At 40.7% G+C, this 230,686-nt stretch carries 191 protein-coding genes and 3 tRNA genes (1 of these 194 cut by a window edge); 64 read left to right on the forward strand and 130 right to left on the reverse strand.

Annotated elements, in window-relative coordinates:
- The 5 genes from BUA60_RS14145 to BUA60_RS14165 all read right to left on the reverse strand — a co-directional run.
- A partial coding sequence (locus BUA60_RS14145; RefSeq protein ID WP_178347003.1) for a Calx-beta domain-containing protein occupies positions 1 to 392 on the reverse strand: 392 nt, incomplete at its 3' end.
- Positions 393 to 553: 161 nt separating this feature from the next.
- Positions 554 to 1,438 carry an ACP S-malonyltransferase gene (fabD, locus tag BUA60_RS14150; RefSeq protein WP_072862767.1) on the reverse strand — a complete coding sequence of 295 codons (885 nt, stop codon included), beginning with the start codon at positions 1,436 to 1,438 and terminating at the stop codon, positions 554 to 556.
- Between the two features lie 165 nt (positions 1,439 to 1,603).
- Complete coding sequence (locus tag BUA60_RS14155) at positions 1,604 to 2,113, reverse strand: gamma carbonic anhydrase family protein (RefSeq protein ID WP_072862769.1); 510 nt, start codon at positions 2,111 to 2,113, stop codon at positions 1,604 to 1,606.
- 100 nt (positions 2,114 to 2,213) lie between these two features.
- Complete coding sequence (locus tag BUA60_RS14160; protein WP_072862771.1) at positions 2,214 to 2,945, reverse strand: LytR/AlgR family response regulator transcription factor; 732 nt, start codon at positions 2,943 to 2,945, stop codon at positions 2,214 to 2,216.
- A 70-nt stretch (positions 2,946 to 3,015) separates the two neighbouring features.
- A complete protein-coding gene (locus BUA60_RS14165) occupies positions 3,016 to 5,217 on the reverse strand; it encodes a tetratricopeptide repeat-containing sensor histidine kinase (RefSeq protein WP_072862773.1) in 2,202 nt (733 codons plus the stop codon).
- A gap of 319 nt (positions 5,218 to 5,536) precedes the next feature.
- Between BUA60_RS14165 and BUA60_RS14170 the strand changes: the two genes are divergently transcribed.
- Positions 5,537 to 6,712: a vWA domain-containing protein gene (locus tag BUA60_RS14170; protein WP_072862775.1), complete on the forward strand. Its 1,176-nt coding sequence runs from the start codon at positions 5,537 to 5,539 to the stop codon at positions 6,710 to 6,712.
- A gap of 175 nt (positions 6,713 to 6,887) precedes the next feature.
- On the opposite strand, the gene BUA60_RS14175 is transcribed toward BUA60_RS14170, so the two are convergent.
- Positions 6,888 to 7,883 carry a PorP/SprF family type IX secretion system membrane protein gene (locus BUA60_RS14175; protein ID WP_072862777.1) on the reverse strand — a complete coding sequence of 332 codons (996 nt, stop codon included), beginning with the start codon at positions 7,881 to 7,883 and terminating at the stop codon, positions 6,888 to 6,890.
- Positions 7,884 to 8,002: 119 nt separating this feature from the next.
- Here BUA60_RS14175 and BUA60_RS14180 point away from each other — a divergent pair, with 119 nt between their 5' ends.
- From BUA60_RS14180 to BUA60_RS14190, 3 genes are all read left to right on the forward strand, one after another.
- Positions 8,003 to 8,905 (forward strand): NifU family protein, encoded by a 903-nt coding sequence (locus BUA60_RS14180; protein ID WP_072862779.1) that lies wholly within the window; start codon positions 8,003 to 8,005, stop codon positions 8,903 to 8,905.
- 69 nt (positions 8,906 to 8,974) lie between these two features.
- A complete protein-coding gene (locus BUA60_RS14185; RefSeq protein WP_072862781.1) occupies positions 8,975 to 9,175 on the forward strand; it encodes a dodecin family protein in 201 nt (66 codons plus the stop codon).
- A 180-nt stretch (positions 9,176 to 9,355) separates the two neighbouring features.
- Positions 9,356 to 10,192 (forward strand): mechanosensitive ion channel family protein, encoded by an 837-nt coding sequence (locus tag BUA60_RS14190; protein ID WP_072862783.1) that lies wholly within the window; start codon positions 9,356 to 9,358, stop codon positions 10,190 to 10,192.
- Here the strand turns inward: BUA60_RS14190 and tsaB are convergent.
- The 26 genes from tsaB to ruvB form a co-directional block, all read right to left on the reverse strand.
- The gene (tsaB, locus tag BUA60_RS14195) at positions 10,189 to 10,860 is read right to left on the reverse strand and encodes a tRNA (adenosine(37)-N6)-threonylcarbamoyltransferase complex dimerization subunit type 1 TsaB (protein WP_072862785.1); all 672 of its coding nucleotides are present in this window, start codon (positions 10,858 to 10,860) and stop codon (positions 10,189 to 10,191) included. The genes BUA60_RS14190 and tsaB overlap by 4 nt on opposite strands.
- Before the next feature lie 19 nt (positions 10,861 to 10,879).
- On the reverse strand, positions 10,880 to 12,220 hold the full coding sequence (locus tag BUA60_RS14200) for a TolC family protein (RefSeq protein ID WP_072862787.1): 1,341 nt from the start codon (positions 12,218 to 12,220) through the stop codon (positions 10,880 to 10,882).
- 42 nt (positions 12,221 to 12,262) lie between these two features.
- Positions 12,263 to 13,411 (reverse strand): efflux RND transporter periplasmic adaptor subunit, encoded by a 1,149-nt coding sequence (locus BUA60_RS14205; RefSeq protein ID WP_072862789.1) that lies wholly within the window; start codon positions 13,409 to 13,411, stop codon positions 12,263 to 12,265.
- A gap of 31 nt (positions 13,412 to 13,442) precedes the next feature.
- Positions 13,443 to 14,705, reverse strand: coding sequence for an ABC transporter permease (locus BUA60_RS14210; RefSeq protein ID WP_072862791.1), 1,263 nt, complete (start codon positions 14,703 to 14,705; stop codon positions 13,443 to 13,445).
- Between the two features lies 1 nt (position 14,706).
- A complete protein-coding gene (locus BUA60_RS14215) occupies positions 14,707 to 15,936 on the reverse strand; it encodes an ABC transporter permease (protein WP_072862793.1) in 1,230 nt (409 codons plus the stop codon).
- On the reverse strand, positions 15,929 to 16,630 hold the full coding sequence (locus BUA60_RS14220) for an ABC transporter ATP-binding protein (RefSeq protein WP_031442418.1): 702 nt from the start codon (positions 16,628 to 16,630) through the stop codon (positions 15,929 to 15,931). The genes BUA60_RS14215 and BUA60_RS14220 overlap by 8 nt, the downstream gene beginning before the upstream one ends.
- Positions 16,631 to 16,730: 100 nt before the next feature.
- Entirely contained in the window at positions 16,731 to 17,843 is a 1,113-nt protein-coding gene (locus BUA60_RS14225) for an efflux RND transporter periplasmic adaptor subunit (RefSeq protein WP_072862795.1), read from the reverse strand.
- A gap of 85 nt (positions 17,844 to 17,928) precedes the next feature.
- Positions 17,929 to 19,188, reverse strand: coding sequence for an ABC transporter permease (locus BUA60_RS14230; RefSeq protein WP_072862797.1), 1,260 nt, complete (start codon positions 19,186 to 19,188; stop codon positions 17,929 to 17,931).
- Positions 19,189 to 19,216: 28 nt separating this feature from the next.
- Entirely contained in the window at positions 19,217 to 20,464 is a 1,248-nt protein-coding gene (locus BUA60_RS14235; protein WP_072862799.1) for an ABC transporter permease, read from the reverse strand.
- Positions 20,465 to 20,552: 88 nt separating this feature from the next.
- Complete coding sequence (locus BUA60_RS14240; protein WP_245802556.1) at positions 20,553 to 20,789, reverse strand: hypothetical protein; 237 nt, start codon at positions 20,787 to 20,789, stop codon at positions 20,553 to 20,555.
- Positions 20,790 to 20,799: 10 nt separating this feature from the next.
- Positions 20,800 to 21,333 carry a DUF420 domain-containing protein gene (locus tag BUA60_RS14245; RefSeq protein WP_072862802.1) on the reverse strand — a complete coding sequence of 178 codons (534 nt, stop codon included), beginning with the start codon at positions 21,331 to 21,333 and terminating at the stop codon, positions 20,800 to 20,802.
- Positions 21,333 to 22,061, reverse strand: coding sequence for an SCO family protein (locus tag BUA60_RS14250; RefSeq protein ID WP_072862804.1), 729 nt, complete (start codon positions 22,059 to 22,061; stop codon positions 21,333 to 21,335). Before BUA60_RS14250 ends, BUA60_RS14245 begins: the two co-directional genes overlap by 1 nt.
- A complete protein-coding gene (locus BUA60_RS14255; protein ID WP_072862806.1) occupies positions 22,061 to 22,693 on the reverse strand; it encodes a hypothetical protein in 633 nt (210 codons plus the stop codon). The genes BUA60_RS14250 and BUA60_RS14255 overlap by 1 nt, the downstream gene beginning before the upstream one ends.
- A 136-nt stretch (positions 22,694 to 22,829) precedes the next feature.
- Positions 22,830 to 23,213: a cytochrome C oxidase subunit IV family protein gene (locus tag BUA60_RS14260; protein WP_072862808.1), complete on the reverse strand. Its 384-nt coding sequence runs from the start codon at positions 23,211 to 23,213 to the stop codon at positions 22,830 to 22,832.
- A gap of 56 nt (positions 23,214 to 23,269) precedes the next feature.
- A complete protein-coding gene (locus BUA60_RS14265) occupies positions 23,270 to 24,244 on the reverse strand; it encodes a cytochrome c oxidase subunit 3 (protein ID WP_072862810.1) in 975 nt (324 codons plus the stop codon).
- Between the two features lie 147 nt (positions 24,245 to 24,391).
- Positions 24,392 to 24,973, reverse strand: a complete 582-nt coding sequence (locus tag BUA60_RS14270; RefSeq protein ID WP_072862812.1) for a cytochrome c oxidase subunit 3 — start codon at positions 24,971 to 24,973, stop codon at positions 24,392 to 24,394.
- 5 nt (positions 24,974 to 24,978) lie between these two features.
- The gene (cyoE, locus tag BUA60_RS14275) at positions 24,979 to 25,878 is read right to left on the reverse strand and encodes a heme o synthase (protein WP_072862814.1); all 900 of its coding nucleotides are present in this window, start codon (positions 25,876 to 25,878) and stop codon (positions 24,979 to 24,981) included.
- A gap of 216 nt (positions 25,879 to 26,094) precedes the next feature.
- On the reverse strand, positions 26,095 to 26,805 hold the full coding sequence (locus tag BUA60_RS14280; protein WP_072862816.1) for an energy transducer TonB: 711 nt from the start codon (positions 26,803 to 26,805) through the stop codon (positions 26,095 to 26,097).
- 242 nt (positions 26,806 to 27,047) lie between these two features.
- Positions 27,048 to 27,404 (reverse strand): VanZ family protein, encoded by a 357-nt coding sequence (locus BUA60_RS14285; protein WP_178347004.1) that lies wholly within the window; start codon positions 27,402 to 27,404, stop codon positions 27,048 to 27,050.
- A 37-nt stretch (positions 27,405 to 27,441) separates the two neighbouring features.
- Positions 27,442 to 27,822, reverse strand: a complete 381-nt coding sequence (gcvH, locus tag BUA60_RS14290; protein WP_072862818.1) for a glycine cleavage system protein GcvH — start codon at positions 27,820 to 27,822, stop codon at positions 27,442 to 27,444.
- Between the two features lie 122 nt (positions 27,823 to 27,944).
- Positions 27,945 to 35,126, reverse strand: a complete 7,182-nt coding sequence (sov, locus tag BUA60_RS14295; protein ID WP_072862820.1) for a T9SS outer membrane translocon Sov/SprA — start codon at positions 35,124 to 35,126, stop codon at positions 27,945 to 27,947.
- A 5-nt stretch (positions 35,127 to 35,131) separates the two neighbouring features.
- Positions 35,132 to 35,713, reverse strand: a complete 582-nt coding sequence (gene ruvA / locus BUA60_RS14300; protein WP_072862822.1) for a Holliday junction branch migration protein RuvA — start codon at positions 35,711 to 35,713, stop codon at positions 35,132 to 35,134.
- 57 nt (positions 35,714 to 35,770) lie between these two features.
- Positions 35,771 to 38,065: an NADP-dependent malic enzyme gene (locus BUA60_RS14305; RefSeq protein ID WP_072862824.1), complete on the reverse strand. Its 2,295-nt coding sequence runs from the start codon at positions 38,063 to 38,065 to the stop codon at positions 35,771 to 35,773.
- A 208-nt stretch (positions 38,066 to 38,273) separates the two neighbouring features.
- The gene (gene queG, locus BUA60_RS14310; protein WP_072862826.1) at positions 38,274 to 39,194 is read right to left on the reverse strand and encodes a tRNA epoxyqueuosine(34) reductase QueG; all 921 of its coding nucleotides are present in this window, start codon (positions 39,192 to 39,194) and stop codon (positions 38,274 to 38,276) included.
- Positions 39,195 to 39,199: 5 nt separating this feature from the next.
- Entirely contained in the window at positions 39,200 to 40,522 is a 1,323-nt protein-coding gene (locus BUA60_RS14315; RefSeq protein WP_245802557.1) for a cytochrome P450, read from the reverse strand.
- 58 nt (positions 40,523 to 40,580) lie between these two features.
- A complete protein-coding gene (ruvB, locus tag BUA60_RS14320; protein WP_072862830.1) occupies positions 40,581 to 41,603 on the reverse strand; it encodes a Holliday junction branch migration DNA helicase RuvB in 1,023 nt (340 codons plus the stop codon).
- Between the two features lie 260 nt (positions 41,604 to 41,863).
- Here ruvB and BUA60_RS14325 point away from each other — a divergent pair, with 260 nt between their 5' ends.
- The gene (locus tag BUA60_RS14325) at positions 41,864 to 44,128 is read left to right on the forward strand and encodes an acyl-CoA dehydrogenase family protein (RefSeq protein ID WP_084532610.1); all 2,265 of its coding nucleotides are present in this window, start codon (positions 41,864 to 41,866) and stop codon (positions 44,126 to 44,128) included.
- On the opposite strand, the gene BUA60_RS14330 is transcribed toward BUA60_RS14325, so the two are convergent.
- The 9 genes from BUA60_RS14330 to BUA60_RS14370 all read right to left on the reverse strand — a co-directional run bounded on the left by BUA60_RS14330 (position 44,125) and on the right by BUA60_RS14370 (position 56,802).
- Positions 44,125 to 44,949 carry a GIN domain-containing protein gene (locus tag BUA60_RS14330; protein ID WP_178347005.1) on the reverse strand — a complete coding sequence of 275 codons (825 nt, stop codon included), beginning with the start codon at positions 44,947 to 44,949 and terminating at the stop codon, positions 44,125 to 44,127. The genes BUA60_RS14325 and BUA60_RS14330 overlap by 4 nt on opposite strands.
- Positions 44,950 to 45,148: 199 nt before the next feature.
- Positions 45,149 to 46,969 (reverse strand): cytochrome c oxidase subunit I, encoded by a 1,821-nt coding sequence (locus BUA60_RS14335; protein WP_072862834.1) that lies wholly within the window; start codon positions 46,967 to 46,969, stop codon positions 45,149 to 45,151.
- Between the two features lie 46 nt (positions 46,970 to 47,015).
- Positions 47,016 to 48,074: a cytochrome c oxidase subunit II gene (locus BUA60_RS14340; protein ID WP_072862835.1), complete on the reverse strand. Its 1,059-nt coding sequence runs from the start codon at positions 48,072 to 48,074 to the stop codon at positions 47,016 to 47,018.
- 34 nt (positions 48,075 to 48,108) lie between these two features.
- A complete protein-coding gene (locus BUA60_RS14345; RefSeq protein WP_072862837.1) occupies positions 48,109 to 49,422 on the reverse strand; it encodes a quinol:cytochrome C oxidoreductase in 1,314 nt (437 codons plus the stop codon).
- Between the two features lie 18 nt (positions 49,423 to 49,440).
- The gene (locus BUA60_RS14350) at positions 49,441 to 50,001 is read right to left on the reverse strand and encodes a c-type cytochrome (RefSeq protein WP_072862839.1); all 561 of its coding nucleotides are present in this window, start codon (positions 49,999 to 50,001) and stop codon (positions 49,441 to 49,443) included.
- Positions 50,002 to 50,012: 11 nt separating this feature from the next.
- Positions 50,013 to 50,534, reverse strand: a complete 522-nt coding sequence (locus BUA60_RS14355) for a DUF3341 domain-containing protein (protein WP_031442390.1) — start codon at positions 50,532 to 50,534, stop codon at positions 50,013 to 50,015.
- A gap of 2 nt (positions 50,535 to 50,536) precedes the next feature.
- The gene (nrfD, locus tag BUA60_RS14360) at positions 50,537 to 52,285 is read right to left on the reverse strand and encodes an NrfD/PsrC family molybdoenzyme membrane anchor subunit (RefSeq protein ID WP_072862841.1); all 1,749 of its coding nucleotides are present in this window, start codon (positions 52,283 to 52,285) and stop codon (positions 50,537 to 50,539) included.
- 33 nt (positions 52,286 to 52,318) lie between these two features.
- Entirely contained in the window at positions 52,319 to 55,438 is a 3,120-nt protein-coding gene (locus BUA60_RS14365) for a TAT-variant-translocated molybdopterin oxidoreductase (RefSeq protein ID WP_072862843.1), read from the reverse strand.
- A gap of 35 nt (positions 55,439 to 55,473) precedes the next feature.
- Complete coding sequence (locus BUA60_RS14370) at positions 55,474 to 56,802, reverse strand: c-type cytochrome (RefSeq protein ID WP_072862845.1); 1,329 nt, start codon at positions 56,800 to 56,802, stop codon at positions 55,474 to 55,476.
- Between the two features lie 228 nt (positions 56,803 to 57,030).
- Here BUA60_RS14370 and BUA60_RS14375 point away from each other — a divergent pair, with 228 nt between their 5' ends.
- Entirely contained in the window at positions 57,031 to 57,402 is a 372-nt protein-coding gene (locus BUA60_RS14375) for an SPOR domain-containing protein (RefSeq protein WP_072862846.1), read from the forward strand.
- Between the two features lie 46 nt (positions 57,403 to 57,448).
- On the opposite strand, the gene infB is transcribed toward BUA60_RS14375, so the two are convergent.
- The 4 genes from infB to BUA60_RS14395 form a co-directional block, all read right to left on the reverse strand.
- Positions 57,449 to 60,259 (reverse strand): translation initiation factor IF-2, encoded by a 2,811-nt coding sequence (gene infB / locus BUA60_RS14380; protein WP_072862848.1) that lies wholly within the window; start codon positions 60,257 to 60,259, stop codon positions 57,449 to 57,451.
- A gap of 43 nt (positions 60,260 to 60,302) precedes the next feature.
- Positions 60,303 to 61,535 (reverse strand): transcription termination factor NusA, encoded by a 1,233-nt coding sequence (gene nusA / locus BUA60_RS14385; protein WP_072862850.1) that lies wholly within the window; start codon positions 61,533 to 61,535, stop codon positions 60,303 to 60,305.
- 13 nt (positions 61,536 to 61,548) lie between these two features.
- Positions 61,549 to 62,010: a ribosome assembly cofactor RimP gene (rimP, locus tag BUA60_RS14390; protein ID WP_072862852.1), complete on the reverse strand. Its 462-nt coding sequence runs from the start codon at positions 62,008 to 62,010 to the stop codon at positions 61,549 to 61,551.
- Positions 62,011 to 62,331: 321 nt separating this feature from the next.
- Positions 62,332 to 62,403: transfer RNA gene (locus tag BUA60_RS14395), tRNA-Gln, on the reverse strand.
- A gap of 282 nt (positions 62,404 to 62,685) precedes the next feature.
- Here BUA60_RS14395 and BUA60_RS14400 point away from each other — a divergent pair.
- Positions 62,686 to 66,018 (forward strand): glycosyltransferase family 117 protein, encoded by a 3,333-nt coding sequence (locus BUA60_RS14400; protein ID WP_072862854.1) that lies wholly within the window; start codon positions 62,686 to 62,688, stop codon positions 66,016 to 66,018.
- A 54-nt stretch (positions 66,019 to 66,072) separates the two neighbouring features.
- Here the strand turns inward: BUA60_RS14400 and BUA60_RS14405 are convergent, their stop codons facing one another.
- The 3 genes from BUA60_RS14405 to BUA60_RS14415 all read right to left on the reverse strand — a co-directional run bounded on the left by BUA60_RS14405 (position 66,073) and on the right by BUA60_RS14415 (position 68,469).
- Entirely contained in the window at positions 66,073 to 66,369 is a 297-nt protein-coding gene (locus BUA60_RS14405; protein WP_072862855.1) for a thioredoxin family protein, read from the reverse strand.
- Positions 66,370 to 66,460: 91 nt separating this feature from the next.
- A complete protein-coding gene (locus BUA60_RS14410) occupies positions 66,461 to 67,690 on the reverse strand; it encodes a metallophosphoesterase (RefSeq protein ID WP_072862857.1) in 1,230 nt (409 codons plus the stop codon).
- A gap of 50 nt (positions 67,691 to 67,740) precedes the next feature.
- Complete coding sequence (locus tag BUA60_RS14415) at positions 67,741 to 68,469, reverse strand: copper homeostasis protein CutC (RefSeq protein WP_072862858.1); 729 nt, start codon at positions 68,467 to 68,469, stop codon at positions 67,741 to 67,743.
- A gap of 42 nt (positions 68,470 to 68,511) precedes the next feature.
- Between BUA60_RS14415 and BUA60_RS14420 the strand changes: the two genes are divergently transcribed.
- Both BUA60_RS14420 and polA read left to right on the forward strand, forming a co-directional pair.
- The gene (locus tag BUA60_RS14420) at positions 68,512 to 69,507 is read left to right on the forward strand and encodes an isoaspartyl peptidase/L-asparaginase family protein (protein WP_072862860.1); all 996 of its coding nucleotides are present in this window, start codon (positions 68,512 to 68,514) and stop codon (positions 69,505 to 69,507) included.
- Between the two features lie 44 nt (positions 69,508 to 69,551).
- Positions 69,552 to 72,398, forward strand: a complete 2,847-nt coding sequence (gene polA, locus BUA60_RS14425; RefSeq protein ID WP_072862861.1) for a DNA polymerase I — start codon at positions 69,552 to 69,554, stop codon at positions 72,396 to 72,398.
- Positions 72,399 to 72,483: 85 nt separating this feature from the next.
- On the opposite strand, the gene BUA60_RS14430 is transcribed toward polA, so the two are convergent.
- Positions 72,484 to 72,984 (reverse strand): hypothetical protein, encoded by a 501-nt coding sequence (locus BUA60_RS14430; protein ID WP_072862862.1) that lies wholly within the window; start codon positions 72,982 to 72,984, stop codon positions 72,484 to 72,486.
- Positions 72,985 to 73,398: 414 nt separating this feature from the next.
- Here BUA60_RS14430 and rplM point away from each other — a divergent pair, with 414 nt between their 5' ends.
- From rplM to tsf, 4 genes are all read left to right on the forward strand, one after another.
- Complete coding sequence (rplM, locus tag BUA60_RS14435) at positions 73,399 to 73,854, forward strand: 50S ribosomal protein L13 (RefSeq protein ID WP_031442375.1); 456 nt, start codon at positions 73,399 to 73,401, stop codon at positions 73,852 to 73,854.
- Complete coding sequence (gene rpsI, locus BUA60_RS14440) at positions 73,854 to 74,240, forward strand: 30S ribosomal protein S9 (protein WP_031442374.1); 387 nt, start codon at positions 73,854 to 73,856, stop codon at positions 74,238 to 74,240. Before rplM ends, rpsI begins: the two co-directional genes overlap by 1 nt.
- Before the next feature lie 274 nt (positions 74,241 to 74,514).
- Positions 74,515 to 75,561 (forward strand): 30S ribosomal protein S2, encoded by a 1,047-nt coding sequence (gene rpsB / locus BUA60_RS14445; RefSeq protein ID WP_072862864.1) that lies wholly within the window; start codon positions 74,515 to 74,517, stop codon positions 75,559 to 75,561.
- A gap of 95 nt (positions 75,562 to 75,656) precedes the next feature.
- Complete coding sequence (gene tsf / locus BUA60_RS14450; protein ID WP_072862865.1) at positions 75,657 to 76,481, forward strand: translation elongation factor Ts; 825 nt, start codon at positions 75,657 to 75,659, stop codon at positions 76,479 to 76,481.
- 210 nt (positions 76,482 to 76,691) lie between these two features.
- On the opposite strand, the gene BUA60_RS14455 is transcribed toward tsf, so the two are convergent.
- A complete protein-coding gene (locus BUA60_RS14455; protein ID WP_072862867.1) occupies positions 76,692 to 78,584 on the reverse strand; it encodes a M61 family metallopeptidase in 1,893 nt (630 codons plus the stop codon).
- Positions 78,585 to 78,826: 242 nt separating this feature from the next.
- Between BUA60_RS14455 and pyrH the strand changes: the two genes are divergently transcribed.
- The 6 genes from pyrH (at position 78,827) to BUA60_RS14485 (ending at position 86,471) form a co-directional block, all read left to right on the forward strand.
- Entirely contained in the window at positions 78,827 to 79,534 is a 708-nt protein-coding gene (gene pyrH / locus BUA60_RS14460) for a UMP kinase (RefSeq protein ID WP_031442370.1), read from the forward strand.
- Positions 79,535 to 79,575: 41 nt separating this feature from the next.
- Positions 79,576 to 80,130: a ribosome recycling factor gene (frr, locus tag BUA60_RS14465; RefSeq protein ID WP_072862870.1), complete on the forward strand. Its 555-nt coding sequence runs from the start codon at positions 79,576 to 79,578 to the stop codon at positions 80,128 to 80,130.
- Positions 80,131 to 80,429: 299 nt separating this feature from the next.
- Positions 80,430 to 82,832: an efflux RND transporter permease subunit gene (locus BUA60_RS14470; RefSeq protein WP_072862872.1), complete on the forward strand. Its 2,403-nt coding sequence runs from the start codon at positions 80,430 to 80,432 to the stop codon at positions 82,830 to 82,832.
- Positions 82,833 to 82,934: 102 nt separating this feature from the next.
- A complete protein-coding gene (asnS, locus tag BUA60_RS14475; RefSeq protein WP_072862874.1) occupies positions 82,935 to 84,368 on the forward strand; it encodes an asparagine--tRNA ligase in 1,434 nt (477 codons plus the stop codon).
- A gap of 40 nt (positions 84,369 to 84,408) precedes the next feature.
- On the forward strand, positions 84,409 to 85,866 hold the full coding sequence (gene rpoN / locus BUA60_RS14480) for an RNA polymerase factor sigma-54 (RefSeq protein ID WP_072862876.1): 1,458 nt from the start codon (positions 84,409 to 84,411) through the stop codon (positions 85,864 to 85,866).
- Positions 85,866 to 86,471 (forward strand): hypothetical protein, encoded by a 606-nt coding sequence (locus tag BUA60_RS14485; protein WP_072862879.1) that lies wholly within the window; start codon positions 85,866 to 85,868, stop codon positions 86,469 to 86,471. The genes rpoN and BUA60_RS14485 overlap by 1 nt, the downstream gene beginning before the upstream one ends.
- On the opposite strand, the gene BUA60_RS14490 is transcribed toward BUA60_RS14485, so the two are convergent.
- The 8 genes from BUA60_RS14490 to BUA60_RS14525 form a co-directional block, all read right to left on the reverse strand.
- Positions 86,466 to 87,158 (reverse strand): porin family protein, encoded by a 693-nt coding sequence (locus tag BUA60_RS14490; protein ID WP_072862881.1) that lies wholly within the window; start codon positions 87,156 to 87,158, stop codon positions 86,466 to 86,468. The two genes, BUA60_RS14485 and BUA60_RS14490, sit on opposite strands and share 6 nt — an antisense overlap.
- Positions 87,159 to 87,245: 87 nt before the next feature.
- The gene (locus BUA60_RS14495) at positions 87,246 to 87,728 is read right to left on the reverse strand and encodes an ExbD/TolR family protein (RefSeq protein ID WP_072862884.1); all 483 of its coding nucleotides are present in this window, start codon (positions 87,726 to 87,728) and stop codon (positions 87,246 to 87,248) included.
- A 25-nt stretch (positions 87,729 to 87,753) separates the two neighbouring features.
- Positions 87,754 to 88,374, reverse strand: coding sequence for an ExbD/TolR family protein (locus BUA60_RS14500; RefSeq protein WP_072862886.1), 621 nt, complete (start codon positions 88,372 to 88,374; stop codon positions 87,754 to 87,756).
- A gap of 14 nt (positions 88,375 to 88,388) precedes the next feature.
- Positions 88,389 to 88,832: a hypothetical protein gene (locus BUA60_RS14505; RefSeq protein WP_072862887.1), complete on the reverse strand. Its 444-nt coding sequence runs from the start codon at positions 88,830 to 88,832 to the stop codon at positions 88,389 to 88,391.
- Positions 88,833 to 88,858: 26 nt separating this feature from the next.
- The gene (locus BUA60_RS14510; protein ID WP_031442360.1) at positions 88,859 to 89,608 is read right to left on the reverse strand and encodes a MotA/TolQ/ExbB proton channel family protein; all 750 of its coding nucleotides are present in this window, start codon (positions 89,606 to 89,608) and stop codon (positions 88,859 to 88,861) included.
- A gap of 79 nt (positions 89,609 to 89,687) precedes the next feature.
- Positions 89,688 to 89,775, reverse strand: a tRNA-Ser gene (locus BUA60_RS14515).
- A 66-nt stretch (positions 89,776 to 89,841) separates the two neighbouring features.
- Positions 89,842 to 90,888, reverse strand: a complete 1,047-nt coding sequence (locus BUA60_RS14520) for an asparaginase (RefSeq protein ID WP_262483037.1) — start codon at positions 90,886 to 90,888, stop codon at positions 89,842 to 89,844.
- Positions 90,889 to 90,980: 92 nt separating this feature from the next.
- The gene (locus BUA60_RS14525) at positions 90,981 to 91,748 is read right to left on the reverse strand and encodes a TatD family hydrolase (RefSeq protein WP_072862889.1); all 768 of its coding nucleotides are present in this window, start codon (positions 91,746 to 91,748) and stop codon (positions 90,981 to 90,983) included.
- A 39-nt stretch (positions 91,749 to 91,787) separates the two neighbouring features.
- Between BUA60_RS14525 and BUA60_RS14530 the strand changes: the two genes are divergently transcribed.
- Positions 91,788 to 92,228 carry a retropepsin-like aspartic protease family protein gene (locus BUA60_RS14530; RefSeq protein WP_072862891.1) on the forward strand — a complete coding sequence of 147 codons (441 nt, stop codon included), beginning with the start codon at positions 91,788 to 91,790 and terminating at the stop codon, positions 92,226 to 92,228.
- A 76-nt stretch (positions 92,229 to 92,304) separates the two neighbouring features.
- Here BUA60_RS14530 and odhB read toward each other — a convergent pair whose 3' ends face one another.
- Entirely contained in the window at positions 92,305 to 93,528 is a 1,224-nt protein-coding gene (odhB, locus tag BUA60_RS14535) for a 2-oxoglutarate dehydrogenase complex dihydrolipoyllysine-residue succinyltransferase (protein WP_072862893.1), read from the reverse strand.
- A 114-nt stretch (positions 93,529 to 93,642) separates the two neighbouring features.
- Positions 93,643 to 96,453, reverse strand: coding sequence for a 2-oxoglutarate dehydrogenase E1 component (locus BUA60_RS14540; protein WP_072862895.1), 2,811 nt, complete (start codon positions 96,451 to 96,453; stop codon positions 93,643 to 93,645).
- Positions 96,454 to 96,557: 104 nt separating this feature from the next.
- On the opposite strand from BUA60_RS14540, the gene BUA60_RS14545 reads away from it, so the two are divergent.
- Positions 96,558 to 97,088: an alpha-ketoglutarate decarboxylase gene (locus BUA60_RS14545; RefSeq protein WP_072862897.1), complete on the forward strand. Its 531-nt coding sequence runs from the start codon at positions 96,558 to 96,560 to the stop codon at positions 97,086 to 97,088.
- Position 97,089: 1 nt separating this feature from the next.
- Here the strand turns inward: BUA60_RS14545 and BUA60_RS14550 are convergent, their stop codons facing one another.
- The 4 genes from BUA60_RS14550 to BUA60_RS14565 all read right to left on the reverse strand — a co-directional run bounded on the left by BUA60_RS14550 (position 97,090) and on the right by BUA60_RS14565 (position 100,445).
- The gene (locus tag BUA60_RS14550) at positions 97,090 to 97,446 is read right to left on the reverse strand and encodes a hypothetical protein (RefSeq protein WP_072862899.1); all 357 of its coding nucleotides are present in this window, start codon (positions 97,444 to 97,446) and stop codon (positions 97,090 to 97,092) included.
- A 169-nt stretch (positions 97,447 to 97,615) separates the two neighbouring features.
- A complete protein-coding gene (locus BUA60_RS14555) occupies positions 97,616 to 98,044 on the reverse strand; it encodes a hypothetical protein (RefSeq protein ID WP_072862900.1) in 429 nt (142 codons plus the stop codon).
- Positions 98,045 to 98,199: 155 nt separating this feature from the next.
- Positions 98,200 to 99,216, reverse strand: a complete 1,017-nt coding sequence (gene galE, locus BUA60_RS14560) for a UDP-glucose 4-epimerase GalE (RefSeq protein WP_072862902.1) — start codon at positions 99,214 to 99,216, stop codon at positions 98,200 to 98,202.
- 74 nt (positions 99,217 to 99,290) lie between these two features.
- On the reverse strand, positions 99,291 to 100,445 hold the full coding sequence (locus BUA60_RS14565; RefSeq protein ID WP_072862904.1) for a DegT/DnrJ/EryC1/StrS family aminotransferase: 1,155 nt from the start codon (positions 100,443 to 100,445) through the stop codon (positions 99,291 to 99,293).
- A gap of 115 nt (positions 100,446 to 100,560) precedes the next feature.
- Here BUA60_RS14565 and BUA60_RS14570 point away from each other — a divergent pair, with 115 nt between their 5' ends.
- The 4 genes from BUA60_RS14570 to BUA60_RS23375 all read left to right on the forward strand — a co-directional run bounded on the left by BUA60_RS14570 (position 100,561) and on the right by BUA60_RS23375 (position 103,726).
- Positions 100,561 to 101,796: a 3-deoxy-D-manno-octulosonic acid transferase gene (locus BUA60_RS14570; RefSeq protein WP_072863229.1), complete on the forward strand. Its 1,236-nt coding sequence runs from the start codon at positions 100,561 to 100,563 to the stop codon at positions 101,794 to 101,796.
- A gap of 17 nt (positions 101,797 to 101,813) precedes the next feature.
- The gene (locus BUA60_RS14575; RefSeq protein ID WP_072862906.1) at positions 101,814 to 102,071 is read left to right on the forward strand and encodes a hypothetical protein; all 258 of its coding nucleotides are present in this window, start codon (positions 101,814 to 101,816) and stop codon (positions 102,069 to 102,071) included.
- Positions 102,072 to 102,131: 60 nt separating this feature from the next.
- Positions 102,132 to 103,448, forward strand: a complete 1,317-nt coding sequence (locus tag BUA60_RS14580) for a sugar porter family MFS transporter (protein WP_072862908.1) — start codon at positions 102,132 to 102,134, stop codon at positions 103,446 to 103,448.
- Positions 103,449 to 103,600: 152 nt separating this feature from the next.
- Positions 103,601 to 103,726: a hypothetical protein gene (locus BUA60_RS23375; protein WP_258364872.1), complete on the forward strand. Its 126-nt coding sequence runs from the start codon at positions 103,601 to 103,603 to the stop codon at positions 103,724 to 103,726.
- 128 nt (positions 103,727 to 103,854) lie between these two features.
- Here the strand turns inward: BUA60_RS23375 and BUA60_RS14585 are convergent, their stop codons facing one another.
- The 7 genes from BUA60_RS14585 to BUA60_RS14615 all read right to left on the reverse strand — a co-directional run bounded on the left by BUA60_RS14585 (position 103,855) and on the right by BUA60_RS14615 (position 114,308).
- Complete coding sequence (locus tag BUA60_RS14585) at positions 103,855 to 105,306, reverse strand: DUF1501 domain-containing protein (RefSeq protein WP_072862910.1); 1,452 nt, start codon at positions 105,304 to 105,306, stop codon at positions 103,855 to 103,857.
- A gap of 6 nt (positions 105,307 to 105,312) precedes the next feature.
- Positions 105,313 to 108,156, reverse strand: coding sequence for a DUF1549 domain-containing protein (locus tag BUA60_RS14590; RefSeq protein ID WP_072862912.1), 2,844 nt, complete (start codon positions 108,154 to 108,156; stop codon positions 105,313 to 105,315).
- A gap of 255 nt (positions 108,157 to 108,411) precedes the next feature.
- The gene (locus BUA60_RS14595; protein WP_072862913.1) at positions 108,412 to 108,696 is read right to left on the reverse strand and encodes a hypothetical protein; all 285 of its coding nucleotides are present in this window, start codon (positions 108,694 to 108,696) and stop codon (positions 108,412 to 108,414) included.
- A 542-nt stretch (positions 108,697 to 109,238) separates the two neighbouring features.
- Positions 109,239 to 110,213 (reverse strand): NAD(P)-dependent alcohol dehydrogenase, encoded by a 975-nt coding sequence (locus BUA60_RS14600; RefSeq protein ID WP_072862915.1) that lies wholly within the window; start codon positions 110,211 to 110,213, stop codon positions 109,239 to 109,241.
- Positions 110,214 to 110,357: 144 nt separating this feature from the next.
- A complete protein-coding gene (locus BUA60_RS14605; protein WP_072862917.1) occupies positions 110,358 to 110,801 on the reverse strand; it encodes a GNAT family N-acetyltransferase in 444 nt (147 codons plus the stop codon).
- 133 nt (positions 110,802 to 110,934) lie between these two features.
- A complete protein-coding gene (locus BUA60_RS14610) occupies positions 110,935 to 111,843 on the reverse strand; it encodes a leucine-rich repeat domain-containing protein (protein WP_072862919.1) in 909 nt (302 codons plus the stop codon).
- A gap of 131 nt (positions 111,844 to 111,974) precedes the next feature.
- Positions 111,975 to 114,308: a helix-turn-helix domain-containing protein gene (locus BUA60_RS14615; protein ID WP_072862921.1), complete on the reverse strand. Its 2,334-nt coding sequence runs from the start codon at positions 114,306 to 114,308 to the stop codon at positions 111,975 to 111,977.
- Positions 114,309 to 114,447: 139 nt separating this feature from the next.
- On the opposite strand from BUA60_RS14615, the gene BUA60_RS14620 reads away from it, so the two are divergent.
- Positions 114,448 to 115,545, forward strand: a complete 1,098-nt coding sequence (locus BUA60_RS14620; protein ID WP_072862923.1) for an adenylate/guanylate cyclase domain-containing protein — start codon at positions 114,448 to 114,450, stop codon at positions 115,543 to 115,545.
- Between the two features lie 52 nt (positions 115,546 to 115,597).
- On the opposite strand, the gene BUA60_RS14625 is transcribed toward BUA60_RS14620, so the two are convergent.
- Positions 115,598 to 116,344 carry a hypothetical protein gene (locus tag BUA60_RS14625; RefSeq protein WP_072862925.1) on the reverse strand — a complete coding sequence of 249 codons (747 nt, stop codon included), beginning with the start codon at positions 116,342 to 116,344 and terminating at the stop codon, positions 115,598 to 115,600.
- 230 nt (positions 116,345 to 116,574) lie between these two features.
- On the opposite strand from BUA60_RS14625, the gene BUA60_RS14630 reads away from it, so the two are divergent.
- The 6 genes from BUA60_RS14630 (at position 116,575) to BUA60_RS14655 (ending at position 123,369) form a co-directional block, all read left to right on the forward strand.
- Positions 116,575 to 118,368, forward strand: a complete 1,794-nt coding sequence (locus BUA60_RS14630; RefSeq protein ID WP_084532611.1) for a helix-turn-helix domain-containing protein — start codon at positions 116,575 to 116,577, stop codon at positions 118,366 to 118,368.
- A gap of 164 nt (positions 118,369 to 118,532) precedes the next feature.
- Positions 118,533 to 119,252 (forward strand): porin family protein, encoded by a 720-nt coding sequence (locus BUA60_RS14635; protein ID WP_072862927.1) that lies wholly within the window; start codon positions 118,533 to 118,535, stop codon positions 119,250 to 119,252.
- Between the two features lie 57 nt (positions 119,253 to 119,309).
- Positions 119,310 to 120,014 (forward strand): DUF4386 domain-containing protein, encoded by a 705-nt coding sequence (locus BUA60_RS14640; RefSeq protein WP_072862929.1) that lies wholly within the window; start codon positions 119,310 to 119,312, stop codon positions 120,012 to 120,014.
- An 84-nt stretch (positions 120,015 to 120,098) separates the two neighbouring features.
- The gene (locus BUA60_RS14645) at positions 120,099 to 121,358 is read left to right on the forward strand and encodes a serine hydrolase domain-containing protein (RefSeq protein WP_072862931.1); all 1,260 of its coding nucleotides are present in this window, start codon (positions 120,099 to 120,101) and stop codon (positions 121,356 to 121,358) included.
- A gap of 144 nt (positions 121,359 to 121,502) precedes the next feature.
- Positions 121,503 to 122,387, forward strand: coding sequence for an SDR family oxidoreductase (locus BUA60_RS14650; protein WP_072862932.1), 885 nt, complete (start codon positions 121,503 to 121,505; stop codon positions 122,385 to 122,387).
- Positions 122,388 to 122,748: 361 nt separating this feature from the next.
- Complete coding sequence (locus tag BUA60_RS14655) at positions 122,749 to 123,369, forward strand: CatB-related O-acetyltransferase (RefSeq protein ID WP_072862934.1); 621 nt, start codon at positions 122,749 to 122,751, stop codon at positions 123,367 to 123,369.
- A gap of 108 nt (positions 123,370 to 123,477) precedes the next feature.
- On the opposite strand, the gene BUA60_RS14660 is transcribed toward BUA60_RS14655, so the two are convergent.
- Genes BUA60_RS14660 through BUA60_RS14675 form a run of 4 tightly spaced genes read right to left on the reverse strand, consistent with a single transcriptional unit; the run spans position 123,478 to position 128,583 of the window.
- Complete coding sequence (locus tag BUA60_RS14660; protein ID WP_143153200.1) at positions 123,478 to 124,884, reverse strand: TolC family protein; 1,407 nt, start codon at positions 124,882 to 124,884, stop codon at positions 123,478 to 123,480.
- Positions 124,881 to 126,230, reverse strand: a complete 1,350-nt coding sequence (locus tag BUA60_RS14665; protein WP_072862937.1) for an HlyD family secretion protein — start codon at positions 126,228 to 126,230, stop codon at positions 124,881 to 124,883. Before BUA60_RS14665 ends, BUA60_RS14660 begins: the two co-directional genes overlap by 4 nt.
- Before the next feature lie 6 nt (positions 126,231 to 126,236).
- Positions 126,237 to 127,904, reverse strand: a complete 1,668-nt coding sequence (locus BUA60_RS14670; protein WP_072862939.1) for a peptidase domain-containing ABC transporter — start codon at positions 127,902 to 127,904, stop codon at positions 126,237 to 126,239.
- A 1-nt stretch (position 127,905) separates the two neighbouring features.
- On the reverse strand, positions 127,906 to 128,583 hold the full coding sequence (locus BUA60_RS14675; protein WP_072862941.1) for a TetR/AcrR family transcriptional regulator: 678 nt from the start codon (positions 128,581 to 128,583) through the stop codon (positions 127,906 to 127,908).
- A gap of 452 nt (positions 128,584 to 129,035) precedes the next feature.
- Here BUA60_RS14675 and BUA60_RS14680 point away from each other — a divergent pair, with 452 nt between their 5' ends.
- Complete coding sequence (locus BUA60_RS14680; RefSeq protein WP_072862943.1) at positions 129,036 to 129,629, forward strand: DUF6134 family protein; 594 nt, start codon at positions 129,036 to 129,038, stop codon at positions 129,627 to 129,629.
- A gap of 85 nt (positions 129,630 to 129,714) precedes the next feature.
- Here BUA60_RS14680 and BUA60_RS14685 read toward each other — a convergent pair.
- Positions 129,715 to 129,796 (reverse strand) — tRNA-Leu (locus BUA60_RS14685).
- A gap of 189 nt (positions 129,797 to 129,985) precedes the next feature.
- Here BUA60_RS14685 and BUA60_RS14690 point away from each other — a divergent pair.
- The 4 genes from BUA60_RS14690 to BUA60_RS14700 all read left to right on the forward strand — a co-directional run bounded on the left by BUA60_RS14690 (position 129,986) and on the right by BUA60_RS14700 (position 135,498).
- A complete protein-coding gene (locus BUA60_RS14690) occupies positions 129,986 to 131,374 on the forward strand; it encodes a dipeptidase (protein WP_072862945.1) in 1,389 nt (462 codons plus the stop codon).
- A gap of 957 nt (positions 131,375 to 132,331) precedes the next feature.
- A complete protein-coding gene (locus tag BUA60_RS23055) occupies positions 132,332 to 132,496 on the forward strand; it encodes a hypothetical protein (RefSeq protein WP_178347006.1) in 165 nt (54 codons plus the stop codon).
- Positions 132,497 to 132,928: 432 nt separating this feature from the next.
- Entirely contained in the window at positions 132,929 to 133,294 is a 366-nt protein-coding gene (locus BUA60_RS14695) for a BlaI/MecI/CopY family transcriptional regulator (RefSeq protein ID WP_072862947.1), read from the forward strand.
- A gap of 2 nt (positions 133,295 to 133,296) precedes the next feature.
- Positions 133,297 to 135,498, forward strand: coding sequence for a M56 family metallopeptidase (locus BUA60_RS14700; protein WP_072862949.1), 2,202 nt, complete (start codon positions 133,297 to 133,299; stop codon positions 135,496 to 135,498).
- Between the two features lie 911 nt (positions 135,499 to 136,409).
- Here the strand turns inward: BUA60_RS14700 and BUA60_RS14705 are convergent.
- Positions 136,410 to 136,829 (reverse strand): CBS domain-containing protein, encoded by a 420-nt coding sequence (locus BUA60_RS14705; protein WP_072862951.1) that lies wholly within the window; start codon positions 136,827 to 136,829, stop codon positions 136,410 to 136,412.
- A 387-nt stretch (positions 136,830 to 137,216) separates the two neighbouring features.
- On the opposite strand from BUA60_RS14705, the gene BUA60_RS14710 reads away from it, so the two are divergent.
- Positions 137,217 to 137,483 (forward strand): hypothetical protein, encoded by a 267-nt coding sequence (locus BUA60_RS14710; RefSeq protein ID WP_072862953.1) that lies wholly within the window; start codon positions 137,217 to 137,219, stop codon positions 137,481 to 137,483.
- 597 nt (positions 137,484 to 138,080) lie between these two features.
- Here the strand turns inward: BUA60_RS14710 and BUA60_RS14715 are convergent.
- Positions 138,081 to 139,055, reverse strand: coding sequence for a hypothetical protein (locus BUA60_RS14715; protein ID WP_072862955.1), 975 nt, complete (start codon positions 139,053 to 139,055; stop codon positions 138,081 to 138,083).
- 251 nt (positions 139,056 to 139,306) lie between these two features.
- Between BUA60_RS14715 and BUA60_RS14720 the strand changes: the two genes are divergently transcribed.
- The 3 genes from BUA60_RS14720 (at position 139,307) to BUA60_RS14730 (ending at position 143,133) form a co-directional block, all read left to right on the forward strand.
- Positions 139,307 to 141,280, forward strand: a complete 1,974-nt coding sequence (locus tag BUA60_RS14720; RefSeq protein ID WP_072862957.1) for a tetratricopeptide repeat-containing sensor histidine kinase — start codon at positions 139,307 to 139,309, stop codon at positions 141,278 to 141,280.
- Positions 141,281 to 141,898 (forward strand): response regulator, encoded by a 618-nt coding sequence (locus BUA60_RS14725; protein WP_072862959.1) that lies wholly within the window; start codon positions 141,281 to 141,283, stop codon positions 141,896 to 141,898.
- Between the two features lie 134 nt (positions 141,899 to 142,032).
- Complete coding sequence (locus tag BUA60_RS14730) at positions 142,033 to 143,133, forward strand: DUF4407 domain-containing protein (RefSeq protein WP_072862961.1); 1,101 nt, start codon at positions 142,033 to 142,035, stop codon at positions 143,131 to 143,133.
- A 189-nt stretch (positions 143,134 to 143,322) separates the two neighbouring features.
- Here BUA60_RS14730 and BUA60_RS14735 read toward each other — a convergent pair whose 3' ends face one another.
- From BUA60_RS14735 to BUA60_RS14805, 15 genes are all read right to left on the reverse strand, one after another.
- On the reverse strand, positions 143,323 to 144,324 hold the full coding sequence (locus BUA60_RS14735; protein ID WP_072862963.1) for a metal-dependent hydrolase: 1,002 nt from the start codon (positions 144,322 to 144,324) through the stop codon (positions 143,323 to 143,325).
- Between the two features lie 86 nt (positions 144,325 to 144,410).
- On the reverse strand, positions 144,411 to 146,183 hold the full coding sequence (locus BUA60_RS14740) for a MutS-related protein (RefSeq protein WP_072862965.1): 1,773 nt from the start codon (positions 146,181 to 146,183) through the stop codon (positions 144,411 to 144,413).
- 34 nt (positions 146,184 to 146,217) lie between these two features.
- Positions 146,218 to 146,577: an MmcQ/YjbR family DNA-binding protein gene (locus BUA60_RS14745; RefSeq protein WP_072862967.1), complete on the reverse strand. Its 360-nt coding sequence runs from the start codon at positions 146,575 to 146,577 to the stop codon at positions 146,218 to 146,220.
- A gap of 18 nt (positions 146,578 to 146,595) precedes the next feature.
- Complete coding sequence (locus BUA60_RS14750) at positions 146,596 to 147,123, reverse strand: GNAT family N-acetyltransferase (protein ID WP_072862968.1); 528 nt, start codon at positions 147,121 to 147,123, stop codon at positions 146,596 to 146,598.
- 9 nt (positions 147,124 to 147,132) lie between these two features.
- Positions 147,133 to 147,528 carry a Dabb family protein gene (locus BUA60_RS14755; RefSeq protein ID WP_072863235.1) on the reverse strand — a complete coding sequence of 132 codons (396 nt, stop codon included), beginning with the start codon at positions 147,526 to 147,528 and terminating at the stop codon, positions 147,133 to 147,135.
- A 112-nt stretch (positions 147,529 to 147,640) separates the two neighbouring features.
- Entirely contained in the window at positions 147,641 to 148,264 is a 624-nt protein-coding gene (locus BUA60_RS14760; RefSeq protein WP_072862970.1) for a DUF4230 domain-containing protein, read from the reverse strand.
- Positions 148,257 to 148,616 (reverse strand): DUF4260 domain-containing protein, encoded by a 360-nt coding sequence (locus tag BUA60_RS14765; RefSeq protein ID WP_072862972.1) that lies wholly within the window; start codon positions 148,614 to 148,616, stop codon positions 148,257 to 148,259. Before BUA60_RS14765 ends, BUA60_RS14760 begins: the two co-directional genes overlap by 8 nt.
- A gap of 11 nt (positions 148,617 to 148,627) precedes the next feature.
- Complete coding sequence (locus BUA60_RS14770; protein WP_072862974.1) at positions 148,628 to 149,377, reverse strand: cyclase family protein; 750 nt, start codon at positions 149,375 to 149,377, stop codon at positions 148,628 to 148,630.
- 24 nt (positions 149,378 to 149,401) lie between these two features.
- Positions 149,402 to 150,535 (reverse strand): radical SAM family heme chaperone HemW, encoded by a 1,134-nt coding sequence (gene hemW, locus BUA60_RS14775; RefSeq protein ID WP_072862976.1) that lies wholly within the window; start codon positions 150,533 to 150,535, stop codon positions 149,402 to 149,404.
- 48 nt (positions 150,536 to 150,583) lie between these two features.
- On the reverse strand, positions 150,584 to 150,949 hold the full coding sequence (locus tag BUA60_RS14780; RefSeq protein WP_072862978.1) for a four helix bundle protein: 366 nt from the start codon (positions 150,947 to 150,949) through the stop codon (positions 150,584 to 150,586).
- Positions 150,950 to 150,975: 26 nt separating this feature from the next.
- Positions 150,976 to 151,533: a crossover junction endodeoxyribonuclease RuvC gene (gene ruvC / locus BUA60_RS14785; RefSeq protein ID WP_072862979.1), complete on the reverse strand. Its 558-nt coding sequence runs from the start codon at positions 151,531 to 151,533 to the stop codon at positions 150,976 to 150,978.
- A gap of 32 nt (positions 151,534 to 151,565) precedes the next feature.
- Positions 151,566 to 152,042: a hypothetical protein gene (locus tag BUA60_RS14790; RefSeq protein ID WP_072862981.1), complete on the reverse strand. Its 477-nt coding sequence runs from the start codon at positions 152,040 to 152,042 to the stop codon at positions 151,566 to 151,568.
- Between the two features lie 42 nt (positions 152,043 to 152,084).
- Positions 152,085 to 153,215 (reverse strand): tetratricopeptide repeat protein, encoded by a 1,131-nt coding sequence (locus tag BUA60_RS14795; RefSeq protein ID WP_072862983.1) that lies wholly within the window; start codon positions 153,213 to 153,215, stop codon positions 152,085 to 152,087.
- A gap of 13 nt (positions 153,216 to 153,228) precedes the next feature.
- Positions 153,229 to 154,872, reverse strand: a complete 1,644-nt coding sequence (locus BUA60_RS14800) for a M56 family metallopeptidase (RefSeq protein WP_072862984.1) — start codon at positions 154,870 to 154,872, stop codon at positions 153,229 to 153,231.
- Positions 154,869 to 155,231, reverse strand: a complete 363-nt coding sequence (locus BUA60_RS14805; protein ID WP_031442279.1) for a BlaI/MecI/CopY family transcriptional regulator — start codon at positions 155,229 to 155,231, stop codon at positions 154,869 to 154,871. The genes BUA60_RS14800 and BUA60_RS14805 overlap by 4 nt, the downstream gene beginning before the upstream one ends.
- Before the next feature lie 1,291 nt (positions 155,232 to 156,522).
- On the opposite strand from BUA60_RS14805, the gene BUA60_RS14810 reads away from it, so the two are divergent.
- Positions 156,523 to 157,038 carry a DUF456 domain-containing protein gene (locus BUA60_RS14810; protein WP_072862986.1) on the forward strand — a complete coding sequence of 172 codons (516 nt, stop codon included), beginning with the start codon at positions 156,523 to 156,525 and terminating at the stop codon, positions 157,036 to 157,038.
- 9 nt (positions 157,039 to 157,047) lie between these two features.
- Here BUA60_RS14810 and BUA60_RS14815 read toward each other — a convergent pair whose 3' ends face one another.
- Both BUA60_RS14815 and BUA60_RS14820 read right to left on the reverse strand, forming a co-directional pair.
- Positions 157,048 to 157,599 (reverse strand): nitroreductase family protein, encoded by a 552-nt coding sequence (locus tag BUA60_RS14815; protein ID WP_072862988.1) that lies wholly within the window; start codon positions 157,597 to 157,599, stop codon positions 157,048 to 157,050.
- A gap of 42 nt (positions 157,600 to 157,641) precedes the next feature.
- A complete protein-coding gene (locus BUA60_RS14820) occupies positions 157,642 to 158,535 on the reverse strand; it encodes a LysR family transcriptional regulator (RefSeq protein WP_072862990.1) in 894 nt (297 codons plus the stop codon).
- 78 nt (positions 158,536 to 158,613) lie between these two features.
- Between BUA60_RS14820 and hutH the strand changes: the two genes are divergently transcribed.
- The 7 genes from hutH (at position 158,614) to hutG (ending at position 169,345) form a co-directional block, all read left to right on the forward strand.
- Complete coding sequence (gene hutH / locus BUA60_RS14825; protein ID WP_072862992.1) at positions 158,614 to 160,194, forward strand: histidine ammonia-lyase; 1,581 nt, start codon at positions 158,614 to 158,616, stop codon at positions 160,192 to 160,194.
- Between the two features lie 52 nt (positions 160,195 to 160,246).
- Complete coding sequence (gene hutI, locus BUA60_RS14830) at positions 160,247 to 161,494, forward strand: imidazolonepropionase (RefSeq protein WP_072862994.1); 1,248 nt, start codon at positions 160,247 to 160,249, stop codon at positions 161,492 to 161,494.
- Between the two features lie 18 nt (positions 161,495 to 161,512).
- Complete coding sequence (locus BUA60_RS14835) at positions 161,513 to 163,525, forward strand: urocanate hydratase (protein ID WP_072862996.1); 2,013 nt, start codon at positions 161,513 to 161,515, stop codon at positions 163,523 to 163,525.
- Between the two features lie 237 nt (positions 163,526 to 163,762).
- Complete coding sequence (locus BUA60_RS14840; protein ID WP_072862998.1) at positions 163,763 to 164,617, forward strand: class I SAM-dependent methyltransferase; 855 nt, start codon at positions 163,763 to 163,765, stop codon at positions 164,615 to 164,617.
- A gap of 155 nt (positions 164,618 to 164,772) precedes the next feature.
- Positions 164,773 to 167,178: a tetratricopeptide repeat protein gene (locus BUA60_RS14845; protein WP_072863000.1), complete on the forward strand. Its 2,406-nt coding sequence runs from the start codon at positions 164,773 to 164,775 to the stop codon at positions 167,176 to 167,178.
- 50 nt (positions 167,179 to 167,228) lie between these two features.
- Positions 167,229 to 168,191, forward strand: coding sequence for a glycosyltransferase family 2 protein (locus tag BUA60_RS14850; RefSeq protein ID WP_072863002.1), 963 nt, complete (start codon positions 167,229 to 167,231; stop codon positions 168,189 to 168,191).
- A 182-nt stretch (positions 168,192 to 168,373) separates the two neighbouring features.
- Positions 168,374 to 169,345: a formimidoylglutamase gene (gene hutG / locus BUA60_RS14855; protein ID WP_072863004.1), complete on the forward strand. Its 972-nt coding sequence runs from the start codon at positions 168,374 to 168,376 to the stop codon at positions 169,343 to 169,345.
- A 48-nt stretch (positions 169,346 to 169,393) separates the two neighbouring features.
- Here the strand turns inward: hutG and BUA60_RS14860 are convergent, their stop codons facing one another.
- Entirely contained in the window at positions 169,394 to 170,551 is a 1,158-nt protein-coding gene (locus BUA60_RS14860; RefSeq protein WP_072863006.1) for a homogentisate 1,2-dioxygenase, read from the reverse strand.
- Positions 170,552 to 170,951: 400 nt separating this feature from the next.
- Positions 170,952 to 171,647: an NUDIX hydrolase gene (locus tag BUA60_RS14865; RefSeq protein ID WP_394333326.1), complete on the reverse strand. Its 696-nt coding sequence runs from the start codon at positions 171,645 to 171,647 to the stop codon at positions 170,952 to 170,954.
- 224 nt (positions 171,648 to 171,871) lie between these two features.
- Between BUA60_RS14865 and BUA60_RS14870 the strand changes: the two genes are divergently transcribed.
- Entirely contained in the window at positions 171,872 to 172,099 is a 228-nt protein-coding gene (locus tag BUA60_RS14870) for a hypothetical protein (RefSeq protein ID WP_072863010.1), read from the forward strand.
- Here the strand turns inward: BUA60_RS14870 and BUA60_RS14875 are convergent.
- Positions 172,092 to 172,994, reverse strand: a complete 903-nt coding sequence (locus BUA60_RS14875) for a universal stress protein (protein WP_072863012.1) — start codon at positions 172,992 to 172,994, stop codon at positions 172,092 to 172,094. The two genes, BUA60_RS14870 and BUA60_RS14875, sit on opposite strands and share 8 nt — an antisense overlap.
- A gap of 256 nt (positions 172,995 to 173,250) precedes the next feature.
- A complete protein-coding gene (locus tag BUA60_RS14880; RefSeq protein ID WP_245802558.1) occupies positions 173,251 to 173,886 on the reverse strand; it encodes a Crp/Fnr family transcriptional regulator in 636 nt (211 codons plus the stop codon).
- Positions 173,887 to 174,059: 173 nt separating this feature from the next.
- Here BUA60_RS14880 and BUA60_RS14885 point away from each other — a divergent pair, with 173 nt between their 5' ends.
- A complete protein-coding gene (locus BUA60_RS14885; protein ID WP_072863016.1) occupies positions 174,060 to 176,438 on the forward strand; it encodes a heavy metal translocating P-type ATPase in 2,379 nt (792 codons plus the stop codon).
- Between the two features lie 115 nt (positions 176,439 to 176,553).
- Here BUA60_RS14885 and BUA60_RS14890 read toward each other — a convergent pair whose 3' ends face one another.
- A complete protein-coding gene (locus tag BUA60_RS14890) occupies positions 176,554 to 179,202 on the reverse strand; it encodes a DUF7133 domain-containing protein (protein WP_072863018.1) in 2,649 nt (882 codons plus the stop codon).
- Positions 179,203 to 179,576: 374 nt separating this feature from the next.
- Here BUA60_RS14890 and ccoS point away from each other — a divergent pair, with 374 nt between their 5' ends.
- From ccoS to BUA60_RS14930, 8 genes are all read left to right on the forward strand, one after another.
- Entirely contained in the window at positions 179,577 to 179,783 is a 207-nt protein-coding gene (gene ccoS / locus BUA60_RS14895) for a cbb3-type cytochrome oxidase assembly protein CcoS (RefSeq protein ID WP_072863020.1), read from the forward strand.
- 2 nt (positions 179,784 to 179,785) lie between these two features.
- Positions 179,786 to 181,987: a cytochrome-c oxidase, cbb3-type subunit I gene (gene ccoN / locus BUA60_RS14900; RefSeq protein WP_072863021.1), complete on the forward strand. Its 2,202-nt coding sequence runs from the start codon at positions 179,786 to 179,788 to the stop codon at positions 181,985 to 181,987.
- Between the two features lie 3 nt (positions 181,988 to 181,990).
- Complete coding sequence (locus tag BUA60_RS14905; protein ID WP_072863023.1) at positions 181,991 to 182,188, forward strand: cytochrome C oxidase subunit IV; 198 nt, start codon at positions 181,991 to 181,993, stop codon at positions 182,186 to 182,188.
- Entirely contained in the window at positions 182,185 to 183,063 is an 879-nt protein-coding gene (locus tag BUA60_RS14910) for a cbb3-type cytochrome c oxidase N-terminal domain-containing protein (protein WP_072863025.1), read from the forward strand. Before BUA60_RS14905 ends, BUA60_RS14910 begins: the two co-directional genes overlap by 4 nt.
- A 66-nt stretch (positions 183,064 to 183,129) precedes the next feature.
- Positions 183,130 to 184,548: a cytochrome c oxidase accessory protein CcoG gene (gene ccoG / locus BUA60_RS14915; protein ID WP_072863027.1), complete on the forward strand. Its 1,419-nt coding sequence runs from the start codon at positions 183,130 to 183,132 to the stop codon at positions 184,546 to 184,548.
- A gap of 77 nt (positions 184,549 to 184,625) precedes the next feature.
- Positions 184,626 to 185,084: a FixH family protein gene (locus BUA60_RS14920; RefSeq protein WP_072863029.1), complete on the forward strand. Its 459-nt coding sequence runs from the start codon at positions 184,626 to 184,628 to the stop codon at positions 185,082 to 185,084.
- 35 nt (positions 185,085 to 185,119) lie between these two features.
- Positions 185,120 to 185,821: a sulfite exporter TauE/SafE family protein gene (locus BUA60_RS14925; protein WP_072863031.1), complete on the forward strand. Its 702-nt coding sequence runs from the start codon at positions 185,120 to 185,122 to the stop codon at positions 185,819 to 185,821.
- A gap of 141 nt (positions 185,822 to 185,962) precedes the next feature.
- Complete coding sequence (locus BUA60_RS14930; RefSeq protein ID WP_072863236.1) at positions 185,963 to 186,832, forward strand: PIG-L deacetylase family protein; 870 nt, start codon at positions 185,963 to 185,965, stop codon at positions 186,830 to 186,832.
- 28 nt (positions 186,833 to 186,860) lie between these two features.
- On the opposite strand, the gene BUA60_RS14935 is transcribed toward BUA60_RS14930, so the two are convergent.
- The 3 genes from BUA60_RS14935 to hemN all read right to left on the reverse strand — a co-directional run bounded on the left by BUA60_RS14935 (position 186,861) and on the right by hemN (position 190,316).
- Positions 186,861 to 187,967: an amidohydrolase family protein gene (locus BUA60_RS14935; protein WP_218587928.1), complete on the reverse strand. Its 1,107-nt coding sequence runs from the start codon at positions 187,965 to 187,967 to the stop codon at positions 186,861 to 186,863.
- Positions 187,968 to 188,078: 111 nt separating this feature from the next.
- Positions 188,079 to 188,900: a universal stress protein gene (locus BUA60_RS14940; RefSeq protein ID WP_072863033.1), complete on the reverse strand. Its 822-nt coding sequence runs from the start codon at positions 188,898 to 188,900 to the stop codon at positions 188,079 to 188,081.
- 54 nt (positions 188,901 to 188,954) lie between these two features.
- Positions 188,955 to 190,316 (reverse strand): oxygen-independent coproporphyrinogen III oxidase, encoded by a 1,362-nt coding sequence (hemN, locus tag BUA60_RS14945; protein ID WP_072863034.1) that lies wholly within the window; start codon positions 190,314 to 190,316, stop codon positions 188,955 to 188,957.
- A 264-nt stretch (positions 190,317 to 190,580) separates the two neighbouring features.
- Here hemN and BUA60_RS14950 point away from each other — a divergent pair, with 264 nt between their 5' ends.
- Together BUA60_RS14950 and BUA60_RS14955 are read left to right on the forward strand one after the other, a co-directional pair.
- A complete protein-coding gene (locus BUA60_RS14950; protein ID WP_072863036.1) occupies positions 190,581 to 191,471 on the forward strand; it encodes a nucleotidyltransferase family protein in 891 nt (296 codons plus the stop codon).
- A gap of 12 nt (positions 191,472 to 191,483) precedes the next feature.
- A complete protein-coding gene (locus tag BUA60_RS14955; protein WP_072863038.1) occupies positions 191,484 to 192,557 on the forward strand; it encodes a phosphotransferase enzyme family protein in 1,074 nt (357 codons plus the stop codon).
- Between the two features lie 24 nt (positions 192,558 to 192,581).
- Here BUA60_RS14955 and BUA60_RS14960 read toward each other — a convergent pair whose 3' ends face one another.
- The 4 genes from BUA60_RS14960 to BUA60_RS14975 all read right to left on the reverse strand — a co-directional run bounded on the left by BUA60_RS14960 (position 192,582) and on the right by BUA60_RS14975 (position 197,417).
- Positions 192,582 to 193,598: a LacI family DNA-binding transcriptional regulator gene (locus BUA60_RS14960; RefSeq protein ID WP_072863040.1), complete on the reverse strand. Its 1,017-nt coding sequence runs from the start codon at positions 193,596 to 193,598 to the stop codon at positions 192,582 to 192,584.
- A gap of 124 nt (positions 193,599 to 193,722) precedes the next feature.
- Positions 193,723 to 195,048, reverse strand: coding sequence for a xylose isomerase (gene xylA / locus BUA60_RS14965; RefSeq protein ID WP_072863042.1), 1,326 nt, complete (start codon positions 195,046 to 195,048; stop codon positions 193,723 to 193,725).
- Positions 195,049 to 195,058: 10 nt separating this feature from the next.
- Positions 195,059 to 196,537, reverse strand: coding sequence for a xylulokinase (locus BUA60_RS14970; RefSeq protein ID WP_072863043.1), 1,479 nt, complete (start codon positions 196,535 to 196,537; stop codon positions 195,059 to 195,061).
- A gap of 295 nt (positions 196,538 to 196,832) precedes the next feature.
- Entirely contained in the window at positions 196,833 to 197,417 is a 585-nt protein-coding gene (locus tag BUA60_RS14975; protein ID WP_072863044.1) for a precorrin-2 dehydrogenase/sirohydrochlorin ferrochelatase family protein, read from the reverse strand.
- A 321-nt stretch (positions 197,418 to 197,738) separates the two neighbouring features.
- On the opposite strand from BUA60_RS14975, the gene BUA60_RS14980 reads away from it, so the two are divergent.
- The gene (locus tag BUA60_RS14980) at positions 197,739 to 200,024 is read left to right on the forward strand and encodes a GH92 family glycosyl hydrolase (RefSeq protein WP_143153202.1); all 2,286 of its coding nucleotides are present in this window, start codon (positions 197,739 to 197,741) and stop codon (positions 200,022 to 200,024) included.
- 130 nt (positions 200,025 to 200,154) lie between these two features.
- On the opposite strand, the gene BUA60_RS14985 is transcribed toward BUA60_RS14980, so the two are convergent.
- The 22 genes from BUA60_RS14985 to BUA60_RS15090 form a co-directional block, all read right to left on the reverse strand.
- Complete coding sequence (locus BUA60_RS14985; RefSeq protein ID WP_072863046.1) at positions 200,155 to 201,357, reverse strand: glutamate-5-semialdehyde dehydrogenase; 1,203 nt, start codon at positions 201,355 to 201,357, stop codon at positions 200,155 to 200,157.
- 24 nt (positions 201,358 to 201,381) lie between these two features.
- The gene (proB, locus tag BUA60_RS14990) at positions 201,382 to 202,152 is read right to left on the reverse strand and encodes a glutamate 5-kinase (protein ID WP_072863048.1); all 771 of its coding nucleotides are present in this window, start codon (positions 202,150 to 202,152) and stop codon (positions 201,382 to 201,384) included.
- A 3-nt stretch (positions 202,153 to 202,155) separates the two neighbouring features.
- Positions 202,156 to 202,962 carry a pyrroline-5-carboxylate reductase gene (gene proC / locus BUA60_RS14995; protein ID WP_072863049.1) on the reverse strand — a complete coding sequence of 269 codons (807 nt, stop codon included), beginning with the start codon at positions 202,960 to 202,962 and terminating at the stop codon, positions 202,156 to 202,158.
- A gap of 402 nt (positions 202,963 to 203,364) precedes the next feature.
- Complete coding sequence (locus tag BUA60_RS15000; protein ID WP_072863051.1) at positions 203,365 to 203,922, reverse strand: helix-turn-helix domain-containing protein; 558 nt, start codon at positions 203,920 to 203,922, stop codon at positions 203,365 to 203,367.
- 136 nt (positions 203,923 to 204,058) lie between these two features.
- A complete protein-coding gene (locus tag BUA60_RS15005; RefSeq protein ID WP_178347007.1) occupies positions 204,059 to 205,036 on the reverse strand; it encodes an alkaline phosphatase family protein in 978 nt (325 codons plus the stop codon).
- Positions 205,037 to 205,117: 81 nt separating this feature from the next.
- The gene (locus tag BUA60_RS15010) at positions 205,118 to 206,680 is read right to left on the reverse strand and encodes an endonuclease/exonuclease/phosphatase family protein (RefSeq protein WP_072863243.1); all 1,563 of its coding nucleotides are present in this window, start codon (positions 206,678 to 206,680) and stop codon (positions 205,118 to 205,120) included.
- Positions 206,681 to 206,846: 166 nt separating this feature from the next.
- Positions 206,847 to 207,851 (reverse strand): metallophosphoesterase family protein, encoded by a 1,005-nt coding sequence (locus BUA60_RS15015; protein ID WP_072863055.1) that lies wholly within the window; start codon positions 207,849 to 207,851, stop codon positions 206,847 to 206,849.
- Between the two features lie 19 nt (positions 207,852 to 207,870).
- Positions 207,871 to 209,094: an NAD(P)/FAD-dependent oxidoreductase gene (locus BUA60_RS15020; protein WP_072863057.1), complete on the reverse strand. Its 1,224-nt coding sequence runs from the start codon at positions 209,092 to 209,094 to the stop codon at positions 207,871 to 207,873.
- A 55-nt stretch (positions 209,095 to 209,149) separates the two neighbouring features.
- Complete coding sequence (locus BUA60_RS15025) at positions 209,150 to 210,412, reverse strand: MFS transporter (protein WP_072863059.1); 1,263 nt, start codon at positions 210,410 to 210,412, stop codon at positions 209,150 to 209,152.
- 199 nt (positions 210,413 to 210,611) lie between these two features.
- Entirely contained in the window at positions 210,612 to 211,724 is a 1,113-nt protein-coding gene (locus BUA60_RS15030; protein ID WP_072863061.1) for a 2-aminoethylphosphonate aminotransferase, read from the reverse strand.
- A gap of 63 nt (positions 211,725 to 211,787) precedes the next feature.
- Positions 211,788 to 213,215 carry an aldehyde dehydrogenase family protein gene (locus BUA60_RS15035; RefSeq protein ID WP_072863063.1) on the reverse strand — a complete coding sequence of 476 codons (1,428 nt, stop codon included), beginning with the start codon at positions 213,213 to 213,215 and terminating at the stop codon, positions 211,788 to 211,790.
- An 18-nt stretch (positions 213,216 to 213,233) separates the two neighbouring features.
- The gene (phnA, locus tag BUA60_RS15040) at positions 213,234 to 214,451 is read right to left on the reverse strand and encodes a phosphonoacetate hydrolase (protein ID WP_072863065.1); all 1,218 of its coding nucleotides are present in this window, start codon (positions 214,449 to 214,451) and stop codon (positions 213,234 to 213,236) included.
- 320 nt (positions 214,452 to 214,771) lie between these two features.
- Positions 214,772 to 216,082 carry a TRAP transporter large permease gene (locus BUA60_RS15045; RefSeq protein WP_178347008.1) on the reverse strand — a complete coding sequence of 437 codons (1,311 nt, stop codon included), beginning with the start codon at positions 216,080 to 216,082 and terminating at the stop codon, positions 214,772 to 214,774.
- Complete coding sequence (locus BUA60_RS15050; protein ID WP_072863067.1) at positions 216,072 to 216,560, reverse strand: TRAP transporter small permease; 489 nt, start codon at positions 216,558 to 216,560, stop codon at positions 216,072 to 216,074. The genes BUA60_RS15045 and BUA60_RS15050 overlap by 11 nt, the downstream gene beginning before the upstream one ends.
- Complete coding sequence (locus BUA60_RS15055) at positions 216,560 to 217,534, reverse strand: TRAP transporter substrate-binding protein (RefSeq protein ID WP_072863246.1); 975 nt, start codon at positions 217,532 to 217,534, stop codon at positions 216,560 to 216,562. The genes BUA60_RS15050 and BUA60_RS15055 overlap by 1 nt, the downstream gene beginning before the upstream one ends.
- Before the next feature lie 184 nt (positions 217,535 to 217,718).
- Positions 217,719 to 218,921, reverse strand: coding sequence for a mannonate dehydratase (gene uxuA / locus BUA60_RS15060; protein ID WP_072863069.1), 1,203 nt, complete (start codon positions 218,919 to 218,921; stop codon positions 217,719 to 217,721).
- A 3-nt stretch (positions 218,922 to 218,924) separates the two neighbouring features.
- Positions 218,925 to 219,743, reverse strand: coding sequence for an SDR family oxidoreductase (locus BUA60_RS15065; protein WP_072863071.1), 819 nt, complete (start codon positions 219,741 to 219,743; stop codon positions 218,925 to 218,927).
- 155 nt (positions 219,744 to 219,898) lie between these two features.
- A complete protein-coding gene (locus tag BUA60_RS15070; RefSeq protein ID WP_072863073.1) occupies positions 219,899 to 221,275 on the reverse strand; it encodes a putative oxidoreductase C-terminal domain-containing protein in 1,377 nt (458 codons plus the stop codon).
- A gap of 101 nt (positions 221,276 to 221,376) precedes the next feature.
- Entirely contained in the window at positions 221,377 to 222,753 is a 1,377-nt protein-coding gene (locus BUA60_RS15075) for a Gfo/Idh/MocA family protein (protein WP_072863075.1), read from the reverse strand.
- Positions 222,754 to 222,823: 70 nt separating this feature from the next.
- Entirely contained in the window at positions 222,824 to 224,050 is a 1,227-nt protein-coding gene (locus tag BUA60_RS15080; RefSeq protein ID WP_072863077.1) for a DUF6807 domain-containing protein, read from the reverse strand.
- Between the two features lie 53 nt (positions 224,051 to 224,103).
- Positions 224,104 to 225,954 (reverse strand): RagB/SusD family nutrient uptake outer membrane protein, encoded by a 1,851-nt coding sequence (locus BUA60_RS15085; protein ID WP_072863079.1) that lies wholly within the window; start codon positions 225,952 to 225,954, stop codon positions 224,104 to 224,106.
- Positions 225,955 to 225,970: 16 nt separating this feature from the next.
- A complete protein-coding gene (locus BUA60_RS15090) occupies positions 225,971 to 229,099 on the reverse strand; it encodes a SusC/RagA family TonB-linked outer membrane protein (protein ID WP_072863080.1) in 3,129 nt (1,042 codons plus the stop codon).
- A gap of 276 nt (positions 229,100 to 229,375) precedes the next feature.
- Between BUA60_RS15090 and BUA60_RS15095 the strand changes: the two genes are divergently transcribed.
- Together BUA60_RS15095 and BUA60_RS15100 are read left to right on the forward strand one after the other, a co-directional pair.
- A complete protein-coding gene (locus BUA60_RS15095; RefSeq protein WP_072863082.1) occupies positions 229,376 to 230,392 on the forward strand; it encodes a LacI family DNA-binding transcriptional regulator in 1,017 nt (338 codons plus the stop codon).
- A gap of 9 nt (positions 230,393 to 230,401) precedes the next feature.
- Positions 230,402 to 230,686 carry the beginning of a ThuA domain-containing protein gene (locus tag BUA60_RS15100; RefSeq protein ID WP_072863084.1) on the forward strand. 633 nt of this gene lie beyond the right edge of the window, so 285 of the gene's 918 nt are visible here — the first part of the coding sequence; it begins with the start codon at positions 230,402 to 230,404; its stop codon lies beyond the right edge, outside the window.

Genomic DNA, 230,686 nt, shown 5'->3' on the forward strand with positions numbered 1-230,686 from the left:
GTCGCATTGGTAGGGGACGACAGCGTGACCACCACCGTCTCGTTGGGCTCGTCGAGCAGATCGTCAACGATACCGGTTATGTTGATGTTCCCGGTCACCGATCCCGCCAGGATCGTTAGCGTGCCGTCGGACAGGGTATAATCCGTACCTCCTCCAGTAGCAGTACCGGTTACGGTGTAGTCCACACTTACATCCGAACCACTCGCCGCCGAAAGCGATACCGCAAGGGCAGCACTCGACACCGATTCAAGCCCGTTGGACGCAGTCGCATTGAAGGCTACTGTCTGCCCATACCCATTAAACCCAAAAAACAAAAGGGTAATGACAAATACCAAAAACTTCAGTTTATAGGAGACCAAAAAATTGGAAAGTATATTAGATAGGGTATTCATTTTCATAGCCGGTTATATCATTCTAAGATTCAAATAGGGAATGGCCTAGCCGTATCCCCAAAATAGGGAATCAATATTAAGAAAAAATACCCCATAAGCCTAAGATTAAGGGTTAAATATAAAATTATCAGATAAACGGCAAAAAACTAATGTAAAGCCATTTAAGAAAGCTCCGCAGACATGGTTTCGGCAGTAGGATGAATTTTTTTAACCAATCCCTGAAGTACCTTCCCCGGACCTACTTCCGTGAACAAGGTTGCTCCATCAGCTACCATTTGTTGTACACTTTGGGTCCACTTTACAGGAGCCGTTAATTGGGCTATTAAATTTGCTTTTATGACCTCTGGATCCTTAACCGCAGTAGTGGGTACATTTTGGTAAATGGCACAGCTTGGTGTATTAAAAACAGTGTTTTCTATGGCAGCAGCCAATTCTTCCCTTGCCGGCTCCATTAAAGGCGAGTGAAACGCTCCACCTACCGGTAAGACTAACGCTCTACGGGCACCGGCCTCCTTCAACTTTTCACAGGCGGTATTTATGGCCTCCACTTCCCCGGAGATAACCAATTGTCCAGGGCAGTTGTAATTGGCAGGGACTACAATACCGGGAACCTCTGCACATATTTTTTCCACAACGGCATCATCCAATCCCAGAACCGCCGCCATGGTGCTTGGCTGTATTTCACAAGCCTTTTGCATGGCCAAAGCCCTTTTAAACACCAATTTCAATCCATCTTCAAAATCCAAGGCTCCATTGGCTACCAATGCAGAAAATTCTCCCAAGGAATGCCCGGCCACCATATCTGGTTTAAAGCTATCACCCATAACCTTGCTCATAATTACCGAATGTAAAAAAATAGCAGGCTGGGTTACCTTGGTTTCCTTTAAGTCCTCAGCAGTACCCTCGAACATAAGGTCGGTAATGGAAAATCCTAAAATTTCATTGGCGGTCTCAAACATTTTTTGGGCCATGGGGTACTTTTCATAAAGATCCAATCCCATTCCTACAAATTGCGCTCCTTGTCCTGGAAAAATATATGCTTTCATCTGTTTATTTTTATTCTATTTATTATCTGTGCAAAAATAAGATTAATTAATCAGGTGTTTACCTCCGATTCCAGGATTTAGTGCTCATTTGAATTCGCCCACAATCCATTCAGTTTTTCGAACCTCGACAATAACACGATCAACGCTCCTATAATTTTTTGGAAATTATTCCTTGAACCAACTGGAATATTTTACATAAGCATTGGCGATACGCTCTACTTCCCCAACACTCAACTCGGTACTGATTTCCTTGATTTTTTTTGCCGGCATTCCAGCAAAAACGGTACCTGAAGGCACTCGGGTTCCCTTGGTAACCACGGCTCCTGCTGCAATAATACTATTGCTTTCCACAACACAATCGTCCATGACGATACTCCCCATTCCGATTAAAACATTATCATGAATGGTGCAGCCATGAACAATGGCATTGTGACCTATGGAAACATTGTTGCCAATATTGGTGGGAGACTTTAAATAAGTACAATGTATAACGGCTCCATCCTGCACATTTACCTTATCCCCCATTTTTATATAGTGTACATCGCCTCTTAATACTGCATTGAACCAGATACTGCATTGGTTTCCCATAACTACATCCCCAACAATCGTGGCATTCTCCGCAATATAACAATCCTCCCCTATCTGTGGCGATTTTCCATTTATGGTTTTAATCATTTCGATTTATATTTAAATTATTTGGCCAGATCTATACTGCAACCTTTCTTTTTAACTTGTTGTAGCTTCTTGGAAAACTGCCCAATTGGACAAAACTACGCTATTCAAAAAAAGACAACAAATCCTTCTTTTTGGAAGCGGAAACCATTATCTCCTTACCGTTGGAAATTACCACGCTGCCTCCCTTGCCCTTTTTATACCTAACAATCTCATTTACATTTACCAGATACGATTTATGGACCCTGGCAAAAGTATAACCGGACAAGGCTTCCTCAAAATATTTAAGTGTTTTACTGACCAGAATTTTTTGTTTCTCCAAATGCAATTCCGTGTAATTGTCATCTGCCCTGCAATATAAAATATCCCCTACATTCAATACCTGAAAGCCATCTTGTTGCGGCAGGGTAATCTTTCCATCCACCTTATTAAATTTTGGGGTAAGAACCCTATCTTCTATCACCCTTTCCTTCTCCCTAATTTCCGAGACATAATCTACTGCCTTGATAAGTTCATCTATGCTAATGGGCTTCATTAAATAATAGGCAGCATGGGCATTTAGTGCATCTACGGCGTACTGATTATAGGCAGTGACAAAAACGGTCTCAAAATTACGATCGGGGAGCTGGTCCAACAAGTCAAATGCATTGCCAAAAGGCATTTCCACATCTAAGAACACCACATCCAAATCCTTACTATTGATCAGGGCAAGCCCTTCCTTAATGGTTGCCGCTTCGCCAACCAAATTAACCGTGGGACAATATTTGGCCAAATAATTACGTAGAATTTCCCTGCTATTGGCCTCGTCTTCTACAATTAGGGCGTTTAATTTCATTTTCAAATTTTGTGTTTCTTGCTTCTCCTTAGTCCACTTTGACTCACTAATCTCAACATTTATATTTTTATTAGTCCCTCTTAATGGTAAACAGCACCTTGGTGCCCGTACCATTTGTTTCCAGGTCGGAAATATAAACATCTACCTTATCCTTATACATATCGTTCAATATCTCTATTCTTTTTTTGATATTGCCCATGCCCTTGGATTTTTGTTTTTTCTGATTCTGGGTCTTTAAGGCTGCCGATTTCTTTCTGCCTATACCATTATCGATTATGGAAATCTCCAAGGCGCGCTTGTCTTTTTGCCTGAGCTCAATCTTTAGAAAACCCTTGTCTTCCCTGTAGCGCAAACCGTGCCAGATGGCATTTTCAATATAAGGTTGCAACAGCATGGGCGGTATTTGAAAAGCATCAATTTCAATACCTTCATCTACTATGATTTCATAGTCGAATTTATCCGAAAAGCGGGAATGCTCCAACTTGGTATACAGTTCCAACAATTCCAACTCCTTGGAAAGCGGAATAAAATCCTCGTCGGAATTTTCCAAAACGGCCCTCATCAAGGTGGAAAAATCGCTCAAATACCTATTTGCACTTCTTTCGTCGCTTTTGGCAATAAAATTATTTACCGAATTCAAGGCATTGAATATAAAATGTGGATTCATTTGAGACCTCAGGGATTTCAAGGCCAACAAATTATTGGCCAACTTTTGCTGCTTATTGCTCCTGTAAAAAAAGTAGACTACCAACCCCATCAACATCATTCCAAAAATCAGGGAATAAATGATCCAATTTTGTCGTTTTATACTTTCTGCCACCAATTGCTGCTCGGTAAGCGCCAGACTGTATTTACTCTGGGTAAGCTCCCGCTCCTTTTCAAGTCCGGATATTCTACTTTGTTTGGAAGCAAGCTCCCTATTAAATTGGGCAGCTCTGGCAATCTCCTGTTCTTTTCTAACATATAGGGTATCTACAACGGCTACATACTCTTGATAGGTCTCCAGGGCTTTGGTATAATCGCCCTTGTACTTATAAACTTCGGATAATTTACGGGTGGCGTCTTTACGGACCAACAAATCATCGTCAACATCGGCATCCTTTATACTCTCCTCCAAATAGGGTATGGCTTCATCATATTTATCCTGGGCTATATAAGCATTCGCAATTTTATAATTTATTCTTTGGGCCGATATGGAATCGTTTTCTATGGATAATCCACCCGCAACCTCATTTTTAGGAATCTTTTTTAAATCCTCCAAACTCTTTTTGCGCAATTGTATTTCCTGCCCATATTGACTTTTTTGATTGTAAAAATCGGCCACTTTCTCTTTCTCCTGGACTGCCCGTTGTGGCGCTTGTCCTGAGGAAAGCTCCAATGAATTATTAAAATAGGCATTGGCTTCCTGAAGTCGGTTTCCCTTGGCGTAGGCAGTGGCTATTTTTGAATTTAGGTCGATGGTTTTCGGGGCAATCTGATTCTTATCGGCTATTTTGAGCCCCTCGCCATAGAAAGCCACAGCATTATCCACGTCTCCCAATCCAACATAGGCATCTCCTAGGGTCTCGTAAAGCTCCACCCTTTGAAATGGAACCATATTGGTCATTTTGACAAATGGCGACAGCAACTTCTCCGCTTCCCCGTACTCTTTGTTCAGGACATAGGTTTTGCCAAGTAGCAAGGATGTTCTTAGTGTCTTATTGGCATTAAATGCATCCTTGTAGCTGGAGATGGCCAAATCGTATTGCTTGTGATATTGATATACCTCCCCTAGGGTGGAATATGCTACTGCCAATTGTTCCTTATTGTTGCCAATCCCCAACTGGGAAAGCGATTGGGTTATAAAATCGATACTTTTCCGTATATCTTTCTTTTTATAGAAATTGGCCGAATCTATATAACTATGATACAAGGAGGTAGATCTTTCCCCCTTGCTACTTCTACTTGACCCTATATTATCCTGGTTGGTAGTCCCTACTACCATCTCCAAATAATCATTACTTGTAACCCTATGCCGAACGGTTTCCATTTTGGGACTCTCAAAGACTAGTTCCTGCCCCATGCCAACCTTGATCTTAAATTCCCCTTTAGCATTTGTTAGTGTATACTCTCCATTATTGGCAGACACAGCCACTCCGGACAGGCCTTGTTTACTTTCCTTTTCCTTGACCACCCCCTGTAATTCAAAATTAGACCCGGTCTGCGATATTTGGGAATACCCTTTTACCGAACCCAGCACCAATAATACACATATGTAAAAAAATTTGGCCATGCCCCTTGAATATATATGTTAAACTTAATTGATTTAAACCACACTAAAAAACACCTAATTCCTTTAAATAGCCCCGTTTTTAAACATTAAAGAAGCTTAACGCATCCAAAACACCCGTTGCCTCATTCAAAATGGCCGTTTACTCATTACTCATTTTTTAAGAAATATGTTGCCCCTACTTTTAACCCATGACATCAACGATTTATATCCAAACATATAAACTTTGATAGCTAACAATTAATTAAACATAGTGGTTAGCCAGAATTATACAACCACTAAAAGCGAAAAGAAATCAATGTTCAACTAAAATAAAGTAACTATGAAAAATGTAAAGCAAATATTAGTTTTAGGGGCAATTGCCCTAGGAATGGGCCAAAGTTTTGGTAACGACCTTAACGGGCATACTTTAAAAGACCCTAATATCACCAAAGTAACCGCGGAAAACTCCAAGCCGGCCAATAATATGGTTAAGATTGCACTTTTGCTGGATACCAGTAATAGTATGGACGGACTAATAAATCAGGCGAAAGCACAATTATGGGATATTGTGAACAAATTCACACATGCCAAGTGTGGCACGGATGGTAGGCCCCAGCTGCAAATTGCCCTTTACCAATATGGAAACGATAATTTATCCTCCAGGGAGGGTTATATTCAGCAGGTTTTGGGCTTCAGCAGTGATCTGGATGAAATTTCGGAAAAACTATTCTCCCTGTCCACCAATGGAGGGGAAGAATATTGTGGACAAGTAATACAAACTTCCTTGAGTCAATTGGACTGGGGAAAAAATCCGGATAATCTAAAAATGATCTTTATTGCCGGCAATGAACCCTTTACCCAAGGAAAATTAAATTATAAGGATGCAGTGGCCAACGCCAAGGAAAAAGACGTTATAGTAAATACCATTTTTTGTGGTGCCTACGAGCAAGGCATCAATACGGGATGGAAAAATGGGGCCCAACTAACTGGAGGAGAATATATGGCCATAGACCACAACCGTGAAGTGGTACATATAGCCACCCCTTACGATGATGTAATCATAAGGTTAAACTCCAAATTGAACAAAACCTATATTTCCTACGGAGCTTTGGGCGCAGCAAAAATTCAACAGCAAAGTGCCCAGGACAGCAATGCCATGGAAATGGAAGAGGCCGTTGCGGTGAAACGGGCGGTAAGCAAGTCGTCCCGACTTTACACCAACTCCTCATGGGACTTAGTAGATGCCTCCAAAGCTGAAGATTTTAACATAGACAACATTAAAAGGGAGGAATTGCCCATGGAATTAAAAGGGAAATCCAAAACTGAAATTGCATCATATATTGAAGGCAAGAAAAAGGAACGCAGCGATATCCAAAAAGAAATACAAGACCTCAACAGCAAAAGGGAAGCCTATATAGCCTCTCAGAAAAAGGATAATGAAAAGGGTGAGTTGGAGAATGCCATGCTAACCGCCATTCAAAAACAGGCGGCCAAAAAGAATTATAGCTGGGAGTAAGCCACTTAGGCGAAAAAGTCCTGTACAGACCTTACCTAAAGCCGTAAAAATTGTAAGACGTAAAGCAAATGTTCAATGGATATAGCAAATCTATTGAACATTTAATTTTTGTACATTCAAGTACTAATTATCAATAAAAAGAAAATTATATCCACTGCGAAACGCAGCTTAGGAACTAGTAATTAACTGCTGGACACTTACAATCGTATCTTTTCTCGGACTGTCCAAAATCGTACCCTAGGGTTATTTGATGAAATCCACCGTTGTCAAATCTAACATCCCCCATTTGGTAGGAATAGTTATAGGAGACCAGAAAATTCTTGTAGTTAACCCCTACAATAGGAGTAAAAAGCTGTAAACGCTGTTCTCCGAAATCGCTGGCAGTTTGGTATTGGGCGCCATCAAAACTTCGTCTATACGAAATACCACCCCAAACCGTTCCAAAATCCACGCTTTTATAGACTTTGGCGTTGATATCGATAGCTTTTTCCTGAGTAAACTCCGTAAACTGAAATAGTACGGAAGGTTCTACCTGCCATTCGCTCTTTCCGAACACATAACCGGATGATATGAGATATTTCCGCAAGTTATTGGACTCTATGGCCGAATACAGATCCCTACCCCGTCCCATTAAATTGTGAACGGCCGCATGGGCATAGAATTCCATGAAATTATAGGACATGCCCAAATCCATATTAAAATAGCCAACACTATTCCTTGAACCTGTAACTATCGGGTCCGGAATTACTGAAACAAACTCGGATTCGTCCAAATTACTTTGCTGAATGCCCGCACTAAGTCCAAAGGAGAGTTGATTTAGGCTTCTAAAATCCCCGCCCAATCTTAAATGATGTGCATAGGTAAGTTTAAATCCCGTTTGGGAATGATAACCGTTGGCGTCATTAAAAACGGTTGCACCAAAGCCACTACTACTTTCACCAACCCTAAAATGTGCGTTTAAGGTCTGCATATTGGGGGCCTCATCCACACTAAACCATTGTTTTCTAATTGTTGCCCTAATTTTCCCGCCTTCACCTATACCGGCCATAGATGGGTATACCAAATAGTAGTTATCCGCTAAATAATCGAAATAGACAGGAACGCCTTCTTGAGCAATGGACTGATAGCCAATCGCAAAAAACGAAAGTAAAATCAATAAATGTTGTTTCATTTAAGATGAGGGGTGCGTTAATAACATCGTCCAAATATAAAATATAACGGTTGAAATACTACATTATTATATATGCCATAACTTAGAAAAACCTTCGTACTTTTGTGAAAAATATTTAAATGGAGGAGTTTATAATTACCGTGGTGCCCACGAAGAATCCGGCGATACTGAAATTTGAAACTAATCATTTCATAACAAAGAACAATAATTACGAATTCAAAAACATAGACGAAGCTAAAATTTCGCCTTTGGCCCAGCAGTTATTTTATCTGCCGTTTATAAAAACGGTGTATATCTCGGGTAACTTTATTGGATTGGAACGTTATGACATTGTGGAATGGGACGATGTTAAGGATAGTGTGGCGCAACAGTTGGTAGATTATCTTAACGCTGGCGAGCCTGTTGTTAAGGAGGATGAAAATCAAAAGAAGGTGGCGGTAACGGTTTATGCCGAAGTGACACCCAATCCGTCCGTGATGAAATTTGTGACCAATAAAAGAATTGTACCAACAACTTTTGAGTTCAAGAACATAGATGAGGCCAAAGATTCAGAATTGGCCAAACAATTATTTATGCTGCCTTTCGTAAAAGAAGTGTTTTTTGATGTAAACTATGTTTCCATAAACAAGTACGATGTAGCGGAATGGGACGATATTACTTTGGAACTTCGTGAGAAAATCAGGGATTTTATTGCTGATGGCAAGGAAGTGGTTTCGGCCAAGAGTCTTCAAAAACAAAAAACAACGGCCCCGGAAGCCCAATTGGAGGATGCCAATTTAGACGATATATCCAAGCAGATCATTGATATTTTGGAAGAGTATGTAAAACCAGCCGTAGCTAGTGATGGTGGCAATATTCTTTTTAAATCCTACGAAGGGGACACAAAAACGGTCAACGTTATTTTGCAGGGGGCCTGTAGTGGCTGCCCCTCATCCACCTATACCTTAAAAAATGGAATTGAAACGATGCTCAAAAATATGATGGGCGATATGGTAAATGAAGTGGTAGCCTTAAACGGTTGATTTTCAATAACAATAGCACCCTTTCTAGCTTTTATTTGTTAACTTTAAGAGAATCTAAAACTATATATTATGGCTATCTTAAAAGTTATCGAAGTACTGGCAAATTCCAACAAAGGGTGGGAGGATGCTGCTAAAAACGCTGTGGAACAAGCTTCCAAAACCGTTAAGAATATTCGTTCCGTGTATATCAAAGAACAAAGCGCAACGGTTAAGGACGGAAAACTAATCGATTATCGCGTAAATGTTAAGATCACTTTTGAAGTGAATTAATATTATTCGCATTTCAATCAATAAGCGCCGATAAAAGGCGCTTTTTTTGTAGTATATTTTTCTAACCCCATCAAAACTGTAGACTCCAACAGTATTTGTCAGCAAGATTAACAATTGTTTAGTGTTTGGAATTTGACAAGGAAATGGATTTTTTATTGTTTTGCAAAAAATTAAAATTACATGAATATATTGAACGACTACGAGGACAACATTACTAAAGCCCAGGAATGGGCATGGGAAATTTTGCCCGGATTGGTCACCTCCCTGGTTACAGCCGCACTTATTTTTGTAGTAGGCCTTTGGATTATAAGGTTAATCAACAGAATGGTCAAGAAATTTTTTAGGAAGGCCGAATACGACCCTTCCTTAGAATCGTTCATGATGAGTTTTATCAGTATCGGCCTTAAAATAATGCTATTTGTACTGGTAATCACCCAACTAGGGGTGCAATCCTCCTCTTTGGTAGCCATTATTGGTGCCGCCGGTCTGGCCATTGGCTTGGCCCTACAGGGTTCCTTGGCCAATTTTGCAGGTGGAGTACTTATCTTGGTATTTAAACCATTTAAGGTAGGTGATTTTATCTCGGCCCAAGGTGTAGATGGCACGGTTAAGGAAATTACCATTTTTACAACAAAAATAAGCACCTTTGGAAATCAGATCGCTATTGTTCCCAATGGCCAATTATCCAACAATAACATTATTAACTACAATGCCCAAAATACCCGTAGGGATAAAATAGCCGTAGGTATAGGATACAATTCCAATATTAAGCAGGCAAAGGATATATTGTTACAGATATGTGCCGAGAATGAGAACATTCTTAAGGATCCGGCCCCAGAAGTATACGTGGCCGAATTGGGAGATAGCTCCGTAAATCTTTCCTTGCGCTTTTGGGCCAAAAACGAAGTTTTCTGGGCGGCCCACTTCCATGTTATGGAAGAGCTAAAGAATAGGTTTGACGCCGCAGGAATAGAAATTCCATTCCCACAAAGGGTTATCCATCAACCCCAAGCCTAAGATTTTTTGGTGGGCAACATAAAGTCCTTTAAGTAATATGGTTCAAAGTAAGCGACATTCTCAAAATCGTTTGCTTTGAACTTTTTGTAGGACAATTCTCCCATCTCCTTAGCTGTAGGCAATGCCGTAAGGAAACTAAAATTTGGATGATCCAGCAGTTCCTGGCATTTTTCAGCGCCATCCCCAATTAGCAAAACGCTGCCTTTTTGTGCATACTCCTGGAAGCTATCCTTGTTTATAATTTCTGCCTTGGTCTCCCTAAAACGATTCCCCTGCGCGTCAAAAATTGCCGAGTATACTTCCATTCTCCTAGCGTCCAAAACCGGAATTATAAAATCGTAGTTTTTTTCATGTCCCTGCATTGCCAAACTTTCCAATGTGGAAACAGATATCAGCGGGAGATCTAAGGAAAAACAAAGTCCCTTGGCTGCCGAAACCCCTATACGCAGACCGGTATAGGACCCTGGGCCCTTACTCACGGCCACAGCGGATATGTCCTTAAAAGTTAAGGAAGCCCCTTTCAAAGCTTCCTCTATAAAAATGTGCAACTGTTCCGAATGCGAATAGTTTGGACTATTATCTTCCCTTAAGGAAATTATTTCCCCATTCCTTGCAATACTCACGGAACAATTCGTGGTTGCGGTCTCTAAATTTAATATCATAGTCATAATAGACCGCAAATATAGCTTAATCCAATGTTATAGGTAAACCAAAGTAAAATTCCAGAACCTTTAATCTAAATATATAGTCATATTTTGTTCTTATTAATTCGGCCTCCGCGTTATCTACCCTGGATTGTGACTGACTAAAATCGAAGGCATTCATTAGGCCAACATCGAATCTTTCTTTGGAATAATTATAGGCCAACCGGCGTGCATCCAAGGTTTTTTGGGCAGCTTCATAGGCTTTGGAAAAACTCTTAACATCTACATAGGCCTGATTGATATTGGATTCCAAATCCAATTTATCCTGTTCCAACTGCAAACGTGACCTGTCTACCCCAATTTTGGCCCTTTTAATATTATTATTAACGCTAAACCCATTAAACACCGGAATATTCAACTGCAGGCCGTAGGCAATACCATCTGTTAAATACAACTGGTCTGTAAAAGCGATCCTATCAAAGGTTAAAGGATCCCTAAACTCACTTGAATAACGTGTACCATAATTAAAGAAAGCCCCTAAAGTTGGGTAAACCGCCCCTTTGGCAATTTGCAAGTCCTTTTGTGCCAACTCCACGTTGGACATGGAGAATTTAATATCATTCCTAAAAGTAAGGGCCTTGTCGAAAATAGTTTTGGGAGAATTGTCCAATATGTTGGAGGGAGGAATATCGAATTCCTCATCGGCAATATCAAAATTTTCGTAGTCCCTGATTTGAAGGAGTTGTGCCAAGCTTATCCTGGAGATCAACACTTGATTCTCTCCATTTACAATTTGCTGCTCCTGATTGGCCGCAGTAGCCTCTATTTCCAATAAATCGCCACTAGGAACTACCCCAGCTTCCACCAATTCCTTGGTCCTTACCAGATCCTGTTCCGTTACGGCATATTGTGCCCTAAAAACCTTAAGCGACTCCTTATTGGACAAAACCTGTAGATAGGCATTGGCCACCGCAAGCATAATATCGTCCTTTAAGTCATCCAATCTATACTGATTTGCCAAGGCGTTCAATTTTGCCCTGTTCAACCTATGGATATTCCTGAGTCCGTCAAATAAATTTACCGAGGAACTGAAGCCCCCTGATGCCGTTGTTACGGTACCCGTAACCTGTTGGTTCCTGGATTGATCCAGAACGAGCCCCGAATTACCTGAGAGACTGGCATTTGCATTAAAATTGGGCAACATATCACCTATGGCATCGGACTTATCTATTTTGGCATTTTCAAGATCGAGTTCAAACTGCTCTATGGTCAAGTTGTTCTCCACGGCATAATAGACACATTCTTCCAAGGTCCATTTTTTTTCTTGGGCAGAAAGCAGGCCACAACAGAAAATAAACAACCCTATAATTATTCTAATTCTCATGTTTTGATTGTTTTTTGATTGATTTTTTGATTGATATTCCCCTTAATTTTCTTCCCCTTCTTCACCATCCTCTTCGGTACCTTTCTTGATAGGTTCAGTTTTATTCCAAACCTTCACCCTATCATCTTCGGTAATGCCCGAAACTATTTCCACATTTACCCCATCCGAAATTCCTATCTCTACATTCTTTCTTTCAAACTTTTGCTCTTCCAGAGTACCTACGGCAACTTCAACAAAAGGTTTATCCGTTATTTTGTCAAATTGCAAAAGTGCCTCTGGTATCACCATTACGCTATCTTTCTTTTCCAGCACCAGGGAGGCATTGGCACTATATCCCGCACGGATCAAAAAGTCGTCCTCCACGGTTACATCGCCCTCTATCTTAAACTGTACGGCTCCGGATTCCTCCACACCCTTAGGGGCAATAAACCTAAGCTTGGCATCAAACTTTTTGTCGTTAATGGCACCCAAACTAATCTCTAGGGGCATTCCCAACTCCAATTTTCCTACCTCGCCCTCATCCACTTTCCCTTCAAAAATCATGATGCTCAAATCGGCTATTGTGGCTATAGTGGTACCATCATTAAAATTGTTACTCTGAATTACCTGATCTCCTTCCTTAACGGGAATCTCAAGGACGGTCCCGGAAACAGTGGCCCGAATATTAGTATTGGCAGTGGCACTGCCACCAGCCGACCCATCACGGATAATCTGGTAATCCGACCTTGCATTGTCTAGCTCCAATTTTGCCTGATCATATCGCAACTGTTGTGTATTAAAATCCTGGGAAGAGATAACTCCCTTATCAAATATGGCTTTGTTCCGGTCATATTCAACCTTGGTATTGTTCAATGCTATTTCTGCATTTTTTACCCGACCCCTTGCCTGGTTCAAGGATTGTTCATTGGGAACCACCTTGATTTTTGCAATTAGATCGCCGGCATTTACCTTGACCCCCTCTTGCAAAAAGATTTCATCTATAATTCCCGAAATCTGAGGTTTTATCTCAACCTCATCTTCCGGCACTACCTTTCCCGTTGCCACAGATTTCTTCTGAATATTGGCTATAAATGGATTTTTTGTCTCGTAGGTAATGGCCGATTTGCTATTGGACTTTATAAAAAAGGCAGCCGCCCAAAGAGCTCCCAGAACCAAAATCCCTATTAGCACATATTTTACAATCTTGTTCATTTTACTTAATATTTGTTAGTATTGGTTTGTTTTATTCTTCTCTTAATGCATCTATAGGTTTTATACTTACGGCACGTTGGGCGGGTATCAACCCTATCAAAGTACCTAGGACCACCATTATTGCCAAGGCGCCCAAAACATAGGGAATGGGCACAGTTGGATTGGAATAGGGGAAATCAATGTCCTTGGTCAACTTATTGATCAGACTCAGTACCCCGGCCCCAAGAATTATTCCCATAATTCCGGCAAGCATGGTTAGAAACACCGATTCTAGGATAATAAGCGACCTCACTTCCTTGGGCGTGGCGCCCAAGGCCCGCCTTACTCCCAATTCTTTGGTTCTTTCCTTGACCGAGATCAACAAAATATTCCCGATACCTATAACCCCCGCTAAAATAGTGGCAATTCCGACCACCAAGGACATAAAGGTCAGACCCTTGGCAAAGCCAACAATTCTATTGAATATTTCCCCTAGGTTAAACGAACCAATGGCACGCTCATCCCTGGGGTTTACGTTGTGAATACTCTTAAGCACCGCCTTTACGTTTTCCTCCACCTTTATTACATCGGCATCATCATAGGCTGCGATAGCGAACCATCCCACATTTTCACCTGTATTGTATAATTTTTTGAAGGTCGTAAAGGGTATATAAATATCTGAATCACTTTCAAATCCACCTCCCGGCGTATACTTGTGCACTCCAACCACCTGGAAAAACACATTGTCTATTCTAACATATCCCCCAATAGGATTCTCATCACTTTCAAACAACTCCTTTTGGGTGCGCTCCCCAATGACACAGACTTTTCTGGCACCCTCTATGTCCTCATCATTTATAAATCTGCCTCCGTCATAAATTTTCTTAGTAGCGATTTTTGTAGAAATGGGGTAATCGCCATAAACCGCATAATTCCCGGACTTACCGCTTCTGATAGTCTGGGCCGGGCTACCCCCAAAAATACCCTTTACATTTCTTGGAGCAATATATTGAATCTCGGGGATCCTATTTTTCAACAAGACCCCATCACTTAACTTAAGCTGTAACTGTCTTCCTGTTTTAAACCCTTTATAGGGCATGCTGGTGCTCTGTGCCCAAGTGAACATACTGTTCATGGCCACATTTTGAAACTGTTTTTCAAACCCATTGTCCAAGCCTTTGGCGGCCCCAGACAATACGATATAAATCAAAATGCCCCATAATACTCCAATGACGGTAATAATGGTCCTGGTCCTATTCTTACCAATAGAACCAAAAATCTCCTGCCATGTATTGCTGTCAAATAAAAATCGCATATTATTCGTCTCTTAAGGCTTCTATTGGTTTTATATCCGCTGCCCTCTTGGCCGGAATATACCCTGCAATGGCACCAAACAGTATCAATACCAAAGTTGCACTAATCGCCATTGTAATATCTATATAGGGATTGGTTATGAAGTAGTCCTTCAATTTTTCACCCAATGAATTCAAAATAAAAACACCCAAAAGCATCCCAAAGAATCCTGAAATGGTAGTAATAAAAACCGATTCCAATAGGATAGAACCTATGACCGACTTGGGCGTGGCGCCGAGGGCTTTCCTAATCCCAAGTTCCTTGGTGCGTTCCTTGACCACAAAAACCATAATATTGCTGATCCCTATTATGCCCGCTATTATGGTTCCAAAGGCCACAAAGGCCACTATAATCTGCAGGACCCTTGCAAATTGCTGGTTTTGCTTCAATTGGTCCGCCACGTTCCTAATAAAGACTCCGTTCTGGTCATCCGGACTTATATATTTCTTTTCCTTAAAAAAACGATTCAGGCTCAAATCAAGAGCCATGGCCCCGGCGTAACCTATCTCTGGTTTAAAGGCCACAATTATCTGGTCTACTTTATCATTATTTTTCTCAATGAGCTGTCTCGTTGTATAGGGCATATAGATTAAACGTTCCTCATTATCCCCTCCGTCATCCTGAAAAACTCCGATGACCATAAAGGCACTCCCTGCCACATCTATGTATTCGCCTAGGGAATTTTTATTACCAAATAGATCATTTTCTACCAGCCTACCGATGACAACATATTTGGTTTTATTCTTAATATCTTCTTCATTTATATAACGCCCTTTCATCATAATGGTCTTTTCGGCATATTGATGTGCCGGTCCGACTGCCCTAGTAGTATAGTTATTGGATTCATTCTTGTATTTGACCAAACCCCCTCTGGAAATTCTTGGGGTGCTATATTCAACGAACATGGAAAAATTTTTGTTGATGTCCGCCAAATCACTATTATCAAACTCAATACTCCTGTTGGATTTATAGCCTTTATATGGTATTGTGGTCCTCCCTGGGAATACATAAAGTACATTGGTGGCATCATCCCCAAAAAACTCATTGAAGGTGTTCACCAGGCCATTTCCCATTCCAAATAGAACAACGAAAATGAGAATGCCCAAGGCCACGGTAAACCCGGAGAGAAAGGTCCTGAGTTTATTCTTGTGAATAGTTTCAAATATTTCCTTCCAATTATCCCTACTAAACATATTGGGAGGCCCTAACCTGGGTTATTTTTTTATCTTCAACAATAACCCCATCCTTTAAATGTACAATTCTCTTGCACATGTCCGCAATATCAGGCTCATGCGTAACTATCAGTATAGTGTTGCCGGCATCGTTTATTTTTTGAATAAGGTCCATGACCTCGTATGAAGTTGTACTGTCCAAGGCACCCGTAGGCTCATCTGCCAACAATACTTTGGGTTCGGCCGCCATGGCCCGTGCAATGGCTACCCTTTGCTTTTGTCCACCGGACAATTCACTTGGCAAATGGTCCGCCCATTCCCGTAAACCCACTTGTTCCAAGTACTTCAAGGCCTTTTCCTGTCTTTCCTTTCTGCCCACTTTTTGGTAATAAAGGGGAAGTGCCACATTTTCCATGGCGCTTTTGTAATTGATCAAATTAAAGGACTGGAAAACAAAACCCAAAAACTTGTTCCTGTATTGTGCGGCTTTGGTCTCATTTAGGTCTTTAATAGGCACCCCGTCCAAGGTGTAGGATCCTTCATCCAATACGTCCAACATACCAAGTATATTAAGCAGGGTGGACTTACCAGAACCAGAAGACCCCATTATGGCCACAAGCTCCCCTTCCTCAACAGAAAAATTAATACCTTTTAACACATGTAGGGAATTGCTTCCCATTTTATAGGATTTATGAAGATCTTTAATTTCTATCATGATTTAATGGATTAGGTGAGCATGTATGAAAATACGAATATAAGACCTACTATCACTAGAGTCGTTACAATAGTCCGTGTTAAAGCTTTGTTAAAAAAGCCTAGGCCCCAACCGTTGCAGGTTTTATTTCGTTCCATACTTTTATTTCATCGTCTGGTTTTATTCCCTGTAGAATTTGGATATAGATTCCATCACTTACCCCCAATTGAATTTCCCTACGTTCAAATTTTTGACTCCCTGTAGCAATTTCCACAAAGGGTTTTTTGGTATCCGGATCAAATTGGATCAAGGCTTCCTTCACCGCCAGAACACTATCTGCCTTGGCCAATATAATTGAAGCATTGGCACTCAGGCCTGCCCTTATAAAAACCGAATCCCGCTTCTTCAAGGTACCTTTTATCTCGAACTGTATGGCTCCGTTTTCCACTTTCCCCTTGGGTGCTATATAATCCAGGACAGCATCGAACACCTTGTTCTCTATGGCCCCCACGGTAATTTCCAAAGGTAGATCCTCCTTAATTTTACCTACTTCCGATTCGTCTACCTTGCCTTCAAAAATCATCTTATCTACATCAGCAATGGCTGCAATGGTAGTACCTTCATTAAAATTATTGGATTCTATAACCTGATTACCAACTTCCACCGGCACTTCCAGCACCATTCCGCTCACCGTTGCACGTATCAGGGTATTTGCCTCGTTCCCATAACCTTTGGTTGTTCCGGTCTTAACGATATCGAAGCGTTTGTTGGCCGCAACATAGGATTGCTTGGCCTGGTCATAGGCAACTTCCGCCTTTTCCAGATCCACTCTGGAAATTACCCCTTTATCGAACAAGGTTTTTTGCCTTTCCAAGTTACGCTTTTGGTCATCCAGGGAAATCTTGGCCTCTTCTATGGTATTCTTGGCCTCGTTTAATGAAGATAGATTGGGTACCACCTTTATCTTGGCGATAAGATCACCCGATTTAACATAATCTCCCCCTTCAACAAAAACCTCCTCTATAACGCCTGAAATATTTGGTTTGATCAACACCTCTTCCAAAGGCAGTATACTGCCCGTAGCCACAGTTTTCTTTATTATGGTCTGTGTGGAAGGCTTTTCCGTTGCATATACCACCGGATCTTCGGCATTCTTTTTATATAGGTAATACAAGGCGCCGGCACAACTAAAAACGATAAATATTAAAATTATAACGGTAATCGACTTTTTCATGTTTTTGATTTTTTTTGATTGATTGATTCCTACTTATGTTGTTTTTCTTAGTTTAAAATTTTACAGCTTAGTCACAATGATACGGCTACTCCATTCTCAGCGCCTCTATTGGTTTAATTTTTATAGCACTCTGTGCAGGTATGAACCCCGCCAATAGCCCCGATACCATCAAAATAATCAAGGCCAGCAGTACCACCCCCAAACCCACACTGGGATTAATGAACATTTCAATTGGCCCATTACTCGCTAGAAAATAATTAATAAGATAAATGACAAAGGCCCCAAAACTAATTCCGGCCATCCCGGATATGATGGTCAAAAAAATAGATTCCATAATAATTTGAAGCTTAATAGACCATGGGTTTTCACCCAAAGCACGTCTAATCCCAATTTCCTTGGTCCGTTCCTTGACCACTATCAACATAATATTGCTCACCCCAATAACACCAGACAACAATACCAGAACACCAACAAAATAGGCTATCCAACGCATGGCCTTAAACAGTCCCAACACTCTGTTGAACTCCTCAAATAGATCAAAATGCCCAACAGCACGAAGATCTTGGGGATGAATTTTTTGATTTTCCCGCACTACCGTAAATATTTGCTCCTTTAGTTGGGTAATTGAAGAGTCATCATTGGCGGTAATGGCCATCCAACCCACTTTATCGGCCTGGTTGAAAGCCTGGGAAAAGGAAGTAAAGGGTATAAAAATTTCCTTTTGGATCTCCTCGGCATTTCCATCATTGGAATTCTTCCTATAGGTTCCAACAACCATAAAATTCACTCCTTGGATCTTAATATAGGTACCTATAGCCTCTTCCCCCACATCATATAAACTGGCACGCACCCCCTCACCAATTACCGCTACCTTTCTTTTTCCATCAATATCCAATTGATTTATAAATCTGCCGGAAGTGATGCTCATGGGATCTTGATTAATAATATCCGGATAATCCCCATAGACATTAAATGCCCCCGTTTTTATTCCCCGCACCACATTATTGGTTCCATTAAATCCTCCCAATTGATTTCTTGGGGACACAAACCTTAGATCCGGCACTTTTTGCCTTATAGCATCTACGTCCCCCAATTTAAAAGTAAAACGCCTCCCCTTTGGCAAGCCTTTATACGCCATTGAGGTTCCTTGGGTCCACATGAACATAGTATTGGTTGCAATATCACCAAAATTGGACCGTATGCCGTTCTCCAATCCCTTCCCTGCTGCTAGCAGAACAATCAATATCAATATTCCCCAAAAAACCCCAAATGCGGTTAAAATGGTCCTGAACCAGTTACCGGTCAGTACTTCCAGAATTTCTTTCCATCGGTCCTTATTGAACATATCTATTGGTTATATATAAACAATGGTCCTATTCATCCCTCAAAGCTTCAATTGGCCTAATAGTAGCAGCCCGCCAAGCAGGAAAAAAGCCCGCCAAGGCCCCTGCTATTATCAACAAACAAACTGTACTAAGTGCCACCTTGAAATTAATGGAAGGATTAAGGACATAATCTATCTGAAGGTTTGGACCCACAAATTCCAACAACCCCATGCTAAATATTAGTCCGGCCAATCCGGCAACACTGGTAACAAAGATTGCCTCATGCAATATCATGCCCACAATGGCCCTTGGCCGTGCGCCCAAAGCCTTCCTTACCCCAATCTCCCGGGTTCTTTCCTTTACTATAATCATCATAATGTTGCTAACGCCTACCACACCTGCCACAATAGTGCATATACCAACGAACCAGAAGAAAAATTTAATCCCTCCGGTTAAATTTTGAAATCGCTTTACCGCTTCCAGCGTATTAAAAGTATTGACGGCACTGGGGTCAGTTGGCGCCACCATATGGGCCTCCTTGAGATAGGTTTTGATATCTTCGGTCAATTTCACGGACTTTGCAACCGTTTCATCCAAACTTGCGGAGGGCTTTAAGGTATAGAACAGCATATTTAGATTATCGCTTCCATTAAAAACACGCTGAGCAGTACTTATAGGGATAAACAACCTATCCTCTTCCCTATCGCCTCCCTTATCCCCATAAACCCCAATGATCTGAAAATTAATCCCTGAAAGCTTCAAAAACGCACCAATGGGATTTTCTTCCCCTTTAAGCAGTTCCCGTTTAATTTTATTACTGATCACCACCACCTTGGCAACGTTTTCCTCATCCCCGTAATTTAAATACCGCCCCTCGGAAATAAATTGATTTTCAATATTCTGAAACAAAGGGGATACTCCCTGTACGGAATAGGAGCCGGATTCCGTATTATAATCTACGGTTACATTTCTTACCCTAAAGAATGGGGATCTATTTTCGAGGTCTTCACCAAATTTAGAATTGATGGCTTGGTAATTATTATTTCTTAGTTGTATGGGCCTACCTGGGTTTAGGCCCATATATTCCTGTGTGGTAACCTGTGTCCATACCCCTATCCTATTGCTGGCATCCGCTTCAAATTCTTTGGCAATACCATTTTGCATGCCCTGACCAAATGCCAATAAAACCACCAAAATAAATATACCAGAAGCAACGGAAACGCCGGTAAGAATGGTACGGAGTTTATTTTTCCGTATAGCATCGAAAATTTCCTGCCATCTCTCAATATCAAACATAGGTCCAATAGTGTTTATTGAATAAGACCTTTGTGAAATGAAATTGTTACAGGTGTAACTCTAAATAAATGTTAAAATTGAACCAATTTTAAGATTTCATCTTCCTGTAGATAAAGAAAAATAAACCGGCCACCAACAGATAGGGAACGGCCATAAGATATACAATGCCATTGTTGATGCCTTTTGCAGCAGCTTCACTCCCTTCACTTTCCAACACAGCCCTACACATGGCGCATTGGGCTTCGGCCAATTCCGGAACCAATAAAAACACCAAAGTTAAAAGCAATACGGTATATCGTACTTTTATGGTATTTCTTGAATACAATATTGACCTTTTAGTGCACATAATAGGGAGATATCATTAAATAGACTACAACCCCGGTAATGGCCACATACAACCATAGGGGAAAGGTAATTTTTGCAAGTTTCCTGTGCGCATCATAATTCTTAAGGTATGCCTTTGCATAGGTGCGCAATACCAATGGTATAATTGCAATGGAAAGAATGATATGGGTTATCAAAATAAAGAAGTAGAGATACCTAACAATTCCCTCTCCGCCAAAGGAGGTAGAATCCGAGGTCATGTGATAGGCCACATACATCACTAGAAATGCCAGGGAAAGAACAATGCAACCAGTCATTAATTTCCGGTGCAGTTCCAACTTCCCATTCTTAACGGCAAGAACGGCAAGAATCAATAAAACGGCTGTTAAACCATTTATGGAAGCATATATAGGCGGTAAAAAACCAAGAGGCTCCACATTGGGTAATTTAACTCCAAAGAGCAATGCCACTACAAGCGGTATAACAATGGATACCAGGTTAATAATTTTATTGAATTTCTTTTCTTTTAAAGCAACTGCATCCATTATTCTCCCAATAATTTTTTAATGTCTTCTTTTAGGATTGATATTTGTTCCTCTTCCCCATGATCATTTTCACCTTCCTGTTCACTAATGGTCCCCCTGTAATACACAATTGGATTTCCAAACTTGTCCACTCGGGAACGTATAAAACCGTTTTTATCTACCAATGCAAATAGACCCGAATGTTCAAACCCGCCTTCTGCCTCTGGAACTTCAGCGGCAAAAATACTAAATCCGGTATTGGCCAAGGTATAAATATCGTTTATATTCCCCGTCAACAAATGCCAGTCCATGTTTGTTATGCCGTAATCCTGAGCGTATTCCTTCAATACCCCAGGCGTATCATATTCTGGGTTTATGGTAAACGAAGCCACTCCAAAATTTTCAAAATTTTTGAATTCATTTTGAATCTGAACCAAATTTTTGTTCATGATGGGGCAAATTGTGGGGCAGGTAGTAAAAAAGAATTCCACCAGATACACCTTGCCCTTATAATCGTCATTGGTAATCAATAGACTGTCTTGATCTACAAAAGCAAAGGGCGGTACCTTACGTCTCTCACCGTTCATTTCAACATATGCCAGCTTATCATTGGCATCCTTTAGGTTTAACCTATCATTTTGTGTAATGGAACCCCCTTTCACCCGATCAACAATTTTTGGGACAAAAATGATTCCAAAAACTAGGATTACCAGTGAAACCCAAACATATGTATAATTATTCTTTTGCATTATTTTGGCCTATCTGCATTGTTCTTTTTAAGGGCCATTCGATATTCGGCCAGTATTATTTTTATATCATCCTCCATCTTATTGTTTAAATCGGCCACGGAGGAAGTGTCAAAACCATATTTGACACCCTCATCCTCATCATCGTCCCTACCCCTAAGTACCCTATTCTTATCCACTATGAACACATAGGGAGTACTCAAGTTCCCATCTAGGCTAAGGTTTGTCTTTAAACTCCTAAAAATTCGATTAATATCATCCTCATCCCCGTAAACGAAATTCCATTTACCAATATCTGCCAACTGCTCCAGCTCCTTTTTCAATTCTTCAACATCCTGCTCCGTACCTTTCGGCATTACCATAACAAATTGAAAATCGTTAAACTCGTTAAAGCGCTTGTATATCTTCTGGTTTAAATTAAAGGCGTTACCTTTTTTGTTATCCACGTCCTTCCCCAGAAATCCCAATACGGTAATTTTACCTTCCAAGGATACATCGTTGGTGGCAAAATCAATTTCAGAGACATTCTCCGTTAAAGTTGCCAATCTGCCAAAGTTCGTGATACCCGAGGCAAAAAATAGATATATCACTATTGGCAGTATAAATAAGGTGACGAGTACTAATGTTTTCTTCATCTAATAGCTATTAGTTTCCAACATTACAGTTTTAACGAAAAAAACATTCCTTCGCTGTAAAATCGGTGTAAACCGAATAAGTACAAAAATAAAAAAGACGGTTGTTATACCGTCTTTTTAAGCTGTTAATTATTCGTTAGAAATTCCACTTAACGAAGCCATCGCTATACACGTGGTATATATAATCCGCTTCAAAGAGAAGAATAAAAATAAGATAGGCAACAAGGAATATAGGGGTCCATACAATAGCTCTTCTTAAAGAACTCTTTTCATCCCTAAGGTGCATGAAATCCCACGCAATATAATAAGCCTTAACCAAGGTTAGTATGATAAATATCCAGTTCAAGACTTTCATCCCAAGGAAGTAGGAATGAGTCAAGGCCGCAGGTTTTAAAATCCCCAATGCCACTTCAACTATGGTGACCAAAGTAAGGAATATAAGTACTCCCCATATTTTTTGGGTATTGGACTTAAATTTCAACAGACCTCTAAATATTTCGAGTTTATGTTCGTGTGCCATTTCTAATGCTATTTTTTAAAGTATTCTTTTAATTGTATATGTTATTTTTCCTGTAGTTATACCAAGTAGAAGAAGGTAAATACAAATACCCATACCAAATCCACAAAGTGCCAGTATAGCCCTACTTTTTCCACCATTTCATAATGTCCCCTGCGCTCATAAGTACCAAGAATAACATTAAAAAAGATAATGCAGTTGATTACCACACCGGAAAACACGTGAAAACCGTGAAAACCTGTGATAAAGAAAAAGAAATCGGCAAACAACCTACTACCGTACTCATTCCGTACCAAATTGGCCCCTTCCACTACAAGTGTTGCATCATTCAATTTCTTCAAAGTTTCATCCCGAGTCAAAACTGTCTTATGGCCATCCTCGTTGATGGTCTCTGTACGAATTAAAACATTGGGATTTGATTTCACCCCTTCAACCACCTCATTCAAGGAGTAGCTAGGCAACGCATCGCCTTTGTAGTACCAAATTCCGTTCTTCCTTTCATGATCGACCCTTTCTTCCTCCAAAGTCGCTGCAAAATCCCTTAATGCCAGGCGATCACCTGAATCGGCACTAACAAATTGCAAAACCCTACCGCCTTTAGTTTCCAAAGCTCCAAAATCGCCTTTTATAAAAGTGGCCCATTCCCAAGCCTGTGAACCTACGAAGATAGCACCACCAATAATGGTAAGAAACATAAACCAGATGACTTTTGTCTTTTGTAATTTATGTCCGGCATCAACGGCCAACACCATAGTTACCGAAGACATGATCAAGACGAAAGTCATGAAAGCTACGTAATACATTGGGTAATTCCCATGAAAAAAAGGAACGTGGGTAAACACCTCATCGGCAATTGGCCAAGTTTCTATGAACTTAAATCTTGAAAAACCGTAAGCGGCAAGAAAGCCAGAAAACGTTAAAGCATCGGAGACAATAAAGAACCACATCATCAACTTTCCGTAACTTGCACCTAGAGGTTGATTTCCTCCACCCCAAACGTTTTCTTCTGTACCCGTAGTAACCGTAGAATCCATATAAAAATTATAGCGTTAATAAAATTTTCACAAATTTACATTTTTTTCGGCTAAACAAAATTTTTGCCTTTTAAAAATGGCAAAAAAAACCCATTCTAAATAAGCTCACCTAGAATACCTTCTAATTACCAAAGAATTAACCCTTTTTTAGTTCACGAAATACATGAAAAGAATTAAATATACCCAAAGAATATCCAAAAAATGCCAAAACGTAGCTCCCAATTCCAAACCGAGCATTTCCTTGGAGGAATACTTATTTCGCAAGTGGTTTGCAATAACCACCAAAAGCGAAATAATCCCGGCAACCACATGAACAATATGCACGGCAGCTATTAAGAAAACATAGGACATTTTAATATTGCTCGTAGGCCCGGTAAAATAGTAACCGTTGGCTACCATCTGTGAGAATCCGTTGAATTGCAATATTATAAAGGTTATCCCTAGACCCAGGGTCAACAACAACCAGTTGGTACATTGTTTTACCTTATCTTGCTTAATGGCTTTCTTCGCCATAATATAAGTTAAACTACTTATAATTATAACTATGGTACTGCCCAAAAACGATGATGGCAAGGCCAGATCCTTGATCCAATCCTCACGGGAACTGCTTACTATATAGGCGCTGGTCCAACCCGCAAATCCCATTAGCAAGCTCACTATCCCGAACCAGAGCATCATCTTCTTAGCCCTTGCGTTTTTTTCCTTTCCCGTACCCTGCGTTAAGTCCATCCTTATTAAATAAATTTATCCATTACATATACCACTTGCATCAGTGTTATATAACTTACACTGGCCAGCATTAATTTTCTAGCGGATGCATTGTCCCTATTTTCATATAATCGAAAAGCAAAGAACAACATTACCGTACCCATTAAAAAAACTATAATAGCCGCCACAATTGATAATTGCAGCCTTCCCGTAAAACCAAATACCGGAATTATAGATATAATCATCATCCAAATGGTATACATAATTATCTGTAAAGCGGTGCCCTTATCCTTTTTACCAGTCGGAAGCATTTTAAAACCACCCTTCTTATAATCTTCATCCAACATCCAACCTAGAGCCCAAAAATGTGGAAACTGCCAAAAGAACTGAATCATAAACAAAGTCCCCGGCTCTATACCAAAATTATCGGTAGCGGCCACCCATCCCAACATAAAGGGAATAGCTCCTGGAAATGCACCTACAAACACGGCTAACGGCGTTTTAGTCTTTAAAGGCGTATAAACACTTGTGTACAAGAAAATGGAGATGGCACCAAACATGGCCGTCTTTGGATTGAGAAAATACAAGGCTACGATTCCCAAAATGGTCATTAGAACAGCAATGGCCATAGCCGTGTTCACAGACATCCTACCTGCCGGTATAGGCCTATTCTTGGTACGACTCATCAAGGCATCCAGGTCTTTTTCTATAATTTGATTATAGGCATTGGAAGCCCCTACCATACAATAGCCCCCAAAGGCTAAAAGCAGCACCGAGGAAAAACTTATTTCAACGGCACCCAGAAAATACCCTGCTATGGAAGAGAAGACCACACTTACAGCAAGCCTTGCTTTGGTAATTTCTTTAAAGTCAGCAAAATATAACGCTAAAGAGGCATTCTTCACTGAACCGACCGCCGTTTTCATTTACATTTTTTAAATGGACCGCAAAGATACACCGCATAAGATATTTTTGCAACCAAATAAACATGTTTATATAAATTAACTAAAAAGGAGTAGCAGAACCCTAAACAAATCTACGACCCCCCCCAACCTCCATAGACCATGGAGCGCTTACATTATTATGAAACAAAAAAAATCCCGAGCGTTGGCTCGGGATTTTAAATATATTTTAAATTACAACTACTGCAGTTTGAAAGTAATTGGAATACTAAACGGTACACGAACTGGTCTACCCCTTTGTTTTCCTGGAGTCATTTTTGGCAATTTACTGATAATCCTTGCAGCTTCTTCCTCCAAGTTCTTATCCGGACCTCTCATTCTTACGTTTCCGATACTACCGTCTTTTTGGATAACAAACATTACGTTAACCCTACCTTGAACTCCCATTTCCTGGGCAATTTCTGGATAGCGAAAGTTTTTTCCAATATGCTTCTGCATCATGGAGTTGAAACAATCCCTCATTTTGTTTTTTGGTTCATTTTCACAACCAGGAAAAATAGGAACATCCTCAATAACAGCAAAAGGTACATCCACATCCTCCTCAACTTCTTCCACCTCAACATCGGCTACTTCTATTACTTCCTCCTCTTGACTGGTTTCTGTAGACTCTATTACAGTCTCTTCCACTTCCTCCTCATCTTCAACAACCTCAATGATCTCAGGTGCTGCTGGTGGTGGTGGTGGTGGTGGTGTTTTGATTTGCTCGGTCATTGGAACTTCTTCGTCCAAAGTATCCTCCACATTCATGGTGTAATCAAAATTATTATCGTCGTCATAGGTCTTCCACTCAAAAGCTATATACGTCAATGCCATAACCAAAACAAGACCAATAACGAAATAAAGCCCGCTATTCCTTGTTAAATCTGCTTTCGGATTCTTTTTAAGTTGCATAATTCTTAATTTTTAATGTTCGCTAATTTATATATTTATTTTATCTGTTTAAAACTTTTTGTTAAAAAAAATACAAATAAATTCAAACAGGTCATTGGGCTCCAAAGTATCCTATTATATGTAACCAAAGGCCCTGAACGCAACTAAGTGGAAGTATCTCAATTTCCAAATATCCATTCCATTAAGAACCAGCAGGTTGCGCCTTTCTACTTAGAACACACCCCAAATTACTCAAAAAAATACTATTTCATCCACTTTAAAGAAGTTTTTCCCGAGAAAATGTATTTTACCGAAAAACTTCCGAACAATGCCCCCAAACTATTTGCCAAAACATCCAGCAAATCGGGCTCTCTATTTTTTGTGGCCACACCTTGAAGCACCTCAATAATTATACCATAAACAACTGCGTATAAAACTATTTTCACAATCGCTTTCTTCAAGGGAGTATTTCTTCGGTCCATTTCCCTAAAGGCAAAACAACCTAAAGCCGTAAATACAAAATAAAAAGAAAAATGTACCAACTTGTCAAAATGTGGAATTTCAATGGACGGCACACTATCTTCCTCAAAAGAAAATAAGCTGAGCGTTGTTATGAACACCACCCAGCTTATAAACAAGATTGTAAAAAAATATTTTTTAAGCACCTACAAGTTCTTTGTACTCCGCATCGCTAAGTAAGCCTTCTACTTCGGAAGAATCGCTAATTTTCACTTTAATGATCCAACCATCACCATAAGGATCAGTATTTACCTTTTCCGGCTCATCTTCAAGTGATTCATTAAAAGCTATAATTTCCCCGCTTAAGGGAAGAAAAAGATCGGAAACCGTCTTTACGGCCTCAACCGTTCCAAAAACCTCATCCTTGTCCAAGGTTTCGTCCAAGGTCTCCACTTCCACATAAACGATATCACCAAGTTCCCCTTGGGCAAAATCAGTAATCCCGACTATAGCGGTATCGCCTTCTATTCTGACCCATTCATGGTCTTTTGTGTACTTTAAATCTGAAGGTATATTCATTATCTAAATTTGTTAAGGCAACAAATGTAAAAGAATATCTTTTGTTAATCAAAAAACTCATTTAAACTTTTTGGTCCACTTGGAAATTAAATTCATTAACCAACAACCCCTACTTGTTTAAACTAGTTTCCAAAATTATACCTCAAGGTAAATCCAGTATTTATAGAAGTTTGGGGAAAAGCAGTGGATACTGCAAATTTGGAAAAGGAATGATCGTAAAAAAACAATGCGTTCAAACTCTTGCTCAAAGCATAATCGGCCACAAATTTTATGGACATTAAATTTTGTCCGGAAGTAATTTGATTGTTATCTATGTCCAAGTTTCTTATTATGGTGATATTATCCCTAAGGGTAACGTCCGCCTTTAGATTCAAATCCCCTTTTAAACGCTGTTGCTCACCACCTATATTGGTTACAAACTTTACATCCTTAAAACGATACCCAAGTCCAACGGTATATTCCTTGCCATTGATCTCTGTCATTAAACTATTATCAAAACTTAAGGACAATGCCCTGTCCGTTCTGATCTCGGCAAGTATACTGAGGGAGTTCTGCATTTCAAAATCCACTCTCATCAATGGGTTAAACTGATCCGTAAGCACCACGTTGTTCATAATATTGACCGGTAAAAAATCCTGGTTTTCAGAGTTTATAGGCTCCATACCCTCATTGAGCAACTGAGTACGCGTTAAATTGGTTTGAAACGAATTTATACTGTATGCCGCCCTATAGCCGTGACTAAGGGAAAAACGTTTAAATTTCTTCTTAAACCAAGGATTACGCATTAATCCGGTATATTTAATGTTCCAATTGGGAATGGGAATACTTCTAAAAGCATCCAAACTCACCTTATTGGGGTCCTTACCTGTATAAGCGGCAAAAAAAGCAGGCAGCAGAACATCTTGACTAGTCTTACCATATCTTTCTGGAAAACCGTCATCATCCACCTCACCGGTGTCATGGTTTCTTTCGGTAACAATCCTATTGGCTATTGTAATCCTATTGTCCTTAAAGGTTTGAAAACTGTCCGAACTAAATTCATCACTCTTATTAAAAACAGTACCGATCATTAAAGTGGAAATACTAAAATTACCGTAGTTGTTCCCTAGAAGGTTCACATATTCAAATGTGTCATTACCCAAATCCTCTACATTAAAAGTCTCTTGGTAACTTTCGGACATTTGTCTATCGGCCACAAGGTCTATTGTTAAATCCCTAGTAGGTTGCGCCGTTGCCGTTATATTTAACTGTTTATTGGTATTCTGAATATATTGTTGGTTAAATTCCGGGAAGGTGGTCAGCCATCCGTTTCTGGCCGCCTCATACCTAACATCGGCCTGACTACCAAAAACAAATCCTATGGTCGGCTTTGCTGTACCAATAAAACCTACAGACCTGGTATAACCTGGCAATACCTTACCACTGTTCTGACTATAGGTTACGTTGACGCGTTTTACCATGGTAAGTACATCTATAAATGCATTGTAGCCAGACCCACCAGCTTTTTTATCATTTTTGGCATCTTCATTGGATGCCGGGTTGCCCGCCTTATCCAAACGAGTTGGTTTTGCAACTGCGCCTTTGGTATCCTTCCTACCTAAACCAAGGAAATCATAGAACTTTTGCATGGTCAAGGAGGCCGTTAAATTATGTGTACTGGCATTCTGTACCGTGTTAATATCCTCTCCGGCCACTTCGTTCAATGCATCCCCTCCCCTTTGCCAGTCAAAATTACTGGTATAGGTGTATTGGGCATTAATAAAATCGAAAGCAGGAATTTTGTTCAAAGGCAATTCATAATTCAATTGCATTTCCTGGGAATGCCTATTGGGCTCCCCAAGATCGAAAAATCCGTCCCACAATCCCAAAGCCTGATCTATTTCCGAATCCGGATTACCCTCTTCCGAAAAATAATTCCTTACAATATTGTTGTTGGAAGCGGTAAGGTTTAATCGCAAGGATTTTGTTAGACTATAGTTGATGGCATATTGCCAATTGAAAAGATAATTCCTTTGCTGTAGAAAAGGTAGTTCCAACTTCTCCACCCCAGGTTCAAAAACATCCCTAAACTTTTGTTGATTAAATGATCTGTTAATATTGGATTGCAACGAAACACTGGCAGGCAGAACATTTAGATTTAATTCTTTTAGCCACTTCCAATATTTCCCGGTAAACAGGGAATCCTTCTTGGCAAATGGTTCTACGGGTAGAGGTTTAAAATTATGGTTATAAACAAAACCTGTTACCACATTCTGATCCCTTAGCTCATCGATCTCAAAATCCCTATGGTTTACTTCGTTATAGGAATAATTAAAAGTGAAGTTCTCAATGTCATAAAAATTGGCCTCCGCCTCTTCGCCCCTATCCTTTCTTACCCCAATAAAATTTATACTGGTCCTTTTGGTATAATCTTCAGCCTGCTGTCTTATTGCCTCGGCATCCTCTGGTGTTTCTGCAGCTGCAATGCGATCTTCCAATTTTAGATCGTCATAGACTGGATCAAATTCTGGGGTAATCAACTGTTCCGAAATACCATAATTAAAAGGTAATTGCAGACCCCACTTTTTTGGGAACAATTGACCAATATTCACATTGGTGACCACATCATAGGAAATGGCATCTTCACGTGCCCGTTCATTGGGCATCTGATCTATAGCCCCGAACCCAGAAGTACTTTTGCTACCAGTGGCGGATACATTGGCGAAATCTGCCATATTCATATCCATGGCAGCAATAGCGGCCCATCCCCCGTTATTATCCAATCCCGATAGGCGCAATTCATTAAACCACACCTCTCCCCTAGCCGGAAGGTCGTCATCGTTCTTAACACCCACCATCATACTCCGGATAGCTCCCAAAGACGGATTTCCACGGATACCAATACGCACTTTACCTAGTGTTCGTGGATCAAATTCATTTACCTGGACAACCTCACCATTGTCTATTTCATAATAATTGATGGTGCTAAGGGTCTGGGCAGCTATTCCGGCAGATTTTACTTTGGACAGATCATCCAAAGAAAGGTCCAGTTCATTTACATCCGGCCATATCTCGCTTTCCGAACTTGCTCCGTGAGGCGTTAGCTGTAAAGGCAATTCTATTTGATAATAATTCTGGGTAAAATCCGAACCTATCCTAATAAACCCAACCAAGGGTGTTTCGTCATTGGCATAATCCGAATCTACAATCTCTTCGGCATGCATAAACATCTTTAAGCTTTTATATTGCCTTACATCAATATCCAAATTTTTAAAGACCCCTCTGGAATCCTGAGGTTCCAAGTTCTCCACTACAAATGACAAGGATTGTTCATTCTGCCTTATAATAGTATTATTGTTGTTCAGCCTTTCACGTTGTACACCAGGAGGCAAAACATAAGGTATTGGGGTTCGTGCAGCATTTTCCTCTATGTTTACAGCATTAACATCCACCAAGGTACCATCATCGGTAGGATCCCCATCTACATCCGGTTGCAAAGATTTGGCATATGTACGCCAATCCCCGCGCACTAGGTCCAAGGTAGCAAAACGCAATACCACATTACTTGAAAACCCTGTTAGGTACATCCGCATAAAACTTATAGACCTAAAATCGCTTATACCGCCTACGGCATCCGTAAAATCGGATAAAGGTATCTTGTACTGTATCCATCGTTCGTTCAAGGTATTACCGTTGGGCAAAGACCTGGTAACCCCTTCCTTAATATCCGTTACATACTTGTCATTAACAGTAGTCCCTGGTTTAATATTAATACGGTATTCGTAATAACTATTTACCGTATTCATGGTTCCGTCCCTGTCTATATCCTCTACATCGGGCAAAGTTGTGGATCCCCTGTCCGAATTGGTCAATTGTACCGGAGAGTTCCCATCGGGGTTATTGTAGTTAAGATATCTTTCCAAAATACTACCTTCTCTGTTCAAAAAGTACTCGTAATTATCCAATGCAGGATCTTCCGCCGGACCATTATAGGTAATTCCGCCCTCAAAGGTATAAGTAGCCTCCTCTGCATCGGTTAGACCATCAAAACCAATATCCTGTAAACCTCTGTTATTCTCATCTGCGTCAAAGGCATATATCAAAGATTGGGTTGCCGGAACCTTTCCCCAATTCGTTTTATAGGTAAGATCATTGGATACGGGATCTACTGGCAAACCATTTTCATATTGCTTCCTTCCATCAGGCAAAATATCCTCGGAAATATTACCTAGGTTGATCACTAGATCCCCAGCACTTGTTGCTATACCATCCACATAGGGATCCAGTACCCAAAACTGAACGTACTCCACGTTGGACTGCTCAAAATTGGTACTGCTCAAGGATCTCATTATCCCTGCCCATTTATCCTGCGGCTGTTCCGTAGTAAAATTTGGATTTGCATTGTAGGGACCTTTCATATCAGGGTAATAAGCTATGTCCAAAGTATTTTGGGCCAAAGTCTGCCCTTGGGCAACATCCTGATTAAAAACATCCTGTATATAAATTCTTCTGGTTTCGTTTGTGGAAATATCATCATCACTCAACGCGGTAGGCCGCTGATTGGAATAAAAAATGGGATCTACGGTATACCAAGCCATTTTTGCCCTGCCAAATCCAGACTCCAAACTATTAGTCGTGGTCGTAAATTCCACGGGCGGACTCGCCATGGACCAGCCAAGAAACGAACGGATATCGATAAGCGATTGTGCTCCTTCAAAATCGTCCAAATAGGTGGTGGTTTCTCCTTCAAAATCCGCATTCTTGGGAGAACTTGGACTTAAAAAGGCAACTTCCCCACGAACAGACAAGTTGGAAGGAACATCCGTATCTATATTTGGCAATTTATTGACCAATCTGGTCAAAAATGGCACCTCAGTGGAAAAATTACTGTTGAGGCCGAATATTGTATTGTTTACTGGCTCTATTCCATAATTGGATTTCTGCGTCAAGGGTTTTTCATTCAAATTGAGCAAAGTACCTCCAAGCACAAAATTTTTGTTGAATTGATGCTCCACATTTACACCGGTAAAACGTCTGGTCTGCTGTCCAAAAACCGCATTGTTCTCCACAGAAATATTGATGGGCGTATTGGAAGCCTCCAAACTTGGGTCCAAAATCTGCACCGTTCCCGACTGATAATTTACAGTGTAATCTATGCCTTCCTGCAACTGCCTACCTCCGGCCGTAACCCTTACGGATCCCTGCGGAACATTGAATGCCCCAATAGGTATCCCATTGGTCCCCTGAGATTTATAAGTACCTTTTAGAATAAACCTATTCTTATCCGCGTCCTGTTGGGCGGCCGCCGTTGGAAGCGAGTACATATTCCTAAAGACGTACTTCTGTTGATTGGCGTTATAACCTTGATCATTGTCCACGTCATAGGTACCACCACCCAGAAGGTTAAATAAATATTCCCCAAAAGGTTCAACTTTTGTAAATATGATGCTCCCCGTTTGAGAGTTTATTGTAATGCCTTCCACATAATCGAAAAATCCATCCCCTCCGCTTTGTAGATCATTATAGGCATTTAGCCTATCCAAATTAAAAACATCCAACAATATCCTATCTTCCAACGGTTTGGGGGTAGATGGCCATCCGGAACCGACACCTGATTCTACCGGGGTAATATAATTTCTCGGAGTGGTTTCCGCATATAATATGTTCAACTTAAAATCCTCCTGACTCAATTGGTAAGCGCCAGTAGCGTATATATTCTTCATCATTAGATCCCATATAGGATCTACAACATTGGTAATATTACTTTTTAACAATTTAAGGATCAGGGTATTGTTGTTTACAGGTATTTCTGCTCCTGCCGATACCGTTGTAGCATCCACACCTCCATTGGCAAACTCTCCCACCTGATAGACTTCCCCATTATAAGTATATTGAAAGGCGACCCCCAAAACTTCATCATTGCTCAACCTTTGGTTTAGGGATATGTATCCCAATTGGGAATTAAAGGTAAAGTCCCTACCCTGCTCCAGTTTTCTGGCATTCTCCAAAATAGCATAATCAAACCCCTGATTAACGGTATACCCGGGCACATTAAAACCCGATTGAACAGTAGCTATATCGCGAATACTACTTGTAAGGGCTCCTCCAGACCCAATTTGGAGAGGATCAAAATCATTGGCACCGTTCCTCGGCAAATTACCGGCAGCGGAACTATTAAAGAATCCAGCCGGATCTCCATTGATCTGCCCTATCCTTGTCTTTTCTGGTTGTACCTCCCCCAAATCCTGGATCGCAACAACGTTTCTAATATTCACAGTTTGCTGGCTCCTATTGGTAATCCATACTTCCAACCTTGTAATCTGGACCTGGCTCCTTATATATGGATAGTTAACAAGTGCAGCATCATAATTATCCCTAAAATAATGTGCCAAGAAAAAGTGTTTATCGGCATCATAATCCTGGGCCCTAAGCTCGAAGTCGTTCACCGTACCTCCCCCTTGTGCCACTACAGTATTGCTCTGGGATCTTTGTTCCGAAAACACGGCAGTAACCCTGGTCTTCCCAAATTGCAGTTCGGTCTTTACCCCAAAAAGGCTCTGTGCCCCTGTTATTAAGGAGCTATTAAGAGGCATACTAACATTACCTACTTCGATCTTCTGAAGTATATCGTCCTCAGATGGCGTGTAGTCCAACTTGACCAAATTCTGAAAATCAAAGGTAGCTTCAGTATCATAATTGGCAGTTACCTGTAGTCGCTCCCCAATTTTTCCCAACATACTTAAGCTTATCCGTTGGTCAAAATCAAAGGAAAGATTGGTTCGGTTACGCGGGGACAGGGATGGATTGTCGTTTTTTTGCCAGATTACCCCAAGATCCATCGCCACCGATCCTTGCGGAATCACTTCAATGGTATTACCTCCAAAGACACTTTCAAAAAAGCTGTTATTTACATAGAAATTGGGAAGTAAATTTTTACGGGCCGCATCACTACCCTCCTTTTTACCGGAAAAAGCATCGATTTTCTCCTTAAAATAGGACTTCATACCCTCGCGGCGCACAAGCTCCAAATATTGGTCCGGGGTAAGGATAACGGGATAATTGATATCAAAATCCCCAACACTTACCGTGTAGATATATCTGTCCAGATTGGGGTCATAAGTATATTTTGAAACTATGCTGTCCGGGTTTTCCATTTTCAGTTTCCCCAGAGCAACACCAGTTTTTAGCGAATCCACTTCCTGCTCAATGGCATCTTCCCCTTCTACCTCCTGAGCTAGGGAAGTACCCATGGTGCCCAAGAAAATAAATAGCAGGATAGTAAGCTTAAATGATGATTTAAGATAAAATTTTGCCCCTTTTTTCAAACTTGTTATAAATTTTTAAGCGCAAATTTTATAATGTCCTCTACGCTTAGTCCAGGGTCTTGGGCAACTACTTTATCCACAACCTTTTCAGCTTGCTTGCGGACAAAACCAAGAACCTCTAATGCAGATAACGCTTCATCTTTATTTGTATTGTTTGATGGGACGGAAAGTTCATCAATATCGTAGACTTTTAAAACCTTGTCCTTTAGGTCCAGAATTACCCTCTGGGCCGTTTTGGCACCGATACCCTTTATTCCTTGGATAGTGGGCACATCTCCCGTTGCAATGGCATCCCTTATTTGTGCCGGGGACAGGGAGGACAACATGGTTCTGGCCGTACTGGATCCTATTCCGGATACGGATAAAAGCAATCTAAATATTTCCCTTTCGGACTTCTCGAAGAAGCCGAACAAAGTATGTGAATCTTCCTTTACCTGTAAATGGGTGTACAGTTGAATGCTTTCCGAATCCCCAATTTTTGAAAACGTGTGTAACGAAATATTTACAAAATATCCCACTCCGGCACATTCAATTACAATATGGGTGGGATTTTTTTCTACAAGTTTTCCTTTTAAATGGGTAATCATTGGCTATTGCTGGTTTCATGTTTCAAGGTATCTTGAAACTAGAATTATTTAAACTATTTATTTTTGTGTTCTTGCCAATTTTCGCTTCTCCCTTTCCTGGGCGTCAATAACGGCCACAGCGGTCATATTGACCATCTCGTCTACACTGGCCCCTAATTGAAGAATGTGTACGGAACGTCTTAAACCTACCATAATAGGACCAATGGAATCCGCTTGGTTGAGTTCCTTGAGGAGCTTATAGGTAATGTTGGCCGACTCCAAGTTTGGAAAAATAAGGGTATTTACCTTTTTACCGGACAATTTGGAAAAGGGGAATTTACCCTGGTGCAATTCTTTGTTCAACGCAAAGTCGATTTGCAATTCCCCATCCACTACCAGTTCAGGATTGGAGGCATGCAATATTTTTACGGCCTCCTTTACTTTGGTAGCACGTGGATGTGTAGAAGATCCAAAATTGGCATAGGACAATAGGGCCATGACCGGGTTAAAGCCAAATGTTACCGCTACATTGGCGGTCATCTTTGCAATTTCCGCGATTTCCTCGGCACTGGGATCAATATTGATGGAAGTATCGGCCAAAAACAATGGCCCCCTTTCGGTAATCATAATATTTACGGTAGACACTTTCTTAACATTGGCGGCCCTGCCTATTACCTCGAATACCGGTTTCACCACGGTTGGGTACGCCCTGGAATATCCGGAAATCATGCCATCCGCGTCTCCTTCCAATACCATCATGGCCGCAAAATAGTTGCGCTCCCGCATCTTTGCACGGGCACCGAACAGACTTACCCCACTGCGCTGCCTATTTTCAAAATATTTGGAGGCATAATGATTTCTTTTATCATTGGCTTCGTCGGCATGGGAATCTATGACGAGAATATCGGCATCGAATTCCAGTTCCTTCATCAATTCCGCAATAATTGCTTTATTCCCCAATAATATTGGCGTTGCCAACCCTTCTTCATAGGCAATTTGAGCTGCTTTTAGGACGTCCAAATGATCTGCCTCCGCGTAAACTATTTTTTTAGGGTTCATTCTGGCACGATCGTGCAGCAAACGAACTATTTTATTATCGTTCCCGGAGCGTTGCAATAGTTCCTCCCTATACTTATCCCAATCATCAATAGGCATTTTGGCCACGCCACTTTCCATGGCCGCCTTTGCCACTGCGGGTGGAATCTCAGAAATCAATCTGGGATCAAAGGGTTTTGGAATTATATAATCTCGCCCAAAGGTCAACCTTGTTTGTCCGTAGGCGATATTCACCTGTTCCGGAACTGGCTCCTTGGTAAGCTCAGCCAAAGCCTTAACCGCAGCCATTTTCATAGCCTCGTTTATCTTGGTAGCCCTAACATCCAATGCGCCCCTAAAAATAAAAGGGAATCCCAAGACGTTGTTCACTTGATTAGGATGGTCGGACCTACCCGTGGCCATGATGATATCCTTTCTAGTTTTTATGGCCAGGTTATAATCTATTTCCGGATCTGGATTGGCCATAGCAAATACTATAGGATCTTTGGCCATGGACAAGAGCATTTCCGCAGAAACGATATCTTTCACCGAAAGACCAATAAAAACATCGGCGTCTTTCATAGCCTCTTCCAAGGTATCGATCTTTCTGTCGGTAGCAAACTCCAATTTCTCTGAAGACAGGTTCTCCCTATCCCTGCGGATAACCCCTTTGCTATCCAACATTACTATATTTTTGTCCTTTGCTCCAAAGGCCTTGTACAGTCGGGTACAGGAAACAGCAGCCGCACCTGCCCCGCTTACTACTATACGGACATCACCAATTTTTTTATTGGTAAGCACTAAAGCGTTTAAAAGGGCCGCGGCCGATATAATAGCCGTTCCGTGTTGATCGTCGTGCATTACCGGAATATCCAGCTCTTCTTTTAAACGTCTTTCAATTTCGAAAGCTTCAGGAGCCTTTATGTCCTCCAAATTTATACCTCCAAATGTTGGGGCAATTATCTTAACGGTTTCTATGAACTTTTCCACATCGGTGGTGTCCAGCTCAATATCTATTCCGTCTATATCAGCGAAAATCTTAAATAAGAGGCACTTACCTTCCATCACCGGTTTTGAAGCTTCGGGACCTATATCTCCCAATCCCAGCACCGCAGTTCCATTGGATATTACGGCCACTATATTTCCTTTGGCCGTGTACTTATAAACATTATCCTTGTTCTTGGCAATTTCAAGACAGGGCTCGGCCACACCGGGCGAATAAGCAAGCCCCAGATCCCTTTGGGTTGCATAGGGCTTAGTTGGAACTATTTTTATCTTCCCAGGTTGTGGTTTGGCGTGATACACCAGTGCTTCCCTTCTTGTCTTTTGCTTGCTCATATAGTGTGGTATTAAAAAAACAAAGTTAACAGTATTCTTTAAATTATTGGGATTTAAAAAAGGATTCTATTATAGTTTTGAAAGGGGGTAGTGTATTTCAATTTACAAAACTCCCAACCACACCCAGGCCAAAAGGCCAGGAAGGCATTACTAGGGAATGGATAGTTTTGGAAAACGATAAGATCCGACAAAATATAAAACTTAATCCCTACTTCAAAAACTCAATATTCCGTTTTAAACCGGAGAATTTGGTGCGCTTCACGGCTGATTTCTGGAACACCTTCTTAAAAACATCCTCCGTAATTTCTTCCCAATCCTTTTTAGTCATAGAAAGTAATTCGGGATGGGGATGGAACAAAGGTTCGCGATGCGATTGGGAGAAGCGGTTCCAGGGGCATACATCCTGGCAAACATCACAACCAAACATCCAATCATCCATTTTTCCTTTAAATTCCGAAGGAATCTCATTTTTCAATTCAATGGTGAGGTAAGAAATACACTTGCTACCATCCACCACGTAAGGCTCTATAATGGCTTGTGTGGGACAGGAGTCGATACAGGCCGTGCAGGTACCGCAGTGATCCGTCACCCTATGGTCATACTCCAATTCCAGGTCCACTATCAATTCCGCTATAAAATAAAAAGACCCCACTTGCTGCGTCAGCAGATTACTGTGTTTTCCTATCCAACCCAATCCGCTCTTTGCTGCCCAGGCTTTATCCAGGACAGGTGCCGAATCTACAAAAGCCCTCCCGTTTACTTCTCCAATCTCTTCCGAGATAAAATTTTGAAGTTCTTTAAGCTTTGATTTAATTACATGGTGGTAATCCTGTCCGTAGGCATATTTGGAGACCTTAAAGGTGTTTTCTTCTTGGACCTCCCCCGGAAAGTAATTCAGAAGAAGGGAAATGACCGATTTTGAACCTTCTACCAGTTTAGTAGGATCTAAACGCTTATCGAAATGGTTTTCCATATACCCCATTTCCCCATGCATATTTTTGTTAAGCCACTTTTCCAGCCTAGGAGCTTCCTCCTCCAAAAATTGGGCTTTGGAAATACCACAGGACAAAAACCCGAGGCGTTTGGCTTCGGCCTTGATAAGCTGGGTATGTTTATGAATGTTCTTCAAAAAAATTATCTTTCGGTAAACAGTAAAGGTACGCTCTTTGGCTTAAGTGAAATCAAAGGATTGATCCCTATGTTTTCCAAAGTACTGGATATATTATATTTCTTCACAATTTCCGCTATGGCAATAATCATTTCATACATGGCAAAATTATTGCCCACACACATTCTGGGACCGGCCCCGAATGGATAATAATAATCCCCGTAATCCTTTTTCTCCCCTTCCTTAAATCTACCGGGGTCGAATTCCAGTGGCCTATTCCAAAAACGGCCATAGCGATGTAATTCGTATATAGACATGAGCACCATGGTGCCCTTTGGCAACGAAATATCCTCAAAGGTATCATCTTCAATGGCCACCCTATCTATTATATAAGCCGGCGGGTATAGTCTTAGCGCCTCTTCCAGACATTGCTTAACCAATTGAAGCTGCATTACTCCTTGCATCAAATCAACAGTGCTAGCCCCCAGATTTACCCTGGACACTTCCTTATAAACCTGATCTTGAATTATTGGATTTTTGGCCAACAGAAACAAGGTAAAGCTAAGAGCGTTGGCGGTGGTCTCATGACCGGCTGTAAAAAGGATCAACACTTCATCCAACAATTGCCCATCCGGCATAGGTGAACCGTCCTCATATTGCGCCTTTAGGAGCATATCCAACAAATCATCTTTTTCCAATCCAGATCTTCTCCGTTCTTCAATAATATCCAAAAGTAGCATCTTGCCTTCCTTGGCCATTTTCAAGTGCTTATCAATTTTACCACTGAGTCTATACCACCATTTTAGATAAGGCTGTCGCATTTCCTTGATCAACATGCGCTGATTGGCCTCGGTAATGTGTTGGAGTCGCGACATCCTTTCGCGAATGTCGGAACTACTAAAAAGGGATTTGGCAACAACCTGAAATGCGAGATCGCCCATGAGCGGAAAAATGTCCTTTTCCTGGCCAGGTTCCAATCGATCCAGTTCCAGAAGTATGGCCTCCCTCATGACCCCCATTAAATTTTGGAGTTTTTTCTTGTGAAATGCAGGCTGCACCATTCTTCTTTGTGTGCGCCAATGCTCACCACTGGAAGTTAAAATTCCATGACCAACGTATCTGGCCAAATCTACTGTTTGCAAAGTGGACTTTTCGTATTTCCTATGTTGTTTTTGAAGAATATGCTTTATTAGTCCCGGGCTTCTGGTAAAAAGGACTATTTCCTTGGAACTTAATTGCACTTTAAAACAATCCCCATATGCCTCAAAATTTTCATGATGAAAGGGCAAAGGATTCTTTAAAATTCTCCTAGCATTTTTTAAGACTCGAAATCTCGATACTAACTTCAAATTGATTATTTATAAGAGGTTGGGTTTTTTGCAACAGTAATCCTTGGTGATAACAGCATCAAAAAAGACCTCCTTGGATATTGCCCTTTATCCTTCCCAAGTGCCTATAAGCAAGTTCGGTAACCTCCCTACCTCTTGGAGTCCTCATGATAAATCCTTGTTGAATCAAGAAAGGTTCATAAACTTCCTCTATGGTTTCTGCACTTTCAGAGACCGCGGTAGCCAAAGTTGTAATCCCCACAGGACCTCCTTTAAACTTGTCTATAATGGTCGTCAATATCTTGTTGTCCATTTCATCCAAACCATGGGCATCAACATTTAAAGCCTTCAGTCCAAACTGTGAGATTTCAATATCGATCTTTCCATTCCCTTTTATTTGGGCAAAGTCCCTTACCCTTCTTAACAAGGCATTGCATATTCTGGGGGTACCCCTACTTCTACCGGCTATTTCAATGGCGGCCTGTTGTGTAATCGGAGTCTTTAAAATCTCAGCGCTACGTTCCACTATGGTAGATAGCAGTTCCGTGGAATAATATTGTAATCTGCTCTGAATGCCAAAACGCGCCCTCATAGGAGCAGTTAACAAACCAGAACGGGTTGTGGCCCCAATCAAAGTAAAGGGGTTTAAATTAATCTGCACCGATCGGGCATTGGGACCCGATTCTATCATTATGTCTATCTTATAATCCTCCATGGCAGAATATAAATATTCCTCCACTACCGGACTCAATCGGTGTATCTCATCAATGAACAAAACATCCCTTTCGTCCAGGTTGGTGAGTAGGCCGGCCAAATCCCCTGGTTTGTCCAGCACAGGACCCGAAGTCATTTTGATACCAACCCCCAATTCATTGGCCAGGATGTGGGCCAAAGTAGTCTTACCAAGACCTGGAGGACCATGGAACAAGGTGTGGTCTAGGGCTTCACCCCTTAAATTAGCTGCCTGAACAAATATTTTTAGGTTTTCCAATACTTGTTCCTGCCCGGTAAAATCGTCAAAGGAAATGGGGCGCAACGCCCTTTCTATATCGAATTCCTCGTTAGAAAAATTACTGGCTGTAGGATCTAGGTTCTCATTCATACTCCAACAAAGATAATGGAAATTGGAATAGTTTTTCCATCAAACCATTTTAAGGACATGGACATTCCTTCCTTTTAATTGTGATTCACTTTTTTTTGTTCAATAGAACAAGAATCCTAAATAAATTTACCTGTACCAAGACTTGAAGTATTGAACGGGAAACCCCCATAGTAAAGGGAGCCAAATTGGACTTGGCCAATATACACGCCCACAGCCATTGAAATACTGGTTTTACTAAAAAAATAATGTAAATTCATATTATGATAAAGACAACATTTCCACCCAGTATTCTGCAGTATATACCGTTCTTTTTTGTTATGTGGTCCGATGATCTTTTGACCATTTCAGAGATTGCCGTTGTAAAAAAGATAATCGACGAGGACCAAAACCTTTCCGAAAAAGACAGAAAAACATTAAACGCTTGGCTCAACACCGCACAGCCACCTTTGGATACGGAAATAAAATCTTGGCAAAGGGCCATTTCCAATTCTGGCATCAAATTGGTGGAAGGAGACAACCACCCCTTAACTTCTTTTAGCAAGAAATTAATATCACAAAATGGTTCGGAGCATATATTCAATGAGAATCTATCGGCCATTGAAATAAACCTAGGGATACAGCCCAATCATTACCATCATTTGTTCGAGGTGGAGGTGGTACAAGAAAAAACGTCCCATTTCTACGACCCTGCTGAAATAGACCAAATCCTAAAAGGTACTTACCACAGGGAAATAGATAAATTTAGGGGCATCCTAAGTAAATCCATTTTTTCTTGGGAAATAATAAAGAACAAGGAGGAGTTTAGAGAGAAGGTACTTACCCAAGTGCAGTATTTGGCCGAGGCAGGATATGGTGCCATGGCCTACCCGGATGCCTACGGAGGAACTGGAAATATGTCTTTATACGCCACCATTTTTGAAAACCTGATGTACGTAGACGGCAGCCTCACTGTAAAGTTTGGGGTTCAATTTGGGCTTTTTGGGGGTAGTATTCAGAAGTTGGGAACAAAAAAGCACCATGACCGTTATTTGACCGCTGTTGGGAAAGCCGAATTACTTGGATGTTTTGCCATGACCGAAACTGGGCATGGATCCAACGTAAGGGGCATAAAGACAACCGCTACCTACAACAAGGAACAGGACAATATTACCATCCATACCCCAGGAAAGAACGACAACAAGGAATATATAGGAAACGCACTGCACGGTACAATGGCCTCAGTATTTGCCCAACTCATCGTTGATGGAAAAAATCATGGGGTACATGCTATTTTAGTGCCTTTAAGGGACAGTGAAAATCGGCTTATGCCAGGCGTGCGCATTGAGGACAATGGCTACAAATTAGGGCTCAACGGTGTAGACAATGGCAAAATATGGTTCGACCAAGTTAAGGTACCACGGGAAAACCTATTGAATAAATATGGGGACATAAAACCTGATGGTACGTATTATTCCGACATAAAAAATCCAAATAAACGCTTTTTCACCATGCTCGGCACCCTGGTCGGTGGACGAATTTGCGTGGCCAAAGGGGCATTAAGCGGAGCAAAGATGGCCCTAGCCATTGCCGTGAAATACGCACTACAAAGAAGGCAATTCAATGATAACCTGAAAATCCAAGAGGATTTGATCATGGATTACCCTTCGCACCAACTAAGGCTTACCCCCGCCATTGCCAAATCTTATGTATACCAGGTAACATTGGATTCTATGATGAGCATCTATAGTGATGACAGCATAACGGACAAACGAAAAATAGAGACCCAGGTAGCTGGCTTGAAGGCAATAATAACATGGTTCGCCAACGAAACCATACAGGAATGTCGTGAAGCTTGTGGAGGAAAGGGTTACCTTTTAGAAAATAGAATTGCCGACCTAAAGGCCGATGTGGATATATTTACCACCTTTGAAGGCGACAACACCGTGCTATTGCAATTGGCCGCCAAAGGAATTATGTCCGACTTCAACACTGAATTCAACAGCGCAGGATTTTCGGCTGTATTTAAACTGTTAGGCACCCAAATAAGCGATAAGTTGGTCACCATAAATCCTATATATGCCAATAAGGTAGATAAGGAGCATTTATACAACCCTAAGTTCCATCAACATGCCTTCGACTACAGAACAAGAAGGTTAACCTATTCGGCGGCTATGCGCATTAGGAACTATATCAAGAAAGGGATCCCTACCTATCAGGCCTTCTTAAAAGTACAAACCCATTTAATAGCCTTGGGAAAAGCCTACAGTTGTGAACTGGCCTACAATACCTATTTAGAATTTACAGCAACAATTGAAGACAAGAAAAACCAGCAACTCTTTGAAAAACTTGGATGCCTCTTTGCCTTGTCCGAAATTAGGGAAGATGCCTCATGGTATTTGGAACAGGGTTATTTGGGAGGTACCAAATCCAAAGCCATACGACAGCGTGTGGAGCGTTTAAGCACCGAGTTTAGACCACATATTGAAGTTCTGGTAGATGGTTTTGGCATTCCGGATCATTGTTTAACTGCGCCAATTAGTCGTTAATTCTTGCGCCGATAAAGCTCTGAAGTATCCAGGAATTCCAATAGATTAATTTTGCTGTCACCAAATACATAGGTTTTGGACGACCCTTTGGAATTAAGGTCCACAGTGGACGTTGACAAGACTTCTGCAGAAGAGCTGCCTTCCAAATTTGCCTGGACCGAATTGGCTTCCAATCTTTTTGCCTTAAGGTCGGAATTATCCAGTAAATGAAATTGAAATATATCGGTAAAACCTTCCAAATCGGCCTTGGCATTTCGTTGCATATCCAAAACCGTACTTTCCATAACCCCAAACAATCTTAAATCCGATTTCTCGGCCAGGCGAATATTTAAGGTATCACTGTCTACCTTAAAATTGCCTCTACTATTATCGTTCATTGTAATTTCCATGGCATCGGCATCCACATCTATTTCCACTCTCGCCGAACCCCTAGTATTCACCTCTAGGAACTCGGTAGAAAACCTATTCTTAATCACAATATTTCCCTCATTGGCATTGATTAGGAACAATTCATTAAAATTGACGGTAATGTTGAGCTTCTTCTTGGAAGTTACCCTATAATAGGAACTAACGATAAGCGTTTCATTCTCCACCTTAAATTTTAGAATATCGATTAAATTATCGTCCGCTTCTATAATATATTCCCCGCTGGTGGCAGCCTGAAGGTTGATATCAAGATCATCATCTAATTGAATGGCATTAAAAGGTGCCAGGGACTCCCTCACCTCTATCACATTTCTATTGCCCTTAATTTTGGGTTTGCGTTGGGAATAGACCATACAACCAACCAATAAGGTTATAAATAAAAGTATGTGTCTCACTTCTAATGATTTATAATACATAATAGGTCTTTATCTAAAAAATCTGCGATATCCCTTGAAATTGGATCTTCACAAATTTGCAATTATTTCATATGGTGCACAACCCTTAAAGGTTCCTTAAATTACACATATGTAAATGGAAGGTACAAAAAAAGTCCATCTTAGGGATGGACTTTTAAAATTTGTTGTTTTTCTATCTTTAATGCTGTAGCTCCTCCTCGCCCTCGTAAAGCGGCATAGTTTGAGGTACATAATCCTGTCCTGGAATTATATATTCCCCATTATCATCGGTTTTGCTATAATCATATGGCCACCTGTGTACTTCAGGAATTGCTCCAGGCCAGTTACCGTGGATATGTTCTACTGGTGTAGTCCACTCCAAGCTGGTAGATTTCCATGGATTCTGAACGGCCTTATTTCCGTAGAAGATACTTCTAATAAAATTGAAGGCAAATATTAATTGAGCTCCGGCAGCAATAAGGGCAAACACCGTCATTAAAACCTGGATATCGGTTAAGTCATCAAACATTGGAAAAGCTGTATTCTCGTAATACCTACGAGGTACACCGGCCATACCAACAAAATGCATCGGGAAGAAAACTCCATAAGAACAGACGGCCGTGATCCAAAAATGCACGTAACCCAAGTTCTTATTCATCATTTTACCGAACATTTTAGGGAACCAATGATAAACACCTGCAAACAGTCCGTATAATGCCGATATACCCATTACCAAGTGGAAGTGGGCCACAACAAAGTACGTATCGTGCACATTAATGTCCAAGGTACTATCACCAAGAATAATTCCAGTTAATCCACCGGAAATAAAGGTGGAAACCATTCCTATAGAAAATAGCATTCCAGGGTTTAACTGAAGGTTACCTTTCCACAAGGTAGTTATCCAGTTAAAGGCCTTTACCGCAGATGGAATTGCAATCAATAATGTTGTAAATGTAAACACGGAACCTAAGAAAGGATTCATTCCGGAAATAAACATATGGTGACCCCATACAATTGTGGACAAGAATGCAATTGCCAAAATGGAGGCGATCATTGCCCTATATCCAAAAATAGGTTTACGGGAGTTTACCGCCATAATTTCCGATACCATACCCATTGCAGGCAAGATAACGATATACACCTCTGGGTGTCCTAAAAACCAGAATAAATGCTCATACAATACCGGAGAACCACCTTGATAATGTAATACCTCCCCTTGGATAAAAATATCCGACAAGAAGAAGGAAGTCCCAAAGCTTCTATCCATTATCAAAAGCAGGGCAGCTGATAATAACACTGGGAAAGAAATCACACCTATAATAGCGGTTACGAAAAATGCCCATATAGTAAGAGGAAGTCTGGTCATAGACATTCCCTTGGTCCTAAGATTAATTACGGTAACAATATAGTTCAATGACCCCAATAAGGAAGATGCTATAAATATTGCCATAGCTACCAACCAAAGTGTCATACCCATACCGGAACCAGGTTGCGCCATTGGGAGTGCACTAAGTGGTGGGTATACCGTCCATCCAGCTGCAGCAGGTCCAGCTTCAACAAAAAGCGAAATAACCATAATTACACTGGATACAAAGAACAACCAGTACGAAACCATGTTCAAGAACCCTGAAGCCATATCCCTAGCCCCAATTTGAAGTGGAATCAACAAGTTACTGAAGGTACCACTTAAACCTGCCGTTAAAACAAAGAATACCATGATAGTACCGTGAATGGTTACCAATGCCAAATAAACATCTGCATCCATTACCCCTCCAGGTGCCCATTTGCCCAAGATGGCTTCAAAAATAGGGAAAGCTTCCCCTGGCCATGCCAACTGCATTCTAAACAACAGTGACATCATAATACCTATGAATCCCATTATTAGTCCAGTAATTAAATACTGCTTGGAAATCATTTTATGATCTTGACTAAAAATATACTTCGTCACAAAGGTTTCTTTGTGATGATGTCCGTGGTCATCTGAATGGTCTTCTACGTGTGCGTGAGCTGTTACAGACATAGTTCTATTTTTAAATTTTTTATAAAGTTATTATTTAAGACTAAAATTATTGTGCGGAAGCCATTGACTTTCCAAAAGTCTGCTGACTTGCTATCCAAGCATTATATTCCTCCTCAGTTTCAACAATAATTTTCATTTGCATATTGTAATGGGATTTCCCACATATCTTGTTACATAATAGAATGTAATCAAATTCCCAAGGATCTGTATTATCCATTCCTTTAGCAGCCTTTTCAGCCCTGATTCCATTTACACGTTTTACCTTATCCACAACATCAGGATTTTGTCTCATTTCCGCAGTGGTAATGGTAGGGGTAAAGGAGAATTGCGTGATCATTCCAGGTACACAGTTCATCTGAGCCCTAAAATGAGGCATATAAGCAGAATGCAACACATCTTGCGAACGCATTTTAAAATTAACCTTGCGCCCTACTGGCAAATGCAATTCCTTAACAATAATATCATCGGCCGCATTTGGATCTGCGTTGTCCAACCCAAGAATATTGGCATTGTCAATATCTATCATTCTAACGTTAGCATCACCCAAAACATTATCATTACCCGCATATCTTGCCGTCCAGTTAAACTGTTGGGCATATAGCTCGATAGTCAAAGGATCGTCCTCATCATTGATATCCATAATATTGGTCCACGCATATAAACCCCACAAAATTAAGCCTGCCAATACTATTACAGGAATAATGGTCCATATGAACTCCAAACGGTCGTTATCGGCATAGAACAAAGCCTTTCTTTCCCTATCTCCCCTATACTTGTATGCGAAGTAGTGCAATAGAAACTGGGTCAAAGTTTGTACTATAAAAATAATAACAAAAGACAACGCCATCAAAGAATCGTAACCACCACCATGCTCGGAAGCAGCTTCGGGCAAAAGCACTTTAGAATATTTCCAGAAGCTGAAGATGGTAATTCCATAAAGGAAAATCAAAAAAGCGAACATCAAATACCCATTGTATTTATTATCCGTTTCACTGGCTACTTGGGAATTGCTAGCTCTAATTTGTGACAATTCGAATATCTTGGTCATTTGCCAGATTGCAATTGCCACTAATACTAAAACAACTATGGTCAATAATGGAGTCATCGTATGATTTGAAATTATACTTATATACTAAATACTAATAATGAAAATGCTTACTCTCTTCTATAAACGGATTGCGCTTTGGCTGCAACGGAGCCTTGGTCAATGCCCTGAATACAAAAAAGATAAACAATCCTGCAAAGAACAAAATAGACCCAATCTCAGGGATACCGATGAACCACTGATCCCCAACGGTAGCTGGCATTATGGCGTTAAAAATATCCAAATAGTGTCCGGCCAAAATTACTATCCCGGTCATGATAACAAACCAGTTAACCCTTTTAAAATCGCTGTTCATAAGCAGAAGTACCGGGAACAAAAAGTTCATAGCCACCATTCCGAAAAATGGTAAGTTGAAATCCGCTATCCTAGTAACATAATAGGTTACCTCTTCAGGAATATTGGAATACCAAATCAACATAAATTGAGAGAACCATAAATACGTCCAGAAAATACTGATACCGAACATAAATTTAGCTAAATCGTGAATATGGCTATCGTTAACATCTGGCAAATACCCCCTAGATTTAAGATAAATTGTTACCATTGCAATTACGGTAATACCGGATACAAACATACTTGCAAAGATATACCATCCGAACAAGGTGCTAAACCAATGAGGGTCCACGCTCATGATCCAATCCCAAGACATCATGGACTCAGATATTAAGTAGAAAACCAAAAATGCCGCAGAAATCCTAAAGTTCAGTTTAAAATTAGAGTCAACGCTGGATTCATCCTGGGCCAAGGACAACTTACGGGAATACTCCCTATAAAGGATCCAACCTCCCAAGAAGACTGCCGCTCTTATCAAAAAGAATGTTCCATTAAGGAAACCTGCTTTCCCCTGCAATAATTTGTCATGCGCAACCACTTCTGGATCCATCCACACGAACAAATGATTCATATGGGCTACGGACAAGGCCAATATTACAAATACAATGATACCACCTGGCACCAAATAAGCTGTAATGCCTTCCATTACCCTAAAAAGCAATGGTGACCAACCAGCTTGTGCTGCACGCTGAATAGCGTAAAAAGCCAATACTCCCAAAGCTATCATGAAAAAGAAAAAAGCTGCTACATATAATGCTGCCCATGGTTTGTTCTGTAATTGGTGCAATAAATGTTCATCATGAGACGCATCATGTGCCTCACCATGTCCCATCTCATCACCATGACCTTCCGTAACCGCATGGGCATCCCCATGACCGTCTCCGTGTCCGGCAACAATTGCCTTTGCCTCTTCTACAGTGCTTGGTGCAGCCATAAAACCGATACCAATTCCCAAAACGCCCACAGCCATTAAAATGAAGGAAGCAATTTTTAATCTATTTGAAAAAGTGTACATATTGCTAATATCTAGGTCTTATTTTGTTAAATCTTGTTTCAATTTCATTACGTATTCAGCAACCTTCCAACGCTCTTCAGTATCCAATTGCCCTGCATAGGATCCCATAGAATTCAATCCGTAGTAGATGGCGTGATATGAAGTTCCAACTGTTATGTTCCTGGCTACATCAGCATAGCTGGGAACACCCAATATCTTTTCCCTTTTTACCAAATTACCTTGTCCGTCTCCTTTGTCACCGTGACAAATTGCGCAATAAATAGTATATAGTTCCTTACCTACTGCAAGATTGGCCTCCTGGCTTAAAGAATCCAACGGACTTGGATTAAGTCTTGCCAATTCCTTTCCTTCCATGGTATTTTCAATTCCGTAAGGTATCCATCCCCTTGCTATGGTATTTTCGGCCGGAAGTCCAGCTTCCATCCCATCTGGAAGAAAATCCACTTTCTGGTAGGTCTCATAACCTACGGACTCATACATATTGGGCATGTATTGATAGTTTCTGCTATTTGTGTTTGCACAAGAAGCAACTAATAATACCAAACCAAACAAGACTCCTATTTTGCTAAAACTGTTCATAATATCTATGACTACTTTTCTGTAATATTAATTTCGACTGCTCCCGTATCCATCAACAAATCCTTCAATTCCTGCTCGTTGTCATGAATTTCGATTTCCATTAAAAAATGATCATCCGTTGTTCTTACATCAGGATTTTCAGCTTCTTTAAATGGCCATAACCTACTTCTAAGGTAAAAAGTAATTACCATTAAATGCGCCGCGAAAAATACCGTTAATTCGAACATGATAGGCACAAAAGCAGGCATATTCTCCAAATAGCTAAAACTAGGCTTACCACCAATATCCTGCGGCCAATCCTGGATCATAATGTAATTCATCATTACAATTGCCACTGTAAGACCAACACAACCATACATAAAGGACGTTATTGCAATCCTAGTTGGAGCAAGTCCCATTGCCTTGTCCAAACCATGCACAGGAAAAGGACAATAAACTTCTTCAATATGATGCTTTGCCGCTTTTACCTTTTTAACAGCATGCATTAGCACATCGTCATCATTATAAAAAGCATGTATAACTTTCGACGCCATAATTATTTCTTATTATTTAAAATCTTTGCTTGTCCTGCCCAATCGTCTCTTTGCGCCCTACCAGGGAACGATTCCGTAATGGAATCCAACAAATCATACTCTTTATCTGTCATACGCCCAACTTGTGCGAATGTGTATATTCCAATTTGATTCAAGGTGGCTTCCATTTGAGGACCAATTCCCTTAATCTTCTTAAGGTCATCCGCTGTCTCCTTGGTAGGATCAAATGTACCTATAGTACCCAAAAGTTCAGAAACACCTACTTTATCACCAGCCTTTGGAACAACTTCCCCCATCAACACATCATCAGTGATAGGTTCTTTTTCCTTTACAACTGTTTTACTTTTGGATATCTCATACAAAGGCTTTCCTGCGTCCCTCAATTTCTTATACTTCTCCCCTGAGGATTTCAATATAGACTTCACCTCTGCCTGTGCAATAACCGGGAATGTCCTGGCGTACAACAAGAATAGTACAAAAAAGAATCCTATGGTTCCGATGAATATTCCTATATCCACAAATGTTGGGGAGAACATGGTCCATGAAGACGGAAGGTAATCCCTGTGCAATGAAGTTACGATAATAACAAAACGCTCAAACCACATTCCTATGTTTACCACAATAGAGATAAAGAAAGAGAACATAATACTGGTCCTTAGTTTTTTGAACCACATAAATTGCGGAGAGAACACGTTACAGGTCATCATTGCCCAATAAGCCCACCAGTAAGGACCGGTAGCCCTGTTCAAGAATGCATACTGCTCGTACTCAACACCGGAGTACCAAGCCATAAACAACTCGGTGATATAAGCACAACCTACAATGGAACCGGTCAACATAATTACTATGTTCATCAATTCTATATGCTGTACGGTAATATAAGCCTCTAAATGACATACTTTTCTCATGATGATCAACAAGGTGTTCACCATGGCAAAACCAGAGAAAATGGCCCCAGCAACGAAGTACGGAGGAAAGATAGTGGTATGCCATCCAGGTATTACCGATGTGGCAAAGTCAAAAGATACAATGGTATGTACTGAAAGTACCAAAGGTGTGGCCAAACCTGCCAATACCAAGGAAACTTCCTCAAAACGCTGCCAATCCTTGGCGCGACCTGTCCATCCAAAACTTATTAAGCTGTATATCTTCTTTTGGAACGGCCTCACCGCCCTATCACGTATCATCGCAAAATCAGGTAACAATCCTGTCCACCAGAATACCAAGGATACCGAAAGGTAGGTTGAGATAGCAAATACGTCCCAAAGCAATGGTGAATTAAAGTTCACCCATAGCGATCCAAATTGGTTGGGGATAGGCAATACCCAATATGCCAACCAAGGACGACCCATGTGGATAATAGGGAACAATCCTGCCTGAACAACCGAGAAAATGGTCATCGCCTCCGCAGAACGGTTAATAGCCATTCTCCATTTCTGCCTAAACAGCAATAGTACCGCAGAGATCAAGGTTCCAGCGTGACCAATACCTACCCACCAAACGAAGTTGGTAATATCCCAGGCCCAGCCTACTGTTTTATTTAATCCCCAAGTACCGATACCTGTAGATACCGTGTAAATTATACAGCCAACACCCCATAGGAATGCCGCTAATGCAATGGAAAATACAATCCACCAATGCTTATTGGCCTTCCCTTCAACCGGAGCTGCAATGTCCACGGTTACATCGTGGTATCCTTTATCTCCAAGAACTAAGGGTTTTCGTATAGGTGCTTCGTAATGCGACGCCATAATTTAATATATAGTTACGTTCCTTTAATTTGATTAAGCTTCGTTAGTATTCCTCACTTTCACGTGATAAAAGACATTTGGTTTGGTCCCAATATGCTCCAACAAGTGATACATGCGGTTACTTTCCTTTAATTTTACAATTTCACTCTCGGCATCATTTACATCCCCAAACTTCATAGCACCATTACTACATGCTGCAGAACAGGCGGTTTGAAACTCACCATCCTTAACAACACGGCCATCCCGTTTGGCATCCAAAATTGTCTTCTGAGTCTTCTGGATACACATAGAACATTTTTCCATAACACCCCTAGACCTAACGGTAACATCTGGATTAATCACCATTTTACCAAGATCATTGTTCATGTGGTAATCAAACTCATCGTTTTCATTATACAAGAACCAGTTGAATCGTCTTACTTTATATGGACAGTTGTTGGCACAGTATCTAGTTCCAACACATCTGTTATAAGCCATATGGTTTTGACCTTGACGTCCGTGTGAAGTTGCCGCAACAGGACAAACCGTTTCACATGGCGCATGGTTACAATGCTGACACATTACAGGTTGGAATGCCACCTGAGGATTGGTTGATGGATCTTCCATTTCACCAAATCCACCCAAGGACCCCTTGTCCCCGAACAGGCCATCAAATTCTTCTTTCTTGGTATCATCCTGCGCAAATGTCTCTTCCGAAGAGTAATACCTATCGATACGCAACCAGTGCATATCCCTAGATTTTCTAACTTCGGCCTTTCCTACTACAGGTACATTATTTTCTGCATGACATGCTATAACACAAGCCCCACAACCGGTACAGGCATTCAAGTCTATGGACAGGTTAAAATGATGTCCTATAGATCTGTCAAAACTATCCCACAAGTCTACCGTAGTAGCAGGAACTTCCTGATGATCCAATGACACTACAGGAACAACATTCCATTCCTTGGCGTCTTTTGTATTAAATATCTCTAAGGTAGTTTCCTTTATAATATCTCCCCTACCCATTAAAGTCTTATGTAACTGAACACAGGCAAACTCGTGCATGCCCGCAGACTTCTCAATACTTACCGACTGAACGTTGGAGAAATCCTTATACAAAGCATAGGCATTCACACCTGTCTGCATTTCACTTTTCATTCCTACGGTTTTCCCGTATCCAAAAGAAAGTCCCAAAGAACCAGGAGCCTGACCAGGCTGAATTATCACAGGAACACCATCAACAGCAACACCATCCACCGTAAGTTTTACGTAACTACCGTTTAAACCACCATCTGCCACATTTTCATTGACCAAGCCCAATTTCTCCGCGTCAGCTTTGGAAACGGTTACATAGTTATCCCAAGAAACTCTGGTAATAGGATCAGGGAATTCTTGCAACCAAGGGTTACTTGCCTGCTGTCCGTCACCCATCCCAACTTTGGAATATAAGGTAAGTTCCATACCATCTGCAGAAGCACCGGATAAACTTCTTAAAGCTGAAGCCAAAGGAACCTCTGCTACCGCTTCTACCTCTTCCGTTGCAACTGGAGCAACAGCCGCAGCAACAACCTCATCCGCTACCGGAGCAGCAGCAAAAACACCATCGTGCAATGCCTGACTCCAGTCACTACCCGCCAATATTCCAGCGCTCCAAGTTTCTTTTATATAATCGTAATAAGTTTTATCACTATCCAACCATTTCAACATAGCAGTCTGCACCTGCCTAGTATCGAACAACTCCTTTATGGTAGGTTGCATAAGGCTATAATGCCCTTTCTTCAATTGGGCATCGCCCCAAGATTCCAAATAATGGTTTGAAGCTCCAACGTACTGCACCAATTCCGTTGTCTCATTTCTATTGGTGGAGAAGGCAACCGTTAAATCAACATTCTTGATTCCTTCCGCAAAATCGGCCGCATTTGGCAATGAGTATGCCGGGTTGACCCCATCCATAATCAAAGCTCCCACTTTGCCAGCCTTTATATCAGACAACAAGGCATTAACCGCCTTAACATTACCCTGTCTTACATATTTGGGGGCTGCAGCATCAAACGCCTTACTTCCCAACATTTCATTAATGGCCAAAACAACCGCTTGGGCATTAACATCTTCCAATCCGGTAACAACAACCGCATTTGATTTATTCTTAAGCACCTGGGCGGCTACTGCATCCAAGGCAGCTTTCGCACTTTCCGGAAGATTACCTCCACCGGCAGTACCATTAAGTTTTCCGTAGAAATAGGCCAAGGCCACTTTCTGCTCGGATGGGGTCAAAGGAACCCTTTTATCAGCATTGGCACCGGTCAAGGACATATTGGCCTCGAACTGCACATGCTTGGACATTTTTCCATTTTTAGGAACCCTGCCCTTTGAATATCCGTTATCATACCCTCCACCTTGCCAGTCCCCTAGGAAATCGGCACCGAAGGAAACAATGATCTCGGCATTCTCAAAATTGTAATCTGCCAACGCCCTTTCACCATATTTGGCTTCAAAGGCAGAAAGCGCAGCATCCTCGGAGATGGCATCATAAGTAACATGATCCACATTTCCGTATACCTCCTTGAATTCGGCAATCAATCTAGAAGTAGATGGACTAGCGTATGTTTGCGATAATATCGCGATTTTTTTAGTCGAATTTTTTAAGGATCCCAGTTTAGACTTTACCGCCGCATCCAAATCGCTCCATGCAATAGGCTCCCCGTTAAAGGTAGGCCCCTGCAAACGCGTACTATCATACAATGACAGAACGGATGCCTGAACACGTGCATTGGCACTACCGCCAATTTTCGCATCGGTATTATTTTCAATCTTAATAGGCCTACCCTCGCGGGTTTTTACCAAAATACTGGCAAAATCAAAACCATTCGCAATGGTAGTGGCATAAAAATTGGCCACCCCGGGAATAATATTGTCTGGTTTCACCACATAAGGAATAGATTTGGTCACCGGACCCTCACATGCTGCCAATGAAGCCGCAGCCGTACTAAATCCGACGTACTTAAGAAAATCCCTTCTGTTGGTCGAAGATGCCGCCAATGTTTCTTTATCACCCAAGAAATCATCTACAGGAATCTCTTGAACAAATTCATTTTGTCTTAGCGTCTCAACAATGGAATCGTTGGGGTTTAATTCCGCCTCGCTTTTCCAGTATTTTTTGTTTGATGACATATTATATATCTGAAATTATCTTCTAGTTAGTTTGATTAATAGTGACACTTACCACATTCCAATCCACCCATCTGAGCGGCCGTAAGTTTATCTACCCCATATTTTTGGGAAAGCTCAGCATGAATCTTTTCGTAATACTCATTACCCTCCACCTTAACATTTGTTTCCCGGTGACAGTTTATACACCACCCCATGGTCAACGGAGAATACTGATACATAATTTCCATCTCCTCTACCGGACCATGACAAGTCTGACACTCTATTCCCGCAACCGAAACGTGCTGGGAGTGATTGAAGTAAGCAAAGTCGGGAAGATTATGGATTCTCACCCATTCTACCGGCTTGGATTCTCCAGTATATTTTTGATTTTCCTCATCCCATCCTACTGCCTTGTACAATTTCTTGATCTCACCAGTATAGAACTCATTGGTATACCCATTTGCCAAATCTTCCTGACTTGGACCTTCTGGATTGCCTTTGTATTCGTAAATGGACTTATGACAGTTCATACATACATTTAAAGATGGTATGCCGGAAGTTTTGGAAACCCTGGCCGAAGAGTGGCAATATTTACATTCTATGGCATTATCGCCAGCGTGAATTTTATGGGAATAGTGAATAGGTTGAATCGGGGCATATCCCTGATCTACACCCACCTGCATCATCCAACTATACGCAAAATAAGCGGCGCTCAACAAAAGAAAAATAGAAAACACAAGAACCAAAAACTGATTTTGGGCAAAAGCCTTCCAAATCGGCAACCTTTTTTCTGCCAATTCCTTTTCCAAAACCACTCCGTTGGCTTCAGCAATACGTCTTAAGGTTTTGTTCACCAAAACCAACATCATCACCAACAAGGCAAAGACCAAGGCCAGCGCACCTAATATTATTTCATTGGAGATACCAGAGGAATCCCCACCCCCTTGCGCACCTTCGGCAACCGCAACGGGAGCTGCAGCCACTACAGGAGGAGCATCGGTGTAAGCCAGGATATCATCAATATCTTGATTGGACAATAAGGGGAAAGGTGTCATTGCCGCCTGATTGTACTCATTGTAAATTTTCAAGGCATCGGCATCCCCGGCTTTAATCATTGCAGGACTGTTCTTTATCCACTGATAAAGCCACTCCTTGTCATACTTTTCGGTGACCCCAGCCAAGGCCGGACCGGTCATCTTCTTGTTCAAAGCGTGACACGCGGCACAATTTTGATTAAACAGCTGTTTACCCTTAGCAGCATCACCTTCACCCGATGAGGCCACAGCAGATTCTTGAGCAAGAAGGGAATTTGAAAGCAGTAATACTACTACCAGACTGACACCTAAAACTTTAGAAATTAGATTGCGGTATGGAACCTTTTTCATATTAAAAATATTTCTATCGAAAGTTTGGCATGATATTTATACATTACAATAACAAATAGATTGACCATGCTCAAATTGATGGCAAAAATACGCATTAGACTTTATTTGGGAAATGTTAAGGTATTGATAATTTATAATTTATACCAATTCTAAATAAAAATAAAATCTTTTGATTGATTCTGAATAATTTACATTTGTAGTGTCTAAATTTCATAACAAAAATACCCTATGAAAACCATTTCTTTTACCCTTATTTTAGCCTGTTCCGTATTTTATTGTCATGGACAACAGGGCAACATCAACATTCAGCAAGATGAAAAAATTACAAACCTACTGGGAATCTACAAATCTGTAAACGAAAATAGCAGCCATTACAGAATTCAGGTTGGATTTGGCTCCTTTCAGGAAGCCGAAACCTTGAAGGCCAACGTAGATAAGGATTTCCCCGATTGGCCAACTAAAATAGATTTTGAATCCCCCAGCTATAGGGTTAGGATAGGACGCTTTAAGACCCAATTGGAAGGGGAGCGAAAACTTATAGAGGTACGGCAAAAATATCCCAGTGCCATGCTCTTAAAACCAGAAAAAGCGACCAATTAGGTCGCTTTTTCTTTTATATTTTACTCCTTATATAAGGAATATCCGGCTATTTCAATTTCTTCTTAACAGCCACTTCCTGGAATGCTTCCACGATATCCAACTCCTGAATATCATTATAATTTTTGACCTGCAATCCACAGTCATAACCTTTGGAAACCTCTTTAACATCATCCTTAAACCTCTTCAACGAAGAAAGTTCTCCAGTGTAGATAACTACACCATCCCTGATCAATCTAATGCTTGAGTTTCTAAAGATCTTACCACTGGTCACCATACAACCTGCAATGGTACCCACTTTGGATATTTTAAAGGTTTCACGTATTTCCGCTGTTCCTGTAATCTCTTCTTTCATCTCAGGAGACAACATACCTTCCATGGCATCTTTAAGATCATTGATGGCGTCATAAATAATAGAGTACATTCTAATATCTATTTCTTCTTTTTCCGCCACCTGTCTGGCATTGCCCATTGGTCTCACATTAAATCCAATGATAACCGCATCCGAAGCAGAGGCCAACAATACGTCAGATTCCGTAATAGGACCTACCGCCTTATGGATAATATTGACCTGTATTTCATCTGTAGACAATTTCTGGAACGAATCCGTCAAGGCTTCTACAGAACCATCCACATCCCCTTTAAGGATTATGTTCAATTCTTTAAAGTCACCCAAGGCTATACGTCTTCCAATCTCATCCAAAGTAATATGTCTCTGTGTCCTCACCGATTGCTCACGCAATAATTGAGATCGCTTGGTAGCAATTTGCCTGGCTTCACGTTCATCTTCCAGAACGTTGAACTTATCCCCTGCCTGTGGAGCCCCATCCAATCCCAATATGGATATTGGTCTTGACGGCCCAACTTCCTTAATACTATTGCCACGCTCGTCGTGCATAGCCTTTACCTTACCACTGCAAGTTCCAGCCAAGACGTAATCACCTATTTTCAAAGTACCCGCCTGAACAAGTATAGTTGATACATATCCTCTACCCTTATCCAAAAAGGCTTCCACTACGGTACCTGAAGCCAACTTATTAGGATTGGCCTTCAGTTCTAGAAGTTCAGCTTCCAAAAGTACTTTTTCCAACAATTCCTTAACTCCAAGCCCTGTTTTGGCCGAAATATCATGGGACTGTATCTTACCACCCCAATCTTCCACCAATAGGTTCATTTGTGCCAGACCATCCTTAATCTTTTCAGGATTGGCAGTAGGCTTATCTATTTTGTTGATCGCAAATATTATAGGAACTCCGGCCGCTTGCGCATGGCTTATGGCTTCCTTGGTCTGTGGCATAATATCATCATCCGCCGCAACCACAATAATTGCTATATCCGTAACCTGGGCCCCACGTGCACGCATTGCTGTAAATGCCTCGTGACCAGGAGTATCCAAGAAGGATATCATTTGACCATTTTCCAAGGTTACCCCATAAGCACCAATGTGCTGGGTTATTCCTCCACTCTCCCCGGCAATAACATTCTCCTTTCTTATGTAATCCAATAAGGAAGTCTTACCGTGATCCACATGCCCCATTACAGTAACAATAGGAGCTCTTGGTTTCAAATCTTCCGGAGCATCCTCCTCCTCAACAATACTCTCTTCCAAGTCCGCGGTTACAAATTCTACCTCATAACCAAATTCATCGGCTACAATGGACAAAGTCTCTGCATCCAGACGCTGGTTCATGGTTACCATGATTCCAAGGGACATACATGCAGATATAATCTTAGTCGTAGGCACATCCATCATCGTAGCCACCTCACTGGCGGTCACGAATTCGGTTACCTTCAATATTTTACTTTCCAGTTCTTGCTGCTCAAGATCTTTCTCTGTCTGTTGACGGTGCTGATCCCGCTTATCCCGTCTATACTTGGCACCTTTTCCTTTTTTGGACTTCCCTTGAAGTTTCTCCAAGGTCTCCCTTACCTGTTTTTGTACATCTTCCTCAGTAGGCTCTACCTTGGCATTGGATACAAAACGCTGACCAGGAGCCCGCCTTACAACAGGACCTCTTCCTTTTGCCGCTGGCGGCCTACTAGTAGAGTCTGTTCCTGGTTTGGAAACTATACGCTTCCTTCTTTTTTTCCTATCGGACGTATCCCCAGTCTTTGGAGCTTCTTTTTTCTTTTTGGGCTTTTCAAATTTTGTGAGGTCTATTTTGTCCCCCATAATTTTTGGCCCGCTTAGTTTTTGATATTTGGTGGCGATAACCTCATTTTCCGCAGATGCATCCTGTTCAGCAGGAGCCTCATCCTTCTTCTCTTCCTTCACCGCCTTAACCTCTTCAGGCTTTGCAGCTTCCTGTTTTGGAGCTACTTCTTCCTTCTTGGCCTCAGTAGTTTCCTCTTTTTTCGGAACTTCCACTTTAGGCTCTTCCTTGGCTACTACTTCTGGAGATTTTTCCTTTACTGGTTCCGGAGCTTTTTCAGGTGCTTTTTCAGGAACCACCTCTTCCGATTTAGCGGGTTCGGCAGGAGCTGGTTTTTTGCCTGCATCCAAATCTATCTTTCCTACAGTTTTTGGACCTGCAAGTTCCACTCGACCTTTGATAATATTATCTTTCTCAGCCCTCTTTTCCCTTGCCAGCTTCTTCTCTTCCTGCTCTTGCTCTAGCTGTAATCGTATAGCTTCCTTTTCCTTCCTCTTTTCTTCACCCACCTCTTTGGACGCAACTTTCTTGCTCATGTCCGTTTGGAACTCGTCCAATAGAACTTGATATACCTCATTGGATATTTTAGTGGTAGGCCGTGCATCTATATCGTGCCCTTTGGACCCGAGATAGTCTACCGCACGGTCCAATGAAATATTAAGTTCTCTTAGGACTTTATTAAGCCTTATCGTTGCATTATCCGCCATAAAAAAAAATTCCTATTCTTGTAATTTACTGCTAATATATAGTTTAATCTTCTAATTCTTCCTTAAGAATTCGCACAACTTCCAAAATTGTTTCCTCTTCCAAATCGGTTCTTTTTACCAAATCATCCACATCTTGTTCCAAAACGCTTCTGGCAGTATCCATACCAATTTTCTTAAATTCCTCAATGACCCATGCTTCAATTTCATCGGAGAACTCAGTAAGCTCTACATCCTCTTCCACACCTTCACGGAACACATCAATCTCATAACCAGTTAATTGCCCGGCCAATCTAATATTATGCCCCCCTCTACCAATAGCTTTGGAAACTTCCTCTGGCCTTAGATACACCTGAGCGGTCATTTTTTCGTCGTTCAATTTCACCGAAGAGACCCTGGCAGGGCTTAAAGCCCTAGTAACCAATAACTGTGGATTACTGGTCCAGTTTATAACGTCTATATTTTCATTGCCCAATTCACGGACAATTCCATGGATCCTAGATCCTTTCATTCCAACACAGGCACCTACCGGATCTATACGATCATCATAGGAATCCACAGCTACCTTGGCCTTTTCCCCAGGTATCCTCACTGCCTTCTTAATGGTTATCAAACCATCGAAAACTTCAGGAATTTCCTGAAAGAACAGTTGCTCCAAAAATAAGGGGGAGCTTCTACTCATTATTATGGTAGGCTTGTTGCCCTTAAGCTCAACGCTCTCTATTATTCCACGTACATTATCTCCCTTCCTAAAGAAATCGGACGGAATCTGCTTATCCTTCGGTAAAATAATCTCATTTCCCTCATCATCCAAAAGAATAATGGCCTTGTGCCTAATATGGTGTACCTCTGCGGTATAAATTTCACCTTCAAGATCCTTAAATTGTTTGTAGATGGTAGTATTATCGTGCTCGTGAATCTTAGAAATAAGATTTTGCCTTAAGGCCAAAATAGCCCTTCTACCAAGATCTATCAATTTCACTTCCTCGGACACATCTTCACCCACTTCAAAATCCGGCTCAATCTTTCTGGCTGCAGAAAGGGATATCTCTTCGTTTGGATCTTCCACTTCCCCGTCTTCAACCACAACCCTGTTTCTCCAAATCTCCAAATCCCCTTTGTCCGGGTTTATAATGATATCGAAATTGTCATCGGAACCAAACTTCTTCTTTAACGCATTCCTAAAAACATCCTCCAAAATCGCCATTAGCGTTACCCTATCTATGAATTTATCATCTTTAAATTCCGAAAAAGATTCGATTAGCGCAATATTTTCCATTTTTGAACTACAATTAAAATTTTAATACAACTTTAGCTTCCTTAATATCAGAAATTGCAATTTGCTGCTTTTTCTGAACCGTAATTTTCCCTTTTCCAATGGGTTTGGGTTCCCTATCTTTCCACTCCAGGGTAATACTATCCCCTGATGCCTCTGTTAACTTGCCTTCGAATTCCCCATCCTGGGTCTTTACTTCAAGCTTTCTACCTATATTCTTTGTGTACTGCCTAGGCAACTTAATTGGAGAAGCCGCTCCCGCAGAAGCCACTTCCAAGGAAAAATCTTCTTCCTCCCGGTCCAAATTGTGTTCTATAGCCCTACTCACATTCATACAATCCTGCAAGGTAACACCATGGTCACCATCCAAGGTTATCTTTATTTTATTATCCGCGGATATCGAAAAATCCAATAAAAAAAGTGATTGATCCTCCTTTAACGCTTCCTCTAAAAGTGTAGTAACTTTATCCTTCAACATATACTTCGGTTTTATTAAACATATGCCCTTAAATCTGAAATTTATCTGCTTCAGAATATAACATAAAGCTGTTTTCTTACCGTGCCGTTTAATTAAAGTATAGTAATAAAAGAGGGGACAAAATGTCCCCTCATGAATACTTTATATTCTTTCAGCACCGCAAATATACATAATTTTTAGATTCCACAATAATCTAAGTTATTTATTATGTAAAAGGCAATTTAGGAAGCAGATCAAAAACTTGCCCCGACCTTTGGACAATTTCGTCTAAAATAAAAATCCCAATACCTTCGCATTGGGATTTTACTTCTAAACTTTCAGTTGGCCTACTAGGACTCGAACCTAGAACGACTGGACCAAAACCAGCTGTGTTACCAATTACACCATAGGCCACTACCTCGTTTGAGCGTGCAAATTTAAAACAAAGTTTTATATGCACAAATATTTTTATGCCATAATCCAAAAAAATAGAAAAATATTCTTCCAGATCCAATAACGTAGGGGCTACAACAGCACAAAAACTATTCGCCCAAAAGGCACACTACTTTATATTACCCGCATTGGCCCGACAATTGAAGCCCTATGACCTTAATATCATGTTAAAGGTTTATGAAATATATATCCCATTATCTATTTAAATTAGTAAATTCGCCCCTCGGACAAACGACAAACCGCATGTTTTCAAAAAATTTCAAAAAATGGGATACCATCACAGGATGGTTTGTTTTTTTTATAGCCCTTATAACTTACGGAATAACCGTTGAACCTACCAGCAGTTTTTGGGATGCTGGTGAATATATCTCAACAGCGGCCAAATTACAGGTAGGCCATCCACCAGGAGCTCCTTTACTACAAATGATCGGTGCATTTATGGCCATGTTCGCCCTGGAACCCACCCAGGTGGCAAAGATGGTAAACCTAGTTTCCGGAGTTTCCAGTGCCTTTACTATTCTTTTTATGTTCTGGACCATCACCAACCTTACCAGAAAGCTAATAGCCAAGGAAGAAGTTATAACCAACAGTAAGGCTTTGGCCATTTTGGGAAGTGGCATCGTAGGTTCCTTAACCTTTACCTTTTCTGATAGTTTTTGGTTCAATGCAACAGAAACCGAAGTCTACGCAATGGCCAGCCTAATAATGTCCCTTCTGCTTTGGCTAGGATTGAAATGGGTAGATGACCTGGAGAACCCACGAGGCGATAAATGGATAGTACTTATTTCCTTTGTAGTCGGACTTACCTTTGGAATCCAGTTCATGGGGTTCCTGGCGATACCCACAGTAGGTTTGTTGTACTACTTTAAAACCTACAAAACCACTACGATAAAGAATTTTCTATTGGCCAATATTATCGTTGTTGCCATATTGATGCTCGTCTATAAATTTTCACTGACCTATGTACTAAAGGTTTTTGGCTGGAGCGAGGTATTCTTCATCAATACTATTGGCCTTCCCTTTAACTCGGGAACCATTATCATGGGGCTCATTTTTGTAGGAGTTTTTTATTGGGGGCTGCGATACACCCGCAATAACAACTATACTGTGGCCAACACCATTGTGCTATGCCTAATGTTTTTATTTTTAGGATTCTCTTCATGGCTAATGCTCCCCATACGGGCTAATGCCGATGTGGTCATCAACGAAAACGATCCTTCGGACGCCAGATCCTTATTGGCCTATTACAACCGTGAACAATACCCTGGAGTGGACAGCCCTGTTTATGGCGCCTATTACTCCGATACCTTTGCCCCTGCCGGGGATGAAAAAGACGAGAAACCCAAATACGAAAAAGATCTAAAAGCTGGGAAATATGTTATTGTAAACAACTATAAGGATGCTTTACAAGGACCCAACCCCGATCATGTAGGATTTTTGCCACGGATGTGGAGCGAACAGAATGCGGAGAATTATATGAAGTATTTTGACCCGCTGACCTTTAGGATAAAATCCGATTATCTTGGCAACAACGAACTAAGGGAAGCCGTAAACCAATTCAAGGACGGTTACGCCAAGGGAGAAATAGACACTTCCCAGTATATAAGGTTCCTAAGGGAGTTTAGCGAATATATTGACGTACAGCCCCCCACGGTAATGCAAAATATAAAATACATGTTCCAATTTCAATTTGGCTATATGTACTGGCGTTACTTTATGTGGAATTTTGTAGGTAAACAAGACGATATACAAGGTAGATATGACAACCATGGAAATTGGCTAAGCGGTATCAACTTTATTGATAGTGCCAGATTGGGCAGCCAGGACAATCTTCCTAGCGATATTAAGAACAACAAAGGTAGGAATACCTATTTCTTCCTGCCCCTACTACTGGGTATCATTGGCCTAATATTCCAAATAAGTAGAAACCCCAAACAGTTTTGGGCCTTGTTCGTATTCTTCATGTTTACGGGTATTGCCATACAATTCTACACCAATCCGGCAATTTTTCAGCCTCGGGAAAGGGATTACTCCCTAGTGGGCTCCTTTTATGTTTTTGCCCTCTGGATCGGCCTGGGCGTATACGGGCTTTTTGATGAATTCCAAAAACTATTGAGCCCTAAAATATTGGCTCCGGGAATTACAATTCTCTGCCTTTTGGCCGTTCCCGGTGTAATGGCAATCCAAAACTGGGACGATCACGACAGATCCAATAGGTTTACCGCCAAATCTACCGCTAAGGCCTATCTGGAATCAACCAAGGAAGACTCAGGCGCCATTTTGTTTACTATTGGGGACAACGACACTTTCCCACTATGGTACGCCCAGGAGATCGAAGGATACAGAACAGACGTACGAGTGGTGAACACCAGCCTTTTTGCTACGGATTGGTATATAGACCAAATGAAAAAGAAAGCGTACGAAAGCGACCCAATTCCCTCCCAGCTTACCCATAATGAATACAAATGGGGATCTAGGGATGCCATATACTTTAACGAACTTACCGAAAGTAGATGGGACATAAAAGACTTTATGAACTGGGTAGGTAGTGACAAGGAGCAAACCAAATTTAGAAGTATATTACAGAAAAAAGGTGCGGATCTGAGTCAGTATTCCGAAAGCAATTTGGATGTTGTCTACTATCCAACCAATAAAATTAGGGTTCCAGTAAATAAGAAAAATGTTCTGGAGAGTGGTTTGGTCAAAGAAAAAGATTCCGCACTAATCGTTGATTATATTGATATTGACCTTCCCAAAAGTGCCCTGCCGAAAAACCGAATCCTGATGTTGGACATCATAGCTAACAATGACTGGAAACGCCCCATATATTTCTCCGGAGGAAGTTTTGATGCCGCAGAATACATATGGATGAAAGATTATCTTCAATTGGATGGCCTGGTTTACAAACTGGTGCCCATTAAAACAACCAATAGGAGTTCTTATGAGATGGGCAGGATAGACAGCGATCTTATGTACGACATTGTAAAAAAATGGGATTGGGGCAATGCAGGAAGCCCGGATATCTATCACGACCCCCAAACCCGAACACAGGCTCTCTCCTTTAGAGGCAACTTAGCACGTCTTACCGAAACCTTGATTGAAGAAAACAAGATTGAAAAGGCGAAAGACGTGATCAATATTGCTATGGAAAATATGCCGGTTGAATATTTCGGGTATTACGCCTTTGTAGAACCTTTTATAGATGGATACTTTAAAGTAGGGGAAAGCCAAAAAGCTAGAAATCTATTCCTAAAATTAAAAACCATTTACCAGGAACGGTTGGATTATTACGCCAATCTTCCTTTTGAGGAACAGCGAATGTTCTTGGACGAAATTATTCCCGATCTAGAAGCCTACAGCAGAAATATCGATATTTTAATTACCAACCAAGATCAGGAAACTGCCGAAAAGGAAACCCTTATCTTCAACGAATACATCGAAAAGTTTGAACGCTTTTATCGTAACGACCCAATGGAAAGCATCCAAGCTCCAACTTCGGATCCCGATCTAATAGACTCATCGGCCATAGATGCCATTCCGGAAGAACAATTGGACAGCATAGCAATTCCAGAATAACGGACACAAAAAAACCGAGACTTAAGTCTCGGTTTTTTTATACTGTTCAATTAATTATAGATACTCATTCAGTATACCAATAAGGGTATTGGCATCCTGCTCCCCACTTTGCCTCCAGACCATTTCACCTTTCTTGTATATCATCAAGGTTGGTAAGCCTTTTACCCGCAATGCCTGAGAAAGCTCCTTATTCTTATCCACATCAATCTTAATAACCTTGCCCTTATCGCCCAAGGCAGCGGCAACATCCCGTAGTACAGGGTGCATAGCTGTTGACTGTTCGTTCCATTCTGCGTAAAAATCCAATAACACAGGAACATTGATATCAATTAATTCACCAAATTTAGACATATACTATTCATTGGGTTATAAATCAAAAATAAGAAAAAATGTTAAAATACAACTAGTGCTATCATTTTTGTCGACAAGGTAGTAGTTAAAATCAGGTTAACGACCTCTTTTTTAAGGTTATTACAGTAATTTCCGGCCATATACCAACCCTTCCGGGATATCCCAAAAATCCAAATCCACGGTTTACATTTATCATCTGCCCCATTTCCTCGTAAACTCCGGCCCAATACTTATACCTCCATCTAGCCGGACTCCATTTTATCCATCCCGGAATTTCTATCCCGAATTGCATGCCATGCGTATGCCCACTTAAGGTAAGATGATAGTGGCAATCATCTTTTAACACTTGGTCCTCCCAATGTGATGGGTCATGGCTCATTAAGATCTTAAAATCATCCTTATCAATATTGGAGACCGCCTTTTTAAGGTCGCCCGCCTTCTTAAAACCTCCCCTACCCCAATTTTCAACTCCTATTAAGGCAATCCTATCGTCTCCCTTTTGCAGATACCTACTATCATTGAGCAAGAGATCGAAGCCCATTTCCTTTTGTATATTTTTAAGATCGGTCAAATTATTTCTCTTGGCATCTTCGGTTTCCCAGCTAACATAATCCCCATAATCATGGTTCCCCAACACTGAAAATTTACCATCTTTTGCACTTAAGGTCGAAAAAAGGCCTTTCCATGGCAACATCTCCTCTGCCATGTTGTTCACCATATCCCCGGTAAAAAGCAACACATCACTTTTTTGCTTATTGATCAAGTCTATTGCATATTCAATTTTCTCTCTATTATCAAAACTACCACTGTGAACATCGGATATTTGGGTTATTCGGTAACCATCGAAACTTTGAGGCAAATCATCGAACTCCAAATTATACTTAAGCACCCTAAAATTATACTTCCCCTTAACCATCCCATACAACAATGCCGAAAATGGCAAGGCGGCAATACCCATGGCAATCGTGCTTAAAAAACGTCTTCTTTGAGGGAGGCTGAATTCTTTGGTACCGCCAAATATTTTGTGGTAACTAGCTGTAAAAAACCTAAAAATATCTTCGGAAAATAAAAATACAATGGTAATCGACATAAAAGTAAGCATTGCCAACAAGAGGCCAAAAGCATAACTTTTTGGCACGCTCAGCACCCTACCAGGGTCATCGCCCATTGTAAACTGATAGATGAAATTCCCTATAACAAAGAGCGATAAGACCATATAGGCATAATAGACCCATGGGTAGCGGGTAGCGGCCTTTATGGCTTGTAAAGTATATATTCCGAGAGTTATATATATAATGATAAAAACAATCCAACGTAGCATCCCTTATTTTTTTAGCAAAGATATTGGTTTCAAATCCATTAGGTGATTATTTACTTTTCTTTAACTAAGCGGACCACCTCCTTTAAAGTTGCCAAATTACTGACAGCTATTTCATCATCCCTAAGAAAGCCAGGACTGCTCATTGCTATTTGAGGCGTTTGGTCCAGCGTTCTGTGAAATTTTATTCCGGACAAATGAACCGCATTAAACCCTTTCTTCTTAAATTCCACCACATTGGTATCGCGTATACCTCCCCCGGGCATTATAACACAGTTATTGGATTTTTTAGATAACCTAGTCAATAAGTCAATGCCTTCAACGGAAGAATTTTGCTGCCCAGAGCTTAAGATGGTATCTACCTGCAATTCCTGTAATTGCCGTAAGGCAGCCATAGGATCCGTTACCCAATCGAAGGCCCTATGGAAAGTAAATTCCAAGGGTCGGGAAGCCTCTACCAATTCTTTTGTCCTTTCATAATCCAAGCTAAGGTCCTTGGACAGTACCCCTGAAACAATTCCGTTAAAACCTAGATCCCTGCACAGTGCAATATCCCTTTTCATAATCTCAAATTCAAGATCCGAATAAGTAAAATCACCACTTCTGGGTCTTACCAATACATTTACGGGAATAGAAATATGTTCCTTTATCAGCTGCAACAGCCCAAATGAAGGGGTAACCCCACCTACGGCAAGCTCGGCACACAACTCAATTCGGTCAGCACCAGCTTTTTGGGCATTTAAGGCAGATTCTAAAGAATTGGCGCATACTTCTACAATCATATTTCTTATATTTAGAACCTTAAAATTAAGTAACACTATCTTATGAAAAGAAGAAATTTCCTTAAAAATTCCACCTTAAGTACTGCTGGATTAATATCAGCACCACTTTTCGCATCATATCAAGAAACCAAAAAAGTGGTACCGCCCATGTCGGAAGGCATGGAAACGGTAAAACCTATTGTAATCTGTACCTGGAATTTTAAGAATGCCACAGCAAAGGCTTGGGAGGTTTTGGAAAAAGGAGGTTCTTCCTTGGATGCAGTGGAACAAGGGGTAATGGTAGAGGAGGCAGATCTGAGCAACGAAACGGTTGGTAACGGCGGAAGACCGGACAGGGATGGCCATGTTACCTTGGATGCCTGTATCATGGACAAGGATGGCAACTGCGGTGCGGTACTATGTATGGAAAATATTGCGCATCCCATTTCAGTGGCTAGAAAGGTTATGGAAGATACCCCCCATGTAATGTTGGCCGGAAAAGGAGCGGAGAAATTTGCCTATGAAAAAGGATTCCCAAAAACCAATTTACTTACTGAAAAGGCAAAAAAGGATTGGTTGGAATGGAAGAAAAAATCCAAATACGAAACCATAATCAATATAGAAAACCACGACACCATTGGCATGCTTGCCATTGACAAAAATGGCGATATTGCAGGAGCCTGTACCACAAGTGGAATGGGATATAAAATGGCCGGACGGGTTGGCGACTCCCCAATTATTGGTGCAGGATTGTTTGTAGACAACGAAGTTGGCGGGGCTACAGCCACAGGGGTCGGCGAAGAAGTTGTTAGAACCGTTGGCAGCTTCCTAATCGTAGAGCTTATGCGCCAAGGAAAATCGCCGCAAGAGGCCTGCGAGGAAGGCGTTAGGCGAATCATGAAAAAAAACAAGGATAGAAGGGATTTTCAAATTGGGTTTATCGCCATCAACAAGAAGGGGGAAACCGGAGGTTATTGCATACACCCAGGGTTTAGCTACAGCCAATTTACAGAGGCAGGACAGAGCAACAATCCAACGGAGACATTTTTGAAATCCTAATTTTCAATTTCAAAATATCCAAATCTTAACAAGAATCAAATATAATGGCTGAACAAAAAAGACTTTTTTTACTTGACGCATATGCTCTCATTTTTCGGGGTTATTATGCACTTATAAAAAACCCAAGAATAAACTCCAAGGGAATGGACACCTCTGCCATTATGGGATTCATGAATTCCTTATTGGATGTAATAAGAAGGGAGAAACCGGATCATTTGGCAGTTTGTTTTGACAAGGGAGGAAGTGCGGACCGAACCGAAATGTTCGCCGATTACAAGGCCAATAGGGACGCCACTCCAGACGCCATTAAAATAGCCGTCCCCTATATTCAGAATATTTTAAAGGCCATGCATATTCCTGTGGTGGAATTGGAAGGAATGGAGGCCGATGATATTATTGGTACTTTGGCCAAGCAGGCAGAAAAAGAAGACTATAAGGTATATATGGTTACCCCGGATAAGGATTTTGGACAATTGGTATCCGAGAACATATTTATGTACCGCCCGGCGAGATTGGGCAACGGCATCGAAATTTGGGGCATTCCCGAAGTGCAAAAACGTTTTGGGGTTGAACGTCCGGAACAGGTAATAGATTATTTGGGAATGATGGGCGATGCCAGTGACAACATTCCTGGCTTACCGGGAGTGGGCGACAAAACCGCCAAAAAATTTATAGAGGAATTTGGGTCAATGGAAAATTTGCTTGCCAATACCGATAAGCTCAAAGGCAAAATGAAGGAGAAGGTCCAAGAAAATGCCGAACTTGGCATCCTTTCCAAAAAACTGGCCACCATTTTTGTGGATTGCGATGTAACCTTTAACGCAAAAGATTACGAGCTCTCCATGCCCGATGGCGAAAAAGTACAGGAAATTTTTGAAGAGTTGGAATTCCGTAGACTTAAAGACCAATTCCTAAAACTCTTTTCGTCCGAATCGGACAATGATGGTATAGAGCAGAGCAAGCAAGAGAGCAGCCCTGTTTCAAAAAAGAAACAAACAGAGGCCGGAGGTGGCCAATTTTCCTTATTCGGTAGTGACGGACAAGCTACTGGAGGAACTATGAAGGAGGTTTCCAGCAGAAAAAACATAAATGAAGTTCCACATGTATACCAGAGTGTATTGCCTGGGATGGCCATGAAACTTTTTATCCAGAACTTAATGAAACAAACCTCGGTTTGTTTTGATACCGAAACCACCGGACTTAATCCGCTTACGGCCGAATTGGTGGGAATTGCTTTTAGCTGGGAGGCCGGTAAAGGATTCTATGTTCCATTCCCTGAAGACCGTGAAAAGGCGCAGGAAATCATTGAACAATTAAGACCCTTTTTTGAGGCGGAAAGCCTTGAAAAAATTGGGCAGAATTTAAAATATGACATTAAGGTACTTCACAAATACAATGTCTCCATAAAGGGCAAATGCTTTGACACCATGCTTGCCCATTACCTTATTAATCCCGATATGCGCCACAACATGGATGTACTGGCGGAAACCTATTTAAATTACACCCCAATTTCCATAACCGAACTCATAGGCAAAAAAGGAAAAAACCAATTATCCATGAGGGATGTTCCATTGGAACAACAAACCGAATATGCCGTAGAGGATGCCGATATCACTTTTCAATTGGCACAACATTTTAGACCAGAATTAAAAGAGGCCAACACCGAAGAATTATTCAATGACATAGAGATTCCCTTATTACATGTCCTGGCCGATATGGAACAGGAGGGAATCAATCTGGACAAGGACTTTTTAAATTCGCTTGCCAAGGATTTGGACAACGACATCAAAAACTTGGAGTTAAAGATTTACAAGGAAGCAGGGGAGGAATTCAATATTGCCTCACCAAAGCAATTGGGCGAAATATTATTCGATAAGCTAAAACTGGTGGACAAGCCCAAAAAGACCAAAACAGGTCAATATTCCACTGCGGAGGATGTACTATCCTATCTGGCCAAGGACCATGAAATAATCCAAAGCGTGTTGGACTACCGGGGTCTGAGCAAACTTAAGAGCACCTATGTGGACGCCCTTCCGGAACAAATTGAGCAAAGTACCGGCAGAGTGCATACGGACTATATGCAAACCGTTGCCGCTACTGGTAGATTAAGCAGCAACAATCCCAACCTACAAAACATCCCTATTAGAACGGAGCGGGGAAGGCAGGTTAGGAAAGCATTTATTCCAAGAAATGAAGATTACACCTTATTGGCAGCGGATTATTCGCAGATAGAATTGCGAATTATTGCCGCTCTAAGCGAGGAGTCTACTATGATAGAGGCCTTTAAAAACGGAGAGGACATTCACGCTTCCACTGCCTCCAAGGTATTCAACGTACCGTTGCAGGAGGTTACAAGGGAACAGCGAAGCAATGCCAAGACCGTAAATTTTGGTATTATATATGGTGTATCCGCATTCGGATTGAGCAACCAAACCGACCTATCGCGTGCGGAAGCCAAGGAGCTAATAGAAACCTATTATAAAACCTACCCCAAATTGCGAAAATATATAAATGAACAAATAGAATTCGCTAGGGATAACGGATATGTTCAGACCGTGCTGGGCAGACGAAGGTATCTCAAGGATATCAATGGAAGCAACGCCATTGTGCGTGGAGCTGCGGAACGCAACGCAGTAAACGCCCCAATTCAAGGAAGTGCCGCCGATATCATAAAAATTGCAATGATCCAAATTCATAAAAAACTCGAAGAAGGCAACTACAAAAGTAAGATGCTCCTACAGGTTCATGATGAATTGGTATTCGACATATACAAGCCCGAATTGGAGGAGTTAAAGACCATGATCAAGACAGAGATGGAAAACGCCTACAAATTATCGGTACCCTTGGATGTGGAACTGGGTGTTGGCAACAATTGGCTGGAGGCCCATTAAACTAAATATATATAAAAACAAAAACGGAACGCATTGGTTTAGGCCAATGCGTTCCGTTTTTTAACAATAGCCTTTTATCAGGATTTTATTTTCTTTTAAAGATAAGCTGCCCACCTGCATTTAAATTGGGGATATCCAAACCTGCCGCATCGACGGTCATAGTATCGCCATCTATGGTCACGTCAACAGAGATCTCCTGCAGATCTTCATCGGTATAAGTCAATTTGCCGTCGGCATACACATACACAGTGGTCTCCGTATCCTTTTCGGTAGGACAGGGAATATCAAAACCGTTCCCTTCAGAATTTAAATTAATTTCGAGATATTGGATAGAATTTTCAATGATGACCGTTAAATCCTGTTTAAAATCAAAACTCAGCACATAACACTCCTTTGCAGTTAAAAAGGCCAACAAATCCCTGACATTTTTTTCATCATCACTGGCGGTATCATTATTAACCTTAAGTTCATAGGCCTGCCATACCCCCACTATAGAATCCTCATTGGAGTTATCGTCATCACTATCTGAGGAACATGAAAAGAAAAGACCTGCAACAAGAAAAAGTAATAAAAAATTAATTTTCATCTTTTTAAAATTTACGTTGTTTTAAAAGCTAACGGATTATAGCACAAAATAGTATCCCAGCTAATCCAAACAATAGAACAGGCTGTTAAACCCAACTAAAACAGCAAAGGACAACACCAAAAATTAAATACTCAATGTATTGAAATTATAAAACATTGACCATGTTTTGACGATCTGTCATATCAATACAAAAAGTCAATAAAACTTCTTTGAATTTATGCCGAGCAAAAAGACTTATAGTATACAAAAACCAATTATTGGGATTGCAAAGCGTAGGCAAAGTATACTTCTATTTGCCAATATTGGAAAAAACTATAAAATAATAAGAAACAACCATTTGGAATTCAACTTAATAATTGTACATTTGCAGCCCGTTAAACGGGATTGAAGTGTTTAATCAATAAATATATTAGTGTGGATACATTAAGCTACAAGACGATTTCGGCCAATAAGGCGACCGTTGACAAACAATGGTTACTAGTTGATGCTGAAGGAGAAACATTGGGCCGTCTTGCTTCTAAAGTAGCGCAGTTACTTAGAGGGAAGTACAAGCCTAGTTTTACACCACATGTTGATTGTGGGGATAATGTTGTTATTATCAATGCAGAAAAAATCAACCTAACCGGAAAGAAGTGGGATTCAAAAACTTACGTTCGTCACACCGGTTATCCAGGAGGCCAGAGGTTTACAACGGCTAAAGAAATGTTGGCTAAGGATCCAGCGCGTATAGTAGAGAAATCGATAAAAGGTATGTTGCCCAAAAACAAATTGGGTGCAGAGCTTTTCCGAAATCTGAAGGTATATGCCGGCGCAGCCCACAACCAAGAAGCACAAAAACCAACAGCAATTAACTTAAACGATTTTAAGTAATGGAAATGATTCATAAAATTGGTAGAAGAAAAACTGCAGTTGCGAGAGTTTATGTTACTGAAGGAAATGGTAACATTACTATCAACAAGAGAGACTTAAGCAACTATTTTCCTACAGCAACATTACAGTACAAAGTAAAGCAGCCATTTACCCTAACCAACAACGAAGAAAACTTCGATGTAAAAGTTAATGTATATGGTGGCGGTATTACAGGACAGGCGGAAGCGGTTCGTTTGGCATTGTCCAGAGCTTTATGCGAATTGGATGCCGAGAACAGATTGGTTCTTAAACCAGAAGGTCTTTTAACTAGAGATCCAAGAATGGTTGAACGTAAGAAATTCGGTCAGAAGAAAGCTCGTAAGAAATTCCAGTTCTCTAAACGTTAATACCGTATTAACAAATCAAATACTGAAATACGGCAATGCTCTTGATGGTTATCGAGAAATAATTGGCAGATTCGGTATAATTTTTAATTGTTCATTGAAAACCCTTGTCATAGGGTAAGTAATAATCCAAAGTTAATCATAGGACCACACCTTAGGGGAATGTCCAATGCATTCAAATTCTGGATAAATTAGTTTAGCATCTAAATATTAAAGGCTGCCCAGTGGTACCACTTTAATATTGCTAATTCAAAGGAACGTAAACTAAAAAATAAAAATGGCAAACAAAGTTGAAGTAAAAGACCTTTTAGAGGCAGGTGTACATTTTGGTCACCTTACCAGAAAATGGAATCCGAACATGGCTCCCTACATCTACATGGAGCGTAACGGAATTCACGTTATCAATCTTTATAAAACAGTTGCAAAACTAGAAGAGACCAACGAGGCTCTTAAAAAAATTGCGGCTTCAGGTAGAAAAATACTTTTCGTAGCTACCAAAAAACAAGCAAAGGATATTGTTGCTGAAAAAGCAGGCAACGTAAACATGCCTTACATCACTGAAAGATGGCCAGGTGGTATGTTGACCAATTTCGTTACTATTCGTAAAGCCGTGAAGAAAATGGCTTCTATTGATAGAATGAAAAAAGACGGTACCTTTAACACCCTTTCCAAGAAAGAGCGTTTACAAGTTGACCGTTTGCGTGCCAAGTTGGAAAAGAACTTAGGTTCTATTTCTGAAATGACACGTCTACCAGCTGCCTTGTTCATAGTTGACACTATGCGTGAGCACATTGCTGTAAAAGAAGCTCAAAAATTGAACATTCCAATTTTTGCAATGGTAGATACCAATTCAGATCCACGACCAATCGATTTTATCGTTCCTTCCAATGATGATGCCTCCAAATCCATAGAGGTTATTATGGCATCTGTAACTGCAGCTATTGCAGAAGGATTAACAGAGCGTAAATCCGAAAAGCAAAGCGAGAAGGAAGGTGGAGACGAGGCCAAACCAAAGGAGAAAAAAGCTAAGGTAGCCTCAGAAGAAAAAGCTCCCAAAAAAGCTAGCACTGCAGGAGACGACCTTACCAAAATAGAAGGCATTGGCCCAAAAATTGCTGAAATTTTCCAAGAAGCAGGCATTAACACTTATGCCGACTTAGCAGACAAGTCTGAGGATGACCTTAAAGACATCCTTACTGAATCTGGCCCAAGATATGCTTCCAAGAATCCAGCTTCATGGCCTAAGCAGGCACAAATGGCTGCCGATGGTAACTGGGATGAATTGCAGGAATGGCAAGATAGCGTTAAAGGAGGAATAGAATAATCCACTTTTAATTAAAACAGAATATAAATTTAACATTAACCTAGATTGGGATTACATTTCAATCTTAATTTAGGTGAAAATTAAAACAAAATAAAATGGCAAAAATTACCGCCGCTGAGGTAAACAAACTAAGACAAACAACAGGTGCTGGCATGATGGATTGCAAGAATGCACTGGTTGAAGCAGAAGGGGATTTTGATTTGGCAATTGAAATCTTACGTAAAAAAGGACAAAAAGTTGCCGCCAAAAGAGCTGACCGTGATTCTTCCGAAGGGGCTGCTATTGCCAAAGTAAATGCGGACAACACCACTGGGGTTATCATTTCTTTGAACTGTGAAACCGATTTCGTTGCCAAGAACGACACTTTTGTTGCTTTGGCCAACGACTTGGCAGACCTAGCCTTAAACTTCGACACTAAAGAAGATTTCTTGAACGCCGATTACAAAGGAATTACTGTACAGGATAAACTTACAGAACAAACCGGTGTTATTGGTGAGAAAATTGAAATAGGCGGATTTAGCAAACTTTCAGCTCCATTTGTTGGTTCTTACATTCACGCTGGAAACAAAATAGCTACTTTGGTAGGACTTTCTGCTGCCGTTGAGGGTGCAGACGTTGCCGCTAAGGATGTTGCCATGCAGGCAGCCGCTATGAATCCAGTAGCTTTGAACGAAGAAGGAGTTGACCAGTCGATCATCGATAAAGAAATCGAAATCGCCAAAGATCAATTACGTCAAGAAGGAAAGCCAGAAGCTATGTTGGATAACATCGCCAAAGGTAAATTGAACCGTTTCTTTAAAGACAACACTTTGGTAAACCAGGATTTTATTAAGGATAGCAAACAAAGCGTAGCCCAATACGTAAAATCTGTTGATTCCAAATTGGAAGTAACAGGATTTAAAAGGGTTGCCTTGGGATAATCCTTAATCAATAAACATAAAAAAACGCCTTTACATTCATTGTAAAGGCGTTTTTTTATGCCTTATAATATAATTATAACATTTGAGAGTTATCGATTTGACAAAGGAAATCCTAAATTAATTCCCAACAAAATAACCTCATGGGACTAGAAAAACACCTTCCAACATCACCTCCCAATCCTTTTTTGGAACTGCTTTTACTACCAAGCACTATCCTTTCAACCAAGCTTCCCGTAGATTCTTCTGCTGTTCGCTGGGGCCTTCGATTGGAACCAAATTAACCACCTTCAAAGTAGGTACGCCAACTTTCCCCTTCAAGGTAATTTCCTTATAACCTCTTTGCACTACCATTACAATTTCCTTGTCGGGATCCCAGTTCATGCTTTGCCCTATAAGCAACCGTATATTGACCAGATTGGTCATTTTACCATCAACACTCTTAATAATATCTCCCCCTTGGGCACCCAAATCATTGAAAAAACTGTTCAATTGAATCCCTTCCCTTACAAAAATAGCATTGTCATTTGCCGGATCCACATCTATATAGGGAATCTCACCATCAAAAAAATATCCTGTAGACTGCTCCTGCTCCGTTGTTGACAGCCCCACTTTTTTCCAATAAGCATCATAGTCTATAGGTGTGTCTCCAATGACATGGACATTAAAGAATTCCCCTATTTCCGGGTACGTCATTGCAACTATTTCATCAATCAACCCATCATCCTCAAAAGGTTTGGAATCCCCATATTTTTTGGAAAGCTCCTTCATCAGCCATAAAACACCCTTTTCCCCTCCACTTAATTCCCTTAGGTCAATATCCAGCGCCATATTTATCAATGCCCCTTTTTCGTATACATTGGCATAATTTTTCTTATAAGGCTCCTCCAATATATTTTTGCTCATTACGGTAAAGGACATACTATCATCATAGGTTTTGGATCTCTCCACCTTCTCCATGAGTCTTTGATAAAAATCTTCCTCACTGATCAACCCCTGTTGAATTTGAAAAAGATTGGCAAAATATTCCGTAGTCCCTTCATACATCCATAAGTGCATGGACATTTTAGGGTCGTTAAAATCAAAATATTGTATTTCATTGGAGTGGATCGTCAACGGAGTAACGATATGAAAAAACTCATGTGCCACCGTGTCAAAAATGGCCTCCTCCAGTCGTTCCTTCGATATTTGTTCGGGCATTACCACTACTGTAGAAGTGTGGTGTTCCAATGCCCCAAAACCTTTAGCGTCCTCATCATCCATATTGGAAAGGTAGAGGATAATGGTGTAGTGCTTGGTACTGTTAATATCCCCCAGAAATGCTTTCTGACCCCGCATCATTTTCTCCATTCCAGCCTTTAGACTGGCCGCGGTAAAATGACCATTGGGAGAATAGACACTTAAAGTTACCGCAATGTCGTTCACCTGAAATGTTTCCGTACTAGGGCTGGAGTACATTATTGGATTATCTATAACCTCAAAGTATCTATTAGCCACAAAAACATCAGTATCCGGTCTATTTACATCCTGTATTCCCTTAACCAATGAGGTTACGGGCTCCAATCCATCCGGGGCAGAAATTTCCAATGAATAAGGAATTTCCTCAAGCCCATCAAAATAACCCACAAATCCATGGAGGTTCAACATAAAGTTCTTCCCCTTAAGAATATTGGTCCCCGACGGCGAAAAAACAGGCTCACTCACCTCTACTTCAGTATCATAGGTGTCGTTTACCCAATAATTAATCTTATCCAAATCCTTGGCATTGATGATTCTCCAAGTATTATCATCCAACTTTTCTACTTTTAACTCCCCTCCTTTGTAATCAATAGCCTTAAATTGTTCTATATATTTTCCGTAATTATCATCGCTATAAGTTCCCGGTACTGTCTTGGGAATAAAAAACGAAACAGTATCGGTTGCAAATGCGGCCGGATCCAAAACCACATTCACTTTATCGTCCACAACATTGATCAAATCTATTTTCGCAATTATGGAAGCCTTTTCTGCCGAAACCAAAGTTTTTGTGCTTCCACACCCTTGGAGTAGCAAAATTGCAACTCCTAAAATCCAAGATTTTTTAAATAACCCTATTCTATTTGTCATTATTTAGTGATTTTATTTATCGTTTGTTCCAAAAATGCCATAGCCCCTCTAAGCTCCGAAATAGCAGGATAAGGAATTTCTCCATTACAAATCGGTGGAACTACAACAACTGTGCAAGATTATAAAAATAAATTTACCTTCCCATAGGCGTTAGGAAATAATTAAGGATAGACGAATCGTCCATGCCAAGCCACTTCATAAATATTTTTGATTATTTTTGCATGAAATTAATCAACATCAGGATGCAATACAAAAGAATACTTTTAAAACTCAGTGGAGAAGCCCTAATGGGCACAAAGCAATACGGTATTGATGCTCAGCGTTTATCCGAATATGCAGAGGAGATCAAAGAAGTTGTGGACAAAGGTATAGAAGTTGCTATTGTGATCGGTGGTGGCAATATTTTCAGGGGATTGGCAGGAGCCAGTAATGGAATGGACAGGGTACAGGCGGACCATATGGGAATGTTGGCTACCGTTATAAATGGATTGGCCTTACAAAGTGCCTTGGAATTGCAAGGAGTACAGACCAGATTACAATCTGCCATAAAAATAAATGAGGTAGCCGAACCTTTTATTAGAAGACGCGCCATGCGACATTTGGAAAAAGGTAGGGTAGTTATATTTGGCGGCGGTACAGGAAATCCTTATTTCACTACAGATTCCGCTGCCGTGTTACGAGCCATAGAAATTGAAGCCGATGTAATTTTAAAAGGGACCCGAGTGGACGGTATTTATACCTCCGACCCGGAAAAAGACAAAACAGCCACCAAATTTGACACGATAACCTTTAAAGATGTACTGACTAAGGGACTAAAAGTAATGGACACCACGGCCTTTACCCTAAGTCAGGAAAACGAATTGCCTATTGTTGTTTTTGATATGAACAAAAAAGGAAACCTTATGAAGTTGGTTTCCGGAGAGAATATAGGAACCGTTGTAAATCTATAGTTTTGGCACTATTTGTGTTAAATCAATTAAAAAAATAGCATATGAACGAAGAAATTAAATTTATTCTGGATACTACCAAAGAAGGGATGGACAGTGCCATAGCACACCTTGAAAAAATGTTCTTGAAAATCAGGGCTGGAAAGGCAAGTCCTGTTATGCTATCCAGCGTAATGGTGGAATATTATGGCTCCCCCACCCCATTGTCACAAGTAGCAAATGTGAATACCCCGGACGCAAGAACCTTGTCCGTTCAGCCATGGGAAAAGAACATGCTACATGAAATAGAAAAAGCCATAATGAATGCCAATCTTGGATTTAATCCCATGAACAACGGCGATTTCGTAATCATCAACGTACCTCCCCTAACGGAAGAAAGAAGGAGGGATTTGGTAAAACAAGCAAAGGCAGAAGCAGAAGACGCAAAGATAGGTGTCCGAAATGCTCGTCAGGAAGCCAATAAGGAAGTTAGAAGTCTGGAAGTATCCGAAGATTTACAGAAAAACGCAGAAGCCGATGTACAGGCACTCACAGATAAGTACATAAAAAAGATAGATGCTTTCCTTGAGGCCAAGGAAGCAGAAATCATGAAGGTATAACCTTAAAATACTAAAATTAAAAGAGCGGTCCATGGACCGCTCTTTTAATTTTCCTCAACCACCTGCCCCCAAAAAAACTGAAAACTGCTTCCTCCCTGCCCTAACGTGTAGACTCGATAAAATTCGTTGTTCCCTCTACGACTATTTAGTCCCTGCTTCCTAGGAACAATAACAATCATTCTCTACCTTTGCGCTCGAATAATTTTAGAATCCGAAAGACCTGTTTAAATCATAACGGTTTACTGGTTTTTTTAGGTTTAAATGCCATATAAGCATTCTAAAACAAGACGTTTCACTAGATGGTTGCAAAGTTAACGCAAGGTTTTTGGGCAAAAATAGCACGGATAATACTTAGGAACAGAATTATAATTCTAGTCCTATTGGCCATAATAACCATTTTTATGTCCATGCAATGGGACAAAATGAGGTTTTCCAATTCACAAGCCAACCTTCTACCCGATCACCATCCCGTAAACCTGGAATACCTTTCCTTTCTAAAACAGTTCGGCGAAGAAGGAAATGTTGTTGTTTTGGCCGTAAAGGACAGCTCCCTATTTACCCCTGAAAAATTTAATCGCTGGAATAAGCTTAGCAAGCAACTGGGGGCTTTTCCCGAGGTTGACTTCGTATTGTCCACGGATAACCTACAAGAGCTCGTAAAAGACACTGTAAAACAAGAATTTGTTATGCGGCCTTTTATAAAACAAGCCCCTCAAACCAAAAAGGAGGTCGACAGTCTGACCAATCATCTTTTTAACGATCTTCCTTTTTACGATAATCTTATCTACAACAAAAAGACGCATACCATACGCAGTGTTATTTATTTGGACAAAGATATTGTCAACACCTCCGTACGTAAAGACTTCATACTTGAAGACCTTTCTACTTTGGTCAAAAATTTTGAAAAAGAAACGGGCCTAGATGTGCGTATTTCGGGCATGCCTTACATAAGGACCATGAACTCCCAAAATATCATTGATGAAATTGGGAAATTTATTCTTGCGGCATTAGGAGTAACTTCCCTGATCTTCTTTTTCTTTTTCAGAAGTTTTAGGGCTACGATCATTTCCATGTTTGTTGTAATCATAGGGGTTATGTGGGCTTTTGGAATCTTGGGCCTACTGCAATATGAAATTACGGTTCTTACCGCCCTGATTCCACCATTAATCATTGTTATCGGTATTCCCAACTGTATCTTCCTCATAAACAAATACCAACAGGAAGTAAAAAAGCACGGAAACCAGGCCTTGTCGCTACAACGTGTAATCTCAAAAATTGGTAACGCCACCCTGATGACCAACGTTACTACCGCTTCGGGTTTTGCCACATTTATCATTACCGACAGCAAACTACTCAAGGAGTTCGGCATTGTGGCTTCCATGAACATTATAGGTATATTTGTGCTTTCACTTTTGATAATTCCGATTATCTACAGCTTTATGTCCCTTCCAAAAGACAAGCATTTGAAACACTTGAATACCAAGTGGATCGAAACTTTTGTGAGCTGGATGGAAAGAATTGTAAGGGAGAGAAGGATTACGGTATATATAGTATCCATTGCCCTTTTGGTAGCTAGTATAATTGGCATATATCAAATAGACATTTCCGGAAGCCCTATAGAGGATATGCCCAAAAAAGCGGAATTTTTTAAGGACATACGCTTTTTTGAACAAGAGTTTGACGGAATAATGCCCGTAGAAATAGTAGTGGACACAGAAAGGCCCAAAGGGGTCTTAAAACCTACCACCCTGAGAAAAATGGATGAACTGGGTACGGTGATAAATGAAATTCCCGAACTTTCCAGGCCAGTTTCAGTAGTGGACTTGGTTAAATATTCCAAACAGGCCTTCTACAGCGGCATCCCTAAATATTATCAACTCCCCACCTCACAGGAAAATACTTTTATTATGGATGTTGCCCGCAAATCCTCGGACAACGGCAACCTATTGAGCAGTTTTGTAGATAGCACGGGACAGGTGGCCCGGATGACCACATACATGAAGGATGTAAAAACATCCCGAATGGAAACCATTGAAGCCAAACTAAAAGAGAATATCGACAAAATTTTCCCTTCGGATAGGTACAAGGTTACCATGACCGGTAGTGCCCTTCTCTTTTTAAAAGGGACCAAATATTTGGTAAAAAACCTGATCATGTCCCTTGCCCTGGCCATTGGTCTTATTGCCCTCTTTATGGCCTATCTTTTCCGATCGTTTAGAATGATAGTAATTTCATTGATACCCAATTTATTGCCGCTGGTAATTACCGCGGGAGTTATGGGATTCGTAGGGGTACCTATTAAGCCTTCCACTATTTTGGTATTTAGCATTGCTTTTGGAATTTCGGTGGACGATACCATACACTTTTTGGCCAAGTACAGACAGGAACTTACAAGCAACCACTGGAGAATTAAAAAATCGGTCTATGCCGCCTTAAGGGAAACCGGGGTTAGTATGTTCTACACCTCCATTGTACTGTTCTTTGGCTTTTCGGTCTTCATCATTTCCAGTTTCGGGGGAACAGTGGCTTTAGGGGCATTGGTTTCGGCCACCCTATTGTTCGCAATGCTGGCCAACCTAATTTTATTACCTTCCTTACTTCTTTCTTTGGAGAGAAGTATTGCCAACAAACAGGTGCTTAAAGAACCACAAATAGACATTCTTCCGAAGGAAGAACTCAATATCACGGACAAGGAGGAATAGTCCGTTTTATAAAATATTTTTTACCCGGTATTTACAGATATTTACCCAATTTATATTTTTGCAAAAAGGCTATCTTTGCCACTTAATTTACAAGGAATTCAAATGAAGACATTTAGCGTAAAAGAGCTACTATCTCCCGATCATTTACACCAGGAAGTTACTGTTAACGGATGGGTAAAAACCTACAGGAGCAATAGATTTATTGCTTTAAACGATGGATCTACTATAAACAACATACAATGCGTGGTAGATTTTGAGGAATATGATGAAAATCTACTAAAGCAAATTAATACAGGCGCTGCTCTTAAAATAAGCGGAACCTTGGTGGAAAGCCAGGGAAAAGGGCAGTCCGTGGAGATACAGGTCAAGGAGATCAAGGTACACGGAGGAGCAGACCCTGAGGTCTACCCTATTCAACCTAAAAAACACTCTCTGGAGTTTTTGAGGGAAAAGGCACACCTTCGCGTAAGAACAAATACCTTTGCAGCTATAATGAGGGTGCGTTCGGCCCTTTCGTTTGCTGTGCACCAATATTTTCAAAAAAATGGATTCTTCTATGTCCATACCCCTATAATTACAGGTTCGGATGCAGAAGGAGCTGGAGAAATGTTCAGGGTGTCTACCTTGGACAACAAAAAGCCGCCTTTAACGGAGGATGGTGAAATAGACTATAGGGAAGATTTTTTTGGCAAAGAGACCAATTTAACCGTATCCGGACAGTTGGAAGCCGAAACTTACGCCATGGGCTTGGGAAAGGTCTACACCTTCGGCCCCACTTTTAGGGCTGAAAACTCCAACACTTCGAGACATTTGGCCGAATTTTGGATGATAGAGCCCGAAGTAGCATTTAACGACCTGGATGCCAACATGGATTTGGCCGAAGACTTTATAAAGGAGGTCATTAATTACGCTCTGGAAAACTGCAAGGAAGACCTGCAGTTCCTGGAACAGCGATTATTGGACGAAGAAAAGAGCAAACCACAGGCGGAACGCAGTGAAATGCCTTTGATAGAAAAACTAAAATTTGTTTCGGACAACACCTTTAAGCGTGTCACCTACACCGAGGCCATAGACATACTAAGGAACAGTAAGCCCAACAAAAAGAAGCAGTTCAAATACCTTATTGATGAATGGGGTGCTGACCTACAGAGTGAGCACGAACGCTTTCTGGTGGAAAAACATTTTAAATGCCCGGTAATATTATTCGATTATCCCGCCAAAATAAAGGCATTCTATATGCGTTTAAATGAGGACGGCAAAACGGTTAGGGCTATGGACATCCTATTCCCCGGTATTGGCGAAATAGTGGGTGGATCCCAACGTGAGGAACGCTTGGACATCCTATTGGAGAAGATCAAAGCTTTGGGTATTGATGAAAAGGAACTTTGGTGGTATTTGGATCTTAGGAAATTTGGAACTGCCGTACATAGTGGCTTTGGACTAGGTTTCGAGAGATTGGTACTGTTTGCAACAGGCATGGGCAATATAAGGGACGTAATACCTTTCCCTAGAACGCCACAGAATGCTGAATTCTAATCATTATTCTTTAACTTTATAAGATAGATCACCGTTATAAATGCTGAAACAACACCTACAGTTTAAATTATCGCAGAAATTATCTCCACAACAAATACAGTTGATGAAGTTGATTCAATTGCCTACGCAGGCATTTGAGCAACGACTGAAACAAGAGCTGGAGGAAAATCCTGCTTTGGAAACTGGAAAGGATGAAGTTGACACCCAACAGGATGAATTTGATGATCTATATGACAACGAAACCGATAGCGAAAGTATAAGTGCGGAAGATATCAATATTGATGATTATTTAAGTGATGACGAGATTCCGGATTATCGCACACAAGCCAATAATTACAGTGCCGATGATGAGGAAAAAAGTGTTCCATACGCAGCAGGAATCTCTTTTAATCAATATCTCATAAATCAGTTGAACACTATTTATTTAACTGATGAGGAATGGTCCATTGCCGAATTCTTGGTGGGCAGCGTGGATGAGAGCGGGTATATCAGAAGACCTCTTTCCGATATAATGGACGATCTGGCTTTTACCCAAAACATCTATACGGACGAAAAGACCATTAAAAAGGTATTGCACATAGTTCAAGATCTTGACCCTGCCGGTGTAGCGGCAAGAACTTTGGAAGAGTGCCTTCTTCTTCAATTAAAAAGGAAGGAAATGACCCCCAGTATAGAACTGGCCATTCAATTGTTGGAAAAATCCTTTGAGCAGTTTACCAAAAAGCACTATCAAAAGCTTATTCAAAAGCACAATATCACAGAAGAACAGCTCAAGGATGCCATTGCCGAAATTGAACGCTTAAATCCCAAACCAGGAGGCTCCTATTCCGGGAATAACCGAATTGTGGAGCACGTAGTACCCGATTTTTCCATTCGTATTGTAGACGGGGAACTGGAGCTCACCCTTAACGGAAGAAATGCACCTGAGCTTCACGTTTCGCGGGAGTACAACAATATGCTGGAAGGGTACAAAAATTCCAAGGAAAAGTCCAAGTCCCAAAAGGACACCGTGATGTTCATCAAACAAAAATTAGATGCCGCAAAATGGTTTATTGATGCCATAAGACAGCGTCAACAGACCCTATATATTACCATGAACGAAATCATGGAATATCAAAAAGAATACTTCCTTACAGGGGATGAACGCAAATTGCGACCCATGATCCTGAAAGACATAGCCGATGGCATCGGCATGGATGTTTCCACTGTTTCCAGGGTAGCCAACAGCAAATATGTTGACACCCCTTATGGCACGAAACTGATCAAGGACTACTTTTCCGAATCCATGAAAAACGATCAGGGAGAAGATGTATCCACCAAGGAAATAAAAAAGATTCTGGAAACTGTTATTGGGGAGGAAACCAAGAAAAAACCGCTTACAGATGATAAACTGGCTGCTATTCTCAAAGAAAAGGGTTACCCTATTGCCCGGCGTACGGTAGCAAAATACAGGGAACAACTGGATATTCCGGTGGCCAGGTTGAGAAAACAGATTTAATGCGACTATTCCTCAAGATTACGTCATACCTTCTACACCCGCTTTTTATACCATTTGCAGGTACCATTGCCTATTTCCTTATTACCCCCAAATACAGTCCGTTGGAGGTGCAGAGCGGAAATATCCTGCCCATATTTATTCTCACTATAATCATCCCCATTATATTCTACCTGATCTTGCGCAACCTGGGCATTGTAAGTTCCGTATTCATGCCCAATCTCCAAGAAAGGAAATACCCTCTTTATATTAGCCTAGGACTGCTTATAATGGTGCTATTTAAAGTAATCCCCAACAACTTTACCATAGAGCTGCACTACTACTTTTTAGGCCTTATAGCGGCCTTATTTAGCGCCCTTGTATTGCTATTTCTTAACTTTAAGTGTAGTATGCACCTTTTAGGCATGGGAAGTTTGTTAATGTTCTTAATAAACCTGAGTATTCACTTTGAAATCAACGTTACCATTGCCATTAGCATAGTAACCCTACTGAGCGGCCTAGCGGCCACCTCAAGACTTTATTTGAACGCCCACACCAAAGCGGAAGTCCTAATTGGATTTGCCATCGGCCTGTTTACCCAATTATTTACTGTTAAATTTTGGCTATAAAATAAAAAAAATAAGTCCCACCTTGAGTGGCTTAAATTCTATAAGACCCCCCGACTCTCCCGTTACCCCATCATTGAACAACGAACTAAGCGCATAATAGATGTGAATATTGAAGGTATTGTACCCTACATTTAAGGTTAGACCGTATTGAAAGTCCCTTATATCCTTATTTACAAAGACTATTTTCTCTGAGCTCGAAACGAATTTGGACCTACCATCAAAAACATAGCCTAGCTTAACACCGGTATAAATCCTCCAAAACTTATATTCCTCCGGAGTTGAATTGCGCCACCTAAACTGAAAGGGGACCTCCAGGACATGGGTTGCAATTTTGTTTCTCTTGAAATCGGCATCACTATCCAACACCGAATACACAACATCTGATCCTTGTTGGGTAGCCAACAAATTGGTATAATAGGAATTGATGCCATATCCCAAACCAATAGCAATGCCCATATTCCTTTGATAACTTAAGGGAATATCCTTAATAAAACCGGCCTGCAAGCCATATGAAAGGTTTCTTTGGGAAACATCGGCCGGAAGATTGGTGGCAAAATTATAAGTAAGCCCAAAATAAAACTGATCTTCCAAATATTTCCTATCCACCTCCGTGTTGGTTACCAAAGCCTGTCCGGAAACAAAAGCACCGGAAAACAAAAGTATTATGAATATAAGGTGGCATCTCATAGCCTTTTAAAGGTAATTAATTAAACATAAAAAAACGCTTCAAATATATGCATTTGAAGCGTTTTGATTCTCTTATCCTTTTACTAACTATTGCAAATTCCTGAATGCATCACCTTCATAGGTGGTATAATTTACTTTCAAGGCATTTACTTTTCTAAGCTCTTGTTTTATATCGGAAATAATACCCATATTGGCATCCTTGTCCACCTTAAGTGCAGTTGTCAATACATTTTGTAATTCCTGAGGCTTTTTGGCCCTTTCCATCAAAATATAATCACCCACTTCGGATGCATCAGCAAACTTATCGTTCAACTGAATTTTGGATTCGGTACCATAAGTCTTCTCATACTCACGGGTAGGCTTCCCAACATAAATGTAGATTACCCTATCCTTCTTTTCCAATTTTTTGATTTCCGAAGCATTGGGCAGAACGTTTTCAACTTTCAAGGTACTGTCTTTCATCACTGTAACCGTCATAAAGAAGAACAAAAGCATGAAAACGATATCTGGCAAGGATGCAGTGTTCACCGCAGGTAAAGCCGCATCTTTTTTCTTATTAAATTTTGACATAGTATCTTGTTTTTAACTTCTAAATTTAGTTTGACGATGTTTCGGCCTCTGAAAGCTTCTGAGGAAACAAATCCTGAATTCTCTTAACCTTCTCCTTTAATTCTTCACGAACATTGTCCGGAGTTTCAGGGTTAAGATATTCTGCTTCCATGTCCGTAAAGTCTCTCTTGAACAAACGTTGTGCCTCCCTATTTCTAAGATCGTTATAGGCCCCAACCAATTCGTTCTGAACGGTTATGTAGGTTCCGTATTTCGTCTCCCTATCATTCTTAAGCGATATAATTGCTTTCGCAGGACTATCGGATGAAGATGGATCCCTTTTACCTTTACAATAACTACAGTAGTCCGCAGTTCCAGATGGTGCACCTCCATTGTCCAAAAAGGCAATGGCCTTGGCCCTTAAATCCTTAATATTTGTCAACTCATCATCAGCCAATAATTGTCCATCACGGTTAATATTGACCTGAAAAATATTCTTTTGCTTAATGATTACATCCGTATCTGGCGGCTCAATTGGTGGCAACATACGATCTAATCCTGCATCTGTTTCAATAGTGGTAGTCACTAGGAAAAAGATAAGCAATAAGAACGCTATGTCTGCCATAGAACCCGCATTAACCTCTGGTGGTGCTCCTCTTTTTGGCATAATATTTTATTTTATTATTTACTAATCATTTTCTTAACTCCAGACCACAACATGGCACCTACAGCTACAATGGTAAGAATAAAAAACACATTCAATCCCATACCAATGGTTTTCACTGTATCCTCCGTAGTAGGAACTCCTTTTTTGGCCATTTCTTCCAAACTAACATCTGTTCCAGTTGCTAGGGCGTAAGAGATAACAACGACTACCAAAAGACCACCTACACCAAATAAGGTTTTCTTTAAGGCTCCTTTGGAGGTAAACAAGTTCACCAATCCAAAAAGAACCGAGGCCGCTATCGCAATCCCCAACAATAAGTAGGTTATGATGAACATGAAGTTCATAGACCCATTATTTATGGCTTCCGTTGCGGGAACGTCTGCACTAGGAAGCTGAAACCACAGTATGGCCCCAATCACTCCGAGTACAACTAATATTATTTTAACTATTTTATGCATGATACTTTAAGTATTTAGTGTCCGACTTATTTTTTGTGATCTGCCAACATATCAATCAACGTGATTGATGAATCTTCCATATCATTTACAATACTGTCAATCTTTGCAATGATATAATTGTAGAAAATTTGAAGGATAATCGCAGTAATAAGACCGAATACCGTAGTCAATAACGCCACCTGAATATCACCTGCAATAAGGGAGGCACTCAAGTTACCAACCGCCGCAATTTTCTGGAAGGCCTGAATCATACCGATTACCGTACCCATGAACCCAAGCATTGGAGCTACAGCAATAAATAAAGACAACCAAGAAACGTTCTTCTCCAATTGACCCATTTGTACACCTCCGTAGGCTACAACTGCTTTTTCTGCAGACTCTATACTGTCTCCAGCTCTTTCCAATCCTTGATAGTAGATGGAAGCAACAGGACCTTTTGTATTTCTACATACCTCTTTGGCAGCTTCAATACCACCGGAAGCCAAAGCATCTTCTACTTGTTGCTTAAGCTTGGTAGTGTTGGTAGTAGCTAGGTTTAAATAAATAATCCTTTCAATAGCTACGGCCAAACCAAGAATTAAACACAAAAGAACAATACCCATAAATCCGGCACCACCCTGAATAAATTGCTCCTTAAGCACTTGAGTAAATCCTTTTTCCGCTGCTGGAGCCGCATCTTGCAAAATGGCTGCTGCTGCAACAACTTTTGCACTTACTGTATTTGTACCTGCCACAAATAACCCAGCTGTTGCCAGGATAGAGAATAATCTTTTCATTTCTTTGAAACTTAAATTTAGTTAGTTAATAGGGTTAAAGATAAAAAAAATTCGCAATATAAAAATTAAAACTTAACAGCAGAGAGGAAGGGATTCGAACCCTCGATACCCTTGTGGGGTATACACACTTTCCAGGCGTGCGCCTTCGACCACTCGGCCACCTCTCTAGTTATAGTTATTGGGCAGCCAAATAACAAAAAAAATATTAGTTAAAGAAATTTAGACTGTTATTTTTATTGCATTTCGCCCCTGAGAGATGTTTCATATATGGTTTTGAACAACTTAGGGGAAATATTATTTCCAAGTAAATACATTAACTTGGTAATTGCCGCTTCGGTTGTAATATCCTTACCATTAATAATTTGCAATTTTTCAAGTTGCTTGCTCGTTTCATAGCGCCCCATAAGAACACTTCCCCCGGAACATTGTGTTACGTTGATAATAAAAATTTCTCTCTCCATAGCTTTTTTCAACTCCAAAGTGAACCATTCATCAGTAGGAGCATTCCCTGAGCCATATGTTTCCAGAACCACAGCTTTTAAGTTAGGGGAATTTAAGATGCTATGCAAGACTGTTTGGTTAAAACCGGGAAATAATTTTAAAATAACCACATTTTGATCCATAACCTTATGAACTTTTAGCCTTTTAGTTGAATTTGCCCTAAACAAATACTCCCTACTCACCTTTAAATGCACCCCGGATTCTATTAAGGCCGGATAATTTAAAGAAGCAAAAGCTTCAAAATGCTCCGCATTGATCTTTGTAGTCCTGTTTGCCCTGTACAACTTATACTCAAAATAGAGCCCCACCTCTTGAACTACTGGCATATTGTCTTCGCGCAAGGCAGCTATTTGGATGGAGGTAATCAAATTTTCCTTGGCATCGGTCCTTAAATCCCCAATAGGCAATTGGGAACCCGTAAAAATCACCGGTTTTCGGAGATTCTCCAGCATATAGCTCAAAGCTGATGAAGTATAGCTCATAGTGTCACTACCATGAAGCACCACGAAACCATCATGGGAATCATAATGATCTTCTATAATGGTGGCAATATTAACCCAATGACCAACATTCATATTGGACGAATCTATTGGCGTATCAAAGGAAATACTGTCTATGGTACAATCCAATTGACCGAGCTCTGGGATATTTTTGATCAATTTATTAAAATTGAAAGCCTTCAGTGCCCCAGTATCGTAATCCTTGACCATACCTATGGTCCCACCCGTATATATGAGAAGAATTTTGGTTTTACGAACTTTAGAATCTCTGTTTTTCAATCTTAATAATTGTTAGGGTTTAAAAATTTGAAGGGGCCAACTGCCCTAATTTAATAGCTTACTCCTTAAGTCAGGCTTGTTGGAACACCAATTTATATTCCAAAGACCTGTCGGGAATTAGCCGTAGTAATTGCCGCAACCTCTTCCTTGTCCACGGCATATATATGGGCCACTTTTTCCAAAACGTTGACCAAATAGGCACTTTCGTTCCGCTTTCCTCGATAAGGAACAGGTGCCAAATAGGGCGAATCCGTTTCCAAAACCACATGCTTCAGGTCAATTTCCCCAAGAAACGTATCTATTTTACCATTTTTAAAGGTAACCACCCCACCTATACCCAATTTCATATTATAGGAAATTGCCTTTTGTGCCTGCTCAAAAGTACCGGTAAAACAATGAAAAATACCAAAAAGTCCATCGCCCTTTTCCTCTTCAAGGATTTGGAATATTTCATCAAACCCCTCCCTACAATGGATAACTATGGGATAAGCATACTTTTTAGCCCACTGTATTTGCTGCTTAAAGGCAATCTGCTGCTCCTTTAGAAAAGTTTTATCCCAATACAGATCGATGCCGGTCTCCCCCACTGCGTAAAATTTCCTGGACGCCAACATTTCCTCAACATGGGCCAACTCCTTTCTGTAATCTTCCTTTACATGTGTTGGATGCAGCCCGGTCATAAGAAAGATATTCTCAGGGTAGGATTTTTCCAAATCGAGCATCGCATTGGTATAGGATGAATCTATTGCGGGAATAAAAAAACGCTCAACCCCTAATTCCATAGCCCTCTCTATGACCGAACTTCGATCGCTATCAAAAGCCTCACTATATACATGGGTATGTGTATCTGTCAATATCATAGAACAAAAATAGGATTATCTTTGACAAAAAAAGTACATATGCCCAGCCTTAAAGTTTTTCTTCATAAAAAAAAATATATTGCCATACCCTTGGTCCTTACAGCTACAAATCATTTTGAAGTAACGGCCACCATCAATGGCGTTAAAGGCAGGTTTATATTGGATACCGGGGCGTCCAACACCTGTATTGGGCTGGACAAAATTGAATTCTTCAAATTAAATTCCAAAGATTCCAAAATAAAGGCGGCAGGAGCAGGAGCCACGGAAATGCTCACCAAACTTTCTACCAAAAACGTTATAGAAATAGGAAAATGGTTAAAAAAGAAACAGAAAATTGTCCTTTTCGACCTTGTCCACGTCAACCAGGCCCTGACCTCTCACCAAGCTATGCCCGTTGATGGTATAATAGGGGCCGATATACTAAAAAAAGGTAGGGCCATCATTGACTATCAAAAAACCCGTCTTTACCTAAAACAATAAGACCTGCCAGGTTTTAAAATCCCAACAGGTCCATATTATTACGCACAGGGTCGATTCCTAAGTACAATATATTACATTAAAGCTCCAATGCCTTTTTAACGTTGTTATCCATCAACAACTCTTCAGGACTCTCCAAAGCTTCCTTAACCGCTACCAAGAAGCCTACAGACTCCCTACCGTCAATAATACGATGATCATAGGACAGGGCAACATACATGATAGGCGCAATGGCTATGGCCCCATCACGGGCAATTGGCCTTTCCACTATATTGTGCATTCCTAGGATTGCACTTTGTGGAGGGTTGATAATTGGTGTGGACAACATTGATCCAAACACCCCACCATTGGTAATGGTAAAGGTACCCCCGGTCATCTCATCGACTGTAATCTCACCTTCACGGGCTCTTATGGCCAATCTTTTTACTTCGGACTCCACACCTCTAAAGCTTAGATTTTCCGCATTACGTATAACAGGAACCATAAGCCCTTTTGGCCCGGAAACCGCTATACTGATATCACAGAAATCATATGAGATCATTTCCTTCCCATCTATCATAGAGTTTACGGAAGGATACATTTGCAGCGCCCTGATTACGGCCTTTGTAAAAAAGGACATAAACCCTAAACCAACATTATGCTTGTTCTTGAAGTCTTCCTTATACTGATTCCTCAGTGCAAAGATAGCCGACATATCCACTTCATTAAAAGTGGTCAACATGGCCGTCTCGTTCTTGGCAGCTACCAAACGCTCGGCAACCTTACGGCGCAACATGGACAATTTGGTTCTACTTTCCCCTCTGGAGCCTCCTTTAGGAGTACCCATTGAAGGAACCGCCTTAACAGCATCTTCCTTAGTAATACGCCCGTCCTTTCCGGTGCCTTTTATGGTTGAGGCATCCAAATCCTTTTCGGCAAGTATTTTCTTGGCAGCAGGTGAAGCCGACCCCGACGCATAGGAGGTTTTCTCTGGTTTCACCTCGGTCTTCTGCTCAGCCACTTCTTTTACTTCTGGCTTCTTTTCCACCGGTTTTTCTTCACTCTTGGCAGCCCCATCGGGTTTGGAAGCGCTAGTGTCTATTAAACACACCACCGCACCTACGGCAACAGCATCTCCCACTTCTGCCTTAAGGGTAATAATCCCACTTTCCTCCGCCGGCAACTCCAAGGTAGCCTTATCCGAATCTACTTCCGCTATTGCTTGATCTTTCTCCACGTAATCTCCATCACTTACCAACCATTCCGCTATCTCTACTTCTGTAATGGACTCCCCAGGAGAAGGGACTTTCATTTCTAAAATCATGTTTTATAATTTTAATTTGTGTTTTGCCTAAACTCGTTTCTATTTTAATCTTTCTAAATCAATAATCCTGAACCTTTAAGAGCATACAATCATCAATGCCCAGGAAGGGTAACATTATTTATCTTTAGCATCAGGGTTTCTACCCATATTATTCTTGCTTATGTCAAAAACATAATCAATTACCTGCTGATGACGACGTTTGGATCGCACAGCACTACCGGCAGCTGGGGAAGCGTAAAATCTTCTTGAGGCCACCCTTAATTTATGCGCTTCGCTAAAGTGCATGGTTAAATGCCCCCAAGCACCCATATTTCTAGGTTCTTCCTGTGCCCAAACCATATCCTCTGCATTTTTATATTTCTCCATTATTGCCTTCATTTGCTCTGTTGGCACCGGAAATAATTGCTCCACCCTTACCAAAGCTACGTCATCCCTATTATTTTCCTCCCTATAGGCCAAAAGATCGTAATAGAATTTACCGGTACAGAATACCATGCTCTTAATTTTGGACACCTCAGCGGCGGCATCATCAATTACCATTTGGAATTCCCCGTTTGCAAACTCCTCAACCGTTGACACGGCTTTAGGATGCCTCAACAAACTCTTTGGCGTAAACACTATCAAGGGCTTCCTGAAATTTACTTTCATTTGCCTTCTTAACAAATGAAACATATTTGCCGGGGTAGTAACATCGGCGATATACATATTATCCCTTGCACACAATTGCAAATAGCGCTCCATACGGGCAGAGGAATGTTCTGCCCCCTGTCCTTCGTATCCGTGCGGCAACAACATTACCAGACCATTCTGCAATTTCCATTTGTCCTCCGCTGCGGATATGTACTGATCTATCATAATTTGGGCACCATTACTAAAATCCCCAAATTGAGCTTCCCAAATCGTTAAGGTATTGGGGCTCGCCATGGCATACCCATAGTCAAAGCCTACAACACCATATTCCGACAATAGCGAATTATATATCTGAAAAGTGCCCTGTTTATCCGAAATGTGGTTCAGCAGCATTACTTCCTCCTCACTTTCTTCCACTTTCATTACCGCATGACGATGTGAAAAAGTACCCCTTTCCACATCCTGCCCGGACATACGCACTCCGTAACCTTCTTCCAAAAGAGTACCATAGGCCAAAAGTTCTCCCATGGCCCAATCCAAGGTATCATTTTCAAAAAACATAGCCTTACGGTCGTTCACCAATTTCTCAACTTTACGCAAAAACTTCTTATTCTTGGGCAACTCGGTCAATACCTTGGCTATGGCCGTAAGCTTCTTTTTATCGTATTTTGTATCTACCGGATCCATCATCTCCCATTCGCGTACATGGGTATACCCGCTCCATTCATCGGCCATAAACGGGGTAATCACGGTCTTATCCTCTTTTCTGGAATCTTCCAGTTCCTCTTCCAAGGAAGCTTTATATTGCTCTTCCAGTTCTTGTACAAAACCATCCCCAATAATACCTTCCTTAATTAAGGCTGCAGCGTAAATATCCCTCGAATTTTTATGCTTGGCAATAGCTTTGTAAAGTTTTGGCTGGGTAAAACGCGGCTCATCACCTTCGTTGTGCCCATATTTTCTATACCCCAAAAGATCTAAAAATACATCCCTTTGAAAACGCATACGGAATTCCAGGGCAAAAAGGGAGGCGTGCACAACTGCCTCGGGATCGTCCGAATTAACATGTAGTACTGGACTCAAGGTTACCTTGGCCACGTCCGTACAATAAGTAGAACTACGGGCATCCAAATAATTGGTCGTAAACCCAATTTGATTATTTACTACAATATGAATGGTACCATTGGTTTTATATCCATCCAAATTTGCCATTTGCACCACTTCATATACCAATCCCTGGCCTGCAATGGCAGCGTCCCCATGAACTACAATGGGCAATACTTTTGAAAAATCGTCCTTATAACGGGCATCCTGTTTTGCTCTGGCAATACCCTCAACAACGGCACCAACAGTTTCCAAGTGGGAAGGATTTGGCGCGATGTTCATAATAATTTTCTTTCCATTTTGAGCTTTCCTCTCAGAGGTCCAACCTAAATGGTATTTCACATCCCCATCAAAAATTTCCTGCTCATAGTCCTTACCGTCGAACTCGCTAAAGATATCCTTTGCCTTCTTTCCAAATATATTGGTCAGAACATTCAAGCGTCCCCTATGGGCCATACCCATAACAAATTGTTCAACACCCATTTCGGCAGCCTTTTCCACTACCGCATCCAATGCCGGAATTAAGGATTCATTACCTTCCAAGGAAAACCTCTTTTGCCCCACATATTTGGTGTGCAAGAAGCTTTCAAAGGATACCGCCTCATTTAATTTTTTAAGAATGTGCTTTTTCCTATCTGAATCGTATTTAGGATGATTATCATTGACATTCAACCAATTTTGGATCCATTCTACCCGCTCCGGGTTTCTGATATACATATATTCCACACCAATTGCATCGCAATAGATACTTGTAAGATGCTCGATAATTTGACGCAAGGTACTAGGGCCAATCCCAAGAATTTCCCCCGCGGTAAATGTGGTATCCAAATCGCTTGGAGCAAGTCCAAAATTTCCAATCTCCAAAGTGGGGAAATACTGTCTTCTTTCCCTTACCGGGTTTGTTTTGGTAAACAAATGCCCTCTGGTCCTATACCCATCTATGAGTCGGACTACCTGAAATTCCTTCTGAAGCTTCTCGGGAACCTCAACTTCCTGACCCCCAGCAACTGATAAAGGTGCCGTCTGCAATTCATCGACCATCCCGTCTACGGAACTTTCCATACCAAAATCGAATCCTTGAAAAAAAGCTCTCCAACTAGGCTCTACACTATCGGGATTTGTTAAATACTTATCGTATAATGCTGCGAAATAAGAAGTGTGCGCAGCGTTTAAAAAGGAATATTTATCCATGAAAAAGTCTCTCTGTCTTTTGAACAAAATTTATTCAAAAATACAACATTTAGCAGATCTAAGCTTATCTTAGCCATGAATAATGGAAAATTATTACAATAATTATGATAAATCGCCATTCCTTAAAAAAAAGCTTGGTTTTATGTGTTTTTTTCACGGCATTTTGGGGCCTTGGTTATTCCCAACTAACCCCAAGGAATTCAGATTTTTGGAACAAAGTATATTTTGGAGGCAATTTAGGCCTCGGTTTTGGCAACAATTCCTTTAATGCATCCATCTCTCCCAGTGCAATTTACCAAGCTACCGAGCAATTCGGTGTAGGTTTGGGAATTAATTTCAACTATGCAAAATTTCGGGATGCAAAATTAGTAGCTTATGGAGGCAGCGTACTATCCCTGTTCAATCCAATACCTGCGCTACAACTTTCTGCCGAGTTGGAACAGCTTAAGGTATATCGCGAACTTGAACTTGACGGAGGCAATCTGGAAGAAAATTATTGGTCACCAGCCTTGTTTCTGGGAATAGGATACGGCAATAGGAATGTAACCGTGGGCATACGCTATAATGTGTTACACGACCAACAAAAAAGTATTTATGCCGATGCTTTTATGCCCTTTGTTAGGGTATATTTCTGATCTAAGATCCGTATTCGTTCCTAAACCACACTTTTTGCCATTCCCTTTTTAGTATTTCAAAGGTTACCTGTTCAGAAATTTCCACTACATCGGTAGCTTCAATGGCTTTTACTACTTTTTCGGGAACATCAATAATGTAAAGCAGATTTAAATAATCGGTAAATTTCTCCATGATCAAATAATATACTTTCTCATGTACCAGGGTCTTTAGATCCTTTGGGGAAATGTTATCCGGCAATTCTATAAATACATTGGCGAACACAAAATCTTTCTGCAATTGTGCTACTAGATTTTGATAGAGACTTTGATCCTTAGCATGCTTTAGAAGCGCCGAAATGTCCGGGAAATTTACAACCATATACTATTTACGAAATTTTATTTGAAATGGTTTTTAAGGAAGCGCAATTAAGCCATCTTTTTCGATAATTTCCTTGTCTTGGGACAATTTTCGACGAAATAACCAAGAACAAACCCATTTCTCCCTCAGATTCCCCGTTTATTCAAGACATATCACATCCTACTACAGCTTAGGGATTGGCAATCACAATATCCGTTTCCCCTTCTACTAGTGTAACATGGCAGCAATCTGCACCTACAGTGTAATCCGAATCAACCAATAGCTTGTCATCAACATAACCCTGAAAATTTATTTCAATTTCCTTATTTCGGTATTTTGTAACATATTTATCGCTGAACAAAGGGTAGCTACCATTTTTTGCCATCCATTCATATTCACTATTGGAGGCATCAAGGGTAATATCTTCCTCATTGGAAAGAACAACCACCTTAAAGTTGTCCAAGGCCACGGCAACGCCATCCTTGTCCTTAACGCTAACTGTAATGGTCCTAAATTCTTCGGTACAGAAAACATCCGAACAATTAGAGGCATCATCCGAATCGTCATCACTGCAATTTAGCGTTAGCAAAACCAATATTAAACCAACAAATAATTTCATAAACCCTTTTTATTTTTAGGATGCACAGGATCCGGATGGGTTGCTTTTCCCATGTCCAATTTATCCAAATCATCCGGCAATCCAAAAACACAGGAGACCATTATGTAAATAGCCCTCCTAGAAATTGTTAAATTGAAAGAGTCGGTTCCAGGAATTTATTTTCTGATTTTTTCCTCCCAAAGCCATGCGGACTTCATGGCTTCATCCAGGGTAGATTCTGCCTTCCAACCCAAAACCTTGTTCGCCTTGGTGGTATCCGCATAGGCCGATGTAATATCACCAGGCCTTCTGTCCACAATCTTATAGTTCAATTTTTTACCGGACACCTTTTCGAAGCTTTTAATAACCTCCAATACCGAACTACCTTTCCCTGTCCCTACATTGAACACCTCATAATTATCCTGGTTCTTACCATTCAGCAATCTTTCCAATGCCACTACGTGGGCCTTGGCCAGATCCACTACATAAATATAATCCCTTATACAGGTTCCATCCTCGGTGGGGTAATCACCGCCAAAAACGGATAGCTGCTCCCTGATACCCATGCCTGTTTGTGTAATAAACGGCACCAAATTTTGAGGAACACCTATTGGCAATTCCCCTATTTCGGCACTAGGATGGGCTCCCATAGGATTGAAGTACCTAAGCGCAATGGCATTTATCCCGGGCGTCACCTTACAGGTATCGCGAATTATTTCCTCACCCATTTGCTTGGTATTACCATAAGGTGATTCAGCCGTTTTTACCGGCGCACTTTCGGTAATGGGCATTTTATCGGCCTGACCGTAAACGGTACATGACGAACTAAAGATAAAGCTGGATTTGTTCTTTTTGGATAGTTCCTTGAGTAAGTAAACCAAGGTACCTATATTGTTCTCGTAATACAACAAGGGTTTTTCAACGCTTTCCCCAACCGCCTTGGATGCGGCAAAATGAATAACCCCTGCAACGTCCTGATGTCTTTTAAAAAAATCCTCTACTTTCGACCTATCTTTCAGATCTATTTTCTCAAAAATTGGTCGCTTCCCCGTAATGGCCACAATACCATCCAAGACCTTTTCGGTTGAATTGGACAGATCGTCAATAATAATTACTTCATAGCCTTTATTCTGTAATTCTACCGTGGTATGGGAACCTATAAACCCCAAACCTCCCGTTACGAGTATTTTCATTTATTGATATTTAATTAAAATTTTGGTTTTCATTTTTGGTAAATTGTACTTGGCCAAACCTAAACGATTCACCACTACCCACCAATAAACTTGTTAATGGTTTCGGTGATAAAATCTATTTGCTCGTCGTCAAGCTCGGTGTGCATTGGCAATGAAATTACTTCCTTGACCAATTGATTGGTTACGGAAAAATCCTTCTCTTGATAACGCTCATCCAAATAGGCCTTCTGCCTGTGTAAAGGAATAGGGTAATACACCCCACATGGAATTTGTTTTTCCGCCAAATGCTTTACCAATTCATCACGTTGGCCATTTAAAATCCTCAAGGTATACTGATGGAACACATGACAATCGCAAGTATCACAAATCTCGTTACAGGAATTGGCCATTTGAGGAACAATGATATTTTTGTTTCCCTCAAAAGCCTTGGAATATTTTCTTGCCGCTGCCCTTCTACTGGCATTATAACCATCCAGTCGGGACAATTTGGAACGCAAAACCGCAGCCTGAATAGAATCCAATCTGGAATTAACGCCTACTACATCATGATGGTAACGTTCATACATCCCATGGTTCACAATTCCCCTTAGGGTATGTGCCAATTCATCATCGTTGGTAAAAATAGCCCCGCCATCGCCATAACAACCTAAATTCTTGGAAGGAAAAAATGAAGTTGCCGCCACGTGCCCCATGGCACCGGCTTTCAGCTTTTTACCATTTTTAAAGGTATAATCTGCCCCAATGGCCTGTGCATTATCCTCAATAACATACAACTTATGTTTTTCCGCAATATCCAAAACAGCATCCATATTGGCACATTGGCCAAAAAGATGTACTGGCACTATAGCCTTGGTTTTAGAAGTAATGGCTTTTTCCAAGGCCACTGGATCTATATTAAAACTATCGGGCTCCACGTCTACCAAGACTGGAGTAAGTTGAAGAAGTGCAATCACCTCCACAGTAGCGGCAAAGGTAAAATCGGCCGTTATTACCTCGTCTCCCGGTTTTAAGCCCAAGCCCATCATCGCTATTTGAAGGGCATCGGTACCATTGGCACAGGGAATAACGTGCTTCACCTTCAAATAGTCCTCCAATTCCTTTTGAAAGGCATGTACCTCGGGGCCATTAATAAATGCGGACGTTTCCAAAACATTGGAAATGGAGGCATTTACTTCATCCTTTATGACTTCATATTGACCCTTTAGGTCTACCATTTGAATTTTCTTCATTGCATAAAACTTAGATTCCAAACATGGTTTGGCGCGAACAATATTACAAAAATAAGGATTGGCAGCCAATGGAATTTATATAAAGAAACGTATTTTAGCCCCAAACGAAGATTCTGTGTTTGCCATATATAATTTTGCGGTACAATTATCCGCTCTTTTACTGAAATTGATTGCATTGTTCCATCCAAAAATTAAACTTTTCGTAGAGGGACGGAAGGCGGCAATACCCTATTTACAGCAAAATATTTCGCCCGGAGATTCAATAATCTGTGTGCACACGGCCTCCTTGGGCGAATTTGAACAAGGCCTTCCCATAATAGAGCAATTAAAAAAAAATTATCCCGAGCATCGAATATTGGTGACTTTTTTTTCCCCTTCGGGCTATGAGGTCAAAAAAAATACTTCCGCTGCCGATTTGGTTACCTACCTTCCAATGGACACCAAAAAAAACGCTAAAAAATTTCTGGACCTTGTCAATCCCAAGTTGGTCATTTTTGTCAAGTACGAAATTTGGCCCAATTATTTAAGAGCACTATCCCAAAGAAGCACCCCTACCCTTTTGATCTCCGCCCTTTTCAAGGAAAGTCAGATATACTTTAAAGGCTATGGAGGATTTATGCGAAAGACCCTCCGCCATTTTACCCATATTTTTGTTCAGGATGCCAAATCCATTGCATTATTGAGCGGCATTGGCATTGAAAATACAGATATCAGTGGGGACACCAGATTTGACAGGGTTATTGAAATTCTAGAAAGGGACAACAGCCTGGCCTTTATGGAAAATTTTAAAAATGGCAGACAAGTATTGGTGGCCGGCAGTACTTGGCCCGATGACGAGGAGGTATTGGTGCCCTATATAAACACAGGCGAATCCTCCTTAAAATTTGTTCTTGCCCCGCACAACATTAAACCGGAGCACATCAACAAACTTAAGTCTTCCATCACAAAAAAAACAATACTTTATTCGGAATTGGAGAACAAGGATTTATCCAACTGCGAAGTACTAATTATAGACACCATTGGCCTATTGACCAAAATTTATAGTTACGCAGACATTTCCTATGTTGGGGGCGGTTTTGCCACAGGATTGCACAATACTTTGGAACCTGCGGTATATGGTATTCCCGTAATTATTGGCCCAAACTTCAAAGGATTTAAAGAAGCTGAGGATTTGGTAAAAAAAGGCGGAGTATTGGTTGTTAAATCGCCAAAGGAATTCTTCACCTTGGTCAACGACCTGACAAAAGACGAGGCATACCTTAAAAGGACCGGGGACATCAACAGCACTTATGTATCTGAAAATAAAGGAGCAAGCATCCAAATCATGGCATATATACGTACATTAATTTGAACACCTATGTTACGACTATGCAAAATTCCCGAATTTTATACTTGGTTGCCCTGACCACTTTTATCCTATTCTGTTTCTCTTGCAGGGAACCCCTTGGCGAGCAGCAAGGCACCACCCCTCCTGAAAAAGCCGTTCCATCACCTAATAAGGAGGACATCAAGAAAACGGAACCTGAAAAAGTTATACCTAAAAAGGGTAACATCCCTAACAAATCCAAAAATGGGCAAAAGCCGAAAGCAAGGGATACCCTTACCCCAAAAATAGCCCTAACTTAAATATACCGTTCATTTGGTTTGCTTTTTTTGTTAGCTTTACAAAAATCAACAAACCAAATTATGAATTCCAAAATTCTACGCATTTCCCTTATTGCCGCCTTGGCAGGTTTTTTATTTGGCTTCGACACTGTAGTTATTTCAGGTGCCGAGAAAAAATTACAACTTTTATGGAACTCCTCCGAAGCTTTTCATGGAACCGTTGTAATTGGCATGGCTTTGTTCGGCACTGTCATTGGAGCTATATTGGGGGGTATACCCACCAACAAAATTGGCAGAAAGAACACCTTAATTTGGATTGGGGTACTATATTCTATCTCAGCCATAGGATCTGCCTTTGCCAATGACCCGGTTACCTTCGGAATATTCCGGTTTATTGGTGGTTTGGGAGTTGGTGCCTCAACGGTGGCAGCCCCTTCCTATATTTCCGAAATTGCCCCGGCCAAAGACCGTGGACGACTGGTTGGACTCTACCAATTTATGCTGGTTTTTGGTATCCTGGTGGCGTTTATGTCCAATTACGCCCTGAGCAACATAGGTGAAAACGATTGGCGATGGATGGTTGGCGTTGAAGCTTTTCCTGCAATAATATATACCTTATTTGTTCTTACGGTACCAAAAAGTCCAAGATGGCTATTGACCAAAAACAGGACCGAGGAAGCCAAAAAAATACTCAACTCCATAAATCCGGACCTATCCGTGGAAGAATTGGAGGCGGAAATCGCCTATGGAGAGGAAGTTGGGGCGGCCTCAGAGAATATCTTCATGAAAAAATATCGCTTTCCATTGACCCTTGCCTTTCTAATTGCTTTTTTTAATCAATTTTCAGGGATAAATGCCTTTTTATATTACGCCCCCAGAATTTTTGAAGCAGCCGGATTGGGTGAAAGCACAGCGCTGCTCAGTAGTATAGGGATAGGCATCACCAACTTTATCTTCACTTTTTTGGGCATATTTCTTATAGACCGTCTTGGTCGTAAACAATTAATGTATTTTGGCTCCGTTGGCTATATTATTTCCTTATCTCTCGTAGCCGCAGCATTTATACTAAATTGGGAAGGTATGGCAGTCCCCATTTTCCTCTTCCTGTTTATAGCCTCCCATGCTATTGGCCAAGGGGCCGTAATCTGGGTTTTTATCTCCGAGGTATTTCCAAATCATCTAAGAGGTTCTGGTCAGGCCTTTGGCAGTTCCGTACATTGGGTATTGGCCTGGCTTATTCCCTCCTCCATCCCTGCACTTTTTGCCTGGGTAGGTCCGGGGCCCGTTTTTGGGTTCTTCGCTTTTATGATGGTTTTGCAATTGGTATTTGTAATTTTCATGATGCCGGAGACCAAAGGAATTACATTGGAAGAACTTAGCAAAAAATTGAGTAAGTAAGAAAATACCACTAGTTGATTTTCAGCATTTTATCGAAAATATCAACAGTACAACGGAATAGTATACTAATTGATGGTCATTTAACGGATTTGACTTCAAAACACATGATAATTTGAGGATAATTCATTAAATTGTTTTAAAATCTAAATATCATGGAAGATGTTACTTTTGGCACAAGGGTGCTCAATGGATTCCTTAGCCTTATGGTCGTAGTATTGGTGGCCATTCTATTGGCAGTGGTCGTCTGTTTGATTTTAGCAGCTTTTGGTTTCTTTTAATAGGACACAAAATTTGCTCCAACATCCAGCCCCAAAACCGTTTTACCCCATAATTGGGGTTGCCCGTTTTTTTTATTTCTGTACACTTTAATATTTTAATATTCCTTGGGATTTGGGTCGATTTTCACCTAGGTGACTATTGGCTCCCCGAACAAGTCCAATATAGGTTTCCCCTGTCCATCGGGTGTAGTATAAAAGGGCCTCCCCTCTATAGTATAATTGGTTTCAGGATCCATGCCCAAGGCGTGATAAATGGATTGATGCACCTGGTCTATCACTACCGGATTCTCAATGGAAGAACATGGCCTCTCATCGGCCGTCTTACCGTATACCAAACCTTTTTTAATACCTCCGCCCCACATGAGAATGGAGCTGCCATCCGTAAAATGTCTATGCATACCATAGAATTTTTCATCCTCTATAATATCAGGTTGATCAACCTGGTCCTGTACCGGTACTCCGGGGCGACCTTCCATTATAGCGTCCCTGCTAAATTCACTGGCCAGTATAATCAACGTTCTATCCAAATGTCCGGACTCGTCCAGATCTTTAATAAGTTGGGCAACAGGCCTATCTATAAGCTCTTTCATTTTCGCGGCACGGGTATGGCCATTTTCATGGGTATCCCAGCCAAGGAAAGGTTCATATTCGGTAGAAACACTTATAAACCTACCCCCATTCATAGCCAATCTTTTTGCCAATAGACATCCTAGGCCAAACCTGCCCGTATTGTAATTATCATATACTTCTTTAGGTTCTTGGCTCAAATCGAACACCTTGGCTTCGGGAGAATTTAACAACCGATAGGATTGCTCCATAGAGCGCATCAAGGATTCCCTTTGATAATCACTACCCCCTTCCATAATCTTGCTCTTATTGGCCAACTCCTTATAAAGTTTATAACGCGCTTCAAATCTTTTTAGCGACATCCCTTGTGGCGGCCTTACACTATCCAAACCAGTGGAAGGATCCGGTATCAGGAAGGGGCCAAATTCACTTCCCAGAAATCCAGCGGAATGAAAGGCCTTCAATTCTTCGGCCTCGCCAACGGTAAATCGCTGGCCCATGGCAATAAATGGAGGTATAACGGGGTTGGCCGGACCTAGTTCCTTGGCTATCCATGCACCTATGTGCGGAGCTTGTACCGATTGTGGCGGTTCATAACAGGTATGCCAATGATACTGATGCCTCGTGTGTAGGATATGACCAAGATCGGCAGATTTATAGGAACGGATTATGGCCCCTTTATCCATTACATTTCCAATAGATTCCAATCCCTGCGAAAAATGGAGGCCATCAACAATTGTGGGCACCTTGGGAAAGGTGCTTAAAACCCTTTTGCTTTCCACCCCCTTGGAATAAGGTACAAATGCCTTGGGGTCAAATGTTTCCGTATGCGCCATTCCCCCTGCCATCCAAAGTAATATAACAGTATCCGCTTTAGAGGTTATTACCGGCGCAGATTTACAGGAACTTAAAAAACTGGCAATGGGAATACTTGTCGAGGCTGCAGACAGACTGGCCGCTGCCATCTTTTTCATAAAATCCCTACGTGCATTGATATGTAGATCCTTTTCCATTGTTACTTAGTATATAAATTGAAATTCAGGCGAAATGAACATGGACCAAAAAAGGTCCTGCAAGGCCTCTTCTTTCTCATCCGTTTGCAAGGCGCTCAACATTATTCCCCTTTCCTTATCGGTAGGGTTTCTGCCCAAGGTCTTTTGATATAAATTAAGTACTATTTCTTCATTGCGATCCCCGTACTTCTTTAGCCATTCCTCCGCCCCTTCCTTGAGCACACCATTAAAATACTCCCCGTTGGTCAATTCCAGTGCCTGCAACAAAGTAGCCTGTTCGTCCCTTGTGGTAGCCACATTTTCCCTAGTAGGCCTTCCCATAACCTTCATAAAAGGATGTTGTTTCACAAGACTGGCCCTGGCAAATTCCCTTTCAGGATTATCAAAGGTAAAATTCACCAATTTGTCCCAGTTGCTGGAACCATAATTACGTGCCCCTTGCCAGCTGCCATCATCAAATTTGGCGGTTACCCATCCCTTCTCTGGTTGTTGATCCGTACTTTTCCATTTATCATTGGAAGTGACCAACAATTCCGTCCCATCATCATATTGGATTTTCATGGCGAAAAGGATTCCCGCGGGATTGGCAATGGTACCCTCGTTATTGCCTTCAATGGCCACTATATTTTCACCTTTTACTAGCTCGTCGGTTACCTCCAATCGATCTACTTTTCTCCAATCCGAACCTTCGGAGATTTTTTTGCCATTTAGATATAGCGTGTAGGAATGATCCACGGAAATCAATGCTTTTGCCGCCAATATTTTATTATCATCCAAATTGAAGCTCTTCCTAAAATACCGCTTGCCTGGTTCGGGCAATACATCGCGGTCAAATTTAATTTCCCTGTGCCAGATTCTATTGAACGGCAGACCTTCATTCTTGGGGTCATAAGCAGCCGCATAATACATGGGCGCCACTACTTGGCTAACGGCATCGGAGAACTGCTCTGCACTTAGTCTTCTAAGGATTGGCCCCTTAAACACATATCCCTTTTGCAAATCTTCCTGATTTTCCATTCTGGTCGTTTCCAGTTGATAAGATTTTGAGGTCATGATCATTTTCATGAGGCCTTTTATATCATACCCAGAATTTACAAAATCGGCAGCCAACCAATCCAACAGATCGGCATTCCATGGCTCATTGTCCATTTCGTCTACAGGTTCCACGATTCCCCTTCCCATAAAACGTTTCCAAAACCTATTGGAAATGGTTCGATACAGTCTACCGTTCTCTGGTTTTACCATAACCTCTGAAAGCAAAAGCAACCTTTCCTTTACGTTCTCGGCCTCTACCGAGCCCAATTCAGGATAAAGGAAATTTACCTCGGCCATTTTCCCAATGGGCATATCGCATCTATTCAGCTCCATTATGGAATCTGCAAAAATAGAGGCAAACCCATAGGATTGTTCCAGCGTAAGATTGCTGACAAAACTGTTGTGACAGGAGGCACATTTTACATTTACCCCCATCAATGACTGACCAATATTTTGGGCAGCCTGCATTTCTGTACGTTGACTGGCATTGACCAAGCCCCTCCATTTGATCCCTTTAATGAATCCTTCCGATGCCTCGGTTGGATTAATTAGTTCCTTGACCATAACATTATATGGCTTATTTTCCATCAGCGACTTATACAACCAATCTGTAATCTGCTTGCGTCCTCCCGTTATAAACCCTGGACCACTGTAATCGTTCCTGAGTATATCGTTCCAAAAACTCAACCAATGTTGGGTATAATTGTGTTTATCGGCCAACAATTCATCAATGAGATTAGCTCTCTTCCCCTTATCCCCATTGCTCACAAATTGATCTATTTTCAACGGTTCCGGAAGCAGGCCTAGAATATCCAAGTAGGCACGTCTTATAAAAGTCCTATCGTCCACCAACTCTGGCCATTTTATCTTTTTTTCCTTAAAATAGGAATCCATTATTTTGTCTATGGGATGGTTCTCCAAACTACCCTTGGGCAATTCTGGCTGGGAGAGGGCCAACTCGGCCTCAGGAAAAATCTTCAATGCCCCATCAGACCATTTTGCCCCATTTTTTATCCACAGTTCAATCAATTTTATTTCACTATCCTTCAAAACTTTCCCCTTCTTTGGCATTACATCATCATGATCGGGCGGGAGGCTTACCCTAATAAACATCTCACTTTCCTCCGGCCTGCCTTCTACAATAATGGGACCTGACTTCCCGCCTTGGTACACTCCACGTTTATTATCCAGCACCAAATCTCCCTTTTGCTTATTTTCACTGTGGCATTGATAACAATTATGTGCCAAAATTGCCCTGACTCCCAAATTTAAATCTTCTTGCTGCGTTTCGGACAAAGAATCCAAACCCTTTAATTCTGCCAATAGCACCTTTGTCCTTTCATTATCATAAGCATCTTGATTATGGGGCAAGACGCTGGTTAAATAATCTTCCCCATGGGTTAGATTTGCTCCCAAATGACCTGCCACTACCAAAACCAATACTGTTGCAAATAGTCCAAATCGATAATACAAATAAGTGGAAAGTCTTCCTTTCAGAGTAGTGCGCAGCAAAAACCCGGTTACAATGGCCAAAACAGCTGTGGCAATACCAACATTCTGATGAAACATGACCAAATCCCCTTCATAATCGTCATGGGTACGAAGTAACCAACCCAAGACCGCGGCCAGCACAGCAAAAGCAGCTCCCAAAAAGACCATCCAATTGATTCCCTCCCTAAGGCCTTGTCTTTTACCGCCCAAGGTCAAAAACTCCAAAAATAAGGCAACTACCAACAAGCCGATGGGAAAATGCACCACCAAAGGGTGTAAGCGCCCCAACAACTGAAATATCCAGTCCCAAGAATTAATATCCATAGTAGCAATTTAATATTTTTATTTCGCCAATAGTATAATAAATGTGAGGATTACAAGACTCCACATAATTTTATTTCAATTACATTTATTTTCCTCTAAGTTAACTATTCAATTTAAAAATACAATACCAAATGGTGCTGTTATATACAAGAAAAGCAACCCACAAGGGTTGCTTTTTCATATCTTTGCCTACGGCAGTATTCTGTCTGAATGATCTCAGTGAAAATCAACCAAGATATATTTAGGCCGAGAATATTATTTTTTTGCTTTTTTAATGCTGTCCACTTCTTTTCTAAACCTCAATATCATTAAGCTATCCAACTGACTACCAATACTGTCCCTCATAGAAGCCCAATTTTGGTCGTTCATATCCCCGGCATACCGCATTATCTTGTTAAACCTGGCCACATTGAACCGGTTGGCCTTCCAGGCTGCCTTGGTACTTTCCTGATGTTTTAAATCCTGCAAGTAAATACCGACCACAAAGCCAACGATGACAAGTCCCAATACCAATAACCAACGGGCGGATGTTTTAGACATTATTCCGAATTTAGATTAAAACAATAAAAGGTTCCATTTAGACACCACATAATATTTACGTAAAAAATGGTATCCTTGGACCGTTAATTTCAAGAAACTTCCTATGACCTTATTGCTGAGCGCTACTATACAAACTTGGAAACTACCAATAACAATACAATAACCGCAAAGGCACCACTAAATGTCAGTACCAGGTCTATAAAATTGAATTTCTTTTTCATTCCTTCATTTTATTGTTTTCCACAGTCATCACCATAACACAGGCGAGGTAATTAAATTTGATTGGGTTACTCCTAGGTTTAAATTTCAACCGCGTATGTAAGACGCAATTTCAATTCTAAAGTTAGCATGAAACACGCGTGATTCAAAATATCAACGTTCAACGCTAACAAACCTTGGATAAAATGTAGATTTCCCCATATCAGGGCCCCAAAATGATGGGGTATATTTTTATGGGCCAAAAGAAAATTCTTGGTCAGCTACTTACATGTAGACCTCAAATTTTTGACTCCTACATTTGTAAAGAATACTATCACCAGAATTTAATCCAAGATGACTACCACATTGCCTTTTTTTCGGCCAGTATCCACATAACTGTGGGCTTTACCAACCTCATATAGGGAGTAGCGTTTATCTACGACCATTTTTAGTTTTCCCAATACCAGTAGATTTGTGAGCTCATTCAACATGGTGCTAAGTTTTGGAACAGCTAAAAGACCTGTAGCCGAAAACATTGCCTTTTTGCTGCCAAATCTAGAGGTCCAAAGCATTTGAAATAGCAATGGCATACTTAGTACAGGTGAAAGATAGATGCCATTTTTACTGAGTACTTTTTTACTTTCCGCGAACGGGCTCTTGCCCACAGTATCAAAAATAACATCGTAACTGTCACCGGTTTTGGTAAAGTCTACCCTTGTATAATCTATAACATGATCCGCTCCGAGCGATCTTACCAAATCAAAATTACCAATGCTGCAAACAGCGGTAACCTCGGCACCCATATATTTGGCCAATTGCACCGCAGCGGTACCCAGACTTCCCGAAGCCCCATTTACAAGTACTTTCTGTCCGCTTTTTACATTGGCCATTTCCTTTAAGTAATTCCAAGAGGTCAAAGGCCCGTCACACATACTTGCAAGTACTTCATGAGCTACATTTTCAGGCTTAACTTCCACTAAGCCTTCTTCCGAAATACATAGATATTCCGCATTGGAGCCTGCACCTAAAACCGACTCCCCAAAAACTTCATCCCCAAGTTGGAAACGTTTAACTCGGTCACCTACGGCTTCGATCGTTCCTGAAAAACCAGTACCGGTTATAGGATAATTGGGTTTTGTTAAACCTATAAAAATTCTACCGTACCACGGTTTCCCTCTACGCATCATGGTATCTGCCGTGGTTACACTGGCAGCTTTTACCTTTACCAAAATCTCATTTTCTTTGGGTATGGGTTTTGGAATTTCCTGAAGTTGCAAAACCTTGGGTGAACCATACTTTGTGGTTATGATCGCTTTCATTTTTTCTATATTTTATTTTGACAAATGTATCGGATACCCCGTGGCCAATCGTTCCGATTTAGGAATCGGAACAAAACATTAGGACTATATTTGCAGCTGTAAGTAGTGTAGCATTTTTCTTCTATGGAACAAATAACGAAACTCTTAATTCCTTAATTCCATATGTAAAATAGGATAGGGGTTTCCTGTGGCATCCAATTCCGACCGACGTACTATTTTAAATCCAAAATATTTATAAAATTCAACAGCTTGTTCGTTCTGTTCATTTACATCCACCTTATTTACATTCAATTCTTGTATGGAGTAAGTCAATAAACTTTTGCCTATTCCCATTCCCCGGTAAGCCGGATGTACAAATAGCATTTCCAGATGCCCACCTTCGACTCCCATAAAACCGATTATTTCCTTCACCTCATTCCTAACACACCTTAATTGTACAGCCTTTAAATACTCGTTCAATATCAACGGCTTAAAATAGGCAATGTCCTCTTCCCTTAAAAATTGGTGTGTGGCTCTTACGGAGGCCTCCCAAACCTCAACCACTATGGGATATTCTGCTTGGGAAATCGTATCTATTTGATATGTCATAAGTATTAATCTTCAAGAGACCCTAAAAATAGTATTTCTAGGCTATGTACAGGATAAGATTTAAAATGAAGGTCCAATTGCCGTATTCTATTGAAGGACATATAAAACCTTTTTTGAGTTATGGGATTATTGGTTATTCACAGGAAGTATTTAATTCTTGGTATTCGGATATTGAAACATTAGGTATGTTCTGTCCACTTTCAATTTTAATACAATTTAAATTAGGATTTCTATCTACCTTTAAATCAATTAATTCCTGATTACCGCCCACATTCAGATCCGTAAGCGAATTGCTTGAAATATAAAGGTGTGTTAAACTGGCATTATGTTCAAGATCAATATTCTGAATTTTATTGTCAGAAATCAATAAGGTTTCCAATTTTACATTTTTGCTAAAATCTACAGAAGTTAGCTCATTCGTTGTGAGCAATATATTTTTCAGATTTATAGATCTTTTGACATCGAAGGAATGTAATAAGTTGTTGCTTATTTTCAATATTTCAAGAGTTTCATTTTCAATGCTAAATTCTTCCAATTCGTTAAAGGATAGATTTAATTCTTTTAAGTGAGCCGCTTTGGAAAGTCCGTTAATGGCACTAAGTTGGTTAGACTGCACATCCAACAAAATTAAATTGGGATTGTTACTTACGTCAATGCTGGAAATATAGTTGCCGGCAAGGTATAAGGTATCCAATAAAGTATTGGAACTTAAGTCGATACTCACTAGTTCATGTTGCATTACGGATAGCTTCCTTAGTCCAACAAAACCCTCAATTCCGGTCAAATCACTAATTACACCCTTATTTGAAAAATTTAAATCCAGAACACTTACTTCCGAAGCATCTTTTCTCAACATCCTTTGATTTAGGGCTCCGTCCGAATCTATACCCTCCTCTATTAAAACAGCTTCAAAACTAGAATCTGGAATCTCCAGGTATTGATTTTCATAGGAGTCTGAATCATTACGGGAGCATGAGGTAATTAAGATGGTAATGATAATTGCTATCTGAATTGCGGTCCCAACGAAAAAATCTTTATACATTTTTAAGTAAAATTAGATGAATTATAAGGTGTTATAAAACCTATATAATTTTTAAATTAGAATGGTTTTATTTGAGGCAAAGATGTATAAAATGGCAGGACTGGTCGTTCTAGATTACAAATCGGAACCTATTAAGCCACTATTTTTTTCCAATAAGCACTGGGGGTTGTACCCATTATCTTTTTGAAATAGGTATTAAAGACGGTCTTGGAGTTAAAGCCGCTATCATATGCCAACGCCAAGATGGTGAGGTGTCTTTGGGAGGGGTCCGCTACTTTGGCCTTAAAGGCCTCCAGACGGTAGGTGTTCACATAGTCGGCAAAATTTTTCCCATATCCCTCATTTAGCAGCTGCGATAAATGATTGGAAGGAATTTCCATCATTTCCGCCAAAATCGGAAGTGTAAGATTGGGGTCCAAGTAGGGCTCCTCTTCCAACATTAACCGATCCAAGTTTTTCTCATATTCCTTGAGTTGTGTTTTATTGAACAAGGATTTCTGATACTTCCGTTTCTTGGTCGAAAATTTACTGTCTTCACCCAAAACTTCCTTCCTAAGTTCTTTAAAACGAGGCATTCCGTACAATGGCTTGAGTATTGGATCCACAAAAATATAAATCATCATTGGCAATCTGTGGGCAATACCTTGTTCTATTAAGCTAATGGTTTCCGGTATCTTTCCCAACAACGCATTGCACATAATAAGCAAGTTTAAGGCCCTCCCCATAAGATCGGTTGCCAGGGAAGCTTCCAACTTAGCAATTCCTTTTTCGGCTTGATCCTTATTACCTAATACTGCATGTGCCATCGTCGTTCCTCCAAGTCTCATGACATCTTCTGTTTCATTCTGCGGTAATTTCTCAAAAAAGGCCAATCCTTCCTTACCTTTCCCCAACAATAACAGTGATTGTCCCCAATATAAGGTAGAGGTTTTAAAATCTGATTTGAGCTCAACCGCCTTTTCAAAACTAGAAATGGCGTTGTCATATTTTTCTTCGCAGTAATCAATAAATCCTTTGAGATGATAATTTACCGAGGAAAAAGGATCAAGCTGTAGGGCGGTTTCAATATAGGTCCGTGCCGCACCAAATTTTCCTTCGGCTACCAAAGTGGATGCCATACTGGGGTAATAATCCACAATTGGTCCAGCTTCATACACCCTATTCAAATGCCGATAGGTTCCTGGAAGATCCCATTTTTGAATCAAGGAGGCATAGGAAAGGTGCAATTGACATTCTGGCAAATTTTCATCCAATTCAATGGCCTTGTCCAAAAAAGGCTGTCCCTTTGCAAAGGCCTCTTGTAATGGCACCAAACCAATGGTACCCAATAGGGTGTAGGCCAGATGCATCCCCAAATGGGCCAATGCAAAATGTGGCCAATCCTTTATAATTTCTTCCAAAATTGAAATCCCCGTTTCAATATCGGACTTGCCCATCTTTAAAATATGATACCTACTTTTTAAATAACGTTGGTAGATATCCACTGGTACTTCTGGGTCTTGGACCAATTGGCCTTCAATTTCAAAATGACCAATATGTTCCCGTAACCTTTCAGCAATGAGCAGGCTAATTTCATCTTGAACGGCAAAAACATCTTCCAAGGACCTATCAAAAGTCTCCGACCAAAAATGAAAATCATCCTTAACATCGATGAGCTGTGCAGTTATGCGCATTTTATTCTTGGACAATCGTACGCTGCCTTCCAAGATAGTAGACACATTAAGTTCCTTACCTATCTGGGCTATGGGAAGATTAACATTTTTAAAGTGAAAGGAAGAGGTTCTAGAAGTCACCTTTAGTCCCTTGATTTTGGCAAGGGCGTTTATGATTTCCTCTGTCATTCCGTCACTAAAATACTCATTGTCCTTACTGGAACTCATATTTACAAAGGGGAGAACAGCAATAGACTTGGGCTCATTTACTGGAACGTTCAGAAGATCGGAACGACTGGGCACCTTTATACCTTCATTCTTTACCGCAAATACTTCAACCGGTTTAGCAATATTCTTAAGACTAAAATGGCCCAAGGACAAGGTGGGAATATGTGGATGATTCTTAAGCTCATCGTTTAGTTTCCCTGATAGCAAAATTGAACCTGCAATTCCCAGACTCTCTATACGGGAAGCCAAATTTACTCCGTCCCCATATACTTCCGTACCATCAAATACGATATCCCCTAAATGTAACCCAATGCGAAGCGGCACGGCGTTCTCCTTTTGCAAGGCTTTTTGTATGTCAATGGCGCATTCCACTGCCTCCAACCCACTGGAAAAAACACTTAGGGTTCCATCTCCATAATATTGCAGGATTTCCCCATTATGAAGTTTATGATTTTTTTCGAACTCCTGTCTATGTTGGGCCCGCATTTCCGCTGCGGCATTTTCATTCCTCTGCATCAGGGCGGTGTAGCCAACAATATCGGTAAACATTATGACTGCAATACGGCGGTTTTTATTGCTCGACATTAATTTTTGGTCTTAGATTTTATTGCATAAAAAGAGAACTCATTTCAAAAGTACAATAATTTGCAATAAACCATTTTAAGGGACAATTTCAAAAAAGACATTAACTTTACGATGGTGTTCCAAGAGTTTATTTTTCTGTATGTCATTACAATTATCTCCCAAAACCATAAGAAACCTTACCCGAATAATCCCGTTCGGAATTATTTGGTTGGTATCTGGTTGGGTATTTTGGATCGTGGAGCAAGCCGCAGTAGGTAATTCCGATCAGGACCAATCCTCCAGGATTGCCATGAATTTTGAGGTATTCCTCTTTTCCAGCGCTGCCCTAATGATTGTTGGACTGCTTATTGGGACCATAGAACTCCTATATCTAAACCAAGTTTTTTCAAAAAAAAGTTTTACCAAGAAGATCGTATACAAAACCATATTTTACATTTTGTTGCTGTTGGTCATAACCTTCATCACCTATCCTATAGCCAAGAGCTTGGAACTGGACATTTCAATCTTTGACCAACGCGTCTGGGATATGTTCGGGGATTACCTTACCAGCATTACACACCTAAGTACCGATATACAGTTAGCGACATCACTTTTGGCCTCCTTATTCTACTCCGAAATCAGTGAAAATATAGGGCACGGTGTCCTAATGAATTTCTTTACAGGAAAATATCATACCCCTACCGAGGAATTGAGGATTTTCATGTTCTCCGATATGAAATCTTCCACCGCAATAGCGGAGCAATTGGGCCATATAAAATATTTTGAATTATTAAAAGAGTATTACTCGGATTTTTCCGAAGCTATTATTCAACATTCAGGGGAAATATACCAATATGTTGGGGACGAAATTATTATCTCCTGGAAATATGAGGCCGGTATAGTAAACAACAATTGTATCAAATGTTTTTTTGCCATGAAAAAGGACCTTCACAAAAGGGCGGAATGGTATTCCTCCAACTTCGGCATTACACCTACCTTTAAAGCGGGATTTCACTTCGGGAAGGTGACTACAGGGGAAATAGGTGAGCTGAAAAAGGAAATTATATTTACGGGTGACGTCCTCAATACTACCGCTAGAATTCAGGGACTCTGCAACCCATTAAATGTAGACCTCCTAATTTCTGGGGATTTGTGCCAAAGCCTAACCCTTGAACCAGAATTCAAAATACAATCCTTGGGCAAATACGAACTGAAAGGAAAAGAGCAAAACATGGAATTGTTCACTATTAAGGATTAGATCAGCTTTACATTTACAGGATGTAGGCTTGCTAACCTTGCTGACAAACCATCTAATCCAATGGCAAAAAAGTTAAGCTTATAAAAAGCAAATTGGTGCCCATATGAACAAATAAGGGATATTTAAAGCCAAAGCTTAGTCGTGTATATCCGGCAATGGTGGCACTAAACAACTGGGGCAAGGTTATAATGGGAAGCAGCAGTACATTGGTCAGATTCAATTCAAAATTAAAAATATGCAACCAGGCAAACAGCACACAGGAAAGGTAATAAATCCACCTAATATTATTTTCCCATAAAACAGCTAGCTTTTGGGCGATTTTCACCCTATACATTAAGGCATATGCACTTATACCAAGAAACAGTGACAGCAACACCCGGGTATAAAAAGTTTCATCCACTAGACTCAAGTTGGTTTTGTATATGGCTTTTGTAAGCAAGTAATAAGATAGCGACGTAAAAGTAAGAGCCGCATACAGCGGTTTAAACTTAAGACTCAATCTAAAGCATATTTCTTCATAGAGGGGTAGAATTACACCCCCCACCAACAGGTACACTAAAGGAGTAAACCTATTCGCCATATTGGCATCAGTAATATTTGTAGGCTCATAAAAAATAGCCAGTACATTTGCGACCAATAGCGAAAAGACCAGTTTAATAAGGAACAATCCCAGGGTGTGGTAAACTTTATTCCTGACCGTTATATCTTTCAAGATTAAATACCGTGGTTGAAATATAAACCGCGTTAATTCCTTTATCAATCTCAAATAAAATTTTGGTTTTACAAAAGGGTAATTCATGATATATTCTTTTAGTGTTCCTTACTATTTTCTGGAGCAAGTTAGTCAGGAGGAAACCCTTAAAAGTTCCGATTATCACTAAAAGGTTCTGATTTTTAATTAGGTCTTGATTTCCATAAACAGTTCCTGAATATGACCCTTGCCGAGCTACTAAAACTGGATACTTTTAGATTAAAATTTGTATTTTAGTTGCGATTTTTTTCTATTTAACGAACAACCACTGCCCACGAGTGCATACCTCTTTTAATCCAAAGTCTATTGCAGTACTCCCTTTTGTAAACATTGGAAGGGAAGAAAACGAGTACTTTTCGGACGGAATTACGGAGGAAATTATCAATGCGCTGACCAAAGTCCGGGACCTAAAGGTAACTGCTAGAACATCTTCCTTTTACTACAAACAAAAGAATCTGGACGCCCGTCTTATAGGAAATGAGCTTGGAGTGGAAACATTACTGGAAGGAAGCGCAAGGATTGTAAATGATCGGGTAAGGATTACTGCCCAATTGATACGTACCGATACCGGATTTCATATCTGGTCCGAGAATTTTGATCGCGACCTTTCCGATATATTTGAACTACAGGATGAGATTAGCCTACTAATCGCTGACAAGATTAGGGAGAACTTTGGGCACTTTGAGGTTCAGGAACATTTAATTGAAGCCCCTACCAAAAATATTGAGGCCTACAAGCACCTTCTAAAGGGCCGTGAATTGCGCATGCGCTGGAACGCCCAGGATGTCAAGGATGCCATTCCCTATTTTGAACAGAGCATTACTCTAGACCCAAGTTATGCCGATGCCCATTTTGAAAAAGGTTGGTGCTTGGGAATGCTTGCCAGTTGGGGTTATTTGAAAAAGGATGAAGGACTTCTGGAGGCCAATAGGCACATTGATATTGGGCTGCAATTGAATCCCAACTCCGCCATGGGGCATTATGTTAAGGGCTCCATCAGTTTTTGGGGCTATTGGAACTATAAGGATGCCTTTGAACATTTACAATTGTCCCTTGAAATAAATCCTAATTCCTCGGAAGTACGTGATGCCATGGCAGACGGGTTTTCTGCCTTGGGAAAAATAGACGAAGCCTTGGCCAATAACGAAATGGCCTTGCGCATTAATCCCCTATCTGCCAACCTATATTTCACCAAGGGAAATATGATTTACTTTAAAAAGAACAACCAAGAAGCGGTTGTTCTTTTTGACAAGGCTTTATCAATAAATCCATTTTTTCCTTTGGCACTGGAAATGAAGGCTGCAGCCCTGATTTTGGACCGGCAGGCAGCTTTGCTGGCATCGTTTGTTGAAAATACTCCGCAGTTGGAACGACCCAATTCGTATAGGGCCATTTATGACCTCATGCACAACGAAGATGTTTTTATTATATCAAAAAATGAAGTCGAAAAAGAGTTTCAGGAAGCCTCTGTGGTAAGTCTTCGTGCTTGGGACCTATATTACGAAGTTTATAGTGGCAATCATGAAATTGCCCTCGATATACTTGATGATCGAATAAAGGAGCGTTCTGGACAATTGTTCAATTTTAGAAATGATCCATTTTTAGAACCATTGCGTACCTATAGGAAATATAAGGAAATTGAGGACTCGGTATTTCTAACCCTCGATTTGCCAGAAGATATTTTGGAACCCAAAAGTCCCGTAGTTTCATCCCCTTTGGACAATAGTCAAATTGAACATTATTCCGAAGCCATAGAACTATTAATGAATGATAAAAAGCTATACATTGACCCTGAACTTAGCTTAAAACAACTAGCCGCCCATGTAGGTCTGCACGCCAACAAACTTTCTTGGCTGTTGAACAACCATTTCGGTAAAAATTTTAATGACTTCATTAATGGATTCCGGATATTGGAATTTCAAAAAATGGCCATAGATCCTGCCAATAAAAACCTGACACTACTTGGCCTGGCCTACGACAGTGGTTTCAACTCCAAGACCGTCTTCAACACTTTTTTTAAGAAAGAAACGGGGATGACACCCAAGCAGTGGGTGAAACAAAATACAACCTAATACAAAAAGTGCTGATATAACCAATAAGGGGGATCCCCATTTATCTTGGCCCATCAATAAGTTCCAAATCCCATCCAAATAGTTCGGAAACATAAGTACGGGCGTTTGGCACCCACTACCTTTTCATCTTTGCCCCACAATTAATCCTAAAACCTATCACAAAGATGAAAAAGCAATTATTATTATTTATTACAATGGCCACCTTTACCGGAAAGACCATGGCCCAAGAGACTTTTATGGATGTAGTGATCAACTACACCCCAACAAGTCTTAATTATGGGGATAACAACAAAACCCTTAAAGATTTTAAAAAGGGGTATTGGGGACTTCAGGCTGGAGCCTCCTTCCAAGCCGGGATCAATGAGTACCTCTCCTTGGTCCCCGAACTATATTTTGTTATGAAAGGAGGACGTTTGGAAAATAACAACCCCCTTACCGGCCAGGAAACCAAGATCAGGTTCAACACCCTGGACCTACCTGTAATGGCCCGACTGCATTTTTGTAACCTATATGTAAATGCCGGACCAGTAGTAAGCTATAACCTGGGAGGTCGGTTAAAAACCGAGAGCGATGGCAACTTGACAGGAGAAAAGTCCAAAATGGCATTCGGTTCGGAACAAGGCACCTATAGTCGCTGGGATGCCGGCCTACAATTTGGAATGGGCTATGAGTTAAAATTTAAAAAATCGAGACTCTTACTGGACCTACGCTATCATTATGGCATGGTGGACATAGGCAACGGGGCCGACATGTATAATCGCTATTTTAATTTGAATATCCTGCTTTCCAAAAAATGGAAAACAAATCCGTTGGGAAAGAAAAAGAGACAGGATCTCGCGTTTTGGGATGCATATGACGAGGAATTGGATAATCCGTTAAATTAAAATGTACCCTATTTATTGGGTACCATCCCGTAACAAAAACTTTTAATTCTTCCCACTATGCTAAACAATAAAAGGATTGCCCTAATTGCGGGGGCACTTTACCTTACAGTTATCGTCTGCGGCATTTTCGCCGAAAAATATGTTCGCTTCACATTGGTAAATTTAACCGATGGCGCCGAAACCGTAAGAAATATCAAGGACAATGTAATGCTCTTCCGAATGGGTTTTGTTGCAGATCTAATAATGCAATTAGCGTATTTTCTGCTGCCCATAGTATTGTACCAATTATTCAAAAAAACAAGTCGTGCCATGGCCGGTCTTATGGTCTTGAGCGTAACGGTGGCAGTAGCCATTATGTGCATCAATATGCTTAACCATTATGCCCCTTTGCTGCTATTGAATCCAAATGGGTATAGTGTATCATACGATCCGGAACACATTAATAGTTGGGTCCTGTTCTATTTGGAGATGCACAATAAAGGATACCATATTGCCCAGCTGTTTTTTGGACTTTGGCTGCTACCCCTAGGCTATATGGTAATTAAATCGGATAGCTTTCCTAAAATCATAGGATTATTCTTGATCCTAGGCTGTTTTGGCTATCTATTGGATTTCCTGGTCTATTTTCTTCTTCCCGAAAAAAGCAGCGCTTTATCCGAATATATAACCGCTCCGGCCGACCTAGGAGAGTTTTCCCTGTGCATTTATCTCTTGATCCAAGGCATAATGGGAACCAAATTAAATAGTAAAAATAAGTCCTGAATAATAATCCGGAACGAACGGCAAAACCCAGTTCCGCAACTTTGCGGAGTAAACAAAATATCAATCCAAAAAAATCATATTAAAATGACAACTTTATCCAGAATCCTAGTCCTTTCAATTTTGAGTTTAATCCTTTCTTTAACATCCTGCTCCACTAATGATGAGGAAGCAACCATTCCTGAACCTTCCACAATTAAAAACGCGGCCGATTTAAATGCTTATCTGCAGGAACTAGTACAGACTTCCTCTATGCCCGGAATGGCCATTAGCATAGTAAAAGGCGACAATATTGTTTTCCAGGAGTCCTTTGGCTATGCAAATATTCAGAATCAGGTGGCCTACACCAATGAAACCGTTAATTCTATTGCTTCCATAAGTAAGACCTTCGTTGGCGCTGCGGTGGCCAAAGCCATCGAACAAGGGTATTTCACCTTGGAAACCGATATAAACGATATCTTGCCCATTCCTGTTATTAATCCTAAACAACCGGAAGGGGTCATAAAGATAAAACACTTGGTTACCCATACCTCTGGCCTTTTGGATACCCCAGAGGTCTATTTGGCACACAATTACCATATATTACCTGGGGAGGATATTGCCACTGCCGGTGCTGGCCTCCTCATGGACGAAATTGGAATAGTACAAAGGCAAAGCTATTCCTTGGAAGAATTTCTGGCTAACTATTTCTTGGAAGATGGTGATCTTTACAGTTTGGATAATTTTGCCGATACTCCTCCAGGAAGTACCTGGAACTACTCCAATTTGGCTACTGGCCTAAGCGGCTATATCGTTGAAACGGCAACAGAACAATCGTTTGATGATTACGTTAGGCAAAATATTTTGCAACCCCTGCAAATGAATGCTTCCACTTATGATATTTCGGAAATTAATACTGACGAAATGGCTACGCGATATATTAATGAAGACACCCCGCTACCAGTTTACGCCAATGATTCCTATCCAGAGGGAAGCATGTATACCACTAATGAAGACATGGGCAAGTATCTATTGGACATGGTAAAGGGCATAAAGGGAGAATCCACGACCTTATTTTCCAAAGACACCTACGAACTCCTCTTTGACCCGCAATTGGCAGCTGGTACAGTACCACCGGATTTCGCAGAAAACCACGGATTATTCTGGTATTTCCAGGATGGAAAGGTGTTACATGGAGGCAACAGTTTTGGGATTTCCACACATTTGGAAATAGGTCAAAATGGTAATTACGGGTTTATCCTGATAACCAATATGGACGCTTCTTTTAGTGGCAACACCCAAAATTACAGTGCCGTTAAAGAAAAAGTGACCAAGGCGATCATCGAGTTTTTGAAAGCCACTGAATAGGTTCCGGCACGCATGGTATTATTTTAAAAATAATACCATGCTCTTTAATAACCTACATAGTCTCTATAAATGTACAAGTTTTAGCCTACACATTATTGTAGTGAACCCAATGGTCCTAGACCAACAACTTTGAAAAAATAAAAAATGGAACATAACGAAATAAAAAAAACGATCCTGTTGGCAGGTGCCACTGGATATTTGGGAAATTATATTGCCAAAGAATTGATTTCCCGAAATATGGACACAAAAATTATAGTAAGAAAACCCGGTAAGTTAATTGACATGGCTTCCAAATTAACAGGGATTATCCAAGCGGAAGTTACACGCCCTGAAACCATAAGGGGGCATTTCCACGGGGTGGATACGGTGATTTCCACAGTAGGAATTACTCGACAAAAAGACGGACTCACCTATATGGACGTTGATTATGGCGCCAATATGAACCTGTTGGACGAAGCCAAAAGGGCAGGCGTAAAGAAATTTATATACATATCGGTTATTAATGGGCAATTACACAGAAACCTAAAACTGGTGGAAGCCAAGGAAGCCTTTGTAGATCAGCTTAAGGTATCTGGTCTGGACTATACCATTATACGCCCCAATGGATTCTTTTCCGATATGCGCGATTTTCTTAAGATGGCAGAAAAAGGAAGTGTCTATATTTTCGGGAAAGGAAAAAAGAAATTCAATCCTATCCATGGTGCCGATTTGGCTCAGGTTTGTGTTGATGCCATTAATTCCAACAAAAAGGAGATCGTGGTGGGCGGCCCCGATATCCTTACCCATTACGAAGTAGCAGAAATGGCTCTTTTAGCCTCTGGTAAACCCATCAACATTATACATTTGCCCCATTGGTTGCGAAAATCCATACTATGGATTATGAGGACTTTTACCTCCTCCAAGACCTATGGCCCGATCGAATTTTTCCTTACCCTTATGGCAGAAGATGCGATTGCTCCTAGGTATGGCAGCCACCGATTATCCCACTTCTTCCAGAACGAAATGGATATCTTAAAAAAAAGAACATAAGTGTGATTATAATTTTTTTGATGGGCTCCAAGCCATTGTTACGAACATTCTAGACCTATTATTTTAGTTGGATACTAGACAAAAAACTATTGGGAATCACCTCCATTTTTGGGAATTTAATTCTATGTCAAGGTTAATTACCATTTCGATTTATGCCCTTAGGCTTAGCATAGGAATCCTACTCAACATCGGAGAGCCCAAGACCAATCCCTCCCACATTCATAATTTATGGACCTGGCTTCCATCGGCCTAATCTGAGTTAAAATATTTTAAAAATATGAAAAACTATCAACCCTTTGCGCTACATTTAGCGCTGCTTTAGGCATATTTTTTTTTAGTTATTTACCAAATATATCGTCCTATGAACGCACCTGATAAAAACAATCCTTTCCCTTTAGAAAATTACGATCGACTTTGTTTTTTAAAGAACATTGTAAAAAGCCCAAATATACTTGTAGGTGACTACACCTATTACGATGATTTTGAAGATGTAGCGAATTTTGAAAAAAATGTGAAATATCATTTCGACTTTGTGGGAGACAAGCTCATTATTGGCAAATTCTGTATGATCGCCTCAAATGTGACCTTTATTATGAATGGGGCCAATCATTTAAGCAATTCCATATCTTCCTATCCATTCGCTATTTTCGGCAAGGCTTGGAGCCAGGCAATGGACGGTAAGGGCTATCCTTCAAAAGGCGATACAATAATCGGCAATGACGTTTGGATTGGTTATAATGCCACTATTATGCCGGGAATTACAATTGGCGATGGGGCCATAATTGCCAGTAATACCACGGTAACGAAGGACGTTGAAGCCTATAGTATTGTGGGTGGAAATCCCGGTCAATTGATCCGAAAACGTTTTTCAGAAGCTGATATTGCGAAATTATTGGTGCTGAAATGGTGGGATTGGCCCATTGAAAAGATTACCGCCCATGTCCAAAGCCTGACAGATTCCAAAATTGGAGATCTTTATTGAACGCCCTTCAATAAATACTATCCTTCCGTTGGGGATATTCCAAAAAAGTGGCATAAAGTTACTTTGGAATTACAAAGCGCTTTTTGTAGGTTCAATAATAAAATTTCCTTACATTTTTTCCGGATTAACGGCCAAACTATTGAACAACTTGGCCTTGGCGGAATAATACTTATTCTGTACCTCGTTTTGTTTAAGCTTGGCATCTATGAGTTTACTTTCCCTGGTATTTATTAAAAACAGGGAACTTTCCCCATAACTAAATTTACGCTCCTCGGCAGCAAGCATTATATTGTAATTACCAACAATGTCATCAATAAGAATATTTTGTTTGTCAAAGGACTCCAATTCCTTAAAAATGGAAACAATCTTGTTTTTAATCTGTATTTCGGCATTGTCCATCTCAAACTTGGCATCCTCCAACTTGATCTTCGCCAATTTTAAATTCCCACGTTCCTTCCTTAAAAACAAAGGCAAATTAATAGATAATCCGCCTTTATAGTCTTGGTCATCAAAGGCGTTAAAGGCTACAGGTTCCGATGTTAAAAAGTTATATTCCAGATCTATCTTTGGCAACAGTTTATTTGCTTTAAGTCGCTTTTCAATGGTGAGTCCGTCAATTTTGTAGCCCATGGATTTTAATTTGGGGTGATTTTCCAAATTAAAGCTGTCCAACGGTTTCCCTAGAATTTCCAAGGTAGCATCTATATCCTCCCCTAAATAGATATCTGGTATTACATTGGGCGTTAATTCCACCGGGAGATTGTCTCCCAACCAAAGAAAATTGGACAATTCCAAGGAACTTTTTACGAAACGCACCTTGGCCTGTTCCAGATCCAAGGCACGGTTCTGAACCGCAATTTTTGCCTCTACGGTATCTATTGCAGCTATTTCACCTGCCAATGCCGTTGTTAGGACACCCTCAAAACGCATTTGCGCGCTTGCAAAGAAATTATTTAAAATTTGACTGTCCTGATAGTCCTGCAACCATTGGAAGTAGGCAATCGACGCTTCGAACAGCACTTGGTTTACCTGCAGATCCCTATCGGCCTTGGTCTGTTCCCTTAACAACTTTGCCTGTTTTAGGGTAGCCATGCGTTCATTGATCCAAAAACCTTGGCCTACGGACATAGATACGCCGGCACTATATAGACCATCATCCGGGACATTTTCTGACGGATTTAAATAGCTACCATCATTCTGTTCAAAGTTACCCTTCAACTCCAGGCCATACCAAGTAGGTATCTTAAATGCGGCATTAAGTCGATCATAATACTCAGTTCCCTTAAATTCCTTTCGATCATAATCCACTTCAATTTTAGGATCGAAACCGCCTCGTGAACGCATTAGGTTCGCCTGCCCCATATCAATCTTCAACTCGGCCTGTTTGGCAATAGGATGGTATTTTTTAACATAGCCCAGATATTCCTTAAAATTTAGGATAACCTTATCCTGTTCTTGGGCACTTACTCCCAAGAAAAGTATTAAAAATAGGCTGTACAAATACTTATGCATCATTTTTCAGTTTTTGCAGTAGATTTTGTAGGTTGGTAATAATTGGGCGGAAAACCATTGACCTGTCGCCAAAGTTCAAACCAAATGGGTACATCATCCAATAGGGCAAAAGTATTGGCCCCCGAGCCTACCCTTATTTGGGTTGGCCACGGTTCATCATCCGGATCTGGGGCCAACAACACTCTATATTTTCCATTTTCACTTATAAAGGTTTCAACCGCTACTACCTTACCGCCATAGGTACCATAGGATATATTGGGCCAACCACTGAAAACTATAGCAGGCCAACCATCAAATTGAATCCTAACCTTCTCCCCAATATGAATTAAGGGCAAGTCCAATGGTTCCAAAAACGTTTCTACGGCCATGTCATATTCCGCCGGCATTATCCCTACAAGACGGTCCCCCTCTTTAAAAGTTTCCCCTATTCCCCCTTGCAAGGCCTTGTTTATATAACCACTTTGTGGAGCACGTATATAATACATTGCATTGCGCATCTCGTAATTAGTGTATGCATTTTCGAGCTTGGTTACCTGCGCCTCGGAATCGTATTGACTTGATTGGGCGGTAAACATATCGCTCTGCGCCTTGGAGATCTTATCCGTATACTCGGCCTGGATACGGTTGATCTCCATTTCAGCATTTAAAACGTCATTCTTGGCAACCAATAATTTATTTTGCTGCGATATTAATTTAGCCTGGGTTTCTTGTAGCTTTAAGCGCTTTTCCTCCAAATCGGTCACTGCTTTTAGACCTTCCTTCTGTAATTGCTCCGTACGGTTATACTGTCTTTCGGCAATACTGATATTGGTTTTCGCAGCTTCCAGGTCTATACTATCGCTCTGTACTTTTAGATGGGATTGCATTAATTTATTCTTGGCCTGTTCCAATTTTAATTTCCGTTCCTTTCCCAAGGCGGAAATCTGATTGCCCAATGCATTTACCTTGCCCTCGTAAGACCCTACAGCCATAGACTTTGCATTAATTTGCTGCCTAGTCCGCTCTACCAATTTTGGATCGAAATATTCGTCCTTTACCTCGGAAATAAACAAAATTGTATCCCCCTTTTCAACAAAATCCCCTTCCTGTACGTACCACTTTTCTATTCTTCCGGGAATTGGGGATTGTATGGTCTGCGGCCTTTGGTCTGGCTTCAAGGTGGTGAGAAAACCGTTACCTCTAACATTTTGCGTCCATGGCAGGAAGAGAACGATAATCCCAAAAACAGCAGCACCCAGCAAAAACCGGTTAAAGTGCTTATAATGTCTCTCGTGAAAAACCCTCTCAGTTGACTTATAATCCTTTAGGTGTACTGTTTTATTCAGCGGATTGTTAGAAATATTCAACATAAATTCTTAAATTTTAGAAACGACCTTACCGTTTTCCAAGGTTATTATGTTTTGGAATCGGTTCAACCATTTGGGGTCCTGGCTTACCACTATCAAGGACCAAGGATTTTTATCGTCCGTTAAGAAGTTTATAATCTTAATAGCTTCAACCTCATCAAATTGAATTAAGGGATCCTTTAATAATAATAGTTTTGGTTTCCTTACGATACTCCGTGCCAGGACAATTTTTTTAGAAACTGTAAATGGCATCTGTTGTCCCTCAGGGTATACCATGCTATTGATCCCCTTCGGCTGTTCTTTTACATATTGCAGCAATCCCGTATTTTCCATGGCCCATTGCACATCCTTTTCGCTTATGCTCTTATCGCCAAAAGTGATATTATCCAAAATGGTACCCTCAAAAGGTTTCTCCTCGGTTAGGGATTGCCCCAAAAAAGAACGGTAGTGATTTGGATTTATGCCTTTTAGGGATACGTTGTTGACGTAAATATTACCATCATCGGGCTGTATCAGGCCTGCAATTAGACGCAACAAGGTCGACTTGCCGGAACCGTTGGCCCCTAAAACCAATAAACGGGTTTTGGGAGCTATTTTTAAGGATACATCGTCCAATATATTCCTACCTATTTTTGATGCGCCAAAGGACACTCTGTCCAACTCCACATAAAAATCATCCTCTTCATGTAAGGGTCTTTCTCCTTGCTGCTCTTCCAAATCCTTATCCACTACCTGCCCCAGTTTTTCCAGTGATGTAAAAAGGTCGTAAAATGTTTCCAAACTTCGGGTCAATTTCTCCACGGAACTAATGACCAAGAGAATGATAATCTCTGCAGCTACGAACTGCCCAATATTCATCTCCTGATTAAGCACCAATAGCCCCCCGATCAGTAACAGACCTGCTGTTACCAGTACCTTGAACCCAATCATCTGTATAAACTGTATGACCAGAATACGAAAATGACTTTCACGTGCCTCCAAATAATCCAATACCAGGGCATCGTTCTTGTCCAATGCCAGGCTGGTCCTGCCAGATAATTTAAAGCTTATCAAAGAGCGGGCAACTTCCTGTATCCAGTGGGCCACCTTATATTTTCGCTTAGATTCTTCAAGACTGGTATCCATCCCTTTTTGGGCGGTAAATTTGAAGACCACGTAAATAAGCAGTAATAATAAAATTCCGTACACGATAAAAAACGGGTGATAAAAAGACAAGAGTATCAACCCAAATACAATCTGTAGAACAGCCGCGGGAAAATCCAACAAAATCTTTGCCAAGCCCTTTTGAACATTCAGGGTGTCAAAAAACCTATTGGCCAGTTCCGGCGGATAGTAATTGTGGAGTTCGCTCATCTTTATTTTAGGAAAACGGTACGTAAATTCGAACGATGCCCTGGTAAATATCTTCTGCTGAACATTCTCTATGATACGGATCTGCATTAATTGTAATATGCCTCCAAAGGCTACTCCACCCGTTACCAGCACCACTAAAACTATCCATGAAGTACTGATCTCGGCACTTTGGATGAGATTAATAATAGCCTGTATACCCAAGGGCAAAGAAAGATTAACGAGCCCTGCAAAAATGGCATAATAAAAGGTCTGCAACACATCCCTTTTATCAAGTTTTAGCAGACCCAGTAGCCGCTGCCATGCGGTCAATACGTTTTTAGCCATCTTATTTTGTCCTTAAAGTGTGAAAAACCAGATCTGTGAAATATTTGGTAGCATCCCCTTTTTCATGACAGTCCGTTAGCGTTGGAAAATGATCCTTTAAAAAATACTGGTGAAGGGAACCTTCCAGAATAGTACTTGCCAAACTGGAGGGATACTTATATTCGGAATCTACCGCAGATATCATTTCGTTAAAGCGCTCAATCATTCTTTTATAAATTACAAAATAGCCTTCCTTGTTCTCGGAATCTATTTCTTTGGTCAAATATGATTTTGAGTATTCGTTGATTACAATATTGTTCAACAAAACTTCATTAATGTAGGAGAAAGCGGAATCCTCTACTGTAGGCCGCGTAACAATTTCTATAGCCTTTTTTAATTTTTCGGAAGAATCGGCAATACTATTTGTTGCAAAGACCAATTGATATTCCAACCAACCCCAATACCAGGAGGTAAGGTATAACAGCAATTTGTGCTTGTTCTCAAAGTATCGGTATATTGAGCTTTCATTGGAACCAATTTGATTACCCAACTTTTTAAAGGTAAACCCCTCAAAACCAATATCGTTTATCATTAAAATACTTTGCTCAATAATCCGTTTCCCCAAGTCTGAAGATTGTGGATCCTTAACATAGATCTTATCGTTTATTTTAATTGTCACCGAACCAAATAGACGCTCCATACCAAAAATTTAATGCTCGCAAATATAATAGTAATACTATCAATGTGTAATAGTTTAACAACTGTTTAACAATAGTAATACTTTTTTTTTAATTAGTCTGAGATATCGAATTCACCATACTAATCAAGCATTGTAAACATTTATCAAAATTTACAATAGACCTATGGATATAGGTAATGTAGGGTATCCTCAATTTTGAGATCTACATGCACATGGCACCATTATTTTATACTTTAAAGTCATCGTATTTACTCAACGGTTTGGCAGGGATTGGTGCAACACCTTGGAGGGGAAATACTATTAGCCAGTACAACGTAAATACAGGTTCATAACCCTATTGTTCACATCTCCCATAAAAAGCTACATAAATTATTACCCCAAAGATGACCTGTGATTGGTAAGTTCAGCATTTAAATACTTTATTTTGCACTAAACATAGGAAATACATTAACATGATACGTCTGCCTATATTGATTGGACTTCTGGTTTTTATTGCAACAAAATCCACTGTTCCCAACACATCGAAATATTTTGATATCGTTCTAAAGGACAAAATAGTAGGTGTTTTAAAAGTGAGTCAAAACACCAAAGATTCAACAACCTATTATCAAAGTTCAGCGGTCATAAAAACCAGACTCATCAAAGACTTTGAGGTAGATTATAATTATGATGTAAGCTTTAATGATATGCTGCTAAAAAAAGCCAATGTCCAAATTACAGTGAATGACAAGCCACATTCCGAAACAATTACACTATGGAAAGATGGGTATTATCAAATAACCAAAAACAGCAATGAGGAAAATACCATTGTTGAACCCATTGCCTACACCACTATTCTATTGTATTTTCAAGAACCTGTAGACATAGATCGTTGTTATTCCGAACAGGATGGGAGCATAAATCATATTGTGTCCCTTGGAAACCACACTTATAAAAAAATTAATTCACAGGGAAAGGAGAATACCTATTATTACAATAATGGAATTTTAAAAAAAGCCGTTATCGATGGCGGTATTATAAATTTTGAAATGGTTGCAAGGGATTAGATTATCATTATGGTTATAGTATTTTCTACTTGTCGAAACTTATAAACAAAAAAAGCTCCTCATTTCTGAAGAGCTTTCTACTAAGTACAGGCGGAGAGACTCGAACTCTCACACCTCACGGCACTAGATCCTAAGTCTAGCGTGTCTACCAATTCCACCACGCCTGCATTTCAATATTTACATGAGGCACTAGATTCAACCCTAGTTGGCTACCTCCCGATAGCTATCGGGACCAGCATGCCTACATTTAACCCGATTATTATCGGGATGCAAATATAAAGTAATTTTTCAATTTTAAAATACTTAGCCAATAAAAAGTTCTTTTTTGTAAATTTAGCCTTCAATTAAACCAAAACATGCAAGACATTTCGGAGTACCTAGTCAAGAACAAAGAACGTTTTATCAATGAGTTGATACACCTCCTAAAGATACCCTCAGTGAGCGCCGACCCAGCGTATTCCCAGGATGTCATCAATGCTTCCGAAGCCGTTAAGGCCTCATTGTTGGAGGCCGGTTGCGATACCGCAGAAATATGTGAAACCAATGGATACCCTATCGTCTACGGTGAAAAAATAATAAATCCGGAATTGCCCACCGTTTTGGTTTACGGGCATTATGACGTTCAACCCGCAGATCCCATAGACCTTTGGAACTCGCCTCCTTTTGAGCCCATAATAAAATCCACCGATATCCACCCCGAAGGGGCCATCTTTGCTAGGGGCGCCTGCGATGACAAGGGACAAATGTATATGCATGTAAAGGCTCTGGAGTTCATGGTGAAAACTAACCAATTGCCCTGCAATGTAAAATTTATGATAGAAGGGGAAGAGGAAGTAGGCAGTGAAAATTTGGGAACTTTCGTGGCCGAAAACAAAGAAAAATTGGCTAACGACATTATCCTAATTTCGGACACCGGCATGATTGCCAACAATGTGCCTTCCATAACTACGGGGCTAAGGGGATTAAGTTATGTGGAAGTTGAAGTAACAGGACCCAATAGAGACCTGCATTCCGGCTTGTATGGCGGCGCAGTAGCCAACCCTATCAACGTATTGGCCAAAATGATTGCCGCGCTACATGACGAAAACAACCACATTACCATCCCTGGGTTCTATGACAAGGTAGAAGAACTCTCCAAAGAAGAACGGGCGGAAATGGCCAAGGCCCCTTTTAGCCTGGAGAACTACAAAAAAGCCTTGGATATAAAGGCCGTTTATGGAGAAAAAGGCTATACCACCAACGAGCGCAACTCCATTAGACCCACTTTGGACGTTAACGGAATTTGGGGCGGATATATAGGTGCCGGAGCAAAAACGGTTATTGCCAGTAAGGCCTATGCCAAAATCTCCATGCGACTGGTTCCTAATCAGGATTGGAAAGAAATAACAAATCTGTTCAAGACCCATTTCGAAAGTCTGGCACCGGAGGGAGTTACGGTCAAAGTCACCCCACACCATGGTGGCCAAGGTTATGTAACACCTATAGACAACAACGCCTATAAGGCGGCTTCAAAAGCCTATGAAACCACCTTTGGCAAGACCCCAATACCTCAGCGTAGTGGTGGCAGTATCCCCATTGTTTCGCTTTTCGAACAAGAATTGAAAAGCAAGACCATCCTTATGGGCTTTGGGCTGGACAGCGATGCCATTCATTCTCCCAACGAGCATTTTGGCGTTTGGAACTACCTAAAGGGCATAGAGACCATTCCCTATTTCTATCAATACTTTACGGAATTATCAAAATAAGCTAGATTATTCTTAGCTGGGCGTTGCCCTCACGGGCCGCTCTTTCCGCTATATCTTTTTTGGCAGCTATCATGTCCTGCAAGGTTTCGAAAACCTTGTAGGACTAAAACCATCGTCCAACTGAGATACCTACAAGGTTTTCGAAACCTTGCAGGAGTAAGGCCAAAAAAGGATGCCGCTGCAAAAGCTAACGCAAAATCAATTAACGTTGATGCCCAGTTTTTGCAATATAATGCTCCCCGCCCTGTACAGGGAGGGGTGGATTCTTTACTGACAGCGAGTCGGCAAAGAAGACGGGGCGGGTAGAAAGCCCTTAGCAATAGGGATTGCACCAATAGCCACGACAAAAAAAGTCGGGATGCCACCTTCCCCTGCACACCATTGGGTAGTCCTGCGAGGTTTTCAAAACCTTGTAGGACTCAAGCACTTAGCCTAGTAAAACTTCCAGACAAATTAAAACGCTCTTACTACATACCTACAAGGTTAAAAAAACCTTGCAGGATGAGAAACAGACCGATAAAAAGTTAAAAAAAGTGGCTCCACACCCTGGACAGGGAGGGGTGGATTCTTTACCGACAGCGGGCCGGGAAAGAAGACGGGGCGGGTAGAAAGACCGTAAAAGCAGAGATTGCTCCAATTGCCACATCGCAACAGTCAAAGGATGCACACCACCCGTAACCATGTCCTATCAATCGCATGGCAGTCCTGCAAGGTTTCGAAAACCTTGTAGGACTCAAGCACCTAGCTTAACAAGACTTCCAGACAAATTAAAACGCTCTTACTACATACCTACAAGGTTAAAAAAAACCTTGCAGGATTAGAAGCAAACCTAAACGGGAAAAAACCTGATAAGCAATCATTACCTAACACCATACCTACAAGGTTATGCAAACCTTGCAGGAGTAAGGCCAAAAAAGGATGCCGCTACAATAGCTAACGCAAAATTAATTAACGTTGATGCCCAGTTTTTGCAATATAATGCTCTCCACCCTGTACAGGGAGGGGTGGATTCTTTACCGACAGCGGGTCGGGAAAAGAGACGGGGCGGGTAGAAAGACCGTAAAAGCAGAGATTGCTCCAATTGCCACATCGCAACAACCCATTGATGCACACCACCCGTAACCATGTCCTATCAATTGCATGGCAGTCCTGCAAGGTTTCGAAAACCTTGTAGGACTCAAGCACTTAGCCTAGCAAAACTTCCAGACAAATAAAAACGCTCTTACCACATACCTACAAGGTTAAAAAACCTTGCAGGATTAGAACCAAGCCTACACCGGAAAACCAGATAAGCAATGATGACCAGACAACATACCTAGAAGGTTTTGGAAACCTTGCAGGAGTAAGGCCAAAAAAGGATGCCGCTGCAATAGTGAACGTAAAATGAATTTACAAAAAACAATCTCTTGGGTCAATCCCTAAGCCATTTGGCCTGGCCAAACTATTTACTCAACCGGAAATTAATAATTATTCCTCCCAGCAAGAAAAACACCTCTACACTTGTAGAATTAAAATATTTGCTCTATGTTTGTAGAGCAAATAATCATTTTACGAATGAAACTATCAAAAACAGAAGAAGAATTAATGAACCACCTCTGGAAGCTCAACAAAGCTTTTATGAAGGATCTGTTGGAGGTCTATCCGGAACCCAAACCGGCCACCACTACCGTGGCTACCTTATTAAAGCGAATGACGGACAAAGGCTTTGTTGGATATAACTTGCTTGGCAACGCTAGACAATACTACCCTTTGGTAAAGAAAAAAGACTATTTCTCCAAACACTTGGACGGACTCATAAAAACTTTTTTTAACGATAGTGCTTCCCAGTTTGCTTCCTTCTTTGCCCAAGAAACCGATTTGAGCAAGGAAGAACTGGAAGAATTAAGAAACTTGATCGATACCGAAATTAAAAACAAATAATCATGTGGATCTATCTTTTAAAATTTAGTGCGTGTTTGGCCATACTCCTGCTATTTTACAAGTTAGCGCTGGAGAAGGTCCATATTCATCATATTAAAAGATATTATCTGCTTTCTGCATTTCTCATTTCCCTAAGTATTCCCTTAATCACCTTTACCCAATATGTTACCGTAACCTTAGGGCCGTCCCTGATTGAAACGTACATTGACCAAACCAGTAGTAATCCCATAGAAAACAAAACCAACAACGAGCCATTATTACCCATTATTCTATGGTGCATTTACGTTTTAGGGGTATTCATTTTCGCACTAAAGTTCTTTGGGAACCTCAGGGCGTTGATCAAAAATATTAAGCATAATCCCAAACTGAAATCGGGACGTATCCATCATGTACTACTTCAAGAACTGATTGCTCCGCACACTTTTTTAAGCTATATTTTTTTTAACAGAACCAATTACGAATCCCAGAAAATTCCGCAAGAAGTTTTTTGGCATGAGGAAACCCATGCATTACAAAAACACAGTTTGGATATCTTACTGTTGGAGCTGATTCAAATTGTCTTCTGGTTTCACCCATTGATTTACTGGGCAAAGCATTTGGTAAAACTGAATCACGAATTTTTGGCGGACCAGGCCGTTTTAAAAAGAGGGACTAGTGTTCCCAACTATCAAAACTTGGTATTGGCATTCTCATCAAATGCCGTAACATCCCCTTTGGCAAACGCCATTCATTATTCATCAATCAAAAAACGAATCGTCATCATGAAAACACAAACATCAAAAAGAGCCATTTGGCTTAAAGGTTTATTGTTAATCCCATTAATGGCCCTCCTACTCTACAGTTTTAGCACCAAAGAGGTTCTTGAAATTCAAGAAATCGAGACCGTTACTATTGAGCAGCACTACCAAAAAGAAACAATAATAGAGGATATAGAACAGGAAAAAATTAATGATTCAAGAAATCAAAATATTCCAACACAAGAAATTTCTATAGCCATTAATAAAAAAGGACAGTTGTTGGTCAATGTTGATTTGGTTAAAATCGAAGACTTAAAATCGCACCTACTTAAATACAACCAAGGCCTAACAAAAGAACAAAGGGAGCAAAGCGTTAGGGCCGTTATTAGTGTAGAGAAAGAAACTCCGGCCAATATCATTAAACAAGTAGATGCCATTTTAATGGACTATGGTGTTGCCACCATAGATATTAAAGGACCAACAATATCCCCAAATCAAGTCGGGGCCACCAAAACCGAAATAAAGGAATTCAACATCCTTGCCAAAAAATACAATGCTCAACCCCAAGAAACAAGGGTTATTCCATTGAAGGACCTAAAGACATTAGAAACTATTTACGGTCGTATGAGCAATAAGCAAAAACAGCAGGCTCTGCCCTTTCCAGAATGCCCACCAGTTCCACCAGCCCCTGATCCTGCTCCTGCCCCAAAGATGGTTCCAACCATAAAAAAAGGTGAACCAAGTCCTATTCCACCTGTTCCAACACCGCCAAAGACAGAAACAAAAGTTGACCATGAAGAAGCGTTAGGAAACGATAATCATATCTCAAGAAAAGTGGTGTCGAAAGCGAAAATAGTACCCGTTGTTAGCTCCGATTTCCCACCGCCTCCTCCAACCATAGCATACCATCGCTCTACCGAAAATTATTCCAAAAAAGTAAAAAATGCCATGGAAAGCTATTTAAAAAAAGCTAAAATCTATAGGGCTGAAGTCTCCAATTACCATTACGAGCACAAGGGCAGTATTGATGAACTGAAAAAAACCTATTATGAAGTTATGAAATTATACTCGGCATATAAAAATATTGCTTTGGAGGAAAATGTTTATGTGCATCCGGTCCCTTTATATTCTGACCCTAAGGGAGAGTTTGGAAATCCAGATTCCACACTAAATAAGGAAGAAGATAATATTACAGCACCAACTTCTCAAACTAGCACCGATCAAAAACTAAAGGCTATAACGGAGCCTTCCGTATATTATGGAAAATTGCACACCGTACCTCAGCCGCCACCTCAGCCTAACCCCAATCCAGTGATTTATATAAAGGAATTGGCCGAAAATGGAGCGACCTTTTATATAGGCCCCCATCAATATAAGACGACTGAAGCAATGGAATTGGTTCGAAAGAGTGAAGATCCTAGCATTGATGTAAGCGATTACCCCATCGTGAGACTGGGCGGTTGTTGATGTTCGCAATCCAAACAAAACTTAAAGCAGTCCTGCAAGGTTTTAAAAACCTTGTAGGACTATAACCAACCCCTAACTGAGATACCTAGAAGGTTCCAAATAAGCCTTGCAGGATTGGAAGCAAGCCTAAACGGGAAAAAACCTGACAAGCAATCATTTCCTAACACCATACCTACAAGGTTATGCAAACCTTGCAGGATTAGTAGCAGGCCGATAAAAAGTTAAAAAAGTGGCTCCCCACCCTGGACAGGGAGGGGTGGATTCTTTACCGACAGCGGGTCGTGAAAGAAGACGGGGCGGGTGGAAATCCCTTAGCAATGGGGATTGCACCTATAGCCACATCACAATAGCTCAAGGATGTGCTCTACCCCTTCCGCCATCCCGACAAAATGGTCGGGATGCCACCTTCCCCTACACACCGTTGGCTAGTCCTGCAAGGTTTCCAAAACCTTGTAGGACTAAAACCATCACCCAAGGGAGATACCTAAATGGTTCAAAATAAACCTTGCAGGATTAGAAACAAGCCGATAAAAAGTTAAAAAAGTGGCTCCCCACCCTGGACGGGGTGGGGTGGATTCTTTACCGACAGCGTGTCGGGAAAGAAGACGGGGCGGGTAGAAAGCCTGTAACTATCAAGGTTTGCACCAATAGCCACATAACAGCAGTCCAAGGATGCGCCCTACCCCTTCCACCTTCCCCTACATGGGGAAGGAGCTCCCATGTCCTAGCCATCACAAAGCAGTCCTGCAAGGTTTTCAAAACCTTGTAGGACTAAAACCATCACCCAACTGAGATACCTAAATTGTTCAAAATAAACCTTGCAGCATTAGGGACAGGACACAAAAAAGCCAAGAGACCCAAATGTCCTAAGAATAAGAATTAAGGTCTCTTGGCTCCAAACTATACTTATACTAATATTGTTCCAATAAGTAATTCAACAAATCGGTAGTAGTAACAATCCCTACCAAGTCTCCATTCTCAACCACTGGCAAAGCATGAAATTCCTTTTTGGCCAAAATCTCCGCTACCTCTTTAATGGTCAATGAGGGGGCAATATGTACTGGATCTTTCACCATTACCTGTTCTATGCTCAACATATTGTAAACTGCTGTGTCCACCTGGGAATCATCCTCTCCATATGTATCCACAAAACTGATTCGCAATAAATCCGTTAAACTTAATATTCCAATAATTTTTTTATTGCTTACAACTGGGATATGGCGAATCTTATGCTTTTCGAACAATTTTTCAGCATCCAATAGGCTATTAGTGTGATTTATTGTAACTAAATCCGTTGTCATAATTTTTGATACTGGCTCTCTTTTTTTCATACTTATTTATATTTTGAAATTGCTTAATATTTGGCCGGTTTAAAATCGGAGCACCAATACTCCGATGGCAGGAACTCGTCGTAAAACCAAAAGGTCCGTTTTGCCCGTTTAAACCAACACACTAAAGGTCGCCAACATTCCTAACTTAAAACATGATATAAGTCAGCCTAAACAAAGATCCAGTAATAATTAGGGTCATAAAAACTTGCAGGACGAAAGCCCTAAGATAAGATTGATCCCCACTAGGCTTTGGAAACCTTGCTGGATTGGAAACAAACCTAAACGGAAAACAGATAAACATTCGCGTCCTTACACCACACCTACAAGGTTAAAAAAACCTCGCAGGACTCAAGCACCTAGCTAACCAAGACTTCCTGATAAATTAAAATGCTCTTATTCCATACCTACAAGGTTCAAAATAAACCTTGCAGGATTAGGGACAGGCAGACACAAAGCCAAAAGTTTCTTTACCGACAGCGAGTCGGGAAAGAAGACGGGGCGGGTAGAAAACCCATAAAGATAAATATTGCACCAATAGCCACATCACAACAGTCCAAGGATGCTCCCTACCCCTTCCGCCATCCCGACAACAAGGTCGGGATGACACCTTCCCCTACATGGGGAAGGCACTCCTATTTCCTGTCCATGACATAGCAGTCCTGCAAGGTTTCAAAAACCTTGTAGGACTCAAGCAACTAGCTAACCAAGACTTCCTGATAAATTAAAATGCTCTTACTCCATACCTACAAAGTTCAAAATAAACCTTGCAGGATAAGGCACAGGCAGACACAAAGCCAAAAGTTTCTTTACCGACAGCGGGTCGGGAAAGAAGACGGGGCAGGTGGAAAGCCATTAACAATAGGGATTGCACCAATAGCCACATCACAATAACACAAGGGTGTGCCCTACCCCTTCCGCCATCCCAACAATAAGATCGGGATGCCACCTTCCCCTACATGGGGAAGGAGCTCCCATTTCCTGTCCATGACATAGCAGTCCTGCAAGGTTTCCAAAACCTTGTAGGACTAAAACCATCACTCAAAGGAGATACCTAAAAGATTCAAAATAAACCTTGCAGGATTGAAAACAAGACTAAACGGAATACCCATTAAGCTATCAAACCCTTACACTATACCTACAAGGTTAGGCAAACCTCGTAGGATTGGAAGCAAGCCCTTAAACCTACAAGGTTTAAAAAACCTTGCAGGATTCGGGCCGAGATGAAATAAAAAGGATGCAGCCGAATTACCCTTATTCGTTAATAATCGATTTTGCCTTGGACTTCACTCTGGCCATAAGTGATTTTTTGGGTGCATTCTCCGGTGCGGTCGTATTTTGTTCCTGGGCATCATTACCATCGTCCACGACCAAGGATGGACTAGCTTTAGCCACAGTATTGTTGTTTTTATTACCCTCTACCGATGCCCCGGGCATTTTAGTTTTTGTGGACGAAATAATCTCCCCCTGAAGCCAGGCTTTTACAAAAGTTGTAACTGCCGTACTCACCTCCTTACCAGCTCTATAACAAGCTTTCCATTGGGGCGATTTACTCTCGTATTCCGGATTGACGAACTTTCTAATTTTATAATTATCAGGGGCGGTTAATTTGGCATTAAAATCTACGGTTGCCACTAAGCTAAGATATTGTTCCAATTTATCTTTAACCAAGACTGCAGGATCTTCAGGATAGTTTTTTTCCCATTTCGTTTTGTTGGGGGTTGGATCTTCATAGATGGCCAAAGTGGCTTTTTGCTCCTGCAACATGGGCTCGTAAAGGGCTATAGTCTGGGCATTCTCCTTAGGTGCCTTCTTAAAATCGGCCAATTGCACCTCTAAATCCTTGATCATATCCCTCATTCCCTTTAAAACTGCTTCATCCATTCTAGGTGGCTCGGCACCTGGTTTACTATCGGCCCTTTTCTTCCGGTACACGGCCAAAAACTCTTCACTATTGCAATACATCTTAATGTATTCGCATAGTTCTTTGGCCGCCCCTACCTTGTCCCCTTCCACAATAGTAGCGAGCAACTTTAATCTGGGAAGACTCATAAAGTTTGGCTCAACCTCATAATTTGCGCCAAAACCTCCTGTAAAATTGGCCATTATATAGTTTTGGGCGTTGGCGTGGTCCATACCCAATTTGGCAATTATATCCTCTCCTATTTTATAGGCCGATATTCCAAGTAGCCCTAGTATGGCCACTAACATTACATGTTTTGTTTTCATTCCAATAAGATTTATAGTTGAACTTAATTAAAAACCCCCTAATGCTTTAAAAGGAATAGGCAATAATTATACATATTGTCCATTCCACAGATACTTTTATGTAATTAACTATTACATACTCTAAAATTCCACCTAATTAACCACTTGTACAATCCCCTAAAAACAGGATTTTATTCCCATTAAAAATCATGGAAAAAAGGGATATATTGTATCGGAGCTATGCGTACCTTTAAAGGAGCAAATTGTACGTCATGTATGCTTTCAACTCTCTGCCTAAATCAGTTGTTTGGTGGTTGCCGCATTTGGCTATAATCCAATTTGCCTTTGGTCAAATTTCCAAACTGGATAGTATAGGCCAACAAATAAAAACAACTCCCAACGACACGGTTCTAATCAACCTATATTACCAGTATGGCGAGGAGCTGGCAAATAAATACCCAGACTCTGCCCTCTGGTACTATAACTTGGCCAAAAAGCATTCAATAGCAACTAAATATGACAGAGGTAGGGCTGCCTATGCCAGTCATGCCATAGAAATCCTAAATGCCCAAGGCAAATTTAAAGAAGCACTGGCCTTGTGTAAGGAAGCACTTGCCATATACCAAACCATTGGAAGCAAGAAAGACATAGCGGTAACCCTGATCAATATTGGTAGTGAATGGCACTATCTATCAGATTTTCAATTGGCCACGGACAACTATCTTATGGCCCTGAAAATTGCCGAAGAAATGGAGGACATAAGATTGCAGCGGATCATCAACAACAATCTGGCCTCTATTTTTATCAATCTCAAAGAATTCAAAAAAGGCAAGACCTATGCCATTAAATCACTGGAATTAGCCCATATTCTCAAAAACGACTATGCCATTTCATCGTCCATGTTCAATATCGCAACGGCGGAACTGTATTTAAAGGATTATGACAATGCCCTAAAGCACTATTCACAAATAATCCAAATTGGGGAAAGAACCGATGATTACATTCTTATTTTGGACGGTTGGCTGGGTACGGCAGACGTTTACAATGCAAGGCACAACTACGGTGAAGCCTTAAATTATTACGGCAAGGTAATCTCACTATCTAAAGAAAAGGACGCGCCTGAATATGAAATGTACGCCTACATGGGCCTCTCCGACCTATACAAAAACACTGGCCAGAACGATGAGTGTGAAGCTTCCATTCTTTCGGGCATAACATTGGCAGAAAAACTGGGTACAAAATATGAACTAAAGGACCTTTACCTAAAGGCATCGGAAATGGCCGAAAAGGCCCAGAGATATATGGATGCACTGGAATACCGCAAAAAATATGAAACCCTAAACGATTCTGTGGTCGGTGAAAAAAGTAAATTGAACATAAGTCTATTGGAAGCCAAATTTGAATCAGAAAAAAAGGAGACCATGATATCAAATTTGGAAAACAATAAAAAGATCCAAGAACTATCCATTAGCCAGAAAAACAGCTTGAATTATCTTCTGTTCGGAATAATTATGGTCATTTTGCTCACAAGCTATATTTCCTATAGAAATTACCGTCATAAACAGAAACTACAGACCAATAGGATCAACGAACTTGAAACAGAAAAACAACTTGCGGCAACCGCGGCAGTATTAAAAGGGGAGGAACAGGAAAGAACAAGGTTGGCCAAAGACCTACATGACGGTTTGGGGGGAATGCTTTCGGGAATCAAATATTCCTTTGAATCTATTAAAGGAAATATGATAATGACCACTGATAACCAGCAAGTATTTGAACGCAGCATGGACATGTTGGATAGTTCCATTAAAGAAATGCGCAGGGTAGCCCATAACATGATGCCGGAATCTTTACTAAAGTTTGGCCTAGACACCGCCCTAAAAGATTTTTGCAACCACATAAACAAGACAGGGGCAGTACAGATCGATTATCTATCCTTAGGATTGGCAAATGCGTCCATAAACCAGACCGTAGCCATTACCATCTATAGAATTGTACAGGAACTCATCAACAACACCTTAAAACACGCAAAGGCCGAAACCGTTATTGTACAAATCACCAAAACGGAACATCAACTAACCATTACCGTAGAAGACGATGGGGAAGGATTCGATACGCTAATATTAAAAAAATCACAAGGCATGGGCTGGACCAACATTCTACATAGGGTTGAATTTCTAAAAGGAAATTTAAACGTGGACTCGGAATATAGCAAAGGCACATCTGTACATATAGAATTTAATGTTTAAATGACAACAAGAATATTTATAGTTGATGATCATTATATGATCATAGAAGGCATAAGGTCCCTACTACAACATGGAAAGGGATTGGAGTGGATGGGACATGCCATGAATGCAACATCCTGCATGGCATTCCTTCAAACACACCAACCACATATTATTTTATTGGACATAAACCTCCCGGACGTAAGTGGAATAGAACTGTGCAAGGAAATAAAAGCCAAATATCCCAAAATTGGGATTATAGGCCTAAGTTCCTACAACCAACAGAGCTACATCAACAAAATTATGGATAATGGGGCTTCAGGCTATGTGCTAAAGAATGCAACCAAGGAAGAATTATTGGATGCCATTGAAACCGTTATGGACGGCCAAAAATATCTAAGTGAGGAAGCAGCTTTGATCGTTAAAAAAAATGTGGGTTCGAAAATACCCATCATTACAAGGCGCGAAAAGGAGGTGTTGTCACTTATTTCTGAAGGTCTTACCAATAACCAGATCGCGACCAAACTTTTTATAAGCATCACCACCGTAGACACCCACAGAAAGAACTTATTGGCAAAATTCGAAGCTAAAAATACCGCCACCTTGATACGTATGGCTACCCATCTGGAATTTATTTAAGCAGGGGCATCCTCTATGCCGCAATGTTGAAAAGCTTTAAAATTAAGCCCCTTTTTTATGATAATTTACTGTAACAAATCATAGGTTTCTACGTTCTAACAGTCAATTAGAACATCAATCAAAATCAGAACACTATGTTACAGCAATTCTTTATACTCTGCTCTGGAGCAGATACGGAAATTCTCAAAACTTGCTCCAAGGGAGAACAAAATAAATACGCCGGAATTGGTGCTACCGTCTTCTTTACGGCAGTTATGGCATTTATAGCTAGCGCCTATGCCCTATTTACTGTCTTCGACAATATCTACACCTCCATATTTTTCGGCCTTATTTGGGGGCTTCTCATTTTTAATCTTGACCGATTTATTGTGTCTACCATAAAAAAGAGCAATAGTTTAAAGAGCGAATTATTACACGCAACACCACGAATAATATTAGCCACTATTATCGCCATCGTCATTTCCAAACCTTTGGAAATGAAAATTTTTGAAAAAGAGATCAATCAGGTACTCCTTGAGGAAAAAAATACGATGACGCTTGCTAATAAAGAGCAAATTGCCACACAATATACCCCTAAAACCGAACAACTGAAGGCCGATATTCGGAGCCTAAAAGATGAAATAACGAATAAGGAGGCCGAAACAAATGCCCTTTACGACACCTATATCTCCGAGGCAGAAGGCACCGCAGGCACCAAATTATTGGGCAAGGGGCCCGTATACAAGGAAAAAAGGGACAAACACGATGCCGCCTTGGCCGAACTGCAGGCCCTAAAACAAACGAACGCCGAAAAAATATCCGCCTTGGAAGCACAGATCGTTGCCTTGGATATAGAATATGCAGATCAAATAACTACAACTCAACCCATTATTGATGGTTTCGACGGACTCATGGCTAGAATAAATGCCCTGGATAAATTGCCATGGTTGCCATCTTTTTTTATTTTTCTTTTGTTCCTAGCCATAGAAACATCACCCATAATTGCAAAATTACTATCTCCAAAAGCGGCCTACGATTATAAGCTGGAGGACCAAGAAAGTGCCGTAAGGACCTGGGTTACCCAAAAGGTTGGGCAACGTGAAAAAGTGCTGGAAACGGACACCTTACTAAACCAAAAGATATACAGTGAAATTGCCGAAGAAGAGGAAATCTACAAATACAAAAAACAAAAGGCTGAGGAATTGTTGAAGTTACAGGCCAATGCCTTTCATGAGGTGCAAGTAAAGAGCTTATAGAATTATTAAACTCATGCCTAAATCTACAGTACATTGAGGCCATAATCACTATGACCGTCCGGTTGAGCGCAATGAACCCCTTTAAGACAGTAATTGCATGATTTCTGTAAAACCAAAAAATGAATGGCAACCTACCAACCTGTCGGCTAACACAAGAGATGCATCCCCGAGGTCAAGGGCAATCCCTCGTTAGTTTCCCCACATGCGCGCCCAAAGGGCCAAAAGGAGCTTTTTAGCATCCCTTTTTAATTTTGGACTTTCTTCAACCAACAGCTCCCCATCCATGGGAACCAACTTATAATTAAAGGCAAATTGCTGCTCGTTGGGATCCAAACTCATCAATCCAAATCGTAGGTCATTAAAAAACAATTGTCCGTTTACCTCATTAATAGTATACCAACCTTCAGTAATTTTTTTCAGCCGTTGAATCTTATCACTTTGGGCCAAGCCACCCAACAATTCATGGTTTTTAGGATACCTACTAAATTGAACAGGCTTATTATCGAAAAAAGAGTAGTTGCCAATGAGATAGGCATCCCCGGTATCCACATTGGCAGACCAAAGAACAGTATTAAATGGAGAGGGTCTAGTGTCTATTTCCAAATAAGATATGCCCTGTGTGTCCAAACTATTGGTGATTTTTTTATAGGCCACTCCTTTGAGCACCAAACTAAGTCCCAAATACAAACTACTTATGGTCAATCCCCACATATTATAACGCCACCGCAAGTCTATATTGCGCTTCTGGCGCATAGCAAGAATAAGGAAGATTAAAAAGGGTAGGGTGTACAGAGGATCAATAACGAAAATATTCTGAAAAGCTACCCTAAGATCAAAAGGCCAAAAAAGTTGGGTTCCCCAAGTAGTAAAGGCATCCAAAATAGGATGGGTAAAAAGTCCCCAGAACATCAATAAAGACCATTCCTTCCAGGTGGCAGGCCCCCTCCTTTCCAATTTAAATATAAGCCAACCGAAGATGGGGGCAAAAATTATAGAAAAAAAGATAGAATGGGTAAACCCTCTATGCCATTCTATAGCGGTAACAGTATCAGTAACATAATTGGCCAAAACATCCAAGTCCGGTATGGTCCCAGCAATAGCACCGTAAAGCATGGCCTTATTGCCTACTTTCTTACCTAAAACCGCTTCTCCCACTGCGGCTCCCAATACTATTTGTGTTAGCGAATCCATGGTTGTTTTTATTCAAAAAGCCTCAGCCAGTATTAATTAGGAAGGTTAAGGAAATATCCTCGCCCCCATCAATCCTCCCATGTGGATTATTCCACTATTTCCATCTTTTTCAACAAAAAGGAGGCGTTCATATTTTTACAGACCCCTGTTTTAAAGGTGTAATCGAAATTAAGTTCATTATTAATGATTTCGGCATCAAAATAATAATTCTTAACCTGGGGCAACTCTTCTGAAACTTCACATAAACTTAAATCGTGCGTAGCAATGATTCCGGTAGATTTTGAAGTCACCAACTTTTCAACAAACTTCCGAGAGCCAATGGCCTTATCCATGCTGTTGGTCCCTTTTAGGATTTCATCCAAAACAATAAAATATTTGTCGTTCTGTATTTCATCCACGATAAACTTCAACCGCTTCAATTCCGAAAAGAAATAAGATTCATCATCCGTGAGGGAATCGGTAGTCCGCATGCTGGTAATTAATTTTATCGGCGAATACTCTGCTGCAGTTGCACATAAAGGAAGTCCAATATTGGCCATAACAATTTGCAGGGATACCGTTCTTAAAAAGGTACTTTTTCCGGCCATATTGGCTCCGGTGACAATAAAAAACTGCTCCTTAAGAATCGTTATATCATTAGGAACCGCTTTTTTAGGATCCAACAAAGGATGTGATGCCTTTACCGATTTCAGGATAACCTCATTTTCCACTAGCTTTGGATAGCTATAGTTGGGGTGATTATGGGCAAAATTTCCCAAACTATTAAAGGCGTCAAAAAAGGCTATGGCGTTAAACCACTGTTCCACTTTTGGCCCGTGCTGACCTATCCACCGTTCTATCCTATACGCCTGTAACAAATCCCAAAGAAAAAATCCGTTGCCCAACAAGGCAAAAAACATATTGTTCCTTTGGTCCAAGGCAGCGAGAATTTCAGAAAATTCCTTTAAAATTTTTGAGGCCAATTCTTTCTGTGAAACCACAAAATTCCTCTTTTCCCGCAAAAGATCGGAGGTAAATTCCTGTTCCTCAATTTTTAGAATCAATTTTTGATATTGTTGAAAAGTGCTTTGTACCCTATTGGCATCCGAAGCCAGTTTAGAAGTACTTTTTAGGTAAAAACCACTCAACAATAAACCCGCCAATAGAATTATGAAAATAGGGAAGCCGGGTAATAACCCCATAAGATATCCTCCAATTAAAATCAGGGAAACCAATGAAAAAGCGTAGGATACAAAACGCATAGCCCTGGGAACGTATGCCTTATAGCCAGAAAGCCATGAAACTATGGTTTTGGTGGTGGTATCCGTTTTTACCAGAATAGCTATTGCAGAAAATTCCTGTCTCCAATCGGGTAATTTGGATAATTCTACCACAGCCTTCTGCTTGCCGGCAATATTGGCCAAATTATTGGACAATAGCATCTCTGCCAACAAATCGCTACCCTGGAGCAAGGCGGTACGATTACTATACTGATAGAAAGAACCTTTTCCGAACAGGTCAATGTCCTGGGCAAAAAAATGGGTGGGATCCTTATATTCCGAGCCATCTGGAAGGTGGTGAAAATTACGTTCCAACACCTTAAGTTCGGTTTCATTTATTTTGATTAGGGCCAAAAGTTTGTCCCTCCTGTACTGTAAGTCCGTATGTTTGGAAACCAAAAACAAAAACAGGCCTATGGTAACTATGACTGTTCCCAAGACCAATTTGGTATCCCCAAAAAAAAGGTAGGTCAAGCTGGCCGCGACAATAAAAACGATTAATCTAATGGTACTGGACAAGGCCAGTTGTCTTTTTACCTTCCCCAACAATCCGCTATGCAGATCAACTCTGTGTTTATAAAATGTTTTTAGGTTATCCATCTAGGAATTTGAAATGTAATTTATGCAAATGTAGTTAATCCAAAGCCTTAAGTTGGGCCTGTAACTTTTTTGTTAGACCGGCAACTACCAGTTCATAGGAATGGTCTATCAATTCCTTGACCAAGGTAGGCGCCAAGGTCTCTAGATAAAGGGTATTCCAATGTACTTTGCTCATATGGTACCCAGCTGTAATTTTTCCATCGTATGTTTCCCTCAATTCAATGGCCCTTTCCGGATCACATTTTAAATTGGCCTGGGAAGGTATCCTTTCCAGAGGTACTAGGGCAAACATTTTCCCCATTACCTTGAATACCAAGGTAGCGGCATCAAATGGAAATTCTTCCGTAACTCCCTTCTTATTGATACAATGCTCCCTAAATTCCTCTATATTCATAGTATCGATTCTATTGAATCACAAGCGGGCCAGTTCTTTTAAACTACCCCATGTCACCCTACATTTAAGCACCTCCTGATCACCGATGTCATTTCCCACCACGGTTTCAAAATTAACTCCTCCCAAACGCTCATAAAAGGCCATAGCGCTGGTATTGTTCTTTAGCACCCATAAATACAATTTTCCTTTGGGATTCTTCTTCAGTGCTTCTTGGGCCACCATGCCCATCAGATGTCTGCCAATTCCCTTTCCCTTGACCGTCATCAATACATGCAAATTGTCCAATAAGGTACCGTGTTCGGCATCATCCTCAAGAAAGGCACAGGCAAATCCGCAGATTTCCCCATCCTGTTCAGCTACCAAAACGACTTGATTAGGAGAGGGATTTCTTAGTCTATCTTTCCAAACCTCTTCTCTCTCCAATGCAGCTTCCACATCCAAAAAATGATCACTAAAATCACCTCTGTAATGCTGTTGCCAATTTTTTACGTGCAATTTGGCGATTTCCAAATAATCACCGGCCTTGGCCTGCCTATACGTCAACATAACAAATGATTAAATTCCTAGGGAATCGTACACTATTACCTTGGTCCATAAACTACTGGATTCCGCTACAAATAGGTTATGGGCTTCTTCGGTCTGATATTTTGCCTGTGCATCTGCAGATTCAAAGGAAACCACCAAGGAATAAGTAAAGGAACCATCCACAACGTCTCGGGTGGCCTTTGGCGGTACGCCTACAAAGTTGGTCTTGGCGTACTTGGAATCCCTCATAAATTTTAGGATGGACGTCTCAAAAGCCTTCCTATCCTCAACGCTGTCTGGATTCTTCAACCAAAAAAAAACGGTGTGTACAAAATTGGAATCAAAGTTCTTCATATGTTCTTCGTTTTGACCATAACTAGCTATGGTCATTGTTAAAAATAATATAGTATAAAATAAAGTTTTCATAATCAATGCTATTTTCAAATTCCTACCAAAAGTATGCGTTATAATTACCATACCATCATTTCGCTAAAATAAATAAAATTGATTCCAAATCGGGATTACGCAAAAAAGGAAATTATTTCCCCAACAATTCCTTTTTTCTGTTGTTCATTTCCAGAGCGGAATAGTCCAGTTTCCACCCTATGGTCTCCACAATCTTTTCGATTAAAAGTACAGCTTCCAAAGCCTCTTTATTTGCGGTATCCATTAAACCGCTTTGGGGGATTTTATCCCTTATGTGTTGCTTTGCCTCCATATTCAAGGAAGTAAGGTCAGTTGGGGTAAAGGAGTTGAAAAGTCCGTTTTGTATATCGTAAAACTGTAGTTCCGGAGAAATGGACAAAATTTCAGGTTGCGGAAAATTGGTAAGGATAATTCTTTTATTATCGTTATCGGCATACATTTGCAACTTCTTTAGATCAAAACCAATGTGTGCCTTGGCGTTTATGATGATCAAAGCTTTCTTTTTGCTGCTTACCAAACTAAGAAAACGTTCTTTGGTGTTTTCGTACCGATAAATTTCAGCAAAATCACCTTCTACGGTGATTAATTTACAAACGCTTTTTATCTTATCCAATAGAATGGTCGACTGGTGTTCCGTTAGCTCTTTACTCCTTTTTTTTCGAAAAAAGGAAAACACCCAGTACATTGCAATGGCCCCGAGAATAAGACCCAAAAAAAGTTCCAATATATCACTCATTTGCCTTACCTATTTCTCCTAAATGGGTGTATTTAAACCCCTTGTTATATTTAAGTCCATAACCAAATATCCTGTCCATGGAAGCATGGGAAAAAAGGATAATCCCTATTAACTGACACAAAGGTAATGAAAGATAAATACCGAGAAAATAAATAGCGATGGCCAAGCCTTTATGATGAAATGTATTATATCCTATGGCACCAATCCTATTTCCCATAAGATAGCCAAGCATCCCTATATCTGGTGCCAAAATTAGCCCAACAAACCACCACCAGCTATAATCCAACAAACTAAAGAGATACAAACCCAGACAGAACATTAGTAATTCCTCACTTTTTAAAAGTACCCGCATACCGCTAATTATTATTCTTCTATTAAATATAAAACAGGCCTACTGGGACTGGCATCATTTTCAAATGAAGCAAGTTGAAGATTCAAAAAGTACTTTCCATCCTTAATGGAATTTGCCACAAAAACAAACTCGGTTATCGTTGCTTGCAAACGCCGTTTTCCGTCGTAATTCCAAAAAGTTTTATGTGCCAAGAGGGCTCCGTCATCCTTTTCCTTATCCACGGAAGGAAGATCCACTAATAAGTGCTCCACTCCTTTATCCACCAACAATTGTGCTGCCGATTCCAACAAATATGGGGGATTGGTATTGGCATATTGCCTAGTCATTTTGTCCCTAAGATTAGGGATGGTCCGTATGACCACTGCCTCCCTATTTTTATTGCCCAAGGCATACTGCAATTGCTTTTTGGAGATTACAAAATCGCCTTTTATCTTCTCTGGGGCTATGGTAATGACCTCGGTCATAAAAAAGAATTTGGAAAGGCTTTTATTTACGGAATGGAACTCTTCCGTTATATGCCCAATACATTCCGTATGGGTGCCATGGGCATGAGGATTAAAACTAATGTCGTTAAAATTGGTAGAAGCTCCTTCCGTTACCTTCCCAATAAATTCCCCTTCGGTATGGGGCTCAATTTTCGGCGGGTCTACATACCATGCATTTACATTGGTACTCTTTCCAGTAATGGGTATGGAAATATCCAAGGGTTGGGATAAGTCTATAGTGTAATTTTTAGTATTGTGTTTTATAATGGTTTTCATGTATGCTGAACTTCTTAATCGTGCTCAGGACAAGTTAACCAAAAATAAATCGGCTGCAATCCCATCACTTAAAAATTTGCCTTTTTTCGAGACCAATAAACGATCATTCTCTATGTAAAGCAATCCGTCCTCTATTTTTTTTTGGGCCTGTTGCGTCAAATAGGCATAAAATTTCTGGCCAAACTCGGTTTTTATTCGCTCTAGGGATACACCCCAAATGGTCCGTAAACCAGTCATGACATATTCGTTGTATCTATCTGTTTTGGACAACACCTCTGTTTCCATGGGCAGCTCGTTCTGGGCAATCGCTTTTATATATTTTGCATTGTTATTAATATTCCAACCTCTCCTAATTCGGTCATAGGAATGCGCAGACGGACCTATCCCCAAGTATTTCTTTCCTTGCCAATACGCGGTGTTATTGCGGGAGAAATATCCGGGTTTCCCGAAATTCGAAATTTCATAGTTTACGAATCCCGCTGCTGATAATTTCTGGACCAAGATATGGAAATGGGATTCTGCCAATTCATCATCCACGGGCGGGACAAGTCCTTTGTCTATAAATGTCTTTAAAGCAGTTTTAGGCTCTACGGTAAGGGCATAGCTGGAAATGTGGGGCACACCAAAGTCCAATGCCTTTTCTATGTTGGAAATCCATCTTTCATTGGTCATTCCAGGAATGCCATAGATAAGATCGATGGAAATATTATCAAAATAAACCTGTGCCATGGCAATACATGCTTCAGCCTCCTGGGCATTATGTGCCCTATTCATCAGTTTCAAATCCTCCTCAAAAAAGGATTGTATACCGATACTCAGCCTGTTGATCGGTGAATTGGCCAATTCCAATATCTTTTCCTTGGACAAATCATCTGGATTGGCTTCCAAAGTTATTTCGGGTGCACTTACCACGGTATAATTACCATAAACTGCCCCAATTATCTGGTCGATTTCGGCCGTATTCAAAACCGATGGCGTTCCGCCCCCAAAGTAAATGGTCTCTACTACCTCATCCTTAAACTCTTCTTTTCTAAGCTCCAACTCCTTTATCAGCGCCAATACCATAGCTTCCTTCTTCCCCATATTGGTGGAAAAATGAAAATCGCAATAGTGACAGGCCTGCTTGCAAAAAGGAATATGTATGTAGATGCCGCTCATTTTACAGTGAACAATTAACAATTAGCAATAAACAATGGAAATTATGAATCATTTTCCGTTGTTTAACCTTGAAGTCTTAAGAATGGAAAACATAATTTTAGATAGTTCATCTGCCTCTGCTATTAACTTATTTGCTTCAATTGAAGAAATATAATCCGAATCTTTTAAAAGGTGTAGCCAATATTTAGTTTCTAGACTCTCTTTATAAGCAATTGAGATTTTAGCAGAAAAATCAGCTTTTGAAATAGCCCCATTTGCTTCTGAAACATTGGCCCCAATTGAGGTTCCAGCCCTCAACAGCTGTTTGGATAGCAAAAACTCCTTTTCCTTCCTAACAACTTCTTTATATAATTTTACAATTTTCAATGCAAAAGCATAGGACTTATCGGCTAAAGGATTACTATCTGTTCCCATACAAAGTATTGGTAATTGCTAATTGTTTATTGTTTATTGATTTTATCTCCGTTTTGTTTCACAAAGGCATCCCAGCCGCTATAACTTTTGCCTACTTCTATACGGCCTTCGTTATAAAAATGACAGACTGCAGCTGCCAAACCATCGGTACTATCCAGATTTTTGGGTAGCGATTTTAAGCCCAAAACGCTCTGTAGCATTTTGGCTACCTGCTCCTTACTGGCGTTACCATTTCCTGTAATGGCCATTTTAATCTTTTTCGGAAGGTATTCCGTGATGGGAATTTGACGCGATAAGCCTGCGGCCATGGCTACCCCCTGGGCCCTGCCGAGCTTTAGCATGGATTGGACATTCTTACCAAAAAAAGGTGCCTCAATAGCTATTTCGTCTGGGTGATAAGTATCTATAAGCTCTATGGTGCGCTCAAAAATAAGTTTAAGCTTGGTATAGGGGTCGGCATATTTCTGAAGTAGGAGCTCGTTCATTTGAATGAACTCCATTTTCTTATTGACCACCTTTATAAGACCGAAGCCCATGATGGTGGTTCCAGGGTCTATTCCCAATATTATCTTTTCATTTGCCAAGGAAGGAATTATTTATATTCTAGATTTATATTTCAGTTGGAATTCACAATAATAGGAATCCTGAATTTTGAGGAAACCGGGACCCCTCGTTTTAGTGCGGGCGATAATGGGGGCAATCCTTTTAAGCTTTGAGTGATGATAGTGCGAAATTCCGGGATCTGATTTTCAATATCCTGGTTACGCTGCACTTCCAAAACGGATATTTCACCTTTGTAGTCCACCAAAAAATCCACATATATAGAGGTATTGATATCGGACACAAATTGAAACTCAAAATCCTCCAACGTCTCCGTATACTGCTCCAATAGTGTATTTTGAAAGCACTCCAGCTGCCCCTCCTTGTCCAACATTTCATCACAGTTGTCAAACAAGGGATACTTATCCACCTCATTAAAATTTATATTGCGCATTTCCTCGTTTACCAATTCTTGGGTTTTTTCTTCTTTGGAAGTAAACCAGTCGCAAGAGGTAAAAAGACAAAAACAAGCCAAAACCGCAACTTTCCTCATGTATGCCAGATTCTGGGCGGAAATTACAATTTTTTGATCAATTTAAGGGGTATCCATATGAATTTCCTCCTTTAATTCCACTATCCTTTTAGAGGTGAATTCCGAGAAATAATCTTTTTTACCACCAAATTTATTCAGATATTCCTCGTAGCATTTTAGAGACTTTTCAGGTTTCTTATAATGTTGATCGGTCAATAAGCAAACTTCGTACTTATAAAGATATCCTGAAGGGTCTTCTATAAAAGCCCTTTCGTAATATTTGATGGCCAATTCTAGATCGTTTTGTTCCACTGCCAATCTGGCCAAAGCATTGTATTCCTTATCCAACACCACTTTTTGTACTTCAATTGATTTTTTAATGTAAATTTTGGCGCTATCCAGTTGTTGTAATTTAGAATATGCACTCCCTATACCAAAAAGTGCAACAGGGTTCTCCTCATCAAACGTTAAGAGATTTTCGTAGGCCTCCTTTGCTTTCTCGTACTTTGCCATGGCAAAATAAGAATACCCCATTTTTTCATAAATATATTCCTTATGCTCTCCCAATTCAACCAGCCTTTCAAAATAAGGCAAAGCAAGCCATATTAAATTATCATTGTAATTGGCGAGGGCCTTTAGGTTGATTAGGCTCACATCATTTTCATAAAAATTTAAGCCTTTATTTACATATTTTAGGACCGAATCCCGTTCTCTTTGCATTACATAGTATTTTCCCAATTGAAAAATACTACGTAAATGAGTACTGTCCAATTTTACCGATTGCTTGTAGGCCACTAAGCCTTCGGGCATGAGATTTAACTCCTTTAAAGACTCCCCCAAATAATAAAAGTATTCCGGGTTGGGATTATTATTTTCTGTTAATTGAGAAAAAACCGACTTTGCAAGATCATACTTTTTAAGTTTCAAATACAGCCTGCCAAGTTCATATTTTGCCAATTCTTGGGATTTATTTTTCTGCACTATATTTTCATACTGCACCAACGCCTTGTCGTAATTCCCAATGGCATTATAGGCCCGGGCAATTTGCAATTGGGCGATATAAGAGCTTTCCTTGGCGTATTCATTTATAGCCAGCGTGTAATTACCAACAGCATAGAGGCTGTCGGATACGGCCAAGGTCGATGATTGGGCTCCGACCTTGGCAACTGATAGCAGAAAAAGAATTCGGAACATTGTTTTCACCCGCTTACTGCAATTTAAAAGTTATAGGTATTGAAAAAGGTACACTAACTGGCTTCCCTTGATATGTGCCTCCAGCCATTTGGGGTAATAAAGAAATGATTCGAGCCGCTTCATCCTCCAAAAGCTTGTCTGGTCCACGCATACGAACATTGCCTATACTTCCATCTTCTTGAATAGTGAACATCACATTTACCCGGCCTTGAATGCCCTTTTCTTGTGCTTCTTCAGGGTATCTAAAATTCTTCCCAATATGTCTTTGAATCTTTTCATTAAAACATGTCCTAGGATCCGTGGCCTCTTCACAGCCAGGAAAAACCGGAACTTCATCCACAACCGCAAAAGGAACATATCCGCTACCGTCATATTTAAAGGTTTGGGGTTGGACTGCGTTCTCTTCGCTTCCTTCAAGCTTAAAGGTAATAGGAATCGAAAAAGGAACCCGGACTTTCTTTCCGTTTTCTTGCCCGGCAGTCATTTGGGGCAATAAAGAAATAATCCTGGCTACCTCATCCTCCAAAACTTTATCCGGTCCTCGCATCCGAACATTGCCGATACTTCCATCTTCTTGTATAGTGAACATCACATTTACCCGTCCCTGAATTCCTTTTTCCTGAGCTTCTTCAGGATATCTAAAATTTTTGCTAATGTGTTTTTGAATTTTCTTATTGAAACAATCCCTTGGATTTACAGAACCCTCACAACCAGGAAAAACAGGAACTACTTCTATAGAGGCAAAGGGCACATCTATGGATGACTTCAATTTTACATTTTCCTTGTCGGCAATACTACTATCCTCTTCACAAGAGGTATATACCAGTATTCCCAAGATCAAGGGTATTATTGACAAATACTTTAATTGCCAAACTTTCTTTGATTTTGATTTTTGTAACATGACGATTCGTTTTTTGACTAATGATGATTTAAAAAATTGATTGATGAAAGAAATATGTTGGGTCTGAAAGACCTGCGACAACAACAATTGATACTGCTCCGCCTTATGGGTCTTGGCCACTTTTGCATCGGCGATGAACTCGTGCAATTCGGAAACCCTGTTTTGATATATGTAGACCAAGGGGTTGAACCAGCCTAGAATGCGCATCAATTCAAAGAACAACAGGTCCCAGGTATGCCTTTGTTCTATATGTACCAGCTCGTGCTGAATAATGCTTTGATGATCATTTTCCAACACTTGGTCGCCCAAAAAGATGGACCTGAAAAATGAAAAGGCCATAGCACTGTTCCGTACCACCACTCTGGTAAATTTTTGAAAATAATGGATCTCGCCCTGGGCTTTGAGTCGGTTTATTTGGTATAGTTTATAAACAAATAATACTGCTGCAATGAACATTCCGCCAAAAAAGATTATTTCGGTCGCCGAAAGATTTAAAGAGTGTAAATTTTCAGGAGAAACAACCGCTCCTTCCGACATATCAGTACCCCATAAATATTCCGGATACAAAAAATATTTAGGAGAAACGGAAGTCCTTAAAGCCTCGATCTTTATCCATGGTAACAACAAAGAAAGTACAAATGTCCCCATCAGGTAAGCCCTGTTCCATTGAAAAAAGGTTTCCCGCTTAAGGAACAGATCGTAAACGATCAAAAACAATAACTGGAAGGCCATGCATTCTAGAATAAACTGTATCATTCCTTTTCCTTTTTAATGTCCTTGAGTATGGATTCTAATTCGGAAAGACTCATATCATTCTTTTTCATAAAGAAGGAGACCATACTTTTAAATGAGCCCTGAAAATAGCCGTCTACCAATTTGTTGATGGACTGGTTGCCGTAATCCGATTTCTTGATCAACGGAAAATAAAGATAGCCCCTACCCTCCTGCTCATGGTCTACAAAACCTTTACTTTCCAAAATGCGTACAATGGTGGAAACCGTGTTGTACGCCGGTTTGGGTTCTGGAAGTTCATCAATAATTGCGGCCACATTACATTTCTGCAACTGCCATAGAACCTGCATTACTTCCTCCTCTGCTTTGGTTAACTGTTTCATTTAACTAACTTTTTAGTTGAACACTATAACAAATATAACTAAATATTTAGTTTAAACTAATTTTTTAGTTACAAAATTGAATCGAAGCTATAGCTAGCGTCAAACTCATCCTAGAATTTTTCCAATCTGAATTCTAAATAGGCACGAGCGTGACGCCTGTCTACCGACTGAGGCAGGCTCGCGCCAGCAAGAGGCCAGCAAAAGGAAAACACACCCCTAACCCCTCTCAAGAGGGGAATTTTGGAGTATTCAATATTGGATTAAACGTAAGATTAATTATCGTTCTTTCATGAACCGTCATCCCAAATGACCCTCAGGAGCTTTGGCTGCACATCATTCTTTTAACTACGCAAAAAGGTCAGCGTTTCATTGTGTGACATAAAACCATAAGTATAATCATTGTAAGCTCCTTCCCTTGGATAAGGGAAGGTGAATGCTCGGCTAGCAGCCGAGGAGACGGAAGGGATTGGAGACCCAAGTCCTTGGAAAAGCCAATAGTCCTGATAGAATACAGGTAGGGCATAGATTCCTAAATATAATACTAGCAAGCAGTGAAAACACACCCCTAACCCCTCTCAAGAGGGGAATTTTGGAGTATTCATTATTGGATTAAACGTAAGATTAATTATCGTTCTTTTATGAACCCTCATCCCAAATGACCCTCGGGAGATTTGGCTGCGCATCATTCTCCTTATTACACGAAAAGGTCAGCGTTTCTCACCCCTTCCGGCTTCTCCTTTGTCGAACCCACCTTCCCCTGATTAGGGGAAGGAGCATTATTTTTGCATTACATGGTGTGACAATAAAACTTAGAGCTTAATAATAACCATAGGCTCCTTCCCTTGGGTAAGCCTGTCCCGCGTTTTCCGCGGGAGGAAAGGGGGGATGCTCGGCTAGCAGCCGAGGAGACGGAAGGGATTGTATGCACATAATCTTGGAAAGCACATATTTTATAAGAGACAAACTAGATTTGGAGCATCCCGAAAAGGGACGTTGTCTCAGTGACGTAAATACGTCATTGCGAGAAGCGTTAGTGACGAAGCAATATTTTAATACTACGAGCAAATTAAGTAGATTGCTTCACTATGCCTGTCTGTCGCCAGTCAAGTTCGCAATGACGTTAAAAAACTCACTTCCTGAATTGCTTGGCAGGTATGTCCAAAACTACTAATGCTCGTTAGCAGAGTAGAGAGCACATTTTTTACAAACGCCCTTTCCCCATCCATGTAACAAATCCTTCCTATCTTCGTCAAACCGGGAACGTATTCCTGTGGGAATTCAAAAGATTAGTATGGATATTACATTGTTGATTATTGGATTTGTTTTAATGTTCGTTGGTGTATTGGGAAGTTTTCTGCCGGTATTACCAGGAACACCAATAAGTTGGGTAGGACTGCTCCTGCTCTACCTTACCAAAGCCATTCCTGATGATTGGGTATTTTTGGGAATAACCTTGGCCATTGCCATTTTGGTTTTTACCCTGGACTACATCATTCCAGTCTGGGGAACCAAGAAATTCGGGGGAAGTAAATGGGGTATGATAGGTACTACCATTGGACTTCTGGTGGCCTTAATATTTCCAGTTCTTGGATTTTTTGGAATAATAATCTGGCCTTTCTTGGGGGCTTTGGCTGGGGAACTGATCAACAAAGCAGACCAAAAAACGGCCCTAAAGGCCGCCTTTGGTTCATTTCTAGGCTTTTTAACGGGTACCTTCCTGAAATTTATGGTCACCATAATCTATTTAGGCCTATTTATATATAAAGCCTGGGAATATAAATTGGACTTATTTCCCTTTTTTAATTAACCTGCATTTCTACATCCAGGTAACTTTTTCCTGCCATGGACCTTTGCTGACCACTGGAATTTCTTCGTCATAATAGCCCATATAGAAAAAGCCTAGGCATACCTCTCCAGAGTTCAGCTCAAAAAAATCGTCCATATATTTAATCAGCCCCGGGGAGCTCCAATAGCTACCTATGCCCATCTCGGTACAGCATAGCCACATATTTTGAACAGCCATGGCCGTTGCCGCCACCTCTTCCCATTCGGGCAAACTTTCCAAGGGGTCACGTTGCATACAAATGGCAATGACAGCCGCCGCCTTTTTAGGATTCTGAATCAACTTTTCTACCTTGAACTGTTTTGGCTTGGGGTCGGTTTCCATGTACTTCAAAGACAGAAACAAACCCAACTTTTCCTTAGTCTCCCCCTGCAGTACTTTAAAACGCCAAGGTTCCGTTTTCTTATGGGTAGGCGCAAAGTTGGCAGCCTCCAACACCTTTTCAATGTCCTCCTTACCTATAGGTTTATCATTATACTGGGCTGGGAAAACAGACCTACGCCTCTTAATTATATCAAAAATCATAATCTCTCTGTTTAAATATTACAAACTAAGGTTTTAAATCCCCTACCGCGATTGGTTTAACAATAAATTAATACAATGTCGCAGGGCTGGGTTCCTATTGTCCTCTTTCCAACAAACGGATAGCACCGCTCTTTGTGGAATGTTCTTTAGCTCAATAAATTTCACCTTCATCTGAAAGCCGTATTGTAAGGAAGTGGGTATTATGGCTATCCCCAAATTATTTTCCACCAGCTTAAAAATAGTCTGGGCATGCACAGATTTATGGGAAACCTTGGGGGTAAAACCGGCATCCTCACAAATGCTCATAACTGTATCAAAGTACAACGGACTATAATCTTGGGCGAACAGAATAAAATTCTCTTCCGCCAATTGCCCTACATCCCGGAATTCCCTGGTCAACAATGGATATAGTTCCGGTAAAACAACTGAAAAAGTATCGGTATAGACCGGCTGAATATTCAATCCTTCAGGTACCCTGGCCGTGCGTACAAACCCCATATCCAATTTATCCTTTACAATGGCGTTGATCTGGGCATTGTTGGACAGCTCTTCCAAATTGGTCTGGATTCCGGGAAATTTATCCTTTAACTTTATCAAAAGATCGGGAATCACTTCCTGCATGGCCGAACCCAAAAAACCTATTCGGACTTCTCCAAAATTACCATCCCTAATATGCCTCAACTGTTTCTTGGTAACTTCCAAATGGTTCAGGATAAACTCTATTTCACTTTTGAGATATTCCCCTGCTGCAGTAAGGCTTACCTTCTTCTTGGTCCGAACAAAAAGCTTTACCTCCAAAATCTCTTCCATTTGCTTAATCTGTCTGCTTAAACCTGGCTGGGAAATACATAGCTTTTCCGCTGCCTTTCTATAGTGCAATTCTTCGGCCACTGCCAAAAAGTAATTGAAATGTCTGAGCTCTAATTGATAACCCATAGTTATTAAGTGTGTACATTAATAGTATTGGTGATTATCAAACTTAATCAATAAATTTATATTGATAAAAATAATCCCATGGCTACTTCAAAAAAAATCTTTTTTTTCGGGGAAGATCATCTAACTGCAGGCCTGGCTTTATGCCTTGTAAGGGGAACGATCAAAGGGCAAATCTCTGAAACAGCAAGAAAAAAAATTCGGGAAAGTCACCAAACCGTATTACGTATTGTAGAAATGGGGCAACCTGTTTACGGAATCAATACTGGATTTGGCCCCTTGTGCACCACAAAGATTTCCAAAACCGAAACCAAAATACTACAAACCAATATACTTCAAAGTCATAGTGTAGGAGTTGGACAGCCTATTGAAAACGAAATTGCAAAATTAATGCTTGTCTTAAAGGTCCATTCCCTTGCCAAAGGTTTCTCTGGTATTGCCGAAGTCACCTTGGACCGAATAATATGGCATATAGATAACGATGCAATTCCTATAGTACCCTCCCAAGGTTCGGTAGGAGCATCTGGTGACCTTGCCCCTTTATCCCATTTATTTTTGCCTCTAATAGGATTAGGAAAAGTTAGGTATATAAGAAAGGTGATTTCAACTGCGCAACTGCATAGAATTTATGGATTGGAGTCGTTGGAATTGGGCCCCAAAGAAGGGCTGGCCCTTATTAACGGCACCCAATTCATAGCTGCCCATGCTGTAATGGTAATAGATAAAATGCAGGCTTGCCTTACACATGCCGACATCATTGGGGCCATGATGATCGAAGGATTACAGGGTAGTGTAAAACCGTTTTATAAAGAGCTGCACGACCTGCGCCCATTTAAAGGCAACAGCCACGTGGCCGCTAAAATCCGCTTTCTATTGGAAGATTCGGAAATTATGCAAGACCACATAGATTGTGAGCGGGTACAAGACCCCTATTCGCTAAGGTGCATCCCCCAAGTACATGGTGCTTCCAGAAATGCTTGGTTACATTTAAAAGAACTGTTGGAGATAGAACTAAATTCAGTTACGGATAACCCCATCATCATCAATGAGGAATTAACGATCAGTGGGGGCAGTTTTCATGGACAGCCTTTAGCTATGGCACTGGACTACGCCTGCCTAGCAGCCTCCGAGTTGGGCAACATTTCTGACCGCCGCATTTATTTGGCCATGGAAGGCAACAGTCCAGGAGTGCCAAAATTGTTGATGAAAGACACCGGCATCAATTCGGGATATATGATCCTGCAATATACCACTGCGGCTCTGGCCAGTGAAAATAAGGGATTGTGTTTCCCGGCCAGTGCGGATAGCATTCCTACTTCCCTAGGCCAGGAAGACCATGTTAGCATGGGATCCATAAGCGGCAGAAAAGCCCTTCAGGTATTGGAAAATGTAGAGAAAATATTGGCCATTGAACTCCTGACGGCAGCACAGGCCTTTGAGTTTAGAAAACCGATGAAATCTGGAGTATTGTTAGATGAAGTCCACAAAACTATTCGCAAAAAAGTGGCCTTTGCCGATAAAGACAGGGTGTTTTCCGATGATATTGAAAAAGGAATCGAAATGATCAAGGAACGCACCATATTACATTCGGTAGAAAAAACAATGAAACGCAACAATCTGAAAATGGAAAGTCCATACGAAGAGGAATTTGAAAAATATTAATTAATAGCCAAGCCATCAGCAGCAATCTGCATGCTATAGATCTTAGACAATCATGAAAAAATATACCCTTATAGGCCCCTTTAAACAAATTTTGACCATGGCAGGTTTACCACTAAAAGGAGCTCTTTCGGACGAGCAATTGCCAATTGTTGAAAACGGGGGTATTATTATGGTAGATGAAAAAATTCATGCCATAGGGTCTTATCCCCAAATTCAGGCGGAAGCAAATGGCCTAAATGCCGAAAACATAAATATTCAAACCAATATGGTATGCCTTCCCGGCTTAATAGATGCACATACGCATATTTGCTTTGGAGGAAGCAGGGCCAAGGACTATGCCCTTCGCAATTCCGGCAAAACCTATCTAGAGATTGCCAAAGCTGGCGGTGGAATCTGGGATACCGTTACCGAGACAAGAAAAGCCACAACTTCCTCCCTTATTGAGGGCGTAAAAACGAGGGCGGACAGACATTTGACCCATGGAGTGACGACCATAGAAGTGAAAAGTGGCTACGGACTTTCGGTACAGGAGGAACTAAAAATGTTAAGGGCCATTGCATTGGCCAAAGAACAATGCCAGTCCGACCTGATTCCTACCTGTTTGGCGGCACATATGGTGCCAAAAGATTACAAGGGCGGTCCAGCCGATTATCTCCTGGAAATAAGCACTTCACTATTTCCAATTTTAAAAAAGGAACAGTTAGCCAAAAGGATCGATGCCTTTGTGGAAGAAGGGGCGTTTTCCCCAGCTTCAATTGCGGCATATTTTGACAAAGCCAAAGCCATGGGTTTCGATATCACCGTACACGCCGACCAATTCTCAACCGGAGGCAGTGGGGTGGCGGTTAAATATAAGGCAGTAAGTGCCGATCATCTGGAAGCCAGTTCAGAAAAAGAAATTCAGCTTTTGGCCAAAAGCAATGTAGTGGCCACCGCCTTGCCGGGCGCCTCTATGGCATTGGGCTGCAACTATGCCCCTGCCCGCCGATTTTTGAATGCCGGAGCAGCCTTGGCCATAGCCAGTGATTGGAACCCTGGTTCCGCTCCAATGGGTAATTTGATGGTACAGGCCGCGGTTCTGGGTGCCTTTGAAAAACTCAGCAATACAGAGGTGTTGGCGGGGATTACCTATAGGGCAGCGGCTGCTTTAAACCTACAGGACAGGGGTATATTAAAAACCGGATTATTGGCCGATTTCATAGCATTTCCAACCAACGATTACCAGGAGATCCTTTACCAGCAAGGTATGATGCCCCCTTCCCTTGTCTACAAAAAAGGAAAATTGGCAGTCAATATATAATCAAAAAAGACGCGAACGATGACGATCGAGAATTTTAAAGCACAAATACTCCAAGGCATACCCAAGGAAATGCCACAAACTAAAATCTATCCCAAGAATGCCAATAGAGCCCCAAAACGTAAGGATATCCTAACCCTAGAGGAGAAGAAATTGGCCATACGCAATGCCTTGCGCTACTTTCCTCCGGATTGGCACGAGATCCTCGGAAAAGAATTTGCCCAAGAATTGAATACTCTGGGTAGAATCTATATGTATCGCTTTAAGCCAGATTATCCACTACATGCAAGACCAATTAATGATTATCCTGCGAAAACAGTAGAAGCTGCCAGTATTATGCTAATGATCCAAAACAATTTGGATCCTAAAGTGGCACAACATCCCGAAGAACTAATAACCTATGGGGGCAACGGTGCCGTTTTTCAGAATTGGGCGCAGTATCTTTTGACCATGCAGTACATGGCGAATATGACCAACGAACAAACCCTGCATATTTATTCCGGACATCCCATGGGGCTATTTCCCTCCTCCAAAGAGGCCCCAAGAGTAGTAGTAACCAATGGGATGATGATCCCCAACTACTCCAAACAGGACGACTGGGAGAAATATAATGCCCTTGGTGTTACCCAATACGGACAAATGACGGCCGGGTCCTATATGTATATTGGGCCGCAAGGAATAGTTCACGGCACTACTATTACTGTCCTGAACGCCTTTAGAAAAGTCTTACAAAAAGGAGAATCGGCCAAAGGAAAAATATTCCTCACCTCCGGTTTAGGAGGAATGAGCGGAGCCCAGCCCAAGGCCGGAAATATTGCCGGCTGCATTACCATATGTGCTGAGGTAAATAAAGATGCTGCACAAAAAAGATACCAGCAAGCTTGGGTAGATGAGCTTTTGGAAGACCTGGACCAATTGGTAAAACGAACCAGACTGGCCATTCAAAAAGAGGAAGTAGTTTCCTTGGCCTACATCGGCAACATTGTTGACGTATGGGAAAGGTTTGACCATGAAAACATATTCATTCATTTGGGATCCGATCAGACCTCTCTTCACAACCCATGGTCAGGGGGGTATTATCCTGCTGGTCTTTCTTTTGAAGAATCCAATAATTTGATGCGCAGTAATCCTGAAGCTTTTAGACAAAAAGTAAAAGCTTCGTTAAGAAGACAGGTTGAGGCCATTAACAGACATACCGCCAAAGGGACCTACTTTTTTGATTATGGCAACGCTTTCTTATTGGAAGCATCCAGGGCGGGAGCAGATATCATGGCGAGTAATGGCATCAACTTTAAATATCCCTCCTATGTGCAGGAAATTTTAGGCCCCTTGTGTTTCGATTACGGCTTTGGACCCTTTAGGTGGGTATGCACCTCGGGAGACCCCAAGGATTTACAATTAACCGATGATCTTGCACTTCAAATTTTGGAAGAAATTAGCACTAATGCACCTTCTGAAATCCAGCAACAAATACAGGACAACATAAAATGGATCCGGGAAGCTTCATCCAATAAATTAGTAGTAGGGTCTCAGGCCCGAATCTTATATGCAGATGCAGAGGGAAGGACCAAAATTGCCATGGCCTTCAACGCTGCGATAAACTCTGGAGAAATCAGTGCACCTGTGGTTTTAGGGCGGGACCACCATGACGTAGGCGGTACGGATTCCCCTTTCAGGGAAACCAGCAATATTTATGACGGTAGTAAATTTACCGCAGATATGGCTATCCATAATGTCATCGGCGATAGTTTTAGGGGTGCTACTTGGGTATCCATTCACAACGGTGGTGGAGTTGGTTGGGGAGAAGTCATCAACGGTGGCTTCGGTTTAGTCCTGGATGGTTCGGACAATGCCGCGAAGCGCTTAAAAAACATGCTGTTCTATGATGTAAATAATGGGATATCGCGAAGAAGTTGGGCCAGAAACAAAGAAGCATTATTTGCAATAAAACGAGAAATGGCGCGTACACCGGAATTAAAGGTTACCTTGCCAAATATAGTTGAGGATGAATTACTGGATTTGTTGTTTCAATAAAAATTAATTTCAAGTCTTTTTGATTGCCACTTATGCCCAACCAGGCTATGTCGTAATCAAAATCCTACGGGCCACCGTGTTTAGGGCAAAAATAGATATCCAAAATTTTAAATATTACATGGAATCATTTATTTTTATTCGCTGAACAGTCCCTCAACCAGAAATATAGACTTTGTAATAAGGATTGTTCCCCCTTTTGTTGGAACAAACATTCTATAAATTAGTATATCTAAAATAATGATTCCTTGTCCAATCTGTAACCAGCCCAATTCCAAATTAAAATACCAGCTTAAATTCAATGTACATGAATGTGCAAACTGCGGTTTTCAATTTTGTCCCGATGCCACTTTCAATAAAAGCATGGTTTCCGATTTAAATGAAGAAACCCGTGAAAAAGCACTCATCAATTTAAGAAAAGAGAATTTCCAACATATCATAGCCTCTATTAAGAAAAACAAAGAAATTGAATCCAAGGGACTGGAGGTAGGCCCTGGATATGGTTGGTTTTTGGAGGTATGCAGGGACCATGGTATTCGTTGCTCGGGTATTGAACCTGAAACCCGCTTCAATGAACACTACAAAAAGGAAGGCTTGCAAGTTACGAATGGTTTTTTTCCACAAGATCTTCCAAACGAATCACATTTTGATTTTATTGCCTATAATGATGTATTGGAACACCTACCCGATCTAAAGGGAATTATGGAGGCCAATTACAATTTACTAAATTCCGAAGGCCTATTGATCGTTAATTTACCGCAACAAGATGGTTTAATTTATTTCATTTCCAAAATAGCCTATCTATTTGGGGTAAAATCGTTGATGGACAGAATGTGGCAATTTAATTTTCACAGCCCACATATGAGTTACTTTACCAAACAAACCATGCATAAACTGGCCCAAGACAACAATTTTGAAGCCGTGGAATCTTTTCCATTAAAAACTATCAATTTATCTGAAATATCAGATAGGATAGAACAGGATAAACAACAAGGAACGCTCGCCAAAATAGCCACTAAAATTGGAGTGTTCATTTTGTTTCCCTTTCTACAAATTTTCCCAGACACCCGTTGTTTTATATTTGTAAAAAGGTAAATGGGTAGAAAAAAATGTAGTTTCTTCAAAACAACATTTAAAACCATATATCGTTAAAATGTTAATTTAGTTTGTTTATTATTACGAATGGGCAGTTTGGAACTATATGATTCCTAATCGTTAAAACACCAAGAAGTATAAAATCACCAAACTCGATGATTGAAAAATTATTAAAAATTAAAAAATCGATACACCAGTTTACCGGATTTTCCAGCGATAACAAAAACTCCTTTAGAGATCCAATATTTATTCTACTTGGCCTCCTTTTTACCTTGACTCTCTTTGCGGCCTACTCCAACCATTTCCAAAATGGCTTTCATTTTGATGATTCCCATACCATAGAAGACAACAAAGCCATTACAGAAGTGAACGCGGTGGCATTTTTTAAGGATGTAACAACCTTTAGCACACTCCCCAGCAATAGGTCTTACCGACCCTATACCACGCTTGAAAATGCTATTGATTACAAATTGGGAGATGGACTGGACCCCCTGGCATTCCATATCCACATTTTTATATTTTTTATTTTAACCTGCGCTGCCCTTTTCCTTTTTGTAAAAAAACTCTTGGACAGGTTGGAATTCTCCAATTACAATCAGTTCTGGGGACTGCTGATAGCTGCCACCTTCGGTTTATTGTGTGCCAATGCGGAAACGGTCAACTATATTATACAACGGTCGGAAATTGTCGCCGGCTTCTATGTGCTTTTGGGATTTGTCGCATTTTTGAGTGGCGGAATATGGCGAAAATGGCATCTTTACCTCATTTTCCCTTTAATAGGTTTCTTTTCCAAGGAGATGGCCTTGGTGTTTTCACCGCTTTTGTTCCTGTATTTTTTAATTTTTGAAGAGGATGTAGATCTTTTGCGCTTCTACAGGACAACAGAATTTAAAAAATGTATCCGATCCTTTATAAAGGTTTTTCCATCCTTTGTCCTGACGCTGGGCTTTCTAATTTTCTATTTCAGCATGCTCCCGGATACATTTGCTCCCGGAGGTCCTGATCGCTACAATTATTTAATTACCCAACCTTTGGTTATGTGTCACTATATACTAACCTATTTTATTCCCTATAACCTATCTGCAGATACAGACTGGGTGGCTTTTGAATCGATTTTGGATTACAGGGCCATACTGGGCATTATAGGTATAGGTATATTGATTTTCTTAGCTTTTAAAACATCTAAAAAGAAGGAAACTAAATTATTTACCTTTGGCCTACTTTGGTTCTTTATCTCGCTACTGCCTTCTTCCTCTGTTCTTCCCTTTGCCGAGGTGCTTAATGATCACCGGAGCTTTATCCCATACATGGGACTTACAATGGCTTTTGTATTTGGCACCAATTATATTCTTGAAACCTATTTTCCCAAAATACTGACTTCAAAAAAAGGTATGTCCATAATAGCCCTGTTCATAATCTTTTTCTTGTTTGCCAATGCCTATGGTGTGCACCAGCGAAACAAAGTATGGAAAGACGAGATCAGCCTTTGGAAGGATGTTACTGTAAAAAGTCCAAAAAATGGTCGGGGACATATGAATTATGGATTAGCATTAATGGCCCAGGGCGATTATACCAATGCCGAAATATCGTTTAACAATGCCTTGGAATATGTTCCCAATTATTCCAGTATATACACCAATATGGGCATCTTGAAAAATGCTATAGGGGATAAGGAAAGTGCCGACAAATATTTCCAAAAATCCTTATCCCTAAGTGATGCAAACCATAAAACCAAATACTTCTATGGTCGATATTTATTTCAGAACAATAAATTTAATGAGGCTATAGACCAATTTAAACAAGTAAACCAAAGTGTTCCCAATTATATTGAAACCAACGACTATATCTTTAAATCCTATCATAAACTTCAGGATTGGGAAAACATGAAAAGCTTTAGCAACGAAGTCTTGGAAAACCAGCCAAAAGATGATATGGCAAAAAAATATCTGGACATTGCCCTGAACAAAAAATCCATACTTACAGTTTTGGAAGAAGAGGTCAACAATGCTCCGAGCCCAGAGAAATACCTAAATTTAAGTTTACAATATTTCAATGAAAGCAACTACCAGGATTGTATAAGAGTCGCTGAAAAATCACTGGAATTAAATCCAGAATACGCCGATGCCTTAAATAATATTGGTATAGGTCATTTTTATCTGTTAAATTATGACCAGGCCATAGAGGCTTATGGCAAAGCACTGGAAATAAACCCGTCCTATCAATTGGCTAAGAACAATTTGGAAAATGCCAAGAACAAAAAGAAGGATATGGCCAATGCCATTTCAAATTTATCGGATAAGCAAGCATCTGCCTATTATATTAATCTTAGTCTGGAATTTTATCAAAAGGAAAAATACCAAACCAGTATCGCTGCCGCAAGGAAGTCGATCGCCATTGCACCCAACGCCATTGCCTATAACAACATTTGTTCTTCCTACAACCAACTAAAGGAATACCAAAAGGCAATAGCGGCATGTACTGAGGCGTTAAAATTAGACGCGAGTTCCAAACTGGCCAAGGGCAATCTAAATTACGCCCAAGAACAGATGAAAAACCAATAGAATAAAAGTCAACGCTATTGCAACAATGAATCCCAATTAACCCGGCAACCATGGAAACACAGAAATATCGCTCAATTAAAATTGCTGTTGTAATACCATTTTACAATGCCTCCAATGAAATATTGCTTGTCATTTCCAAATTACCGGATTACATTCAAAATGTTATTATCGTAGACGACCAAAGTCCCACACCCCTGCCCAAAGCGGATATTGAAAAACTTGTACCATCCAAAACAACGGTCTATTTTTTAGAGAATCAGACAAATTTAGGGGTAGGTGGCGCTACCAAAAGAGGTTTTGAAAAAGCTATTGGAATTGGGGCAGAAATAATAATCAAGGTAGATGCCGATGACCAGATGGACTTGGGTTACCTTCCCGAATTACTGGATCCATTAATTGCAAACAAGTGCGATGTTGCCAAAGGGAATAGGTTTAGGGATTTAAGGGCTTTGAGATCCATGCCGCTTGCACGTAGAATTGGCAATCTAGGCTTATCGTTCCTTATAAAATCGGCCACGGGCTATTGGCACAATTTTGATCCCACCAACGGGTTTTTGGCCCTTAAGACCGATGTTGTTAAAAAGTTGGATTTTAGTAAACTGGCCAACCGCTATTATTTTGAAACCTCCCTTTTATCACAACTATACTTTGAAAAGGCAGCTATCAAGGATGTTGCTATGCCAGCCATATACGGTGAGGAAAAATCGAGCATGAAAATATGGCAAATGCCTTTTGTTTTTGGGGCTAGATTAACCAGTACATTTGTAAAGCGTATTGTAAAGGAGTATTTTTTATACGATTTTAATATTGGATCTGTATACCTATTATTTGGTTTTCCATTGTTTATGTTCGGGCTCATATTCGGCATCACGGAATGGATTTATTATGCCTCTATAAACACCTTTGCCCCTACTGGTACCATTATGATCGTCACACTATCCATTATATTGGGCTTTCAACTTATCCTTCAGGCTATCCAATACGATATAATAAATGCGCCAAAAGCCCAATAAGGGCCTTCAACTATGTCACAAAATATATTGTGTAACAGATACTGTGGTCCAAGGGAAAAACACTAATATTGATAATGATATTTTATAGGATAGCGAATTAGTTTTTCAACTATTTTGTCCAAAGTTCTCTATGCATCAATGAATTGGTTAACTAGGCCATCAGCCCATAAAATTCTGTAAAAATGCACACCTATACCAAAACAGACCCTTTAATTTGGACAGGACGCAAGTCTGGCCAACAGCTTTATCTTCATGAAAAGGTGATTTGCATTGATCTTAATTCCGAGCAAATCCCCAGCATAAATGGACAGTCCTGGACAATATTGGGATATGCCTGCGATGAGGGTGTTAAAAGGAACGAAGGGAGAATTGGTGCAGCTTTGGGCCCAGATGCCATCCGTAAGCAGCTCGCCAAACTCCCAAACCACCTAACAGAAAACGTCTTGTTGCTGGATACGGGAACCGTAGATTGTAATGATGGGGATTTAAAAAAAACACAAACCGTATTGTCGCGTACAGTCACCCAATTGCTTAATCAAAACACTTTCCCCATACTTTTGGGAGGAGGTCATGACATTGCTTATGGCCATTATAACGGAATAAAAAAATATCTTGCCACGGAAGGCAATAATAAATCCATAGGCATTATTAATTTTGACGCCCATTTTGATTTACGAAGTAACCAAACCAATAATAATTCCGGCACGCCCTTCTACCAAATTGCACAGGACTGTAAACTGGAGCAATCAAATTTCCGATACATGTGTTTGGGAATCCGCGAGGATGCCAATAACAGTACCCTTTACGATACAGCAAAAGACCTAGGTGTCACATATGTTGAAAAAGCAAACTTCAACCTCCTTTATTTCGATGAAATAAAAGAGAAAATAGCGCAATTTACCAAGGAGGTGGATTATATCTACACCACGATAGATTTGGATGGATTTTCCTCGGCCTACGCACCTGGCGTTAGTGCCGCTTCCCCAATGGGTTTCTCGCCGGAAATAGTCTTGGAATGTTTGAAAATCATAATTGCATCAAAAAAAATGATCAGTCTGGACATCGCTGAAATGAACCCAACTTATGATATTGACCAACAAACGGCTAAATTGGCCGCCTCCCTTGTTCATTTCGTAATTCACCAAAGCCAATAATATCGTATGCCTGTATAGGCCATTTTTAATCCGAGCAACGAGAGAACTTTATTCCAACCAAGATTGAAAATACTTGCCATCGTCAACATCCAAGGCGGCCTTGGTAAGCTGCAAGGGCCTAAAGGTATCTATCATCACTGCCAATTCCTCGGTTTTGGATTTTCCAATACTGGCCTCATACGTACCCGGATGCGGACCATGGGGAATCCCCGCAGGATGTAGTGAAATATATCCTTTGTCTATATTCTTTCTGCTCATAAAATCACCATCCACATAATACAATACCTCGTCCGAATCTATGTTGGAATGATTGTAAGGGGCAGGTATGGATTGGGGATGATAGTCATATAAACGGGGCACAAAGGAGCAGACCACAAAGGCTGAAGTCTCAAAAGTCTGATGCACTGGAGGCGGTTGGTGAACCCGCCCGGTAATGGGCTCAAAATTATGTATGGAAAAGCCATAGGGATAATTATAACCATCCCATCCTACCACATCAAAAGGGTGGGAAGCATACACCAAATGGTGCAATTGACCTTGTTTTTTAACTTTAATCATAAAATCGCCTATCTCATCATAGGTCTGTAGGTTCTGCGGCAATTTAAAATCGCGTTCGCAAAAAGGGGAATGCTCCAAATGCTGTCCAAACCAATTTCTATATCGCTTTGGGGTATAAATGGGATGATATGATTCCGCAATCAGCAATCTGTTCTCCTCGGTATCAAAAGTAATCTGGTAGATCATTCCGCGCGGAATTACAAGATAATCCCCGTATTCAAATCTAATTTCTCCCAACATCGTTTTTAACACCCCCGTACCTTTGTGGACGAACAACAATTCATCCGCATCGGCATTTTTATAAAAATAATCCGTAAGGGATTTTTTGGGTGCCGCAAGCGAGATATGAACATCGGAATTGAACAACATTACACTTCTACTTTCCAAATAATCGTTCATTGGCTTCACTTCAAAACCTTTCAACAATCTGGACTTGATATTATGGGACACCATGGCTTTGGGGGAAACATCGAAGGACTTCCCCACTTCCTTTACCATCGTTGGTCTATGCAGGTGGTACATTAGAGATGACATACCATCAAAACCGATGGTTCCAAACAATTGCTCGTAATGCAGGCTTCCGTCCTGTTTCTTAAAAATAGTATGTCTTTTGGAGGGAATTTTACCTAATTTGTGATACAAGGGCATAGCAATATCCTTATTAATGATTCCTATTTAAAAATACGATAAAATAAGGAGTATCTGAAATATCGCGGTTCAATTATAATGATGCAATGGTGGGATTTTCATAGTTTTTTAATCCCTAGCCATTATAACAATATACCGAGAAGAGGATTTGAGCAAATAAAATAAAACCCTTAAAACGTTAATTTCTAGGCAATACAAACAAAAAAAGCCTCCCAAAATGGAAAGCCTTTCATCGGCGCTTGTCGTTCCAAATTTACATCCGGAAAAATCGACAAATACAACCTTGCCTCAATTTGCATTGAGACACAACACAACTTGGCAAAGATAGTAAAGGTTTTTAGATTTTCATTGTTTGGACAAGCTTATTTGGACAATCCCTTCAGCTCGCAGATTAGATTGCTTAGAGTACAAAATTAAATCCTGATTCTTCCAATTTTTTGTACTTGTCATAATCGAACCTATACAAAAAGGCGCCTTTTTTTGAGGTAGATTTATCTTTCTCGTTCAATTTAATGAGCAAATCGAAGGATAATAGTTTCTTTCTAAAATTACGGTCATCCAATTTTGTCTGATGTATGGCCTCATACAATGACTGAAGCTGCGGAATGGTAAATTTTTCAGGAAGAAGCTCAAATCCAATAGGCTTGTGCGTAGTTTTCTGCCTTAGTCGGTCCAAAGCATCGGCAATCATAGTATTATGATCAAGTACCAAGTGGGGAACATCTTCCAGAGCAAACCATTTGGCGCCATGCAATTCTACCTGTTCCCTATCGTAGTCATTAATTCTGATCAATGCATATTGGGCAATGGAAATACATCTTGCACCGGAATCCCTGTCCACATCGCTATACGCCTTAAGTTCTTCCAAAAAAATATTCTCCAGGCCCGTAAACTGTAAAAGAACACGGCGGGCAGCATCCGGAACACTCTCCTCTTCATTTACAAAACTGCCAATCAGGGACCACTCGCCCTTAAAAGGATCTATTCTCCTTCTAAAGACCAAGAGCTTCAAAATGCCCTCATCAAAACCAAAAACAATACAGTCTGTTGCCACCAGTATTTTGGGCTGCTCAATATAAGGTAGATAATTCTCCAAGGCCTTCATTTAAACTATAATGTACTAAAATATCAAAAATAAATTTCAAATCATTAATCGCCTCGATTTTAAAACCCTAAACCTTATCATAAAACCCAGAAATAGATATCCATGACCAATTCAACTTATAATTTTTCATCCAAATACCAAAAATAGCCCCGTACACATTTAGCAGTCATTTAACATTAAACTTTTTTGATTTTCAATAACTTGTAATAAAAAAGATGAAAAATACAGCTATGTTCTGGGTAGTCGCAACAACCTTGGTCCTAATTTCCTTGACCATAATGGCAACTATGAACTTTCCTTTTAATTGGGTTTTTTACATTACGGTCATTGGACAAATAATGCTCGTATATATGGTGTTCAAAGTGCTTACGGACAACTATACCACAGACAAGACCTTTAAGGACTTCTATGAGGATTATCCGTTAAGTGGTGAAATTAATTAGAGGCCGAAATTTCCTTTCGGTTTTTGTTATTAGGAGGAGTTCCCATACCTAATTCCGGTATTACCAATAGGGGTATTTGGGTGTGAAAAGCCAATCGTTTAATAACAGGTTCACGTGTCATTTTTTCCATATAACTATGCTGATAATTGAGCATGGCCAACAAATGGATGTCCAATTCGTTTGCAAACACCTCCAAGGTCTGTGAAACCGAATTCAATTCTGAAACCGTATGCACGTAATGCTCTACCTCACCTATGTACTTTCTAAGCATATTAAGGTTGAACTGTTGTACTTCTGTAAGCGATTTAATCTCGTATTGCACATGGACTATCCTAATGGCCGCTTTAAAGGATTTTGCCATTTCCAATAGGGGTCTTAATTCTGAAGTTGTATAAAACCTATTAAAATCTGTTGCAAATGCTATTTCGGAAGGAGTCTTAAATTTAAAATGTTGTGGTATGGCCAGTACGGGGCAGTTCTTTATAGATTTTATAATTCTTACGGTATTGCTCCCCATGAAAACTTCCTCCAAACCGGAAGCGCCTTTTGTTCCCGTAATTACCAAACCAATTTGATGGGTCTCAATAATGTTCTTTATTTCATCTACCAATAGACTAAAGGAAGAGATCGTAATAAACTTATGTTTAGGATTATGATACTTTTCCTGAATCTTGGCCAGGAGTTGCTCCAAACCTTTTTCGGAATTAGTCTTTACTACATCCTCACAGGCTTTGCCACCGGCGCCTGTAGCCATAAACCTACTATGTGCAATGGTAGGCGTATATGTATTCAAAATATAAAACTCGCACTCCTCATGCTTATAAAGGGAAATTGCATATTTGGTTGCATTCCAAGCATTGGGAGAAAAATCTGTAGGTAACAATATCTTTTTCAAACTATTTTATATTTTATTAAAACCTTGGTTAGAGGTTAAAACCATGGGGTAAAATTATGGGAAGTGCAAAACCTGAACTATGATATTTATCAGCTTTTTGGATTGACCTACCAACGCATAAGAGCTTCGATAGTTGCCCATTAGGGATAGTAATTCTCTCTAATTATGTACAAAAAAAATGAATAATATAATGGGAAGAGATAAATGGGGAATTAAGGCAGCAAGTATGGCCCGCTGATATAGGCAAGGATAAAAATTAGCCTCCTTTTGCCACTTCATCAAGGGCCTTTCTATCCGCAATGGCCACTTTTTTTCCAGAAGCTTTTATCAACCCCTGTTTTTTGAAATCTGAAATAATTCTAATGGCAGATTCTGTAGCCGTACCAACTACATTGGCTATATCTTCCCGGGATAGCGTTAAAGCCAAATAGCCGTTCTTATCCTTTCCAAAATTTTCCTCTAAATATATAAAAGCCTCCGCAATTCTCTGCTTTACTGTTTTTTGCGACATATTTACGATAACATCATCGGCTTCCTTTAAATCGTGGGCTATATGTCTTAATACTTCCACAGCAAAATTGGGATTACTGTTAAGGCTATCCATAATGGCATCCTTGGGAATAAAACATACCTCCATATCATTAACCGCAATTGCACTTAGGTTGGCCACTTCTTCGGTAATTACGGAACGCTGTCCCAGAACTGCACCTTGAGTTGCCAGTTTCACTATTTGATCCTTCCCGTTTGGACTTAATTTGGACAACTTGGAGACTCCATCCCTAACACAGAAAACACCATTTAGCTTGTCTCCTTCGCCAAAAATAGTTTCACCTTTTTTTACTAATTTGGTAGTTTTGGTGTCTGAAACCCTTTTCAATTCTTCCTTGCTCATTGCACGTAAGGAATTAAATTGACGAATAATACAATTTTCACATCTGCCCATAACTAAAAAATTACCTGATACGACAAATTTAAAGGTTATTAACAGAGCAAAAACTGACAATTATCATGTTTATAAATGGCAATCATGAGCATCTTTGCATGCAGGTATTAAGCAAATAATCTATGGATAAGGCAACGTGCTATCATTGTGGTGACGATTGCGGGAACAATCCCATAAATCATAATGACAAAAATTTTTGTTGTAATGGATGTAAAACCGTTTATGAGATTTTCTCCAACAACGACCTATCCTACTATTATGACCTACAGTCTGCCGCGGGTGCCTCGCCTAAGGAAGTGGAAGGCAAATATGACTTTCTAGAATCCCAAAACATTGTAGAAAAACTCATTGAGTTTAACGATAACGGCACCCAAATAATAAATCTATACATTCCCCATATTCATTGTAGTTCCTGTATTTGGATATTGGAAAACCTGAACAAACTAAACAAGGGCATAAACAGTTCCCAAGTAGACTTTCCCAAAAAGACCGTTCGGGTCACCTTTAATTCCGATAAGGTTTCACTGAAGGAGCTGGTAATACTAATGTCGAGAATTGGCTATGAACCTTATATTTCCTTGGATGATTACGATAAGACCAAAAAAGGAACAGACCGCAGTTTGTCCTATAAATTGGGGATTGCCGGCTTTGCCTTCGGAAATGTCATGTTTCTTTCCTTCCCTGAATATTTTGAGGTAGGGGAATTTTGGCTGGAACAATTTAAAGGGGTTTTTAGATGGCTTATGTTTGCCTTTTCCTTGCCAGTGGTTTTCTACGCGGCCCAAGATTATTTTATATCGGCTTACAAGGGACTAAGATCTAAATTCTTAAATATTGACATCCCAATTGCACTGGGAATTTTGGTTTTATTCCTTCGAAGCACCGCAGAAATCATTTTCGATTGGGGATCGGGTTTTTTCGACAGCCTTACGGGACTGGTTTTCTTTTTACTTCTTGGTAAATTTTTTCAACAAAAAACATATTCCTATTTGTCTTTTGAACGGGATTATAAATCCTACTTCCCTATTGCCGTTACCAGAATAACAAGTGAAAACACGGAAGAGAACACTCAAGTATACGATATTAAAGCCGGAGACAGACTCCTTATAAGAAATGGGGAACTAATTCCTGTTGATGCCATTCTGATCAACGGAAATGCCAAGATCGACTACAGCTTTGTAACCGGTGAATCGGAACCGGTGGACAAAATATCTGGAGACAAAGTTTATGCAGGGGGAAGACAGATCAGTAGTGCCATAGAAATTGAAGCTATAAAATCCGTTTCCCAAAGTTATCTTACGCAACTTTGGAGCAATGCCGTTTTCCAACAAGACAAATCGGGCAGCTTCCAAACCTTAACGGACAGTATTGGCAAAAGGTTTACCATTGCCGTACTGACCATCGCTTTCGTCTCCGCCATAATATGGTTGATAATAGACCCAAGTAAAACGATAAATGTCTTTACCGCCGTGCTTATAATTGCTTGCCCATGCGCAATTGCCTTGGCAGCCCCTTTTACCTTGGGCAATATGTTGCGAATTTTCGGCCGCCACGGCTTTTACCTAAGAGACACCCAGACCATAGAACAATTGGCTCAGATAGATACCGCCATATTCGATAAAACAGGTACCATTACCACGGCCGAAAAGGGAAATGTCTACTATGAAGGCTTGGAATTGACAAGTGAAGAAGAGTCTTTGCTGAAAAACACCTTACGCTCCTCCAATCACCCATTGAGCAGAAAGCTTTATGATATGTTGGCAGAACAAAACATAGTACCGTTAGAGGAATACGAGGAATATTTGGGCCAGGGAATCAAAGGTTCAACCGTAACGGACAGTGTAAAAATTGGCTCTGCCGCCTTTGTAGGCAACACCAACATAAACAATAAGGACAGTACCTCTGTCCACTTAAGTTCCAACGACGAATATAAGGGCTGTTTTATTTTTCAGAACCAATACCGGGACGGGGTAGGTGAAACCTTTAAAACAATGTCGAGAGACCTGGAATTGGCAATACTTTCAGGGGATAACGCCGGGGAGAGAGCCAACCTTACCAAGTTATTGCCCGAGGGAACACCACTATATTTTAATCAAAAACCGGACAACAAACTCCAATTTATAAAGTCGCTCCAGGACCAAAACAAAAAGGTAATGATGGTAGGGGACGGACTAAATGATGCGGGAGCTCTGGCACAAAGCAATGTGGGCATAGCCATTTCAGAAAACGTAAATGTTTTTTCACCTGCCTGTGACGGCATCCTGGACGCTAAAAATTTCAAATCCCTATACCAGTATATTCTAGCCTCAAGAAAAGCCATTAAGATCATAAAGCTAAGTTTCATACTTTCCTTGATGTACAACCTAGTAGGCTTGTACTTTGCGGTAACGGGACAATTACAGCCGGTTATCGCCGCTATTCTAATGCCATTAAGCTCTATCAGTATTGTGATATTCACTACTGTAGCTACAAACCTTTTGGGTAGAAAACTAAGGCAGTAATAATTATCCGAAAAATAAATTTTGGAATTGGAAATAACCTAATAATTAAAAGGGCAACTGTTTTGGAACAGTTGCCCTTTTCTTGTGTAATAACTAATATTTTAAGTCCCTTCCCTTATTTCTGTTGCTCCAAATAGGCTACCAAAGAAGCCATTTCCTCATAACTAAGGGCATTCACCAAACCAGAAGGCATCATTGAGGTCTCCAACTCCTTTCTTTCGGCGATATCGGATTTTTTTAATTGGGTAGCTATACCTGCAATATTTCTTATGGTCAGGTCAGTGGCCGATTCCTGGGTTACAAAACCAACATAATTGTCCCCTCCCTTGGTCTGTATCCGTACCGTGGAAAATCCTTGGGAAATGGAGGCATTGGGTTTCAGAATGGACTCCGCAATCTGCTCCCTGTTCATAATGGAACCTATTTGCCCCATAAAAGGACCCTTCATTACTTCGCCGGAAGATACACTATGACAGGTAAAACAAGCCTGGTTCTTAAAGATTTCCTTTCCTTTTTCGGGATCACCCTTTATATTTTTCAAGGCAATCATGATATCCTCAATGGAAGCCTCCCCGATCTGTCCTTTTTTGTTTTTAATCTTTTCAAGGTCAACCGTTGGCATATCCTCCTTGGGAGCGGTTATTTCCACGGTACCAAAATCATCGATCGCCAAACGGTATTTACTGTTCAATTCCGCATACAGTCCCTTTTCATCTTCCGAAGATTTTTCCCATTCGCCCTTTAAAAACGAACGTATCACAGGAGTGTAATCCCATTCCACCGTTTTATAATAAGGGCCATGGGTATCCGGGCGGGTACTCCACCACCAGGAAGTATCATAAGGCGCCTCTTTGTGGTAAATACGCGCTAAGGTATTTATGATTTTATTCTTAAAAACGGCATCGTCAGTTTTTACATAAGCCTTGATCAATCCATCAACAACCTTGGGGCTATGCATATATCGCATTGCCCAAAGGGCCATATCCCTCTGATCGGTATCCAAGGCACTTACGCAAGCGTCCACAGCATCTAATTTCACCAATGCCTTAACGGCTAAATGTGGCACAACAATTTCTGCATTTGGCCTGGCATGAGGTCCTTCCGTCCCCATTTCCGGAGCTTTAAATGAATTTGGAACTGCAATCTCCAATAAATCATTGGCCACTTCCTTTTTCCCCAGTCTGCCCAAACCAACAATTGCAGCTGCCTTTACCCGGTCAGAATCGGACTTCAGTGCATTTACAAATGGTTCTGTAGGCACTTTTTCTATTGTCCCCAAACGGTCCGACAAGGCTCTTAGCGCATATTCTTGAACCTGTGGATCTTCAGTTAATGTAACCAGACGATCAATTCCGCCTTCCCCAGTCAATTGGGCAAAAGTAAATATAGCCGCGGCACGCACTTCCAATGACAAAGAGCTGTCTTGTGCCAATTGCCATACTTTATCGGCTCCTTTCCCTCTCCTTATCAATTCGTATTGGGCACTTAAGCGAGTCTTGGCATTGCCCTCCTTTAGAAGATCTACCAAACTGCCTGTCCAATAGAATTCCTCTAGATTGGGGAATGGCTCGTAATTATAGTTTTCAGGTAAAACCCTAACGACATATCCTTTATCCGGGCTTCCGGAATATCCGGCACCATCCCAAGCCGAAAGGTACATAGCACCTGCTGCATCTACATCCACATCGGTTATCTGTGGCAATTGGATAAACTCTTCCTCATCTTGTATAAAACTGGCCTTATTTTCAGTAAGCCTGTGAAAATATAGATAGCTTCTACCCCAATCGGCCATCATAGGAACATTATTATATTTTTCCGGCCAGCGATTGTCGTTCATATAAAGGGACCCAGTTCCTGAGCCACCGCCAACATCCACCAAAGCGGGAAGGATCTCTTCCGTAAAATGCTTGAAAAGCACGGGGTAACCATATTCCCCAGATTGTATCTGATGAATAAATCTTATGTTCCAGCCACCACCATCATTGGTATTTCCCCTAGTGTAAATATTCATAAAAGGGTCAATGGCCACATCGTATATATTCCGCAAACCATGGGTATACACTTCCATTTCGGTTCCATCCGGACGCACTCGCAATACCCCACCGCCCAACATGGTCAATTGTGTTCCTTCGCGATCTGTGGCATTGTGAAAACCGAAATCGCCCACGGCTATGTATATCCATCCGTCTATCCCCATCTGAATGCCATTGGTGGCATGATCCGTTCCTCTATCGGCAAGGTATTTGGAATTGCTCAAATTCTTTATCAAGACCTTTGCTGGGCCATCGGCCACACCGTCCTTGTCCTTATCTTCAAATACTACCAAGTCCATGTTAAAGGCCTTCCCTGTTTCGGGTGAAAAAGTAGTATGCAAAACAAATACCTGATCCCCAATAGCCAAAATGCCTCGTGGATTATCCACCTGGGCAAACTCGGTATGGGAATCCATTATTCCATCGTGATTACAATCTACCAAACGTTTTATAAAACCTTTGTTCATCTCCTTCCCTAGGGAGCCCATCATATCTACCCCAACAAAAACCTCCCCGGTAGCAGCAACCGCCATACAGGCAGGACTCGGCGTTAAGTCGGGACCAGAAAAACCGGTAATAGCCAAATCTTCGGGCCAGTTCAGAACCTGGGCCAAAGAATCGCTGGAAGGATAATTAATTGCCTCGGTACTAGGGGTACATGGAACCTCCCCTTGCTTACAACTAAAAAACATTAAACTTGAAAATAAAATAAAGCCTGCCTTTTTAAACATATTCAATTCCGTTAAAATTTATAATTAAACCCTGAGGGCAGAAAAACCAGTTAAGGTTTACCGGATTTTCAACAAAGTAGCGGCAAAACTAAAAATCTTTCCCATAAATCCATGATTAAATTGAATTATTACGGATAGGAGAACATTATTTTAGATGAATCCCCATTATTAGTGTCCTGCACAATCTTAAATGAAACCTTTATTATTTTAAAGTTTCGAATGTGTATTTTACATTAATAACTAGGATATTTGAAAGGAGGGTACTTTTGAAATGTTTTTGGTGAGGAGAACTTGCAATATTTTATCAAAAGCTGATAAATGTCATATTATTCCACAGCCCCCATGTTTAGTTTTACGCCCTGATTCAGGTAGGTATGAGTGTTATTTATTTATTGTTGACTTTAAGTATTGTTGTAGCCGTCATTTTTTTTGCGGCTTTTATTATTGCTACCAAGAGTGGTCAATATGATGATTCCTATACCCCATCCGTTCGTATGCTCTTCGAAGATGAACTTGTAAAAAGTACTCCCGAGAAGACCGAAGAAATATCTAACCAAAAAAGTGAAAGTCAAAAATTGTAATTATGGAAGTACAACAGTTTTATTACGATAACAAAATCGTAAAAAAATTCCTTTATGCAACTATGTTTTGGGGAATTGTGGGAATGTCGGTAGGCCTATTGCTTGCCTTTATGTTTCTTTTTCCAAATTTAACCGATGGGATATCCTGGTTGAGTTTTGGCCGACTTAGGCCCTTGCACACCAACGCGGTTATATTTGCCTTCGTAGGAAATGCCATCTTTGCCGGGGTCTATTATTCTACCCAGCGCTTGTTAAAGGCGAGAATGTTCAGCGATGCCCTAAGTAATTTCAATTTCTGGGGATGGCAGGCCATCATAGTAGCGGCAGCAATCACCTTACCCCTGGGGTACACCTCGTCCAAAGAATATGCAGAATTGGAATGGCCTATAGATTTGGCCATTGCCGTGGTCTGGGTGGCATTTGGCTGGAACCTGATCGGAACAATGCTAAAAAGAAGACAACGCCATTTGTACGTGGCAATTTGGTTTTACCTGGCCACATTTGTAACCGTTGCAGTACTCCATATCTTTAATAGCTTGGCCTTACCTGTAAGTGCTTTAAAAAGTTACTCGGTATATGCAGGAGTACAGGATGCACTGGTACAATGGTGGTACGGGCATAACGCCGTGGCATTCTTCCTTACTACACCTTTCTTGGGATTAATGTACTATTTTGTACCCAAAGCGGCCAATAGGCCAGTATATTCCTATAGATTATCTATCGTACACTTTTGGTCTTTGATATTTATCTATATCTGGGCCGGTCCACACCATTTGTTGTATTCTACCCTGCCGGAATGGGCCCAAAATTTAGGGGTGGCATTCTCCATTATGCTAATTGCTCCTTCTTGGGGAGGTATGATCAACGGACTTTTGACTTTGCGTGGAGCTTGGGACAAGGTTAGGACAGACCCTGTTTTGAAATTTATGGTGGTCGCAATTACCGGTTACGGTATGGCCACTTTTGAAGGCCCAATGCTTTCCTTAAAAAATGTAAATGCCATTGCGCATTTTAGTGATTGGATTATTGCCCACGTACACGTAGGAGCTTTGGCATGGAATGGGTTCCTGACCTTTGGTATGATCTACTGGCTGGTTCCAAAAATGTTCAAAACAAGGTTGCACTCACTTCCCATGGCCAATTTCCATTTCTGGATAGGTACCTTAGGAATCATACTTTACGCACTTCCCATGTATGTTGCTGGTTTTACCCAAGCCTTGATGTGGAAAGAATTTAACCCAGACGGCACCTTGGCTTACGGTAACTTTTTGGAAACCGTAAATGAGATTATACCAATGTACTGGATGAGGGCCATAGGTGGTACCATGTATATTGTTGGTGCAATTGTAATGATCTACAACGTAGTGGTTACCATTAAGCAGGGCACAAATGTAGAAGATGAATTGGCTGAGGCGGCAGCTTTGACTACCGTATCCAAGAAAAGAACCGCTGGAGAAACATTCCATACTTGGTTGGAGCGTAAGCCTATTCAATTGACCATTTTGGCTACCATTGCCATCTTAATTGGAGGGATAATCCAAATTGTCCCCACCATTCTGGTAAAATCGAACATTCCAACGATAACCAGCGTTAAGCCGTATACCCCTCTGGAATTGGAAGGCAGGGATTTATATATAAGGGAAGGCTGTGTTGGCTGTCACTCCCAAATGGTAAGGCCTTTCCGAAGTGAGGTTGAGCGTTATGGCGAGTACTCCAAAGCAGGAGAGTATGTGTACGACCACCCTTTCCTTTGGGGAAGTAAGCGTACCGGACCAGATCTTTTAAGGGTAGGTGGCAAATATTCGGACAACTGGCACTTAAACCATATGTACGACCCACAAAGTACCTCTTCCGGATCTATCATGCCATCCTATTCATGGTTGGTGCGCAATAGGCACGACAGAAGTAATATTCAGTCTAAAATGGAAACCATGGTAACTCTTGGGGTTCCCTATTCCGATGAGGAGATTGCGAATGCCGAACAATCTATGAATGAGCAAGCAACCAAAATAGAAAAAAATCTATACTCCGATCCGGATTTTGCCAAAGGATATGAAGAGGACAAAAAATATGCTGCCGAAAACGGCGAGGAATTCATAGAGATGAAAGATAGGGAAATTGTAGCTATGATAGCCTATCTACAACGTCTGGGAACAGATATAAAAATAAAGGAAACGGACGAAATAATTTCACAAAACAAATAAGTCATGCTAAAATTCGTAAAAGGTTATATGGAAAGTATAGATGGCGTTGCCACCTATCCCATGATATCACTGTTAATTTTCTTTTTGTTTTTTACCATTCTTTTCTGGTGGGTATTTACTGCCTCTAAGGAACATATAAAAGAAGTTAGCCAAATACCATTAGAAACAGAAGAAAACCAACCTAAAGAAGAATCGTTATGAGAAATATGTCACCTTGGTGGATAAGAGTTCCACTAATCTTTTTCCTAATCTTCGGATTGATGGAGTATTTTATTGACTCCGGGGACAAACCCGCATTTATTGAATACCCAATAACCTTTGTGTTTATGTTGGTGGTGTTGTTCATATTGGTGGGTATTGAATTGATCCTTAAATCAGTTGAAAATGTAATGTTCCAAACCCTTTCCCCCGAAGCACAAGAGCGATATTTGGCGTCCAAATCCAAGCAATGGGAATGGAAATGGGGCAAAGCTTTCTGGAAAAAAATCACTGGTAACAAACCTGTTGAGGAAGAAAAGGAAATTATTCTGGACCACAATTATGACGGTATCCGTGAATTGGACAATAATCTTCCGCCTTGGTGGGTGTATATGTTCTATGCCACCATCATTTTCGGTGTGGTTTACCTAGCGCGTTTCCATGTCTTCAATGACTACACCCAGGACATGGAATATGAACAGGAAGTGGCCGAAGCCATGATAGCCATAGAAGAGTATAAAAAAACAGCCAAAGGTTTAGTTGACGCCAACACGGTTGAACTATTAACGGAAGCCGCGGACATTAAAGCAGGTGGGGCAATATACACCGCCAATTGCGTAGCTTGCCACATGCCGGACGGCGGAGGTGGTATTGGACCAAATCTAACCGACGAATATTGGATTTTGGGAGGCGGTGTGAAAAACGTTTTCCATACCATTTCCGAAGGCGGAAGGGACGGAAAGGGCATGATAGCGTGGAAACAGACTCTTAAACCAGCCGAAATAGCCCAGGTAGCCAGTTATATTCTCTCGGAAATAAACGGCAAGACACCTGCCAACCCAAAGGCCGCAGAAGGAGAAATCTGGACTGAAGAGTAAACACTTAAAACATTATCGGGTACATTTTTAGGCTTACCCATAATTACAATAAAGTAGAACAAAGAAATGGCACAGGACCAGGACAATTTTAGGGACTCCATAGGAACAATTAACGAGGAGGGAAAAAGGGCATGGATATATCCCAAAAAGCCAAGCGGCAAGTTTTATGAATATCGCAAGTATGTAAGTTATGTTCTTTTGGCATTTCTCTTTCTGGCCCCCTTCGTAAAAGTGAATGGCAATCAGTTTCTAATGTTCAATGTACTGGAAAGGCGTTTCAATATTTTTGGGTTCCCTTTTTGGCCACAGGATTTTCATCTTTTTGTAATTTCCATGATCATCGGGGTAATATTCATAGCCCTATTTACAGTTGCCTTTGGACGTATTTTTTGTGGCTGGATGTGCCCCCAAACGATCTTCATGGAAATGGTATTCAGGAGGATCGAATTTTGGATCGATGGTGACCGAGGCGCCCAAATACGCCTTAGCAAGCAGCCTTGGAACGCAGAGAAAATTAGAAAACGCGCCCTTAAACTGATTGTATTCTTTATTATCTCCTTTTTAATAGCCAATGTATTCCTAGCCTATTTAATTGGAAGTGACCGATTGATTGAATATATCACCGATGGCCCTTTACAACATGTAAGTACCCTGGTATCACTTTTAATTTTTACTGCGGTATTCTATTTTGTGTTTGCCTGGTTCAGGGAACAAGTATGTATCATAGCCTGCCCCTATGGACGTATGCAAGGCGTACTTCTGGACAATAAGTCTATTGTTGTGGCCTACGACCATAAACGTGGAGAGGCTGAAAACGGAAGAAAAAAGTTTAGAAAAGGAGAGGATAGGACAGCCTTGGGACATGGCGACTGTATTGATTGTTTTCAATGCGTAAACGTCTGCCCTACAGGTATTGACATAAGAAACGGAACCCAATTGGAATGTGTAAATTGTACGGCCTGTATTGATGAGTGCGACACCATAATGGAAAAGGTAAACCTCCCCAAAGGACTGATCCGTTATGCCAGTGAAGACAATATCGAGAAAAAATCCAAGTTCAAATTTACACCCAGACTAAAAGGTTACACTGCAGTGCTTGTGATTCTTACCGGAATTTTGATAGGAATGCTGTTTTTAAGGAATGAAGTGGAAGCAAATATCCTAAGACTTCCAGGACAACTCTACGAGCATAAGGAAGGTAATATTATTAGCAACGTTTATACGTATAAATTGGTAAACAAAACCACCAAGGATATTCCAGACATCAGTTTTAAGCTTATGTCGCACAAAGGGACCATCAACCTGGTGAGGCACCAACTTTTTACGGTACCTGCACAGGGATTGGCGGAAGGTACCCTATTTGTAGAAATAAACAATTCGGCTTTGGAAGGTGACAAGAACAAATTAAGTATTGGGGTCTATAGTGGAGATAAGTTAATTGAAACGGCAACGGCCAGATTTTTAGCCCCCAGAAGCTATAAGTAAATTAAAAAAACAGGTTAAATACCTAAAAAACGAATAGATTTCCCAATATAGTGGAAATCCAAACTAAATTAAAAGCCATGAAAATTAATTGGGGAACCGGAATTGTACTAGCCTTCATTGGGTTTATAAGTTTTATTCTATTTTTTGTAGTCCGAATGAGCATGGATAACAGGGCCAATCACGATTTGGTCACAGAAAACTACTATGGAGCGGAATTAGGTTATCAGAATGAAATTGACGCAGAAAATAATTCGCGTACCAAAGAAGTGGACCTTACATTGGAAACGACCGATAAAGGTATAAAATTGGTATTCCCAAATAACTTGAATGCAGAAAATATAAAAGGCACAGTGTCCCTTTACAGACCATCTAACAAGCACTTGGATTTTGACTTACCCATAAGTCTATCACAAGACTATTTGCTCATACCTGACAATCGTTTGTTGGATGGTCGCTGGGACATTAAAGTATCTTGGCAATATAAAGGTGAAGTCTATTTGTTCAAGAAAAAAATAACCTATCACCAAGATAAATAAGGAATGTAAACGCCTTAGGTCAATACCTATGTACTATGTTGTTATCTGCCGTAATTTTGGGTCTAATGGGAAGCTTTCACTGTGTTGGAATGTGCGGCCCCATAGCCTTTATGTTACCCGTAGACCACAACAAACCAGCTAAAAAATTATTTCAAGTCTTTCTTTATCATTTGGGCAGACTTGCCTCCTACAGCCTTATAGGTCTCGTTTTCGGATTTTTGGGCAAAGGACTATATGTATTTGGCCTACAACAAAGACTTTCCATAATCATCGGAATCCTAATGATCGTCATCATCCTAATTCCATACAACACTTTTGGCAAATACAATTTCTCCAAACCCATTTATTCCTTTTTGACCAAAATAAAAAGTAGACTTGGGAAAGAATTACAAAAAAAGAGTCCAGATACCTTTCTCACCATTGGCTTCCTAAACGGCTTACTGCCATGTGGATTGGTTTATATGGCTGTTTTTGGCAGTATTGCCACCGCCAACCCATGGCTTGGCGCATTGTTCATGGCATTATTTGGTCTAGGCACCATTCCATTAATGACTACTGCCGTCTACTTTGGCAGTATGTTAAAAGGCTCGGCAAAAAAATCGGTGCAGCGATTAATCCCAGTATTTGTAATCCTGGTAGGACTACTGTTTATTTTAAGGGGAATGGGTCTTGGTATTCCCTATATTTCGCCCGAACCTGTCATAGAGGTCGTAGACAGTACCCTGGAGTGCCATTAATTTTCAATTCCACCAGCCTTTTAAACTTGCTGTGTAGCTAAAAATAATGTAAATTTCAAGTACATAGGGACTTAGCTTTCGCAAGGATTGCCTGTCCATTTAATGCATAGTGCATATTCAACCAACCTTAAACATTCTCCAATGAAGAAAATCATACTTCTATGTTATCTCCTTTTAAATTGGACGGTATTATTTTCACAGAACGAAAAAATAAACGTCATCGTTTTCGGTGCACATCCCGACGATTGCGATATAGACACTGGAGGTACGGCCATTTTACTGGCCAAGATGGGTCATAACGTAAAATTCGTTTCCTTGACCAACGGTGATGCCGGCCATTATGCCATGGGCGGCGGAGAGCTTGCCAAAGTAAGGATAGCCGAGGCCAAGGAAGCAGGAAAAAGATTTGGCGTAGCCTATACGGTTTTGGACAACCATGATGGGGAATTGATGCCTACTTTGGAAAATAGACTAAAGGTGATACGTGAAATCAGAAAATGGAATGCCGATGTGGTCATTGCGCCCAGACCCAATGATTATCATCCGGACCACCGTTATACAGGGGTTCTGGTACAGGACGCCGCCTACATGGTAATAGTTCCCAATGTAGCCCCGGAAGTACCACCGCTCCAAAAAAATCCCGTCTTCCTATACTCGGAGGATAGTTTTCAAAAACCCAGCCCGTTCGAACCTGATATTGCTGTCATCATCGATACTGTTTTTGATCAAAAGGTGTATGCTATGTCGGCACACAAATCCCAATTCTTTGAATGGCTTCCTTGGACAGCCGGAAATTTGGACAAAGTACCCAAGGACGATCAGGGCAGATTGGAAATGTTGGCCAATTGGAGATCAAAACCTCCCAAGGAGGATCTCCTGAAATGTGCAGAAAAATGGTACGGAATCAAAGCTTACAGCGCTAAACATATAGAGGGTTTTGAAATATGTGAGTACGGCAAGCAACCCAGCGATGAAGAGATCAGGACACTTTTCCCCATGCTCCAAAAATAATCCCAATTAGGACAAAAGGCAGTAGTGCCTAATCCAGGATTTTCTTGGCATTTTCACTATATACTTTCTTCAAAACCTCATCGCTAAGGCCCAGCCCATTGAACGACCAATGATAGGAAGATATATTCTTGTCATAAAAGTGTTCATCCTCGCTTTCAAGAATGCGAAAGGTTAATTCGTACATTTCCGGGTCGGTTCCCATATCGGTACCATAGACCAATTTATCCTGATACTTTTCGTAAAAGCGTTTTGTATATCGGGGAACAGCAGCCGTTTCCGCATATCTGGCCGAAATATCGGCGTACATATTATCATATTTATCCAAAAGTCTCCCCAGAATATCCAAATCGTAACTACAATTGGCAAAGTGACAGGCAATAAAAGTGGTTTTGGGATTTTCCCTAACTGCATTTTCCAAGGTAGTAATTAGTTCTGCATGCGTTAGCAATCCTTCCCTTGTAGTATCTATTCTCCATTTGTATGCATTCATCAGGCCATCATTATGGACATCCATTGGTTCGTACATCCACATAGGATCCGCCACATGTATGCTTACCGGCATACCCAATTCACCACATTTCTCCCACAAAGGCTTCATCCTATCATCATCCGCATGCATCCCTTCTGCCGGTGTTGGTTTGGAGTAAAAAAATCCAAAACCTTTATCGCCCAATTCTCCAACGCCCTTTGCTCCCATCTTAAAACATCTTTCCAATTCCTTTACTGCGCGCTTGCTCCATCCTTTTTCTTCGTATCCGGTAAAATCGAAGCCGCACCATAGCTCAAAACGGTCCCCGTATTTGGAATAAAGATTAACGATACTGTCAAAGGACTTCCCGGTCTGATAAGTGAGTATGATTGATTTAGCAACCCCTGTCCGGTCCATTGTCTTTACCCATTCACTTATTTCCTGTTCCGACTTTGGATAGGGATGGGAGTGAAAATCCACCGCAGGAAATTTAGCTTTGGACACCTTGGTACTAGGTGTATTATAAATTGATACTGGATCGTAATCCTTAAGTAGAATGTCTTCCTGCGCTTTTACTGAAACGGAAACAAAAGCAATGCATAAAAAAATGGAGTAGTAAATTTTCATATCGAGATTCATGGAAATTAGACCGTTGCGGTTATCCATGTCTCTCAAATATAATAATTTAAACGTTACTCAGAACAAGCAATTTAACCTATCCTTGGCATAGACAACGTGCTTAAATAAGGTTGCTGGCCGTATTGACCCCCAAGTCTGCTAAATTTTAAAAGTGATAACAGGTATTTTGGAATGATTGGTCACATCCTCCCCTATACTGCCCATTAAAAAGTGGCTCAGGCCTTTTCTACCATGAGTGGGCAATCCTATTAAATCGGCATTCCTACTTTCGCTAAAAGCAAGTATTCCCCTCTCCACAGAGTAGTCGTTATAAATTTCGACTTCCAAACTCGCTTTGGCCAAATGAAGAAACTTATTTATTTTCTTAAAAGCATCCTTTGTACTCAGAAAATTATCTCCAGGAGTATTGACATATACTAAAATCAATTCAGCGCCAAGCTTATCCGACAAATTCTTGGCCCTTTGAAAGGGTTCCAAATTTTCCTCTTCAAAATCACTGGCAAAAACAAATCTCTTTACCTCAAAACCTTCAATATAATCCTTTATTACCAAAACGGGAACATTGGAATTTCTAACCATTTTCTCCGCATTGGAACCCACAAAGATTTCTTTGATTCCATCGGTTCCCCGAGAGCCCATAACTATCAGATCTGCCTGGTGCTTTTCCGCAACCGCATTAACTTCACTATACACTTTATGGTGCTTAACTATAGGTGTAACCTTGATTCCCTTTAGGTATGGCTTTTCCAAAAATGTTTCAAACCTTTTTTCTGCCAATTTTATCAAGAAAACGGCTTGCTCATAATGTGCCTGCTCATTGGAGGAAACAAGGGCCTCTGACAACTCCAGCATATGCAGGACAAAAATCTCGGATCCGTATTTTGTAGCAATGGAAGCGGCCGTTTTTAGTGCATTTTCGGATTGTTCTGAAAAATCGACGGGTACAATAATTTTTTTCATAGATTTATTTTTACTGATTTTATTATCAAGAGCTTAAACACTAGCCCGGTACATCTAAATAGTCATCGAAAACAATCTGGTCTCCGGTGCCTTTCGATGCAGGTACAGATCGAAAGCCATACACACATTGCGTACAAAAGGCCTTCCTTTTTCGGTAACATAAATACCATTCGAAACAAATTCGACAAGACCATCCATAGCCATTTCCTTTAGTTTGTCCCGGACCTCATCCAATTCGTTGAACCTTTCGTTTTGATTCTCCCAGCTAGTCTTAAATTTACACATTAAATTTAAGATATGCTTGCGAATAACCCTGTCTTCTTCGGTTAAAATGTGTCCTCTATAAACAGGAATAATATTACTTTCCACCAGATGGTGATACTCTTCCAGACTTTTTACATTTTGTGCAAAACTATCCCAACTATCACTTATACTGGAAATACCCAAACCTACCATTACCCTGGTCTTAGAAGCTGTATATCCCATAAAATTCCTATGCAAGGTTCCCTTCTCCATAGCTTTGAAAAGCGAATCCGATTTTAGTGAAAAATGATCCATTCCTATTTCCGAATAGCCTACTTCGGCCAATAATGCCTTGCCCATCTCATACTGCTCACGCTTCTCCTCGGCAGATGGCAAATCGGAATCCTTATACCCTCTCTGTCCATTTCCCTTTAACCAAGGAACATGGGCATAACTATAGAATGCCAAACGGTCTGGCATTAATTGTTTGGTCTTTAAAATAGTCTCTATAACATCTTCCTTTGTTTGAAAGGGCAGGCCAAAAATAATATCATGGCCCACGGAAGTATATCCTATTTCCCTGGCCCATTGGGTAACATTTTTTACATTTTCAAAAGGTTGCCATCTATGAATGGCAAGCTGCACCTTCTTGTTATAATCCTGAACCCCATAACTTACCCTTCTAAATCCAACATCATAAAGCGCTTTCAGATGTTCTTTGGTGGTGTTATTGGGATGTCCTTCAAAACTAAACTCGTAATTCTCCGCACGGGTGGCCGAGGTAAAAATACCGTTGATAAGCCTTGTTAAATTTTCCGGTGAGAAGAAAGTTGGGGTTCCTCCCCCCAAATGAAGCTCCTTAATTCTTGGTTTTGTTTTAAATAAATCACAATAAAGTTTCCACTCTGTCAGGACATCGCTGATATACGGATTTTCAACTTCATGCCGTTTGGTAATTCTTTTATGACACCCACAAAAAGTACAAAGGCTTTCACAGAAGGGTAAGTGGATATATAGACTTATACCTTCGTCCCCATTGCTTTCACTAAAATTTTTGACTAAAGTACTTTGCCACTGTCGGCCAGAAAAAGATTCCAAATCCCAATAGGGAACCGTAGGGTAACTGGTATATCTGGGGCCGGGGATATTGTATTTTTGAACTAAATTGGTCATAAGCTATTGTTATTTACAATAGCCACAAAAGTACCACGGGGCCGCCTTTAAAAATATGACACTTATCAGGTTTCGCTACCACCAACAAACTAAGGACCACTATTCCAGCCCATTCAATTGCCAAAATAATGATTCTTGGAAGCCTGCCTTAATTTAAAGAATCGTTAAAAACAGTACAATTAGAAACTAATTTTTTAAATAATCCGTTCTAGAAGTCCCTTTATGATAAAAACTATATTTTTGTAAACTTAAAAATAACCAATTATGACATTACTTTTAATGGCGGCCGGTAGTGGAAGCCGATATGGCAAACTAAAACAATTTGACGACTTGGGTCCAAAAGACGAGTTCTTAATGGAATTCAGTATTTATGACGCCCTGAAAAATGGTTTTGACCACATAGTTGCCATTACAAAAAAGGAAAATGTAGATTTCTTAAAGGAGCATTTATCCAGCAGATTGCCCAAAAATATTAAACTGGATGTTTTGGCGCAGGAAGTAAACGACCTTCCCGAAGGAGTAACCTTTGAAGGTGAAAGGCTAAAACCATGGGGCACGGCACATGCTGTATGGACCGCTAGAAATGTAATTGACAAACCATTTGCCATAATTAATGCGGACGATTATTACGGCAAAAATGCTTTTGAAAGTGCTGCCGATTTCATTAGGACCAATGGCAACAAAGAAACATTTGGCCTTATTGCCTATATCCTCAAAAACACCTTATCCGAGCATGGATCGGTATCTAGGGGAGTTTGTAAATCGGATGGCGGAAAATTGACTTCCATTCACGAGCATACCAAAATAGAAGCCAAGGACAATGTAATAATTGATTCCGATTCGGGCACCGAATTTACTGGAGAAGAATTGGTAAGCATGAACTTCTGGGTTTGTCAGCCTTCCATATTTCCATTTATTACCGAGTACCTCAAGGACTTTATAGGAAATAAGGATAACCATGCCAAAGGGGAAATTTATCTTCCGTTCGCCATAAAGGAAATGATTGCTAAAAATCTGATAGATGTAGATGTAATTCCTTCCGCAAGTCAATGGTTTGGGGTTACTTATGCCAGCGATAAGGACATTGCAGTTGCAGAATTACAGCGTATGACAGACAATAATGGGTATACCTCTCCTCTTTGGGACAATGTTTAGAACGGCTTATTTATGATTGTAAATAAAAATGTTGAGCTCAACGAGCTGTTGCAAAACTTCTCTATAGATAGGAAAACCTATGAGTTCCAAGGAATAAACCAAGGTTATATCAATGACACCTATTTGGTCCTGGACAACCAATACCCCTTGTATATACTCCAAAGAGTAAACCACAATGTCTTTAAGGATGTACATGGGCTAATGGGCAATATTGCCAACGCCTTTCAACATTTGGAGGACGAAAATTACACGGCCATTGAACTCCTTAAAACGGAATCGGACAATTCTTATTATAAGGATAAAAAAACAGGTTATTGGAGGTTGATGTCCTATATCAACAATACCACGGCCTACGACAATGCCACGGATACCAACATTGCATTCGAGGCCGGAAGGGTGGTTGGAAAATTCCATCAACTTTTGGCGGAGGCGGCCTTGGACAAATATGTGGATACCATCCCTAATTTTCACAATCTCCCTTTAAGGGAAAAGCAATTTGAGGAATCCATTCAATCCGCGAAAGCAGAAAAATTGGAAACTGCCGAAAATGCCATAAGCTTTGCTAAGGAAACCTTGGAAAAACTGAAAATTTTGGACAATTCCAAGTTGCCGTTGCGTGTTTGTCACAACGACACCAAATTAAACAACATCCTTTTCTCCAAAGAAGACAATAAGGCACTTTGCCTTATAGACCTGGACACCATCATGAAAGGGTATTTTTACTTTGATTTTGGCGATGCCATAAGAACTGTTGCCAATACCGCCGCCGAAGATGAACAGGATCACGACAAGATTACTTTTGAAAGACCATTGTTCGAAGCCTTTATAAGGGGCCTTGAGAGTAACGGTCCCTTTTTATCTAAAGAAGAAATTGACCTCTTGCCTTGGGGTGCCGTATTTATGCCCTTCATTCACGGTTTAAGGGCCCTAACTGACTATTTGAACGACAATATATATTACAAGGTATCTTACGAAAACCAGAATTTGGACCGCTGCCTAAGCTTGTTCAATTTTACCAATAAAGCCCTTCAAGAAATAGAATATATGACCCAAGTGGTCAAGGAGGGGCTTACACCAAAGGTTTAAAACATTTTTGGGTTTTGGTATCGATTAAACCCTTCTGGTGGAATCCCTAACGATTAGACTGGTTTTAATCACCTTGGTGGTACAATCCCTATATTCCTTGCTCTCTATCCGTTCAATAAGGACCTTGGCCGCCGTCTCCCCTATATAAGTACCGTGCTGACTCACTGCAGTAAGTGCCGGACTTACGTAGCGCGATAATTTGCCATTGGTAAATCCTATTACGGAGATATCTTCCGGCACCCTATACCCCCTGGCCTTAATCAATCTCAAGACTTCTACCGCCGTAATTTCATCCAAAGCCATAATACCGTCTATAGGTTTGTAATTCAATAAAAAAGTTATTAGAACTTCCATATCGTCCTCCTTGCCTACCCTTAATATTAATTTATCATCAAAGGGAATACCAGACTCTTCCAAGGCTTTCTTATATCCTTCCACCCGAAGTTTCCCCACGCTGGAATGATCAATAGCGGTAACTAGGGCAACCGTTTTGCAACCGAGGTTTATAAAATATTTGGTGGTTTTATAACCGGCCTCAAAATCATCAACCACTACCTTGTCACATGGGATCACATCCGAAACCCTATCGAACATTACCAAAGGAATCTGTTCGTCCAAGATATTTTGAAAATGATCCAGTTTGTTTTTAAACTGTGTTTCTTCCGCCATGGACACAATTAATCCATCAACGGTACCACCTCCTAGAAACTCAAGGGTGGCAACCTCCTTTTCATAGGATTCATCACTGATACAGCTAAGTAGAATATATCCACGTTCATTAGCTACTTTTTCAATCCCTGAAAATACCTGTGTAAAAAAATAATTGAGAATATTGGGAACTACAACCCCTATGGTCTTTGTCTTCCGCTGCAATAAACTAAGGGCCACTTTATTTGGCCTATATTTATTGTCCTTGGCAAACTGCTGTATTTTGGCCTTTAGTCCATCGCTAATTTCATGGCTATCATTGATGGCCTTGGAAACCGTTGAAATGGAAACACCAAAATATTGGGCAATCTCCTTTAGGGTTATTTTTTTCATAGAATTATCTTATCCCGAATTTCGGTAAAATAACTCCCTTTATAATATTATTAAAAGATTTTTTGTAAAAATCTTTAGATTAACCCAAGTCGATCGCCCAATAGCTTAGTGCTATTTATGCCTCTTATATGTATTGATTGATGATGTTCTCGAACAACTCCTGTTTCCCGCTCTGCAACTTCAATTCCCCATTTTCTTGGGCAATTTTGTAAAGGGCTTCCAAGTTCAACTTACCATTCTCAAAGTCCTTCCCTTTGCCTGAATCGAAGGAACTGTATCTTTCCGCAAGCATCTTCTCATAGGCAGAGGAAGAAATAATCCTATCTGCAGTAAGCAAGGCACGAGCAAAGGTGTCCGCACCACCAATATGGGCATGGAAAACATCATCCAAATCCGTAGAATTCCTTCTTATTTTGGCATCAAAGTTTACGCCACCACCTTGCAGTCCACCCGCTTTAAGGAAAACCAACATGGCCTCGGTAGTTTCTTGAATATTGTTTGGGAACTGATCGGTATCCCATCCATTTTGGTAATCCCCCCTATTGGCATCTATACTACCCAACATTCCGGCCTTCGCCGCCACTGCCAATTCATGTTGAAAAGTATGCTGGGCCAAGGTGGCATGATTCACCTCTATGTTTATTTTAAAATCTTTCTCCAAACCGTATTCACGTAGGAAACCTATTGCAGTTGCCGTATCAAAATCGTATTGATGCTTGGAAGGCTCCATAGGCTTGGGCTCTATAAAAAAGGTTCCCATAAATCCTTGGGCTCTGGCATAATCCCTGGCCATCCCTAAGAATTGGGCCATATGATCCAGTTCGCGTCCCATATCCGTATTCAAAAGGGACATATATCCTTCCCTTCCGCCCCAGAAAACATAATTCTCGCCGCCAAGGGCAATAGTAGCATCCAAGGCCAATTTTATCTGGCCCCCTGCCCTTGCCACTACATTAAAATCAGGGTTGGTAGCAGCCCCGTTCATATAACGTGGATTGGAGAAACAATTGGCAGTTCCCCACAATAATTTGATTCCTGAGTCGGCCTTTTTTTCCTTCAAATAATCGGTAATTACAGACAAACGTTTCTCAGATTCCGCAAAAGTGGCTCCTTCCTGAATAAGATCGAAATCATGGAAGCAAAAATAATCAAACCCCATTTTACTGATAAACTCAAAAGCTGCATCTGCCTTGTCCTTGGCCGCCTGCACAGGGTCCGAAGACTGGTCCCAAGCAAAATTCTGGGTACCTGGACCAAACGGATCCGCTCCCTGTCCGCAGAAGGTATGCCAATAGGCTATGGCAAACTTAAAATGCTCGCGCATGGTTTTCCCAGCAACCACTTGGTCTGGATTATAATATTTGAATGCCAAAGGATTATCGGATTCCTTACCTTCAAATTTAATATCACCTATTCCTTTAAAGTATTCTTTGTTTCCAATTATTGCCATCTCTTATTTATTATTTAATGATTAGTTCCAATTCTTTTTTCCAATTTTCATAGGCCATTTGATAAGCACTTTTATCGCTCAAAGGCTTAAAAGTCTTTACATGGTCGTTATTGGTAATATAGGTTCCAAATTTCTCAAACCCTCCTTCATTGATGCCAGCTGCCCTGGCCGCACCAATGGCCCCAGTGGTATTATAAATTTCAATGTCCTGCGACACTAAAGTGGATACTGTTTCGGAAAAAATTTCCGACCTAAACAAATTATCATTCCCGGCACGCATCACCTCAATGGATATTCCGTCCGATTTTAGGATTTCCATTCCGTATACAAAGGAAAAGGCTATTCCTTCCAAAGCCGCCCTACAAACATGTGCCTTGGTGTGATTATTAAGGTTGATGTTGACCAGTCTGGTTCCAATATCCTTATTGTTCAGCATGCGCTCCGCTCCGTTTCCAAACGGAATTAGACATACTCCGTCCGAACCTACTGGAATGCCCCAAGCCAGGGAATTCATTTCCTCGTAGGATTGCACATCCAAATTATTTAAAAGCCAGCGGTACTGAATTCCAGCACCATTGATATTCAACAATTTACCTACTCTTGGAGTCTGTTTACTGTAATTGACGTGGGCAAAATTATTTACCCTTGTACTTTCCTTCCCCGATAAACTATCGGTAACCGCATAGACCACCCCAGAGGTGCCTCCAGTGGCAGCAACTTCCCCGGGATTGAACACGTTCAGGGCCAAAGCATTATTGGGCTGATCCCCCGCCCTATATAGTATGGGCGTACCTACTTCCAAACCACTTTCTTGGGCCCCTCTGGCATCTACTCTGGATTGAAGTCCGAAAGTATCCACAATATCTGGAATAAAGGACTTGGGAATGCCATAATGCTCCATGAGTAAATCTGCCTCCGTGTCTTCCTTGAAATCCCAGAGGATTCCTTCCGATAATCCGGAAATAGTGGTATTGATCACATTGGAAAAGCGAAAAGCTATATAATCTCCAGGAAGCATTAGCTTGTCTGCCGTCTTATAAAGTTCTGGTTCGTTTTCCTTGACCCATTTCAATTTAGAAGCCGTAAAGTTTGCCGGGGAATTCAATAAATGGGACTTACAGATGTCCTCCCCAATATCGCCATAAGCCTTCCTTCCAATTTCCACAGCACGACTATCGCACCAAATAATGGATTTCCTGACCGGCTCTCCTTGTTGGTCCACCAATACCAATCCATGCATCTGATAGGCTATGCCTACCCCCTTTATCTGATCTTGGTCTATAGCATACTTCTTCTTTATTTTCTTTATTCCCTGACAAACATAAGCCCACCATTCTTTGGGATCTTGTTCTGCCCAACCATTTTTTAAGGCTAACATTTCCATTTCCGTTACCGGTTCCTGAACTACCCCAACACTTTTGCCAGTAGCCACCTCTACCAAAGCCACCTTAATTGAAGAGCTACCAATATCCAATCCCAAATAATACATATGTCTTAAAATTTTATGGAATAAATTCCTAATATGAAAATTCTTGAAGAACCAATCAAATATATTAAAATCTATATCAAGACAAACATATTGGGGAACACTGCATAAATAAAGGCAAAAGATACGGTCAAAGACTAATATCCTAATTATTTATATAAATAACTGAAAATATGGTAGTTATAAATTAATTGTGACGCCACGACACTTTTCGAAAACGCTTTCGTAGAAATTGGCACTTCCAACCAGTGGCCACAAAAATTGGATTAGGAAATTTATCCGTAAACCTTGGTTGAACCTATTCCTTTTTTTTACTCACCAGACCTTTTGTAAACTCGTTCAAGGTCTCCACTTTTTCCTCAAAATCCCCTTTTATGGTCTTTCGGAATTCGTTTAAATTTTTTACCAAATCGTCTATATTCTCTGGAATTACATCCTCAAAAAACTGTCGTAGGCGTTTAGCCGTAGTGGGCGATTTGCCATTCGTAGAGATGGCCACCTTTACATTGCCCTTGGTTACGATCCCGCCCATGTAAAAATCACAAAAAGGTGGATTATCGGCAACGTTCACAAGGATATGCCTTTCCCGGCAATCGTGATATACCTGTTCGTTTACATCAACTTTATCGGTGGTGGCAATAACCATATGGCGTCCTTCCAAATAGCTTTTGTCATACACATCCTTGGTTATCTTAACCTGATGTTTTTTGGCAAGTTCCAAAGTTTCAGGCAAAAATTCCGGTGCCAACATTTCTACTTGGGCATTAGGGCTGGATTTAAGCATAAAAGTCAGTTTTTCCAGACCCACGTTACCTCCCCCTACTATAAGAATATTTAGCTGGGATACTTTTAAAAAAACAGGGTACAATTCATTCCTTTCCATATGTCCTTCAATGTTATTCTTGTTCGATGGGGTGTAAAACAATTACTTTCAGTTGTAAAACTGCAATTCCGAAATTCAAATAAGAAATTTATTCAAAGATAAGGCACAAAATGCTTGACCCTCTTTCATTTTGGATAGATTTTACGATACACCCACCTGTTTATGTTAATTCCTTGGAAAATCGTGTGTATATTTTTTTATTGCCATGTTCAAAAGTGCTAATTTCGATACCCGTAACTCTAAACTAACATTATACATTGCCATTAGGTTTTTTTTAAAAGAAATACTCCTCTGGCAACATCACAACTCAACATTACAATTATGACCAATTACACCAACTTGAAAAATCTATTCTTAACCCTATTACTACTGTTTACCTGTGTAACAAATGCACAAGAAGCTGTAGATTATGTCAACCCATTGGTTGGTACAGATTCCAAGCCTAGTATGTCCAACGGAAATACCTACCCTGCCATAGCCATGCCTTGGGGAATGAACTTTTGGACGCCACAAACAGGAAAAATGGGTGATGGCTGGGCATACACCTACGCTGCCGATAAATTAAGGGGCTTTAAACAAACCCATCAACCTTCCCCATGGATGAACGATTACGGTCAGTTTGCCGTTATGCCACTTACCGGGAAACTACGCTTTACAGAAGACGACAGGGCCAGTTGGTATTCGCACAAATCAGAAATTGTAAAGCCTCATTACTATAGTGTTTATTTGGCCGACCATGATATTACCACAGAAATTACCCCCACGGTAAGAGCTGCCATGTTCAGGTTCACCTTTCCCGAAAATGAAAATTCACATGTGGTACTCGATGCCTTGGACAAAGGCTCCTATGTGAAAATTATTCCAAGCGAGCGAAAAATAATAGGATATACCACCAAGAACAGTGGTGGGGTTCCAGAAAATTTTAAAAACTACTTTGTGATGGTCTTTGATAAGGACTTCGAAAGCACCAAAACCTTTAGTGGGGAGCAACTATTGGAAGGTCTGGAGATTGAAACCGATCATGCCGGTGCCATAGTAAGCTTTAAAACACAGAGAGGTGAGGTCGTAATAGCCAAAGTAGCCTCCTCCTTTATTAGTTATGACCAGGCCGAATTGAATTTAAAGGAACTTGGCACCGATGATTTTGACACTATAAAAAAGAAGGGAAGGGCAGCCTGGAACAAGGAACTGGGAAGAATTAAGGTAGAAGGCGGTAGCATGGATCAATTCAGGACCTTTTATTCCTGTCTTTATAGATCCTTGTTGTTTCCAAGGAAGTTCTTTGAATATGACCTTAACGGAAATGTAGTGCATTACAGCCCTTATAATGGAAAAGTACTTCCTGGCTATATGTTCACGGATACAGGATTTTGGGACACATTTAGAGCCCTTTTCCCTTTTCTAAACCTTATGTACCCCGAACTCAACGCCCAGATACAAGAAGGTCTTGCCAATGCCTACAAGGAAGGTGGCTGGTTGCCGGAATGGGGAAGTCCCGGCCTAAGAAACGTTATGGTAGGGAACAATTCTGCTTCCGTTGTTGCGGATGCCTATTTAAAAAATGGGAACAATCAAAATTATGATATCGATACCTTGTACGAAGCATTGATACATGGGGCCAATAATGCCGGTCCCTTAACAGCAGTAGGACGAGCAGGAGCGGATTATTACAATAAGTTAGGCTATGTTCCCTATGATGTGGATATCAATGAAAATGCAGCAAGAACCTTGGAATACGCCTATGACGATTTCACCATTTATCAGTTGGCAAAAGCCTTGAACAAACCTAAAAAGGAAATCAACCTATACAAAAAACGAAGTCTAAACTATAAAAACCTGTTCGATCCTGAGACCAAATTAATGCGTGGCAAGAATGAGAACGGCGAATTTATGGCTCCCTTTAACCCTTTTAAATGGGGCGATGCCTTTACCGAAGGCAATAGTTGGCACTACACCTGGTCCGTTTTTCATGACATACAAGGCTTGGCGAACCTAATGGGTGGCAATGAAGCCTTTGCCGCCAAATTGGATGAAGTATTTTCGTTACCGCCCGTTTTTGACGAGAGCTATTATGGCTTTGTAATCCATGAAATACGGGAAATGCAGGTAGCCAATATGGGGCAATATGCCCATGGCAATCAACCAATTCAGCACATGCCCTATCTATATAATTTTGCGGGACAACCATGGAAAACACAATACTGGGTAAGGGAAACCATGGACAGGATGTACACCCCGGCCCCAGACGGCTATTGTGGGGATGAGGACAACGGACAAACCTCTGCCTGGTACGTATTCTCGGCCATGGGGTTCTATCCGGTTTGCCCAGGTACGGATCAATATGTATTGGGAACCCCATTGTTCCAAAAAACAACGCTTATCTTGGAAAATGGTAAGGAAATTAGCATTAATGCGCCTAAAAATAGTGCATCCAACAAATATGTAAATACACTGACCTTGAATGGAAAGACCTATTCCAAAAACTGGTTGAGCCATAAAGAACTTATGCAAGGGGCTGTTTTGGAATTTGAAATGACAGACACCCCCAATAAAACAAGGGGAACTAAAAGCGAGGATTTTCCTTTTTCACTTTCCAATGAAAAATAAGAAATATTAGTGAAGGTTTTACAAAGTATTTAACCCTCACCAAATCAAAAGCGGCGATCCATTACAGAAGCAAGAAATTGCTTTAGGACCGCCGCACCGATATTTGTACCCCTTAAGGGGCTAACAATTTTTAGGATATTCTTACCTGTCCATCCCCATAAACGTAATATTTATTGGTTACTAACTGCTCCAGCCCCAGAGGGCCCCTATGGTGCAATTTATCCGTACTGATCGCCAGTTCCGCACCAACACCCATTTGTCCGCCATCGGTAAATCTCGTAGAGGCGTTGTGGTAAACTGCGGCACTATCCACCTGATCCATGAACTCCATAGCCTGCTCCTTATTCTTGGTCATAATGGTTGCGGAATGCCCTCCGGAATAGTCGTTGATCTTTTGAACCGCGGATTCCAAATCATCTACCGCTCCAACAACACATTTCATATCCAGGAATTCTTCATACCATATAGACTCGTCTTCCACAACATTATTTTCAGACAGCACCTCGGCCACTTTGCTATCCACTACAACCGAGACACCCTGGTCTTTTAAGATAGTATTGAGCTCCTTTACCTTGTCGGAATAATTATCAATATTAACGTCAACCAAGATTTTATCCAGGGCATTACATGCCGATATCTTTTGGGTCTTCGCATTTAGGATTACCTCTAGACTCTGTGCCCAATCCGCATCCTTGTCCACAAAAAGAAAATTATTGCCCCTTCCACTGACCAATACCGCGCATTTGGCATGCTCCTTTACAAAGGCGATCAAGCGTTCCCCACCACGGGGTACGATCAAGTCCAGCTTTTCGGTAGGATTCCTCAAAAATTCCTGGGTCTCCTCCCTATTCATATGCAGCAGTTGGATCCATTGGGTATCCAAACCATTTTCCTCCAGTGCCAAGTGCCAACATTTTTCCAAAATAATATTACTATGAACAGCTTCCTTCCCCCCCTTCAACAAAATTTTATTATTGGCCTTGAAGGCCAAAACAGCCGCTTCTATGGTAACATCCGGCCTGGATTCATAAATAATCATGATGGTCCCAAAAGGCGCAGTTTTATTTTCAATTTTCAATCCGTTTTCCAGTGATTGTTCCGTTTTAATTTTACCCACCGGATCTTGCTGTTGCAGCACCTCTTGGATAGCTGCAATCATTCCATCTACCTTTTTATCATCCACAATGAGTCTATCGTACATAGCCCTGTCCGTTTTATCAAAAAGATCCAGATCTTTCTGATTTGCGGCTATTATTTCTTCCCTTTTGCCATCCAATATCCGCATCATGGATCGCAATACTTTATTTTTTATTTCTGTATTTAATAATTTCATGCGTTTATTTTATGTTTACTCTACTTATACCGAAATCTTGGTTCCCACGCTCTTGCCTTCCACAATATCCAGTATAACCCGCTTTCTTTTGCCATTGGCAATATAGGTCGGGATATTTTTGGAGGCGGTTTGCTTGGCAATGCTCAACTTGGAGCCCATGCCCCCTCTACCTTCAGCCTCTCCCTTGTCTATGGTCTTAATATATTTCTCCACATTCTGGTCTACGCTGACATTCTTTATTACCTCGGTGTCCTTATCATCGGGATGCCCGGTAAATAATCCTTCCGTATCGGTAAGGATGATCAATTTATCGGCCTTGGTAAGTTCTGCCACCAGACTTGCCAATTCATCATTGTCCGAAAACATGGAATTGGTCAAGGAAACAGCATCATCCTCATTGGCTATAGGCACAACACCCTCGGCCAATAAGCCTTCGTAACAATTGATCATATTATCGCGATGGCTTCCGGGATTAAAATCCCTTTTGGTTGCCAACACTTGGGCACACTTCATTCCATAATCTTGAAATATATTGTAGTAGTGCCGCATCATCCTAGGTTGACCTATGGCCGAATATACTTGTCGCCTTGTAGCCTTATCCGTAATTTGGCTCTCTCCCATCACTTCCATACCGGCTATAACCGATCCCGATGAAACCAAAACCGACATGATATTTCGTTCGTACAATTCTGCTATCTGTTGTACCAAATGATCAAGGACAGGCTTTACGATCCTGTTGTCCTTATTGGTCATTACATTGGTACCTACTTTTATAACTACTCTCTGTTTATACATATTCTATTTATCTTGTCCTAGTTCTACAGCGCGATTAAAAGCGGAGTAGGCGGCCTCCTTTATAAGCTCCTTTACATTATTGTCTTCCATGGAATCCAATGCCGCCCTAGTGGTCCCTCCTTTGGAGGCTACTCTTTCCATCCATGAATTGGGGGAAAGATCGGATTGATTGAACAAGTCTACCGCACCTTCAAAAGTCTGACTAACCAACATTTTGCTGTCATTTCCCGAAAAGCCCATTTTTAATGCCGCTTCCATCATACTTTGCATAAAATAGAAAACATAGGCCGGGCCACTACCCGAAATACCAGTGGAAGCATCGATAAACTTCTCTGAGCTTACCAATATAGATTTCCCTGTGGTATCCAATAAATTTTCTATGGTCAATAATTCTATCCTTGACACTTCCTTGGAAGCGGTATATGAAGTTACCCCCTTCCCAATTTGGGCCGGAAGGTTTGGCATAGCACGGACAATTTTTTGAAGCCCCAACTGGTCTTGCATCGATTTTATGGTAACTCCGGCCATAATAGAAATAACAATCTGCCCCTCATTGACCAAGTCTTTCATCTTCTTAAATAAATCCTCACTATGGAAAGGTTTTACCGCAATAAAAATTAAATCTGCCTTGGGTACACAATCCTCCAAGTTTTCATGTACTTCAAAATGTAAAATCTTTTTTAAGGACAAGGTCTTTTCTTGGGAACTATCCAAGATCATCAAATTTCTTTTCTTTAATAGTTTTGATTTCGACATGGCTTCCGCATAGGTCAATCCCATATTCCCTGCCCCAATTACTAATACTTTCATGTATTGTTTTTAAGTTAATACGTTAATTTACAACCCCATTTGTACAATAACCATGCGATACCCCATTATTCCATATAGAGTTTAACTGTTGATATAGTTTTACCATAGATAAAACCTATACATTAGCCTTAGCCTATACTATTCTTGCAGTTGCGTTTTTAAACTGGATTGGAAAATTTTTGTTTTAAGGCCTTCGGGCGAAGAATAAATAATTGCAAAACCTGACAAAAATGGTGTTTTCTCCTAAAAATTGTCAAGAGTTGACCATGGCAGCTCCGCCATTCAAATAATAATAATTGCAGGAAATTGGCCCATTAATGGGCTACAGCAATAAAACAGGTCCTATCCTAGTTTGGAAGGACTGATAAGTAATAATAAATACGGATATGAACTAACCCTTACTTAATGTAAAAAGTAAATTTTCAACATGGTTGCCTGTTCATCGAACTCGTTGGAAACGCCATGTGGAATAGAGCCATCAAAATAAAGCAGATCTCCTTTTTCCAATAGTACCTTATCCTTTTTCAGCAAATAATTTACCTTTCCTCCGAGCACATAAATCAGTTCATTGGCGTTGGTTGAGATGGGCTTTCGGTAGGCACCAGCAGAAACACTAACAATATATACCCTTATACTACTGTCTGATGAAGGACTGGATAGCAAATGAGTATATTCGAGGTTAACGGAATCTTCCCGGTCTTCCTTGGTCCCAGTTCCATTTTTAATAACGATATAATCTCCGGTAACACTGGATGACAGGTCCAGTTCGGACAGATCTATACTCAGGGTCTGCATTATTTTTAATAGTACCGGTAGGGATGGAGTGGTTCTTAAATTTTCAATTTTAGAAATTAATCCGGCACTAACACCGGTTCTTTTAGCTACTTGCTGCAAGGTCAAATCTCTTTTTTGACGGGCCAATTTTAATTGCCGCCCAATATTTATAAGAATGTCATCCATTGAATTGCTGTTGATCAAGAACTTGCCCAAAAAAAATAGCAACCTTGATATTTATATTGCAAAAATAAACAAATATTTCTGTCAAATTGGAATCAAATGGAAGTTGAATACAAACTATATAATGAGTACGATGCAACTATTTCACAATGGTCCGAATATCGTCACCAACAGGATGGTTGGTCTTGAAGGTAAAACCCAATAATTTTGAAGCTGTTCCCGCTATTTGGTCTTGAAAAATTTCGACATTGTCACGAACTTCTCCTAGAGGTTCTATTCCCGGACCTAAGACCCCCAACCAAGTCTCATCACAATGTGGGGCTGCCGTTCCGTGATCGGTCCATTTTTGACCTATTCCCCTCCCATGATCAGGATATATCATAATAGCCGTTTTATCCTTATAAAATGGATCATTTTGCAGGGTTGCCCACAAACTTTTTATCATGCCATCTATAAAATAGCCGGCATTTAAGTAATTATCGTAATCTCCAGAATGTCCGTAATTATCTGTATCTGCAAAATCTATGTGCACTACTTTTGGATGGTTGGCCTGAATATAGGCTTTGGTCATGGCAAAAGTTAGTGCATCCGGTCTACATTCCCCAAAGTATTCCGGTACCAGATGCTGTATTTCATTGGCCAGAATTTGGGCCTCGGATAAATTGGCTCCAAGTACATCCTCCCCTGGTAAATTAACCATCATACCATTGCGGTCCCTATTTAATATTCTGCCCAGGGCATCCCAAGAAGCAAATGTAACTACCTTATTGGCATATCCCTTTTGTCCATTGATAAATTCCAAAACATTAATATTGGGATTATTCGGAAAGGCATTGGAATTAATATTAGGATCGTAAAAACCACAAAGGGTCTCACTTCTTCCTGGATAGGAGAACCAATACTCATTTCTGAGACTTACCTTACTGCCAAGATCCCGGTTACCATAAACCTGGCCCCTTACTGCAATTGTCTCCCAAAAAAAAGGCATTAATTTCCTACGTCTCTCGGCTACCGTTGGCGCCCAATATTTATCATTCTTTAACAATAAAGAATCGGCACCACGAAAAACTTCCTGCCACCGTAGGCCATCCACGGATATTAAAATTAAATTTTCCACTTGGCTCTTTTGGGAAAAGCCGCATAAGGTTATAAGAAAGAAAATTAAAAAGAACCTATAATTCATCTTTTTTGCATGTATTTATTTAATTTGAAAATCGGTTAAAACTGCAGCATGATCAGACGGGAACATGATGGGATGGTAATCAATGACCTTTGATTCTATGGGGCTTAAACCCTTTCCTTTATAGTAGATATAATCAATTCTGTCCCTTAGACCATACTTATACGAAGAAGTAGCGGCCCTGGGGGTCCACGTAAATCCGGGGTCGAGCAAGGGATTAATGTGCAATTCGCGATAGCTGTCCATAAAACCTGCTTGGGTCATTTCCTTGCTCTCCGGCCATTCCACTATTTTACCATAATGGATATCCTTTGTTTCTGCCGTCCAATCCAAATGGGACCCCATATTAAAATCGCCGACCATGATTACCGGAACTTCATCGGTATTTTTTAAATAGGGCGAAATTTCCTTTAGAATTTCCTTTATTTCCGTGTGGCGTGTCCCGGCTTCATCCGCTATTAATGCTTTTGGAGTTTTATTTTCTTTTATGATGCTATTGCTATAATCGGGCAAATAATGCAGCCAAGTATCAAAAAATATCAATTCTTGGGAAGGACCAGTCATTAATTTTACCCCGCCAAAATTGAACGGCTTAAAGGCCCTAATGGTTTCTGCAATAGGATAGCGACTCATTATAGATAAGTTGGAGCTGATCAAGTAGAAATAATAGCCCAAAGAATCCGCTATTATTGCTCCAGATCCATAGGTTTCAACAAGGCCAACAAGGTCTGCGTTGGTAGCTTTTATAGTTTCAATGACTCTTTGCAATCCTACTTCCTTCCCATATCGATGCCCACCGTGCCAAATATTCCATGTCAACACCTTTAAGTGTCGGGCGTCCGAAGCTACTGCACTATTCTTTGAATTAGGGCGATATTGGGAGTACAACTTCGCAACGGTTTCAGCATCAATGACAGAATCCCATACCTTTATCTCATCAATAAAACCATTAAAGGCATTCCATTGGCCATTGGAACCGTATTCCCACTTCTCATCCGAACCTCCTATTACCGTGGTGTACTGGGACTGCAAACCCTTTAGGTCCGGAGTGTTATAGATAGCGACATTAATTCCATCAAAATATATCCATGTTTCTTTTTTATTCCGGTCTACGGTAAAAAGAATTTGATGCCATTCCCCGTCGTTAATTCTTTGTCTTTCGGCTGTGGGCACATAATCATACCTATTCTTGCCATCATTTAGAATTAAGGCCCATGCCCCATTTTCCCGGGAGTAAAGTTGCCAACCCTGTGTGGTGGGGTCTTCAGCAAGTTTATTCCCAATAATGGGGGTTCCCATTGCCGCATCAGCTAGTGTTTTTACCCATATTTGGACTGTGAAGTTGGCTATTTCGCCAAAATCTGGCAACTCCCCGTTTTCCATCTTAAGGGGTCTTCTTAAAGCTGCATTGGCGGACAGATCCAAAGCCTTCCCTAATAATCCCTCAGAAAATTGGGATTGCTGAAGGTCCATCATATAAGTTGCTTCATTTTTGGATATATGCCTTTCTTCAAAGCCAAATTCGTCAAAATTCATGTAAAAAATGGGCTCCTGACCTTGGGCAAACTCCAATTTCAACATAAAAATTAGAGCCAAGACAATTGTTATAGAATATTTTATCTCCATGTTGCATTGATGCAAAGTGGACCATATGCATCTAAAAATCCTATATGCATCATGGCATCTTTCTTTTCTATTTCCGAAAAAAAATATCCTAATATCGTTTCCAAACTTCCTTATCATGTTTTTACTTTTTGTGTTTAAAATCAACCTTTCTATCGCTAATGGATGCAGAAAGCCTAGGGGCATCGGGATGGCCTTTTTCCAATGGGGTAGGTTTTACAAACTGACTTTGCCTACCTTCAATTGAAATTTGACCAGAGGGGTCCAAGCTTATAAAGGCAAAAATGGAATCCTGGTACATGGCCATACTACCATGGGAACCATATCCTTCCCCTACATAAAAGTAGGAAGCACTGTTCATTTGGAAATAGTGAACATTGTTTATATAACTATGGTCGTCTACATGATGGTGGCCACAGAAACAGGCAATTACTTTTTGATAGTCCGTTCTATTGTTGGCATCATCAATAACTTTTCTAACCGCAAACCTACTGGGAGAGGACCAACCATCCCAAATTTCGTCGAAGGCCTGATGGGAAATGATTATGGTCTGCCTATCCGTTTTTTCCAAATCCTCCCTTAGCCATTCGATTTGTTCCGGGTTTACCAAGCTTCTGTTCTGTTGATCAATATAAAAATTGGCATTGCCATAATCCTCATATCTCCCATCTTTCCGTATATAATTTCCATCCATTACCACAAAGTGAAAGTCGCCCTTATCAAAGGAATAATAATTGCTCTCCATCCCAAAAAAATCCATGGCTTCCTTCTTGGTGACCTTGTCCATATCATGGTTACCTAGCACATGATATTTTTCACCCTTATAAGTGTTCCAAAGATCCATACATTCCTGCGCTTCTTCCGTTGCAAAGCAAAAATCCCCTCCTTGAATAATAAAATCCAATTTTCGGGAAGATGCCTCTTTTATAAAGACCTGCAAACGCTCAAGTCCGTCTGAACAAAAGCCATGATGGACATCGGTTATAAAACCAATATTGACCTTGTTATTTTTAGTGATTTCACTTTTAGGTGAAAAGGCGTAAGCCCCAACATTACCCATTCCCATTGCCAAGGTTCCCAATCCCATCTTGGCCATAAACTTACGACGTCCTTTTTTTTGATCTTGCATGATATTATCTCTTGATTGCTTAACCACTTACTTTATTAGATCTGGCAGCGGCACACCTGTTCAGCCATTCTTCCCCAAAGGGGTCTATTCTACCAAATCTAGAAATTTCAAATTCTGAAAAATCGAGGGGATTAGGCCTACCCGCTGCCATTTCAGCAATTCCAAGCCCTACCCCGCCAGCAACGGAAATCCCTGCACCACAACACCCTGAAGCTACCAAAAAACCCTTTATACCCGGAACTGCCCCCAATACCAATTGTGAGTCGGGCGTATATCCCGAAAATCCGGCCACATAATATTTAATCCCCATATCGTAAAAAGCAGGAAAAAAACGGGCCAGTCGCTCCCCATTCTCAAAAAGATCCTCCATCCCTTCATCCGCGCTAAAAACGAAGTCGGTAATATCCTTGGGCACATCTTTTGGGGAAGCGACCAACGATTTCCCCTCGCGTATCCCAAACAGCAATCCCCCACCTTCAGGTCGGGCATAGGCTTGGGCGTCAGGCAAAAGGACCATGGGCGAATTTATGGGAAACAGATCGGAGCGTTCCGTTATCCAATACTGACTTCTCACCGGGGCCATAGGAAGGCCTACCCCCACCTGCCCAGCTAGCAGGGGTGCCCAAACTCCAGCCGCATCCACAACGCTCTCTGCAAGGATGTCCCCTTCACTAGTCTTTACACCCTTCACCGTACCAGCTTCATGTATTAAACCAACTACCTCTACCCCTTGGCGAATTTTAACTCCCCGGTTTCTGGCACATCTGGCAAAAAAAGTCCCCAACATATAAGGGTCACAATAGGCCTCGTTAGGAACGAACCCTATTTTCAAAGCTTCTTCCACTTCCAACCAAGGTGCCTTTTCCTTGGCTTCTTCCTTATTGATATAATAGGCTTCCTGATCGTATTCCCTGGCAATATCCATTAACACTTCCAGATCCCTTACCTTGGCTTCACTTGCTGCCACATGCATCATACCTACCACCTTAAAATCCAAAGTTTCCCCTAGCTCCTCCTCCATTTTTTTGGCTACTTTAAAGGTCTCAATGGTCAGCGGTATATAGGAGCGCTTGGACCTCACCATGGTCATAAGTGCCGCTGCCCTGCTGGTAGCCGCGTTGTTAAGCTCATTGCGCTCCAAGAGCATTACTTGTTTTCCTGGATTGTTCTTACTAAAATAATAGGCAATGGCACAACCAAATATGCCGCCTCCTACAATCACTAAATCCGTCTTTTTCATCATTGTTACATTATTTCCGAAGAGCAAAAAAACTAGGCACCTCCATTATAAGTACTCATTAATCGGAACTCTGAAGGTTCCACTTTATGGCTGCCAATCCTCCTCCAATGAACGACATGATAACAAAAAAGTAAAATAGATTGTCCCAGCCGTAATACTCGTTGATAGCCACTACAATAAAGCCTGAAAACATTTGTCCAACAGACCCCATCCCATTAATAATGCCAGCGGCCATTGCCGCTCCCTTGGTACCCCCAACATCCATAGAACCGGCAGTACAAATCAGGGAATCCGGCCCATAAGTAGCAATCCCTATCAGGGCAATGCTGATTATTGTAGCTATTTTTCCATAAGGAACCATATAGGGGTGAGCTAGGCAGGCAAGGCCCAATCCAATCATCATTATGGCAACAGTACTAAATCGATTGGATTTAAAGATCTTATCCGAACTGTAACCTGCCAGGATGACCCCGAAAAAGCCTATCAGCTCATATACCGAAGACATATAACCTGCATCGCTAACATCATAGTGTAACGCCTTCTCCAAATAGACAGGCAACCAAAAGAGAAAGGCATATCTGGTCATTTTGAGGATCATATAACAACTGGAATAGATCCAGAGGGAACTATTCCTTAACAGCAATCCCAATATCTTTAGTTTCTCCGCCTTGGCCCCGCCTTCAAAATCATATTTATTTTCGACTATTTTAGGCAACCCAACATCTTGTGGGCTGTTCCTAGTGAACAAGAGATAGAGAATGGCGATCACAAAGAGAATAAGGGAGGGAAAAATAAAACCTCGTTTCCAACCCAGCTCAGAAAGGAATTTCATATCAAAAGCCGCATAGGTAGCAAATATGGTAGCTAGAAAGCCCCCGGTAACATAACAGGTAGACCACCATGACATGACTATTCCGCGCTCCGTTCTTCTGAACCAAGGGGTCATATTCTTAATTAATCCACTCCAACCCGTAGATTGACCATAACCATTTGCCGCTATCAGAAAAACAATAACCCCGGCAGAAAATGTCATTCCTAGAAATAAATTTCCAATTGCCGCTAAAAATAGCCCAACTGTAACCACTTTTCTAGGGCCGAAGGTATCGGACAAGTATCCATTTACAAATTGCCCAATAGTATACACCAGACTATAAACAAATATAATAGAGGCGTAGTCGGAATTGTCGAGTCCCAAATCGGTCTCCATGGAGCTCCAGGTAACCGACAAGTTCTTCCTACCAAAATAAAAGCCAGCGTAAGCGAGCCAAGTGAGGACAAATATTCTTCTCCTCCAATATTTTTGATCTGTGGTTAAATTCATGTTTGGTATTGGTTAATTTATTTTAAATTTTAAATCACATGACTAAAAAATTGGTTTGAAGGGGCACACCACCTGTACCTCTGTGCAGGTGGTGGCATTTAATTTATATTATGGAACATGTATTAATTTACCATTGCTTTTCGATTATAAACAAAAAGCAATAATCAACATAAAAGTCTTGTCTGCCAATCGCTACAAATCAATTTTCCAAAAACCCTATTTGAATAAGGTATTCCTTCAATACTTTTAAGAAATCTTCCATATCCCTATAATCGATCTGCCCTATGTTGGAAATCCTAAACGTATCATAATTATTAACCTTTCCTGGATAAATGGTAAAGCCCCTTTCAAAGAAAAAATCATGCATTTCGTCAAAATCATATTTCTCGTTCTTTGGCTCTATGATGGAAGTTATAATTTTAGAGTGATGTTCCCTGTCTATTAAATATTCCAATCCCATTTTTTCTATCCCGCTAAGTAGGGTTTCCCAGGATTTTGCATATCTGGCATATCGCTTCTCTACAGTTTCTTCCTTGGTTTCGATAATAGCCTGTTTCAGGGCATAAAAAGTTTGAACAGGAGGGGTAAACCTAGTTTGATGCGTTTTTTCAAAATAAGCGTACTGGGCATATAAGTTTAGATAGAGGTTCCGCATTGGAATAGATTCTGTGGCCAATAATGCCTTTTTATTACAAATAGCGAATCCTATTCCGGCCATTCCTTGTATGTTCTTGTTGGAGCTGGCCGCCAAATAATCAATATTCATGACCTTCATGTCCACTGGAATAGCCGCAAAACCGCTCATGGAGTCTACTATAAAACTAATATTGTAGGTTGCACATAATTTCCCAACCGCAGTAATATCATTTAACAAACCTGTAGTAGTTTCATGATGTATCATGGCCAAGTGCGTTAATCCCTTTTCTCCTTTTATTACCTCTTCAAGGGCTTTTAGATCAATTGGCTCTATGGAGGAGGATTCAAAAACTACGGTATCCAATTTATAAATTTTCGTTATCTGGCACATGCGCTTTCCATAAGCACCATTATCTATGATAAGAATGTGTCCGTTTTCGGGCACAACGGAACTCAATATGGCCTCTACCGTGGCCGTTCCTGAACCCCCGAACAAAACAGTGACATAATCCTTGGGATCTCCTACAAATTTGGTAATCTCAGTGGCACAATATTCCATAAGATCCCCAAACTCCTTCTCCCTAGGGCAGATATCGGTAACAACTTGGGCCAATTTTACAGAATCGGTGGTAGTTGCCGGACCGGGGTTGAGCAACACATTTCTTTTTATTTGCATTTCGTATTTGTCGATTAAGATTTTTGAATTACTTAAATTATTGTAAAAATTATAGCTACCTACTTAGGCAATATCCCATGGCAGGGAATAGGTCTTGACATAGGTATAGCCTTTCATGGTCTCTATGACCCCTTCCTTGTACCCCAAGCCAGAATCCTTCACCCCTCCAAAGGGCGTCCATTCCAAACGGTAACTTGGCGCTTCGTTTACATTTACGGTACCAGTATCCAATTCGGTAATTACACGCTGAATGGATGGCCAGTGATTACTTACTACGCCACCGGACAAACCATAAGGCGTGTCATTGGCAATGTCTATGGCCTCATCCAAAGTTTTAAACCTAATTATTGGGGCAACCGGACCAAAGGTCTCTTTTGCCACTACTTCGTGGGCATTTTGTACATGGTCCAAGACCGTTGGCGCATAAAGTGCACCATCGCGTTTATGACCGGCCAATAATACCGCTCCATTATCTATGGCATCTTGGACACGCAATTGCATCTCCTTTGCGGATTCTTCGGTAATCACTGTACCCATGTCATTTTCCGCATCATATGGATCCCCATATTTTAAAGCTTCAACCCGGGCAGTTAATTTAGCGGCATAATCATCCGCTATACTCTCATGCACCAAAATCCTTCGGATGGCGGTACAACGCTGGGCCGAATTTTTAAAGGTTCCAGACATGGTTACCTCAACTGCCTCATCGATATCGGCATCTTCAAGAACCAACAATGCCGAACTACCTCCCAACTCCAAAACCAATTTTTTATATCCTGCTTTGGAGGCTATTATTTTGCCAACCTTGCTACCACCGGTAAAGGAAACCATGGTTATTTCCGGATGTATGGTCATCATTTCTGCAGTTGCCTGAACATCCGCCCCATTTATCACGTTCAACATATTTGGTGGCAACCCACAATCCAACGCCAATTGTGCAAAATAATAAGCCGATAAGGGAGTTTTTTCGGACGGCTTCAAAACCACGGTATTGTTGGTTGCGATAGCTGGTGCTATCTTATGCACCACCTGGTTCATAGGATGATTGAACGGGGTTATACAACTAATGAGCCCCAGGGGTACACGAGTAGTATAGATCCTTCTGGGCTTACCGTTTTTTGATACATCGCAAGGGAACACTTGGGAATCATCGTCCAAAGCCTTCATGGCCGAAAATCTGAGTACATCGGAAACCCTACTGGCTTCATATCGGGTATCCTTTAAACAAAGTCCAGTCTCATCGGTAATCATTTTACTCACCTCATCGACCCGCTCTTCCAAGGCGTTCGCTATTTTGTTAAGTATATCGTAGCGTTCATATCTGGTAAGGTTAATTTTTGTATTCTTGGTATCCGTCAACACCTTGTCCAAGGTTTTGGTATCTATGGACGCTACCCTGCCCACCTGCTTTTTTGTGTATGGATTATAAATATCTATCCATTCCCCAGTTTTAACCTGTTTTCCATTAATTATACTTCCAAACTCGATCATAGTATTGTTTTAAATGGTTTAGTTAGAGAATCCGTTGCTCAAAAAATGGAACAAATCGAAGTTCCTACTAGCCCCGGACGCCAATTTCTCACTGTATTCGGCGTTCAATTTCTTGTTGAATATCATGGGCACTACTTGACAGTGTTCTCCCCCATGTGAACGCAAGCCTTCCTTAACCTTGTCCAATTCGTGCCAATCAGGGGTCCTACCAATGGTAGTCGCTGAATCTGCCAACACCACCAAATCTCCAATCCTATCGCCTGGAAGTTCATATTCCTCAACGGCTTCAGCATTGGTAAGCACCTTTTCTATTCCGTCCAAAGACAACAAATAGTCCTTGGCCGCCTGCAACTGGGATTTATCTTCCAAATACAAGGTACCATAACCTCCCAAGGCCCCGTGATGTACAACATAGGGATCCGTGATAGGCAAAATTACCCTCGATTTAATATTTTGGGCATCCAAAAGTTGTTCTATAAACTGCACTTTTGGACTTCCATCGGGATTGGTCTTTGCCTGCATTCCATGATCCGCGGTTACCCCTATAATGGCACCCAGCTTATCCAACTCTCCCAACCATAGGTCTATTTTGGATAAAAAATCGTTGGCATCCGGACTACCTGGAGCATATTTATGCTGTACAAAATCGGTTGTCGTTAAATACATTACGTCAAAATGCTCGCGCTTCAACAGTTTGGCCCCGGCTTCAATACAATAAACGGAAATATAGGGATCATAGATACCTGGTCTCTCCTTGCCCATTAATCCTTGCTCCACATTTTCAATACCGTTTTCTTCCAAAGTGGCCTGATTGGCAAATTCTGCCGAAAAGCATATCCCATCAAGATTATGGGCAAGCATTTTTCGCAACTTGTCCTTGGCAGTAACCACGGCTACTTTTCTTCCGTTTTTACTTAACTCGGACAATATGGTAGGAACTTTTAGATACTTTGGGTCGTTCATCATCACTTCTTCCTGAAGTTCGGTATCCCAGTAAAAATTCCCACAAATTCCGTTCACCTTTGGCGTAACCCCTGTAACGATAGCCATATTATTAGGATTCGTAAAAGAAGGAATCACACTTTTCACCATTCCCATGGAACCCTCTTTAATGAATCGTTGCAAATTGGGCATTACCTCCTTGGCTCCTTCATAATAGGGATAAGAGGTTCCGTCCATACATATTCCAATAATGGTCTGTTTTTGTTTAGGGTAATTTCTGCTATTAATGTTCATGCTATAAAATGTCTTTGAGTTTTTCTTAAATTTTGCACTAAAGTACAAAATTTTTACTAATAGGATAATTTTAGTCACAAAAAATAAATGATATTCATTGAAGCACGGGAGGAGTATAATTGCCCAACAAAAATGAATCCAATATCAATAGCAGGCACTAATTAGAGATTATTATATTGTAAGCTAAACACTAAATCTGTGTATTGAATTAACCGTGTACTTGGATAAAAAAAAGTAGTATATAAACCAATTGGGCCTATAAAAAAATCCCTATCTCATTTAAGAAATAGGGACTTTGAAAATTTTTAAGCTTATGTTTATTAATCGATCAACCCAAAAGCTCTGGGCAACCAAAGGGATAGTTCAGGAATATATGTCAGGATCAACAATACGGTAGTCATTGCCGCCAAAAGGGGCAGTAATGGCTTTATAACTTTTGTGACCGGTACCTTGGCAACACCACTACCTACAAAAAGTAAAGTACCTACTGGAGGTGTACATACCCCTATACACAAATTGAGAACTATTACCATCCCAAATTGTACCGGGTGCATTCCCAATGCCATAACTACTGGTAAGAATATTGGCGTAAAAATAAGTACCGCCGGGGTCATATCCATAAACGTACCAACCACAAGCAGGGTGATATTTATAAAGAGAAGTACCAATAGTGGATTTTTTACAGATTCCAACAGGAAACCGGTCAATGACTGGGGAATGGATTCAAACGAGAACAACCAGGACATGGCCATGGACGTGGATATCAAGAACATAACAATAGCCGTGGTTTTGGCACTCCTTAGCAGGATTGGCCTGAAATCACTAAACTTTAACTCCTTGTTCACAAATCCGAGTAAAACGGCATAAACAACTGCGATGGCCGCTGCTTCCGTGGCCGTGAAAATTCCGGCTACAATTCCACCAACTACGATTACCAACAGGGTAAGACTTAGAATGGCATTTTTAAAATCGTGAAACAGCTTTTTAAAACTCACTCTTTCCTCCTTTGGCAAACCTTTTTTTCTGGCGTAAAAATATACCATCAGCATTATGGCAAGTCCAACCAAAATCCCTGGAATATATCCTGCAATAAACAATGCCGCTACCGAAGCCGTACCTCCACTGGCCAGTGCGAAAATTATCAATACGTTACTAGGTGGAATTAAAAGGCCCGTGGTTGACGAGCTAATATTTACGGCTGCACTAAATTCCCTAGGGTAACCGTCTTTCGCCATCTTTTCCGTAAGCGTACTCCCAATGGCAGATGCCGCGGCAATAGCCGAACCTGAAATTGCACCGAACAACATGGCGGAAATAATATTAACATATGCCAATCCTCCAGGCAAACTTCCTATAAGCGATTTTGCAAAATCGATAAGGCGGTTGGCAATACCCCCACGGTTCATAATTTCCCCGGCCAGAATAAAGAAGGGAATAGCCAATAATGCAAAATTATCGATACCCGTTGTCATTCTCTGACTAACAGTAGTAGTAGCAGGCATATAGGCTATATTGATCAATAAGGTAATTGTTGTAGAGATCCCAATGGCATAAGCCACAGGCACGCCATAGGCCAACAAGCCCATAAAACTAATAAACAATACTAGGATACTTATGGTTTCAATACTCATTGTTGTTGGCGTTAAAGGTTATTTTAATGTGATACACGGAAAAGAAAATGATTTTTAGTCCACAAATAGGTACAATTGCGTAAACATAGCCTAGTGGCACCAATAAAGCAGGGGACAATTGCCCCAACTTTAAGGTAGTATACACCAAATTACCTCCGCCAATAACCATAATGACCAAGGCAAAAACAGCCATCACTACCTGTATTATCCTATGTCTCCTTTTTTGTTTGTCAACGGGAAGTTTGGACAATAAAAAATCCATGGACAGATGTCCTTCCTTTTGTCCATTGATATAAGCGGCTCCCAATACGGTTAACCAGATCAACGAAAATCTGGCGAATTCCTCGGTAAAGGAACTGGATTGACCCACTACATATCTGGAAACTACCTGCCAAACCACATCCAGCACCAATAAACTAAATATTAGTACCAACAACCCTTCAATGGCCTTATTCAATATTCTGTACGTCGTCTGCATTATTGATTGTTAATTTGGTCGATTATTCTATTCATTTTTGGATCCTTCTTCAGATCCTCCAAAATTGACTTGGTCTTTTCTACGAAGGGACTTTTATCAGGATTATAGATTTGCACATTGGCCTTTTCCAGGATTTCCATCCCTTCCGCTACGGTTTCCTGCCAATAAATTTTTTGTTTCTTAACACTGTCGTCCGCCGCATCCTGTAACCAACCTTTTTCCACATCGCTCAAGGTATCCCAAAATTTTGTGCCTACCACAACAACATCTGGCACCATACTGTGTTGGTCCAGGGTATAAAATTTACATACCTCGTAGTGATTGGACGTCACAAAAGAAGGAACATTGTTCTCCGCACCATCTACCACCCGCTGTTGAAGAGCGGTGTAAAGCTCCCCATAGGCCATAGGGGTTGCGGAACCTCCTAGATCATTCACCATGTTCACGGCCATTTGGTCGTTCATAACCCTGATCTTTTTTCCCTTTAAATCATCTGGCGTCTTTATAAATCCGTCCAAAGTATAGAAGCTTCTACTACCGGCATCGTAAAAACAGAGGCCGCGTAGCAAATATTCACTGCCCCCTTCCAAAAGTTCCTTCCCTACAGGTCCTTCCAACACCCTGAACATATGTTCACTGTCCCTAAACAAATAAGGAACTCCCAAGACCCTATACTCCGGTGAAAAACTGGACATGGAGGCCGCACTTACCTTGGTCATGGCCACGCTGCCTATCTGCAACAATTCCAAGACCTCCCTTTCCGTACCCAATTGGCCATCGGGAAAAATCTTGATCTGCAACTTACCGCCCGACTTTTCATGAAGAGCCTCTTGCATGGCCAATATGCCCTTATGGACGGGATGGGTTATTGGTAGGGAGTGGGCAAAGAATAAGGTTTTGTGATCCGTAATATCTGAACAAGAATATAAGCCTAAACATGCCAAAACACCAATCGCAATAACTATTTTTCTCATTAGGAATTTATAAACTTGCATATACATTTTATTAATTGGGCGTTAACGTTAACGCAATATTCTTTTACATTTTATTTCCAAGCCCTAAAAATACTCTTTTTTTAAACTTTAGCAACAATTCCATACAATTCTAGCCAAATAATTGCGTCTTCCTTAATTATCGCCACTTCATTTTAAATTTTCATTATGTAGCTTCTATAAGCATTTCCCTAATCCCCTTTTCCAATCCATAAAGCTCTGCCATCCCGATACCTCTCCCAATGAGTGAATATCCAGAGTAGAACTCATCCTTTCTTATTTTATCATCCAGAAGAACATGTCCGTGATCTGGTCTGATAGGAATGGCCACCTCACCAAATCCACTTTCATGTCTCCTTAGTTGCTCCCTTACAATTTCCAGCATTATCTTGGGCATAGGTATGGACCCATCCAAATGGGCAGCCTCATAAAAACTACCGTCTTCTTCCCTGGTCACATTTCTTAGATGTAAAAAATGAATTTTAGGTCCAAAATCCCGAATAATCTCTAAAAGGTCATTGGAAGCTACAGCTCCCAACGAACCGGAACAAAAGGTCAATCCGTTACATGTGGAAGGAAAACAATCCAAAATATATTTTAAATCCTCATAGGTTGAGGCAATACGGGGAATTCCAAAAACCGGAAATGGTGGGTCATCTGGATGCAGGGCCATTTTTACACCCAACTTTTCGGCCTCCGGAATAACTGATTTTAAAAAATATGCCAAATTTTCCCTAAGGACCGATTTTTCAATTTTGGCAACTTCCTCAAGGGTGGACCTAAAATAGGAAAGGGGAATGGCCTCTTTTGAACCGGGCATTCCCGCCAAAATAGCATTTTTCAGCAGCTCGCGCCCCTGCTGATCCAATGCCTTATAATACTTTTCGGCCCTATTGACCATTTCCTCGGCATAGACCTCAGCGGCCCTATCCCTTTTTAGGATATACAAATCAAATGCAGCAATAGCCACAGGATCGTACAATAAGCTTATCGCCCCCGTTGGAAGCACATAATTTAAATGGGTACGGGTCCAGTCTATCAGTTGCATAAAATTATAGCAGACCACCTTAATGTTGTTTTCTGCCAAATTGCGGAGGGTTTCAATATAATTCCGGATATAGATATCCCTTTCCGGAAGACCGTATTTAATTGCTTTGTGTATATTAACACTTTCCACTACGGACCATTCCAAGCCATGGGACTCTATTTCCTTTTGCACACCCCTTATAACTTCAGAAGACCAAACTTCCCCAATGGGTACTGTATGGCATGCCGTGACCACGCCATCCACTCCCAGTTCCTTGATATCCTTTAGTGACACACCAAAACTGGGTCCGAACCACCTAAGTGTCCTTTTTAAATATTGCATGGACTATACTCCGGAAAATGAACTAAATCCGCCGTCTATATCATAAATGGTACCTGTCACAAAAGAAGAGGCGTCACTGAGCAGATAATGTACCATTCCATTAAGTTCGGAAGCATCCCCAAAACGACCCATTGGTGTATTGGTAATAATTTTTTCTCCCCTGTCCGTAAAGGATCCGTCTTCATTGGTCAACAATCTTCTATTCTGATTTCCGATGAAAAATCCGGGAGCAATGGCATTCACCCTTATCTTGTCACTAAACTTAGACGCGAGTTCATTGGCCATCCATTTGGTAAAAATATCCACTCCCGCCTTGGCCATGGAATAGCCCAACACTCGTGAAATGGTCTGTTTGGCCGCCATGGAAGATATATTAACTATAGATCCATAACCTTGTTTGGCCATAATTTCACTTAGCACAATAGTTGGAATTACGGTACCGAACAAATTTATATCCACCACCTTTTGGGTATCTCCCAGTTCAATATCATAAATCGTCTGATCTGGTTTTAAGGTAGCCCCAGGAATGTTTCCGCCGGCCAAATTCACCAGTCCGTCCAACTTCTTAAACTTGGTGATTATAGAATTCTTCAATTCCGTTAATTGCTTTTCGTCCATCACGTCCAAAACGAACAAATGTGCACTGTCCGAAGCAATTGCATTCAATTCCTTGCATTTTTCCTCAAGTTTGTCCAAAGACCTGCCCAAGAGCAATACCTTTGCTCCGTTTTCTACAAGATATTTGGCAATTGACCCTCCCAAAGTACCAGTTGCACCGGATAAGGCATAAATTTTATTTTCTATCGAAAAAAGATCACTCATCAATTCTATTTTTTATAATTCTATTTTAACAAAACCCAAATATAACACAAGGCCACAATAATAAACATAATATCCAATATTTACACTTGGCCAATTGCGCAAAGATTTTCCAAGTTCAACAAATACCTTTACGTCTCAATGAAAATTTCAGGGCCTTATTTTTTAGCCATTTTATAACCTTCAATGGTCGTGTAATACTTGGTTATCATATTGGGCACCTCCCAATTGGGCAATTTTCCCTCTTCCAAATACCGTAAATAATTTTGGGTTACTTGGGCAAAATGTGCCTCATGACCAATTTTAAATTCATCGGGAATATTGATTTTCCACATATCCTCCGACACTTTTTCCGCTTTGGTGCCGGCAAATCTCGAGTTTATATGCTGGCCTATTGCCTCGCTTATAATACTATCAAAATTTTCCCCAACCTTGAATTTAACATATAAGGTAGGCGTGTAATTTTCTTCTGCCCCCTGTTTTATGATAAGGTCGCTCTTAGTCCCCCTCATAATACTATAATGGGTATCCCCTGTTCCTTCGGGTGCTTCATAATTCCATATCACAGAAACTTTGGCATGCTTGCCCTTAATTTTATACAACATTTCACCATTACAGTACACCTTAAGTTTATCGCCATCCAAATCCTTTTGAAGGTAATCCGGGTAAGTCTCCAAACCGGTAACCCTTTTAAACTCCTCCAAAGTAAGGACAGTTGGCCAACGCTTTGCCTGGACCATTTCTATGTCCGTGCGGTTAATAATCTCGTCCGGAAAAAGCTCCCATTGTACTAAATCCACCAAATGCGTGGTTACATCCACAATTCCTTCGCCCTCTTCATTTACATCAAAGAACCATGCCGGTCTCACCAATGGCTGTCCTGAAACGTACTTGAAGAAATGATGCACACTTTCCTTAATAATGGCCGGCTCTTCCACACTTCCCTCCAATACCTGACCAAATACTTCTGGCAACATGGAAAACTGCCTTTGCATTCCTGTGGTAACCTCGAAACGTTCTGTCATAATATCGTAGATCATGACCCCCTTTTCCTCTGCTATTTTGAAGGCCTCCTCCAATTTCTGGAATCCCTCCGGATTAATCACCAATGGCTTATCAGCATAAACATTTAAACCAGCTTTTACCGCTGCCAAGATATAGTCTATCTTTTTAGAGTTCTTACCTGCCACCACCATAACATTCCCTGGTTTTTTGGCAATCATTTTCTCTAGATAATCAGCCCCAAAATAACTGTCCACCTTCCAATGCGTGGGGTTTTCCGACCTTGTATTGTAAGATTCAATTTTGTTTAAAAAATCGTTTACCTCTGGCCCTTCCGGCGCAAAAACATAAATGGTGGAGTCTACTCCCTTGTACATCGTTTTTTGAACTAGGGCAGCATGAAAATGCCCTGGATCCAGGGTCATTAATCTAACTTGGTCCGGTTTATCGTCCATAGCGGATTTTACCTCTTTTTTACTTTCCCCGCAACCTAAACACAAGATTACCAATAGGGCTAATATATTATACTTCATGTATTGGATTTTTTATGGGTAACAATAAGCCCTCCATTGTTCAACCTATTTTTGACCAAAGGAGGGATTATCTACACATCATTAAATATATAACATGTTTCCTAAACTTTCACAAAGTCGGTCCCATAAGGTTTTCTCTGGTCCCTGTGCAACATGGCATTGGCTTCATCGTCATTAATAAACATTTCTTTCTCGTTGTCCCACTCCAATTTTCTATCGAATTGCATGGCAATATCGCTAATCAAACAGGTTACACAGGCTTTATGCCCTTTTTCAATGGGTGAAATAGGTGCCTTTCTTGTCTTAATGCAGTCCAACCAGTTCCCGTGCTGATCATCGATCTTCTCCAAATGGATTTCATTCTCGCCAATTACCGATTCCAATATTTTGGGATCGGAGGCATTAAGGGCTTTACTGCTTTTTTCTTGATCCACAGGATCGGAGGCGGACGCTTGATAGGCCCCGCGGGACACAAAGATCCATCCGTCCGTACCTTCGTAACGAATTCCGTTGGTATAACCTCCACTGGTGTATACCGTAATTCCATTGTTATATTCGTGTTTTACAAAGAAATCGCCATGTACGTTCCACAGCCCCGATTTTGGAAACTCTGCCAAGGCCTCGACAGATTTCGGCCCTGTTAGTTCGGTATCCATTCCCCATGCCGCGGAATCGTAATGGTGCTGACCCCAACCTGTTATCATTCCAGCACCGTAACTTCTAAGGCGAAGCCAACCCGGCCTACTGTAGTCGTTCTGCGGGTGAACGCCAATTTCAGTATAGGGAACCTCTGGTGTTGATCCCAACCACATATCAAAATTCAAATTTTTTGGCACTGGCATTGCAGGAGCATCCGGTCCGGACGGATCTCCGGGAAGTCCTATCTTAACGGTATGTATTTTACCTATGCGACCATTTCTCACCAACTCGGCTGCTACCCTAAATTGCGGCATTGCTCTCTGCTGGGTTCCTACCTGAAGTATAACTCCCGTTTTTTGAACGGCATCCCGCAATTGTTGGCCTTCCTTTACTGTAAGGGAAGTTGGTTTTTGAAGGTAAATATCCTTTCCTGCCAAAGCAGCCTCCATGGCAGGCTGGGAATGCCAGTGGTCCGGAGTACTGATCACCACCGCGTCTATGTCCTTGTTAAGTAACATTTCGCGATAATCATCATAAATTTTAGTATCCATATATTTCTCCTTCCCTGTTTTCTCTTTGTAGAATTTGTCTACCAAAACCTTTGCGTCGGCAGCCCTTTTGGAATCCAGGTCACAGACCGCTACATAGCGGGATTGATCAAATCTAATGGTATCGTGAATATCGTGATCACGAGCTATGCGTCCACAACCTATTTGCCCGATATTGATTTTGTTGCTCGGTGCATTTTTACCAAATACACTTGCAGGAACAATGGTTGGAAACCCAACTACGGCTGCAGTGGTCAACAAGGAGTTGTTAATGAACTTTCTTCTTTGCATCTTTTTTCGATTTTATTTAATTCACAAAATTATTTGATTGAAAACCGGGCCATCAACCCTGTCCTCAAATTTACTCTTTTACAATCTTTGGCATCCCGGCAAAACTTTTCCAATAAGATTCAGCCTCATCGGCCGTGAGTTTACCCTCAAAAACCACCATCCTATATTTTAAACGATAATCTTTATTTGGTTCAATATTCCATTCTTCATGGCGTATGGGGCAAAACTCAAAAAACATATCCCCCCTACCCCCATTGCCATCTATGGGCCAAATCCTCATAGGTTCCGGGTGGGATTTATTTTCCGGGTAACTCAGAAAAAGAACACCATTGGTCCCTTGTCCATTCGCAGATTCCCCGGTCACCATACACCAACGCGCATTGGTCCCATCCGCACTAAGCCGGTCATTACCCTCGGAAGTAAGCACGGTACAGTTATCCTTATGCCAGCGCTCGGTAAACCTCATTCCCAAACCTCCACCATATCGATATGCCTCAAAGAGAATACCATTTTCTAGAGGAGAATTAAATTGGGAAGTATAATCTACCATATATCTGTCCGGTCGACCCAAGTCCCAAACCTTCACCTCCAGGTTTTCGTTCAGGGCAATTCGGTTATCCTCCTCGGCCTTTAAATTTATATGTTCCTGATGAGCACTGAAGCCTCCGTAGACCGGGCCAGAAAAAGTATCGTTAAAGTCCTTAAAAAGCACCGTACCCTGCCGCTCCACCAAATTCCAAAAATCTACCCGCTCCCCTTCAATCTGGGTATGTGTCCATGGACCCCAGATACCGTAATGATGATAATGGTCTGGCGGTTGAATACGGCTAAGAGTATCACCTGAAGGCGATAACAAAGGATGGATATACCCGGATTTCTGAAAGATGGAATCCACCCCCTCTGGGGGATAGGTCATTCCATACCTATAAGATAGCAATTGATTGGACCCTTTCGACAATTGAAGGTTTCCATTGTTTTTGTTGACTTTTATTAAAGTGGTATCCGCTGTGTCCCCATCGGCTTTTTCAAGTTTATATTCAGCGGTATTTTGAGGCGTATGTAAAAACCAAAGGGATTTCCCATTTTCATCCAATTGGAAGGGAACTTTACGGCCTTCATAGGTCAAAGACATATTACCCAAAGTAGCCCAATCAACACTACCTAAACTTTCCAACGGTACTGAGACAGGTGAGGCTTGTGAAATACCATCCATTTCCGCTATATTAAACCTATATGATTCACTATGGTTACATGACTGCAACAGTAATAAAACATAACCAAAAAATACATACTTCATTTAAAATAGGTTTAAAGGATGGAATTTACAAAAAACTAATTAACTCAATTCAACTATAATTCTTCAGGAATGGTTGTCAGTGGTGGGATATTATTTTCCGCCCCTGGGTATCCTTCGTTTTGATTTATTACCCCTTGTGTATTGGCGTTAATTGCTGAAGCAGGAATTGGCCACAACACATGATAAGGACTCATGGTATATTCATCACCGTGAATAGTTTTCACCCCCTGATTATAAAAGTCGGTAACCTCCATTATTCGGTCATACCAAAAATTATCGGTAGAGAAATTATCCAAACTATAGGTCTTACCATTGTATGCTGCTTTACCCGTCTTAGCAAAAATATAAGCAATTCGTGTCAGCTCAGTTTTCCTTCCTTCCTCATAATACAATTCACGTGCACGCTCATCCAGGATATAATCAATATCTACATCGGTAGCAGTAATTTCATCTGCCTCCGCCCTTCTTCTCACGACATTGATATCATCTGCCGCAGCCCCTAAATTTCCTTTCCAGAAGTAAGCCTCGGCCCTTAACAAATATGTTTCCGCAACCCTATATACATACCAATCGCCGTGACCTCCTGCTGGTTTTACATTTAAAGGATCTGGAACAAAAAATTTATAATGTGGAAAGCCATACCAATTTCTTATGGTATCTGAACAAAGTGGAGTTCCATTGGGCAAATAAAGCTCCAAATTCTTTCCATAATAAGAGTTTCCGGAACTCTGTAGACTAGGAGCATTGTAAACTAAGTCTTCCATATCGTACCAATTGCCCAACTTATGGCGTTGGTCATTATTTGCATCTTTCCAAATCTCTTTGGTACTATAATGTGTACCCCTATTTCTACCAATACCTCTGCCAATTGCCGTAACTTGATCAATATCTATCCCAGGAGCGTCAGACATACCATTTTGTCCATCTGGGGTATTAATAAAACGCCACCATAGTGGAACCGCCTGCCTTTGGATACTAGTCCCTCCGGGATAATCACCATTGTCCTCATAACCCAACCTGTCTATAACAACCAGAATCCCCTCGGTATTTCCCGGAATACTTTTGTTTTCCACACGGTGCAGATCCCAAGTAACATCCTTTGCTGCGTTACCGGCATCAATTCCAAACCTGTCCGTTGTTAAGGTATGTGTACCACCCTCTATTATTTGTGTTGAAGAAGCTATTGCCTCATCAAAATCGCCCAAGGCAAGATTAACTTTCGTCAATAAATGCAACACTGCATCTTTATTTATATCCCCATTATTTGCCACGGCATTCACCATGGGCACTGCCCTATTAAGGTCTTCCTGCATTTTTCTAAGAATGGTCTCTCTTGCTGTAGTTACAAAATCAAGGCGTGCCGAGGTAATTTCTTCCAAAATTAAGGGAACATCCCCAAACTGCTGGGTCAACCTATAATACCTGTAGGCCCTATGAAAAAGGGCTCGTCCCAAAATATCATTTTTCTGCCCATCACTCTCAAATGTGGCATCGTCCAATCTTCCAATTACTGTATTGGCGTATTTTATGCCCTTATAAAATTCTTCCCAAAACCATCCTATACGGTTAAAGTTGGCACTATTTAGATTGGCATCGGGCAAGATCAATAGATTCAAATCCTGGGCAGGACCTGATTTGTCAGTTGTCCCTTCCACAGAAACTTCAGAAAATATGTTCTCCGTAATCATGGGCGCACCGTCGCCATAAAATTCAGCCCTTAGATTCCTCATAGCTTGTGACAAAAGACTATTAAGTCCTTCTGGCGTATCCAAGGCATTACTCGGAGTAAAGAACGATTGCGGGTCTGCATCCAAGAATTCTTCCTCACAACCTGTGAAGGCAACGGCCACAATCAAGGTAAAGCTTAAAAAGGCTCTTCTATAGTTGTATATTATATTTCTCATCGTTATTATTTTTTTATTAAAGACTTAAATCAATTCCAAAGGTGAAAAACCTTGGTGTAGGCAAACTTGGATCAGTACTTCCATTGGAATTTCTTCCATCTATGTTGGTAGGCTCCGGATCGTAAAAATCCCAATGAGGGGCATAAACCGCAACATTTCTAGCGTTGGCATACAACCTAAGACTCTGCAAGGACAACTTTTCAAGAAAGGGTTTTGGAAATCTATAGGCAATGGTAATATTACTTAATCGAATAAATGAAGCATCCCTCCAAATAGCAAAATTGGAACTACCATCACTGGAAAACAGTCTGGCATAATCATTTATAGGATTATCAGGTGTCCAATAAGGTGTTTGAATGGAATTGGTCCTGTCTATAAAACCGTTTCTGTTTTTTGCTTCGTTAAATACTCTTTTCTGACCCCAATTGGAATAAACCTCAAAGGAAAAATCAAAATTCTTTAGCATGGTAAACCTATTAGACATAGCCCAACTGAATCGTGGAGACCTATGTCCTTGGAAAACATTATCATCTACTGTAAAATCCCCACTGTTATCTACATCCCTAATTTTCCAATCACCAGGAAATACACCATATTCGGCAGCTTGGGCAGCTTCATTTGTCTGCCATATACCAATGGCTTCCTGACCCCAAATAACGTCGGTGGCCTGACCTATAAAACGCTGATTTGTAATATCATCCAATTCCCTTCCATTTTCATCAAGATCTCCATATAATTTTCTGATTTTATTTCTGTTCAAAGAGAAATTAAAACTGGTATTCCATTGGAAATTCTCCCTATTATAATTTTGGGTGGCCAAGGTAAATTCGAGACCTTTATTTTCTATTTCTCCCAAATTGGTAGTTACATTGTTGAAACCAATAATATTAGGCAACTCCCTAGTAACTATAAGATCGTTGGTAATATTTTGGTAAGCCTCTATAGAACCTTCTACCACTCCGTTGGCTATACTAAAGTCTAACCCTAAATTGGTAGCCTTGGTACGTTCCCACCTCAACTCTGTATTTTCTTGGGTTCCGTTATCAAAAGTTGGTACGGTAATGACGTTGCCTCCGGCATCCACATTTAAATATTTATTGGCTCCTAGTCTGGACAAGGCGGTAAAACGTCCTATATCCCTATTTCCATTTTCCCCGTAGGACAATCTTAGTTTGAGAAAATTTACGAAATCCGATTGAAAAAAGGATTCATTGGATATGGTCCAAGCCCCTGCTATGGAAGGAAAATATGCCCTTTTATTATTGGCCCCAAAAGCCGAGTAACCATCCCTACGCATGGTCAATGTTAGTAGATATCTGGAATCATAATTATAATTAAGCCGAGTCATCACGGCATCACCAGTACTGGTCTCATCCTCACTATCCACAGTTTGCACGGTCCCCAATTCCAAGGCACTATAACCTAGGGCATCACTAGGCTCAAAGGTATTGGCCCTAGCTCGGGTAAAATAGCTTTGGTATTTTTCCCCATACACCAGAAACATCAAATTAAAGGAATGCTTATCAATCGTCTTGTCCCAACGTAAAATATTGTCTAACTGCCATTCATTGATCTTGGTCGCTTGTCTCTCTGCCGAACCTACCACATTTTGCGGACTGGCCGCCGACGCATGGTTGTAATATTCTTGGAATTCCAAACGATTGGTATACCCCACTTCATAGGAAAAACCCAATGGTAATTTTAATTTGGCGTATACCCTAGAGTTAAAGGTATGATCCAGATCTATACGGTCGTTAAATTTTTGTGCTAAAAAAGCATTAACGGCCCCAGCACCATTATCGTCCTGAGGACTTAAGCGAATATTTCCCTCATCATCAAATTCGGAACCCCAAGGCGAAGATCTTTCAATCTGACCTCTATCAGCCGCAATAAAACCTTCATTACGCTTAGCAAATTGAGTATTCATTCCAACGGTTAACCAATCCGTAATTTTAGCATCCAAATTTAATCGTGATCGCAAGGCCTCAAACTTTTCCCCATTAACAATACCCTCATTGGAGGTTCGACCAATGGACCAATAGTAATTTAGTCCTCCATTTCGCCCGGAGATACTTGTGTTTATATCGTTACGAAATCCGGTTTGCATTATCCTGTCATACCAATTGATACTATTCCCCGCCAAATAATTTTCAATTTCCACATCCTGAAACCCTATCCTGTTCAACCAAGCTCTTGTAGGGTCGCCTGCTGATCCGTCATAGGCCAGCCACTGATCCAAGGTCACCCCAGAAGGGAGATTGTTGGGGTTGTCATATCTTCCTGGATTGTCGATAGTGTTCTGTGGGTTGATACTTTTGAAAACCTCCGTTCTCCAGTCCACATATCCTTGAGCATCATATGGTCGCTCCTTATAAGCATCCGTGGCTATACCCACACTAGTGTTTATATTAATGGTTGGCTTATCGCTAGTACCTCTTTTAGTTGTCACCAAAATTACCCCACTTGCCCCTCTGGCACCATAAACGGCGGCAGAACTGGCATCTTTCATAACATCCAGTTTATCGATATCCGAGGGAGCGATATCGGACAGATCGCCATTATAGATCATACCGTCTACCACTATTAAAGGACTAGATCCGGCACTAAGACTATTGTTGCCTCGTATCCGAATTTGACTTGTCCCCTTTGGCGAGGCTGAAAGTCCAATACTTAAACCTGCTACATTACCCCGCAATACATCTGTTACTGAATTAGTAGATTGATCTGAAAGTGCCGCAGCATCCACTTGGGAAATTGCACCGGTAAGATCTTTCTTTTTCACCGCACCGTAACCCACCAAAACAACCTCGTCCAAAGTGGAGGCCGTGGACTGCATGGTTACATTTATAACAGAATTACCATTCAATGGTACTCTTTGCTCTTCAAAGCCAATATAACTAATAGTCAATGTAGCATTGGAATTGGCAACTTCAAAACTAAAATTCCCATCAAAATCGGAAACCACCCCATTGGTAGTACCCTGCTCAACTATCGATGCTCCAGGAAGGGGAACACCAAATTCGTCTACTACGGTTCCGGAAACCGCAAATCCATCCTGCCCAATCGCAGGAACAGAACACAAAGTGCAAAATAGAGTAATAAGCAATAGAACCCTGCACCTAACTTTTTTAAATAAATTTCTCATACATAAATGTTTAAAGTTGGTTAGTTATTGATTTTAAATCATGACCGAAAACCCTCAGTCATATTCACAATCCCGACAAATCTAAATAATTGCAATTTATTACGCAACCGATTGCGTTATTATGTTGGCAATTTTTAACTAAAAAAATTCTTTTTGTTGAATTTATATAGTAAAATTCATCTGATTTCACATTAATTACCGCATAAATCAAATTTCACATTGATAATAAAATTTTATTTGTATTATTGTTGCATAGTTTGTGCAACAATTTATAATATGGACAAGAGAATAACCATTTACGATTTGGCAAAAACGCTGGGTGTTTCGGCCGGAACCGTAAGCAGGAGTCTAAACGACCATCCTTCCATAAGCCAAAAAACCAAGGACCGCGTAATCTCAAAGGCCAATGAACTGGGTTATAAAACCAATAAATTTGCAGTAAACCTCAGCACACAGAAGTCCAATACCATTGGAGTTATTGTCCCCAAACTCAATTCCATCTTTATGTCCACCGTATTGGCCGGGATAGAAAAAATAGCCAATGAAGCCGGTTATAATTTGATTATAAGTCAGTCTTTGGAGTCTATGGAAAAAGAAAAGTTAAATGCAAAAACGCTCTACGATAGCGGGGTTGATGCCCTTTTGGTATCCTTGGCCTACGACACCACCGACTTTGATCATTTTGCAAATTATATTAGAAACAAAATACCACTTATATTTATTGATAGGGTGCACAATTTGCCCAATTGTTCTACCATAATAATTGATAACAAATTGGCAGGATATGAAGCTACCGAGCATTTAATTAATCAAGGTTGCAAAAACCTTCTGTATATTAGTGGAGACTTAAGACGAAATGTTTATTCAGAGCGATTAAAAGGATTTCAGGAAGCGATAGCCAAGCATGATTTAATATTTGACAATTCCAATATACTAGAATCGGACTTAAGTCCTGGCAGCGTTAAACATGCCATAGCCCACATCAAAGATACCAGCATACCTTTTGATGGCCTGTTCGTGGCCAACGACACCTTTGCGGCACATTGTATAAAAGAATTGAAAAAAGTGAACATTAAAATACCACAAGACATAAAAGTAATCGGCTTTAATAACGACCCTATTTCTGAACTGGTTACCCCAACTTTAACTACCATTAATTACCCAGGGTATGAATTGGGAGTTTTAGCAGGACAAAGCGTTATAAGTCATTTAAACGGAGATATCAACTTGCAACCTACGAATGCCATCACCTTAAGGCACAGACTTATAATCAGAGAATCAACACTTAAATAAACAATTACAATGAACAAAGTAGCTTACACCCTAATTACCCTTCTTTTTGTTGGAACAATTTCTGCACAAGGTCTTAAAGAATTTCCAATTACGGAACAATGGCTTACCAAAATAGAATCTTTAGCCCCATCGGCACCGAGGGTGAAGGCCGAGATTAAGAAAATATTGGTTTTTTCCCAGCATACGGGATTTTACCATTGGACCATTCCCCATAATGATGAAATGCTAAAGATACTGGCCACAAAATCTGGGGCCTTTGAGGTTACCATTGCAAGGGACATTGACAGTTTTGAT

This window comes from Arenibacter palladensis, assembly GCF_900129275.1.
Lineage (GTDB): Bacteria > Bacteroidota > Bacteroidia > Flavobacteriales > Flavobacteriaceae > Arenibacter > Arenibacter palladensis.

What these genes read in the sequence shown, in the direction of transcription:
- fabD (WP_072862767.1), bottom strand. Translation starts at nt 1,438, where the DNA reads ATGAAAGCATATATTTTTCCAGGACAAGGAGCGCAATTTGTAGGAATG.
- BUA60_RS14155 (WP_072862769.1), bottom strand. Translation starts at nt 2,113, where the DNA reads ATGATTAAAACCATAAATGGAAAATCGCCACAGATAGGGGAGGATTGT.
- BUA60_RS14160 (WP_072862771.1), bottom strand. Translation starts at nt 2,945, where the DNA reads ATGAAATTAAACGCCCTAATTGTAGAAGACGAGGCCAATAGCAGGGAA.
- BUA60_RS14165 (WP_072862773.1), bottom strand. Translation starts at nt 5,217, where the DNA reads ATGGCCAAATTTTTTTACATATGTGTATTATTGGTGCTGGGTTCGGTA.
- BUA60_RS14170 (WP_072862775.1), top strand. Translation starts at nt 5,537, where the DNA reads ATGAAAAATGTAAAGCAAATATTAGTTTTAGGGGCAATTGCCCTAGGA.
- BUA60_RS14175 (WP_072862777.1), bottom strand. Translation starts at nt 7,883, where the DNA reads ATGAAACAACATTTATTGATTTTACTTTCGTTTTTTGCGATTGGCTAT.
- BUA60_RS14180 (WP_072862779.1), top strand. Translation starts at nt 8,003, where the DNA reads ATGGAGGAGTTTATAATTACCGTGGTGCCCACGAAGAATCCGGCGATA.
- BUA60_RS14185 (WP_072862781.1), top strand. Translation starts at nt 8,975, where the DNA reads ATGGCTATCTTAAAAGTTATCGAAGTACTGGCAAATTCCAACAAAGGG.
- BUA60_RS14190 (WP_072862783.1), top strand. Translation starts at nt 9,356, where the DNA reads ATGAATATATTGAACGACTACGAGGACAACATTACTAAAGCCCAGGAA.
- tsaB (WP_072862785.1), bottom strand. Translation starts at nt 10,860, where the DNA reads ATGACTATGATATTAAATTTAGAGACCGCAACCACGAATTGTTCCGTG.
- BUA60_RS14200 (WP_072862787.1), bottom strand. Translation starts at nt 12,220, where the DNA reads ATGAGAATTAGAATAATTATAGGGTTGTTTATTTTCTGTTGTGGCCTG.
- BUA60_RS14205 (WP_072862789.1), bottom strand. Translation starts at nt 13,411, where the DNA reads ATGAACAAGATTGTAAAATATGTGCTAATAGGGATTTTGGTTCTGGGA.
- BUA60_RS14210 (WP_072862791.1), bottom strand. Translation starts at nt 14,705, where the DNA reads ATGCGATTTTTATTTGACAGCAATACATGGCAGGAGATTTTTGGTTCT.
- BUA60_RS14215 (WP_072862793.1), bottom strand. Translation starts at nt 15,936, where the DNA reads ATGTTTAGTAGGGATAATTGGAAGGAAATATTTGAAACTATTCACAAG.
- BUA60_RS14220 (WP_031442418.1), bottom strand. Translation starts at nt 16,630, where the DNA reads ATGATAGAAATTAAAGATCTTCATAAATCCTATAAAATGGGAAGCAAT.
- BUA60_RS14225 (WP_072862795.1), bottom strand. Translation starts at nt 17,843, where the DNA reads ATGAAAAAGTCGATTACCGTTATAATTTTAATATTTATCGTTTTTAGT.
- BUA60_RS14230 (WP_072862797.1), bottom strand. Translation starts at nt 19,188, where the DNA reads ATGTTCAATAAGGACCGATGGAAAGAAATTCTGGAAGTACTGACCGGT.
- BUA60_RS14235 (WP_072862799.1), bottom strand. Translation starts at nt 20,464, where the DNA reads ATGTTTGATATTGAGAGATGGCAGGAAATTTTCGATGCTATACGGAAA.
- BUA60_RS14245 (WP_072862802.1), bottom strand. Translation starts at nt 21,333, where the DNA reads ATGGATGCAGTTGCTTTAAAAGAAAAGAAATTCAATAAAATTATTAAC.
- BUA60_RS14250 (WP_072862804.1), bottom strand. Translation starts at nt 22,061, where the DNA reads ATGCAAAAGAATAATTATACATATGTTTGGGTTTCACTGGTAATCCTA.
- BUA60_RS14255 (WP_072862806.1), bottom strand. Translation starts at nt 22,693, where the DNA reads ATGAAGAAAACATTAGTACTCGTCACCTTATTTATACTGCCAATAGTG.
- BUA60_RS14260 (WP_072862808.1), bottom strand. Translation starts at nt 23,213, where the DNA reads ATGGCACACGAACATAAACTCGAAATATTTAGAGGTCTGTTGAAATTT.
- BUA60_RS14265 (WP_072862810.1), bottom strand. Translation starts at nt 24,244, where the DNA reads ATGGATTCTACGGTTACTACGGGTACAGAAGAAAACGTTTGGGGTGGA.
- BUA60_RS14270 (WP_072862812.1), bottom strand. Translation starts at nt 24,973, where the DNA reads ATGGACTTAACGCAGGGTACGGGAAAGGAAAAAAACGCAAGGGCTAAG.
- cyoE (WP_072862814.1), bottom strand. Translation starts at nt 25,878, where the DNA reads ATGAAAACGGCGGTCGGTTCAGTGAAGAATGCCTCTTTAGCGTTATAT.
- BUA60_RS14280 (WP_072862816.1), bottom strand. Translation starts at nt 26,805, where the DNA reads ATGCAACTTAAAAAGAATCCGAAAGCAGATTTAACAAGGAATAGCGGG.
- gcvH (WP_072862818.1), bottom strand. Translation starts at nt 27,822, where the DNA reads ATGAATATACCTTCAGATTTAAAGTACACAAAAGACCATGAATGGGTC.
- ruvA (WP_072862822.1), bottom strand. Translation starts at nt 35,713, where the DNA reads ATGATTACCCATTTAAAAGGAAAACTTGTAGAAAAAAATCCCACCCAT.
- BUA60_RS14305 (WP_072862824.1), bottom strand. Translation starts at nt 38,065, where the DNA reads ATGAGCAAGCAAAAGACAAGAAGGGAAGCACTGGTGTATCACGCCAAA.
- ruvB (WP_072862830.1), bottom strand. Translation starts at nt 41,603, where the DNA reads ATGAATGAGAACCTAGATCCTACAGCCAGTAATTTTTCTAACGAGGAA.
- BUA60_RS14325 (WP_084532610.1), top strand. Translation starts at nt 41,864, where the DNA reads ATGATAAAGACAACATTTCCACCCAGTATTCTGCAGTATATACCGTTC.
- BUA60_RS14335 (WP_072862834.1), bottom strand. Translation starts at nt 46,969, where the DNA reads ATGTCTGTAACAGCTCACGCACACGTAGAAGACCATTCAGATGACCAC.
- BUA60_RS14340 (WP_072862835.1), bottom strand. Translation starts at nt 48,074, where the DNA reads ATGACTCCATTATTGACCATAGTTGTTTTAGTATTAGTGGCAATTGCA.
- BUA60_RS14345 (WP_072862837.1), bottom strand. Translation starts at nt 49,422, where the DNA reads ATGTACACTTTTTCAAATAGATTAAAAATTGCTTCCTTCATTTTAATG.
- BUA60_RS14350 (WP_072862839.1), bottom strand. Translation starts at nt 50,001, where the DNA reads ATGAACAGTTTTAGCAAAATAGGAGTCTTGTTTGGTTTGGTATTATTA.
- BUA60_RS14355 (WP_031442390.1), bottom strand. Translation starts at nt 50,534, where the DNA reads ATGGCGTCGAAAGTTATACATGCTTTTTATAATGATGACGATGTGCTA.
- nrfD (WP_072862841.1), bottom strand. Translation starts at nt 52,285, where the DNA reads ATGGCGTCGCATTACGAAGCACCTATACGAAAACCCTTAGTTCTTGGA.
- BUA60_RS14365 (WP_072862843.1), bottom strand. Translation starts at nt 55,438, where the DNA reads ATGTCATCAAACAAAAAATACTGGAAAAGCGAGGCGGAATTAAACCCC.
- BUA60_RS14370 (WP_072862845.1), bottom strand. Translation starts at nt 56,802, where the DNA reads ATGAAAAAGGTTCCATACCGCAATCTAATTTCTAAAGTTTTAGGTGTC.
- BUA60_RS14375 (WP_072862846.1), top strand. Translation starts at nt 57,031, where the DNA reads ATGAAAACCATTTCTTTTACCCTTATTTTAGCCTGTTCCGTATTTTAT.
- infB (WP_072862848.1), bottom strand. Translation starts at nt 60,259, where the DNA reads ATGGCGGATAATGCAACGATAAGGCTTAATAAAGTCCTAAGAGAACTT.
- nusA (WP_072862850.1), bottom strand. Translation starts at nt 61,535, where the DNA reads ATGGAAAATATTGCGCTAATCGAATCTTTTTCGGAATTTAAAGATGAT.
- rimP (WP_072862852.1), bottom strand. Translation starts at nt 62,010, where the DNA reads ATGTTGAAGGATAAAGTTACTACACTTTTAGAGGAAGCGTTAAAGGAG.
- BUA60_RS14400 (WP_072862854.1), top strand. Translation starts at nt 62,686, where the DNA reads ATGTTTTCAAAAAATTTCAAAAAATGGGATACCATCACAGGATGGTTT.
- BUA60_RS14405 (WP_072862855.1), bottom strand. Translation starts at nt 66,369, where the DNA reads ATGTCTAAATTTGGTGAATTAATTGATATCAATGTTCCTGTGTTATTG.
- BUA60_RS14410 (WP_072862857.1), bottom strand. Translation starts at nt 67,690, where the DNA reads ATGCTACGTTGGATTGTTTTTATCATTATATATATAACTCTCGGAATA.
- BUA60_RS14415 (WP_072862858.1), bottom strand. Translation starts at nt 68,469, where the DNA reads ATGATTGTAGAAGTATGCGCCAATTCTTTAGAATCTGCCTTAAATGCC.
- BUA60_RS14420 (WP_072862860.1), top strand. Translation starts at nt 68,512, where the DNA reads ATGAAAAGAAGAAATTTCCTTAAAAATTCCACCTTAAGTACTGCTGGA.
- polA (WP_072862861.1), top strand. Translation starts at nt 69,552, where the DNA reads ATGGCTGAACAAAAAAGACTTTTTTTACTTGACGCATATGCTCTCATT.
- BUA60_RS14430 (WP_072862862.1), bottom strand. Translation starts at nt 72,984, where the DNA reads ATGAAAATTAATTTTTTATTACTTTTTCTTGTTGCAGGTCTTTTCTTT.
- rpsI (WP_031442374.1), top strand. Translation starts at nt 73,854, where the DNA reads ATGGAAATGATTCATAAAATTGGTAGAAGAAAAACTGCAGTTGCGAGA.
- rpsB (WP_072862864.1), top strand. Translation starts at nt 74,515, where the DNA reads ATGGCAAACAAAGTTGAAGTAAAAGACCTTTTAGAGGCAGGTGTACAT.
- tsf (WP_072862865.1), top strand. Translation starts at nt 75,657, where the DNA reads ATGGCAAAAATTACCGCCGCTGAGGTAAACAAACTAAGACAAACAACA.
- BUA60_RS14455 (WP_072862867.1), bottom strand. Translation starts at nt 78,584, where the DNA reads ATGACAAATAGAATAGGGTTATTTAAAAAATCTTGGATTTTAGGAGTT.
- pyrH (WP_031442370.1), top strand. Translation starts at nt 78,827, where the DNA reads ATGCAATACAAAAGAATACTTTTAAAACTCAGTGGAGAAGCCCTAATG.
- frr (WP_072862870.1), top strand. Translation starts at nt 79,576, where the DNA reads ATGAACGAAGAAATTAAATTTATTCTGGATACTACCAAAGAAGGGATG.
- BUA60_RS14470 (WP_072862872.1), top strand. Translation starts at nt 80,430, where the DNA reads ATGGTTGCAAAGTTAACGCAAGGTTTTTGGGCAAAAATAGCACGGATA.
- asnS (WP_072862874.1), top strand. Translation starts at nt 82,935, where the DNA reads ATGAAGACATTTAGCGTAAAAGAGCTACTATCTCCCGATCATTTACAC.
- rpoN (WP_072862876.1), top strand. Translation starts at nt 84,409, where the DNA reads ATGCTGAAACAACACCTACAGTTTAAATTATCGCAGAAATTATCTCCA.
- BUA60_RS14485 (WP_072862879.1), top strand. Translation starts at nt 85,866, where the DNA reads ATGCGACTATTCCTCAAGATTACGTCATACCTTCTACACCCGCTTTTT.
- BUA60_RS14490 (WP_072862881.1), bottom strand. Translation starts at nt 87,158, where the DNA reads ATGAGATGCCACCTTATATTCATAATACTTTTGTTTTCCGGTGCTTTT.
- BUA60_RS14495 (WP_072862884.1), bottom strand. Translation starts at nt 87,728, where the DNA reads ATGTCAAAATTTAATAAGAAAAAAGATGCGGCTTTACCTGCGGTGAAC.
- BUA60_RS14500 (WP_072862886.1), bottom strand. Translation starts at nt 88,374, where the DNA reads ATGCCAAAAAGAGGAGCACCACCAGAGGTTAATGCGGGTTCTATGGCA.
- BUA60_RS14505 (WP_072862887.1), bottom strand. Translation starts at nt 88,832, where the DNA reads ATGCATAAAATAGTTAAAATAATATTAGTTGTACTCGGAGTGATTGGG.
- BUA60_RS14510 (WP_031442360.1), bottom strand. Translation starts at nt 89,608, where the DNA reads ATGAAAAGATTATTCTCTATCCTGGCAACAGCTGGGTTATTTGTGGCA.
- BUA60_RS14525 (WP_072862889.1), bottom strand. Translation starts at nt 91,748, where the DNA reads ATGATATTGACAGATACACATACCCATGTATATAGTGAGGCTTTTGAT.
- BUA60_RS14530 (WP_072862891.1), top strand. Translation starts at nt 91,788, where the DNA reads ATGCCCAGCCTTAAAGTTTTTCTTCATAAAAAAAAATATATTGCCATA.
- odhB (WP_072862893.1), bottom strand. Translation starts at nt 93,528, where the DNA reads ATGATTTTAGAAATGAAAGTCCCTTCTCCTGGGGAGTCCATTACAGAA.
- BUA60_RS14540 (WP_072862895.1), bottom strand. Translation starts at nt 96,453, where the DNA reads ATGGATAAATATTCCTTTTTAAACGCTGCGCACACTTCTTATTTCGCA.
- BUA60_RS14545 (WP_072862897.1), top strand. Translation starts at nt 96,558, where the DNA reads ATGATAAATCGCCATTCCTTAAAAAAAAGCTTGGTTTTATGTGTTTTT.
- BUA60_RS14550 (WP_072862899.1), bottom strand. Translation starts at nt 97,446, where the DNA reads ATGGTTGTAAATTTCCCGGACATTTCGGCGCTTCTAAAGCATGCTAAG.
- BUA60_RS14555 (WP_072862900.1), bottom strand. Translation starts at nt 98,044, where the DNA reads ATGAAATTATTTGTTGGTTTAATATTGGTTTTGCTAACGCTAAATTGC.
- galE (WP_072862902.1), bottom strand. Translation starts at nt 99,216, where the DNA reads ATGAAAATACTCGTAACGGGAGGTTTGGGGTTTATAGGTTCCCATACC.
- BUA60_RS14565 (WP_072862904.1), bottom strand. Translation starts at nt 100,445, where the DNA reads ATGAAGAAAATTCAAATGGTAGACCTAAAGGGTCAATATGAAGTCATA.
- BUA60_RS14575 (WP_072862906.1), top strand. Translation starts at nt 101,814, where the DNA reads ATGCAAAATTCCCGAATTTTATACTTGGTTGCCCTGACCACTTTTATC.
- BUA60_RS14580 (WP_072862908.1), top strand. Translation starts at nt 102,132, where the DNA reads ATGAATTCCAAAATTCTACGCATTTCCCTTATTGCCGCCTTGGCAGGT.
- BUA60_RS23375 (WP_258364872.1), top strand. Translation starts at nt 103,601, where the DNA reads ATGGAAGATGTTACTTTTGGCACAAGGGTGCTCAATGGATTCCTTAGC.
- BUA60_RS14585 (WP_072862910.1), bottom strand. Translation starts at nt 105,306, where the DNA reads ATGGAAAAGGATCTACATATCAATGCACGTAGGGATTTTATGAAAAAG.
- BUA60_RS14590 (WP_072862912.1), bottom strand. Translation starts at nt 108,156, where the DNA reads ATGGATATTAATTCTTGGGACTGGATATTTCAGTTGTTGGGGCGCTTA.
- BUA60_RS14595 (WP_072862913.1), bottom strand. Translation starts at nt 108,696, where the DNA reads ATGTCTAAAACATCCGCCCGTTGGTTATTGGTATTGGGACTTGTCATC.
- BUA60_RS14600 (WP_072862915.1), bottom strand. Translation starts at nt 110,213, where the DNA reads ATGAAAGCGATCATAACCACAAAGTATGGTTCACCCAAGGTTTTGCAA.
- BUA60_RS14605 (WP_072862917.1), bottom strand. Translation starts at nt 110,801, where the DNA reads ATGACATATCAAATAGATACGATTTCCCAAGCAGAATATCCCATAGTG.
- BUA60_RS14610 (WP_072862919.1), bottom strand. Translation starts at nt 111,843, where the DNA reads ATGTATAAAGATTTTTTCGTTGGGACCGCAATTCAGATAGCAATTATC.
- BUA60_RS14615 (WP_072862921.1), bottom strand. Translation starts at nt 114,308, where the DNA reads ATGTCGAGCAATAAAAACCGCCGTATTGCAGTCATAATGTTTACCGAT.
- BUA60_RS14620 (WP_072862923.1), top strand. Translation starts at nt 114,448, where the DNA reads ATGTCATTACAATTATCTCCCAAAACCATAAGAAACCTTACCCGAATA.
- BUA60_RS14625 (WP_072862925.1), bottom strand. Translation starts at nt 116,344, where the DNA reads ATGAATTACCCTTTTGTAAAACCAAAATTTTATTTGAGATTGATAAAG.
- BUA60_RS14635 (WP_072862927.1), top strand. Translation starts at nt 118,533, where the DNA reads ATGAAAAAGCAATTATTATTATTTATTACAATGGCCACCTTTACCGGA.
- BUA60_RS14640 (WP_072862929.1), top strand. Translation starts at nt 119,310, where the DNA reads ATGCTAAACAATAAAAGGATTGCCCTAATTGCGGGGGCACTTTACCTT.
- BUA60_RS14645 (WP_072862931.1), top strand. Translation starts at nt 120,099, where the DNA reads ATGACAACTTTATCCAGAATCCTAGTCCTTTCAATTTTGAGTTTAATC.
- BUA60_RS14650 (WP_072862932.1), top strand. Translation starts at nt 121,503, where the DNA reads ATGGAACATAACGAAATAAAAAAAACGATCCTGTTGGCAGGTGCCACT.
- BUA60_RS14655 (WP_072862934.1), top strand. Translation starts at nt 122,749, where the DNA reads ATGAACGCACCTGATAAAAACAATCCTTTCCCTTTAGAAAATTACGAT.
- BUA60_RS14660 (WP_143153200.1), bottom strand. Translation starts at nt 124,884, where the DNA reads ATGATGCATAAGTATTTGTACAGCCTATTTTTAATACTTTTCTTGGGA.
- BUA60_RS14665 (WP_072862937.1), bottom strand. Translation starts at nt 126,230, where the DNA reads ATGTTGAATATTTCTAACAATCCGCTGAATAAAACAGTACACCTAAAG.
- BUA60_RS14670 (WP_072862939.1), bottom strand. Translation starts at nt 127,904, where the DNA reads ATGGCTAAAAACGTATTGACCGCATGGCAGCGGCTACTGGGTCTGCTA.
- BUA60_RS14675 (WP_072862941.1), bottom strand. Translation starts at nt 128,583, where the DNA reads ATGGAGCGTCTATTTGGTTCGGTGACAATTAAAATAAACGATAAGATC.
- BUA60_RS14680 (WP_072862943.1), top strand. Translation starts at nt 129,036, where the DNA reads ATGATACGTCTGCCTATATTGATTGGACTTCTGGTTTTTATTGCAACA.
- BUA60_RS14690 (WP_072862945.1), top strand. Translation starts at nt 129,986, where the DNA reads ATGCAAGACATTTCGGAGTACCTAGTCAAGAACAAAGAACGTTTTATC.
- BUA60_RS23055 (WP_178347006.1), top strand. Translation starts at nt 132,332, where the DNA reads ATGCCCAGTTTTTGCAATATAATGCTCTCCACCCTGTACAGGGAGGGG.
- BUA60_RS14695 (WP_072862947.1), top strand. Translation starts at nt 132,929, where the DNA reads ATGAAACTATCAAAAACAGAAGAAGAATTAATGAACCACCTCTGGAAG.
- BUA60_RS14700 (WP_072862949.1), top strand. Translation starts at nt 133,297, where the DNA reads ATGTGGATCTATCTTTTAAAATTTAGTGCGTGTTTGGCCATACTCCTG.
- BUA60_RS14705 (WP_072862951.1), bottom strand. Translation starts at nt 136,829, where the DNA reads ATGAAAAAAAGAGAGCCAGTATCAAAAATTATGACAACGGATTTAGTT.
- BUA60_RS14710 (WP_072862953.1), top strand. Translation starts at nt 137,217, where the DNA reads ATGCTCTTATTCCATACCTACAAGGTTCAAAATAAACCTTGCAGGATT.
- BUA60_RS14715 (WP_072862955.1), bottom strand. Translation starts at nt 139,055, where the DNA reads ATGAAAACAAAACATGTAATGTTAGTGGCCATACTAGGGCTACTTGGA.
- BUA60_RS14720 (WP_072862957.1), top strand. Translation starts at nt 139,307, where the DNA reads ATGTATGCTTTCAACTCTCTGCCTAAATCAGTTGTTTGGTGGTTGCCG.
- BUA60_RS14725 (WP_072862959.1), top strand. Translation starts at nt 141,281, where the DNA reads ATGACAACAAGAATATTTATAGTTGATGATCATTATATGATCATAGAA.
- BUA60_RS14730 (WP_072862961.1), top strand. Translation starts at nt 142,033, where the DNA reads ATGTTACAGCAATTCTTTATACTCTGCTCTGGAGCAGATACGGAAATT.
- BUA60_RS14735 (WP_072862963.1), bottom strand. Translation starts at nt 144,324, where the DNA reads ATGGATTCGCTAACACAAATAGTATTGGGAGCCGCAGTGGGAGAAGCG.
- BUA60_RS14740 (WP_072862965.1), bottom strand. Translation starts at nt 146,183, where the DNA reads ATGGATAACCTAAAAACATTTTATAAACACAGAGTTGATCTGCATAGC.
- BUA60_RS14745 (WP_072862967.1), bottom strand. Translation starts at nt 146,577, where the DNA reads ATGAATATAGAGGAATTTAGGGAGCATTGTATCAATAAGAAGGGAGTT.
- BUA60_RS14750 (WP_072862968.1), bottom strand. Translation starts at nt 147,123, where the DNA reads ATGTTGACGTATAGGCAGGCCAAGGCCGGTGATTATTTGGAAATCGCC.
- BUA60_RS14755 (WP_072863235.1), bottom strand. Translation starts at nt 147,528, where the DNA reads ATGAAAACTTTATTTTATACTATATTATTTTTAACAATGACCATAGCT.
- BUA60_RS14760 (WP_072862970.1), bottom strand. Translation starts at nt 148,264, where the DNA reads ATGAGTGATATATTGGAACTTTTTTTGGGTCTTATTCTCGGGGCCATT.
- BUA60_RS14765 (WP_072862972.1), bottom strand. Translation starts at nt 148,616, where the DNA reads ATGCGGGTACTTTTAAAAAGTGAGGAATTACTAATGTTCTGTCTGGGT.
- BUA60_RS14770 (WP_072862974.1), bottom strand. Translation starts at nt 149,377, where the DNA reads ATGAAAACCATTATAAAACACAATACTAAAAATTACACTATAGACTTA.
- hemW (WP_072862976.1), bottom strand. Translation starts at nt 150,535, where the DNA reads ATGAGCGGCATCTACATACATATTCCTTTTTGCAAGCAGGCCTGTCAC.
- BUA60_RS14780 (WP_072862978.1), bottom strand. Translation starts at nt 150,949, where the DNA reads ATGGGAACAGATAGTAATCCTTTAGCCGATAAGTCCTATGCTTTTGCA.
- BUA60_RS14790 (WP_072862981.1), bottom strand. Translation starts at nt 152,042, where the DNA reads ATGAGGAAAGTTGCGGTTTTGGCTTGTTTTTGTCTTTTTACCTCTTGC.
- BUA60_RS14795 (WP_072862983.1), bottom strand. Translation starts at nt 153,215, where the DNA reads ATGTTCCGAATTCTTTTTCTGCTATCAGTTGCCAAGGTCGGAGCCCAA.
- BUA60_RS14800 (WP_072862984.1), bottom strand. Translation starts at nt 154,872, where the DNA reads ATGATACAGTTTATTCTAGAATGCATGGCCTTCCAGTTATTGTTTTTG.
- BUA60_RS14805 (WP_031442279.1), bottom strand. Translation starts at nt 155,231, where the DNA reads ATGAAACAGTTAACCAAAGCAGAGGAGGAAGTAATGCAGGTTCTATGG.
- BUA60_RS14810 (WP_072862986.1), top strand. Translation starts at nt 156,523, where the DNA reads ATGGATATTACATTGTTGATTATTGGATTTGTTTTAATGTTCGTTGGT.
- BUA60_RS14815 (WP_072862988.1), bottom strand. Translation starts at nt 157,599, where the DNA reads ATGATTTTTGATATAATTAAGAGGCGTAGGTCTGTTTTCCCAGCCCAG.
- BUA60_RS14820 (WP_072862990.1), bottom strand. Translation starts at nt 158,535, where the DNA reads ATGGGTTATCAATTAGAGCTCAGACATTTCAATTACTTTTTGGCAGTG.
- hutH (WP_072862992.1), top strand. Translation starts at nt 158,614, where the DNA reads ATGGCTACTTCAAAAAAAATCTTTTTTTTCGGGGAAGATCATCTAACT.
- hutI (WP_072862994.1), top strand. Translation starts at nt 160,247, where the DNA reads ATGAAAAAATATACCCTTATAGGCCCCTTTAAACAAATTTTGACCATG.
- BUA60_RS14835 (WP_072862996.1), top strand. Translation starts at nt 161,513, where the DNA reads ATGACGATCGAGAATTTTAAAGCACAAATACTCCAAGGCATACCCAAG.
- BUA60_RS14840 (WP_072862998.1), top strand. Translation starts at nt 163,763, where the DNA reads ATGATTCCTTGTCCAATCTGTAACCAGCCCAATTCCAAATTAAAATAC.
- BUA60_RS14845 (WP_072863000.1), top strand. Translation starts at nt 164,773, where the DNA reads ATGATTGAAAAATTATTAAAAATTAAAAAATCGATACACCAGTTTACC.
- BUA60_RS14850 (WP_072863002.1), top strand. Translation starts at nt 167,229, where the DNA reads ATGGAAACACAGAAATATCGCTCAATTAAAATTGCTGTTGTAATACCA.
- hutG (WP_072863004.1), top strand. Translation starts at nt 168,374, where the DNA reads ATGCACACCTATACCAAAACAGACCCTTTAATTTGGACAGGACGCAAG.
- BUA60_RS14860 (WP_072863006.1), bottom strand. Translation starts at nt 170,551, where the DNA reads ATGCCCTTGTATCACAAATTAGGTAAAATTCCCTCCAAAAGACATACT.
- BUA60_RS14870 (WP_072863010.1), top strand. Translation starts at nt 171,872, where the DNA reads ATGAAAAATACAGCTATGTTCTGGGTAGTCGCAACAACCTTGGTCCTA.
- BUA60_RS14880 (WP_245802558.1), bottom strand. Translation starts at nt 173,886, where the DNA reads ATGAGCAAGGAAGAATTGAAAAGGGTTTCAGACACCAAAACTACCAAA.
- BUA60_RS14885 (WP_072863016.1), top strand. Translation starts at nt 174,060, where the DNA reads ATGGATAAGGCAACGTGCTATCATTGTGGTGACGATTGCGGGAACAAT.
- BUA60_RS14890 (WP_072863018.1), bottom strand. Translation starts at nt 179,202, where the DNA reads ATGTTTAAAAAGGCAGGCTTTATTTTATTTTCAAGTTTAATGTTTTTT.
- ccoS (WP_072863020.1), top strand. Translation starts at nt 179,577, where the DNA reads ATGAGTGTTATTTATTTATTGTTGACTTTAAGTATTGTTGTAGCCGTC.
- ccoN (WP_072863021.1), top strand. Translation starts at nt 179,786, where the DNA reads ATGGAAGTACAACAGTTTTATTACGATAACAAAATCGTAAAAAAATTC.
- BUA60_RS14905 (WP_072863023.1), top strand. Translation starts at nt 181,991, where the DNA reads ATGCTAAAATTCGTAAAAGGTTATATGGAAAGTATAGATGGCGTTGCC.
- BUA60_RS14910 (WP_072863025.1), top strand. Translation starts at nt 182,185, where the DNA reads ATGAGAAATATGTCACCTTGGTGGATAAGAGTTCCACTAATCTTTTTC.
- ccoG (WP_072863027.1), top strand. Translation starts at nt 183,130, where the DNA reads ATGGCACAGGACCAGGACAATTTTAGGGACTCCATAGGAACAATTAAC.
- BUA60_RS14920 (WP_072863029.1), top strand. Translation starts at nt 184,626, where the DNA reads ATGAAAATTAATTGGGGAACCGGAATTGTACTAGCCTTCATTGGGTTT.
- BUA60_RS14925 (WP_072863031.1), top strand. Translation starts at nt 185,120, where the DNA reads ATGTTGTTATCTGCCGTAATTTTGGGTCTAATGGGAAGCTTTCACTGT.
- BUA60_RS14930 (WP_072863236.1), top strand. Translation starts at nt 185,963, where the DNA reads ATGAAGAAAATCATACTTCTATGTTATCTCCTTTTAAATTGGACGGTA.
- BUA60_RS14935 (WP_218587928.1), bottom strand. Translation starts at nt 187,967, where the DNA reads ATGGATAACCGCAACGGTCTAATTTCCATGAATCTCGATATGAAAATT.
- BUA60_RS14940 (WP_072863033.1), bottom strand. Translation starts at nt 188,900, where the DNA reads ATGAAAAAAATTATTGTACCCGTCGATTTTTCAGAACAATCCGAAAAT.
- hemN (WP_072863034.1), bottom strand. Translation starts at nt 190,316, where the DNA reads ATGACCAATTTAGTTCAAAAATACAATATCCCCGGCCCCAGATATACC.
- BUA60_RS14950 (WP_072863036.1), top strand. Translation starts at nt 190,581, where the DNA reads ATGACATTACTTTTAATGGCGGCCGGTAGTGGAAGCCGATATGGCAAA.
- BUA60_RS14955 (WP_072863038.1), top strand. Translation starts at nt 191,484, where the DNA reads ATGATTGTAAATAAAAATGTTGAGCTCAACGAGCTGTTGCAAAACTTC.
- BUA60_RS14960 (WP_072863040.1), bottom strand. Translation starts at nt 193,598, where the DNA reads ATGAAAAAAATAACCCTAAAGGAGATTGCCCAATATTTTGGTGTTTCC.
- xylA (WP_072863042.1), bottom strand. Translation starts at nt 195,048, where the DNA reads ATGGCAATAATTGGAAACAAAGAATACTTTAAAGGAATAGGTGATATT.
- BUA60_RS14970 (WP_072863043.1), bottom strand. Translation starts at nt 196,537, where the DNA reads ATGTATTATTTGGGATTGGATATTGGTAGCTCTTCAATTAAGGTGGCT.
- BUA60_RS14975 (WP_072863044.1), bottom strand. Translation starts at nt 197,417, where the DNA reads ATGGAAAGGAATGAATTGTACCCTGTTTTTTTAAAAGTATCCCAGCTA.
- BUA60_RS14980 (WP_143153202.1), top strand. Translation starts at nt 197,739, where the DNA reads ATGACCAATTACACCAACTTGAAAAATCTATTCTTAACCCTATTACTA.
- BUA60_RS14985 (WP_072863046.1), bottom strand. Translation starts at nt 201,357, where the DNA reads ATGAAATTATTAAATACAGAAATAAAAAATAAAGTATTGCGATCCATG.
- proB (WP_072863048.1), bottom strand. Translation starts at nt 202,152, where the DNA reads ATGTATAAACAGAGAGTAGTTATAAAAGTAGGTACCAATGTAATGACC.
- proC (WP_072863049.1), bottom strand. Translation starts at nt 202,962, where the DNA reads ATGAAAGTATTAGTAATTGGGGCAGGGAATATGGGATTGACCTATGCG.
- BUA60_RS15000 (WP_072863051.1), bottom strand. Translation starts at nt 203,922, where the DNA reads ATGGATGACATTCTTATAAATATTGGGCGGCAATTAAAATTGGCCCGT.
- BUA60_RS15010 (WP_072863243.1), bottom strand. Translation starts at nt 206,680, where the DNA reads ATGTTGAAATTGGAGTTTGCCCAAGGTCAGGAGCCCATTTTTTACATG.
- BUA60_RS15015 (WP_072863055.1), bottom strand. Translation starts at nt 207,851, where the DNA reads ATGCAAGATCAAAAAAAAGGACGTCGTAAGTTTATGGCCAAGATGGGA.
- BUA60_RS15020 (WP_072863057.1), bottom strand. Translation starts at nt 209,094, where the DNA reads ATGATGAAAAAGACGGATTTAGTGATTGTAGGAGGCGGCATATTTGGT.
- BUA60_RS15025 (WP_072863059.1), bottom strand. Translation starts at nt 210,412, where the DNA reads ATGAATTTAACCACAGATCAAAAATATTGGAGGAGAAGAATATTTGTC.
- BUA60_RS15030 (WP_072863061.1), bottom strand. Translation starts at nt 211,724, where the DNA reads ATGCAAATAAAAAGAAATGTGTTGCTCAACCCCGGTCCGGCAACTACC.
- BUA60_RS15035 (WP_072863063.1), bottom strand. Translation starts at nt 213,215, where the DNA reads ATGATCGAGTTTGGAAGTATAATTAATGGAAAACAGGTTAAAACTGGG.
- phnA (WP_072863065.1), bottom strand. Translation starts at nt 214,451, where the DNA reads ATGAACATTAATAGCAGAAATTACCCTAAACAAAAACAGACCATTATT.
- BUA60_RS15045 (WP_178347008.1), bottom strand. Translation starts at nt 216,082, where the DNA reads ATGAGTATTGAAACCATAAGTATCCTAGTATTGTTTATTAGTTTTATG.
- BUA60_RS15050 (WP_072863067.1), bottom strand. Translation starts at nt 216,560, where the DNA reads ATGCAGACGACGTACAGAATATTGAATAAGGCCATTGAAGGGTTGTTG.
- BUA60_RS15055 (WP_072863246.1), bottom strand. Translation starts at nt 217,534, where the DNA reads ATGAGAAAAATAGTTATTGCGATTGGTGTTTTGGCATGTTTAGGCTTA.
- uxuA (WP_072863069.1), bottom strand. Translation starts at nt 218,921, where the DNA reads ATGCAATATTTAAAAAGGACACTTAGGTGGTTCGGACCCAGTTTTGGT.
- BUA60_RS15065 (WP_072863071.1), bottom strand. Translation starts at nt 219,743, where the DNA reads ATGAGTGATCTTTTTTCGATAGAAAATAAAATTTATGCCTTATCCGGT.
- BUA60_RS15070 (WP_072863073.1), bottom strand. Translation starts at nt 221,275, where the DNA reads ATGAAGTATAATATATTAGCCCTATTGGTAATCTTGTGTTTAGGTTGC.
- BUA60_RS15075 (WP_072863075.1), bottom strand. Translation starts at nt 222,753, where the DNA reads ATGCAAAGAAGAAAGTTCATTAACAACTCCTTGTTGACCACTGCAGCC.
- BUA60_RS15080 (WP_072863077.1), bottom strand. Translation starts at nt 224,050, where the DNA reads ATGAAGTATGTATTTTTTGGTTATGTTTTATTACTGTTGCAGTCATGT.
- BUA60_RS15085 (WP_072863079.1), bottom strand. Translation starts at nt 225,954, where the DNA reads ATGAGAAATATAATATACAACTATAGAAGAGCCTTTTTAAGCTTTACC.
- BUA60_RS15090 (WP_072863080.1), bottom strand. Translation starts at nt 229,099, where the DNA reads ATGAGAAATTTATTTAAAAAAGTTAGGTGCAGGGTTCTATTGCTTATT.
- BUA60_RS15095 (WP_072863082.1), top strand. Translation starts at nt 229,376, where the DNA reads ATGGACAAGAGAATAACCATTTACGATTTGGCAAAAACGCTGGGTGTT.